At 71.7% G+C, this 170716-nt stretch carries 145 protein-coding genes, 1 rRNA gene, 1 pseudogene and 1 riboswitch; of the genes and pseudogenes, 73 read left to right on the top strand and 74 right to left on the bottom strand.

The features are described from left to right. Nucleotides 1–179: ribosomal RNA gene (locus tag WQ56_RS08685) — 16S ribosomal RNA — on the bottom strand; the annotation flags it as partial. A gap of 572 nt (nt 180–751) precedes the next feature. On the opposite strand from WQ56_RS08685, the gene WQ56_RS08690 reads away from it, so the two are divergent. Both WQ56_RS08690 and WQ56_RS08695 read left to right on the top strand, forming a co-directional pair. After that, entirely contained in the window at nt 752–1198 is a 447-nt protein-coding gene (locus WQ56_RS08690) for a DUF192 domain-containing protein (RefSeq protein ID WP_047136716.1), read from the top strand. Then, nucleotides 1188–2063, top strand: coding sequence for a tetratricopeptide repeat protein (locus WQ56_RS08695; RefSeq protein WP_082132302.1), 876 nt, complete (start codon nt 1188–1190; stop codon nt 2061–2063). Before WQ56_RS08690 ends, WQ56_RS08695 begins: the two co-directional genes overlap by 11 nt. 43 nt (nt 2064–2106) lie before the next feature. On the opposite strand, the gene WQ56_RS08700 is transcribed toward WQ56_RS08695, so the two are convergent. Beyond that, entirely contained in the window at nt 2107–2298 is a 192-nt protein-coding gene (locus WQ56_RS08700; protein ID WP_047136717.1) for a rubredoxin, read from the bottom strand. A gap of 77 nt (nt 2299–2375) precedes the next feature. On the opposite strand from WQ56_RS08700, the gene thiE reads away from it, so the two are divergent. The 7 genes from thiE (at nt 2376) to WQ56_RS08735 (ending at nt 9011) form a co-directional block, all read left to right on the top strand. Continuing rightward, the gene (gene thiE / locus WQ56_RS08705) at nt 2376–3005 is read left to right on the top strand and encodes a thiamine phosphate synthase (RefSeq protein ID WP_047136825.1); all 630 of its coding nucleotides are present in this window, start codon (nt 2376–2378) and stop codon (nt 3003–3005) included. Between the two features lie 25 nt (nt 3006–3030). Further along, a complete protein-coding gene (gene hemL / locus WQ56_RS08710) occupies nt 3031–4326 on the top strand; it encodes a glutamate-1-semialdehyde 2,1-aminomutase (protein WP_047136718.1) in 1296 nt (431 codons plus the stop codon). Then, on the top strand, nt 4323–5222 hold the full coding sequence (locus WQ56_RS08715) for an ion transporter (RefSeq protein ID WP_082132303.1): 900 nt from the start codon (nt 4323–4325) through the stop codon (nt 5220–5222). The genes hemL and WQ56_RS08715 overlap by 4 nt, the downstream gene beginning before the upstream one ends. After that, complete coding sequence (locus WQ56_RS08720; protein WP_047136719.1) at nt 5219–5848, top strand: HAD family hydrolase; 630 nt, start codon at nt 5219–5221, stop codon at nt 5846–5848. The genes WQ56_RS08715 and WQ56_RS08720 overlap by 4 nt, the downstream gene beginning before the upstream one ends. Before the next feature lie 97 nt (nt 5849–5945). Beyond that, nucleotides 5946–7058 carry a type 1 glutamine amidotransferase domain-containing protein gene (locus tag WQ56_RS08725; protein ID WP_047136720.1) on the top strand — a complete coding sequence of 371 codons (1113 nt, stop codon included), beginning with the start codon at nt 5946–5948 and terminating at the stop codon, nt 7056–7058. Further along, entirely contained in the window at nt 7051–7749 is a 699-nt protein-coding gene (locus WQ56_RS08730; RefSeq protein ID WP_231583389.1) for a response regulator transcription factor, read from the top strand. The genes WQ56_RS08725 and WQ56_RS08730 overlap by 8 nt, the downstream gene beginning before the upstream one ends. Before the next feature lie 41 nt (nt 7750–7790). Next, nucleotides 7791–9011 (top strand): HAMP domain-containing sensor histidine kinase, encoded by a 1221-nt coding sequence (locus WQ56_RS08735; RefSeq protein WP_156170469.1) that lies wholly within the window; start codon nt 7791–7793, stop codon nt 9009–9011. 86 nt (nt 9012–9097) lie between these two features. Here the strand turns inward: WQ56_RS08735 and WQ56_RS08740 are convergent, their stop codons facing one another. From WQ56_RS08740 to WQ56_RS08755, 4 genes are all read right to left on the bottom strand, one after another. Continuing rightward, entirely contained in the window at nt 9098–10324 is a 1227-nt protein-coding gene (locus WQ56_RS08740; RefSeq protein ID WP_047136723.1) for an acetylornithine transaminase, read from the bottom strand. 95 nt (nt 10325–10419) lie between these two features. After that, nucleotides 10420–11400 carry a YiiG family protein gene (locus WQ56_RS08745; RefSeq protein ID WP_052772922.1) on the bottom strand — a complete coding sequence of 327 codons (981 nt, stop codon included), beginning with the start codon at nt 11398–11400 and terminating at the stop codon, nt 10420–10422. A 73-nt stretch (nt 11401–11473) separates the two neighbouring features. After that, nucleotides 11474–12289, bottom strand: a complete 816-nt coding sequence (locus WQ56_RS08750; protein ID WP_047136724.1) for an NAD(P)-dependent oxidoreductase — start codon at nt 12287–12289, stop codon at nt 11474–11476. A 147-nt stretch (nt 12290–12436) separates the two neighbouring features. After that, entirely contained in the window at nt 12437–13108 is a 672-nt protein-coding gene (locus WQ56_RS08755) for a serine/threonine protein kinase (RefSeq protein ID WP_047136828.1), read from the bottom strand. A 97-nt stretch (nt 13109–13205) separates the two neighbouring features. On the opposite strand from WQ56_RS08755, the gene WQ56_RS08760 reads away from it, so the two are divergent. Then, on the top strand, nt 13206–15218 hold the full coding sequence (locus tag WQ56_RS08760) for a bifunctional DedA family/phosphatase PAP2 family protein (RefSeq protein ID WP_047136725.1): 2013 nt from the start codon (nt 13206–13208) through the stop codon (nt 15216–15218). On the opposite strand, the gene WQ56_RS08765 is transcribed toward WQ56_RS08760, so the two are convergent. The 8 genes from WQ56_RS08765 to WQ56_RS08800 form a co-directional block, all read right to left on the bottom strand. Beyond that, nucleotides 15195–15773: an LON peptidase substrate-binding domain-containing protein gene (locus WQ56_RS08765; protein WP_047136726.1), complete on the bottom strand. Its 579-nt coding sequence runs from the start codon at nt 15771–15773 to the stop codon at nt 15195–15197. The genes WQ56_RS08760 and WQ56_RS08765 overlap by 24 nt on opposite strands. A gap of 106 nt (nt 15774–15879) precedes the next feature. Further along, nucleotides 15880–17268: a DcaP family trimeric outer membrane transporter gene (locus WQ56_RS08770; RefSeq protein WP_047136727.1), complete on the bottom strand. Its 1389-nt coding sequence runs from the start codon at nt 17266–17268 to the stop codon at nt 15880–15882. A gap of 87 nt (nt 17269–17355) precedes the next feature. Continuing rightward, on the bottom strand, nt 17356–18144 hold the full coding sequence (dmpH, locus tag WQ56_RS08775; protein ID WP_047136728.1) for a 2-oxo-3-hexenedioate decarboxylase: 789 nt from the start codon (nt 18142–18144) through the stop codon (nt 17356–17358). After that, nucleotides 18141–19187: a 4-hydroxy-2-oxovalerate aldolase gene (gene dmpG / locus WQ56_RS08780; protein WP_047136729.1), complete on the bottom strand. Its 1047-nt coding sequence runs from the start codon at nt 19185–19187 to the stop codon at nt 18141–18143. Before dmpG ends, dmpH begins: the two co-directional genes overlap by 4 nt. Next, nucleotides 19184–20128, bottom strand: coding sequence for an acetaldehyde dehydrogenase (acetylating) (locus tag WQ56_RS08785; RefSeq protein WP_047136730.1), 945 nt, complete (start codon nt 20126–20128; stop codon nt 19184–19186). The genes dmpG and WQ56_RS08785 overlap by 4 nt, the downstream gene beginning before the upstream one ends. 56 nt (nt 20129–20184) lie before the next feature. After that, complete coding sequence (locus tag WQ56_RS08790) at nt 20185–20964, bottom strand: fumarylacetoacetate hydrolase family protein (protein WP_047136731.1); 780 nt, start codon at nt 20962–20964, stop codon at nt 20185–20187. After that, nucleotides 20961–21170: a tautomerase family protein gene (locus WQ56_RS08795; RefSeq protein ID WP_047136732.1), complete on the bottom strand. Its 210-nt coding sequence runs from the start codon at nt 21168–21170 to the stop codon at nt 20961–20963. The genes WQ56_RS08790 and WQ56_RS08795 overlap by 4 nt, the downstream gene beginning before the upstream one ends. Before the next feature lie 22 nt (nt 21171–21192). Then, on the bottom strand, nt 21193–22452 hold the full coding sequence (locus WQ56_RS08800) for an MFS transporter (protein ID WP_047136733.1): 1260 nt from the start codon (nt 22450–22452) through the stop codon (nt 21193–21195). A gap of 143 nt (nt 22453–22595) precedes the next feature. Here WQ56_RS08800 and WQ56_RS08810 point away from each other — a divergent pair, with 143 nt between their 5' ends. Together WQ56_RS08810 and WQ56_RS08815 are read left to right on the top strand one after the other, a co-directional pair. Then, entirely contained in the window at nt 22596–23270 is a 675-nt protein-coding gene (locus tag WQ56_RS08810) for a hypothetical protein (RefSeq protein WP_052772924.1), read from the top strand. A gap of 70 nt (nt 23271–23340) precedes the next feature. Continuing rightward, nucleotides 23341–24138 (top strand): IclR family transcriptional regulator, encoded by a 798-nt coding sequence (locus WQ56_RS08815; RefSeq protein WP_047136736.1) that lies wholly within the window; start codon nt 23341–23343, stop codon nt 24136–24138. On the opposite strand, the gene mpl is transcribed toward WQ56_RS08815, so the two are convergent. Together mpl and WQ56_RS08825 are read right to left on the bottom strand one after the other, a co-directional pair. After that, nucleotides 24120–25547 (bottom strand): UDP-N-acetylmuramate:L-alanyl-gamma-D-glutamyl-meso-diaminopimelate ligase, encoded by a 1428-nt coding sequence (gene mpl, locus WQ56_RS08820; RefSeq protein WP_255350611.1) that lies wholly within the window; start codon nt 25545–25547, stop codon nt 24120–24122. The genes WQ56_RS08815 and mpl overlap by 19 nt on opposite strands. Nucleotides 25548–25643: 96 nt before the next feature. Then, nucleotides 25644–26222, bottom strand: a complete 579-nt coding sequence (locus WQ56_RS08825) for an adenylate kinase (protein ID WP_047136738.1) — start codon at nt 26220–26222, stop codon at nt 25644–25646. A 118-nt stretch (nt 26223–26340) separates the two neighbouring features. Between WQ56_RS08825 and WQ56_RS08830 the strand changes: the two genes are divergently transcribed. The 3 genes from WQ56_RS08830 to mutM all read left to right on the top strand — a co-directional run bounded on the left by WQ56_RS08830 (nt 26341) and on the right by mutM (nt 29910). Continuing rightward, a complete protein-coding gene (locus WQ56_RS08830) occupies nt 26341–27597 on the top strand; it encodes a 6-phosphofructokinase (RefSeq protein WP_047136739.1) in 1257 nt (418 codons plus the stop codon). Between the two features lie 78 nt (nt 27598–27675). Beyond that, nucleotides 27676–28986 carry a diguanylate cyclase gene (locus tag WQ56_RS08835; RefSeq protein ID WP_052772925.1) on the top strand — a complete coding sequence of 437 codons (1311 nt, stop codon included), beginning with the start codon at nt 27676–27678 and terminating at the stop codon, nt 28984–28986. A 111-nt stretch (nt 28987–29097) separates the two neighbouring features. After that, nucleotides 29098–29910 carry a bifunctional DNA-formamidopyrimidine glycosylase/DNA-(apurinic or apyrimidinic site) lyase gene (gene mutM / locus WQ56_RS08840; protein WP_047136741.1) on the top strand — a complete coding sequence of 271 codons (813 nt, stop codon included), beginning with the start codon at nt 29098–29100 and terminating at the stop codon, nt 29908–29910. Nucleotides 29911–29976: 66 nt separating this feature from the next. On the opposite strand, the gene WQ56_RS08845 is transcribed toward mutM, so the two are convergent. Next, nucleotides 29977–30603, bottom strand: a complete 627-nt coding sequence (locus WQ56_RS08845) for a thymidine kinase (RefSeq protein WP_047136742.1) — start codon at nt 30601–30603, stop codon at nt 29977–29979. Nucleotides 30604–30677: 74 nt separating this feature from the next. Here WQ56_RS08845 and WQ56_RS08850 point away from each other — a divergent pair, with 74 nt between their 5' ends. Then, on the top strand, nt 30678–32654 hold the full coding sequence (locus WQ56_RS08850) for a UvrD-helicase domain-containing protein (RefSeq protein ID WP_047136743.1): 1977 nt from the start codon (nt 30678–30680) through the stop codon (nt 32652–32654). Between the two features lie 119 nt (nt 32655–32773). On the opposite strand, the gene WQ56_RS08855 is transcribed toward WQ56_RS08850, so the two are convergent. Beyond that, a complete protein-coding gene (locus tag WQ56_RS08855) occupies nt 32774–33421 on the bottom strand; it encodes a DUF480 domain-containing protein (RefSeq protein WP_047136744.1) in 648 nt (215 codons plus the stop codon). Nucleotides 33422–33532: 111 nt separating this feature from the next. Here WQ56_RS08855 and WQ56_RS08860 point away from each other — a divergent pair, with 111 nt between their 5' ends. Both WQ56_RS08860 and WQ56_RS18660 read left to right on the top strand, forming a co-directional pair. Beyond that, nucleotides 33533–34447, top strand: a complete 915-nt coding sequence (locus WQ56_RS08860; RefSeq protein ID WP_047136745.1) for an HAD family acid phosphatase — start codon at nt 33533–33535, stop codon at nt 34445–34447. A gap of 411 nt (nt 34448–34858) precedes the next feature. After that, a complete protein-coding gene (locus WQ56_RS18660; RefSeq protein WP_156170471.1) occupies nt 34859–36463 on the top strand; it encodes a hypothetical protein in 1605 nt (534 codons plus the stop codon). Between the two features lie 24 nt (nt 36464–36487). Here WQ56_RS18660 and WQ56_RS17710 read toward each other — a convergent pair whose 3' ends face one another. The 6 genes from WQ56_RS17710 to WQ56_RS08900 form a co-directional block, all read right to left on the bottom strand. After that, complete coding sequence (locus WQ56_RS17710) at nt 36488–37147, bottom strand: DUF6683 family protein (RefSeq protein ID WP_052772926.1); 660 nt, start codon at nt 37145–37147, stop codon at nt 36488–36490. A 199-nt stretch (nt 37148–37346) separates the two neighbouring features. Continuing rightward, nucleotides 37347–37688 (bottom strand): hypothetical protein, encoded by a 342-nt coding sequence (locus WQ56_RS08875; RefSeq protein ID WP_047136747.1) that lies wholly within the window; start codon nt 37686–37688, stop codon nt 37347–37349. 154 nt (nt 37689–37842) lie between these two features. Further along, a complete protein-coding gene (locus tag WQ56_RS08880) occupies nt 37843–38244 on the bottom strand; it encodes a hypothetical protein (protein ID WP_156170473.1) in 402 nt (133 codons plus the stop codon). Between the two features lie 86 nt (nt 38245–38330). Next, the gene (locus tag WQ56_RS18665) at nt 38331–39113 is read right to left on the bottom strand and encodes a hypothetical protein (RefSeq protein WP_156170475.1); all 783 of its coding nucleotides are present in this window, start codon (nt 39111–39113) and stop codon (nt 38331–38333) included. A gap of 156 nt (nt 39114–39269) precedes the next feature. After that, the gene (locus tag WQ56_RS08895; protein ID WP_047136751.1) at nt 39270–39575 is read right to left on the bottom strand and encodes a hypothetical protein; all 306 of its coding nucleotides are present in this window, start codon (nt 39573–39575) and stop codon (nt 39270–39272) included. A gap of 3 nt (nt 39576–39578) precedes the next feature. Next, a complete protein-coding gene (locus WQ56_RS08900; RefSeq protein ID WP_047136752.1) occupies nt 39579–39803 on the bottom strand; it encodes a hypothetical protein in 225 nt (74 codons plus the stop codon). Between the two features lie 221 nt (nt 39804–40024). On the opposite strand from WQ56_RS08900, the gene WQ56_RS17715 reads away from it, so the two are divergent. Continuing rightward, nucleotides 40025–40708 (top strand): GNAT family N-acetyltransferase, encoded by a 684-nt coding sequence (locus tag WQ56_RS17715; RefSeq protein WP_052772927.1) that lies wholly within the window; start codon nt 40025–40027, stop codon nt 40706–40708. Between the two features lie 45 nt (nt 40709–40753). Here the strand turns inward: WQ56_RS17715 and WQ56_RS08910 are convergent, their stop codons facing one another. The 11 genes from WQ56_RS08910 to WQ56_RS08960 all read right to left on the bottom strand — a co-directional run bounded on the left by WQ56_RS08910 (nt 40754) and on the right by WQ56_RS08960 (nt 50383). Beyond that, nucleotides 40754–41482, bottom strand: a complete 729-nt coding sequence (locus WQ56_RS08910) for a hypothetical protein (protein ID WP_047136753.1) — start codon at nt 41480–41482, stop codon at nt 40754–40756. 21 nt (nt 41483–41503) lie between these two features. Beyond that, entirely contained in the window at nt 41504–41986 is a 483-nt protein-coding gene (locus tag WQ56_RS08915; RefSeq protein ID WP_047136754.1) for a hypothetical protein, read from the bottom strand. Next, the gene (locus tag WQ56_RS08920; RefSeq protein WP_082132304.1) at nt 41983–43341 is read right to left on the bottom strand and encodes a FliI/YscN family ATPase; all 1359 of its coding nucleotides are present in this window, start codon (nt 43339–43341) and stop codon (nt 41983–41985) included. The genes WQ56_RS08915 and WQ56_RS08920 overlap by 4 nt, the downstream gene beginning before the upstream one ends. Next, the gene (locus WQ56_RS08925; RefSeq protein ID WP_047136755.1) at nt 43338–44003 is read right to left on the bottom strand and encodes a FliH/SctL family protein; all 666 of its coding nucleotides are present in this window, start codon (nt 44001–44003) and stop codon (nt 43338–43340) included. The genes WQ56_RS08920 and WQ56_RS08925 overlap by 4 nt, the downstream gene beginning before the upstream one ends. 31 nt (nt 44004–44034) lie before the next feature. Continuing rightward, complete coding sequence (locus tag WQ56_RS08930; protein ID WP_047136756.1) at nt 44035–44655, bottom strand: hypothetical protein; 621 nt, start codon at nt 44653–44655, stop codon at nt 44035–44037. A 2-nt stretch (nt 44656–44657) separates the two neighbouring features. Further along, nucleotides 44658–45437 (bottom strand): type III secretion inner membrane ring lipoprotein SctJ, encoded by a 780-nt coding sequence (gene sctJ / locus WQ56_RS08935; protein WP_047136832.1) that lies wholly within the window; start codon nt 45435–45437, stop codon nt 44658–44660. A 14-nt stretch (nt 45438–45451) separates the two neighbouring features. Beyond that, entirely contained in the window at nt 45452–45871 is a 420-nt protein-coding gene (locus WQ56_RS08940) for a hypothetical protein (protein WP_052772929.1), read from the bottom strand. A 30-nt stretch (nt 45872–45901) separates the two neighbouring features. Continuing rightward, complete coding sequence (locus tag WQ56_RS08945; RefSeq protein WP_197076462.1) at nt 45902–46237, bottom strand: hypothetical protein; 336 nt, start codon at nt 46235–46237, stop codon at nt 45902–45904. A gap of 63 nt (nt 46238–46300) precedes the next feature. Beyond that, a complete protein-coding gene (locus WQ56_RS08950) occupies nt 46301–47542 on the bottom strand; it encodes an FHA domain-containing protein (RefSeq protein ID WP_047136757.1) in 1242 nt (413 codons plus the stop codon). A gap of 87 nt (nt 47543–47629) precedes the next feature. Next, a complete protein-coding gene (sctV, locus tag WQ56_RS08955) occupies nt 47630–49687 on the bottom strand; it encodes a type III secretion system export apparatus subunit SctV (RefSeq protein WP_052772930.1) in 2058 nt (685 codons plus the stop codon). A gap of 255 nt (nt 49688–49942) precedes the next feature. Continuing rightward, nucleotides 49943–50383: a flagellar biosynthetic protein FliO gene (locus tag WQ56_RS08960; protein WP_047136758.1), complete on the bottom strand. Its 441-nt coding sequence runs from the start codon at nt 50381–50383 to the stop codon at nt 49943–49945. 72 nt (nt 50384–50455) lie between these two features. Between WQ56_RS08960 and WQ56_RS08965 the strand changes: the two genes are divergently transcribed. From WQ56_RS08965 to sctT, 6 genes are read left to right on the top strand one after another with little or no spacing between them, the layout of a single operon-like run. Further along, entirely contained in the window at nt 50456–51559 is a 1104-nt protein-coding gene (locus WQ56_RS08965) for an ATP-binding protein (protein WP_052772931.1), read from the top strand. A gap of 2 nt (nt 51560–51561) precedes the next feature. Further along, a complete protein-coding gene (locus tag WQ56_RS19300) occupies nt 51562–52161 on the top strand; it encodes a response regulator (protein ID WP_047136759.1) in 600 nt (199 codons plus the stop codon). Next, complete coding sequence (gene sctQ, locus WQ56_RS08975) at nt 52154–53197, top strand: type III secretion system cytoplasmic ring protein SctQ (protein WP_047136760.1); 1044 nt, start codon at nt 52154–52156, stop codon at nt 53195–53197. The genes WQ56_RS19300 and sctQ overlap by 8 nt, the downstream gene beginning before the upstream one ends. 3 nt (nt 53198–53200) lie before the next feature. After that, nucleotides 53201–54190, top strand: coding sequence for an EscR/YscR/HrcR family type III secretion system export apparatus protein (locus tag WQ56_RS19445; RefSeq protein WP_304413494.1), 990 nt, complete (start codon nt 53201–53203; stop codon nt 54188–54190). Then, a complete protein-coding gene (gene sctS / locus WQ56_RS08990) occupies nt 54190–54456 on the top strand; it encodes a type III secretion system export apparatus subunit SctS (protein ID WP_047136761.1) in 267 nt (88 codons plus the stop codon). Before WQ56_RS19445 ends, sctS begins: the two co-directional genes overlap by 1 nt. Further along, nucleotides 54456–55241 (top strand): type III secretion system export apparatus subunit SctT, encoded by a 786-nt coding sequence (sctT, locus tag WQ56_RS08995; RefSeq protein WP_047136762.1) that lies wholly within the window; start codon nt 54456–54458, stop codon nt 55239–55241. Before sctS ends, sctT begins: the two co-directional genes overlap by 1 nt. Nucleotides 55242–55366: 125 nt before the next feature. Here sctT and sctU read toward each other — a convergent pair whose 3' ends face one another. Then, the gene (gene sctU / locus WQ56_RS09000) at nt 55367–56572 is read right to left on the bottom strand and encodes a type III secretion system export apparatus subunit SctU (protein WP_052772932.1); all 1206 of its coding nucleotides are present in this window, start codon (nt 56570–56572) and stop codon (nt 55367–55369) included. Nucleotides 56573–56831: 259 nt separating this feature from the next. On the opposite strand from sctU, the gene WQ56_RS09005 reads away from it, so the two are divergent. From WQ56_RS09005 to plsB, 4 genes are all read left to right on the top strand, one after another. Further along, on the top strand, nt 56832–57149 hold the full coding sequence (locus WQ56_RS09005; RefSeq protein ID WP_047136763.1) for a hypothetical protein: 318 nt from the start codon (nt 56832–56834) through the stop codon (nt 57147–57149). A gap of 69 nt (nt 57150–57218) precedes the next feature. Next, nucleotides 57219–57896 carry a hypothetical protein gene (locus WQ56_RS09010; protein ID WP_047136764.1) on the top strand — a complete coding sequence of 226 codons (678 nt, stop codon included), beginning with the start codon at nt 57219–57221 and terminating at the stop codon, nt 57894–57896. Between the two features lie 82 nt (nt 57897–57978). Then, entirely contained in the window at nt 57979–58896 is a 918-nt protein-coding gene (locus WQ56_RS09015) for a hypothetical protein (protein WP_047136765.1), read from the top strand. A 29-nt stretch (nt 58897–58925) separates the two neighbouring features. Then, a complete protein-coding gene (plsB, locus tag WQ56_RS09020; protein ID WP_082132306.1) occupies nt 58926–61697 on the top strand; it encodes a glycerol-3-phosphate 1-O-acyltransferase PlsB in 2772 nt (923 codons plus the stop codon). 66 nt (nt 61698–61763) lie between these two features. Here plsB and WQ56_RS09025 read toward each other — a convergent pair whose 3' ends face one another. Further along, nucleotides 61764–64619, bottom strand: a complete 2856-nt coding sequence (locus tag WQ56_RS09025; protein WP_047136766.1) for a serine/threonine-protein kinase — start codon at nt 64617–64619, stop codon at nt 61764–61766. 112 nt (nt 64620–64731) lie between these two features. Here WQ56_RS09025 and WQ56_RS09030 point away from each other — a divergent pair, with 112 nt between their 5' ends. Both WQ56_RS09030 and WQ56_RS17720 read left to right on the top strand, forming a co-directional pair. Next, nucleotides 64732–65394 (top strand): ECF-type sigma factor, encoded by a 663-nt coding sequence (locus WQ56_RS09030; protein ID WP_052772933.1) that lies wholly within the window; start codon nt 64732–64734, stop codon nt 65392–65394. Between the two features lie 241 nt (nt 65395–65635). Next, nucleotides 65636–66301 (top strand): helix-turn-helix domain-containing protein, encoded by a 666-nt coding sequence (locus WQ56_RS17720; RefSeq protein ID WP_052772934.1) that lies wholly within the window; start codon nt 65636–65638, stop codon nt 66299–66301. A 22-nt stretch (nt 66302–66323) separates the two neighbouring features. Here WQ56_RS17720 and WQ56_RS09040 read toward each other — a convergent pair whose 3' ends face one another. Both WQ56_RS09040 and WQ56_RS09045 read right to left on the bottom strand, forming a co-directional pair. Next, nucleotides 66324–66533, bottom strand: coding sequence for a YdcH family protein (locus tag WQ56_RS09040; RefSeq protein ID WP_047136767.1), 210 nt, complete (start codon nt 66531–66533; stop codon nt 66324–66326). A 113-nt stretch (nt 66534–66646) separates the two neighbouring features. Next, nucleotides 66647–68302, bottom strand: a complete 1656-nt coding sequence (locus WQ56_RS09045) for an ATP-binding cassette domain-containing protein (protein WP_052772935.1) — start codon at nt 68300–68302, stop codon at nt 66647–66649. 208 nt (nt 68303–68510) lie between these two features. Here WQ56_RS09045 and ttcA point away from each other — a divergent pair, with 208 nt between their 5' ends. The 3 genes from ttcA to WQ56_RS09060 all read left to right on the top strand — a co-directional run bounded on the left by ttcA (nt 68511) and on the right by WQ56_RS09060 (nt 71205). After that, nucleotides 68511–69404 (top strand): tRNA 2-thiocytidine(32) synthetase TtcA, encoded by an 894-nt coding sequence (ttcA, locus tag WQ56_RS09050; RefSeq protein WP_082132309.1) that lies wholly within the window; start codon nt 68511–68513, stop codon nt 69402–69404. 81 nt (nt 69405–69485) lie between these two features. Further along, complete coding sequence (locus WQ56_RS09055; RefSeq protein ID WP_047136768.1) at nt 69486–70388, top strand: recombination-associated protein RdgC; 903 nt, start codon at nt 69486–69488, stop codon at nt 70386–70388. Between the two features lie 37 nt (nt 70389–70425). Then, nucleotides 70426–71205: a SprT family zinc-dependent metalloprotease gene (locus tag WQ56_RS09060; protein WP_047136769.1), complete on the top strand. Its 780-nt coding sequence runs from the start codon at nt 70426–70428 to the stop codon at nt 71203–71205. 102 nt (nt 71206–71307) lie between these two features. Here the strand turns inward: WQ56_RS09060 and WQ56_RS09065 are convergent, their stop codons facing one another. Both WQ56_RS09065 and hemH read right to left on the bottom strand, forming a co-directional pair. Beyond that, nucleotides 71308–72156, bottom strand: a complete 849-nt coding sequence (locus tag WQ56_RS09065; protein WP_047136845.1) for an alpha/beta hydrolase — start codon at nt 72154–72156, stop codon at nt 71308–71310. Next, nucleotides 72153–73145 carry a ferrochelatase gene (hemH, locus tag WQ56_RS09070; protein WP_047136770.1) on the bottom strand — a complete coding sequence of 331 codons (993 nt, stop codon included), beginning with the start codon at nt 73143–73145 and terminating at the stop codon, nt 72153–72155. The genes WQ56_RS09065 and hemH overlap by 4 nt, the downstream gene beginning before the upstream one ends. Before the next feature lie 146 nt (nt 73146–73291). Here hemH and WQ56_RS09075 point away from each other — a divergent pair, with 146 nt between their 5' ends. The 5 genes from WQ56_RS09075 (at nt 73292) to WQ56_RS17725 (ending at nt 76391) form a co-directional block, all read left to right on the top strand. Then, complete coding sequence (locus WQ56_RS09075) at nt 73292–74158, top strand: lipid-binding SYLF domain-containing protein (RefSeq protein WP_047136771.1); 867 nt, start codon at nt 73292–73294, stop codon at nt 74156–74158. Between the two features lie 88 nt (nt 74159–74246). After that, nucleotides 74247–74474 (top strand): Sec-independent protein translocase subunit TatA, encoded by a 228-nt coding sequence (gene tatA, locus WQ56_RS09080; protein WP_047136772.1) that lies wholly within the window; start codon nt 74247–74249, stop codon nt 74472–74474. Between the two features lie 21 nt (nt 74475–74495). Continuing rightward, on the top strand, nt 74496–74957 hold the full coding sequence (gene tatB, locus WQ56_RS09085; RefSeq protein ID WP_052772936.1) for a Sec-independent protein translocase protein TatB: 462 nt from the start codon (nt 74496–74498) through the stop codon (nt 74955–74957). Next, the gene (gene tatC / locus WQ56_RS09090) at nt 74941–75699 is read left to right on the top strand and encodes a twin-arginine translocase subunit TatC (RefSeq protein WP_047136773.1); all 759 of its coding nucleotides are present in this window, start codon (nt 74941–74943) and stop codon (nt 75697–75699) included. Before tatB ends, tatC begins: the two co-directional genes overlap by 17 nt. After that, nucleotides 75696–76391, top strand: a complete 696-nt coding sequence (locus tag WQ56_RS17725; protein ID WP_052772937.1) for an RDD family protein — start codon at nt 75696–75698, stop codon at nt 76389–76391. Before tatC ends, WQ56_RS17725 begins: the two co-directional genes overlap by 4 nt. A gap of 21 nt (nt 76392–76412) precedes the next feature. Here WQ56_RS17725 and WQ56_RS09100 read toward each other — a convergent pair whose 3' ends face one another. The 3 genes from WQ56_RS09100 to WQ56_RS09110 form a co-directional block, all read right to left on the bottom strand. Further along, nucleotides 76413–77336 carry a hypothetical protein gene (locus WQ56_RS09100; RefSeq protein WP_156170477.1) on the bottom strand — a complete coding sequence of 308 codons (924 nt, stop codon included), beginning with the start codon at nt 77334–77336 and terminating at the stop codon, nt 76413–76415. Between the two features lie 113 nt (nt 77337–77449). After that, the gene (locus tag WQ56_RS09105) at nt 77450–78196 is read right to left on the bottom strand and encodes a glutamine amidotransferase (protein ID WP_047136775.1); all 747 of its coding nucleotides are present in this window, start codon (nt 78194–78196) and stop codon (nt 77450–77452) included. Nucleotides 78197–78512: 316 nt separating this feature from the next. After that, nucleotides 78513–80318: a GspE/PulE family protein gene (locus WQ56_RS09110; RefSeq protein WP_047136776.1), complete on the bottom strand. Its 1806-nt coding sequence runs from the start codon at nt 80316–80318 to the stop codon at nt 78513–78515. 106 nt (nt 80319–80424) lie between these two features. Between WQ56_RS09110 and glyQ the strand changes: the two genes are divergently transcribed. The 4 genes from glyQ (at nt 80425) to WQ56_RS09130 (ending at nt 89576) form a co-directional block, all read left to right on the top strand. Beyond that, complete coding sequence (gene glyQ / locus WQ56_RS09115) at nt 80425–81330, top strand: glycine--tRNA ligase subunit alpha (RefSeq protein ID WP_156170479.1); 906 nt, start codon at nt 80425–80427, stop codon at nt 81328–81330. A gap of 117 nt (nt 81331–81447) precedes the next feature. Continuing rightward, nucleotides 81448–83565 (top strand): glycine--tRNA ligase subunit beta, encoded by a 2118-nt coding sequence (glyS, locus tag WQ56_RS09120; protein ID WP_047136778.1) that lies wholly within the window; start codon nt 81448–81450, stop codon nt 83563–83565. A 250-nt stretch (nt 83566–83815) separates the two neighbouring features. Beyond that, a complete protein-coding gene (locus WQ56_RS09125) occupies nt 83816–85630 on the top strand; it encodes an autotransporter assembly complex family protein (RefSeq protein ID WP_082132310.1) in 1815 nt (604 codons plus the stop codon). 1 nt (nt 85631) lies between these two features. Further along, nucleotides 85632–89576: a translocation/assembly module TamB domain-containing protein gene (locus WQ56_RS09130; RefSeq protein WP_052772938.1), complete on the top strand. Its 3945-nt coding sequence runs from the start codon at nt 85632–85634 to the stop codon at nt 89574–89576. Nucleotides 89577–89729: 153 nt separating this feature from the next. On the opposite strand, the gene WQ56_RS09135 is transcribed toward WQ56_RS09130, so the two are convergent. Then, nucleotides 89730–91046 carry a sialidase family protein gene (locus WQ56_RS09135; RefSeq protein ID WP_047136779.1) on the bottom strand — a complete coding sequence of 439 codons (1317 nt, stop codon included), beginning with the start codon at nt 91044–91046 and terminating at the stop codon, nt 89730–89732. Nucleotides 91047–91120: 74 nt separating this feature from the next. Here WQ56_RS09135 and WQ56_RS17730 point away from each other — a divergent pair, with 74 nt between their 5' ends. The 3 genes and pseudogenes from WQ56_RS17730 to WQ56_RS19305 all read left to right on the top strand — a co-directional run. Next, complete coding sequence (locus WQ56_RS17730) at nt 91121–91471, top strand: DUF2007 domain-containing protein (protein ID WP_052772939.1); 351 nt, start codon at nt 91121–91123, stop codon at nt 91469–91471. Between the two features lie 103 nt (nt 91472–91574). Then, nucleotides 91575–93923 carry a Tex family protein gene (locus WQ56_RS09145; protein ID WP_047136780.1) on the top strand — a complete coding sequence of 783 codons (2349 nt, stop codon included), beginning with the start codon at nt 91575–91577 and terminating at the stop codon, nt 93921–93923. A gap of 150 nt (nt 93924–94073) precedes the next feature. Further along, nucleotides 94074–94454: pseudogene (locus tag WQ56_RS19305) on the top strand (bacteriohemerythrin); the annotation flags it as partial. 100 nt (nt 94455–94554) lie between these two features. Here WQ56_RS19305 and WQ56_RS09155 read toward each other — a convergent pair. From WQ56_RS09155 to WQ56_RS09180, 6 genes are all read right to left on the bottom strand, one after another. Continuing rightward, complete coding sequence (locus WQ56_RS09155) at nt 94555–97476, bottom strand: TonB-dependent receptor (protein ID WP_047136781.1); 2922 nt, start codon at nt 97474–97476, stop codon at nt 94555–94557. Between the two features lie 269 nt (nt 97477–97745). Further along, a complete protein-coding gene (locus tag WQ56_RS09160) occupies nt 97746–98867 on the bottom strand; it encodes a PLP-dependent cysteine synthase family protein (RefSeq protein ID WP_047136782.1) in 1122 nt (373 codons plus the stop codon). Nucleotides 98868–98926: 59 nt separating this feature from the next. After that, nucleotides 98927–99721 carry a sulfite exporter TauE/SafE family protein gene (locus WQ56_RS09165; protein WP_231583390.1) on the bottom strand — a complete coding sequence of 265 codons (795 nt, stop codon included), beginning with the start codon at nt 99719–99721 and terminating at the stop codon, nt 98927–98929. A gap of 61 nt (nt 99722–99782) precedes the next feature. Continuing rightward, complete coding sequence (locus WQ56_RS09170; protein ID WP_052772940.1) at nt 99783–101264, bottom strand: alginate export family protein; 1482 nt, start codon at nt 101262–101264, stop codon at nt 99783–99785. 12 nt (nt 101265–101276) lie between these two features. Then, complete coding sequence (locus WQ56_RS09175) at nt 101277–102683, bottom strand: UbiD family decarboxylase (protein WP_047136784.1); 1407 nt, start codon at nt 102681–102683, stop codon at nt 101277–101279. A gap of 94 nt (nt 102684–102777) precedes the next feature. Next, nucleotides 102778–104121, bottom strand: coding sequence for an MFS transporter (locus tag WQ56_RS09180; protein WP_082132311.1), 1344 nt, complete (start codon nt 104119–104121; stop codon nt 102778–102780). Between the two features lie 269 nt (nt 104122–104390). Here WQ56_RS09180 and WQ56_RS09185 point away from each other — a divergent pair, with 269 nt between their 5' ends. The 3 genes from WQ56_RS09185 (at nt 104391) to WQ56_RS09195 (ending at nt 107586) form a co-directional block, all read left to right on the top strand. Then, nucleotides 104391–105329: a LysR family transcriptional regulator gene (locus tag WQ56_RS09185; protein WP_047136785.1), complete on the top strand. Its 939-nt coding sequence runs from the start codon at nt 104391–104393 to the stop codon at nt 105327–105329. Nucleotides 105330–105538: 209 nt separating this feature from the next. Beyond that, entirely contained in the window at nt 105539–106990 is a 1452-nt protein-coding gene (locus WQ56_RS09190) for an aldehyde dehydrogenase family protein (protein WP_197076464.1), read from the top strand. Next, nucleotides 106987–107586, top strand: a complete 600-nt coding sequence (locus tag WQ56_RS09195) for a UbiX family flavin prenyltransferase (protein ID WP_047136786.1) — start codon at nt 106987–106989, stop codon at nt 107584–107586. The genes WQ56_RS09190 and WQ56_RS09195 overlap by 4 nt, the downstream gene beginning before the upstream one ends. Before the next feature lie 564 nt (nt 107587–108150). Here WQ56_RS09195 and WQ56_RS09200 read toward each other — a convergent pair. The 14 genes from WQ56_RS09200 to WQ56_RS09265 all read right to left on the bottom strand — a co-directional run bounded on the left by WQ56_RS09200 (nt 108151) and on the right by WQ56_RS09265 (nt 127549). After that, nucleotides 108151–109848, bottom strand: coding sequence for a GMC oxidoreductase (locus WQ56_RS09200; RefSeq protein WP_047136787.1), 1698 nt, complete (start codon nt 109846–109848; stop codon nt 108151–108153). A 58-nt stretch (nt 109849–109906) separates the two neighbouring features. Further along, the gene (locus WQ56_RS09205) at nt 109907–110956 is read right to left on the bottom strand and encodes an XdhC family protein (RefSeq protein ID WP_052772941.1); all 1050 of its coding nucleotides are present in this window, start codon (nt 110954–110956) and stop codon (nt 109907–109909) included. Continuing rightward, complete coding sequence (locus tag WQ56_RS09210) at nt 110956–111741, bottom strand: enoyl-CoA hydratase-related protein (protein WP_047136788.1); 786 nt, start codon at nt 111739–111741, stop codon at nt 110956–110958. The genes WQ56_RS09205 and WQ56_RS09210 overlap by 1 nt, the downstream gene beginning before the upstream one ends. A 35-nt stretch (nt 111742–111776) precedes the next feature. Next, entirely contained in the window at nt 111777–113300 is a 1524-nt protein-coding gene (locus WQ56_RS09215; protein ID WP_047136789.1) for an AMP-binding protein, read from the bottom strand. Further along, nucleotides 113293–113805, bottom strand: a complete 513-nt coding sequence (locus WQ56_RS09220) for a (2Fe-2S)-binding protein (protein WP_047136790.1) — start codon at nt 113803–113805, stop codon at nt 113293–113295. The genes WQ56_RS09215 and WQ56_RS09220 overlap by 8 nt, the downstream gene beginning before the upstream one ends. Continuing rightward, entirely contained in the window at nt 113793–114620 is an 828-nt protein-coding gene (locus tag WQ56_RS09225) for an FAD binding domain-containing protein (RefSeq protein WP_047136791.1), read from the bottom strand. The genes WQ56_RS09220 and WQ56_RS09225 overlap by 13 nt, the downstream gene beginning before the upstream one ends. Beyond that, the gene (locus WQ56_RS09230; RefSeq protein WP_047136792.1) at nt 114617–117613 is read right to left on the bottom strand and encodes a molybdopterin cofactor-binding domain-containing protein; all 2997 of its coding nucleotides are present in this window, start codon (nt 117611–117613) and stop codon (nt 114617–114619) included. Before WQ56_RS09230 ends, WQ56_RS09225 begins: the two co-directional genes overlap by 4 nt. Beyond that, nucleotides 117610–119037, bottom strand: coding sequence for a sodium:solute symporter family protein (locus tag WQ56_RS09235; RefSeq protein ID WP_047136793.1), 1428 nt, complete (start codon nt 119035–119037; stop codon nt 117610–117612). The genes WQ56_RS09230 and WQ56_RS09235 overlap by 4 nt, the downstream gene beginning before the upstream one ends. Before the next feature lie 143 nt (nt 119038–119180). Beyond that, nucleotides 119181–120395, bottom strand: coding sequence for an alpha-hydroxy acid oxidase (locus tag WQ56_RS09240; RefSeq protein WP_197076465.1), 1215 nt, complete (start codon nt 120393–120395; stop codon nt 119181–119183). 19 nt (nt 120396–120414) lie between these two features. Next, nucleotides 120415–122139: a thiamine pyrophosphate-requiring protein gene (locus WQ56_RS09245; RefSeq protein WP_052772942.1), complete on the bottom strand. Its 1725-nt coding sequence runs from the start codon at nt 122137–122139 to the stop codon at nt 120415–120417. Between the two features lie 217 nt (nt 122140–122356). Next, the gene (locus WQ56_RS09250; RefSeq protein WP_052772943.1) at nt 122357–123523 is read right to left on the bottom strand and encodes an amidohydrolase; all 1167 of its coding nucleotides are present in this window, start codon (nt 123521–123523) and stop codon (nt 122357–122359) included. Between the two features lie 70 nt (nt 123524–123593). Continuing rightward, nucleotides 123594–124376, bottom strand: coding sequence for a sulfite exporter TauE/SafE family protein (locus tag WQ56_RS09255; RefSeq protein ID WP_047136857.1), 783 nt, complete (start codon nt 124374–124376; stop codon nt 123594–123596). Nucleotides 124377–124434: 58 nt separating this feature from the next. Further along, nucleotides 124435–125634 (bottom strand): formate-dependent phosphoribosylglycinamide formyltransferase, encoded by a 1200-nt coding sequence (gene purT, locus WQ56_RS09260; RefSeq protein WP_047136795.1) that lies wholly within the window; start codon nt 125632–125634, stop codon nt 124435–124437. Between the two features lie 568 nt (nt 125635–126202). Further along, nucleotides 126203–127549 (bottom strand): outer membrane protein transport protein, encoded by a 1347-nt coding sequence (locus WQ56_RS09265; RefSeq protein WP_047136796.1) that lies wholly within the window; start codon nt 127547–127549, stop codon nt 126203–126205. Nucleotides 127550–127772: 223 nt separating this feature from the next. Between WQ56_RS09265 and WQ56_RS09270 the strand changes: the two genes are divergently transcribed. The 7 genes from WQ56_RS09270 (at nt 127773) to zapE (ending at nt 134745) form a co-directional block, all read left to right on the top strand. Next, complete coding sequence (locus tag WQ56_RS09270) at nt 127773–128471, top strand: rhomboid family intramembrane serine protease (protein WP_047136797.1); 699 nt, start codon at nt 127773–127775, stop codon at nt 128469–128471. 19 nt (nt 128472–128490) lie between these two features. Further along, nucleotides 128491–128814, top strand: coding sequence for a DUF1820 family protein (locus WQ56_RS09275; protein ID WP_047136798.1), 324 nt, complete (start codon nt 128491–128493; stop codon nt 128812–128814). A 118-nt stretch (nt 128815–128932) separates the two neighbouring features. Then, nucleotides 128933–130618, top strand: a complete 1686-nt coding sequence (locus WQ56_RS09280) for an electron transfer flavoprotein-ubiquinone oxidoreductase (protein WP_047136799.1) — start codon at nt 128933–128935, stop codon at nt 130616–130618. 136 nt (nt 130619–130754) lie between these two features. Next, entirely contained in the window at nt 130755–131270 is a 516-nt protein-coding gene (locus WQ56_RS09285; protein WP_047136800.1) for a c-type cytochrome, read from the top strand. Nucleotides 131271–131368: 98 nt separating this feature from the next. Then, the gene (locus WQ56_RS09290) at nt 131369–132811 is read left to right on the top strand and encodes an ExeM/NucH family extracellular endonuclease (RefSeq protein ID WP_047136801.1); all 1443 of its coding nucleotides are present in this window, start codon (nt 131369–131371) and stop codon (nt 132809–132811) included. A gap of 25 nt (nt 132812–132836) precedes the next feature. Beyond that, nucleotides 132837–133502: an alpha/beta fold hydrolase gene (locus tag WQ56_RS09295; RefSeq protein ID WP_047136802.1), complete on the top strand. Its 666-nt coding sequence runs from the start codon at nt 132837–132839 to the stop codon at nt 133500–133502. A gap of 49 nt (nt 133503–133551) precedes the next feature. Then, nucleotides 133552–134745 (top strand): cell division protein ZapE, encoded by a 1194-nt coding sequence (gene zapE, locus WQ56_RS09300; protein WP_047136803.1) that lies wholly within the window; start codon nt 133552–133554, stop codon nt 134743–134745. A 191-nt stretch (nt 134746–134936) separates the two neighbouring features. On the opposite strand, the gene WQ56_RS09305 is transcribed toward zapE, so the two are convergent. The 4 genes from WQ56_RS09305 to WQ56_RS09315 form a co-directional block, all read right to left on the bottom strand. Further along, entirely contained in the window at nt 134937–135587 is a 651-nt protein-coding gene (locus WQ56_RS09305) for a hypothetical protein (protein WP_047136804.1), read from the bottom strand. 443 nt (nt 135588–136030) lie between these two features. After that, entirely contained in the window at nt 136031–139366 is a 3336-nt protein-coding gene (locus WQ56_RS09310; protein WP_197076466.1) for a toxin VasX, read from the bottom strand. After that, the gene (locus tag WQ56_RS18105) at nt 139311–140249 is read right to left on the bottom strand and encodes a DUF4123 domain-containing protein (RefSeq protein WP_156170481.1); all 939 of its coding nucleotides are present in this window, start codon (nt 140247–140249) and stop codon (nt 139311–139313) included. Before WQ56_RS18105 ends, WQ56_RS09310 begins: the two co-directional genes overlap by 56 nt. Then, nucleotides 140236–142986 (bottom strand): type VI secretion system Vgr family protein, encoded by a 2751-nt coding sequence (locus tag WQ56_RS09315; RefSeq protein WP_047136806.1) that lies wholly within the window; start codon nt 142984–142986, stop codon nt 140236–140238. Before WQ56_RS09315 ends, WQ56_RS18105 begins: the two co-directional genes overlap by 14 nt. Nucleotides 142987–143232: 246 nt before the next feature. Here WQ56_RS09315 and WQ56_RS09320 point away from each other — a divergent pair, with 246 nt between their 5' ends. From WQ56_RS09320 to WQ56_RS09400, 16 genes are all read left to right on the top strand, one after another. Continuing rightward, a complete protein-coding gene (locus tag WQ56_RS09320; RefSeq protein ID WP_047136807.1) occupies nt 143233–145878 on the top strand; it encodes a TonB-dependent receptor in 2646 nt (881 codons plus the stop codon). A gap of 104 nt (nt 145879–145982) precedes the next feature. Then, nucleotides 145983–148592, top strand: a complete 2610-nt coding sequence (locus WQ56_RS09325; protein WP_156170483.1) for a M14 family zinc carboxypeptidase — start codon at nt 145983–145985, stop codon at nt 148590–148592. A 122-nt stretch (nt 148593–148714) separates the two neighbouring features. Then, nucleotides 148715–149731 (top strand): LysR substrate-binding domain-containing protein, encoded by a 1017-nt coding sequence (locus tag WQ56_RS09330; RefSeq protein WP_047136808.1) that lies wholly within the window; start codon nt 148715–148717, stop codon nt 149729–149731. 138 nt (nt 149732–149869) lie between these two features. Then, nucleotides 149870–150081: riboswitch (cobalamin riboswitch) on the top strand. Nucleotides 150082–150262: 181 nt separating this feature from the next. Further along, nucleotides 150263–152752: a ribonucleoside-diphosphate reductase subunit alpha gene (locus tag WQ56_RS09335; RefSeq protein ID WP_047136809.1), complete on the top strand. Its 2490-nt coding sequence runs from the start codon at nt 150263–150265 to the stop codon at nt 152750–152752. 186 nt (nt 152753–152938) lie between these two features. After that, on the top strand, nt 152939–153988 hold the full coding sequence (locus WQ56_RS09340; RefSeq protein WP_047136810.1) for a ribonucleotide-diphosphate reductase subunit beta: 1050 nt from the start codon (nt 152939–152941) through the stop codon (nt 153986–153988). A gap of 110 nt (nt 153989–154098) precedes the next feature. Beyond that, nucleotides 154099–154581, top strand: coding sequence for a flavodoxin (locus tag WQ56_RS09345; RefSeq protein ID WP_047136811.1), 483 nt, complete (start codon nt 154099–154101; stop codon nt 154579–154581). Continuing rightward, entirely contained in the window at nt 154553–154894 is a 342-nt protein-coding gene (locus WQ56_RS09350) for a thioredoxin family protein (protein ID WP_047136812.1), read from the top strand. Before WQ56_RS09345 ends, WQ56_RS09350 begins: the two co-directional genes overlap by 29 nt. Nucleotides 154895–154934: 40 nt before the next feature. Continuing rightward, nucleotides 154935–155336 carry an acyl-CoA thioesterase gene (locus tag WQ56_RS09355; RefSeq protein WP_047136813.1) on the top strand — a complete coding sequence of 134 codons (402 nt, stop codon included), beginning with the start codon at nt 154935–154937 and terminating at the stop codon, nt 155334–155336. Nucleotides 155337–155402: 66 nt separating this feature from the next. After that, on the top strand, nt 155403–155861 hold the full coding sequence (mntR, locus tag WQ56_RS09360) for a manganese-binding transcriptional regulator MntR (RefSeq protein ID WP_047136814.1): 459 nt from the start codon (nt 155403–155405) through the stop codon (nt 155859–155861). Between the two features lie 104 nt (nt 155862–155965). Beyond that, nucleotides 155966–156973, top strand: coding sequence for a methionine ABC transporter ATP-binding protein (locus tag WQ56_RS09365; protein ID WP_047136815.1), 1008 nt, complete (start codon nt 155966–155968; stop codon nt 156971–156973). After that, a complete protein-coding gene (locus tag WQ56_RS09370) occupies nt 156970–157647 on the top strand; it encodes a methionine ABC transporter permease (protein WP_047136816.1) in 678 nt (225 codons plus the stop codon). Before WQ56_RS09365 ends, WQ56_RS09370 begins: the two co-directional genes overlap by 4 nt. A gap of 88 nt (nt 157648–157735) precedes the next feature. Next, nucleotides 157736–158548 (top strand): MetQ/NlpA family ABC transporter substrate-binding protein, encoded by an 813-nt coding sequence (locus WQ56_RS09375; RefSeq protein ID WP_047136817.1) that lies wholly within the window; start codon nt 157736–157738, stop codon nt 158546–158548. Nucleotides 158549–158678: 130 nt separating this feature from the next. After that, nucleotides 158679–160214, top strand: coding sequence for a DUF2974 domain-containing protein (locus tag WQ56_RS09380; RefSeq protein ID WP_047136818.1), 1536 nt, complete (start codon nt 158679–158681; stop codon nt 160212–160214). Between the two features lie 123 nt (nt 160215–160337). After that, nucleotides 160338–161000: an ankyrin repeat domain-containing protein gene (locus WQ56_RS09385; RefSeq protein WP_197076467.1), complete on the top strand. Its 663-nt coding sequence runs from the start codon at nt 160338–160340 to the stop codon at nt 160998–161000. A 144-nt stretch (nt 161001–161144) separates the two neighbouring features. Further along, nucleotides 161145–162818, top strand: coding sequence for an Mbeg1-like protein (locus WQ56_RS17735; protein WP_052772945.1), 1674 nt, complete (start codon nt 161145–161147; stop codon nt 162816–162818). A 211-nt stretch (nt 162819–163029) separates the two neighbouring features. Further along, nucleotides 163030–163683: an ankyrin repeat domain-containing protein gene (locus WQ56_RS09400; protein WP_156170487.1), complete on the top strand. Its 654-nt coding sequence runs from the start codon at nt 163030–163032 to the stop codon at nt 163681–163683. Between the two features lie 83 nt (nt 163684–163766). Here the strand turns inward: WQ56_RS09400 and WQ56_RS09405 are convergent, their stop codons facing one another. Then, the gene (locus WQ56_RS09405) at nt 163767–164396 is read right to left on the bottom strand and encodes a hypothetical protein (RefSeq protein ID WP_047136863.1); all 630 of its coding nucleotides are present in this window, start codon (nt 164394–164396) and stop codon (nt 163767–163769) included. A gap of 184 nt (nt 164397–164580) precedes the next feature. On the opposite strand from WQ56_RS09405, the gene WQ56_RS09410 reads away from it, so the two are divergent. Continuing rightward, nucleotides 164581–168300, top strand: coding sequence for an indolepyruvate ferredoxin oxidoreductase family protein (locus tag WQ56_RS09410; protein WP_047136819.1), 3720 nt, complete (start codon nt 164581–164583; stop codon nt 168298–168300). A 114-nt stretch (nt 168301–168414) separates the two neighbouring features. On the opposite strand, the gene WQ56_RS09415 is transcribed toward WQ56_RS09410, so the two are convergent. From WQ56_RS09415 to WQ56_RS09430, 4 genes are all read right to left on the bottom strand, one after another. Beyond that, the gene (locus tag WQ56_RS09415; protein ID WP_047136820.1) at nt 168415–169038 is read right to left on the bottom strand and encodes a DUF938 domain-containing protein; all 624 of its coding nucleotides are present in this window, start codon (nt 169036–169038) and stop codon (nt 168415–168417) included. Between the two features lie 43 nt (nt 169039–169081). Beyond that, on the bottom strand, nt 169082–169363 hold the full coding sequence (locus tag WQ56_RS09420; protein WP_047136821.1) for a DUF3253 domain-containing protein: 282 nt from the start codon (nt 169361–169363) through the stop codon (nt 169082–169084). A 6-nt stretch (nt 169364–169369) separates the two neighbouring features. Further along, complete coding sequence (egtD, locus tag WQ56_RS09425; protein WP_047136822.1) at nt 169370–170353, bottom strand: L-histidine N(alpha)-methyltransferase; 984 nt, start codon at nt 170351–170353, stop codon at nt 169370–169372. Further along, nucleotides 170350–170716, bottom strand: a 367-nt coding sequence (locus tag WQ56_RS09430; RefSeq protein WP_047136823.1) for an SUMF1/EgtB/PvdO family nonheme iron enzyme, incomplete at its 5' end; no start/stop codon positions are given. The genes WQ56_RS09430 and egtD, both read right to left, overlap by 4 nt.

A 170716-nucleotide genomic window follows, 5' to 3' on the forward strand; every position in this document is an offset into this window, starting at 1 on the left:
TGCGGTATTAGCGTAAGTTTCCCTACGTTATCCCCCACAAATAGGCAGATTCCGATGTATTCCTCACCCGTCCGCCACTCGCCACCCAAGGAGCAAGCTCCTCTGTGCTGCCGTTCGACTTGCATGTGTTAGGCCTGCCGCCAGCGTTCACTCTGAGCCAGGATCAAACTCTTCACTTAAATTTTTCGACGTCGTCCCGAAGGACTTCGTCAATGCTTTGAGTGCAGATGTCCTACCTGAGCTTCAAAACTACTCACTCGCATTTGCATGCTATATGAATTGACTTGTTGCTCTTTCGAAACGTCTGCTGATGGACAACGCCACCTGCCAGACGTCCGCACAAGTATCCTGCGCACACTGTCAAAGATCTTCGGAAGTGGCCTCAGCGCCTGCTTCCCAGTGCTTCGAAGTTTCCTCCGAAGCGAGCCGCCCATTCTAGCGCGGTTTTGGCATTCGTCAACACCTTTCGGGGAATCTCTCTGCCTCCCTTCAGCGCGCCGGACCAAGTCCGTTTCCGCCGAAGGAGCCGCACATCTTAGCGCAGCTTCCCGATCTGTCAACTCCCTGTGAAACCCCAGGAGCCCGACCGGCCCCGCCTCCCTGTCCGACCTCAGCGTCGATCCAGCGTTGCTGGGCGCGCATTGTGCACAAGCCCGTCACATTTGCATAGCGTTTTTTTCACTTCATTCGTCTTGACCGATGCCGACGCTTGTCCAAAGGTGTGACCCTCCCTTCAGAAGCGACCCGAGCCATGCGTGCGATCCGTCTCCTGATGCTGTGCCTGTTCGCCGCGCTGCTGCCTGCCTGCGCCAGCGGCGCGCCCTGGGTGGAGCTGGCGGGCCATCGCTACCAGGTGGAGATCGCCGACAACGACGAGGCCCGCGCGCGCGGCCTGATGTTCCGCGACACGCTCGCCGAGGGCCACGGCATGCTGTTCGTGCACGAGAGCGAGGCACCGCAGGCGTACTGGATGAAGAACACCCGGATCGCGCTCGACATCCTCTACTTCGATGACGAGCGACGCCTGGTCTCGCAGCAGCGCGACGTGCCGCCCTGCTCGGGCGGCAACCGCTGCCCCTCGTATCCAAGCCAGGCGCCCGCGCGCTACGTGCTCGAACTCAACGCCGGCGAGGCCCGGCGCATCGGATTGCGCGACGGCGAGGTGCTGACGCTGTCGCCGTCGATCCATGTGCCTTGATCGTGCCGCCGGCGGGACCGACACGCTGGATGCGCCCGGGCTGACCTGGGCGCGGGTCGGCCGGCTCGAGCCCGCGGCGCTGCCGTTGTTCGAGGCCGCGCTGCTGGTCGCGCGCGACGAGTATCCGGAGCTCGACGCCGGCGCCTTCGATGCGCGCATGCAGGCGCACGCGGCACATCTGCGCGTCGAGGTCGACGCGATCGAGTCGGGCCCGTTGAAGATGCAGGCGATCAACCGGCACCTGTTCGAGGAGGTCGGCTACACCGGCGACCAGGACACGTACTACGACCCGCGCAACAGCTACCTCAACGAGGTGATCGGCCGGCGGCGCGGCAATCCGATCTCGCTGGCGATCGTGCAGCGCGAGGTCGCGCGCCGGCTCGGCGTCCCGCTCGAGGGCATCTCGTTCCCGGGCCATTTCCTGGTCCGGCTGCCGGTCGGCGACGGCATGCTGGTCATGGACCCGTTCAACGGCGGGCGCCCGCTCGACCTCGACGAACTGCGCATGCGCGCAACGGCCCACGTGGGCGGGACGCCGCCCGACGACGATGCGCTCGCCACGATGCTGCGCCCGGCCACGCCACGCGCGACCGTGATGCGAATGCTGCGCAACCTGCACGCGGTGTATCGCGATGCCGGCGACTGGGCGCGTGCGGCGCGCAGCGCCGACCGACTGCTGACGCTGCACCCGGGCGCGTCCGACGCGCTGCGCGATCGCGGGCTCGCCTACCTGGCGCTGGGGCATGTCGCCGGCGCGCGGGACGACCTGTCGCGCTACCTGCAGGCCGTACCCGAGGCCGAAGACGCCGGCGCGATCCGCGCGCGGCTGGTCGAGGCCGGCGCGCACCGCCATCGCGCGCATTGAAGCTGCCGTCGCAGCGCCTGGCCGGACGGGCGCGGCGCGCGGCTCAGAGCGCCATCATCTCGAAGTCGTCCTTGGTGACGCCGCAGTCCGGACAGGTCCAGGTCTCGGGCACGTCTTCCCAGCGCGTGCCCGGCGCGATGCCCTCGTCGGGCAGTCCGGCCGCCTCGTCGTAGAGGAAGCCGCAGACCACGCACATCCAGGTGCGGTAGGCGGCCTGCGTCGAAGTGTCGTTCATCGGATAATGGCTGCTGCAGCGGTGTCGGTCCGGAGCCGCATTGTCCCATCGCGTCCCGTGGACCGGAACCCATGCCGATGAACGCTTCCCCGACCGATCCGCCGCGCGGGCTGTACCTGCTCACGCCCGACGAGGTCGACACCGCGCGGCTGCTGGCGCGGGTCGCCAGCGTGCTGCCGCACGCGACGTGGCTGCAGTACCGCAACAAGCGCGCCGACGCGGCGCTGCGCCGCGAGCAGGCCGGCGCGCTGCTGGCGCTGTGCCGGGCCACCGGGGTGCCGCTGCTGGTGAACGACGACTGGCGGCTGGCGGCCGAGCTCGGTGCCGACGGCGCCCACGTCGGCGAGGACGACGGCGCGCTCGCCGAGGCGCGCGCCGCGCTGGGCGCGCACGCGATCCTCGGCGCCTCGTGCTACGACGACGGCGCGCTGGCGGTGCGCGCGGTCGAGGCAGGCGCCAGCTACGTGGCCTTCGGCAGCTTCTATCCATCGCCGACCAAGCCGGCGGCGCGGCGCGCGCGCCCGGCGCTGCTGCGCGAGGCTGCCGCGCTGGGCGTACCGCGGGTGGCGATCGGCGGCATCACGCCGGACAATGCGCGCACGCTCGCCGCGGCCGGTGCCGACCTGGTCGCGGTCATCAGCGGCGTGTTCGACGCGCCGCATCCGGCCGGCGCCGCGCGCGCCTATCGCGCCTGCTTCGGGCTCTGAGCCCAACCCACCTTTTGGAGCCCCCATGGATACCGCCCGTTCGCAAGCCCTGTTCTCCCGCGCCCGCACGCTGATGCCCGGCGGCGTCAACTCGCCGGTGCGCGCATTCAAGTCCGTGGGCGGGGAGCCGTTCTTCGTGCAGCGCGCCGACGGGCCGTACCTGTTCGACGCCGACGACAACCGTTACATCGACTACGTCGGCTCGTGGGGTCCGATGATCGTCGGCCACAACCACCCCGCGGTGCGCCAGGCGGTCAAGCGCGCGATCGGCGACGGGCTGTCGTTCGGCGCGCCGTGCGCCGCCGAGGTGACGATGGCCGAGCGCATCACCGCGCTGGTGCCGTCGTGCGAGATGGTGCGCATGGTCAACTCGGGCACCGAGGCGACGCTGTCGGCGATCCGCCTGGCGCGCGGCGCGACCGGCCGCACCTGCATCGTGAAGTTCGAAGGCTGTTACCACGGCCACGGGGACTCGTTCCTGGTCAAGGCCGGCAGCGGCGCGCTGACCTTCGGCGTGCCGACCTCGCCGGGCGTGCCCAAGGCGCTCGCCGACCTGACGCTGACGCTGCCCTACAACGACTTCGACGCCGCGACCGAGCTGTTCGAACGCGCCGGCGACCAGATCGCCGGGCTGATCATCGAGCCGGTGGTCGGCAACGCCAACTGCCTGCCGCCGCGCGAAGGCTACCTGCAGCACCTGCGCGCGTTGTGCACGCAGTACGGCGCGCTGCTGATCTTCGACGAGGTGATGACCGGCTTCCGCGTCGCGCTCGGCGGCGCGCAGGCACGCTACGGTGTGACGCCGGACCTGAGCACGTTCGGCAAGATCATCGGCGGCGGCATGCCGGTGGGCGCCTACGGCGGGCGGCGCGACCTGATGGAACAGATCGCGCCAGCGGGTCCGATCTACCAGGCCGGCACGCTGAGCGGCAATCCGGTCGCGATGGCGGCCGGCCTGGCGATGCTGGACCTGGTGTCCGAGGCCGGTTTCCACGACAGGCTGGAGGCGGCGACGCACACGCTGTGCGACGGGCTGGAGGCGGCGGCGCGCGAGGCCGGCGTGCCGTTCACGACCACGCGCGTCGGCGCAATGTTCGGCCTGTTCTTCACCGACCAGCCGGCCGTCGACACCTACGCGCAGGCCGTCGCCTGCGACACGGCGGCCTTCAACCGGTTCTTCCACGCGATGCTCGAACGCGGCGTGTTCCTCGCGCCGTCAGCGTTCGAGGCGGGGTTCCTGTCGTCCGCGCACGATGCGGCGGTGATCGACGCGACGCTCGACGCGGCGCGCAGCGCATTCGCGACCCTCGGGGCGTCATGAAGCCGGCGGACGGCCCGGTGCAGGAGTCCGATCCGCAGGCCAGCGTGTTCGAGCGCGACTTCCTGCCCGGCAGTCCGACGGGGTTTCGCAACCTCTGCTACCGGTTGCTGTTCCACCACGACACGCCCGCGGAACGCAATTTCGATCTTGCCCTGATCGCGACGATCGTGGCCAGCGTCGTCATCGTGCTGCTCGACAGCGAGCCGTCGATCAAGGCGCGCTGGCATCACGGGCTGCTCGTCGCCGAATGGGTGTTCACCATCCTCTTCACGATCGAGTACGGCCTTCGTCTCTGGGCCGTCCGGCGTCCGGTGCGCTACGCCACGAGCTTCTTCGGCATCATCGACCTGCTGGCGATCCTCCCCAGCTACCTGTCGCTGCTGATCGCCGGCAGCCAGTACCTGCTGGTGATCCGGGTCCTGCGTCTGCTGCGCATCTTCCGGGTGCTCAAGCTGGTGCAGTACTCGTCCGAGGCGGGGGTGCTGATCGGCGCACTGGTGCGCAGCCGGCGCAAGATCGCGGTCTTCGTGTGCACCGTCGTAACGATCGTGGTCATCTTCGGCGCGCTGATGTACGTCATCGAAGGCCCGGCGCACGGCTTCACGTCGATCCCGACCGGCATGTACTGGGCGGTCGTGACGATGGGCACCGTCGGCTTCGGCGACATCTCCCCGGGCACGCCGTTCGGCCGTTTCATCACTTCGATCCTGATCCTGATCGGCTACAGCATCATCGCCGTGCCGACCGGCATCTACACCGCCGAACTCGCCAGCACCCTGCGTCCGAAGCGGCGCCACGTCCGCTGCGACGGGTGCGCCCTGACCGACCACGAACAGGGCGCGCTGCACTGCCGGCACTGCGGCAGAAGCCTGCCGGCCGACGACCGCGACGTTTGAGCGCTCGGCCCCGCCCGTCGCTGGTGCTGTTCGACTTCGACGGCGTGCTCGCGCACTACACGCACGCCGCGCGTCTGACCGAGCTGGCGCGGGTCGCGGGCTGCACGGCGGCCCGGGTCGATGCGGCGCTGTTCGCGTCGGGGCTGGAGCGCGCCTACGACAGCGGCGCGATCGACACCGCGACCTATCTGCAGCGGCTGGGCGCCGCGCTCGGTTGCACGATCGACGAAACCGCATGGATCGCCTCGCGCGTGGCCGCCAGCCGCGTGGATCCCGCAGTGCTGGCGCTGGTGACGTCGGTCGCGCAGCGCGTGCCGGTCGGCGTGCTCAGCAACAACGGCGTGCTGATGGCCGAGGCGATGCGCCGCATCGTCGCTCCGCTGTTCCCGATGCTCGACGGCCGCGTGCTGTGCAGCGGCGCGCTGCGGGCGCGCAAGCCCGAACGCGCGATCTTCGACCGGGCGCTCGCGCATTTCGCCGTCGAGGCGCGCCAAGTCCTGTTCCTCGACAACCTGTTCGCCAACGTGCGCGGCGCACGCGCCGCCGGGCTGCAGGCCGACACCGTGCACGATGCGCGTTCGCTGCGGCGGGTCCTGCGGCGGCACGGCTTGGGCTCGGCGTGCTGAGCACGCTGCGGCCGCCTGCCCGCCGACCACCCCACTTGAAGTTCGCTTGATTCCGGCAGGGGAAGCTCCGTACACCGTCCATCGCCCGGAGACTCCGATGCTGCGTTCCCTGCTTCCCTGCTTGTTCGCCGCCGCCCTGCTGCTGCCATCCGGCGCCCATGCCAAGGACACCGTGCTCGTCGTCCTCAGCGGCGAGGGACGAGACGCCGGACAGACCCGCCCCGGGTACGAGTTCGACGAACTGTCCCAGGCCTGGGCGATCTTCCGGGCCAACGGCCTGGCGGTCGAACTCGCCAGCCCGCAAGGCGGCGCGATCGAGGCGGACAAGTACGATCCCGGTGCCCCGGCCAACGCCGCACTGCTGGCCGACGACGCCACGATGCGGCAGCTGGCCGATACCCGCCGCATCGCCGACCTGCGCGCCGAGGACTACGCCGCGGTCTACATCGTCGGCGGCAAGGGGGCGATGTTCGACCTGCCGCGCGAGCCTGCCCTGCAGACACTGCTCGGGCAGGCCTGGGACCGCGGCGCGGTGATCGCCGCGGTCTGCCATGGCCCTGCCGCCCTGGTCGACGTGCACCTCGCCGATGGCAGCCTGCTGGTCGAGGGGCGGCGCATGACCGGCTTCAGCAACGAGGAGCAGGCACTGTTCAGCAAGCGGTGGGGCGCCGAGTTTCCGTGGCTGCTGGAGGACACGTTGCGCGAGCGCGGCGCGATCTGGGACGAGGCGCCGCTGATGATGCCCAAGCTGGTCGTCGATGGCCGCCTGATCACCGGACAGAATCCCTACTCGACCCCAGCCGTGGCCGAAGCCATCGTACGCGGCCTGGACCGGACGCCAGTGGCCCGGACCCCGTCGCGCGACGAGCGGAGCATGGCCCTGGTCGCACGCCTGCGTGACGGCGATGCCGCCGGCGCCCGGGCGACGCTGGCGCGGGAGCTGGCGTCCCACCACGTCGAGCTCGTCGGCGCGCTCGGCTACTACCAGGCCCAGGCCGCGGGCACCGATGCGGGTGCGCTGCGCCTGGCGCTGCAGACGATGGAACTGGCGCTGCCCTACATGCCCGAACCGCGATTGAAGCTTGCCGCCGCCGATGCGCACCTTCGACTCGGGGACCGCGAGCGCGCGCGTGTCCTGGTGCTTCAGGCACTGGAAGCCTCGCCCGGCCTGGAACAGGCTGATGCCCTTCTGAAGCGGATCGATGGTTGACGCGATGCAGGCCGGACTGCGGATTCTTGTGATCGAGGACAACGTCGTCCTGCGCGGCAATCTGGGCGCGATGTTCGCCGAGCAAGGCATCTCCGCCAGGTTCGCCGCGGACGGACGCAGCGGGCTGCAGGCAGCGCTCGAGGATCCGCCGGACGTCCTGGTGCTCGACGTGGGCCTGCCGGGCTTGGACGGCCTGCGCGTCTGCGAACGGCTGCGCGCGCAGGCCGATCGCCACGTCCCGGTCTTGATGTTGACCGCGCGCGATGCGCTCGAGGACAAGCTGCGCGGCTTTCGCAGCGGGGCCGACGACTACCTGGTCAAGCCGTTCGCCGGCGCCGAACTGCTGGCGCGCTGCCTGGCACTGTCGCACCGCCACCGCGCGGGCACGTCCCATGCGCTGCGCATCGGCACCCTGTGCATCGATCGCCGGAGCGGTCTGGTCGAGCGCGACGGAACGCCGCTGCAGCTGCAGCAGACGGCCCGGCAGCTGCTGCTGGCGCTGGCCGAGGCGTGGCCGCGCACGTTGACGCGCAGCGAGCTGGTCGAGCGCATCTGGGGCGATACGCCGCCAGAATCGGATCCATTGCGCACCCACCTCTACACGCTGCGGCAGGCGCTGGACCGGCCGTTCGCGACACCGATGCTCAGGACGGTGCATGGCGTCGGCTTTCGCCTGGAGGCGGACTCGTGACTGCCGCCGGCAAGTCGCGGAAGCGCTTGCGGCACCGTCTGATGATGGCCTTCGCCGGGTTCGCGCTGTTCGTCGCCGCGCTGTACGGCTTCTACGTCGTGGCGTTCGTCTACCTGGTCGAGGACCGCTTCTTCGAGGCGCTGCTGCAGCAGGAAACCCAGGCGCAGCAGGCGCACCACGACGTGCACGGCGCCTGGAGGCAACCCCAGCTGCCGTTCGTCAGTGTGCACGTCGATCCGGTCACGCTGCCGGATGGGCTCGGTGAAAGGCTGGCCGACGCGCCATGGCGCCGCGAGTTCGCGGGGGCCGACGGACGGCACTACCACCTCCAGCCGCTGGCACCGGACGCATCGGCCTGGCTTCTGGCGGAGGTGAGCCAGCAACTGGTGGTGCGCCCGATGCGCGGCAGGCTCATGAGGTGGCTGGGTGGATCGGGACTGGCGGTGCTGGCGCTGGCGCTGCTGCTCGGCGCCTGGCTGGCGCGCCGGGTGACCGCGCCGCTGTCGCGCCTGGCCATGCTCGTCGACGATGCCACCCCGTCCCAGCTGCCTGCGGGCTTCGCAGACAGCTTTCCGAACGACGAAGTGGGCACGCTCGCCCGCGGGCTCGAGCGACTGATTGCGCGCGTCGACACCTTCGTCGCGCGCGAACGCGAGTTCACTCGCGACGCCAGCCACGAACTGCGCACGCCGCTGGCGGTGATCCGCAGCGCCTGCGAGCGCCTGGCCGCCGGCGGCCCACTGGACGACACGTCGCGTCGCCAGCTCGACCATGTCCTGAGCTCCACGCGTCAGCTGGAACAGACGGTCTCCACGCTGCTGGCATTGGCGCGGGAGGAGCACGCCGCGGCGTCGGCAGAGGATGTCGCGGTGTTGCCGCTGCTCGAACGCGTGATCGTCGAGCAGGCCCCGTTGCTGGAGGGTCGCGACGTGGTCGTCCGGATGCAGGTGCCTGCGCAGACGCGCGCGCAGTTGCCTGCGGCGGTGCTGCACATCGTGCTGTCGAACCTGGTCGGCAACGCGTTCGCCCATTCGAGCGCCGGCGAGGTCGTCATCGAGATCGACGCCGGCTGGCTGCGTATCGCCAACCCCGGCACCGCGATCGCCGCGGATGCGTTCCGCCCGTTCGCCAGGGGCGACGCCAGTGCCGGTTTCGGGCTGGGACTGGCGATCGTTCGCCGCTTGTGCGAACGCCATGGGATCGCGTTGCGCTTCGATGCCGAAGCGGGCGGGCCGGCCGCCCGGCTCAGGCTGTCGTCCTGAGCGTCCAGCGCCTGGACATGACGGGGCACGCGAGCGATGGACCCGGGGATGCGCCCACGCATCGCCCGAGGGCGATGCGTGCACGGTCACCGGGCGGCGAGGTGGTCGGCCAGTGCCGCGCGCAGGCGCGCCAGGCCCTCGGCGATGTCGGCATCGGCGATGTTGAGCGCCGGCACGAAGCGCAGCACGTCGGGCCCGGCCTGCAGCAGCAGCAGGCCATGGTGCGCGGCGCGGTCGAGGATCGCGGCGGCCTGGCCGGCGTGCTCGGGACGCAGCACGGCACCGAGCATCAACCCGCGGCCGCGGACCTCGGCGAACAGGCCGAACTCGGCATCGAGCGCGGCCAGGCCGTCGCGCAGCGCGCGCGACTGGCGCGCGACGTTGTCGGCGATCTGCTTTGAGGCGAGCTTGCGCAGCGCGACGCGCGCGACCGCAGCGGCCAGCGGGTTGCCGCCGAAAGTGGTGCCGTGGTCGCCGAACTGCATCGCCTCGGCCACCTTCGGCCCGGCCAGCAGCGCGCCGATCGGGAAACCACCACCGAGCGCCTTGGCCAGCGTGACGATGTCGGGCGTTGCGCCATCCTGTTCGTAGGCGAACAGCGTGCCGGTGCGACCCATGCCGCTCTGGATCTCGTCGAGCACCAGCAGCGCGTCGAAGCGGTCGCACAGCGCGCGCACGGCGGCCAGGTAGCCGTCGGCGGCGGGCATCACGCCGCCCTCGCCCTGGACCGGCTCGAGCATCACCGCGGCGACGTCGCCGCCGGCCATCGCGGCTTCGAGCTGCGCGACATCGTTGAAGTCCACGTAGCGGAAGCCGCCGGGCAGCGGCTCGTAGCCGGCCTGGTACTTGGGCTGCGCGGTCGCCGTGACCGCGGCCAGCGTGCGGCCGTGGAAGCTGCCGCGGCAGGTGACGATCACGCGGCGGTCGGGACCGCGGCCCTGTGCCGTGGCCCACTTGCGCACGAGCTTGATCGCCGCCTCGTTGGCCTCGGCGCCGGAGTTGCACAGGAACGCGCGCGTGGCGAAGCCGCTGGCCTCGACCAGTTCGGCCGCCAGCCGCAGCGGCGGCGCGCTGTAGAACACGTTGCTGGTGTGCCACAGCTTGCCGGCCTGCTCGACCAGCGCTTTGAGGAGGTCGGGGTCGTTGTGGCCGAGGCCGCAGACGGCGATGCCGGCCGACAGGTCGACGTACTCCCGGCCGGCGTCGTCCCACAGGCGCGAGCCCTGGCCGCGGTCGAGCACGAGCGCGCGCGGTCGGTAGACCGGCAGGACGTAGCGGGCCAGGGACAGCGGGGCGTCGGTCGCGGTGCTCATGCCGGTGGGGTCGCTCGAGAAACGGGGAGGTCGCGCATTCTCGCGCATTCGCGCGCGCACCGGCGATCGGGCCGCAATCCAGCGGCCCGCACCGGTCACAGCCTGTTTGCGCGCTCGACCAGGCCGTTGTAGGCCTCGAGCACGGCCCGCGCCGAACCGCGCGGTGCCAGGCCCGAGGCCGGGTTGTCGAGCATCCGCTGCTCGTCTTGCGTATACGGCGTCCCGGCGCGCGTGCGTTCGATCCGCGCCCGCGCGACGCGCCGCAGATCGTCGAGGCCGCTGTTGAAGCTGGCCCAGCGGTCCGCCATACCGTCCTGGGTGGCGACCTGCGCACGCGCCTCTTCGGCCAGCGCGTCGAAGGCATCGAGCTCGCGCTCGGCCGCCGCCACGTCGAAGGTGCGCTCGGCCATGCGCTCGACCAGCGACTTGGCATCGGCCATCAGCGAGAGGTGATAGAAATCGGCGGTGCGCCCCTCGCTCTGTTCGAGCGCGGCGATCCGCGCGCGCTGCTCGCCTTCGATCTGCGCTTGCAGCTGCGACGACAACGCATCGCTGGCCTCGCCGTAGGCGGTGATCGCGGCCATCAGCGGCGGGTGCATGCGCTTGCCCTGGGCGAACGCGTCCTGGCGGAATCCATCATCGGCGTAGTAGCGCGACGCTTCCTCGAACAGCGGCTCGAGGGCCTTGGCCGCATCGCGGAATCGCACGACCGCCGTGTCGAGCGCCGGCAGTGCCGGCTCGGCGGTCAGCACCCGGTCGACCGGGCCTGCGCACTGGTCCAGACCCTGACGCGGGACGTGGCCCGGCCCGAAGGCCTTGGCCTCGTCACCGCGCGGACCGGCCTGCGGGTCCTGCATCCAGCTGCCGTACACCGCGACGCCCTTGCGGACGTCCCCGTCCATGGCGTTGAAGCACGACACATAGGCATTGACCTTGCCGTTGCGCGCCTGGCGCGCCTGCGTGGCCTGGGCGGCATCGAGCGCGTCGGCACCGGCCTGGAGCGGGTTGCGCTCGCAGGCGGCCAGGCCGGCCGCGGCGATCAGGGCGAGCAGCGCCGGGGACAGCTTCCGGGACATGACGGGACTCTCCTTGAAAACGTTTACAGCCCGCCAGAATAGCAGGCGCCGCCGCCGGCCCGCAGCGGCGCGCCTACAGGAACAGGTCGGGCAGCAGCGGTTGCGACGGATCGATCGCGTAGGACGACAGGTCCTCGATGCCGGCCTCGCGCAGCACCTCGTCGTCGATCAGGAACCGGCCGTGGAAGCCGGCCGCCTCGCGCACCAGGATCGCGTGCGCGGCATCGCCCATGATCGCCGGGCTGCGGCCGTTGCCGCGCGCCACGCCGGGAATCATGTTCAAGGCATCGGTGCCGATCAGCGTGCGTGGCCACAGCGCGTTGACCGCGACGCCCCGCGGGCCGAACTCCGCCGCCAGCCCGAGCGTGACGAAGCTCATGCCCATCTTCGCCAGCGTGTAGCCGGTGTGCGGCGCCCACCACCTGGGATCGAGCGACGGCGGCGGGCACAGGGTCAGGATGTGCGGATTGGGCGCGGCGAGCAGGTGCGGCAGGCAGGCCTGCGCGCACACGAAGCTGCCGCGGGCATTGACCTGCTGCATCAGGTCGAAGCGCTTGATCGGCGTGTCGAGCGTGCCGCGCAGCCAGATCGCGCTGGCGTTGTTGATCAGGATGTCGATGCCGCCGAACGCATCGGCGGTCGCGGCGACCGCGGCCCGCACCTGGTCCTCGTCCCGGATGTCGCAGCGCAGGGGAAGCGCGCGACCACCGGCGGCTTCCACGTCCCGCGCGGCCGAGTGGATCGTACCGGGCAGTTTCGGGTTGGCGACCTCGGACTTGGCGGCGATCGCGACGTTGGCGCCGTCGCGCGCCGCGCGCAGTGCGATCGCCAGGCCGATGCCGCGCGAGGCGCCGGTGATGAAGAGGGTCTTGCCTGCGAGCGTGGACATGGCGTCGGGATGGCGGAACGGGGATCCGTCAAGCGTAACCGGCCTTCGCGGGCGCTTGCGCGCGATGCTGCTACGCGATGGAGCGGCAATCGCGCGCGAGCGCGCTCCTACAGAATCCCCGCCCCCGGAATCCCCCAATCCCGGCCCTCAAGGCTTCGGGCCCTGCCCCTCGTTGTCTTCCCACTTCAGGATCCGGCGGGTCACGACGCGATAGACCGGCTTGCCGGTGCGGAACCACAGCTCGCGCACCCACGAGCGGCGCCGCAGCAGGCGCCGTTCGACCGGCGTGAGCGCGGCGCGGCAGTAGGTGCGCTTGTGCTTGAGCAGGTGACGCAGGTCCTCGCGCGCGAGCAGGCGCATCCAGCGCGACCGAGGATCGCCGACGACCGCCAGCTGGAAGTCGATGATCGCCGGCCGGCCGTCCTCGAGCACCAGCCAGTTGGCCTCCTTGGCCAGGTCGTTGTGGGCCAGGCCGCGGCGGTGCAGCGCCTGCAGCTGGCGGCGCGCGTGGCGGAAGTACGCCAGGTCGCCGTGCGGCGGGCGCTGGTACATCGCCGCGCCTTCCATGTAGCTGCGATCGAGCCGGCGCCCGTCCAAGCGCAGCAGCTGCGGCACGTCGGCCATGCCGCGCACGCGGGCCAGGCCGCGGACCTCACGCCGGGCCAGCCACCAGGCCGGCAGCCGCAGCCACAGCGGCACGTGGCGCAGGTCGCGGCGCACGAACAGGCCGCCGTCGGCGTCGCGCATCAGCGCGATGCGGCCGAAGCTGTCGGACTTGAGCGCGCGCAGCTCGGTGGCGGTGTCGGGGGACGGAGGCATCGCCGGCATTGTACGGATCGGACGCGGCGTTAACGCCGGCCGACGACGGGGCCGCATCCCCCCCGGGCGCGACCGGCGCCGCTGTCATAATGCCGCGATGCTCAGCGAGTTCTTCAACAACCTCGTCGGCTGGGTCGGCGAGCACCCGGTCGCGGCCGGCGTCGTGATCTTCCTGATCGCATTCTGCGACTCGGTCATCGTGCTCGGCGCGATCGTGCCGGCGCTGCCGCTGCTGTTCGCGATCGGCGTGCTGATCGGGCTGGGCGAGATCTGGGGCCCGTACGCGGTCGCCTGCGCGGCGCTGGGCGCGCTGGCCGGCGACGGCCTGAGCTACTGGGTCGGCCGCCGCTGGGGCCACGGCCTGCGCAGCGTGTGGCCGTTCCACAAGTTCCCCCAGCTGCTCGACCGCGGCGAGACCCTGTTCCGCCGCAACGCGGTCAAGAGCATCCTGATCGCGCGCTACGTGGGCGCGGTCCGGCCGTTCGTGCCGGCGATTGCAGGCATCGCGAAGATGCCGCTGCGCCGCTACCTGCCGGTCAGCGCCGTGGCCTGCCTGTCGTGGGGCGCGCTGTTCCTGGCGCCGGGCTGGCTGTTCGGCGCGTCCTACGACGCGGTCGCCGCGGTCGCCGACCGGCTGGCGATCGTGCTCGGCGCGCTGCTGGCGGTGCTGGCGCTGGCCTGGGCGGTTGTGCTCTACACCTACCGCTGGTTCAACACCCACGCCAACAGCCTGCTGGCACGGCTGCTGGTGTGGACGCGCGCGCATCCGCGGCTGGGTCGCTACGCCGTCGCGCTGGTCGACCCGCGCCGGCCGGAATCGGCCTCGTTGGCGATCCTGGCGGTCTGCCTGCTGGCGATCGGCTGGGCGTGCTTCGGGCTGCTGGCCACGGTGATCATGCGCGGCGAGCCGCTGCTGATCGACCAGACCGTGTTCCAGTTCATGTACGAACTGCGCAACCCGCTGGCCGACCGGCTGATGGCGGGCCTGGCATCGATCGGTGACGTCCACGTACTCGGCCCGGCGGTCGCGTTGACGCTGGGCTGGCTGATCTGGCGCCGGCGCTGGCTGGGCGCCGCGCACTGGCTGGCGGCGCTGGCCTTCGGCATGGCGCTGACCGCGCTGCTGGGCGCGGTGATCGACATGCCGCGGCCGCCGACCGCGCACGGCGGCTTCGGCTTCCCGGCGGTGGAGATCACGATGACGACGATCGTGTTCGGCTTCTTCGCAGTGCTGATCGCACGCGAGCTGCCGGGGCGCTCGCGGGTCTGGCCGTACCTGGTCTCGGGCGCGGTGGTCGCGGTGCTGGGCTTCGCGCGGCTGTACCTGGGCGCGCACTGGCTCAGCGACATCGTCGGCGGGATGCTGCTGGGCATCGTCTGGCTGCTGGTGCTGGGCATCGCCTACCGCCGCCACGTGGACCGCTCGTTCTGGATGCGCCCTGTGGCCGCGATCTTCTACGTCACCTTCGCGCTGGCCGCGCTGTGGCACGCACCGCGCGCGGTCGATCCGCTGCTGGCGCGCTTCGTCGCCGCGCCGCAGGCCCAGGTGCTGGGCGCCGGCGACTGGTGGGACCGCGACTGGGCGCGCCTGCCCGGCCAGCTGCGCGAGCGCGACCCGGCCCATCGCTGGCCGCTGGACCTGCAGGTGGCCGGCCCGTTGGCGCCGCTGCAGGCCCGGCTCGAGGCGCAGGGCTGGCAGGCGCAGCCGCAGGCCGACTGGATGCAGGTGCTGAACCTGCTCGACGACGACGTGCCGCCGCCCGACAAGCCGGTGCTGCCGGCCACGCTCGATGCGGTCGCCGAATCGCTGCTGATGCGTCGCGCCTCCGGCGACGGCCGGGTCGAAGTGCTGCGCCTGTGGCGCGCACCCGCGCTGCTCGACGACGGCACCCCGCTGTGGCTGGGCACCAGCCAGTCGATGCTGCAGACCCGGCCGTTCGGGCTGTTCGGCCTGTGGCAGCCGCAGCCCGACGCGCACGGCGTGCATCGCGGGCTGCGCGACGTGCTCACGGCGTTCGAGTGGCGCGAGGACGTGCACCCGCAGTCGGGCGTGCCGACGCTGCGGCTGCGCACCGACCGGACGGAATCAGTCGTCGACCAGGCGCAGTAGCGTCTCCAGGCGGACGTCCGGATCGTCCTGCTGGAGCAACTGCTGGCGCTGCGGCGCGGCCAACGGCAGCAGCTCCGCGAGGCGCCAGCCGACCCAGGCGGCGTCGTCGAAGCGGGGCTCGGGGAACGCGCGGTCGGCGCCGTCGATGCGCTCGAGGATCTTGCGCAGCACCACGCCCAGCAGCGCGTGCTCGGGCTGCAGCTCGATCGACGGGTCGGGCGCGCACCAGTCGACGTCGGCGACCACCAGCCCGTTGTCGCGCACGCGCGTGCGCTCGACGCGGAACCGCCGGGCGCCGCGCACGCGCAGCCGCAGCAGCCCGTCCGCACCGGTGTCGAAATCCTCGATCAGCGCCTCGGTGCCGACGCCAGCCGGCGTCGCCGGTGCGCCGACCTCGGCCCCGTCGAGGATCAGGCAGATCCCGAAGCCGCTGCCGCGGCGTCCGCACTCGCGCACGAGATCGAGGTAGCGCGGCTCGAACACCCGCAGCGCGAGCGCCGCACCGGGCAGCAGCACGGCGTCGAGCGGAAACAGGGGGAGCGATGCGGACGTCATGCCTGCGCATCCTAGAGACGCGCGCCGCGGCCGTCACCCGGCGGGCGCGACCCACGCGTGCGACCGCCCGGCCTGCGGGCGATCGACGCGCGGCGCCGAGGCGCGATCAGAAGCTGTACTTCACGTGCGTGTGCACGCGCTGCAGATCGCCTTCCAGGCCGTTCTCCAGCCGGCGGTCGGCCCAGCTCAGCTCGCCGCCGACGTCGAGGTTGCGCGCCGGCGAGTAGATCATGTTGACCCGGAACGACTGCGCACGCTCGGTCACGCTGCCGCCGGTCAGCAGCGGATCGTTGTCGAGCGAGGCGACCGAATAGATGACATTGCCGCGCAGCTTCGGCAAGAACGCGTGCCGCCACGCCGCGAAGCCGCCGTAGCCGCGCTGGCTGTGCAGGCGGCCGTCGGCGTCGAGCACGGTGTCGCTGCCGAGCGCGAAGCCGAGGTAGCGGCCGATGCCGTCGCCGCCGCTGACCATGTAGCGGATGTCGTCGTTGGCGCCGAGGTTGACCCGGCCCGAGACGCTCAGCGCGGCACCCGAGGTGCTGGCATCGCCGCTGCGGAAGCGACGCGCCAGGCCGGCGACGGTGAAGTGGCCCCAGTCGCCACGCGTGATCCAGCGCGCGGTGACGTCGGGCAGGCGGTCGTCACCGCTATTGAAGCGCGCGGCCTGCGACAGGTACGGGGTTACCGTGGTCTGCGGATTCTCCACCGAAACCGACCACGGCCCGCGGGTGTAGCGCAGCTGCGCCTGGCGGCTGAAGACGGTGCCTTCGGACGGGCCGGTGAAGTCGACCGCGTCGGGCAGCGCGGCGACGTCCTGGAAGTTCGACCAGGTCTGGCCGGCAAGCCAGCCGTTGTAGCTGACGTAGGCCTGGCGCAACGTCAGCGCATACGTGTTGGTGATCGTCTCGTTGCCGGCGAAGGCGTTGCTGCCGCCGCCGTACATGTCGGCCTCGATGTAGGCCTTGATCGTCTTGCCGGCGTCGGTGACGGTGTCGGCGCCCAGCCAGAAGCGCGAGAACTGCGCGTGCACATCGCTGTAGGTGCTGCTCCGGCCCTGGCCGTCCGGCGCGACCGGGGTCGCGCCGGGGAAATAGAACAGCCGGCCGGGCGAGCCGTCGGCGATCTGGCCGTCGCTGGTGCGGGTGGTCATCGCGTCGAACTTGATGAAGCCGCCGAACGAGAACGCGGTGCCGGGCGCCGCGCCCGGCATCATCGGATTGCGGGGCGGCGTCGCAGCGCCTGCCGACGCGGGGGCAGGCGCTGACGCTGCGGTCGCGGTCGGCGGCGCCGCGGCGGTCGTGGCCGGCAGCGGCGCCGCCGTGCCGCGATGGCCTTCGAGCAGCGCGCGCAGTTCGCGCATCTCGCGCTCCATCTGGACCAGCCGCGCCTCGACAGCGGCGACATCGACGTCCTGCGCCGAGGCCGGCGAGATGCAGGCGGCCGCGACGGCCATGGCGATCGGCGACAGCCATCGCCTCGCGTTGGTTCTGGACATGTGGTTTCCCTCTCCCAGGCAGCGGCCCGCCCCGGAACGGGGCGGCGACCGAAACACGTGCGCCGGCGCGGGGCCGGCCGGGCCGGCTCAGACGAAGCGCAGGCCCGTCGAGCCGAGCCCGTCGATGCGGACCCGGACGTCGTCGCCCGCCTCGACGGCGACGGCGGCGGTGATCGCGCCCGAGAGCACCACGCTGCCGGCCAGCAGCGACTGACCGCGCGCGTGCAGCATGTCGACGAGCATCGCGACGGCGAGCGCGGGATTGCCCAGTACCGCGGCGCCCGCCCCCACCTCGACGACCTGCCCGTTCTTCTCCAGCACCACGCCCGTCGTCTCCAGGTCGATGCCCTGCGGCGAGGTCGGACGCGAGCCGACCACGTAGCGCGCGGCCGAGGTGTTGTCGGCGATCACGCTCGGCAGGTCGAAGCGGAAGTTCTCGTAGCGCGAATCGATGACTTCGATCGCCGGCAGCAGGCACTGGGTCGCCGCCAGCACCTGCGCGGGCGTGCAGCCCGGGCCCTGCAGCGCGTCGCGCAGCACGAACGCGATCTCGGCCTCGACCTTGGGATGGATCAGCGCCGCCGCCTCGACCGCGGCGCCGTCGTCGACGGCGTTGTCGCTGCCCAGGAAGCCGTAGATCGGCGTGTCGACGCCCATCTGCTGCATCTTGGCGAACGAGGTCAAGCCCATCTTCATGCCGACGCAGCGCACGCCGCACGCCTGCTTGTGCGCGCGCAGCGCATCCTGGATGCGGTAGGCGTCCTCGATCGACAGCCCGGGGTGCGCATCGGTGATCTTGACCGTGTCGCGGACGTCGCGCTCGGCGTCGTGCAGCAGCGTCGCCAGCTGCGCGATCGTCTCCTGGGGCAGGCTCATGCCGTGGCCTCCCTGCGTGCGTCGGCATTGCCCTGGGCGCGCACCATGTCGAGCGCGACGTCGACGATCATGTCCTCCTGCCCGCCGACCATGCGTCGCTTGCCCAGCTCGACCAGGATGTCGACCGCGCTGAGCCCGAAGCGCTCGGCCGCGGCCTCGGCGTGGCGCAGGAAGCTCGAATAGACCCCGGCGTAGCCGAGCGCGAGCGTCTCCCGGTCGACCCGGACCGGGCGCTCCTGCAGCGGACGCACGATGTCGTCGGCGGCGTCCATCAGCATGCGCAGGTCGCAGCCGTGCCGCCAGCCGAGCCGCGAGGCGGCGGCGATGAACACCTCGAGCGGCGCGTTGCCCGCGCCCGCGCCCATGCCGGCGAGGCTGGCGTCGATGCGGTCGCAGCCTTCCTCGACCGCGACGATCGAGTTGGCGACGCCGAGCGACAGGTTGTGGTGGGCGTGGATGCCGGTCTGGGTGCGCGCGTCGAGCACGTCCTTGAACGCGCGGAAGCGCGCGCGCACGTCCTGCATTCCCAGCGCGCCGCCCGAGTCGACGACGTACACGCACGAGGCGCCATAGGACTCCATCTTCTTCGCCTGCTCGGCGAGCGCGGCCGGCTCGGCCATGTGGCTCATCATCAGAAAGCCCACCGCGTCCATACCGAGCGCGTTCGCCGCCTCGATGTGCTGGCGCGAAACGTCGGCCTCGGTGCAGTGCGTGGCCACGCGGACCACGCGCGCGCCGGCGGCGTGGGCGTTCTTCAGGTCGTGGACGGTGCCGATGCCCGGCAGCAGCAAGGTCGCGACCTTCGCGTGCCTGACCGTCCCGGCGACCGCCTCGATCCACTCGACATCGCTGTGCGCGCCGAAGCCGTAGTTGAACGACGCGCCCTGCAGGCCGTCGCCATGCGCGACCTCGATCGAGTCCACGCCCGCCGCGTCGAGCGCGGCGGCGATCCGACGCACCTGGTCCAGGGTGTACTGGTGGCGCACGGCGTGCGAGCCGTCGCGCAGCGTGACGTCGGAGATGGTGAGCTTGCGGTCGTTCATCGGGTCGGCTCCGGCTGCGCGGCCCCCAGGCGCGCGGCGATGCGCTCGCCGGTGGCCAGGGCCGCGGAGGTCATGATGTCGAGGTTGCCGGCGTAGGCCGGCAGGTAATGCGCGGCGCCCTCGACCTCGAGGAACACCGAGGTCTTCAGGCCCGTCGTCGGTCCGAGGCCCGGCACGTTGCACGACCGCTCGATGCGTTCGAACTGCACCGCCTGCTTGAGCCGGTAGCCGGGCACGTGGCGCGCCACGTCGGCGACCATCGTCTCGACCGCCGCGGCGATGCGCGCGGTGTCGGCATCGTCGGACAGCACGTAGACCGTGTCGCGCATCAGCAGCGGCGGCTCGGCCGGGTTGAGCACGATGATCGCCTTGCCCTTGCGCGCGCCGCCGACCGCCTCGATCGCACGCGAGGTGGTCTCGGTGAACTCGTCGATGTTCGCGCGCGTGCCCGGACCTGCGGAGCGGCTGGAGATCGACGCGACGATTTCGGCGTAGTGCACCTTCGCCACGCCGGCGACGGCCGCGACGATCGGGATCGTCGCCTGCCCGCCACAGGTGACCATGTTGACGTTCGGCGCATCGAGGTGCGCGTCGAGGTTGACGGTCGGCACGCAGTAGGGTCCGATCGCGGCGGGCGTGAGATCGACGACGCGGATGTCCGGCCGCGCCTGGCGCAGCACCGCATCGTTGCGCACGTGCGCACCGGCCGACGTGGCATCGAACACCACCTGCACGCCGTCGAACAGCGGCGAGGCGACCAGGCCCTCGACGCCGGCATCGCAGGTCTGCACGCCCATCGCGCGGGCGCGCGCCAGGCCGTCGGAGGCCGGATCGATGCCGACCAGCGGGCCCATGGCCAGGTGCCGGCCGTGGCGCAGGATCTTGATCATCAGGTCGGTGCCGATGTTGCCGGGACCGATGACGGCTGCCTTGACGGGCATGGGGACTCCTCGAAACATTGAAGCGGACGTGGGGAACGCGGACGCGGCGCGCGTCGTTAGTCGAAATGCAGTTCGAGCGCGCCGAGGCCGCCGACGCGCAGGCGCAGGTGGTCACCGCGCACGACCGGCGTCAGCGGAACGAGCGCGCCGGAGAGCACGGTGTCGCCGGCGCGCAGGCCGTCGCCCAGGCGCCCGAGCTGGTTGGCCAGCCAGACCACGCAGTTGAGCGGCGAGCCCAGCGCCGCGGCGCCGGCGCCGGTCGACAGCAGCGCGCCGTTCTTCTCGAGCACCATGCCGCAGGTGCCCAGGTCCAGGTCGCGCGGCGAGACGCGCGTGCGCGAGGTGACGAACGCGGCCGCCGAGGCGTTGTCGGCGACGGTGTCGAGGATGCCGATCTTCCAGTCGCGGATGCGCGAGTCGACGATCTCGAAGCACGCCGACACCGATTCGGTCGCCAGCAGCACGTCGTGCAGCGCGATGCCGGGGCCGGCCAGGTCGCGCTTGAGGTGGAATGCGATCTCGCCCTCTGCGCGCGGTGCGATCATGCCGGCCACCGCGACCACGCCGCGGTCGGAATGATCCATGCGGTCGGTCAGCACGCCGAAGTCAGGCTGGTCGACGCCGAGCATGCGCTGCACGGCGACGCTGGTCAGGCCGATCTTGCGGCCGACCACGCGCTCGCCCTCGGCCACGCGCCGGACGATGCCGGCCTGCGCGATCGCGTAGGCGCCCGCAAGGTCCAAGCCCTCGACGCGGCCGGTCAGCGGCGCGATCGGCGCGGCGTTGCGCAACGCGCTGTGCAGCGCATCGGCGTGTGTGGTCGTGTCGGTGCTCATGCCGCGCCGCCGCTCGACGGTGCCGGATCGCTCTTGAGCGTCGTGCCGACCGCGAAGCGGTTGGCCGGCACCTCGGCGACCATCACGCGGATCGAGGCCAGCGGCGCGTCGAGCGTCTCGCTGGCCACGCGCGCGACCTCGCGGATGCAGCGCTCGACGCGGGCCGTGTCGCGGCCTTCGACCAGGGTGATCTGGATGATGGGCATGGGGGTCTCCTCGGGTGTCGTGTCAGGCGAGCTCGCGGCCCTTGGTCTCGGGCAGGAAGAGCCAGACGATCAGGCCGGCCAGCGCGAAGAACGCCGCGGTCGCCACCAGGCCGCTGGCCACGCCGTAGCGGGTGGACAGGAAGCCGATCAGGAACGGCGCGACCGCCGCGATCGCGCGGCCGCCGTTGTAGACGAAGCCCTGGGCGGTGGCGCGGATCGAGGTCGGGAACAGCTCGGCCAACGTCGGCGCGAAGCCGCTGTAGAAACCGGTGCCGAAGTACGCCACGACGATGCCGAACACCATCAGCATGTCGGGCGAGCGGATCGTCGCGAACACCGGCACCACGACCGCCGAGGCGAGGAAGAACAGCAGGAACGCCTTTTTGCGCCCGATGCGGTCGGCAAAGTAGCCGAAGGTGATGAAGCCGGCGGCCGCGCCGACCTGCATGATCACGATCCAGATCGTCGACTTGACCAGGTCCAGCCCCGGGCCGCCGTCGGCCACCGGCGTCGCCAGGTAGGTCGGGATCCAGGTGAACAGGCCCCAGTAGCCGCACATCGCGGCGGTCGTGAACGCCAGGCCGATCCAGGTGTTGCACGCGAACGGCCCGCCGAACAGCTCGCGCACCGTTTCGCCGAAGCCGAGCCGCCGGGTCTGGTTGCGCCAGATCTCCGGCTCCTCGACATGGCGGCGCACGTAGAACGCCAGCAGCGCCGGCAGCAGGCCGACCGCGAACACCCAGCGCCAGCCGCCGACCGGGATCACCAGCGCGGCGACGATCGCGGCCGCGGCGTAGCCGGCGGCGAACGCGCTCTGCACCCAGGCCATGACCTTGCCGCGGTGCTTCGCCGGCCAGGTCTCGCTGACCAGCGCCGAGCCGGCCGACCACTCGCCGCCGACGCCCAGTCCCACGATGACCCGGAACAGCATCAGCTGGCCCAGCGTGTCGGCCATGCCGCACAGCGCGGTGCCGATCGAGTAGCAGACGATGCTGAGCATCATCGAGCGCGCCCGGCCCAGTCGGTCGGCGAGGAAGCCGAACACCAGACCGCCGGCGGCCGTGGCCATCAGCGTCGCCGACATCACCAGGCCGGCCGACGACTGGTCCATGCCGAGGTCGACGATCACGTACTTGATGACCATCGCGATCAGCATGAGATCCATGATGTCGAGCATCCAGCCCAGGTACGCGGAGTTGAACGCGCGCCACTGCTGCTTGCTGGCGCCCTTCCACCAGCGCTCCCCCGCCCCCTGCCCCGCACCTGTCGTGTTCCGCGCCATTGCACGCCCTCCCGAGGCGATCAGGGGCGAGGCCCCTGGCATGTTTGTATCGTTGCTCGATACCGAGGTATCACTATACGATAAGTCTCGACTGAAGAGTCAATACCTGACTTTTGTATCGATCACCGAAACAAGGAATCGCGATGTCCGATCTCATGCTGCGTCTGTTCGAAGACGAACTGCCCGCCCATTGCCCCCCGGTCTACCTGCCGGCGACGCCGCGCGCGGTGTACGTCGCGCAGGGCGAGGCCACGCTCGAGGACGCGACGTCCGGCACCCTGGTGGTCCAGGGCGCGGCCTGGGTCGGGGACGAGGCGGTCGCGCTGGTCGCCGGCACCGCGCCGGTGCGCGTGTGGCGCTGGGAAGTGGCAAGTGCGGCGACCGCGGCCGCGCCGGCCCTGCCGTCGGCCCCGTCCACGCGCACGACCCTGAAGCTGGAGGCGCCGATCGCGCTCGACCGCGGTTTCGAGTGGCTGATGCGCTGCGACGAGGTCGGCTTCCCGCCGGCCGGCGTCGCGCTGACCCACGTGCACCAGGGCCCGGGCATCCGCATCTGCGCCGAAGGCGAGATCGAGATCGAGACCCAGGGCCGGTTGCAGCGTCACGGCCCCGGCGAGGCCTGGTTCGAGCTCGGTCCGGCACCGGTGCTGGCGCCGACGACCGAGCGCGAACCCACGCGGTTCGTGCGCTGCTTCCTGCTGCCGCGGCAGCTCAAGGGCCGCAGCTCGATCCGCTACGTGCGTCAGGAAGACGCCGACGCGCCGAAGGTGCAGACCTATCGCGTTTTCGCGGAGCGATACGTCCGTCTACCTCAGTGACATCGCCTCGGGTACCCTGACGAGCGCGGCCTCGCCGCGTTCAACGGCTTCACCGCACAGGACGAACCCCATGGCCCAGGCCGGCCCCGCCTCCGACGACGCTGCGGACGCGTCGCTTCCCACCGCCATCGTGTCGCTGCAGGTCATCGAGGCGCTGGCCAACGCCCCGCAGGGCCTGGGGGTCACCCAGCTCTCGCAGCAGCTGGGCATGCCCAAGGCGCGCGCGCACCGCCACCTGCGTGCGCTGCGGGACCACGGCTACCTGCTCCAGGACCCGGTCACCAACCAGTACCGGGTCGGCTGGCAGCTCTACCTGCTGGGCAAGGCCTGCGTCGGCCGCTTCGACCTGATGACACTGGCCAGGCCCGCGCTCGAGCGCCTGCGCGACGCCGTCGGCCAGACCGTCGTCATCGCCTCCTACGCCGAGCAGGCGGTGGCGGTGATCGATTTCCTGCGCGGCACCTCGCCGTTGGAGATCACGCTGCGGCCGGGCAGCCGCTTCAGCCACCACGCCAGCGCGCAGGGCAAGCTGGTGCTGGCCTACGGCCCGGCCACGCTGCGCGAGCAGTACCTGGCGCGCCCGCTCGAGGCCGAGACCCCGCGCACGATCACCGCGCCCCAGGCGCTGCGCGACGAGCTCGACAGGGTCCGCCGCCGCGGCTGGTCGGATGCGCCCGAGGAACTGTTCACCGGCATCAACGCACTCGCCGCACCGCTGCTGCAGGCCGGCGGCGCGCTGTTCGGGACGCTGGCGATCGTCGGCTCGATCCACTACCTGCCGGCCGAGCCCGACCCGGCCCACGTCGAGGCATTGCGCCGGACCGCGGCCGAGCTGTCGGCGATGATGGGCTACGCCGACGCGTCCTGACCGGCCTGCAGCGCGGCCAGGAACCGCCGCGGCGCGCCATCGAAGCCGCCGTTGGACATGAACACCACATGGTCGCCGTCGCGCGCCAGCGCGGCGAGGGCGGCCAGCAATGCGTCGGCATCGGGCACCGTGCGCGCGTCGCCGCGCACCGCCGCGACCACGCGGCCCGCGTCCCACGCGAGCTCCGGGCGGTGCAGGAACACCACCGCGTCGGCCCCGTCGAGCGACGGCGCCAGCGCCTGGGCGTGCGCGCCCAGCCGCATCGAATTGCTGCGCGGCTCCATCGCCACGACGATCCGCGCGGCGCCGACCTTCGCGCGCAGCCCGGCGAGCGTGGTCGCGATCGCCGTGGGGTGATGCGCGAAATCGTCGTAGACGGTGATCCCGCGCGCATGACCGAGTACCTCCAGCCGGCGCTTGACGCTGCGAAAGCGCGCCAGCGCGGGCAGCACCGCCGCCACGTCGACGCCGACCGCCGCGCACGCCGCCAGCGCGGCCAGCGCGTTGAGCACGTTGTGGTCACCGACCAGCGGCCACTCCACCGTGCCGACGTCGACGCCGCGGCGACGAACGCGGAACGTGCTGCCGTCGGCGGCGATGCGCTCGGCGCTCCAGTCGAACGCGGCGTCGAAGCCGAAGCGCTCGACCGGCGTCCAGCAGCCCATCGCCAGCACCTCGTCGAGACGGGCGTCGTGGCCGTTGACGATCAGCCGCCCGCGCCCGGGCACGGTCCGCACCAGGTGGTGGAACTGGCGCTGGATCGCGGCGACGTCGGGGAAGATGTCGGCGTGGTCGAACTCGAGGTTGTTGAGGATCGCCACCGTCGGGCGGTAGTGCACGAACTTGCTGCGCTTGTCGAAGAACGCGGTGTCGTACTCGTCGGCTTCCACCACGAACGGAGGCCGCACCGGCGCCCCCGTGCCTTCCCGCGCCTGCGGAGACGCGGGCTCGGCGGGCCCGCCCAGTCGCGCCGAGACGCCGAAGTCCTCGGCGACGCCGCCGATCAGAAAGCCCGGCGCGCGACCGGCGGCCTCGAGTAGGAAGGCCAGGATCGTCGTCGTCGTGGTCTTGCCGTGCGTGCCGGCGACCGCGAGCACCTCGCGTCCGGGCAGCACGCACTCGCTGAGCCACTGCGCCCCGGACGTATAGGCCCGCCCGGCGTCGAGCACCGCCTCGACGGCGGGATTGCCGCGCGAGAGCGCGTTGCCGATCACCACCTGGTCGACGTCGTCGCCGATGTGCGCCGGGTCGTAACCCTGGTGCAGCGCGATGCCGAGCCGCTCGAGCTGGGTCGACATCGGCGGGTAGACCGCCTGGTCGCTGCCTTCGACCTCGTGGCCGAGTTCGCGCGCGAGCGCCGCGACGCCGCCCATGAAGGTGCCGGCGATGCCGAGGATGTGGAGTTTCACGGCGCGGGGGTCCGGGCGGGGCTCAGGCGCCGCCGCGCCCGGGGCGCGGGCACGGCGGAACGGGTACGGTGGTAGCGGTCGACGCGGCGCCGCGGCTCAGGCCGCGGCCCCGCCCTTGCCGATCGCCGCGACGATGCGATCGAACACCTCGTCGAGCGGACCGACGCCGTCGACCACGGTCAGCTGGCCGTGGTCGCGGTAGAAGCCGATCACCGGCGCGGTCTGCTGGTCGTAGACGTTCAGGCGGTGGCGCACCGACTCGGGGCTGTCGTCGGCGCGGCCTTCCGCCTTCGCCCGGCCGGCCAGGCGCTCGATGATCTGCTCGTTGTCGACCTCCAGCTGCACGGCCGCGTCGAAGGTCTGGCCCAGCCTGGCCAGCAGCGCGTCGAGCGCGGCGGCCTGTGCGAGATTGCGCGGATAGCCGTCGAGAATGAAGCCGGCGCGCGTGTCCTCGCGCGAGAGCCGGTCCTCGAGCATGCCCAGCAGGATCTCGTCGGACACCAGGTCGCCACGGTCCATCACCGCCTTGGCCTGCATGCCCAGCGGCGTGCCGGCCGCGACTTCGGCGCGCAGCAGGTCGCCGGTGGAGATGTGCGGCACCTGCAGGTGCGCCTTGAGTCGTGCGGCCTGCGTGCCCTTGCCCGAACCGGGCGCCCCGAGAAGAACCAAACGCATCGAACGCTCCTGCAAGTGTGGGGAGCCATCGGGCCCTGCGGATACACTCCGGACAGGGCCGCGAACGGCCGCACCAGCTTAACGTATCCCGCCACGACCCGAATCGACGAGGCCCGCGATGCCCTCCGGAACCCTGCTCTACGCCCAGTCGGGCGGCGTGACCGCCGTCATCAACGCCACCGCCTCGGCGGTGCTGCAGGAGGCGCGTGCGCGGCGGGTGCGCGTGCTCGCCGCGCGCAACGGCATCCTCGGCGCGCTGCGCGAGGACCTGATCGACGCCTCGAAGCTGCCGATCGCGGCGGTCCGCGCGCTGGCGCACACGCCCGGCGGCGCGTTCGGCTCGTGCCGCCACAAGCTCGGCGACCTCGAGACCGACCGCGCCAAGTACGCGCGCCTGCTCGACGTGCTGCGCGCGCACGACGTGCGCTGGTTCCTCTACAACGGCGGCAACGACTCGGCCGACACCGCGCTGAAGGTCTCGCGGCTGGCCCGCGCATTCGACTACCCGCTGACCTGCATCGGCGTGCCCAAGACGGTCGACAACGACCTGGCGGTCACCGACTGCTGCCCGGGCTTCGGCTCGGCGGCCAAGTACACGGCGGTGTCGGTGCGCGAGGCCGCGCTCGACGTCGCCGCGATGGCCGACACCTCGACGAAGGTCTTCGTCCACGAGGCGATGGGCCGGCACGCCGGCTGGCTCGCCGCGGCCGCGGGCTTGGCCGGCCAGGGACCGGACGATGCGCCGCAGCTGATCCTGTTCCCCGAGCGCGTGTTCGACGAGGCCGACTTCCTCGCCAACGTGCGCCGGGTCGTCGACCGCGTCGGCTGGTGCGTCGTGGTCGCCAGCGAAGGCATCCGCACCGCCGATGGCCGCTTCGTCAGCGACGCCGGCGGCGGCCGCGACGCGTTCGGCCATGCCCAGCTCGGCGGCGTGGCGGCGCACCTGGCCGGCCGGGTCAAGGACGCGCTGGGCCTGAAGGTGCACTGGGCGCTGCCCGACTACCTGCAGCGCTCGGCACGGCACCTGGCGTCGAAGACCGACGTCGACCAGGCGATGGCGGTCGGCCGCGCGGCGGTGCGCTTCGCGCTGGCGGGCCGCAACGCGACCATGCCGGTGATCCGGCGCACCTCCGACGCGCCGTATCGCTGGACGATCGAGGCCGCGCCGCTGGAGCAGGTCGCCAACCACGAGAAGACGATGCCCGCCGGGTTCATCCGCCGCGACGGCTACGGCATCACCGCCGCCGCCCGCCGCTACCTCGAGCCGCTGGTGCGCGGCGAGGCGCCGCCGCCCTACGGCCGCGACGGGCTGCCGAAGTACGTGACGCCACCGCAGGTCGCGGTCGCCCGCAGGCTGGCCGACTGGGACGGCTGAACGCCGACCCCGGTGCACGCATGGCGGGCCGGCGGCGGCGCTATATTGGCCGCACGCCCGCCCCCCTGCAGCCCGCCCATGACGCCCGACGCCGGTGCCCGCCGCGACCTCCAGCACCTGCGCGAGCTGCTCGACCACAACTCCGACTGGGCCTGGGAAGTCGACGCGCAGGGTCGCTACACCTACTGCTCGCGCATGGTCATGCAACTGCTCGGTCACGACGCCGGAACGATGCTCGGGCGCACGCCGTTCGACTTCATGCCGCCGGCCGAGGCCGAGCGCGTCGGCCACGCGTTCGCGGCGATCGTCGCCGAGCGCCGGGCGTTCTCCGGCCTTGTCAACCGCAACCTGCACGCCGACGGACGGATCGTCGTGCTGGAGACCAGCGGCGTGCCGCTGTTCGACGCCGCCGGCGAACTGCGCGGCTACCGCGGCATCGACCGCGACATCTCCGAGCTCGGCGAGCGCGTGCTGCAGCTCGAGGCGGTCTACGACAACGCCGCGGTGGCGATGAGCACCGTCGATACGACCGGCACCCTGGTCATGGGCAACCGCGCGATGGCGGCGCTGTGCGACCACGACGGCCCGATCGCCGGGCTGCGCCTGGCCGACCTGCTGCCCGACGCGGCGCAGTGGCTCGACGCCGACCTGGCGCGCGCCCGCGACGGCGAGCCGCTGGCCAGTCACGAACTCGCATGGCGGTCGCGCTGGCTGTACGCCGCGCCGCATCCGCTGCACGACGCGCTCGGCCGGGTGGCCGGGCTGTCGATCGCGTGGATGGACATCACCGCCCGCCGCCAGGCCGAACAGCAGCTCACCGAGGCCAACCGCCGGCTCGAGGGCTACGCGCGGCAGGACTACGTGACCGGGCTGTACAACCGCCGCGACCTCGACGAGCGGCTGGCGCTGGAGATCGGGCGGGCGCGGCGCGACGGCAGCGCGCTGTCGCTGTGCATGGCCGACGTGGACTACTTCAAACCCTACAACGACTGCCTGGGCCACCTGGCCGGCGACGACTGCCTGCGCACGATCGCCGGGGCGCTGCGCCGGGCGGTGTCCCGGCCCGGGGATGCGGTCAGCCGCTACGGCGGCGAGGAGTTCGTCGTGGTGCTGGCCGGCACCGACGAGGCCGGCGCGGCGCACGTGGCCGAGCGCGTGCGTGCGCGCGTCGAGGCGCTGGACCTGGCGCATCCCACCAGCCCGCTGGGCCGGGTGACGGTCAGCGTCGGCGTGGTCACGTGCCGGCCGCAGCGCGACCCGCTCGCCGCCGACGATGCGGCTGCGGTCTCCGGGCTGCTGCGGCTGGCCGACCAGGCGCTGTACGCGGCCAAGCACGCCGGCCGCAATCGCGTCGCCGCCGAACCGCTGCCGACGACGCTGCCAGTCTGAGCGGCGCGGTGCGCGTCGCCGGCTGCGTTCACGCGCGCGCCATTGAATCGCGCCGTCGACCCCCGATCTTGATCGGCTCGCCCTGATGGGCGCCGTCCGTCCCGCCGTCCGATGCCCGAACTGCCCGAAGTCGAAACCACCCGAGCCGGCCTGGCGCCGCATCTCGACGGTCGTCGGATTGCGGCGGTCGCGCTGCGCCGCCCGGATCTGCGCTGGCCGATCCCGCCCGAGGTCGCCACGCTGCTGCCCGGCCAGCGCATCGCGGGCATCCGCCGCCGCGCGAAGTACCTGCTGCTCGACACCGAGGCCGGCAGCGCGCTGCTGCACCTGGGGATGTCGGGCAGCCTGCGCGTGCTCGCGCCCGACGTGCCGGTGCGCGCGCACGACCATGTCGACATCGCCCTCGATACGGGCCACGTGCTGCGTTTCAACGATCCCCGGCGCTTCGGCTGCCTGCTGTGGCAGCCGCCGGGCCAGACCCACCCGCTGCTGCAGGATCTGGGGCCCGAACCGCTCGGCGATACGTTCGACGGCGACCACCTGTTCCTGGCCAGCCGCGGCCGGCGGGCGCCGGTCAAGGCGCTGCTGATGGACCAGCGCATCGTCGTGGGCGTGGGCAACATCTACGCGGCCGAGGCGCTGTTCGCGGCCGGCATCTCGCCGCTGCGCGAAGCCGGGAAGATCTCGCGCGCCCGCTACGCGCGCCTGGCCGACGAGGTCCGCCGCATCCTCGCCTACGCGATCCGCCGCGGCGGCACCACGCTGCGCGACTTCATCAGCCCCGACGGCGCGCCGGGCTACTTCGAGCAGGAGCTGTCGGCCTACGGCCGCGGCGGCGCGCCGTGCCCGCGCTGCGGCGCCGTGCTGCGGCAGGCGACCATCGCCCAGCGCGCGACCGTGTGGTGCCCGCGCTGCCAGCGCTGAAAGGACCCCGTCCACAGGCGCGCGATGGCGCTGTCCCGGTACCGCCGATCGTGCGCGGCCGCGGACCTACAGCGGCAACTCGGGCTGCGCCGGTTCGATCCGGCCCTCGCCGCGCGCGATGCGCTTGAACTCGGCCCGGCTCACCGACACGTAGCGCTCGTTGCCGCCGATCTCGACCTGGGGGCCGTCGTGCACCGCGTAGCCGCGCTCGTCCACGCGCACGGTCATCGTGGCCTTCTTGCCGGTGTGGCAGATGGTCTTGATCTCGCTCAGTTCGTCGGCCCAGGCCAGCAGGTACTGGCTGCCCTCGAACAGCTCGCCGCGGAAATCGGTGCGCAGGCCGTAGCACAGCACGGGGATGCGCAGCGCGTCGACGATCTCCGACAGCTGCCAGACCTGGGCGCGGGTCAGGAACTGGGCTTCGTCGACGAGCACGCAGTCCAGCCGCGCCGCGTCGTCCCCGGCGCCGAGCGCGCGCACCCGCGCGAGCAGGTCGTCGTCGCGGTCGAATGCGATCGCCTCGGCCGACAGCCCGATCCGCGACGCCACCCGCCCCACGCCCGCCCGATGGTCAATCCGCGGCGTCAGGATCGCCACCCGCATCCCGCGCTCGCGGTAGTTGTGCGCGCTCTGCAGCAGCGTGGTGGTCTTCCCGGCATTCATCGCCGAGTAGTAGAAATAGAGCTTGGCCATCGGCGAATTCTACCGGCCAAGGTCCGGCGCCGCCGGCCGGTACACTATGCGTCGCTAGACAGATGCCCCGCCCGATGCACGGTCTGAACCCCCAACAAGCCCAGGCCCTCGGCCACGTCGAGGGCCCCCTGCTCGTGCTCGCCGGCGCGGGCAGCGGCAAGACGCGCGTGATCGTGGAGAAGATCGCCCACCTGATCCAGTCCGGGCGCTACCCGGCCAAGCGCATCGCCGCGATCACGTTCACCAACAAGTCCGCCAAGGAGATGCGCGAGCGCATCGCCCGGCGCCTGCGCGGCGATGCGGCCGACGGGCTGACGATCTGCACCTTCCACGCGCTGGGCCTGAAGATGCTGCAGATCGAGCACGCCAAGCTGGGTCTGCGCCGCGGCTTCTCGATCTTCGACGCTGACGACGCTGCGGCGCAGATCAAGGACCTGCTGCCCGGCGCCAAGCCCGACGTCGTGCAGGCGATGCAGGGCCTGGTCTCGCGCGCCAAGAACGCCGGCCTGTCGCCCGAGCAGGCGCATGCGGCGGCGACCAGCGCGCGCGAGTTCGAGGCCGCGGCGCTCTACGCCCGCTACCAGGAACGCCTGGCCGCGTTCAACGCGGTCGATTTCGACGACCTGATCCGCCTGCCGGTGCAGTTGCTCGAATCCGACGAGGATGCGGTGCTGGGCTGGCGCGAGCGCATCGGCTACCTGCTGGTCGACGAGTGCCAGGACACCAACGACGCGCAGTACCGCCTGCTCAAGGCGATCGCCGGGCCGAAGGGCAACTTCACCTGCGTGGGCGACGACGACCAGAGCATCTACGCCTGGCGCGGCGCCAACCCCGAGAACCTGGCCGCACTGGCGCAGGACTATCCGGCGCTGCGCATCGTCAAGCTCGAGCAGAACTACCGCTGCAGCAACCGCGTGCTGCGCGCGGCCAACGCGCTGATCGCCAACAACCCGCACGAGCACCCCAAGACGCTGTGGAGCGCCCAGCCCGACGGCGAGCGGATCCGCGTGTGGGAATGCCGCGACAGCGCGCACGAAGCCGAGAAGGTCGCCGGCGAGATCCACTTCCTGCAGTCCGCGCGCAAGGCCGAGTGGAGCGAGTTCTGCATCCTGTTCCGCAGCAACCACCTCTCACGGCCGCTGGAGAAGGCGCTGCAGCTGCTGCGCGTGCCCTACCACCTCAGCGGCGGCACCGCGTTCCTGGATCGCGGCGAGGTCAAGGACGCGATGTCGTGGCTGCGCGTGCTGGCCAACCCCGACGACGACTCGGCGTTCCTGCGCGCGGTGCAGTCGCCCAGCCGCGGCGTCGGCCAGACCACGCTGGCCCGGCTCGCCGAGCTCGCGCGCGGCGCGCAGATGCCGATGTCGCGCGCGATCGAGTCGATGGGCCTGCTCAAGCAGCTCACCCCGCGCGCGGCCAACGCGCTGAGCGAGTTCGCCGACATCCTGCGCGAGCTGCGCGCCGACGCCCGTCAGCTGCCGCCGGGCGACCTGGTGCGCCAGCTCAACGAGCGCTCGGGCCTGATCGCGATGTTGCAGGCGCAGTGCAAGAGCGAGGACCTGTTCCGGATCCGCCGCGGCAACCTCGACGAACTCGCCGACTGGTTCGAGGGCGCGCGCGGCGCGGGCCCGGGCGAGCTCGCGTCGCAGCTCGCGCTGCTGACCCACGCCGACAAGGGCGATGCCGGCAACCAGGTGCGGCTGATGAGCATGCACGCCGCCAAGGGCCTGGAGTTCCGCTACGTGTTCATCATCGGCATGGACGACAACACGCTGCCGCACGAGTCGAGCATCGACGAGGGCCGCATCGACGAAGAACGCCGGCTGCTGTACGTGGGCATCACCCGGGCCAAGGAACAGCTGTGGCTGTCGTACCCGCGCGAGACGCAGCGCTGGGGACAGAAGCTGCGGCTCACGCCGAGCCGCTTCTTCGAGGAACTGCCGGCCGCCGAGATCCAGCGCGACGGCGCCGACCCGGTCGCCGACGCGCAGCGCAAGCGCGAGCGCGCCAACCACGGCTTCGCCTCGATCAAGGCGCTACTCGAAGGCTGACGCACCCGCATAACCGTAGGAGCGCGCTCGCGCGCGATGAGGCTCTACCCGGGACGCCCTATCGCGCGTCCCCGAACAGGGGATGCAAGCACGAGCGCGCGCCTACGGGCTCAGGACACTCAACCGGGCAGGCGCGCGGTCAACGCCTCCAGCGCCTCGCGCAGCGCCGCGACCTCGGCCTCGAGCGCCTCGACGCGGGCCACGAGCGCCTCGTCGCCACGCGCCGACTCGCCCCGCGGTTCCGCCGCCGGCAGCGACTCGACGTCGACCGGGCCGCACAGCAGGTGCGCGAACCGCTCCTCGCGGCGTCCGGCGCCCGGCGGGATGCGCACGAGCAGCGCTTTGGCCGCCAGCCGCTCGAGGTGATGGCGCAGGTCCTCGATGTCGCCGAACGCATGCAGCCGCTCGCTGCGCGCCTGCAGTTCGTGCGCGGTCTGCACGCCGCGCAGCAGCAGCACGGCAAGCAGCGCGATCTGCGGCGGCGGCAGGTCCAGCGTGCTGCCGGCGCTGTGCTCGTAGCGCTCGGCGCGCGAGGAGAACGACTGCCGCGCCAGCCGGTGCTGCTCGAGCTGGCGCAGGGCGTGGTGGGTGTCGCCGAAGCTCAGCGCCATCACCGGCTCGCGCGCGGTCTTCTGGTTGGCGGCAGACTGCGCGGCGTTGACGGTCAGCGGATAGACGTCCGGCGTCGTCGCCTGCTTCTCGATCAGGCAGCCAAGCACCCGGGCCTCAGCCGGGCTCAGTACCGGCCAGCGGGCGGTCTCGTGCATGTCGGCTCCTGTCGGACGGGGCGGGCATGATCGCCCGCGGGCGTCCGGATGTCATGTCCACGTGAAGACCTGCGGTTACACTCCGTGACCGATCGATCCCCTGGTGTCGCGATGCGCACGACGTTTCCCGCCCTGACCCTGCTCGCGAGCGCATTGCTGCTCGCGGCCTGCAAGCCCGTCGCGGCGCCTGCCGACGCACCCGCGGCCGCACCGCAGCCCGGCGCGACGACCGCCTCTGATGCGACCGCGCCTGCCGACAACCTCAACGCCGTGCTCTGGGTGCAGCGCTCGGAGGAATACCGCGCCAACAGCCTCTCGCTGTTCCGCGCCGCCGCCGACCATCTCGACGCCGCGCTCGCCGAGCCGAACTGGGACGCCCTGGTCCCTGCCGAGCGCGAGCTGGCGGGCGATGCCCGCGCCCTGCCGCCGGCGGTGATCATGGACATCGACGAGACCGTGCTCGACAACTCGCCCTACCAGGCGCGGCTGGTGCACAACGGCCTCGAGTACGACGAGGTCACCTGGGCGCAGTGGGTCGCCGAGAAGAAGGCCAAGCCGGTGCCGGGTGTGCTCGAGTTCGCCAGGGCCGCCGAGGCCAAGGGCGTGACCATCCTCTACCTGTCCAACCGCGCCCAGCACCTGCAGGAGGCGACGCTCGCCAACCTGCGCGCCGAGGGCCTGCCGGTCAAGGACGACAGCGTGTTCCTCGGCCTGGGCACGTTCGTCGAAGGCTGCGAGCAGAACGGCAGCGAGAAGACCTGCCGTCGCCGGCTGGCCGGCCGCCAGTACCGGGTGCTGATGCAGTTCGGCGACCAGCTCGGCGACTTCGTCGAGGTGCTCGCGAACACGGGCGAAGCGCGCACGCAACTGCTCGACGAATACGGCGACTGGTTCGGCGAGCGCTGGTGGATGCTGGCCAACCCGACCTACGGCGGCTGGGAGCCAGCGCAGTTCAACAACGCCTGGGACCAGCCGGCGGCGGCCCGGCGCGTAGCCAAGCGCAAGGCGTTGGAGCTGGCGCAGTAATCGTCCGTTCTTGGCTGGAAGAATCAATCGCTTAGCATGCACTACTTGATGTATTGCATGAACTTCTCAATCGCGCTACGCTGAACGCGCCACAACACAGTCCTCCGGCGCTGCCGGCTCGAAGGAGACCCTCGGGTCTCCTTTTTTTTGGTCAGCGCGCTGGGGCGCAGCCGGCTGCGCCCCAGCGGAACGCTCCACCCCGATGTCGCAATCGACATGACCCTGGGGTTCACCCCAGGGTGCACAACGCCCGCGGGTCTCCTACCTTCGGGAGGTCCGGCTCCGCATCCTCGACCGGGGGCCCCAGTCCGCCCGAGGTTCGTCGTGCCCCTAATCGACGCCATCCACAACCGCCTGGGATCCGACCTGTCCAAGCTGTCGGGCCTGCTGGGCCACAACCGTGGCGGCGGCATGCAAGGGTTCGGCCCGGCGCTGGGCAACGCGTTCTCCGGCACCATGCGGAACCTGACCTCGAACCTGTTCCAGCAACAGTTCCCGGGCGTCCACTTCGGCAACGGGCCTGCCCCGGGCCAGGCGACCGGGGCTCCGACGGCCGACGGCCGCCCGGGCATGACGCACACGCCCGGCGGCCTCCCCGTTCCCACGCCTCCACCGCCTCCCGTCATTCCCGGGCCGCTGGGTGGGCAACCGCCCCAGAACGCATGGAACGGTGGGCACCCATCGATGCCCAACATCCCCACGCCGGGCGGCATCCCGGCAATGCCCAATGTCCCTGCCCCGGGCGGCATTCCCGCCGGCTTGGGGACCGTGCCCGGCCACCCCGGCACGCCCCGCCTCGACGGCGGGCCCCTGCCGTACCTGCCCGGACCAGGCGGGACGACACAGCCGTCGAACCCCACCGGCGTGCTGCCCAGCCTCGGCAATGTGCTCGGTAACGCCGCGCAGGCGGTCCGCCAGTTGCTTTCCCCCGGCGCCACGCTGCCGCCGCCGCCCGGAGCCCAGCCGGTCCAGCACGGCGGCCCGCCCGTCGCGCCCCCCCAGACACTGCCGGCGCAGCTCGCCAACACCGCCACGAACGTGGCACGGACGCTCACGAACGCCCTGCCGCAGGCACCCGCCACCTCCGTGACGCCCGGCTCTACTCCAATCGGTGCGCAGACGACCGCGCTGCCGACGGCGGTCCCGGGCCAGGGCCCGGCCACGCAAGCGTCCCTCGCGCAGCAGGCAACGGGGACGGCGCCGCAGCAGACGATCGCGCAGCAGGCGCTCCCGCAACAACCCGCCATGCCGCAGAGCGCACCGGCCACGCCATCGGCTCCTACCCCCGGAGCCGCGCCGTCATCCCAGACGCCGACAGGACCTGTGCCGGCCCAGACGCTGTCGGCCCAGCCCCAGCGGGCCGATGCGGCGTTCGCGCCACCGGGCAATCCCGCCGCCGATCGCGCCGCGCTGCCGCAACAGGCGGTGCCGGCGGCGCAGCCCGCGATCGCGAACGTGCCTGCGGGCACGACACTGGCCACGGTTCCGGCTGCGGTGATGGCGGCCCAGACCCCGCCCGGGCCACAGGTGGCCGGCAACACCCAGATCGCAGGCAATCCGCAGGCCACCGCGCCGGCCGCCGGCGAGCGCGGCGGGCCGTCGCGCGTCGACTTGATCGCCACCGGCGTCTACACGGCCGACGGCCCCGGCTTGCGGCGCCGCAACCGGATCCGGGTCGGCGCCGCGGAGGTCGGGCAATGGATGGTCGCGCTGGCCCAGGGTCGGATGGTGCTTGCCCGGCCCCACGACGACATGCCGGCGGAAATGGCCCGCGCGATGCAATGGCTGTTCTGGACGCTGGCCCTCGTCGCCTATGGCTGCCTGGGACTGGTACTGGTCAGCATCCTGCTGAGCATGGGCGAGCTGCCGGCCGCCCCGGCGATGCGGCAGTGGTCGGGCGAGTTCGCGCTCGCCGGCCTCGTCGCGGCCTGCGGCGCCTGGTGGCTGGCCAGACGCCTGAATCCGCCGACACGCGATCCGGACCGCTTCCCGCCCCGGCGATCCGACCGGTCCTGAAGCGAGCGCAACGCCGATCCGCTGCTAGCGCGCGATCAACCCGCCAACTTCGAGCTCGACCCGCTGCAGGTCGATGCCATTGCCCTGCAGGCCCTTGCGCACGCCTGCCGACAACGCCGCCAGCGCCTCGCGATTGCCCTGCTTCTTCATCGTCTGGTACGACAGCGCCGACACCATCGTCAGGTACGCCGTCCGCTCGGCCTGCGCCTGCTTGGCCGCGTCGCTCATGCCGACCACCTGCGGCACCGCCGCCAGCGGCCCGATCAGCTGTCGCCTCACTGCACGCTGTCCTTCTGGCGAACGCGCCGAGTCGCGATCGTTGACGACCTCCCACGAGATCAGCAGGTGCGCGGCGAGCACGTCGCCCAGATTGGTCGGATCGTAGCCGTAGCGCCGCAGAATGACGTCGAACTGGCGCAGCATCTCGCCCGAACCGATCACCTTCTCGAGGTCGGCCACCTGCTGCGGATTGCGGCCGAAGGCCTGGATCGTCTCCTGCTGCACCCGCTCGCTGACCGCCGGGTCGCGCCGGAACGACAGCGCCTCGACCGCCCGCGCGTCGACCTGGGCCGGCGCCGGCTGGGAGACCGCCTGCTGCAATGCGCGCTGGACGGCGGCATCGCCGTCGCTCGCATTTACGACCGTCATGAACAGCAGCGCGTACATGAGGATCGCGGCGCGCATGAGGTTACGTATGTGGGCCGCTCTGTGATGCACCTCACCCATGTTGGAACTCCTCTTGCCTGGCGGCCGTCGCATAAGCATCATCAATCGCTGTAAGTTTTCGCAGGGCATTTCCAACGCAAAAAAAAACCAAGGCGACGGTATCCCGCTCGCCTTGGTCCGGTAGGGCGCTCGATGACGGAGCGCCCACGCACAGCGCTTACTGCTTGCGCGCCATACCCGCGTTGGCTTCACCCAGCGACTTGATCACGGTGCTGGCGTTGTTCATGAACATCTGGAACATCTGACTCATACCGCTCAGCTCGGTGGTTTCCGACGCAGTCGGCTCCTTGCCGAGCTTGTCCGCGAAGTCCTGAAGATCCTTCGACATCTCGTCGAGCTTGTCACCCAACACCTTGGCGATCGTCATCAGGAAGCCGCCGTATTTGCTGGACAGCGCACCGCCGGCGCCGGACCGGGCTCCGTCGGTGCCCTGAGACGCATCCAGGGTCGCACGCTGCATGTTGGCTGCATAGGTTGCAGTCAGGCTGATCTCGGTCATCTCATGATCTCCGTACTTGGCAGGGAATTGGCGCTGAATTTCTCGAAGAACCGAGGAGCGACTAAGGAGTTGCTCGATGAGTCGATCCACTCTACGACTTGATTGTCCCCCTACGATGCAAGGTCCGTAAGCTAGGGCGTACCCTAAGGAAGTGTCAGGTCGCGCCGCGCTCCGGTATTTGCTGACTCGCCCACCACTCTCGGGCCTTCTCGGGTCCATATATCTCAACGTAACGTGAGAACTCGAGCGCCTTCTGCACAGTGGGATTGAGGAGCGGCTTTTCAAGGACACCGCGGAGCCGCTCCGAATCGGTATCGGACAAGCCGAACTGGGCCTGCAGCTGCCCCACCAGGTCCTGCCATTGCTGCATCAGCTCAGGCGCAGTAGCGGCCGACGGATCCAGCTTGGCTTCATTCAATCCCGCCTCGAACTTGGCGATCATGGTCTCCCGGTCCGCAGCGTCGATCTCCGGCTGCTCGAACAGAAATTTCTCGTACTGCTGAATCATCGCAGCCCGATCTTCAGCACTCAGCAACGATTTCTTGTGTTGGGACATGACTGCACCTGTTGAATGACGCACTGGCGCCGGGTGGAAAAACCGCATGCGAGCGGTGGATTTCAAATACATGGTACTTTGCCAGATCAATGACGCTGGGCGAAGCCGCGGTCGGTCAACACCACCGACTGGAGGTCTATGCCACTCACCCGCTTGGCAAGCATGAGTGTCCCTGTGCGCAACGCCTCCCTTTCATCGGGATCGCGCGTATTGCGCCACGCGGCGAGCGTCAGCATATTGATGATGCCGAACATCTCCGCGACCTGCTGACGCTCCGCGTCTGACGCCACAATTTCCATATCGCGCATCGCGCGCTGAAGACCCCGATAGGATCTATCGTAGGGATTCTGATACTCGCCATGGACCACTCGCCATGCGGTGATCAGATAAGCATTGAGGACCTGCACCGGATCGTTAGTGGCGTAATTCCGTGCCTCGAGCAGCTTCTCAAGGCGCGACTGCAGTACACCTTGCGCCAAGTTGCGTTCGATATCCCGGGCATTCTGCCCGATCTGACGTGCAAGCAGCCCGCGGAAATCCGGATGCTCGGAAAACACGGCCTGCACATTGCGCGCCTCAGCAACGTCTTCGTCGAGTGCATCACCCGCGAGAAGCTGTCCCAAGGCGCGATTCAATGCTTGCGACACCTGCATAGAGGCGTTGTACGTTCGCGACTCATCTGCACTCGCGGCACGTGTATCGCTCTCTTTTCCACGATATCGATGCAGCTGGTGATGCGCATATGGCGTCACGGCGTCGATGTAATTGCCGTCCTGAGCGGAAAGGGAGGGACTGGTCGCTGCCAGCCCCAGCCCCACCACTACTGCCACCAGCGGGCCGGCGTCTGAACGTAAGGACCCGATGTTCATTCGCTGACGTCTCCGTACATGAAGCCAAGCGGCACATCGCGGCCAAGAATAGTTTGCCCACGCGTCACGACGACGCGAACGCCTGGCGACGGCGGAGAAGTAAATGCCCGTGAGTGCGCGGGCACCCACGGGCAGTGCATCAGGTAGTGTAAGGGCTCAGGCAGCAGCGTCTTTCACGGACGCTAGCGAATCCACCATCCGCCGTGCATCGGCGCCCTCACGCTCCCCCATCTCACGCGCCTGCGCACCCAGCCAGGCATCGGCCGCTTCCCTGCCGTCGCTCTCCACACGCCGCTCGTATTCCGGGACCAAGGCCTTGAGCTCCTGCTGGACGGCGTCGAGACGCTCGTCCATGTGTCGGATCAGGACGGTCTCGTCGTCGGCGCTGATCGCGCCCTGCTCGCGGAGTTGCGTCAGGCCATCGACCCATGCCTGACGCTGCGCCTGGGTGTCGTACTGCATGGATCAGTTGCCGACGCTGAAGTTGAAGCTGAAGCCGCCCTTGAAGCCATCGCTGACGGCATCCTGCGCCGACTGAGGCAGGCCCAACGACTGGAACAGGCTGTCGAACGCGCTGTTGAACGCCTGGCCGAACAGATCGCCGATGAAGTTGCCGAGCAGGCCGCCCAGCGGACCACCGAGCGCACTACCGATGACGGAACCGATAACGTCGGAAATGGCACCTGACATGATGAAACTCCTTTGATGGTGAAGATTGCGAAGTACAGCGGAATCGTGCGCGGGAGGGCCGGACTTGCCGATGGCCGATCGCGACTGCAGGCGCAGTCTGCGCCTGCGCCAGGCGCCACGCATCTGGGTCGTACCCCATCTAGGGCCCGCCCTAGTTCACGACCCAGGCGTGACGAGCAGCGCACTCCCCGCAGGGCCGCGTCCGCGCTATAACGGTCGGCATGCCCGAACACGACGCCCTGTCCCCGTCGCTGCCCGAAGAGGCGTTGCCGCAGTTCTCGAAGGCGGACCTGCCGACCGACGGCCGCGACTACCCGGCCGAGGTGCAGTTGCGCAGCCGCCGGCTGCAGTTGCGCGGTTTCGGGTTCCGGCACGTGCTGGAGCTGCTGCAGCTCGGCCGCGAGGAGCGTGTGACCCGGTTGCTGCTCGACAACCGCCTCGACACGCTCGAAGACGCGATGGGGCTGGTGGTGTGGGCCAACAGGATCTACCGGGAACGGCCGGGGCTCGGCCTGTGGCGCGCCGCGGACCGCAGCGACCGGTTCATCGGTATGTTCTCGCTGGTCCCGCTGGGCACCACGATGGATGTCTCGATCGGCGTGCGCCTGTTGCCGTCGGCCTGGGGCCGCGGCTATGCGATCGAAGGCGGCGCGGCGCTGTGCACGCATGCATTCGAAACGCTCGGGCTGGCGGACCTGGTCGCGCACTGCGCGCCGGACAACCGCTCGGTACCGCCTCTGCTGCTGCGGCTAGGTTTCGGGGAGATCGAGCGCGGCGAACAGTTCGGCCGTCCGGCCCGCCGGTTCCGTCTGGCGCGCGCGGACTGGCGCGGGCTGCGTCCGCGGCGGGAAATGCATCCAGAAAGCACGACGCGCGACGGCCCGGCACCGACCACGGGCGCCTGAGTCGCCCTGCCGTCGACCATCCGCGGGCCTGGCCGCCAGCGACCGTCAGCCGTGGAAGTGCGGGTCGATCGTCAGCGTGCCCAGGTTGCGCTCGGCGAAGCGGCGGGCCAGTTGGGGGCCGGCCTCCCGGATCGCATCGAAGCTCTCGCGCGAGCGGCTGTCGGCACGCAGCACCCAGCCGTCGGCACTCTTGCTCAGCAGCAGATCGGTACCCGGCAACGTGGCATCGGCCATGCGCAACAGCACCTGACCGTCGCCCCCCGGATCGCGCGTATCGTGCACCGCCATCTGCCGCACGTGCTTTTCCATCATGTCGAACAGCTGACCTGCGTTGGACGCCGCGGCCGCAGGTGCCGCAGCAGGCGCGCCGTCGCGCAACGCCATTTGCGCCTGCAGCATCGCGGCGGATTCCATGCCCTGCGCATGCTGGGACCCCGGGCCGCTCTCGTGCTGCTGGCGGAACGTACGCGCATCGACCACGTCCAGGACCGATTGCCGGGTCTTGAGCGCGTCCTGATGGCTCGCGAGATCGGCCATCGCGCCCTCTTCGAGGTCGCCCTCGCCCTGCAACGCGTCGTCGAGCATCGCATCTCCCGGCAGCTCCTGCAGGCCCGGCATGTCGCCACGCGCCTGCTGCATCATCGACCGGAACTGGTCGACGCGCTCGCGCGGTGGCGGCTCCTTGCCGTCGGCCTTGGCCTGGCGATCGACCTGGCGATTGCGCGCGGACTGGTCCGGCGGCCGGGATGCGGAATCGTTGCCTTGCACGCTCATCGTCGTTTCCTCCTGCCTTCGCTACTGGCGCGCCAGATAGCGCGCCTGCATCAGATCCTCGGCGGTCGCCTCTTCCTGGCGCGCCTGCAAGCCGCGTTGTTCTCCGCGCCACACGTCGCGGCGCTTTTCCAGCGCGTCCTGGCGGGCCTTGGCGCGGAAGAACGCATCGCGCGCCTCCTGCAGCGCCTGCTCGGCCTGGCGCACGGCGTCCTGGGCCTTTGCCAGGCGGGCCTGCGCGCCGGCGATCTGCTCGCCGATCAGCTCGATGTAGAGCTCGCGCTGGGCCAGCGCGGCCGGCCACGGGACGCCGGCTGGCGGGGCATCGAGCAGGCGCGCACGGTGCAGCTGGCGCGAGGTCTTCAGCTCGACGATCTCGCCCTCGATACGCTGGCAGGCCTCGTGGCACTGCTGCAGCGCGCGCTGCCGGTCCAGCACCACGCGGCGCGCGGCCTCGGTGCGATGCTCGCGCAACTGGAGCAGCGTCTGCAGCGGATAGCGCTTCATGCGAACAGCTTCCGAAGCGCGGCCGACGAGGTGTCGAACGGCACCAGCTCGTGCTCGGACTGCTGGAGCAGCGCGCGGATCGCGGCGATCTTCTCGATCGCGAGATCCGCGTCCGGATCGGTGCCGCGCTTGTACTCGCCCAGCTGCACCAGCAGTTCGATGTCCTGGTGCTTGGCCAACAGCTTGCGCAGCTGGCCGGCCGCGCGCAGGTGCGGTTGCTCGACGACCCGCGGCATGGTGCGGCTGAGGCTGGTGAGCACGTCGATCGCGGGATAGTGGTACGCGGCGGCGAGCTTGCGCGAGAGCACGATGTGGCCGTCGAGGATCGACCGCACCTCCTCGACGATCGGGTCGCCGCCGTCCTCGTCCTCGGCCAGCACGGTGTAGAACGCGGTGATCGAACCCTTGTCGTTGTTGCCCGCGCGTTCGAACAGCTTCGGCAGCTCGCTGAACACCGACGGCGGGAAGCCGCGCCGCGCCGGCGGTTCGCCGACCGCCAGGCCGACATCGCGCAACGCACGCGCGAAGCGCGTGACCGAATCGACCAGCAGCAGCACGCGCTTGCCCTGGTCGCGGAAGTACTCGGCGACCGCCGTGCCGACCCAGGCCGCGCGACTGCGCTCGAGCGCGGGACGGTCGGACGTGGCGACGACGATCACCGATTTGGCCAGGCCGGCCGCGCCGAGGTTGTCGTTGATGAATTCGTTGACCTCGCGGCCGCGCTCGCCGACCAGCACGACGACGTTGACGTCCGCGTCGCCACCGCGCGCGAGCATGCCCAGCAGCGTGCTCTTGCCGCCGCCGGCGACGGCGAAGATGCCGATGCGCTGCCCTTCGCCGGCGGTCATCACGGTGTCGATCGCGCGCACGCCGGTCGAGAACGGGCGCTCGATCAGCGCGCGCCGCAGGGGGTTGGGCGAGGCGGCGTAGATCGGCGCGTCGACGGTCGGCCCGATCGGCCCGAGCTCGTCGATCGGCGTGCCGTGCGCGTCGAGGATGCGTCCCAGCAGCCCGTCGCCGACCGGGACCGACGCCTGCCGGCCGGACGCGTAGACCTCGGTCGTCGCGGCGATGCCGTCTAGCGGACCCAGCGGGGTGAGCACGGTGTGCTGGCGCGACACGCCGACGACCTCGGCCGCGAGCTCGAAGCGCGGATCGCCGGGATTGCGCAGGTGGCACAGCTCGCCGATCGCCGCGCGCAGGCCGGTCGCCTTGATCAGCGTCCCATAGGCCTCGCTGACCCGGCCGACCCGCTCGATCGCCTGGACCTTGCCCAGCGCGTGCAGCAACGGATCGGGCGCGGCCGCCGGCGCGCCGACGGCATCCAGTGCCGACAGGGAGAGATCGGCGGTCATGGCGCCGCCGCGTTCGCGCTCGCCTGCGCCAGCGCGGCGCGGATCGCCTCGATCTGCTGGCTGACACCGGCACGGACCTCGCCGGCCTCCGAGACGACGATGCAACTCAAGGGGTCGAGGCTCTCATCGTCCACGAGTTCGATCAGGCCGACGCCCGGATGCGCCTGGCGCACCGCGCCCAGGCCCTCGCCGACGCGCTCGCGCGCCGACGGATGCACCCGGATCATCAGGAACTGCTCGGCCTGCGCCGACTCCACCGCCTGCATCACCAGCGGCGGCACGACGGTGGCGGCATCGAAACCGGGCGCGAGCCGCTGCACGATCGCGCAGGCCAGGTCGCCGATCCGGCCCGACGCGTCGGCCAGCACGCGGGCGCGACGCTCGTTGAGCGAGGCGAGCTGCTCGGTCATCTGCTGCTTGACGCGGTCCAGGCCCTCGGCGAAGCCTTCCGCGTAGCCCTGTTCGCGCGCCTTCTGGATCTCGGCGCCCGCCTCGTCGTAGAGCGCGTTGACCCGCGCCAGCAGCGCATCGAGCTCGCCGAGCGACTGCCATTCCGCCGCCCGCACGACCGATCCCGAAACGCCGCGCTGGAACTGGCGGCGCTCGAAGACGGCGGCGCTGCCGGCGGGTCTGCGGCGTTCGGGAGAGGCGGGTGTCGACATGCGGGTTCGGGAGTCCGGGTTTCGGCGTCGCTCAGCCGGCGACGGCTCGGTTCTGGTGGTGGGTGTGGACGACGAGCACGGGTTTTTCCGGCAGGTGCGCGGCCGGCAGCGCCTCGGGGGCCTCGAGCAGGCGCGCCCATTGCGCGAGCGCGGGATCGCGACGTCCGGCCCAGGCCTGCAGCTCGGCGCGCCCCTGGCGGGCGAACGTGCGCAACAGCGTCGAGGCCGGATCGTCCGGCGCCAGCGCCGTCCGCAGCGTCTCGGCGAGATGCGCCTGGAGGTCGGGCTCGACCTTGGCGTCCCAGACGCTGCGGTCGAGCGCGAGCAGGTAGCTGCTGCCCAGCGCGGCCTTGAGCCGGCGGACGGGCTCGCGTCCGATCTCGGCCCGGATCGCCGGCGCGAACGCCAGGACGCCCAGGTCGCGGTGGAGCGCCTCCAGCCGCGTGCGGCTCCAGCGCGCGACGAGCGCCGCTGGGCCCTCGGGCGACGGCGCGAGCAGGTCCGGGGCGGGACCGGCCGCGAGCGCGGACGCCAGCAGTCGGCGACCCAGCACACTGTCGCAGGCGCGCCGCAGCAGCGCGGGGTCGAGCGCGTCGTCGTCGACCCCGTGCCATGCCGGATGCACCTCGGCCAGCAGCGCCCGCAGCGACACGATCAGCCCTGCCAGCGTTTCGGCGCGGGCTCGACGGGCGCGGCGCTACGCGCGCGCAGGCGACTGCCGAACGCCAGCAGCAGTGCGATGACCACCACGATCGCCGCCGCGATGCCGATCGCCAGCGGGCTCACCGCCGACAGCGCCATCGCCGTGCCACCGCCCTGGCCGGCCTCGGGCGGCGCCGGCATCGCGACGAATTTCACCGAGACCTGGTTGATGTCGGTCAGGCCCTCGACGCCGTCCTTGACGACGATCTTGATGTCGGCCTCGCGGTCGCGGACGCTGGCGCCGGGCTGCTCGAAGATCCACACCGCCGCCGACGTCTTGCCCGTCGACCCGCCGAGCGGATCGCGTTCGGGCAGGGCGATGTGCACGCGGGCGTTGGCCACCCCGGGCAGCATGCTCAACGTGTGGGAGATCTCCTGCTGCAGGCCATGGATGTAGCGTCCGCGCTCGTCGGTGGCCGACGACGCGAAGCCCTCCTTCTTGAAGATGTCGCCGAGGTTCTGGTAGCTCTGCCGCGGCAGGCCGCGGGCCTCCAGCACCGCCATCGCCTGCGGGATGTCGCTCTCGGCCACCTCGACGTCCCAACCGACCTTGGTCGCGGACGGCTTCTTCTTGGCCTGGATGCCCGAGCCGATCAGCGCGCCCATCATCTCGTTGGCCTGGCGCTCCTCGAGCGAGCTGTACAACGGGCTGCCGCTGCAGCCGGCGAGCACCATGCACGCCAGCAGCAGGGCCACCCAGCCCGACCATCGATTGCGGTTGGAATGGCGCATCCAGGTCACCTCGATCAGGACTGCTGACGGAACAGCTGCTGGATGCCGTCGGACGTGCGGTTGGCGACGTTCGATGTCATTTCGCACTGGAACAGGAAATGGTGCGACTTCATCGTCATCTCGATGACCTGGCCAGGCGTGAGTTCCCCAGTGTTCTGGGTCATCGTCTTGGCCAGCGAGTTGATGCTCTCCGCACCGCCGTTGAGGTTGTCCACCGCCGACATCAGCATCCGGATGCCCTGCGAGGGTTTGGATGCGCCGACGCTGACGACGTCGGGCGTCGCGTTCGCGGCCGACGGACTGCCGCCTGCGCGGTTCATCGCCTCGGCGAACTGGTTGACCTCGTAGGCATCGGCCACGGGCTGACCGCCGCCCGGCGCCTGTGCCCCCTGTGCCGCCGGTTCGATGCCGACGGCCTGGATCGCGTCCACCATGATGATCTCCTTGACTGTGGCGCCGGCCGCTTACTGCTTGCGGCCGAGCGTCTCGAGGGCCTGGCCGACGCTGTTCTGCGAGGTCGAGGCGTTGTTGGACAGGAACTGCATGCGCAGGCTCTCGGCGGTGAGGGCGACCACGTTCGACGGCTGGTCGCCGCCCTGGCCGATCACGTCCGACAGGTTGGTGATGCGGGTCGCCTGCGCGTCGAGGGTCTGGCCCCACGCGCGCGACATCGCCTCGTACCAGCTGGCGCTGCCGCCGCCACCGCCGCCGGTGCGCGTGCCGCGAAGGGTGTTCTGGTCGTTTTGCATCGATGCGCGACCGATGAAGTTGCCGATCGCGTCGCCGGAAATGCTGGTCATGTCGTGCTCCTGTCGTCTGCAATTGGTGTCGGGGGAACGAACGCGGCGCAGTGCGCCCTGGGGTTACTGGGTGGAGGCGGGACCGCCCTGGGCGGCCTCCGCGACACGGCGGCTGCCGGCGGTGACGCTGGCCACGACCGAGGCGAACCGCGGGTCGACCGGCTCGGCTGGCGGCGCGCCGTCGGCCTGCATGTCGTCGAGCGTGGCCACCGGGCCGGGAATGACCTTGACCAGATCGCCGCGCGCATTGATCACGTGGGCGAACTCGCCGATCGAGATCAGCCGGCCCTTGCCGGGCAGATCGTCGCCGGGCACGAAGCGCCGGCCGTCGGAGGCGATCAGATGCGGATCGTCGCCGCGGACGATCGAGACGATGTGCGGGGCCGGCTCGGCCAGCGCCTCGGTCTGGGCGCCGCCACGCGGCACCTGCCCGTCGGGCGTGCGCGGCAGGATGCGCGCGACGCCGGCGATCTCGCTGACCGCCCGCGAGCGCGCGAGGCGCTCGATCTCGGCGCCGTCCTCGAACTCGCCGACCACCTCGACATCGCCGTTGCCGGTGTAGCGTGCCTTCACGGGGATGCCGTGCCCGCGGAACATTTCCGCGACGTCGGCGGCGATGTTCTCGCCGGTGCGCAGCTGCAACGAGGCGGCGATACCCTCGGCCTGCAGCTGGGCGCGCAGGCGCTCGAGCGTCGCCGCGCTGTCGACCGCGCCGGTGACCGCCGGACGTCCGTCGACGCCGTCCGAGACGCCGGGGTCGACCACTTCGTATTCCGCCAGCAGCGCCGACAGGCGCTCGCGCTGGTCGACCGCAGCCTCGGAGCCGGGCAGCACCGCGGCGAAGATCGCCAGCGACGCCAGCGACAGCGCGGCGATGCCCGCGATCAGCGGCAGCCTGCGCGCGAAGCCCTGACGCCGCGGCGCGGCCTCCTCGGTCGGCGCGAACACGGTCACGAAGCCGTCCCAGTCCGGGTCGTCCTCGCGGCCGAACGCGATCGAGGCCTCGCCCAGACGGACCTGCTGCACCGAGGCCAACTCGACCGGATCGCCGGGCTCGACCTGGGTGCCGCCGACGTGGACGGGGGCGTCGAGCGCACGGACCAGGAACCGGCCGCCGACCAGCGTCACCAGCGCGTGGTGGCTGGCGACGCCGTCGTCGGCCAGGACGATGTCGCAGTCCTCGCCGCTGCCGATCAGGATCATCTCCTCGCTGCCGAGCACGCGGCTCGCGCCGGCATGCAGACCGTCGACGATGCGCAGCACGTTGTGCGCGGTCCGGCCGGGAGTGTCGTTGCGTTGCGTCATGACTGGCCTCGCTTGGCGTGCGCTGCGCCCGGCGCCGCGGATATCCGCGCGGCCCGGCGGCACTCGCCCCGGATGGATACGACAAGGTCACGCATTGATCTGCCCCGCCTGCACGATGCGCAGGTCCGGCGCCAGTTCCTGGTACGAAAGCACCGGCAGGTCGAAGAAGTCGACCTCCATGAGCTTGCGCAGGTGCCTGCGCACGTCCAGCGAACACAGCAGGACCGGTTTGATGCCGGGCGCCTGCCGGCCCAGGTGCGCACGCACCTCGTTGCCGAGCCGCCCGGCCAGTTCCGGGGAGATCGCAAGCTGGCCCGCACCGCCCGCCACGCGGACCGACTGCCGCAGCTTGTCTTCCAGTTCTGGGTGGATCAACAGTACATGCAGCGTGCGCTCGTCGTCTGAATAGCGATCGGCGATTTCGCGCTTGAGCGCGACGCGCACGTACTCGGTCAGCAGCACCACGTCCTTCTCGCGACCGCCGACGTCGGTGATCGCCTCGAACGCGTCGCGCAGATTGCGGATCGGCACGCCCTCCTCCGACAGCCGGCGCAGCACATCGGCGACGCGCTGCGGCGCGACGACACGCAGCATCTCCTTGACCAGGTCGGGATAGTCGCGCTGCATGCGCGCGAACAGGTTCGACGTCTCCTGGATGCCGAGGAAGCCACCCATGCGCCGGCGGATCGCCGCGTTCGCATGGCCGGCGAGCACGTCCAGCGGCGCCTGCGCGCCGTCGGCCTGCGCCTGCGTCCACTCCCCGGCGATCACCGCCGGGTAGAACCCGGCCAGCTTCGTCGCGCCCGCCGCGCTGGCCGGCTGCGGCTGCAGCCAGGCATCGGTGCGCAGACGACCGGTCGCGATGCGTGCGCCGAACGCGGTCAGGCGATATTCGTCGTCGGCGAACGTCGGCACGATCCGCATCGACGGGACCGGCACCGGCACGCCGTATTCCTCGCGCAGCCGCTGCGCGGTCTCGGCGATGCGTGCCTCGATGTTGTGCGCGCCCAGCGCCTGGGCGAGCGACGGCGAGACCTGCAGCTGCAGCGGCGCGGGCGGCGCGAGGTCGTCGCGCTCCACCGCCTGCTGCGCCTCGGCCACGACCTCGTCCTCGCTGACCCGGAACGCGCGGCGCAGCAGCTCGAACTGGTGGCGGAAGCGCCAGGCGCTCAGGGTCAGCAGACCGACGCCCAGCACCAGGAACACACCCCACGGGAAGCCGGGCACCAGCGTCATCAGCAACGCCAGGATGCCGGTGATCAGCAGCACGCGCGGCTGGCCCGACACCTGGCGGGTGATCGCGTCGCCCAGGTGGCGGTCGTCGATCTCGCCGGTGGTGCGGGTGACGACGAGGCCGGCGGCGATCGTCGCCAGGATCGCCGGGATCTGCGAGACCAGGCCGTCGCCGATCGTCAGGATGCTGTAGACGTGCGTCGCCTCGGCCAGCGGCATGCCCTTCTGCAGCACGCCGATGGCCAGACCGCCGAGCAGGTTGATCAGAATGATGACGATGCCGGCGATCGCGTCGCCCTTGACGAATTTCATCGCGCCGTCGAGCGAACCGTGCAGCTGGCTCTCGGTCTCGAGCAGACGGCGCTTGCGGCGCGCCTCGTCCTTGTCGATCAGGCCCGCGCGCAGATCGGAATCGATCGACAGCTGCTTGCCGGGCATCGCGTCGAGCGTGAAGCGCGCGGCGACCTCGGCCACGCGCTCGGCACCCTTGGCGATGACGATGAACTGCACGACGGTGATGATCAGGAACACCACCATGCCGACGACCAGGTTGCCGCCGGCCACCAACGTGCCGAAGGTCTCGACGATGTGGCCGCCCTCGGCGTGCAGCAGGATCGAACGCGTGATCGCGATCGAGATCGCCAGTCGGAACAGCGTGGTGAGCAGCAGCACGCTGGGGAAGCTGGAGAACGCGACGGGCGTGGGGATGTAGATGCCCAGCAGCAACAGCCCGAAACCGATCGAGATGTTCACCGCCACCAGGGTGTCGATGATCACCAGCGGCAGCGGCAGGATCATCACGCTGATGATCGTCACCGCGGCGAACGCGAGGATGACGTCGCTGTAGCCGAACTTGCCGCGAGGCGCAGCGCCGGCGGGCGCGCCGGTCAGGGTCGCGAGCAGGGCCTTCATGCCAGTCTCCCGCGTGCGCGGCGTGCGGACGCGCAGCGGGGCGCGGAGACCGCGCAAACCCGCACTCCGCGCAAACTGGACTTCATTCGGCGCATCTGCCCCTGACCTCGTGCGTCACTTTTTGCCCCTCTACGATAGTCTACCCATGTTATGGCCGGGTAAACCCGATGTTGCAAGGATGTGCCAGCGACGAGCGGAGACGATGTGAAGAATCGCGGCGGAACCGGCGCTGCACACGGCCCGCGTCACGGCGACTTAACGATCCGCGGCGATATTGGTGCGCGCGCCCGGGTCCGTGGTCTGGCCCTCGGTGACGGGGGACAGGTCATCGACGTCGAGATCCGTGACGAACGTCACCGATTGCGCGCCGACGCCGATCGCGAAGGCCCGTCCGGCGCGCGAGCGCACCACCACCAGCCGTTCGCGGGGGCCGACCGGCAGGATCTGCACCACCGTCAACGGCGTCTCGCCTCCCGACAAGCCATAGCGGCGGCGCAGCAGCCGCAGCAGGAACAGCAGGCCAGCGATGATGAAGACCAGCGGCAGCACGATGGCCAGCATTTCGCCGACGAACGAGTCGTTCGCGACCGCGGGCGGCGTGGCCGCGGCCCAGCCCGGCAACGGCGAGGCGAGGCCCGCCAGACCGAGCGGCCGGCGCAGCGCGGAAAAACGGGACAGGAGGGCGGCGCGGGTCATGGCATCTCGGCGGACGGGCACCGGAGCGGTGCGGGCGTACGTTAGCAGCGCGGCCCGGGATGCCGCTGCCGCATGACGCGCACGTCCGGACCCTCCCGCGCCACGCGCGCCCGGCCCTCCGGCGACGACGCCCGTTCGGACGCGCTGGAAGCCGTGCTGGCCGCGGTGCCGTTCGCGTGCGCGGCCTTCGACCGCCGCAGCGGCGCGCTGGTCGCCGCCAATCCCCGCTTCTCGGCCGACCTGGGCGCCCTGCCCGGCCACGGTCAGCGCGACGCGCTGCTCGCCAGCCTCTACGGCGACCTGACCGGCGAGGCCCGCGGCGAGGAGGTGCGCGCGCCGCACAGCGGCCGCTGGTATGCGCTGCACTGGCGCGACCTCGACTGCGGCGACCGGGCGCTGGCGCTGCTGACCGCGGTCGACATCAGCGAGCGCATCGAGACGCTGGATTCGCACAAGTCGCAGCAGGAAAAGCTGCTGTTCACCTCGCGGATGATGTCGGTCGGCGAGATGGCCGCCACGCTCGCCCACGAGCTCAACCAGCCGCTGGCGGCGATCGTGAACTACCTCAACGGCAGCCTGCGGCTGGTCGGTCAGGCCGGCGGGCCGGTGCAGGTCGAGCGCGCGCTGCAGGCCGCCCGCACCCAGGCCGAGCACGCCAGCGCGGTGATCGCGCGGGTGCGCGAGTTCGTGCGTGCGCGCGAGCCGCGCCGCGACGCCCAGGAACTGCCGCTGATCGTCGACACCGTGCTCGAACTGCTGCGGCTGGAGGCCGAGCGCCAGCAGTTGCGCATCGAACTGGCGCTGCCCGCGCCGTTGCCGCCGGTCTACGCCGACCGCGTGATGGTCGAGCAGGTGCTGCTGAACCTGGTCAAGAACGCGATCGAGGCGATGCGCGAGGTGCCCGCGGCGCAGCGCGGGCTGCGGATCGAGGCCCGGGTCAACCTCGACGGCGAGATCGAGGTCCGGGTCTGCGACCGGGGCCCCGGCCTGAGCCCGGCGCAGAGCGAGCAGCTGTTCTCGCCGTTCTACACCACCAAGTCCGACGGCCTGGGCATCGGACTGGCGATCTGCCGGTCGATCATCGAATACCACGAAGGGCGGCTATTCTTCGAGGCCAGGGATGGCGGCGGCAGCGTGTTCGGTTTCACGCTGCCCACGCCCGACAGGAGGATCTAGCGATGCCCGGCACGCCTTGCGTCTATCTGGTCGACGACAACGACGGTTTCCGCGATTCCACCGCGTGGCTGCTGGAGACCGCGAACTTCGAGGTCCGCGCCTTCGCGTCCGGCGCCGCCTTCCTGACGGTGTTCGACAGCACCCGCCACGGCGACGACGAGTGCCTGGTCTCGGACATCCGGATGCCCGAGATGAGCGGGTTGCAACTGCAGGACGAACTGCTGCGACGGGGGTCGTCGCTGCCGCTGATCTTCGTCACCGCCCACGGCGACGTGCCGCTGGCGGTCGAGGCGATGCGCAAGGGCGCGTCGAACTTCCTCGAAAAGCCTTTCAGCGACGAGGCGCTGGTCGACGCGATCCGCCATGCGCTGCGCCGCGAGCGCCGCCAGTCCGGCACGCCGCAGGGCGAGGCGCTGGCGCGGCTGAGCCCGCGCGAGCGCCAGGTGCTCGATCTGGTCGTGGCCAGCAAGCCCAACAAGATCATCGCCGACATCCTCGGCATCAGCATCAAGACCGTGGAGCTGCATCGCGCGAACATGATGAACAAACTCGGCGTACGCTCGTTGCCCGAACTGATGAAGGTGGCGCTTGGACATGGCTGATTCCGGCGCGACCGTGCCGTCCCCCGCGACGTCCCCGCTGCGCGAACGCATCCCCCGGCTCGGCGCCGCGCAAGCGCAGGCGCTGCGCGCGCTGCACCGCCGCCGGCGGCAGTGGTCTTCGCCCGCGGGCACGCTGACCCTGCGCGAGGGACGTCCCGGCGATCCGGCCAGCGTGTTCGAACTCGATGCCGACGGCAGCCGGCTGGGCCTGCGCCTGCGCACCCCGCCGCCGACCGACGACGGCGACACGCTGCGCTGGCAGGACCATCGTGGCCGCGCCCGCGTGCTCGCCTGGAGCCTGGCGAACGAGGCGGCGCTGGTGCGGCTGAGCGAGGCGCTGGGCACCTCGCTGCTGCCGCTGCCCGATCCGCCGCCGGCCCCGACCGCGGACGTGGTGTGGGTGGACTTCGAACTGCACGGCGCCGACGGACCGGCGCTGGCCGGCAGCCTGCGCGCAGGCGTCGACTGGCTGACCACCGCGCTCGGCCGCGACGCGGCGACCGATGCCGCGCCCGCCGACGCCGGCCACTGGCGCCAGCTGCCTGCCGTCCTGTCGCTCGCGATCGCCGCGCCGCCGCTGACGATCGCCGACCTGCGCGACCTGCGCCCGGGCGACGTCGTGGTCGTCGGCTCGACCCGCCTGCCGGCGCTGCACGCCGATGCCGTCGGCCTGCGCTGGCCGGTCCGCGCCGGCAGCGAGGGCTGGCGGATCGACGGCCCCGCGAGCCCCCAACCCCGATTCCAGGAGACTGCCCCGATGAGCGAGACCGACGCCCCCGAGACCCCTGCCCCCGAGGCGCCCGCGCCCGTCGAGGACCCGGCCAGCCGCCTGCCGGTGGAGGTCGCGTTCGAGTTGGGCAAGGTCGAGCTGCGCCTGGGCGACGTCGCCGGCCTGCAGCCGGGCTACGTGTTCGCGCTGCCTGCCCAGCTCGAGGGCGCGAACGTGACGATCCGCGCCAACGGCCGCGTCGCCGGCCAGGGCGAACTGGTCGCGGTCGGGGACACGCTCGGCGTGCGCCTGCTCTCCTGGAGCTGAGGCATGGATTTCAGCACGTTCTCGCCCGCCCTCGTCCTGGTGACGGTGGTCAGCCTGGCGCTGGCGCCGTTCGTGGCGGTGATGGTGACCTCCTTCACCAAGATCGTCGTGGTGCTGAGCCTGCTGCGCAACGCGCTCGGGCTGCAGCAGGTGCCGCCGAACGTGGTCATCAACGGCCTGGCGATCGTGCTGTCGATCTACGTGATGTACCCGGTGATCCTCGACGTCAACGCCGCCGTCGAGGCGCGGCTCGAGGGCCGGCCGCCGCCGGCCTCGGTGCAGCGCCAGATCGACGCGCGCGCGCAGCAGCAGGCCGTGCGCGAGGGTCGCGCGATCGAGGTCCGGCCCGCGGCGGCGTCCGCCGCCCCGCAGGCCGACGCGCCGCCGACCAGCCCGGCCGCGGCCGACGGCCTGGCCGCCGAGGCGCAGGCCCGCGGCGAGCCCGGCCCGGCGCCCGACCCGATGTTCAGCGCGGTGCGCGGCGGCTCGAGCAACGACCCGCGCGAGGACCGCGAGCCCGCACTGCCGGCGCTGGCCGAGGAGGTCACGCAGCCGGCCGGTCCCGCCGCCCCGCCGGCGTCGGGCGGCGCGTTCGACACCAACCGGCTGCTGACGATGGTCGACGCCGGCAAGGAGCCGCTGCGCACGTTCCTGATCCAGCACTCGAGCGACGCGGAACGCGCGTTCTTCCTGCGCAGCGTGCAGCGCATGCTCCCGGCCGAGCGCCGCGGCGACCTGACGCCGGACGACTTCATCGTCGTCGTGCCGGCGTTCACCGTCAGCGAGCTCACGGCCGCATTCCAGATCGGCTTCCTGATCTTCCTGCCGTTCCTGATCATCGACCTGGTCGTGGCCAACATCCTGCTCGCGCTGGGCATGATGATGCTCTCGCCCACGACCGTGTCGCTGCCGTTCAAGCTGCTGCTGTTCGTGCTGATCGACGGCTGGGCCAAGCTGGTGCACGGCCTCGTGCTCACCTACGGAACGACCTGATGGGCGACGTCCTGGAGTTCACCAAGGAAGCGCTGTGGCTGGTGTTGCTGCTGTCCGGGCCGCCGGTCGCGGCGGCGGCGCTGATCGGCCTGGTGGTCGCGTTCCTGCAGGCGGCCACGCAGCTGCAGGAGCAGACGTTCCCCTACGCGCTGAAGTTCCTGACCGTGGTCATCATGCTGTTCGTGACCGGCTCGCTGATCGGCGGCACGCTGTACGTGTTCGCCGACCGCATCTTCCTCGACTTCCCCGGCCTCGTCCGGCGCTGATGCTCGACCTCGCGCAGAACCCGATGCTGGCGCTCGCGCTGACGCTGCCGCGCGTGGCCGGGGCGTTCCTGATGCTGCCGCTGCTGACCACCGAGACGGTGCCGGCGATGGTGCGCAACAGCTTCATGGTCAGCCTGGCGATCGTCGCGATCCCGATCGCGCTGGCCGGCGCGCCGCCGATCGAGGCGGCCGGCACGGCGCACTGGTCGGCGATCGTGCTCAAGGAGACCTTCATCGGCATCTCGATCGGCTTCTGCTACGGCATCGTGTTCTGGGCGATCAGTTCGGCCGGCGTGATCATCGACACCCAGGTCGGCATGTCGATGGCGCAGATCTTCGACCCGATCCAGGGCCACCAGACCTCGCTGCACGGCGAGTTCCTGTCCCAGCTGTCGTCATGGCTGTTCATGGCCAGCGGCGCGTTCCTGGTGTTCCTGGACCTGCTGATGACCAGCTATACGGTGTGGCCGGTCATGAGTTTCTTCCCCGACATCCGGCTCAGCGGCATGGCCCTGTTCGTCGGGCAGTTCAGTTACCTGATGACGGCGATGCTGCTGCTCGCCGCGCCGGCGATGGTGATCCTGCTGGTCATCGACCTGTCGTTCGGCCTGGTCAACCGCTACGCACCCCAGCTCAACGTGTTCGCGCTGACGATGCCGATCAAGGCCTGGCTGGCGACGGCGATCATCCTGCTGATGCTCGGCGTGTTCGTCGAGATCGTGATGCGCCGCCTGGTCGACAACAGCGGGCTGGTCAACGCGCTCAAAAGCGCGTTCGGGGGATAGCCGGGCAGTCCGCTGCCGGGCGCGTCGATCGGAGGCCTACATCTCGCAGGAGCGCGCTGGCGCGCGATGGGCCGCCCCGGGAACGTTCATCGCGCGCAAGCGCGCTCCTACGGGGGCGTGCGCGGTCAGCGCAGCGGGTCGCGCGGGTCCTCGAGGCGCTCGACGATCGACGGATCGTCGACGAGCGGCGGCGGGGGCGCCGGCTCGGCGGCCATGCCGACCTCCTCGAGCATGTCCTCGGGCGGCACGAACTCGGGTGGTTCGGGCCGCGCCTCGCCCGAGCGCATGCCCTCGGCCCAGTACAGCACCTGGGCGACCGCCTCGAAGAACTCGTTGCCGATGTAGTCGTCGATCTCCACGCGCGCGTTGAGCCCGCGCGCCAGCGGCACGTTCTGCAGGATCGGCACGCCCGACTCCTCGGCCACGCGCCGGATCTCCTCGGCCATGTGGCCCTCGCCCTTGGCCACGACCAGCGGCAGGTCGTCGGTGCCCTGCTCGTACTGCAGCGCGACGGCGATGTGGGTGGGGTTGGTCACGACGACGCTCGATCCGCGGACGGCATTGAGCATGTTCTGCTGCGACCACTCCTGGTGCAACTGCTTGCGCCGCTGCTTGACGTAGGGATCGCCCTCGTTCTCCTTGACCTCCTGCTTGATGTCGCGCCGGCTCATGCGCAGCTTCTTGATGTAGGAGAACTTCTGGTACGAGGCGTCGAGCGCGGACACGAAGAAGAACACGAAGATCGTCCAGATGCCGATCCACTTGAGCGCGTGCCAGATCGCGCTGCCGATCGAGGCGGGCTGGGCGAACGGCAGGTTCAGCAGGCTGGGAATCATCCCCCACAGCACGAAGCCGCCGATGGCGATCAGCCCGGCGCTCTTGAACAGCGACTTGACCAGCTCGACGAGGTTGTCCATCGAGAACATCTTCTTGATGCCGCTGACCGGGTTCATCTTCGACAGGTCCGGCGTGACCTTCTTCATCGACGCCACCGGCCCGACCTGCAGGAACTCCACCAGCAGCCCCAGCAGCACGGCCATCAGCAGCAGCGGCAGCGTCATCGACAGGAACACCTGCGCGGCCAGCGGCACGATCGTGCGCAGCGCGACGTCGAACGGCTGGTTCATCACCTGCAGCGCCTGTTCGAACAGGCCGCTCACGCGCCGGAACATGAAGCCCATCAGCAGCCACCCGCCGACCAGCCAGCCCATCACCAGCACGGTACTGGTCAGCTCGCGGCTCTTGCTGACGTTGCCTTCCTTGCGGGCGTCCTTGAGCTTCTTGCTGGTCGGTTTTTCGGTCTTGTCGGCGCCTTCGTTCTGCTCTGCCATGCGGACCTGCACCGGCGCACCACGGGGATCCGGAGGCTAGCATGGGCGCGTGGCGGTGCCGGCGAGGGCACCCGTGCTGTGATGCGTCAGCGCCCTGTTCCCCTCGACGGCCAACCTGCATTCAGCTTCGAGGCCGGCGCTGACGGACCTGCGCGGCCCCCCTAGGGCCAGCCCGAGATAGCCCGTCCATGGCAGCAGCGTTACAGTCGCGCCATCGTCGCCATGGGCGGCTATCGACGGACCCGCAGGACACCTGAGCATGAGCGGTATCTCCTCCAATGCCGGATTCAGCGCCGCCAGCCTCGAACGGCTGGGCGGCCAGGTCGCGTTCGACGACCTGCGCCAGCCCCAGGGCGGCGGGCTTGCCGGCCTGGGAGAGTCCGGCGCGGATGCCGTCGCGCGGGGTCCGCAGGCCGATCCGGGCGAGGACATGCTCAACGCGGCGGCCTGGGACGGCGTACCGTCGGGACTGCGCCAGTTCGCCGGCGATCGGGCGTTCGAGGGTCGGCTCGCCGGGCTCGACCTGGCCGCGGCCGCCGACCACGGGACCGACGCGATCCTCGACGCGCTCGGCTAGACGCGCCCGACCGACACCGGCCGGGCCGCGTCGCGCTAGAGTGAGGCCGCCCCCGTCGTGTCCGATCCGATGAACGCCGTTCCTTCCGCGCAGTCCCTGCGCGCCGCCGCCGACCGCATGGTGTCGGCGCTGTCGGCGCACCACGATCCCGAGTATCGGCTGACCGTGCTCAAGCGGCTGGCCCGCCGCCTGGGCGAGGACCGCTACCCGCTGTTCCTGCGCCTGCTGGGCGTGGTGGCCGAGAGCGACGACGCGCACGCGCAGCGGCTGGTCGCCGAGACCTTCGGCACCGCGCTGCGGCGCATGGACCTGCCCGGTGGCGCGCTGAGCTCCTGGGGCGCGACCCGCCTGCCCGACGGCGCCGGCCCGGTGAGCGCCAGCGCGTTCTCCGGCCAGTTCTTCGGCGGCACGCCGCGCCGCCTGCTCGGACCGGTCGAGTACCTGACGGTCTGGCACCTGCAGCGGACCCAGCGCACCGCGTTGTCGGCGCAGACCTTCCGCGAGAGCCTGTCGCGGATGATCGCGCTGCTCAACCGCAGCGAGGATGCCCGCACGCTGTATCCGCAGAAGCTCGCGGCCGATGCGCAGAACGAACTGGAGGGCGCCTACACCCGCGCCACGCGCGAGCGGCTGGCGGCGATCGCCGCGGCATGGCGCGCCGGGCGCACGCCCGACGAGATCGCCCAGGCCGCGCTGGATGCGGCCGCGGCCGACACGCCGCGCGGCTGGGTCACGCACGACCTGTGAGCGCCGGCCCGGGGCCGCGCTTGTCGGCGCCGGGCCGGGCATGCACGATGACCGGCCGCCCGGGGCCGAGGAGAATCGTCGGATGCATGCGCACGCGCTGACCCGCCGCCGGCACCGCCGGCGCCCGCCCCGCGCCTGCCTGGCGGTGCTGCCGCTGCTGCTGTGGCTGGGCGGCTGTGAGCGACCGGCGCCGGCCGCCGCGCCGGTCCAGACCGGCGGGGCGACCCCGGTCGAGGCGGTCGAGGTGCTGACCGGCCACCTGCGCCGCGGCGATCTGGCTGCCTTCGCCCACGATGCGCTGCCGGCCGACCTCGCGCCGGCGCTCGAACAGGCGTGGCGCGAGGACCGCACGCGCTGGCCGCTGTCGGAGCTGCCGCTGTCGGCGCAGCTTCCCACCACACTGGCTGCGCTGCACGACCCGCATGCCGAGCGGGTGCTGCTGGCGACCTTCGACCGCCAGTTCGCCGGCGCCGATCGCGAGCTGCGCTCGACCGCGCGGGCGCTGGCGGTGTTCGCCACCCAGTACCTCACGCAGTCGCCGGGCTTCAGCGACGACGAGCGCCGCCACTACACCCAGCTGGTCGCGGCGACCGGCGACTGGGCGGCGCATGCCCCGCTGGCCGACCGCGCGCTGGCCCAGGCCACGGTCGAGGCGCTGACGACCGCGGCCCGGCGCAGCGCGCTCGACGGCGACGCCGCGCTCGGGCGCGCCGGCATGTCGGCCGGCCTGACCCGCCTGTCGCCGCTGTTCGTCGCCGGCAAGCAGCAGCTGCGCGCCTACGGGCTAGACCTGGACGTGAGCTTCGACAGCGTCGAGACGACGCTCGCGTCGCAGACCGGCGACCAGGCCCGGGTGCGGCTGCGCTACCTGCTCGACGGTCGCCGGATCGATGCCGAGATCGGCGTCGAGCGCACCGGTGGGCGCTGGTACGTGGCCGACTTCCTGCGCCACGCACGGGCCGCCGCCGCGGCCCCGCCGGCGTCGGCGCCCGCGCCCTGACATCCGCCGTGCGGGGTGGCTTGGGCATAATGCCGCCGATGCCCGACCAACCGACCCTCCCGTTCTCCGACGACGCGCGGCCCCGGCCCGACGGCGACGATGCCGCCCGGACGCCCGCCGCGCCGCCGCCCGGCCCCGCCGGGACCGGCGATCCCGTGGCACAGGGCGATGCCGCCGCACCGCCGTCCGGTGCCACGCTGCCCGATGCCCCGCCGGTCGCGGGCGACGGGGCTGCCGCCACGCCGCGTCCGCTCGCCGCGCCGCGCCGCGCCATGCGCCGCCCGTGGTGGGCCGGCCTGCTCGACCGGCTGCTGCGGCCGTGGATCGGACTGAAGGTCGAGCCCCAGGCGCCCGAGTCTCTGGTCGACCACCGTCCGGTCTGCTACGTGCTCGAGGACTACGGCCTGTCGAACGCGCTGATCCTCGAGCGCGCCTGCCGCGAGGCCGGCCTGCCCTCGCCGCTGCAGCCGCTGCCCGGCGACCCGCTGGGACGCAAGCGCGCCTACGTCGCGCTGTCGCGGCGCAACGCCGGCAGTGCGCTGGCGCTGGCGACGGGCAAGCCGCAGTCCAAGTCGACCCACTCCGAGTCGCTGTCGCGTCTGCTCGAGGCGCACCGGCTCGATCCCGCGCTCGACGTGCAGGTGGTGCCGGTGTCGATCTTCGTCGGCCGCTCGCCCGACAAGGCCAACGGCTGGTTCTCGGTGCTGTTCTCGGAGAACTGGACGATCGTCGGCCGCTTCCGCCGGCTGCTGTCGATCCTGCTCAACGGCCGCGACACCCTGGTGCGCTTCGCCGAGCCGGTCGCGGTGCGGCCGCTGCTCGACGAGGACCTGGGCGCCGAGCGCACCGTGCGCAAGCTCTCGCGCGTGCTGCGCACGCATTTCAACCGCGTGCGCGAGGCGATCATCGGCCCGGACCTGTCGACCCGCCGGCTGCTGGTCGACAAGGTGCTGGCGTCGCCGTCGGTCAAGGACGCGATCGCCGACCAGGCGCGCCGCGACAACAGCCGGCCCGAGGAGGCATGGAAGAAGGCCCACGCCTACGCCTACGAGATCGCCGCCGACTACTCGCATCCGGTCGTGCGCTCGGCCAGCTTCCTGCTGACCACGGTGTGGAACCGGATCTTCCGCGGCGTGCTGGTCCACCACCTGGACCGTTTCAAGGAGGCCGCGCCCGGGCACGAGATCGTCTACGTGCCCAGCCACCGCAGCCACATGGACTACCTGCTGCTGTCGTACCTGCTCTACGGCCGCGGCATCGTGCCCCCGCACATCTTCGCCGGCGTCAACCTCAACCTGCCGGTGATCGGCACGCTGCTGCGCAAGGGCGGCGCGTTCTTCGCCCGGCGCAGCTTCCGCGGCAACGCGCTGTATTCGGCGGTGTTCTCCGAGTACATGGCGCAGCTCGTCGGCGGCGGCTACTCGATCGAGTACTTCATCGAGGGCGGCCGCTCGCGCACCGGACGGCTGCTGCCGCCCAAGGGCGGCGCGCTGGCGATGACGCTGCGCGCCTACCTGCGCGAGCCGCGCAAGCCGGTGCTGTTCCAGCCGGTCTACATCGGCTACGAGAAGCTCATGGAGGGCAACAGCTACTTCGACGAGCTGTCGGGCAAGGCCAAGAAGAAGGAATCGATCTGGCGGCTGCTGTGGGGCATCCCGCAGGTGCTGCGCAGCAACTACGGCCAGGTCGTGGTGAACTTCGGCGAGCCGATCCAGCTCAACGCGGCGCTCGCCGAGCTCGCGCCCGACTGGGACGGCCGCGCGGTGCCCGAGGACGCCAAGCCGGCCTGGCTGGCGAGCACCGTCGACGTGCTCGCCCAGCGCATCCACGTCAACATCAACCGCGCCGCCGACGTCAACCCGATCAACCTGCTCTCGCTCGCGCTGCTGTCCACGCCCAAGCACGCGATGGGCGAGGCAGACCTGCTGGCGCAGATCGCGCTGTCCAAGCAGCTGCTCGACGACGTGCCCTACTCCGACCGCGTCACGCTGACCCCGCACACGCCGGCCGAGATCGTCGCCCACGGCGAGGAGATCGGCGTGCTCGAGCGCGTCGCCCACCCGTTGGGCGACGTGCTGCGGGTCGGCGACGACGAACAGGCGGTGTTGCTGACCTACTTCCGCAACAACGTGCTGCACCTGTACACCGCGTCGGCGTGGATCGCCTGCTGCTTCCTGCACAACCGGCGCATGAGCCGGCACACGCTGCTGCGCCTGGGCCGCACGATGTACCCGTTCCTGCAGGCCGAGCTGTTCCTGCCGTGGACCGAAGACGCGTTCGCCGACCGCATCGAGCGCACGCTGGGTACCTTCGTGCGCGAGGGCCTGCTCGAACAGCTGGCCGGCGACCACGACGGCGACGCGGTCTACGGCCGCAACGCCGGGCAGACCGACGAGGTGTTCCGGCTGCGTGCGCTCAGCCATCCGCTGCAGCAGGCGTTCGAGCGCTACTACATCGCGATCTCGGTGCTGGCCAAGAACGGCCCGGGCACGCTCGGCGCCGGCGAGCTGGAGGGCCTGTGCCAGCTGGCCGCGCAGCGGCTGTCGCTGCTGTACGCGCCGGCCGCGCCGGAGTTCTTCGACAAGTCGCTGTTCCGCGGCTTCATCCAGAAGCTGCGCGAGCTGGGCCTGGTCAAGCTCGACGGCAACAGCAAGCTGGTGTTCGACGAGCGCCTGACCGCGCTGGCCAAGGACGCGAAGGTGATCCTGGGCCGCGAGCTGCGGCATTCGATCGAGAAGGTCAGCCCGGAGGCGGTGAAGCCGGCCGAGCCGGCGTCGACCACGGTGGACGACGCCGCGTAAGCGTCCTGGAGACGGGCCGCATGCGCCCGGCACGCGCGACGCCGGGCGAGGACACTAGGCTTGCGCTCAGCCGTCGTCGTGGCCGACGGCGGCCATCCGTCGCGAGGCCGCGGCGCGCAGGGTCTCGATCTGCGCGTCGATGCCGGCGATCCATTCGTCCTTGCCCATCCTGACCGCGAGCGCGCGACGCCGCTGCGCGGCCTCGAGCGCTTCGGCGTAGCGCTGCCGATCCGCCAGCCACGACGACTGCATGCTCAGCACGCTGTTGAGGACGCCGTCGGCGAACATCGTGCCGGTCGCGGCCGCATCACGGTCGAGCGCGGTCAGCGCCGCGAACGTATCCGCGTCGTTCTCGCCGTAGCGGACCAGGTAGCTGCATTCGGCCAGCCGGACCATCATCGCGTCCTGGCTGTCGGGGCCGAACTGGCGCGCCGCGTCCCGCTTGCCGAGCGCCAGCTCGCGGGCGGCCTCGTCCTTGCGACCGGTCGACGCGAGCAGCGAGGCGTATCCGCCGCGGTGATGGGCCGAGACCTCGCCGTGGGCCGCGACGCTGCTCGCGATCGCGGCCCCGAGCGTTTCCCGGGCGCGCTCGAGGTCCGCGTCGTCGCCGGTGATGCCGGCCCTGGCCCAGTAATTGCTCGCCGTCAGGAAGCGGGCCTCGAGCGTGAACTCCTGATGCCTGCCGTAATGCCGTTCGTAGATGCGCAGCGCGCGGCCGGTACGCTCGAACGCGGCGTCCATGTCGCGCGCGTACGCGGCCAGGTGGCCCTGCGCCATGTACGCACGCGCGACCGCCGGGTGCTCGGGACCGAGCCCTTCGGCGAGGATGCGTTCGGCCAGGTCTGCGGTCGTCCGCGCGCCGGCCAGGTCGGCGTTGAGGATCTGGATGAAGGCGAGCTCGGCCAATGCCATCCCGGTCTGGGGATGGCGCTCGCCCAGCATCGCGCGGCGACGCGCGATCAGCTGGTTCGCCAGCGCCAGCGCGCGTGTTTCACGCCCGGGCTGGCGCGACGCGCGCACCGTCCGGATCAGCGATTCGCGGGCGTCGTCGGCCAGGATCGGCGCGGTCTCGTCGGTCAGTTCGATCGCCCGCAGCAGGTCGGCTTCCGACGCCTGCATGCGCATGCGCCAGCGCAGCCAGATGCCGCGCTGGGTCAGCAGCTGCGCGGTGATGTTGTCGCCGATCGACGCGGGCAGCGACCGGGCCTCCGCGATCGCCTTGTCGAGCGTCGCGAACGCCGCCTGCGAGCGTCCCTGGCCCGACTCGGCCACCGCCCGCTGTGCGAGCAGGCGCAGGTAGGCGAGGCGGTGCTGGTCGGTCAGGCGCAGCGACAGCCCCGCCAGGCCCTCCCGGACCGTGGCCTCGGCCTCGCCGTGGCGCGCGCGGAGGTTCTGGATGTGCGCCAGCGTCGCGAGGTTGAAGGCCACGGCCAGGGTGTCGTGCGCATCGACCGTGCGGCCCGCTTCGCGCGCGAGCGATTCGGCGCGGCGGTAGTCGCCCGCGACCGCCCAGCTGCGCGCGAGCACCGACAGGGCCCGCGCCCGCATGCCCGCGGTCTCCGGGCCGGCGGCCTGCCCGCGCAGTCCGCGCTCCACCGATTCGAGCAGCGCCGACTGGGTCGGCGGCATGTCGCCCAGTTCCGAGATCGCCGCCATGCCCAGCGTGGCCTCGAAGAAGCGGTCGGCCTGGCTGGCGATCGCGGCCTCCCGGCTGCCGCGCCAGGCGTGGCCGCCGAGCAACCCGATCACCGCCAGGGCCATCGCGGCGTTCGCCAGCACGAGCGCGCGGTTCGCGCCGAACGCCGCCGCCAGGCCACCGCGCTGTCCGTAACGACGCGAGCGGCCGGGCGTGCGCTGCAACCAGGCGGACAGCGCCTCGCGCATCGCCTCGACGCTGTCGTAGCGCTGCGCCGGTGCGGCGGCCACCGCACGCGACACGATGTCGTCGAGCGGGCCGCGCAACCGTCGCGCGAGCGCGGCCGTCGACCGCTCGCCGCGCGCGCGCACGCCGTCCCGGTCGAGCCGGGCGGCCAGCGACGACGGCAGGCGCGGGGGGCCGAGCGACGCGGGCGCGGCGACGGGCACCTGCCCGCACAGCAGCCGGCACAGCAGCGCGCCCAGCGCGTAGACGTCCACCCGGACGTCCTGGGGTGCGCCCGTCAGCGCCTCGGGCGCGGTGTAGCCGCTCGTCATCGCCAACCGGTGCGCCGCTGGCAGCGCGTCCGACGACACGAGCACCGACAGGCCGAAATCCAGCAGCCGGGGACGGCCCTGCGGCGTCACGAGCACGTTCGAGGGCTTGATGTCCTGGTGCACGACGCCGCGTGCGTGGGCGTAGGCCACCTGGCCGCAGCAGTCGACGAACAGTTCGACGCGCTCGCGGATCGACAGCGCGCCGGCATCGCACCACTGGTCGATCGGCAGCCCGTCGACCAGCTGCATCGCGTACCAGGGCCGCCCCGCGTCGTCCACGCCGCCGTCGAGCAGCGGCACGATGTCGGGATGGGTGAGGTCGGCGAGCAGATTGCGCTCGTTGACGAAGGCCTCGACCAGCCGCGGAGAGACCAGGTCGTCGCGGATGCACTTGAGCGCGGCGGTCTGGCGGAACTGCGCATCGCTGCGCCGCGCCCGATACACCGTGCCCATGCCGCCGCGCCCGAGAAGACCGGTGATCGTCCAGCCGCCGATGCGGCTGCCGATGCGCGGGTCGTCCGACGGCGGCGCCTGCGCCTCCAGCAATGCGGAGACCGCGGCGAACGGCGCACCGGCGATCGGGCGCGCGGCACGGTCGGCCGCGAGCAGCGCGGACAGTTCGCGGTGCAGCACGGGATCGGAGACGGCGAGCCGGGCCAGCTTGCGGTCGCGCCACCAGCGCGGCCACCGCACGTAGGCGTCGAACAGGTCGAGCGCGCGGCGTCGCATCGCAGGCTCGGATGTCGGGGGCATGACTCCCTCGCATGTGCCGGGGCGGCAGGGATGGACTAGCATGCCTCGCCCGCGCATGCGCAGGAAAGGACGGAGGGCGAACCGGCCCATGGATGCGACGCAACCCGCCCCGACGCCACGAGCCGACGGTGGCGATGCGCCCGGCGGCGATGCGCTGGCCGTCGCGGTCGCACGCCTGCTCGATCAGGCCGGCGACGGACACGACGCCGCGTGGGACGAGATCTATCGCCTGCTGTACGACGACCTGCATCGCATCGCCCGGTCGGAGATCCGCCGTCAGGCGATCGCCTCGCACTCGCCGACGTCGTTGATCAGCGAGACCTGGATCAGGCTGGCGCGTGCGGACATCCCCGCCACGTCCAGGGCGCACCTGGTCGCGCTGCTGGCCCGCGCGATGCGCTTCGTGCTGGTCGACCAGGCGCGACGCGCGATGGCCGGCAAGCGCGGCCGGCATCTGCTGGTCGTCTCGACCGACGACGAGCGCGATGCGGTGCCGGGCCCGGTCGAGCTCGACCGGCTGCTGAGCATCCACGGCGCGCTCCAGGCGCTCGAACGCCTCGACCGGCGGCTGGCGCGCGTCGTCGAGCTGCGCTACTTCGGCGGGCTCGGCGAAGCGGAGATCGCCTCGCTGCTGGGCGTGACCGAACGCACGGTCCGCCGCGACTGGCGCAAGGCCCGGGCGTTCCTGCAGGCGGAGCTGGGCATGCCCGGCATCGCCGCGCCGCCGCGGACGACCGACGCGCGTCGCTGACGCAAGCACGCCGCACCCGGTCGCCGTGTCCTGTCGGACGACCGAACCGCGATACAGGAGGAAAGGAGCCGACGCACGCGGTCGCCGTGTCCTGTCGGACGGCCGAACCGCGATACAGGAGGAAAGGAGCCGACGCACGCGGCCATCCGCGCATGCGGGCGGTGCGATGCGGCGGCGCCGCGGGCACGCACCGCAGCGCGTGCGGCCCGCATCGGACCTTTCGCCTTTTCCTAGATGCCGCATGCCGATCGACCCCCCGCACCCGCCTCCCGCGCACCCGCCTCCCGCCCCCGTCCTGCCGACCGCGGCCCGCGGCATCGTCGTCGAGCGACCGCGCATCGCGATGCACGAGCTCGCCCCGGACGCCACCGGACGCTTCGAGCGCGTCGGCGATGGCCTGCTGCTGCACCTCGACGATGGCCGCGAGCTGCGCATTCCGCATCTGTTCGACAGCGCGGACCCCGTATCGTGTGCCGCACCGATGGACGCCGCTGCCGCGTCGTCCGACGGACCCGCACCGGCGTCGCCCCCCGGCAATGACGTCCGCGCTCGCCGCGCGGCGACCGGGACGGCGGCCACGCACGCGCCCGAGGCGCCGGCGATGCCGCACGACACGGGTTGTGGCTGGCGGCTCGACGCGCGCGGCTGGAACATCCTGCTGCCCGACGGGCGCGCGATCGAACTCACGCTCGCCGAGCAGCAGGTCCTGCGTCCGCTGGCGCGGTGCCCGGGCCGCCCGGTGCGCCGCGAGGCGTTGATCGCCGGCCTCGCCGACGACGTGCACACGTTCGATCCGCACCGTCTGGAAGTCCTCGTCTACCGGCTGCGGCGCAAATGCCGGACACGCACCGGGGCCGAACTGCCGCTGCGCGCGGTGCGCGGCGTGGGTTACGTGCTGAACTGGTGACGCGGCGCCCGCGCCGGCGCGCTCAGGCCGGCTCGTCGGGGATCAGCGACGACTCGAGCTGCGCGATCGCATCGCGCAGCGCCAGCTTGCGCTTCTTCAGGCGCTTGAGCATCAGTTCGTCGTGCCGCGGATCGCACTGCAGCCGGTCGATCACCGCATCGAGGTCGCGGTGCTCGCCGCGCAGGGCGACGAGACGCTGGGCGGGGCTGTCGTCGGGGCGCTCGAAGGCCATGGATCCAGCTTACCCGAAGCGGTCGCGGCCGCGCTCGGCGCGCGCTCGCGGGCCTGCAGGCATGCGGGCGCACCGATCCGCGGGTCGTCGCCGGGCGGGTCCCGACGACGGCCTCATGCATGGCGCAGGCGCAGCCCGTCCGCGTCCAGCCGCAGGCGGACGTCGAGCCCGATCGCCTCGAGCAGACCGGCATCGTGGGACACGACGAGCAGCGCGCCGGGCCACGCGCGCAGCAATGCGGCGAGCGCATCGACGCTCGCCAGATCGAGATGGGTGGCCGGCTCGTCGAGCAGCAGCAGCGGCGCGGCCGGGCGCGCCCACGCGGCCACGGCGATCGCCACGCGCATCCGCTCGCCGCCCGAGAGCGTGCGCATCGGCCACGCGACGTGGCCGCGACCCAGTCCCAGCAACGCCAGCCGGGTCGCGATCGCCGCGCGCGGCTCGCCGGGCATGGCGGCCTGCAGCCAGTCGAGCGCGCAGGCCTCGCCCGGCAGCCCGTCCAGATGCGGGTCGAGCCTCTGCGCCCGCACGTGCGCACGGACCGTGCCGGCGGCGAGCGCGCCCTGGCCGAGGATGGCCCGCAGCAGCGTGGTCTTGCCGCTGCCGTTGCGACCGGACAGTCCGATCCGCACCGCGCCGGCGGCCTGCCAGTCGAGCGCCGCGGCCGGCGTCGTGCAGGTCGGATGCGCCTGCGCGAACGTCAACACGCGCCGACCGGGCGGCAGCGCGACCGCCGCCTGCACGAACTGTGGCGCCGCGGGCGCATCCAGCGCATCGAACGCGACGCGCACCGCCTGCTCGCCGGTCTCCAGCCGCTGCGCGAGCGCGGCCCGCCGCCGTCCCTGACCGCGTTCGGCGTTGTCGGCGAGGCGATCGAGCAGCAGCGGCGACTGGTTCGCGTCGCGGCCTGCGCGGCGTCCGCGGGCCTGGCGCCGGTCGAGCCGCTGGCGCGCGTGCGCGACCGCCTGCTGCGCACGCGTGCGGTCGACCCGGGCCTGCAGCAGCGCGGCCTCGCCCTGGCGCAGGCGCTCGGCGCGCAGCGCGCGCCAGGTCGCGAGCCCGCCGTCGATGCGGTGCAGCGCGCCGCCACGCAGTTCGAACAACCGCGGCATCGCCTGCAGCCAGGCCGGATCGTGGGTCGCCACGAGCACCGCACCGGCCCGGCGCGCGAACGCTTCGCACCAGTGCGCCGAGGCCTCGGCGTCGAGGAACGTGCTCGGCTCGTCGAGCAACAGCACCGGCGCCGCCGAATGCGCGATCGCCAGCAGCCGCAGTTGCTGGCGCTCGCCGCCCGACAGCCGCGCCGGATCGTCGTCCAGGCCGATGCCCGACAGGCCGAGCGCGTCGAGGCGACCGCGCCACGTCGCCTCCAGCGCCCAGTCCTCGCCGACGCGCACGAGATCCTCGGCGCTGCCGTCGCCGGCCAGCACGCGGCGCAGCGCATCCAGGCGCGGCCCGTCGCCGAGCAGGTCGATCGCGCGCGGCGGCAGCGTCGCCGGCACCTGCGGCAGCCAGGCCAGGCGCGAGGCGCAGCGGACTTCGCCGCCTTCGGGCGACCGGTCGCCGGCGAGCTGGCGCAGCAGCGTCGACTTGCCGCCGCCGTTGTCGCCGACCAGCGCGCTCGGACCGGTGGGCAGCCGCAACGCAAGACCGGCGTAGAGCACCCGCCCGTCGGCGAGCGTCGCCGTCAGGTCGCGGGCGTGCAGGAGTTCGGAGGACGGCGTGGGCGCATCCGACGGGGCGGGGCCCGGGGGTGGAACAGACGGCATGACGTGACCTGCAGGCAGACGCGATGGGCGCCCTCGCGAGGAGGACGGCGGATCGGATGTCGGCTCAGCGGTTCACGTCGGCGGCGCTCCAGGGACGGCGCGGGCGGCGCCGTGGGCGGGCAGTATAGGTCCGGTGCCCGGCCGGCCGCGCCACGCGCGCTGAACGTGCGTCGCAGCCGCTGGGACGGGCCCCGTTAGACTATGCGCGATGAGCATCGTCCTGCCCCTGCCCGAACCCCTGCCCCGCGCGCGCGACCCGCGCCGCGCCGCGCTCGAGACCCAGAAGCTGGGCAAGCGCCTGCGCCACCAAGTGGGGCGCGCGATCGCCGACTTCGGCATGATCGAGGACGGCGACAAGGTGATGGTCTGCCTGTCGGGCGGCAAGGACAGCTACACGCTGCTCGACGTGCTGCTGCAGTTGCAGGCCCGGGCACCGGTGTCGTTCTCGATCACCGCAGTCAACCTCGACCAGAAGCAGCCCGGCTTTCCCGAGCACGTCCTGCCCGACTACCTGCGCACGCTCGGCGTGGATTTCCACATCATCGAGCAGGACACCTACTCGGTCGTCAGCCGGGTGGTCCCCGAAGGCAAGACGATGTGCTCGCTGTGCTCGCGGCTGCGCCGCGGCGCGCTGTACACGTACGCCGAAGCCAACGGCTTCACCAAGATCGCGCTCGGCCACCACCGCGACGACCTGGTGGCGACGTTCTTCCTCAACCTGTTCTTCCACGCCAAGCTCAGCGGCATGCCGCCCAAGCTGCGCAGCGACGACGGCAAGCACGTCGTGATCCGCCCGCTGGCCTACGTCGCCGAGGCCGACATCGTGGCCTATGCCGACGCCAAGGCGTTTCCGATCATCCCGTGCAATCTGTGCGGCTCGCAGGAGAATCTGCAGCGCAAGCAGGTCGGGCTGATGATGGCGCAGTGGGAGAAGTCGCACCCCGGCCGCATCGAGACCATCGCACGCGCGCTCGGCGACATCCGCCCCTCGCAGCTCAGCGATCCGAAGCTGTTCGACTTCCTGTCGCTGGGCAGCCGCGGGCCCGCCCTGCCCGACGCGCACGACTGGCTGGCCGGCGCGCCGCACGACGCGCGCGACTGAGCCGTCGTTGCCTCCCCTCTCCCCGCGCGGGAGGGACGCTGCCGTTCCCCGACTCCCGAATCCCCCAATCACGGCCTTTCGATGTTCTTCAAGAATCTGACCCTGTTCCGCTTTCCCACCACCCTCGACGTGTCCGAGCTGGAGACCCAGTTCGGCGAGTTCCGCCTGCGCGACGTCGGCCCGCTGGAGATGTCCACGCACGGCTTCGTGCCCGCGCTGGGCCGCGAGGCCGACACGCTGACCCATCGCATGGAGGACGGCATCTGGCTGGCAGTCGGCGGCCAGGAGAAGATCCTGCCCGGCGCGGTGGTCAATGAGTTTCTGGCCATCCGCATCGAGGAGTACGAGGAAAAGAACGCGCGCAAGCCCGGCGGCAAGATGCGCAAGCAGATGAAGGACGACATCCTGCAGGAGCTGCTGCCGCGCGCGTTCGTGCGCCCGGTGCGCTCGGACGCGCTGATCGACCTGGAACTGGGCGTGATCGCGGTCAACACCTCCAGCCGCAAGAGCGCCGAGAACGTGGTCAGCCAGGTGCGCACCGCGATGGGCAGCTTCCCGGCGCTGCCGCTCAACGCCGAGACCTCGCCGCGCGCGGTGATGACCGGCTGGATCGCCGGCGAGCCGCTGCCCGACGGCCTGGCGCTGGGCGAGGAGTGCGAGCTCAAGGATCCGTCCGACCAGGGCGCGATCGTCAAGTGCCAGCGCCAGGACCTGCAGTGCGAGGAGATCACCCGCCACCTCGACGCCGGCAAGCAGGTGACCAAGCTGGCGCTCACGCTCGACGACCAGATCGAGTTCGTGCTCGGCGAGGACCTGATCGTGCGCAAGTTCAAGTTGCTCGACGGCGCGCTCGACACGCTCGAGCACACCGACGCCGACGACCGCCAGGCCGAGCTCGACGCGCGTTTCGCGCTGATGCGCGGCGAGTTCAAGCGGCTGTTCAAGGTGCTCGAGGGCGCGTTCAAGCTGTCGAAGGTCGAGTGAGCGCGGGCGCGCCGCGCGCGCGCCTTACAATCGCCGCATGCCGTCCTCCTCGCGTCTGCTCTCGTCGCCCCCGGCCCCCGCGCCGGTGCGGCGCGACACGCTCGACGTGCGGCTCGACGACGGCCGCCGGATCGAGGTGCTGCGCGTGCGCGACCCGCGCGCGCGCCGCATCCGCCTGAGCGTGAGCGAACGCGGCGCGCGGCTGACGCTTCCGCTGCGCGCCAGCCTCGCCGCAGGCGAGGCGTTCGTGCACCAGCATCGCGACTGGCTCGCCGCGCAGCTGGCCGAACACGGGCAGACGCCGCCGCTGCGCCGCGACCTCACCACGCACCTGCCGCTGCGCGGCGCGCTGCTGGCGGTGGACTGGCAGCCCGGGCGGTTCGCCCATGTGCGCCCGGACGACGGGCGACTGGTGTTCGCCGCGCCCGCGCAGGCCGGCCCGGCGGCGCTGCAGCGCGCGCTGCGCGAGTTCTACGAGGCCCAGGCGCGCGCCGACGTCGCCCGCTGGCTGCCCGGCTACCTGCCCGGCCTGCCGCGTACGCCGTCGCGGATCCGGATCCGGCCGATGTCCTCGCAATGGGGCTCGCTGGCGCCCGACGGCACGCTTGCGCTGGACCTGGCGCTGGTGCTCGGCACGCCGTCCGCGTTCGAATACGTGCTCGTGCACGAGCTCTGCCACCTGGTGCATGCCGACCACTCGCGCGCGTTCTGGCGCGAGGTCGAGGCGCGCTGTCCCGAATGGCGGCGCGCGCGCGACTACTTCCGCAGCGAGGGACGCCGGCTCAAGGGCGCGCTGCACGCGCTGCTGTCGGGCTGACGCGCGCGATCGAATGCCCGACTGCGGCCAGGCACCGCATCGCATCATCCCGGGGACGGACGGCGCGATGTACCGACACGCGCGGACCGACGCCGCGACGCATCAACGCCGCAGGAAATCCCCGATCGCCGCAGCGACCGCCTCGGGCTGTTCCATGTGCAGGTGGTGGCCGCCGGCGATCACGACCAGGTCGCCGTCGGGCAGCAGGCGGGCGCGGCGGCTGCGGTCGGGCTCGGGCAGGTAGTCCTGCGGCGGGTCGGCGTAGATCACCCGGGTCGGGCATTCGATGCCGGCCACGAGCGCGTCGACCTGGCCGGGCGTCATCCGCACCGCGGTCGGCACGGTCAGCCGCGGATCGCTGCACCACACGTGGCCGCCGTCGACCGCGCGCACGCCGCGCTCGACCAGCCGGCGCGCAGCGTCCTCGGAAAGCCCGTTGACCCGCATGCGCGCGCGCACCGGCGCTTCGAGATCGGGGAACACCCGCAGCGGGCGCTCACCCAGGCCGCGCGCGGACGTCACCGCGTCGCGCAGCCGGACCACGGTGTTGTCTTCGGTCTCGGGCAGCGCGCCGAGCGCCTCGACCGCGACCAGCCGCTCGACCCGGTCCGGGCATGCGGCGGCGACCAGGCTGGCGATGCCGGCGCCCATCGAATGGCCCAGCAGCGCGAAGCGGTCCCAGTGCAGCGCATCGGCGATGTCGAGCACCTGGTGCACCGCGCCGACGAAGGTGTAGTCGGTGCCCGGCGGCATGTGCACGCTGCGGCCGTGGCCGGGCAGGTCCGGCGCGACGAGGTCCAGCCCGTGCAGGTGCGCGGCGAGCGGCCCGAAGCTCGCGGCATTGTCGAGCCAGCCGTGCAGCGCCAGGACCCGGCGACCGCCGGGCGCGCCGAAGCGCAGCCCGCGGACCGTCCCGATGCCGATCTCCAGCGAGAAGTCCGTCCCGCTCACGTCCACGCGTCCAGTTCGCGGCGCAGCAACGCCGCCATCGCGTCGGCGTGCGCGGGCGCGTCGTTGAGGCAGGGGATGTAGCGCAGCCGGGTGCCGCCGTTGGCGCGGAACAGTTCGGCGTTCTGCATCGCGATCTCCTCGAGCGTCTCCAGGCAGTCGGCCGGAAAGCCCGGGCACAACACGTCGACCTCGCGCACGCCGGCCTTGGCCATCTCGACCAGGGTCGCGTCGGTCGCCGGCTGCAGCCATTTGCCGGCGCCAAAGCGCGACTGGTAGGCCATGCGGCAGTCGCCGGCGTCCTCGCCGAGCACCTCGACCAGCCCGGCGAACGTCGCCTCGCAGCGTTCGGCATAGGGATCGCCCTGGTCGACGATGCGCTGCGGGATGCCGTGGAACGAGCACAGCAGCACCTCGCCGCGGCCGTGCGCGGCGCGGTGTTCGCGGACCGAGCCGGCCAGCGCCTGCAGCCAGCCGGCATCGCGGGCGTAGTCCTCGATCATGCGGACCTCGACGCCGTCGATGGGCGTTTCGGCGATCCGGTCGGCGACCGAGGCGGTGGTCGTCGTCGAGTACTGCGGATACAGCGGCAGCACCAGGATCCGGCGCACGCCCTCGGCGGCCAGCGCGCGCATCGCCGGCGCCAGCGGCGGCCGGCCGTAGCGCATCGCGTGGACCACGCGCACCTGCGGCATCCGCGCGTCGACGGCCTCGGCGAGCCGACGCGTGTACACCGCGAGCGGCGAGCCGCCATCGAGCCAGATCTCGGCGTACTTGTGCGCGACCTTCGGCGAGCGCCGCGGCAGCACCACCCGGCGCAGCAGCGGCAGCCACAGCCAGCGCGGCAGGCGCACGACGCGGGGGTCGGACAGGAATTCGTCCAGGTACGCGCGCACCGCATCGGCGGTGGGCGCATCGGGCGTGCCGAGGTTGACGATCAGCACGGCGGTGGCGGCCGGCGCGGCGCCTGGCGGAAGCGGGGTGTCGGACATCCGCATAGGATGGCAGGCGGACCGCCGCAATGGCAGCCGGCGCGCCACCGGTCGAACTCATGGACGATTCATTGCGGCGTCACTAGCCTGAACCGGTCGTGCCGCACGCCGCGTGCGCGGCCGCCCCGTCCTTGCCGGAGTCTTCCATGCGCCTGTCCCCGCGTCGTTCCCTGCTGGTCGCCGGCCTCGCCGCCGCGCTCGTCGCCGGCCCCGCGTTCGCCGGCCCGCGGGAGGATGCGCGCGCGCAGAATGCGGTCCGCGTGCTCAACGAGATCCAGGCGATCCCCGAATCGGGCATCCCCGACAAACTGCTCGACGAGGCCCGCGCGATCATCGTGATCCCCGACACCGTCAAGGCCGGCCTGGTCATCGGCGGCCGCCGCGGCCACGGCCTGCTGTCGGTACGCACCCCCGACGGCACCTGGTCGAACCCGGCGTTCGTGAAGCTGACCGGCGGCAGCATCGGCTTCCAGGCCGGCGTGCAGTCCTCGGACGTGGTGCTGGTGTTCCGCAACGAGCGCAGCCTCGAGTCGATCGTCAACGGCAAGTTCACGCTCGGCGCCGATGCGGGCGTGGCCGCCGGCCCGGTCGGCCGCAACGCGGCGGCGCTGACCGACGGCCAGCTCAAGGCCGAGATCTGGTCGTGGTCGCGCGCCCGCGGCCTGTTCGCCGGCGTCGCGCTCGACGGCGCCGTGCTGTCGATCGACGACGACGCCAACATGGCCGTCTACGGCGAGACCACGACTCCGCGCGCGATCCTGGAGAACCGTCCCGGCCAGGCTCCGTCGGGCCCGGTCGTCGATTTCCGCGACCGTCTCGAGGAGGCCAGCGCCACCGCGCGCGTGGCCCGTGGCGGCAGCGCGGTCGCGCCCGCCACCGCGCAGCCCGTGCCACCGGTGCAGGGCGTGCCGGCGACCACGACGGTGCCGGTGCAGACCGGCGATCCGGTGCCGCAGCCGTTCGAGACCGTGAACGACCAGCCGGCCCAGGTGGAACCGCTGCCCGAGGGCTGAACCGGCCTGCGGCGCAAGCGCGCGTGAGGCCGGCCGGCATGGCCGGTGCGGTATCCTAGCCGTCCATTCGAATCAGACCGGTCCCGCCATGGGCAGTTTCAGCATCTGGCATTGGCTCATCGTCCTGCTCGTCGTCCTGCTGGTGTTCGGCACCAAGCGGCTGCGCGGCGCAGGGCGCGACCTCGGCGAGGCGGTCAAGGGCTTCAAGAAGGGCATGCACGACGACAACGTGCCGCCCGAGCGCCTCGACGACCGCTCCAGGGACTCGGAATCCACGTCCGACCGCGTGCGTCGCGACGACAACGTCCCGCGCTGACGCGCGAGGACGCGCACTTCGATGTTCGGCTTCAGTTCCGGCGAGCTACTGATCGTCGCGCTCGTCGCGTTGATCGTGCTCGGCCCCGAGCGGTTGCCCAAGGCGGCGCGCTTCGCCGGGTTGTGGGTCCGCCGCGCGCGCACCCAGTGGCACTCGGTCAAGTCGGAGCTCGAGCGCGAGCTCGAGGCCGAGGAACTCAAGCGCAGCGTGCAGGATGCGCAGCGCTCGATCGAGGACGTGGGTACCCAGCTGCGCGATGCCCAGACCAGGGTGCGCGACGAGTTCGACGCCGTCCGTCGCGGCGCCGCCGAGCTGGCCGACGAGGCCCGTCGCATGCCGGGCACCGAACGCCCCGCGACCGACGACGCGACCGCGCCGGCCGACGTGACCGGCGCCGCGACGCTGCCGCCGGGCGCGATCGCGGCCGACCCGACGTCGCCGCCCCGTGTCCCGCAGGAGGCCGGCGATGGCGCGCCACGCTGACGACGATACCGGCGAAGGCCGCCTGGTCGATCACCTGATCGAACTGCGCATGCGGCTGATGCGGGGCCTGGCCGGCACCGGCATCGTGCTGGTGGCGCTGCTGCCGTTCGCCAATCGTCTGTACGGGCTGCTCGCCCAGCCGCTGCTCGACAAGCTGCCCGACGGCGCGCACCTGATCGCCGTCGAGGTCGCCTCGCCGTTCTTCGCGCCGCTCAAGCTCGCGTTCTTCACCGCGCTGGTGGCGACGATGCCCTGGCTGCTGTACCAGGCCTGGGCATTCGTCGCGCCGGGCCTGTACAAGCGCGAGAAGCGCCTCGCGTTGCCGCTGCTGGCCTCGGCCGTGGCGCTGTTCTACATCGGCTGCGCGTTCGCGTTCTTCTTCGTGCTGCCGTCGGTGTTCCGGTTCCTGACGCTGGTGACCCCCGACGGCGTGGCGATGATGACCGACATCAACGCCTACCTGAACTTCGTGCTGGTGATCTTCCTGGCGTTCGGCCTGAGCTTCGAGCTGCCGGTCGCGCTGGTGATCCTGGTGCTGCTGGGCTGGGTGACCACCGACCAGTTGCGCGAGGCGCGCGGCTACGCGGTCGTCGGCGTGTTCGTGCTGGCGGCGGTGATCACTCCGCCCGACGTGGTCTCGCAGCTGATGCTGGCCGTCCCGATGTGCCTGCTCTACGAGGCGGGCATCATCGCCGCGCGGCTGCTGGCGCCCAAGCCCGGACCGTTGCGCGACCGCGCATGACGCCGGGCGCGCCGACGTCGCTGCCGCGCCGCTATGCGGCCTGGTCGCTGGACGCGGCCATCCTCGCCCTGCTCGTCGTCGCGCTGCTGCACCGCCGCCTGTGCGCGGGCCTGGCCGCCTGCGGCGAGGCGCTCGACGCGATGAGCCTCTCGATGGCGGCCACGATGGCCGAGGCCGCCGAGCGCGGCGCCGCGCCGGCGGCGCTGGCGCAGGCCTGGCTGGCCGATCCGGGGCTGCACGCCGCGGTCGGCCAGCTGGCGGTCGCACTGGTCGCGGTGCTGGTGCCGCCGACGCTGGCGTTCGCGCTGCTGTCGCTGGCGTGGTTCGCTGCGTTCGAGGGATCGCGCTGGCAGGCCACGCCCGGCAAGCGCCTGCTCGGCCTGCGCGTGGTCGACGACGACGGCCTGCCCCCGGGCTACGTGCGCGCGGCGCTGCGCCAGGCGGCAGGCCTGCTGTCGTGGGCCAGCCTCAACGTGGGGCATGTGCTGGCCGCGCACGCGCCGCGTCACCAGGCGCTGCACGACCGCATCGCCGGCACCCGCGTGGTCCGCGTCGATACGCGACCGATCCCGATGCCGGCCCGGCTGTGGCTGGCGCTGCAGCTGCCGGCCTGCTTCCTGCTGCTGGCCTGGCTGATGCGCATCGTCGACCGCAGCGTCGCCGCCGCGCTGGACGCGACGCTGGGCCTGTGAGCGAACGCCGTCCGCGGCGGCCTACAGCTCGATCGTGGCGCCCGGCGCCGGACCGGCCGGCGTCGCGGCGTCGCCGCAGATGTCGCGCCACATGAAGTAGATCGCGCCGAACATCACCACGTACAGCACCAGCAGCAGCACCAGGTACATCGGCAGCACGACGAACGCGCCCAGCGCCGGGTGCAGCAGGCCGGCGACGATGGTCACCAGCGAGGCGACCAGGCCGAACGCCAGCATCAGCGCGAAGCCGCCGGCCATCGCCAGCGCGGCGATCACCAGCACCGGCAGCACGTTCCTGAGCGTCGCGGCGAGCCCGTCGCCGAAGGCGGCGAGCACGCGGCGCCCGCCCAGCGCGACCTGTCCCAGGCCGATCGCGTAGACGGTCGCGTAGAACACGCCGAACAGCAGGCCGAGCGCCATCAGCGGACCGATCCCGGCCGGCGGCATCGGCAGCGCCGGCGGCGCGGACGGCGGCGTCTGGCTGGCGCCCATCTCCTGGGTGATCGTCATGATCTCCATGTACCACTCGGGCACGCCTTCGCCGAACAGGCTGACCAGCGCGTAGAAGGTCGCGATGTACAGCGCGCCCATCAGCGCGCCGAATCCGACCAGGCGGCCGGCACCGGCCGAGAAGACGGAGAACATGTCGCCCGGCCGTGCGGGCCGGCCGTGTTCGACGGCATCGATGACACGCAGCACGCCGCCGATCAGCAGCGGGTAGACCAGGATCGAGACCAGCGACATCGCGCCGACGACCATCAGCTGCGACTGCGCATCGAGCCCGAGCACGACCTGCAGCACCAGCTGCAGCACGCTGGGCAGCAGCGCGAGCAGCGACACGATCGCCACCGCGCCGTAGACCGCCCGGGGATTGCCGCGGCCGACGTTGACCGCCTGCACCAGCCATTGCCAGCCGTGGCCGGCCCCCACGCTCCGAATCGTCATCGCCGCTGTTTCCCGTTGCGCACGTGGCGGACGCCACGAGGGCGGCCATCGTACTGCAGTGCCGATGCGCGCGGCGTGCCGGGCGCATCCGCCGGCGCCGCCCGCCGGGACGGCTACCCGGTCCGCGCGGACGCCCGCGCCGGGCCACGCCAGGCGGCCGCGAACCGTCGCAGCACGCGGCGCGCATGCGGTGCAGCCCGGACCGCGGCCAGCATCGCCGCCGGATCGGCCGCCTCGGCGCGCAGCGCCTCCGCCCGCGCGCGGATGTAGCCGCGCATGTGCGTGGCGCTGAACTCGGGGTGGAACTGCAGGCCCCATACCCGGTCGCCCCAGCGGAAGGCGTGATGCGGCTCGAGCGCCGAGCGGGCCAGCGCCACGGCGCCGTCGGGCAGCCCCAGTGCGCTCTGCAGGTGCGTGGCCTGCGCGGCGAAGCGCGGCGGCAGGTCGCGGAACAGCGGGTCGTCGGCCGCGGCCGGGAGCGTCTCGATCTCCACCGTGCCCATCTCGCGTCCGCGCGGGTTGGCGCCGGCCTCGCCGCCGAGCGCGTGCGCGATCAGCTGGTGGCCGTAGCAGATGCCCAGCAGCGGCACGCCGGCATGCGCCGCGTCACGCAGCCAGCCGGCGCTGCGCTCGCTCCAGTCGGCGCGGTCGGTGACCATCGCGCCCGAGCCGGTGACGATCACGGCCCGGTGCGCGCCGGGCGCCGGCAACGGCGCGCCGCCCTCGACGTCGACGATCTCGACCTCGTCGCGCGCCAGTCCCGCGGCCACACGGATCCAGTGCGGGAAGCCGCCGTGGCGGCGCATCGACGGAACCGGCTGGCCGGTCTCGAGGATCAGGAACGGGCGGTCAAGCGGCATGGCGATCACGGTGGTGGGAAGACGCCGAAGCGTAGCCCGTCGGCCCTTTCGTAGGAGCGCGCTCGCGCGCGACGGGGCGTTCCAGGGAAAGCCTCATCGCGCGCCAGCGCGCGCCTACGGGGCAGGCGCGTGCCCGGGGGCCTCGCAGGCCCTGCGCCGCGTTCCCGGCACGTGCGTAGCGAGTCCGCGCTTGTGTAGGAGCGCGCTTGTGCTTGCATCCCCTTTTCGGGGACGCGCGATCGGGCGTTCCGGGGAAAGCGTCATCGCGCGCGAGCGCGCGCCTACAGGTCGAAGGCATTCCGGATACGGCGCGCCGTCACTCGCGCGGCGGCAGCACGGTCATCACTTCCTCGACCGTCGTCAGGCCCTGCGCCACCTTCTCGGCGGCAGCCATGCGCAGCGTGCGCAGGCCGCTACCGACCGCGGCGCGGGCGAAGCCGGCCAGTTCCATGTCCGGCTGGATCTTCGCGCGCAGCGCCGGCGTCACCGGCATCAGCTCGTAGATGCCCACGCGGCCCAGGTAGCCGGTGTTGCGGCATTCCAGGCAGCCAACCGGGCCGCAGGCCTGCGCCGGCGGCGGCGGGCCGTCGGGGCCGACCAGCGCGCGCCAGCCCTCCGGGTCGACCGCGCGCGCGGTCCGGCAGTGCGGGCACAGCGTGCGCACCAGGCGCTGGGCGAGTACGCCGTTGAGCGTGGATGCGATCAGGTAGTGCGGCAGCCCCAGGTCGAGCAGCCGCGTGACCGCCGACGGCGCGTCGTTGGTGTGCAGCGTTGAGAGCACCAGGTGGCCCGTCAGCGAGGCCTGCACCGCCATCTGCGCGGTGTCGAGGTCGCGGATCTCGCCGATCATGATGATGTCCGGGTCCTGGCGCAGCAGCGTGCGCACGCCCTGGGCGAAGGTCAGGTCGATCGCGGCGTGCACCTGCATCTGGTTGAGCTCGACGGCGACCATCTCGATCGGGTCCTCGACCGTGCACACGTTGACGTCGGGCGTGGCCAGCGCGCGCAGCGTCGAGTACAGCGTCGTCGTCTTGCCCGAGCCGGTCGGGCCGGTGACCAGCACGATGCCGTGCGGCCGCTGCACCAGGTCGTTCCACGCCGACGCCTCGCCGGCGTCGAAGCCCAGCTGCGCGATCGGCTTGAACGCAGTGTCGGGATCGAAGATGCGCATCACGCACTTCTCGCCGAACGCGGTGGGCATCGTCGACAGCCGCATCTCCACCTCGCGCCCGCCCGGCGAGCGGGTCTTGATGCGGCCGTCCTGGGGCCGCCGGCGCTCGGCCAGGTCCATGCGCCCGAGCACCTTGATCCGGCTCACCGCCGCGGTCATCACCGGCGGCGGCATCTCGAACACCTTGTGCAGCACGCCGTCGATGCGGAAGCGCACGCGGCCGACGTCGCGGCGCGGCTCCAGATGGATGTCCGACGCGCGCTGCTCGTAGGCGTACTGCAGCAGCCAGTCGACGATGTGCACGATATGCTGGTCGTCGGCGTTGACGTCGCCCGAGCGGCCGAGCTCGACCAGCTGCTCGAACGACGGCGCGCTGCCGCCGCCCTCGCGCAGGTCGCGCGCGCCGCGCACCGAGCGCGTGACGCCGAAGAACTCCATCGTGTAGCGGTGCAGATCGAGCGGGTTGGCGACGACCAGGTCGATCTCGCGCCGCAGCAGGCGCTGGATGTCGGGCAGCCAGTCGAGCGCCAGCGGCTCGCTGGTCGCGATGCGCGCGCGCTCGGGCGTGACCTCGACCGGCAGGATGCGGTGCCGGCGCGCGTACGCGTGCGAGACCAGCTCGGTGACCTCGGCGACGACGATCTTCGTCGGGTCGATGCGCAGGTAGGCGTGGCCGGTGCGCCGCGCCAGCCACTCGGTCAGCGCTTCCAGGCCCAGCTCGCGCCCCGGGCGCAGCGCCGAGGGCAGCTTGAGGTTGGCCAGCAGCACCAGCGGATGCACCGCATCGAGGCCGCGGGTCGCGCGTCCGCCCACGCGTGCGCGCTCGGCGTCGGCCGGCGCCAGCAGCCCGTCGGCGACCAGCGCGGCGACGACCGGCTCCAACGTCAGCCGCCCGGGCGGCAGCCGCGCGACGGACGCGCCGGTCGCGTGCGGGCCGGGAGGCTGCGGCATCGGGGGTTCGTTCAAGCCTGCTCCTCCGTGGCCGCAGCCGCCTGGCGCGGCGGGCGGCATGGCGTGGACGGCTATACTAGCGCGCCGCCGCCCACGCCCTTTTCCGATGACCGGACCGACGTTCCAGGAGCTGATCCTCACGCTCAACGCCTACTGGGCCCGCCAGGGCTGCGTGCTGATCCAGCCGCTGGACCTGGAGGTCGGCGCGGGCACGTTCCACCCGGCCACGTTCCTGCGCGCGCTCGGCCCCGAGCCGTGGAACGCCGCGTACGTCCAGCCCTGCCGCCGCCCCACCGACGGCCGCTACGGCGACAACCCCAACCGCCTGCAGCGCTACTACCAGTACCAGGTCGCGCTCAAGCCCAATCCCGACAACATCGTCGAGCTGTACTTCGGCTCGCTGCGCGAGCTGGGCATCGACCCGCAGGTGCACGACCTGCGCCTGGTCGAGGACAACTGGGAATCGCCGACGCTCGGCGCCTGGGGCCTGGGCTGGGAGGTCTGGCTCAACGGCATGGAGGTGACCCAGTTCACCTACTTCCAGCAGGCCGGCGGGCTGGAATGCCGCCCGGTGCTGGGCGAGATCACCTACGGCCTCGAGCGGCTGTGCATGTACCTGCAGAACGTCGACAACGTGTTCGACATCGTCTGGACGCACGGCCCCGACGGCACGCCGGTGACCTACCGCGACGTCTACCACCAGAACGAGGTCGAGCAGAGCACGTACAACTTCGAGCATGCCGACGTCGAAGAACTGTTCCACCGCTTCGACCGCTGCGAGGCCGAGGCGCTCAAGCTCGTCGAGCTCGGCCTGCCGCTGCCGGCCTACGAGCAGGTCTGCAAGGCCAGCCACAGCTTCAACCTGCTCGACGCGCGCCGCGCGATCAGCGTCACCGAGCGCCAGCGCTACATCCTGCGCGTGCGCACGCTCGCGCAGGCGGTCGCGAAGGCCTACTACGCGCAGCGCGAGAAGCTGGGGTTCCCGGGGCTGAAGCGCGACGCCGCGGCCTGAGCCCGGCGCCGCGGCCAGCCACGCGCCAAGACGTTCCATGACCCGCCGTCCGGCGGGCGATACGGCCCTCCCCCGCACCGGCGGGCAAGGCGGGCGAAGAATGAAGGGCCCTTCCGCATGACCGACACCCAACCCCTGCTGATCGAACTGGGCACCGAAGAACTGCCGGTCAAGGCCCTGCCCGGCCTGGCGCAGGCGTTCTTCGACGGCGTGATCGCGGCGCTGGACAAGCGCGGCGTCACTGTGGCGCGCGGCGATGCGACGCCGCTGTACACCCCGCGGCGCCTGGCGGTGCTGTTGCCGGGCGTGGCGAGCGAGCAGCCCGAGCAGCGCAGCGAGGTGCTGGGGCCGTATCTCAACATCGCGCTCGATGCCGACGGCCAGCCGACGAAGGCGCTGCAGGGCTTCGCCGCGAAGGCCGGCGTCGACTGGACCGCGCTGGAGAAGACGACCGACGCCAAGGGCGAGCGCTTCGTGCACCGCGCGACGACGCCCGGCGCGACGACCGCCGCACTGCTGCCCGAGGTCCTACGCGAGGCGATCGCCGCGATGCCGATTCCCAAGCCGATGCGCTGGGGCGCGCACGCCCACGCGTTCGCGCGGCCGGTGCACTGGCTGGTGGCGCTGCACGGCGGAACGGTCGTGGACGCCGAGCTGTTCGGCGTGCGCGCCGGGCGCGACAGCCGCGGTCATCGCTTCATGCACGACGCGCCGGTGGCGATCGCCGCGCCGGGCGACTACGTCGAGGCGCTGCGCGCGGCGAAGGTGCTGGTCGATCCCGAGGCCCGTCGCCGGGCGATCGTCGACGCGGTCGAGGCCGCGGCGCGCGCGGCCGGCGGCCAGGCGCGGATCGAAGCCGACAACCTCGAGCAGGTCAACTGCCTGGTCGAGTGGCCGAGCGCGGTGTCGTGCGCGTTCGAGGCCGAGTTCCTCGCGGTGCCGCAGGAGGCGCTGATCGCGACGATGGAGGCGAACCAGAAGTTCTTCCCGGTGCTGCGCGAGGGCCGGCTGACCGAGCATTTCATCGCCATCGCCAACATCGAATCCAAGGACCCGGCCGAGGTCGCCAAGGGCTACGAGCGCGTGATCCGCCCGCGCTTCGCCGACGCCAAGTTCTTCTTCGACGAGGACCTGCGCCAGGGCCTGTCGGCGATGAACGACGGCCTGGCGACGGTGACCTACCAGGCGAAGCTGGGCAGCGTCGCCGACAAGGTCGCGCGCGTGGCCGCGCTGGCGCAGGCGATCGCGCCGCAGGTCGGCGTCGACGCCGACCTGGCCGGGCAGGCCGCGCGGCTGTCGAAGGCCGACCTGCAGTCGCGCATGGTCGGCGAGTTCCCCGAGCTGCAGGGCATCGCCGGCCGTTACTACGCGCAGCGCGACCCGGCGTTGGCCGGCTTGTCCGACGACGACCGCGCCGCGCTCGCGAACGCGCTCGACGAGGCCTGGCAGCCGCGCTTCGCCGGTGACGACATCGCGCTGTCGCCGCTGGGCAAGGTGCTGGCGATCGCCGAACGCCTGGATACATTGGCCGGCGGTTTCGCCGCGGGCCTCAAGCCGACCGGCAACAAGGACCCGTTCGCGCTGCGCCGCAACGCGCTGGGCCTGGCGCGCACGCTGATCGAGAGTGGGTTCGACCTCGACCTGCACCGGCTGCTCGCCGCCGCCGTCGCGCGCGTCGGCGCGCTGCCGGCCGGCAAGGACGGCGCCACCGCGTCCGCCGACGCGGGCGAGCTCTACGACTTCCTGCTCGACCGCCTGAAGGGCTACTACGCCGACCGCGGCGTGCCGGGCGCGCAGTTCGCCGCGGTTGCCGCGCTGCGCCCGGCCTCGCTGTACGACCTGGACCGCCGCATCGATGCGATCGGCACGTTCGCGCAGCTGCCCGAAGCCGCGGCGCTGGCCGCGGCCGACAAGCGCATCCGCAACATCCTGCGCAAGGCCGACGTCGCGATCCCCGACGCGGTGGACGCAGCGCTGCTGCGCGAGCCGGCCGAGGCGGCGTTGGCCGAGGCGGTCGCGGCCGCGCACGGCGAGACCGCGCCGGTGCTCGCCAACGGCGACTACGTCGCGGCGCTGACGCGGCTGGCGCGGCTGCGCCCGCAGGTCGATGCGTTCTTCGACGCGGTGATGGTCAACGCCGACGACGCCGCGCTGCGCGCCAACCGCCTGGCGCTGCTGCGCGGGCTGTCGGAGCGGCTGGGCAGCGTCGCGGCGATCGAGCACCTGTCGAGCTGACGCGCTGCACAAGGGCGCCCTCGCTCGCGGTGGCGCCCCTGCACCTGTAGGAGCGCGCTCGCGCGAGGGCGTTTTCCGTGGATGTCATCGGCGCGGCGGCGTTTTCCTGGGGACGGCCCTCGCGCGCGAGCGCGCTCCTACAAGGGGTGTCGCACGGGGTCGGGTGCGCGGAACGGCGTACGGGCGCGCGTTCTTCCGGAATGACCGGCGCGTTAATCGACTCTTGACGCGCACCGGGTATCCTCGCCGGATGCCCCGCATCCCGTTGTGCCTCGCCGCCGCCGTCCTCGTGTTCTCGTCGGCCGCGGCGCAGGCCGCACGCGTCGATCGCGTGGAGATCTCCGGCCTCGACGAGGAGATGACCGAGAACGTGCGCGTGTCGCTGGCGCTGCACGACGCGATCGGCAAGGAGGTCTCCGGGCGCCGCCTGGGCTACCTGATCCGAGAGGCCGAGAACCAGACGCGCAAGGCGCTCGAGCCGTTCGGCTACTACTCGCCCAGCATCGACGTGCAGCGCGATCGCGAGGACGGCGCGGTCGCGGTGCGCATCGTCGTCGATCCGGGCCAGCCGGTGCGCGTGCGCAACCGCGACATCGCGATCATCGGCGCCGGCGGCCAGGACCGCTACCTGGCGCGCGACCTGGCGAACTTCGTGCCCGGCGAGGGCGGCGTGTTCCACCACCCCGACTACGACGGCAGCCGCAACCGGCTCAGCCGCCGCCTGGCCGAGCGCGGCTACTTCGACGCCGAATTCGCATCGCGCCGGGTCGAGATCACGCGCGCCGATCACGCCGCCGACATCGACCTGGTGTGGACCAGCGGCGAGCGCTACAACATGGGCCCGACGACGTTCTCGCAGTCGCCCGAGCGCGTGGTCAACGACGAGCTGCTCGAGCGGCTCGTCTACTGGGACGAGGGCAGCTACTACCACCAGGGCCGCCTCGACCGCCTGCGTACGTCGCTGACGCGGCTCGACTACTTCTCGACGATCGACATCGAGCCGATGGTCGAGGACGCGAACGCCGAGCGCGAGGTGCCGATCCAGGTCTCGCTGACTCCGGCCAAGCGCAGCATCTACACCTCGGGCCTGAGCTACGGCACCGACAGCGGCGCGGGCATCCGGCTCGGCGTCGAGCGCCGCTACGTCAACATGCGCGGCCACAAGGCGCTGGCGCAGATCGACTACGCGCAGCGTCGCAAGACGCTGACCGTGCAGTACCGCGTGCCCGCGTTCGCCTGGCTCGACGGCTGGTACACCGCCAGCCTGCAGGCCGCCGACGAGCAGACCGACTACGTCGACACCCGCCGCGTGGAACTGGTCGGCAGCCGCAGCGGCCAGTACAACGAGCGCCTGAACCTGGTCGCCTCGATGCACCTGCTGCGCGAGCGCTGGGCGTACGCACCCGAGGAGGATCCCGACAACCCGGTCGATCCGGGCGACGAGTTCGCCGGCGCGCTGTACCGCTATGCGACGTTCGCCTATCCCTCGCTGCGCGCCGAGTACATCGACGTCGACGACCGGCTGTTCCCCACCGCCGGCATCGGCGGCTCGATGACGCTGCGCGGCGGCGTCGAGGGCGCGGCCTCGGATGCGACGTTCGCGCAGCTGCACGCGCGCGCGAGCTGGTTCCGCGGCATCGGCGATTCGAGCCGGCTGATCGTGCGTGGCGAGCTCGGCCACACCTTCACCGACGCGCTGGTCGCGATGCCGCCGAGCCTGCGCTTCTACGCCGGCGGCGACCGCAGCATCCGAGGCTACGACTGGCGCGAGGTCGGCCCGCGCATCCCCGCGCGCGATGGCCGCAAGGCCTACGCGCTGGGCGCCAAGAACGTGGTCACCGCCAGCGTCGAGTTCGAGCGCTACTTCACCCAGACCATCGGTGCGGCGGTGTTCGTCGACAGCGGCGACGCGTTCGACGGCACCTCGCCGGACTGGCGCACCGGCGTGGGCATCGGCGCACGCTACAAGTCGCCGGTCGGCCCGCTCAAGCTCGACATCGCCCGCGGTCTCGACGATCCCGATTCCTCGTTCACCATCGGCCTGAGCATCGGCGCGGAGTTCTGAGATGGCTTTCCGGCGTCACCGCCTGCCCAACGACCTGAGTCCCGAGGAACGCGAGGCGCGCATCGCCGAACTGCGCGCGCGGCGGCGCGCCCGCGTGCGCAAGCTCGCGATCCGCAGCGCGATCGGCCTGGTCGCGCTCGCGATCGTGGTGATCGTGGGCGTGTGGTGGCTGCTGACGACCTTCGGCGGCCGCGACTTCCTGCTCGGCCAGATCGCCGCGCGCCTGCCGGCCGGCACCGAACTGACCTGGCGCGCCGCCGAAGGCCCCGCGTCGGGCCCGCTGACCATGTACGACGTGCGCTACGTGCAGCGCAGCTGCCCGGACGTCGAGGAGCAGCCGGTGCCCTACGGCGAATGCGACGAGCCGCGCGTGCTGACGTTCGCCGCCGAGCGGGTCACGATCGACCCGGCGCTGATGCCGCTGGTCGGCCGGCGCCTGCGCCTGGACGTGCTCGACGTCGACAACGCGGTGCTCGAACTGCCGGCGCCGGTCGACACGCCGTTCGAGCTGCCGCGCTGGCCCGACTCGCTGCCGCGCATCGACCTGCCGCTGTCGCTGCAGGCCGACACGATCCGCGTCGACGGCTTCCGCGTGGTCCGCACGGGCGAGCCGGTGATCGATGTGCGCACGCTGCGCGGTGGGCTCGACGCGCAGCAGGGCGAGTTGCGGCTGACCGGCATCGTCGTCGACAGCGACCGCGGCCGCTTCGCCGCCGACGGCGTCTATGCGCCCGACGACGACTACCGCATGGACCTGACCGCCAGCGCGCTGATGCCGGCCCCGCCGGGACGCACGCGCCCGCGCATCGGCCTGGTCGCGCGCGGCGACCTCGCGCACCTGGACATCGCCTTGGTCGGCCACGCGCCGGCGCCGCTGCGCGCGCTGGTCACGCTGCGCGGCCGCGACGATCCGGGCTGGGCGCTGCGCGCCGACACCACGCGGCTCGATCCATCGCTGCTGGCCGGCAGCGGCGAACCCGGCACACCGCTGGCGTTCGACCTGCGCGCCGACGGCACCGGCGGCGCGGCAACGCTGCAGGGCAGGGTCGCGATCGGCGAGCCCGATGCCGCGCCGCTGGCGATCGTGCTGCAGCCCTCGAAGCTCCGGCTGGAGGACCAGCGCCTGGACGTCGAGCGGCTGGTCGTCGACGCCTTCGACGGTCGCCTGACGCTGCGCGGCCATGCCGATGTCGCCGAGCCCGGCAACGTGCGCTTCCGCTTCGCGGTCAACGCCCGCGGCGTGCAGTTCGGCGCCGACCCCGACGCCGCCGAGCCCGCCCCGCCGATCGTCGCCGATGCCGACCTGGGCATCGCCGGCAGCACGGCGGCCTGGGCCGCGGTCGGCAAGGCCGGGATCGCGCGCGACGGGCTGCGCGCGACCGTCGATTTCGACGGCCGCGGCGACGCCCAGCGCATGCGCCTGCACACCGCGCGCGTGGAGATGCCGACCGGCACGCTCGACGCCACCGGCGAGCTGGCCTGGGCACCGGCCCTGCAGTGGAACATCGCCGCGACGCTGGCCGGCTTCGATCCGGGCTACTTCGCCCGCGACTGGAAGGGCGCGATCGACGGTCGGTTCGCGACGACCGGCAGCACGCGCGACGACGGCGGCCTCGAAGTGGCCGTCGACGCCGACCGCCTCGGCGGCACGCTGCGCGGACGCCGGCTCGATGGCCGCGCGACGTTCGCGATGCACGGCCCGGCCCGCGACGCGGGCGAGGCCGGCCGCAGCGATTTCGAGGGCGAGGTCGCGCTGTCGCTCGGTGGCAGCCGCGTCGATGCGCGCGCCGCCGTCACCGACACGCCCGACATCGACGCCGAGCTCGCGCCGCTGCAACTGGCTGACTTCGTGCCGCAGGGCGACGGCACGCTGCGCGGCACGCTGCGCGTCACCGGCCCGCGCACCGCGCCGGACATCGCTGCCGATCTGACCGGCAGCGCGCTGCGCTTCGGCGACTACGCCGCGGCCAGCGCGCGCATCGACGGCCGGCTGCCGTGGCGCGGCAACGCCGGCGCACTGGACGTCTCGGCCACCGGCGTGCAGGCCGGCGTCGCGCTGGACGCGGTGCAGGTGTCGGCGCGCGGCGCGATCACCACGCTGCAGCTCCAGGCCGACGCCCGCGGCGAGATCGGCACGCTGGCGCTGTCGGGCGAGGCCGCCCAGCGCAACGGCGGCTGGCAGGGCACGCTGGCCACGCTGCGCCTGGCGCCGGCGACCGGCGCGAGCTGGTCGCTGCAGGCCCCCGCGCGGTTCGCCCAGGCCGGCACGCGCCTCACGCTGTCGGAGAGTTGCTTCGCCTCCAGCGGCGGCGGTTCGCTGTGCGCCAGTGCCGACTGGCCGCGCCAGGGCGTGTCGATCACCGGCACCGGGCTGCCACTGTCGCTGGCCACGCCCTACCTGCCCGAGCAGGACGGCGGCCGGCCGTTCTCGCTGCGCGGCGAGATCGCGCTCGAGGGCAGCGCGCGCCCGGTCGGCAACGGCTTTTCCGGCAGCGCGAGCGTGCGCTCGGCGAGCGGCGGCGTGCGCACGTCGGAGCGCGCGCGCAACGAGGTCGTCAACTACGAGGACCTGCGCCTGGACGCGCAGTTCGACGCCAACCGCGTCCACGCCACACTCGCGACGACGCTCAACGAGGTCGGCCGCGTGCAGGCCGAGGTCACCAACGGCTGGGACGACTACGCGCCGCTGTCGGGCTCGCTGGTCGCCAACATCGAGGACCTGACGTTCGTCGAACTGTTCTCGCCCGACATCGTCGAGCCGGTCGGCCGGCTGACCGCCGACATCACCGTCGGCGGCACACGCGCGCAGCCCACGCTCGGCGGCCAGGCGCGGCTCAGCGGCTTCTCGACGGAACTGCCGTCACTGGCGATCGCGCTCGAGGACGGCGACGTCGCGCTCGACGCGCTCCCCGACGGCACCGCGCGCATCGCCGGCAGCGTGCGCTCGGGCGGCGGCACGCTGAACATCGACGGCTCGCTGGGCTGGCGCGGCGACGGCACACCGCTGCTGGTCAACGTCCGCGGCACCGACGTGCTGGTGTCGGACACCAGCGACCTGCGCGTCGTCGCCGATCCCGACATCAGCGTGCGCTACGCCGCCACGCAGCCGCTCAACGTCACCGGCAAGGTCGTGGTCTCCAGCGCGCTGCTCGATCTCGAACGGCTCAGCGAGGGCGTCTCGACCTCGCCCGACGTCGTCGTGCTCGACCCGGTCGATCCCGACGTCACCGCCGCCTCGCAGCTCGAGCTGGACCTGACGCTGGCGATGGGCGAGGACGTGCGGCTGCGCGGCTTCGGCTTCGACGGCAAGCTCGGCGGCAACCTGCGCGTGCGCGCGGTGCCCGGACGCGAGATGACCGGCAGCGGCCGGCTCGAGGTCGGCGGCAAGTACAAAGCCTACGGGCAGGAACTGCAGGTCACGCGCGGCAACCTGGTCTTCAACAACGGCCCGGTATCCGACCCGATCCTCGACGTGCGCGCCGAGCGCCGGATCGAGGCCGAGGACATCACCGCCGGTGTCGACGTCACCGGGCGCGCATCGGCGCCGCAGGTCGATGTGTGGACCGACCCGGCCAGCGACAACTCGCAGGCGCTGTCCTACCTCGCGCTGGGCCGCTCGGCCTCGAGCCTGACCAGCGCCGAGGGCCAGCAGATCGACGCCGCCGCGGCCGCGCTCAATGCCGGCGGCAGCCTGATCGCCTCGCAGATCGGCAGCCGCATCGGCCTGGACGAGGCCGGCATCAGCCAGTCGCGCGCGCTGGGCGGCAGCGTGCTGGGCGTGGGCAAGCAGCTTTCGCCGCGCCTGTACGTCGGCTTCGGCGTCTCCCTGCTCGGCACCGGCCAGGTGCTGACGCTCAAGTACCTGCTGACCCGCGGGTTCGACGTCGAGATCGAGTCGAGCACGCTGGAGAACCGCGGCTCGGTGAACTGGCGGCACGAGCGCTGAGGCGCCGTGCCCGTGCCGGGCATCGCACGGTCGGCGCGGCACGGGCCGCGAGGCCTGCATGGCGCGCGTCACCGCACCGCGGAGGGGCCCGCCTGACCGATGCGGCGGCTCCCTGAGCGCTCCTGTCGCGGCGCCGGAGCGTCGGGCCTCCGATCAGCGCGCCATCCGCGCGCCCTGCAGCTGCGGGGCGCCGTCGACGACGTCGGTCCAGACCACGTAGGCCTGTCCGCCGAGCACCTGCAGCTGCGGGAAGCCGGTCGCGCGACCGCGGCCCTGCAGGCGGGCGAGCTCGATGCGCTCGTATTCGGTCGCCAGGTCCGGACTGCGGCGCGAGAGCCACAGCGTCTGGCCGCCGGCGTCGTCCTCGCGCAGCCACACCGCCCAGGCCTGCGCGTCGTCGAGCGCCACGGCCACGCGGCCCTGCACCGCCGGTCCGCTGTCGAGCACGACGGGGGCCGCGAACGCGTCGCCGGCATCGTCGCTGCGCGCCAGCTGCACGCGCGGCGTGTCGTCGGCGGCGGTGTACCAGCCCACGAGCACCGCCTCGCCCTGCGCGGCGACCGACGGGCCGTTCACCGGGCAGGCAGGCATCGTCCAGTCGTCGGCGTGCACGCGCGCGGGCGTGCGCCAGGCGCCGTTCTCGAAGCGCGTGAGCAGGATGTCGCGCACCTCGGCATCGGTGCGGCCGCGATACACGACGACAGGGCCGCGCCCGGTGGCCGCGGCCGCGGTCTGGCAGCAGTCGCAGACGCTGGCGTCGATCTCGTGCTCGACCGTGCGCTGCAGGTTCGCGTCGAACACCGCGGCGCGCAGCGTCATCGGCGCGCCATTGCCGTGCCCGCCCGCGTCGTCGCTCTCGGCGACGTGTGCGCCGCCGGTGTTGCGGCCGTCGAGCCACGCCATGCCCAGGCCGCCGCCCTGCGCCCACATCGACACGAAACCGTGCTCGGTGGCGGTGCCGTCGTCGTGTGCGGGCACCGGCGCGCTCCAGTTGGCGCCGCCGTCGCGCGAGCGCGCGAGCACCACGTCGTAGGCGTGCGGCGCATCGCCGCCCTTCTGCAGCCAGTGCGCCCACAGCGCGCCGTCGGGCGTGGGCAGCACGTGCGGCGTGTCGGCCCAGTTGACGACCATGCGGTTGCCGATCGCGATCGTGGTCGGCGCGTTGCGCCAGCGCTGCGCGGCCGGGTCGAAGCGCGAGTACTGGAACGCGTGCCGGCGTCCCTGCCGCGAGTTGATCCAGCTCAGCACCAGCAGGCCATCGGGTCCGGCGACGAGATCGGGCGCGCTCGAGCCGGGGCCCGTCGCCGGCAGCGCCCAGTCCAGGCGCTGGCTCGGCGACTCGACCGAGGCCGCGGGCGCGGATGCGGATGCGGCCGGCGGCGCGTCCTGTCCGCCGCATCCGGCGAACGCGAGCGCGAGCGCGAGCAGGCTGGGAAGGACGATGCGCGGAGCGCGGGACGGACGGGACATGCGCGGCCTCGGCGTGAGAGCGTGTTCAGTGCGCAAGGGTACCCTGTGGCCGTGCCCGCCGCCGTCGCCGTCCGATGACCGTCATCGTCGCCCGCTACACCGATCCGCTCGAAGCGCAGCTCGTCTGCGGCCGCCTGCAGGCCGAAGGCATCGACGCCTTCGTTGGCGACGAACACACGGCGCTCGCGAACTGGGGATGGCGGCTGGCGATCGGCGGAGTCAAGGTGCACGTACCCGATGCCGACGCGGCGCGCGCTCGCGCGATCATTGCCGACCTCGACGCCGGCGCGTACGCGCTGGCCACCGACGATGCCTCGGCGGGTGCGCCGGTGCCGATCGACCGCGAGAGTTGGTCGAGCCGCCTGGCCTGGGTCGCGCTGGTGCTGTTCCAACTGCCTCTGCCCTGGCGCCGACGGCGGCGGTAGCGACCGGACCTGCGCGCGGCGGCCTTGTCAACGGGTTCCGCTGCCGCGACCCGGGGGCCACAATCCGCGCGCGGCGCCGCTGCCGCGACAGCTTCCGGACCCGATGTACCAGCCCGACGCCGCACTCGCCCGCAGGATCGCCGAGACCATCGCCGCCGAGATCGGCGCCCAGCCCGCCCAGGCGACCAGCGCGATCGCGCTGCTCGACGAAGGCGCGACCGTGCCGTTCATCGCGCGCTACCGCAAGGAGGTCACCGGCGGCCTGGACGACACCCAGCTGCGCAACCTGGAGGTCCGGCTGGGCTACCTGCGCGAGCTCGAGGAGCGGCGCGCCGCGATCCTGGCGAGCATCGACGAGCAGGGCAAGCTCACGCCCGAGCTGCGCGGCGACATCGAGGCGGCCGACAGCAAGGCGCGGCTCGAGGATCTGTACCTGCCCTACAAGCCCAAGCGCCGCACGCGTGCGCAGATCGCGCGCGAGGCCGGGCTCGAACCGCTGGCCGACGGCCTGCTGGCCGACCCCACGCAGGTGCCCGAGGACGTCGCCGCCGGCTTCGTCGATGCCGAGAAGGGCGTGGCCGACGTCAAGGCGGCGCTCGAGGGCGCGCGCGCGATCCTGATCGAGCGCTGGGGCGAGGACGCGGCGCTGATCGGCGAGCTGCGCGAGTGGCTCGACGCGAACGGCGTGATCCGCGCGAAGGTCGTCGAGGGCAAGGAAGCGGCCGGCGAGAAGTTCCGCGACTACTTCGACCACGCCGAACCGCTGGCGAAGATCCCCTCGCACCGCCTGCTGGCGTTGCTGCGCGGCCGGCGCGAGGAATTCCTGACGCTCGAGCTCGACCCGGGCAACGATGCCGAGCAGGGCAACGCCTACGCCGAGGGCCGCATCGCGCTGCATGCCGGCATCGCCGAGCGCGGCCGCCCTGCCGACACCTGGCTGCGCAACGCCTGCCGCCTGGCCTGGCGCGCGAAGATCCACCTGCACCTGATGATCGACCTGCTGGGCAAGGCCCGCGAGAAGGCCGAGGGCCAGGCGATCGAGGTCTTCGGCGACAACCTCAAGGACCTGCTGCTGGCCGCGCCGGCGGGCCCCAAGACCGTGCTCGGGCTGGATCCGGGCATCCGCACCGGCTGCAAGATCGCGGTCGTCGATGCGACCGGCAAGCTGGTCGCCACCGAGACGATCTACCCGCACGAGCCGCGCCGGCAGTGGGACCAGTCGCTGCACGTGCTGCAGGCGCTGTGCGCGCGGCACGGCGTGCAGCTGGTCGCGATCGGCAACGGCACCGCCTCGCGCGAGACCGACCGCCTGGTCGCCGATCTGATCAAGCGCGTGCCCGAACTCAAGCTGCAGAAGATCGTCGTCAGCGAGGCCGGCGCGTCGGTGTACTCGGCCTCCGAGACCGCCGCGCGCGAGTTCCCGCAGCTCGACGTGTCGCTGCGCGGCGCGGTCTCGATCGCGCGGCGCCTGCAGGACCCGCTGGCCGAGCTGGTGAAGATCGAGCCCAAGGCGATCGGCGTTGGCCAGTACCAGCACGACGTCGACCAGTACCGGCTGGCGCGCGCGCTCGATGCCAAGGTCGAGGACTGCGTCAACGCGGTCGGCGTGTTCGTCAACACCGCGTCCAGCGCGCTGCTGGCGCGCGTGTCGGGGCTGTCGGCCGGAGTCGCCGAGAACATCGTCGTGCACCGCGACGCCAACGGGCCGTTCAAGCGCCGCCGCGACCTGCTCAAGGTGCCGCGCCTGGGCGAGAAGACCTTCGAGCAGTGCGCGGGCTTTCTGCGCATCGCCGACGGCGACGAGCCGCTCGACGCCTCGTCGGTGCACCCCGAGGCGTATCCGGTGGTCGAACGCATCGTCGCGGCCACAGGCCGCCCGGTCGCCTCGCTGATCGGCGACGGTGGCTTCGTGCGCGGGCTCAAGCCCGCGCAGTTCACCGACGCGCGCTTCGGCGAGCCCACGGTGCGCGACATCCTCAAGGAGCTGGAGAAGCCCGGCCGCGACCCGCGCCCGGAGTTCAAGGCCGCGCAGTTCGCCGAGGGCGTGGAGGACATCAAGGACCTGCGCGAGGGCATGATCCTCGAAGGCGTGGTCAGCAACGTCGCCGCGTTCGGTGCGTTCGTCGACATCGGCGTGCACCAGGACGGCCTGGTGCACATCTCGGCGCTGTCGGACACCTTCGTCAAGGACCCGCGCGACGTGGTCAAGGCCGGCGACATCGTCAAGGTCAAGGTGCTGGAGGTCGACGTGGCGCGCAAGCGCATCGCACTGACCCGGCGCCTGGACGATACCCCCGCACCGCGCGAGGCGCGGGGCCAGCGCGAGGCCGCGCAGCGTGATCCGCGCGGGCCCGGCCGCGGCGGCCGCCCGGGTGGCGGCGCGCCCAAGCCGAGCGCGCCGCCGGCCAACAACGCGCTCGCCGACGCGTTCGCACGCGCGCGCCGCAGCTGATCGATCGCGCCCGGCCACGGCCGGGCACCGGCGGAGCGCCCAGCACGACGTGGCGCGCGTCATTGCGCCCGATCAACGCCCGCACCCGGTTCGCCGCCCAAGATGCCGCGCAACAGGGACGACGCGGCGCGGACGACGATCTAGGTCGCAATGTGGCAGGACGAGCTGGACATGGGCATCGACGACATCGATGGCCAGCACCGGCGGATCGTCGACATGGTCAACCAGCTCGAGTTCGCGCGGCACGGCCACGCCCGCGAGGCGGTCGACGAGGTATCGACGAACTGGTCGACTACACGCTCTCGCACTTCGCGTTCGAGGCAGCGCTGATCGAGGAGGCGGGCTATCCGTTCAGCGCCGCCCACCGGCGGGTGCACGAGCTGTTCGCGCGGCGCGTGCAGGACTACCGGCTGCGCTTCCAGCGCCGGCGAGGAGATCCTCGACGAGTTGCGCACGATGCTCGCACGCTGGCTGTTCAACCACATCCGCAGCGACGACAAGGCCTATTCGGACACCGTCAAGCGGCATCTCACCGGCTTCGCCGCCATGCGCGACGGGACGGCTGGCTGCGCAGCGGTTCTTCCGCTGACGCGCGCCGGGCATCGCACCCGGCGGCGCGCCCCGGCCCTGCTCAGAAATCCACGCCCAGCCGCGCGTAGACGAAGCGTCCCGGCAGGTCGTAGGTCGAGGCGTCGTAGCCGTTGAGGCTGCAGCTCAGGCACACCGGCGGGGCCTTGCCGGTGAGGTTGTTGACGCCAACGCTCACGCGCGTGCCTTCGAGCCAGGCGGCGCTGCGCCACGACAGCTGCAGGTCGTGGTAGGTCGTCGAACCGAGCGTGTTGAGGTCGTTGGCGCTGTCGCGGCAGATCGGGAAGCCGATCGCGCCGCCGCACGATTCGACCAGCCGGTCGATGTAGCGCAGCGTCCACGCCAGCGACCAGGGGCCGCGCGTCCAATCGGTGACCAGGGTGCCGGTCCACTCGGGGATCGCGCTGTCGTTGACCTCCACGCCGGGACGGCGCGGTTCGGCCTCGCCCGATTCGTTGACCAGCTCGTAGCGGCCGACCCAGGTCGCCCTGGCGTCGAAGCGCAGGCGGCCCCAGTCGCGCTCGGGCAGCGTCCAGCCGGCGGAGAAGTCCCAGCCGTCGGTCTTGATCGTGCCGAGATTGGCGAGGATGTCGTCGAAGCGCACGATCTGCCCGCGGTCGCTGCGATCGTAGGACGCGCAGGCGAGCGGGTCGCGCGTGGCGATGCAGCGTTCGAGGATCGCCTGGGCGTCCGGGGCCTGGATCGCGCCGTCGATGTGGTGGCGGTAGAACGTCACGCCGAGGTCCAGGCGGTCCGACCATGCCACGCCGTCGGCGAACGACGGGCTCCACACCGCGCCGACCATCAGGCTGCGGCTGTGCTCGGGTTCGAGGTCGGCATTGCCCGAGGTCACCACCGAGATCTGCGAGTTGGTCTGCGCATAGCCCGGCGGCACGCCGTCGGCCGCGCAGGCCGGCGACGACGACGCGGCGCCCGAGCACGGATCGACCAGCGTCGCGTCGAAGCGGCTGAGCGTGCCGTAGAGCTCGCCGATCGACGGCGCTCGGAAGCCCTCGGCATAGCTCATGCGCAGCAGGAACTCGTCGGCCGGCTGCCAGCGCAGGCCGACCTTGCCGGTCGTCTCGCCGCCGAAGGTCGAGTAGTCCGAATACCGTCCGGCGATGCTCAGGTCGAGGCTGTCGCCGAACCAGGAGTCGCGCAGCAGCGGCACGTTGAACTCGGCGTAGGCCTCGTTGACGTCGTAGTCGCCCGACGTCGCGCCCGACGGCACGCCGTTGTACTCGCCGGCGATCGTGATCGGGTCGGGCGTATAGCTGCCCTCGTAGCGGCGGTGTTCGACGCCCGCGGCGAACGACAGCGCGCCGGCCGGCAGCCGCGCGATGTCGCCGGTGACGTTGGCCGAGGCCAGCGTCAGCGTGTTGCGGCTGGCGTCGCGCACCACCGGCTGGATGAAGGCCAGCATCTCCGAGGTGATCGTGCCCGGGCCGCCGAACACGTCCAGCGGCACGCAGCCGGCGATCGCCGCGCATGCGTCGGGGTCGCCCAGCGCCTCGTTGATGCGGCGCACGTTGTAGCTGCCGGTGTTGGTCTGCTCGGCGCGGCTCTGGCTGCGCACCAGGTTCACGTCCCAGTTCCAGGTGCGGTCGCCGACGCCGAACGTGCCTTCCAGGCCCGCGGCGGCGTACCAGGTCTTGACCTCCTGCGCGTAACGGCGCGGGCCGCCCTCGACCGGGCGGCGGCCGAGCAGGAACAGGTTGGCGTCCTCGCCGACCGTGGTCAGGTCGAAGCCGAACGGGTTGTAGGGATTGCGCGCCGAGATCGTCAGCCGCTCCTCGGCCCAGGGGTTGTAGACGCCGGCGTCGGTGCCGAGGAAGAACGGCTCGGGCGCGGCCTGGTTGGCCGAGGTGCGCGTGTTGTAGAGCACGCGGGTATAGCCCGACAGCTGCGGGCTGAACTCGAAGCGCACCTGGCCGAACACCGACTTGCGCTCCGACGGGGTCAGCAGCAGGTTGTTGGGGGCGAAGTTGTAGCGGTTGTCCGTGCCGAACTGGATGAAGTCGTCGATCGTGGTGCCACCCGGGAAGCTCGCACCATTTGGCAAGGTGATGTCGCAGGTCGCCGACCCGGGGATCGGCGCGCCGGCAGCATCAGTGCCCAACGGACACAGGCCGCCGTAGGTGTTGTTGCCGTCCACAGGTGCAAAGACGAAGCGTCCGCCGGGCGTGGCCGAACTGCCATTGGCCAGCCCCGTGCCCGGCACCGGCACACTGGCGTTGTCGAACTTGGTCGAAGCGATCTGCCGCTGCTTGTAGTACGACGCGCCGAAGAACCACTGGGCGCGCTCGCTGTGCCCGCCCCAGCCCAGGTCCGCGCCCCAGGTCGCGCCGCCGAGGTCGTCGTACTCGCCGTAGTGCAGGTCGAGGCTGCCGCCGTCGGCATCGCGCCGGGTGATGATGTTGACGACGCCGGCGATCGCATCGGAGCCGTAGATCGACGAGGCGCCGTCCTCGAGCACCTCGATGCGCTCGATCAGCGACAGCGGGATGGTATTGAGGTCGACGGCCGAGCCCACGCCCGAGGCCGAGGACTCGTTGACCCAGCGGATGCCGTCGACGAGCACCAGCACGCGCTTGGCGCCCAGGTGCCGCAGGTCGACCGTCGCGGCGCCGGCGCCAACGCCGCCGCCGTCGGGCGGGAAACCGAAGTTGCCGCTGGAATTGAACTTGGTGTTGAGCGCGGCGCCGCTGGCGGTGAGGTTCTGCACGATGTCGGCGACCGACGTGAACCCGCTGCGCTGGATGTCCTCGCGCGTAAGCACCTGGACGGGGACGGCCGTCTCCATCTCGGCCTTGCGGATGCGGGTACCGGTGACCTGCACGGTGTCGAGCGTCCGCGCCTGGGGCGCGGGGGCTGGCGGTTGCTGGGCGGCGGCGGCGGACGCGAGCGTGGCGAGAACGGACGACGAGACGGCGGCGGCCAGCCGGTGGCGGCGGATCGGCATCATGCGGGCTCCTGTGGCGGTGGGAACCGGCCTCCCTGCCGCCGGTCGATTCGTTGTAACGAATCCTTAACCTGACCGCACCTGGGGTTTTCCCTAGGTTGCGCCGTCGGCGATGCCGGCCCCGGGCGACGCCTCTCCACCACGGCTATCCGCGACTGGGCGACCGGGGAGCGCGTGCTGGCAGGTCCCGACGGCGTCCTTCGATGCCGTTCGCGCATCGCGACGACACCGGACCGTGGACCCGGCGCTTCGCCTGACAATGCCCGTCGCGCCTAGACGCCCCCCGGGTCGCGGATCGCGTCGGCGAGCGGCGGCAGCGCGGCGCCGGTGTCGGCGCTCGCGCGGATCGTCGCATCGGCGGCGTCCATGTCGAAGCCCTGCGCGGCGATCCAATCGGGGCTGTAGTAGCTGTGCGCGTAGCGCTCGCCGCCGTCGCACAGGATCGTGACGATCGCGCCGGTGCGCCCGGCCGCGCGCATGCCCTGCGCGACCCGCAGCACGCCGACGAAGTTGGTGCCGGTCGAGCCGCCGACGCGCCGCCCCAGCCGCGCGTTGACGTAGCGCATCGCCGCCAGGCTCAGCGCGTCGGGCACGCGGACCATCGCATCGACGCAGCCGGGGATGAAGCTGGGCTCGGCGCGCGGCCGGCCGATGCCCTCGATGCGCGAGGCCGGCGACGGTGCGAGTCCGTCGGGCGCGGGTTCGCGGCGCAGGCTGCGCGCGTAGTGGTCGAAGAACGCCGAGTGCTCGGGATCGGCGCACAGCACGCGGGTGTCGAAGCCGCGGTAGCGCGCGTAGCGGCCGATCGTCGCGCTGGTGCCCCCGGTGCCCGCGCTGCAGACGATCCACGCCGGGACCGGGTGCGCCTCCTGCGCCATCTGCTTGAAGATCGACTCTGCGATGTTGTTGTTGGCCCGCCAGTCGGTCGCGCGCTCGGCGTAGGTGAACTGGTCCATGAAGTGGCCGCCGCATTCGCGCGCCAGCTGCATCGAGGCCGCGGCGATGTCGCAGGCGTTGCGCACCAGATGGCAGCGCCCGCCCTGGAACTCGATCGCGGCGATCTTCTCCGGCGACGTCGAGGCCGGCATCACCGCGACGAACGGCAGGCCGAGCAGCCGCGCGAAGTAGGCCTCCGACACCGCGGTCGAGCCGCTGGACGCCTCGACCACGGTGCTGTCCGCCCGCAGCCAGCCGTTGGCCAGCGCGTACAGGAACAGCGAGCGCGCGAGCCGGTGCTTGAGGCTGCCGGTCGGATGGCTCGACTCGTCCTTGAAGTACACGTCGATGCCGGGAAAGCCCGGCAGGTCGAGCGGGATCAGGTGGGTGTCGGCCGAGCGGTTGAAGTCGGCCTCGATCTTGCGGATGGCCTGCGCCACCCAGTCGCGATTGGGCATGGGGCACTCGTGTGGAAACGCGCGCGGACGATCGGCCGGCGCAGCGCACAGCTTACGCCCTAGCGCAGCAGCAGGCTGCCGCCCACCAGCACCATGAAGACCGCGAACCCGCGGCGCAGCGCGACGCCGCTGATCGCGTGCGCCAAGCGCGTGCCCAGCGGCGCGGTCAGCACCGCGGCGGCGGCCACGCCGATCGTCGCCGGCAGGTAGACGTAGCCGATCGAATACGGCGGCACCGCGTCGGGCGGCGCGTGCAGCGCGAAGCCGCTGGCCGCCGACAGCCCGACGAAGATGCCGACAGCGGCCGAGGTCCCGACCGCGCGCACCGGCGCCACGCCGCGCCAGATCAGCAGCGGCACGGTCATGCTGCCGCCGCCGATGCCCACCACCGACGACACCGCGCCGATGCCCACGCCGGCCGCCGACAGGCCCGGCCCGCGCGGCACCGCGTCGGCGCCGAGGCCCGTGCGCTGGCGGCCGAAGCCCAGCTGCAGCGCGGACAGCAGGCAGTAGCCGGCCACGCAGCCGCGCAGGATCGCCTCGTCGAGCCGCACCGCGAACCGGCTGCCCAGCCAGCCACCGACCAGCAGGCCGGGCAGCATCCACGCCACCGTCGGCCACAGCACGCTGCCGCGGCGATGGTGGGCCCAGGTCGAGGCGGCCGTGGTCACGACGATGCTGGCCATGCTGCTGGCGAGCGCGACGTGCATCGCGGTGTCGGGCGCGATGCCGTGCGCGGGCAGCATCCACACCAGCACCGCGATCAGCGCCAGCCCGCCGCCGATGCCGAGCAGGCCCGCCAGCAGGCCGGCCAGCGCCCCGACCAGCGGAAACATCCATGCGCCCTCGATCACGCCCGGCACGCTCCTTCGCGTCGCAAAGCGGGCATCTTACAGGCCGGCGGCGCCCGCCCCGTCAGTAGCGGAACGTCAGCCACGTGCCCAGGAACGTCGCGTCGCCGTAACCGGCGTCCTCGAGCACCGGCCCGGCGAACAGATGCTCCACGCGCGTGGTCAGCGACCAGCGCGGCTGGAAGCGCCAGGTCGCGTTGAGCCGCAGCAGATTGCCGATGCGGCTGCCGTCGACCTGCTCGGTGCCCGCGTACGGCAGCGCGGTGCCGCTGTAGACCGCGTCGCCCTCGCGGTGCCGCCACAGCCATTCCCATTCCAGCGCGACGGTCGTGTTGGCGCTCGGCGCGAACTGGAACGTCGGCGCGACGTCGATCAGGTTGGTGCCGCCGAACCAGCCGGCGAAGCTGAAGTACGGCGAGGTGCCGAACAGGAACGAGGCGTTGCGCAGCGTGCCGCCGTCGTACGCGCCGCCACCCGACGACAGGTCGGCGTGGAAGCCGAGCTCGGGCTTCATGCCGCCGTCCGACAGCGCCCAGCGCACGCTCGAGAACAGCGCGTAGGCGCGGATGTCGCGGCCGTCGAAGTCGCCGCTCTGGTGCACCGCGACGGTGTCGAGGGTCATCGGCCCGCGCGTGCCCCACAGCCGCACGCCGAGGAAGTCGCGCTCCTCGCGCGCGGTGCGTGCGCCCCAGCGCCGGTCGTCGTCGCGCGCGCCGTACCAGAACGGCTCCAGGTACAGCCCCGACAGCGCGCCGGGCAGCCGGAAGCCGGCGACCGCGCCGCGGAAGCGCTTGCGGGACTGCGTGCCGTCGTCGAACGCTCCGGGCTGCTCGTCGACGTAGCGGTACTCGAACGCATCGATGCGCATGTCGCGGCCGATGGCCCAGGCGCGCGCGCCGTCGAGCGTGAAGTGCAGGTTGGGGTTCTCGCGCACCGACACCAGCTGGATCGGGCCGTCGCTGAAGTCCTGGCGGCCGACGCGCAGGCCGGTCTCGACGTCGCCGCGCCGCCCGGTCAGGTCGACGAAGGCCTGCTGCACCAGCGCCTCGTTGTCCAGGCTCACCGGCTCGCCGGTGTTGCGGCCCTCGACGCTGCCGTGCGCGAGCTCGCCGTAGAGACGCACATGCTCGCCCAGGTGCAGGTCGGCACCGAAGAAGCCGCGGTAGAGCCACTGCTGCTCCGACGCACCGTTGCGCAGGCCGGGGTGGTCGACCACGTTCATGCGCAGCCGCTGCTCGGTACTCAGCGACAGGTAGGTGTCGCCGCCGTCGCCGAGCGGGATGTACTTCCAGTCGTCGCCGTCGCCGGCCTTGCGGCCTTCGGCGCCGTCGGGCGACCAGTCCTCGACCCAGCGCGACATCCAGGTCTGCGGGCCGGTCCGGCCGCCCCAGCCCTGCGCGGCGAGCGGATAGCCGGCAGCGGCCGGCGGCGACGCGGCCGCGGTGGCGGCGGGCGCGGCCGGGTCGGCGACGGGCGACTGCGCCCAAGCGGGCGCGGTCGCCGCGCACGACAGCGCGAGGGCGAGCGCGGCGAAGGCGGGATGCATGCGGGCCACGGCTCAGCCCGCCACGTGCCGGCGCCACTCGGCGCCTTCGGCGAGCAATGCCGCCAGGTCCAGCCCGTCCTCGCCCGGGATGCGGATGCGCTTGTACTTCATCTCCGGCGCCGACAGCGGGATCGTCGCGTCCAGGCCCATCTTCGCGCCCACGCCCTCGACCGTCGACGGATCGAGCTTGGAGCCCTGGGCATTGCCGATCACGACCAGATCGCGGTCGGCCTGGAAGCGGGTGGACACCGCCCACTCGACCTCGCGCGGGTCGTGGATGTCGACGTCCAGGTCGCAGACCACGACGTGCTTGATGTCGTAGTGCGCGGCGAACGCGCCGAGGATGACGTTCTTGCCCTCGCCGTCCTGGCGTTTGTCGAGCTGCACGTACAGGTGATAGCGCCCCACCCCGCCGAGCGCCAGATGCACGTCGCGCACGCCCGGGAAGCTGCGCTGCAGTTCGCTCAGGATCGTCGCCTCGCGCGGGATCGCGCCCAGCAGCAGGTGTTCGAGACCGCCGCCGACGATGGTGTGGAACATCGCGCCGCGGCGGTGGGTGATCGCGTCGACCTCGATCACGTGGCGGCGCGCGCGCTCGCCGTAGTACTGCGGAAACTCGCCGAACGGGCCTTCCTCCTCGCGCTCGTCGGGCAGCAGGCGGCCTTCGATGACGATCTCCGCATCGGCCGGCACGCGCACGTCGTTGGTCGTGCACTTGACCACGTCCAGCGGCCGGCCGTGCAGCGCGCCGGCGATCTCCAGCTCGTCGTGGTCGACCGGCACGATCGCCTGCGACGACAGCAGCGTCGCCGGGTCGACGCCGATCGCGATCGCCATCTCCAGCGCCTTGCCCTGGCGCTCGGCCATGCGGTGGTAGTGGTCGGTGTGGCGCGGCAGCAGCAGCACGCCAATGCGGTTCCTGCCGCTGATCTGGCAGCGGTGGATCGCGACGTTCTGGATGCCGGTCTCGGGGCTGCGGGAAATCAGCAGGCCGGCGGTGATGTAGGCGCCGCTGTCGTGCTCGTTGTGCGTGGGGATGGGCAGTTGCGCGAGCAGGTCCACGTCGGTGTGCACGACCTCCTGCGCCGGCGCCTGCTCGACCTCGTTGAACGGGATCGGGTTCGCCGCCGCGTGCTGGAAGTGCGACAGCAGCCGGTCCTGCGGCACGCCCAGCGCCTCGGCCATCCAGCCGCGGTCCGACACCAGGCCGGAGATCACCGGGATCGCGTGCGCGCCGTCGGGCCTGGGGAAGAACGTCGCCTGGCGGCCATCGAGCTTCTTGGCGACCGCCGCGATCTGGTGCTTGAGCGCCAGCCCGTCCTGCGCCACCGCCAGTTCGCCGCGGGCGGCGAGGCGATCGAGCCAGTCGCGCAGCGACAGTGCGCCGGTGCTGCGGGGAGTGGAGTCGGAATCGGTCATGGGGCCTCCGTGAGGTCGATCGGACGCGGCCGCAGGTGCGGCCGCGCTTTCGGGTCGGGAAGACGACGCGCCCGCCGCAGCGGACGCGCCGGGGTCACAGCGCGCGGCCGCGGGTCTCGGGGATCACCAGCGCGCCCACCAGGTAGATCACCGCCAGCCCGGCGCTGAACAGCGCGAGCACGGTCGGGATCTGCGCCGGGGTGTCGCTGAGCAGCGACACGAAGGTCGGCATGGTGCCGCCGAGCGCGAAGCCGATGTTCCACGACAGTCCGGTGCCGCTGGCGCGCAGTTCGGTCGCGAACCGCTCGTTGAGGAAGATCAGGATCGGCGCGATGACCGCGCCGGCGACCAGCGCGACGCCGACCGCGTACCAGGTGATCGCGGCCAGCGAATCGGTCGCCGCCATGCCGTGGTACATCAGCGGCAGGCCGACCAGCGCCAGCACCCCGCCGAGCGCGAACACCGGCTTGCGGCCCATCAGGTCCGACAGCCAGCCGAACAGCAGCGAGCTGACGATCGTCGCCAGCGAGCCGTACATCAGGATCCGCGAGGTCTCGCCGTGCGGCACCTCGGCCACGAGGTTGAGCAGCGTCGGCAGGTAGCCGGAGGCGATGTAGTACGTCGCGCCGCCGCCGAAGGTGATCAGCAGGTTCACGCCCATCACCCTGCGGTACTCGGGCCCGAACAGACGGCGCAGCGGCGAGGCGACCGGCGCCGCCTTGCCCGCGGCCTTGGCGGCCTGCAGCTTCTGCCAGACCGGCGTCTCCTCCAGGTACTTGAACATCACCAGGCCGAACACGGTGCTGATCAGGCCGCAGAAGAACATGAAGCGCCAGCCCCAGACGTCGAACTGCTCGTCGGGGAACACGCCCGAGAGCACGAAGTACGCGAACGAGGCCAGCAGCGCGCCCAGGCCCGCACCCGCGCCGCCGACCATGCCCGACATCAGCCCGCGGTAGCGCGCCGGGATCGACTCGGTGCCGATGGTGTGGGTCGAGGCGACGATGCCGCCGACGAAGATGCCCTGGATCACGCGCAGCACCAGGAACAGGACCGGTGCGAGCACGCCGACCTGCACGATCGTGGGCAGCGCGCCGAACGCGGCGGTCGCCAGGCCGACGCCGACCATCGCCACCATCAGCGCGCGGCGGCGGCCGTGTTTGTCGGCGTAGACGCCGAAGACCGCCGAGCCCAGCGGGCGCACCAGCAGCGCGACCGCGAACGAGGCGTAGACCGCAGCCAGCGACAGCGTCGGCGAGGAGGACGGGAAGAACAGCCGCGCGACGATCGGCGCGACGTAGAGCAGGATGAACAGGTCGAACAGGTCCAGCGCCCACCCGAAGGTCGATGCGAAGGCGGCCAGCAGGATCTTGCGCGGCGGGATCGGCGCGTCCTCTCGCGCCGGCGCATCGGCCGGCGACGTCGTGCTCTCGGTCATTTTCCCCTCCACGGGAACGGATGATCGTTCGGGTTGTCGCCGCGCGGCCGTGCACGGATGCCGGGCATCCGCAGGGCCGGTCCCGGCGTCGCGCACGGAAGGCGGGGCGACGTCGCGTCGGCGGGCGACGGGCGTCGTGTGGGGGGCCTTCCGGTGTTTCTCGTTGTTGTGGGGCGAGCGTCCCGCAGCTTTCCGATAATTCCAAATAATGAATTTAGATATGATCGATCAGATCGGATGAAGCACGCCGCGACGTGGAGGGACGCGCGATGGACCTGAGACAGATCAACTACTTCCTCGCCCTGTACGAGGAAGGCAGCGTCACCCGCGCCGCGCAGCGCATGAACGTGGTGCAGCCGGCGCTGTCGATGCAGATCGCCAAGCTCGAGCGCGAACTGGAGCAGAAGCTGTTCGAGCGCACGCCCAAGCGCATGGTGCCCACGTCGGCCGGACGCACGCTGCACCGGCTGGTCACGCCGATCCAGCGCGACCTGGCCGCGGCGATGTCGCACATGGCCAACCTGTCGGGCACGATCTCGGGCGAGGTCGCGATGGGCGTGCTGTCGTCGGTGACGCGCAGCGTGATCCCCGGCGTACTGATCGACTTCGCGCGCGACTACCCGGAGGTCGAGATCTCGATCGCCGACGGCTACTCGCAGACCTTCATCGAGTGGGTCAATGCCGGCAAGCTCGACCTGGCGGTGATCAACCGGCCCGCACGCCGGCTGGGCCTGGAGACGATCCCGCTGCTGGAAGAGGAGATGGTGCTGGTGTCGGCACGCGGCAACGCGCCGCCGTCGGTGCGCTCGCTGTCGGACGCCGCGCACCTGAAGCTGGTGCTGCCATCCAAGCGGCACGGCCTGCGCGCCGAGCTCGACCGGCACATGGCCGGGCTGGCCACCGACCTCGAACCGCGGCTGGAACTCGACTCCACCGATTCGATCGCCGACCTCGTCGCGCGCAGCGACTGGTTCACCGTGCTGCCGAGCATCGCGGTCCACCGCCAGCTGATGGACGGCAGCCTGATCGCGCACGCGATCGGCCGCACACGCATCGCCCGGCACCTGGTCGTGGTGCACCAGGCACGCCACCCGCCGGGGCCGGCGGCGATGCTGCTGATCGAGCGGCTGCGCGAGGCGCTGGTCGCGGCGCGCGCGGCGCTGCAGCCGAAAATCATCAGGATCGCTGATCGAAAAAATAAGGACTGATTATTCGACTTGATGGCGAGGGCGCGCTAGCGTGCCCTCGAACGGCGTGCCGACCGCGGGCACGTCCCGTCGACGCCTTCCCAGAACAGGCGCGACGGCCGGGAGGCGCGGGCGAGGACGGGCGGCGACGCCGCGCGTCCCGTGCCGGGTAGGGAACCGCCCGACCGCCGCCCCCTGCCGCCGCGCGCCATGCACAGGACCGCACGCCCGTGAGCATCCGCCCCGCGCAGCACTGGATCGACGGCGCCGCCGTCGGCGACGCCACCCTCCCCAGCCTGGATCCCGCCTCCGGCGCGGTTCTGGGCGCGTTCGCCGACGGCGGCGCGGTCGAATCCGCCGCCGCGATCGATGCGGCCCGCCGTGCGTTCGAGCGCAGCGACTGGGCCGCCGCGCCGCGGCTGCGCCAGCGCGTGCTGCTCGACTGGGCGGCCGCGCTGCAGGCGCAGGCCGGATCGCTGGCCGAGCTGCTGACGCGCGAGAACGGCAAGGTGCTGGCGCAGGCGCGCGGCGAGATCGCCGCGTCGATCTCCGAGATCGAGTACTACGCGGGCCTGGCCCGGCACCTGCCCGGTCACGTGCTCGAACCCGAACCGGGCGTGCTGTCGACGGTGCTGCGCGAGCCGGCCGGGGTGGCCGGCATCATCGTGCCGTGGAACGCACCGGCGGTGCTGCTGGTGCGCGCGCTCGGTCCGGCGCTCGCGGCCGGCTGCACGGTCGTGGTCAAGCCGGCGGCGCAGACGACGCTGTTCAACGCCGCGCTGCTGGCGCCGCTGCTGGCGCACCCGCAGCTGCCGGCCGGCGTGGTCAACGTCTTCGGCGAGGCCGGGCATGCGGGCGCGTCGCTGCTGGCGACCTCGCACGACGTCGACGCGATCTGCTTCACCGGCTCGACCGCGGTCGGCAAGACGATCATGCGCGACGCCGCCGACAGCATGAAGAAGCTCTCGCTCGAACTGGGCGGCAACTCGGCCTGCCTGGTGTTCGAGGACGCGGACATCGACGCGGTCGCGCCGCAGCTCGCGGCCGCGGCGACGATCATCTCCGGCCAGCAGTGCACGGCCGCGCGGCGCGTGCTCGTGCACGCCAGCCGGCTGGACGCGATGAAGCGCGCGTTGGCCGGCGCGCTGGGCGCGCTGCGGGTGGGCCCCGGCCTCGATCCGGCCAGCCAGATGGGACCGCTGATCGACGTCGCCGCGCGCGATCAGGTCGCCGCGCGCATCGCACGCGCGTTCGACGCCGCCGACGAGGTGCTGCTGCGCGGCACGACGCCGGGCGGCGCGCTGGCCGGTGGGGCGTTCCTGACGCCGTCGCTGGTGTTCCACCGCGACAGCGCTGCGGACTTCGTGCAGGAGGAGATCTTCGGGCCGTTCCTGGTGCTCGAAGCGTTCGAGGACGAGGCCGAGGCGGTCGCACGCGCGAATCACACGGTGTTCGGGCTGTCGGCGAGCGTGTGGACGCACGACGGCGCGCGCGCGCAGCGGGTGGCGCGGGCCCTGCGCAACGGCACGGTGTGGATCAACGCGCACAACCGGCTGCTGCCGGAGGTCGAGACCGGCGGCTACCGGCAGAGCGGGCTGGGCCGGCTGCACGGCTACGACGCGCTGGCCGACTTCACCGAGCTCAAGCACGTCTACCAGGCGCCCGGTATGGTGGGCCGATGAGCGCGGGCGAGCGGCACGATCCGCGCAATCCGCCGCTGATCGTCGGCATCTCCGGCGCCAGCGGGGTCGTCTACGGGGTGCGCATGCTCGAGCTGCTGCGCGCGCTCGACATCCCGACGCACCTGGTGATGTCCAAGTCGGCGGAGATCACGATCGCGCACGAGACCGACCTGAAGATCGCGCAGGTCAAAGCGCTGGCGACCGAGGTGCACGCGCCGCACGACATCGCCGCGGGCATCTCGTCGGGCTCGTTCCGCACGCGCGGGATGGTCGTGGCGCCGTGCTCGATGCGGTCGATGGCCGAGATCGCCGGCGGGGTGACCTCGAGCCTGCTCACGCGCGCGGCCGACGTGGTGCTCAAGGAGCGTCGCCGGCTGGTGCTGATGGTGCGCGAGACGCCGCTGCACACCGGACACCTGCGCAGCATGACGCAGCTGTCGGAGATGGGCGCGATCATCGCGCCGCCGGTCCCGGCGTTCTACGCGCGGCCGTCGTCGATCGAGGCGATGGTCGAGCACACCGTCGGCCGGGTCCTCGATCTGTTCGACATCGACACCGGCACCGTGCGGCGCTGGCGGGAGCCGCCGGCCGGGTAGGCCTCGCACCGATGAGGCGTCTCGTCGTCGCCTCAGCAGGAGCAGGAGCGGGAGGATTGCTGGGCGACGTTGAAGCGCATCGGTGTGGTGCTTCGCTTCTCTTTATCGCGACCTGAGGGTCCCCGTCGTGGCCGGCAGGCCCTTGCCGCGAATGTCCCCCGGCCACCGCCATACGGCGATGGCCTCCTCCTTGATTTCGCGCAAGGGCCTGCCGACCGCGACGGGGATCGGCTTGCGGATCGTGCGGTCTGTCGTCGTCGGATCGCTCGCCGTCCCTTTCCAACGGCCATGCGCCGGGCCGGAAAGGAAGCAGGCGCCCCCCCACACCCTCCGGAAGCCGAGCCCCGCCGGGACCGGTGGCCTTCTCGGCGAAATCAAGGGGGAGGCCGCCGCCGGCTGGCGGTGGCCGGAGGACATTCGCGCGAGGAGGCCACCGGTTCCGGCGGGGCCTGCCAGATCGCGATAAAGAGCAGCGAAGCGAGGCGTCTCCATGACGCTGCCGCAGCCGACGGCCCCTCGGTTAGGAGCAGCCGCCTCCTTCGTCTCCGCTTTGCAGGACGCAGCTCAACCACGCTCGCGCACCAGCCCGTCGGCGATCTTCTCGGCGATCATGATCGTCGGGATGTTGGTGTTGGCCGTGGGCAGGCGCGGCATCACCGAAGCGTCGGCGACATAGAGGTTGTCGAGGCCGATCACGCGCCCGGCCGGATCGACAACGGCGTGCGGATCGCGCGGGTCGCCCATGCGGCAGGTGCCGCTGGCGTGCCAGACGCCGAACACGTGGGTGCGCACGAAGGCTTCGAGCCGGTCATCGTCGGCGAGCACCGAGGCCAGCGAGCGGCCGCCGTTCATGACCCGCCGCAACACCCGGTGGCGCAGCGCCGCCGGCACGTCGAGCAACGCGCCCAGCAGCGCGGTCGCGACCGCGTTGCGCCGCCGTACCGCGCTCAGGCGCTTGATCGCCGGCGTGAAGCCGGCCGGGAACAGGTCGTCGGGGTCGGGATTGACCGCCTCGCACACCGCCAGCCGCGCGAGCCGGCGCACGCCGTCCATCATTCGCGCCAGGTCCTCGGGCGCCGACAGCAGCCCCAGGTCCACGTGCGGCAGGTCGTCGGCCGACGGCGAGCGCAGCGCCACCCGCCCCTGCGACTGCGGCCGGTTGCACCACAGGAAGTACAGCCCCAACCGGCGGCCCAGCGCATGCCAGCCGGCGCGCGCCGACGCGGTGACGTACATGTCCGACGCCGCGCCGCCGGGGAGCCCGGAGCTGTAGCGCATCGCCACGAAGCTGGCGCGGCGGTACGCGGCCGGCAGCCGCAGCGCGCGCGGCAGGTACTGGCACAGCGTCAGCGCCGGATGGTCGCGCAGGTTGCGGCCGACGCCGGGCAGGTCGGCGACGACCGCGATACCCAGCGCCGACAGCGCCTCGCCCGGCCCGATGCCCGCGCGCATCAACAATGCCGGCGTCTGCAGCGCGCCGGCGGTCGCGATCACGCGACGCGCCGACACGACGTGCCGGATGCCGTCGCATTCGAACTCGACGCCGGCGACCGCGCGCCCTGCCATGCGCAGCGCGGTCGCCCGGGTGTGCGCGCGGATCTCCAGGTTCGGCCGTGCGCGCACCACGGCGTCGAGATAGCCGGTCGCGGCCGAGACGCGGCGGTCGTCGCGGTTGGAGAATGCGGGCGGGAACAGGCCGTCCTCGAAGTCGCCGTTCTGGTCCAGCCGCATCGACAGGCCGCTCGCGGCCAGCGCGGCCGTCACCGCGTGCCCGTACGGCGGAAAGGCCTCGGGCCGGATCCGCCGGATCGGGATCGGGCCGTCCCGGCCGTGCAGCGGGCCGTCGCAGTCGAGGTCGCGCTCGAGCCGGCGGAAGTACGGCAGCACGCCGTCCCAGTCCCAGCCGTGCGCGCCGAGCTCTGCCCACTCCGCGTAGTCGCGCGGCAGGCCGCGGTTGGCCGCCTGCACGTTGATGCTCGAGCCGCCGCCCATGACCCGCGCCTGCTCGTAGGCGCGCGTCAGCGGACGGCCGTTGGCGGCCGTCGTCGTGGTCGCGGCCAGGCCCGGCCAGACGTAGCGCTCGCCGTGGAACAGCGCCATCGGATAGCTGTCGAGCAGTTCGGGCGGCACGCCGCCCGGCGGCGTGTCCATGCCCGCCTCGACCAGAAGCACGCGGCGCGCGGGATCGGCCGACAACCGGCTGGCCAGCACGCAGCCGGCCGAGCCGCCGCCGATCACGATGTCGTCGAAGATCGCATCCATCGGGAAGAGTCGCCTCGGGGTCGTCTCGCGCGTGCGGGCGTGGCGCCCGCACCGCGCATCATGCCGATGCCGTCGCCGCGATGGGCACCGCGCCCGTCGCCGCGCGCTCGGCATCGAGGAAAGCCTGCAGCTGCACCGCGATGCTCAGCGAGATCGCCTCGGCGCCGCGGGCGGCGAGCAGGCCGACCGGCGCCTGCAGCCGGCCCTGCAACTGCGCGACGGCGCGCGCGGGCAGCGTGCGCAGCAGGTCGTCGCGCCGCCGCGCCGGACCGAGCAGGCCGACGAAGCGGACCGACGGATCGGCCGCGAGCACCTCCAGCGCCTCGCGGTCGCGCTCGAAGTTGTGGTGCATCACTAGCGCGACCGGCGCTGCGCGCGCCTGTCGGGCGCCCGCCGACGGCGGCCCCTCGACCACGGCATCGGCCGCCCGCGCGATCTCGAGCCAGCGGCTGCGGTCCTCGACGATCGCGACGTGCCAGCCGGCCGCCTGCAGCATCGGCACCAGCCATGGCGTCTCCGGCCCGGCGCCGTGGATGCGTACCGACGGCATCGGCGCGATCGACAGCGACCAGCGCGGCGCGGCGCCGCCGCGCGCCCACGGCACCGGCGGCATCGCGACCGCGGCGTCGACGCGTTGCGCGCCGATCCGCGCGGCCACGCGCGAGGCGGCGGCATCGACCGACAGCGCCAGCGGTCCGGCGCCGGCCAACCAGGCCGCGCACAGCGCGTCCCAGCCGGGCATGCCGGCGACCGGCAGCAGCGCGACGCGCAGTCGCCCGCGGCAGCCGGTGGCGCCGCCGGAGAACACGTCCTCGTCGTCGCGCGCGTCGACCTCGATCCATTCCACGCGCGCTCCGGCGGCCGCACGCGCGGCGTGCCGCGCGATGTCCGGCTCCAGGCAGCCGCCGCTGAGCCAGCCGGCCTGGCTGCCGTCGGCGTCGAACAGCGCGAAGTCGGCGACCCGGGCGTAGGTCGATCCCACGGTCTCGAGCACGACCGCCAGCACGGGCGCGCGCCCGAGCGCCAGCGACCGCGCCAGCGCTTCGACGACACCGGCGCGCCCGCCGCGGCGGGGCGCCGGACGCCCGGCGGTTGCCGGCGTGCGCATCAGCTGCCGACGAACGCAGGCTTGCGCTTGGCGTGGAACGCCTCGACGCCCTCGCGGAAATCGTCGGAACTGCGCAGGCGGCTGTAGCAATGGCCCTCGAGCTCGATCGCGATCGACAGGCTCGCATCCTCGGTGTCGTTGAGCAGCTTCTTGGCCGTGCGCTGGGCCAGCGGCGAGAAGCCGACCAGCTCGGCGACCAGCGCGGCGGTCGCGTTCTCCAGCTCGGCATCGGGCACCAGTTCGGTGGCGATGCCCCAGTCGTAGGCCTGCTGCGCCTTGATGCGCTTGGAGCGCATCACGATGTCCTTGGTGCGGGTGATGCCGACGATCTTCTGCAGCCGCGCCGACCCGCCCGAGCCCGGGATCTGGCCGAGCTTCTGCTCGGGCAGCGCGTACTCGCAGGTCTCCGAGACGATGCGGAAGTCGCAGGCCAGCGAGATCTCGAAGCCGACGCCGAAGGTGTAGCCGCGGTTGGCGGCGATCACCGGCTTCTTCGCGCGCGCCGGCGCAGCGACGTTCCAGGCCAGGTGCGAAACGTGCTCGGGCGAGGCTTCCAGGAAGCCCTTGATGTAGCCGCCCGAGGAGAAGTGCTCGCCCTCGGCGCGGATCACGATCACCCGCACGCGGGCGTCGTCGTCGAGCCGCTCGAAGGCCAGGCGCAGTGCGTCGCGCTGGTCCATACTGATGGTGTTGAACGGCGGGCGCGCGAGCACGATGTCGCCGCGCTGGGCGTCGGCGTCGATCTCGATGCGGAAACCGTCGAACTGTTCGGAAATCTGGGACATGCGTTGCTGCCTTGTGGAGTGTGTGTGGGGAGGAATCAGGGCGCGGGGGTGTAGTCGCCGGCGGTCAGCTTGCGCCGCAGCAGCTTGCCGACCGGGGACTTGGGGATCTCGTCGACGAACACGAAGCGCCTCGGGCGCTTGAAGTTCGCAAGCCGCGAATCGCGGCACCAGGCGTCGAGCTCGGCCTCGGTGACCGCGCCGCGGCGGCGCACGAACGCGGTGACCACGCGGCCCCAGCGCTCGTCGGGCAGGCCGACCACGGCGACCTCGTCGACCTCGGGATGCAGCGACAGGTGGCTCTCGATCTCCACCGGCGAGACGTTCTCGCCGCCGGAGATGATCATGTCGTCCACGCGCCCGGTGACGAACAGATCGCCGTCCTCGTCGACGTAGCCGGTGTCGCCGGTGAAGTACCAGCCGCCGCGCAGCGCCTTGGCGTCGGCGTCCGGGCGCCGCCAGTAGCCCTCGAACGCCTCGTCGCCGGCCAGCAGCGCGACGATCTGGCCTTCCTCGTTGGGCGCTGCGCGCGTCTGCGCGTCGGCCGCGTCCAGCGGCACCACGCGCACCATCTGGTTGAGGCCCGAGCGACCCGCGCTGCCGGGCTTGGCCGGCGCGTCGTCCTCGATGGTGAAGGTGTAGATCTCCGAGGACCCGTAGTGGTTGACGAACAGGTCGGGCGAGAACGCCGCCTGCAGCGTCTTGAGCAGGCCGTCGGTCATCGACGCGCCGGCGAAGCCGAGCGTGCGCACCGACGACACGTCGGTCGCGGCGAAGTCCGGATGGTGGACCACGTCGTGGTAGAGCGTGGGCACCAGGTACAGATTGTCGATCCGCTCGGCCGCGATCAGCCGCAGCGCCTGGGCGGCGTCGAACTTCGGCAGGCACACGAAGGTACCGTTGAGCAGCGCGCAGGCCAGCAGCGAGCGCACGCCCATCGTGTGGTAGAGCGGCATCACGCCCAGCGTGCGCGCGCCGTTGCCGTAGCGGTTCTGCGCGATGTGCGCGATCGCCGCGGCGCGCTCGGCGCGGTGGCGGCGCGGCACGCCCTTCGGCTTGGACGTGGTGCCCGAGGTGTAGAGCATCAGCGACCAGTCGTCGGCGCCTGCGCGCGGCTGCACCGGCGCGGCGTCGAACTCGAGCCAGTCGGAGAAGCGCTGCGCACCGGGGCGGTCGACGTCGAGCGTCACGTGCAGCACCGCCTCGTCGAGCCCGGCGGCGGCGATGGCCTTGGCCGGCGCGTCCTCGTAGACGATCGCGCGCGCCTCGGCGTCGTGCACGCAGAACGCGACGTCCTCGGCGGTCGCGCGCCAGTTCAGCGGCACCAGGATCACCCCGGCGAACTGGCAGGCCCAGTGCAGCGTCGCCGCTTCCCAGCGGTTGCGCAGCACGCCGACGACGTGATCGCCGGCGCGGATGCCCGACGCGTCGAGGCCGGCGACGACCGACGAGATCGCGCGGTGCCAGGCGGCGTAGTCGAGACGGACCTCGCCGTCGACGATCGCCAGCGCCTGCGGGTCGCGTTCGACGGCGGCGAGGAAGGTGGTTCCCAGATCAAGCATGCGCGCGTTCCTCCTTCAGCCGCTGCTGCGCGTGCACGGCGGCCTTGACGATGGTGGCGTAGCCGGTGCACCTGCACAGGTGGCCGGACAACATGTCCCTGAGTTCGGACTCGCTGGCGTCGGGCTGCGCGCGCAGGAAGCCGTCGAGCGACATCAGGATTCCCGGCGTGCAGAACCCGCACTGCAGGCCGTGGTGTTCGCGGAACGCGGCCTGCAGCACGCCGAGCGTGTGGCCGCCGTCGGGCGACAGGCCCTCGACGGTGCGCACGTCGGCGCCCGCGCTCTGCACCGCCAGCGCCAGGCACGACCGCGACGGCACGCCGTCGATCAGCACCGTGCAGGCGCCGCACACGCCGTGCTCGCAGCCGACGTGGGTGCCGGTGGCGCCGAGCTCGTGGCGCAGGAAGTCCGACAGCAGCATGCGCGGCTCGGCGAACCCGTCGACCTTGCGACCGTTGAGGGTCAGCGTCACCGGATGGCGGCCGCCGGCGGTCAGTTTCGGCATCGCAGCGCCTCCTCGATCGTGTCCCGGCCCAGGCGCCGGACGAGCTCGCGGCGATAGCGCGCGGTCGCGTGCAGGTCGTCGCGGGCGTCCAGGTCCCAGGCGTACTGGTTGAGGGCGTCGTCGAAGTCCGACGCGCCCGGCAGCGGCAGTTCGCGCACGGTGGGGATGTCGGCGACGCCGCCGACCCCCAGGCGCACGCCCGTTGCGGTGGCCACCGCCGCGCACGCGACGATGGCGAAATCGCCGTGCCGGCGACCAACCTCGCGGAACGCGTAGCCGGTGCCCGGCTGCGCGGCAGGGAAGGTCACCGACTCGATCAGCTCGGTATCGCCGCGCGCGGTCGCCATCATGCCGACGAAGAACTCCGCGGCCGGGATCGACCGCGCCTTCCTGCGATGCCGCAGCTGCAGCGTGCCGCCCAGCGTCAGCAGGCACAGCGGCTGCTCGGCGCTGGGATCGGCGTGCGCGATCGAACCGACGACCGTGCCGCGGTTGCGGGTCTGCGCGTGGCCGACCCACGGCAGCGCGCGGGCCAGCAGCGGCAGCCGCGGATCGCGCACGGCCCAGTCCAGCAGCCGTGCCTGGCGCACGCCGGCGCCGACCCGAATGCCGGCCTCGGTCGCCTCGATGCGCGACAGCGATTCGACGTGCATCACGTCGACCAGCAGCGCGGGCTTGGCCAGGCGCATGCTCAGCATCGGCACCAGCGACTGCCCGCCGGCGAGGATGCGGGCCTGGTCGCCGGCCTCGTGCAGGTGCGCGAGCACCTCGTCGCGGTCGCGCGCGCGGACGTAGTCGAACGGTGCCGGCTTCATCGGCCTGCTCCCAGGCGGCGCAGCAGGCGCCGCCACCAGCCGGCGATGCCGCCGCGGCCGCCGCCGGCCTTGGCCGCCAGGCCGTCGAACAGCTGGCCGATCACGACCTTGGCCGCGCCGTCGAGCAGGCGGCCGCCGATGGAGGCGACCTTGCCGCCGATGACGACCTCGTAGCGGTAATGGATCTCGGTGCGTCCGGGCGCGGCCTCGACCAGCGTCACCGCGCCGCTGCCGTTGCCGAAGCCCAGCGCGCCGGTCGTGGTGCCCTTGAGCGTCAGCGATTCGGGCTCGACCAGGTCGTGCAGGCCGACCTTGGCCTTGTAGCGGCCCTTGACCGGACCGATGCCGAGCGTGACGTCGGCGGCGAACTCGGTGGGCGAGGGTTTCTCGATGCCGTGCGCGCCGGGGATCACCGAGGCGAGCGTGTCGGGATCGAGCAGCATGTCCCAGACCTGCTGGCGCGGTGCGTCGACCCGGGCGACGCCCTCGCCGACGAGCTTGCGCTCGCCCGGCCGCGCCGGCGGCGCGGCCTTCTTCGCCAGCGGGCGAGCCGGCGGCGCTTCCTCGCCGTGCAGGTGCGGCGCCAGGCGCGACGGCACCAGCGGCAGCTCGACGTCGGCGATCGACAGCGCGTCGGCCACCGCGTTGGCCAGGCACACCGGCGTGGACATGCAGTTGCCCTCGCCCACGCCCTTGGCGCCGAGCGGGGTGAACGGCGACGGCGTTTCGTGGTGCAGGATCAGCGGCGGCACCACCTCGACCGCGGTCGGCACCAGGTAGTCGGCGAACGTGCCCGACAGGAAGCTGCCGTCGTCGCCGTAGCTGTGTTCCTCGTACAGCGCGGCGCCGAGCGCGTGCGCGTAGCCGCCGTTGACCTGGCCCTCGACCATGCCCGGATGCAGGATGCGCCCGCAGTCGTGCATGGTCACGTACTTGTCGATGCGCACCTGCGCGGTGTCGCGGTCGATCTCCACGCCGCAGAAGTCGAAGATGAAGCCGTGGCACAGCGAGCTGTTGACCTCGTCGGCGGTCGTCGGCGCGGTCAGCTGCGGCGGGCTCCAGAACGCGGTCTCGCGGATCGCGTGGTCGACGTCGTCGGGCAGCGTGCCCGGCGCCCAGTGACTGCTGGACGCCACGCGCGCGAACGGCAGCGGCCTGCCGTCGCCGCCGCGCACGCGCAGCGTCGCGTCGACGAACTCGACCTGCGCCGGCCCGCAGCGCAGCTGCGCGGCCGCGATCTTCGCCAGCTTGTCGCGCAGGCGCGTGGCGGCGATGTGCGCGGCGCCGGCGACCGCGGCGGCGAAGCGGCTGGAATAGTTGCCCGAGGCGATCGACCAGGCATCGCGCGCGGTGTCCATCTCGGTGACGACGCGGACGTCGCCGGGCGTCAGCCCGAACACGTCGGCGACGACCTGCGCGATCACCGTGCGATGGCCCTGGCCCTGCGGCACCGAGGCGATGTGCACGCTGACCGAACCGACCGCGTCGATCTGGATCGTCGCGGTGGCCTGCGCGCCGTTCTTCGGCCCGGCCTTGGCACGCTGCTCGGGCGTGAGCACCGCGGTGATGTAACCCATGTTCGACACGCTGGGCTCGACCGCCGCGGTGAAGCCGATGCCGTAGTGGCGACCCTGCGCGCGCGCGGCATCGCGCCGCGCGATGAGCTCGGCCAGCCCGCCCTCGTCCACCGCGCGGTCCACGGCGGTGCGGTAGTCGCCCGAGTCGAGCAGCGCGCCGGTCGCGGTGCGGTAGGGAAACGCATCGGCCGGCACCAGGTTGCGGCGGATGACCTCGAGCGGGTCGAGGCCCAGTTCGATGGCGATGCGCTGCATCAGCCGTTCGAGCGCGAAGTAGACCTGCGGACCGCCGAAGCCGCGGTTGAGGCCGGTCGGCATCTTGTTGGTCAGCACGACGCGGTTGCGGATCGACACGTGCTCGATCGCATAGGCGCCGGTCATGTTGCCGTGCATGCGGTAGAGCGTCGCCGGCTCGGGCGCGCGCAGGTGCGCGCCGCAGTCCTCGAGCTGGTCCCAGGCCAGCGCGCGCACGCGCCCGTCCGCATCCACCGCGGCCTCGAGCCGGGTGTCGCGGTTGGTCGCGCAGACCGAGGCCGACAGGTGCTCGAGCCGGTCCTCGAGCCACTTCACCGGACACTGCGCGACGCGCGCGGCGACCGCGACCAGCACGATGTACGGGAAGATGCCCTGCTTGACGCCGTAGCTGCCGCCCGACTCGGGCGGCGTGCGCAGGCGCAGGCGGTTGCCTGGCACCTTGAGCGCCCGTGAAATCACCGCGTGGATGCTGAAGGGGCCCTGGAAGTTGGCCAGCACGTCGTAGCCGTCGATGCCCGGGTCGTACTCGGCCAGCACGCCGTAGCACTCCATCGGCGTACAGCTGTTGCGCGGATAGCGCACGTCGATCGCGACGCGATGCGCGGCCTGCACGAACGCGGCCTCCGGATCGCCGTAGCGGAAGCTGCGCTCGCTGGCGACGTTGCCGCCCAGGCCGTCGTGCAGCACCGGCGCGTCGGCGGCGATCGCCCGCTGCGGATCGACCACCGCGTCGAGCGCCTCGTACTCGACCTCGATCAGCTCCATCGCGTCCTCGGCGACGTAGCGGTCGCGCGCGACCACGATCGCCACCGGCTCGCCGACGTAGCGCACGCGGTCGGTCGCGATCGGCCAGCATTCGATCGGCGCCTTGACGCCGACCACCAGGCTCGTCGTCAGCGCCTGCACGTCCGCGGCCGTGAGCACTGCGGTCACCCCGTCGAGCGCGCGCGCCTTCGCGGTGTCGATGCCGACGATGCGCGCATGGCCGTGCGGCGAGCGCAGGATCGCCGCGTGCTGGGTCCGCGGCGGCGTGCCGACGTCGTCGAAGTAGCGGCCGCGCCCGGTCAGAAGCGCGGCGTCCTCCACCCGCGGCAGCGCCCGGCCCACCCAGGCGCCGGTGCGCGCGTCCGCGCCGTCGAGCGTGTCGGCGATCGCGGTCATCGCGTCCCGGTCCCGCCGTCGGCGACCGCCTCCGGCTCGGGCTGCGCCCCGCGGAACAGGTGGCTGATGCTCATCACCACCAGCGGGATACACAGCGCGACGTAGGCGTTGTCGATGCCCCAGGGATTGCCGGCCAGGAACCAGCCGATCGTGCCCACCAGCGACAGCACGATGCTGACGATCGCCCCGCCCCGGGTGCCGAAGCGCGGCGAGTAGAACGCCATGAACACCAGCACCGCCAACGCGGCGCGTAGCGCCTTGGCCAGGAACGTCACCTTGACCACGTCGGCGGCCACCAGCGCCAGCAGCAGCGGGATCAGCCCGACGACGACCGTCGTCACCCGCACGAAGCGCAACGACCTGGGATCGGCCGCGCTGCGCCCGGTCATCGGCAGGTAGAAGTCCTTGAGCATCAGCGTCGCGCTGCCGATGTTGAGCGCCGAGATCGTGCCGAACGCCGCCGCGGCCAGGCCCGCCACGACCAGCGAGGCGAGGAACGTGCCCATGTCGGCGATCAGCATCGGGAATGCCTGCAGCGATTCGATGCCCGGGTAGAGCACGTGGGCGCAGACGCCGATCATCGCCGCCGCGAAGCCCAGCGGGATCAGCATCACCGACGACCAGACGGTCGCCACGCGCGCCTTGTGCCCGTCCTCCACCGTCGCGATCGCCTGGATCACGTACTGGGTGGCGAAGGTCGCGCCGGCGCCGGCGACGAGCCAGGCGACGATCTGCGACCAGCCGACGTTGTCGAGCGACCAGAACGCGGGCGGGACCTGCGCGCCGAGCGCCGACAGCCCGCCCACGCGCACGATGCCGAACACCATCGCCAGGAACACGCCACCGACGATGACCAGGCCGTGGATCACGTTGGTGTAGATCACCGAGCGCATGCCCCCGATGCCGACGTAGACCGAAGCGAGCACGCCGACCACGACGATCGCGACCTGGCGGTCGACTTCGAGCAGCGGCGCGAGCACCGCGCCGGCGCTGGCCATCGTCGACACGCCGACGATCTGCAGCGCGAAGATCATGATGATCGACGTCGCGACCTTGACCTTGGGGCCGTACACGCTCGACAGCACGCCCGAGATCGTGTTCTCGCCCAGCTCCTTGTACTTGCGTGCGAGCAGGAACGAGAACGCCAGAAAGCCGATGCCCAGCACCGCCACGTTCCAGCCGGCCGAGATCCCGAACTGGTAGGCGTACTGCGCGGTGCCGACGCTGGCGGTGGTGCCGATGAACTCCGACATCAGCAGCAGGCCGATCAGCAGCGCCGGGATCGCCTTGTCGCCGTGCCCGGTGCCCGAGGTGTAGCTGCGCGCATTGCGCGAATGCCGCAGCGCGTAGACGCTGACCAGGCTCAGCGCGACCATGTAGCCGACGGTCGCGGCCAGCACGACGACGTGGTTGTGCTCAGCCATGCGGGTGTTCCCCGGTCGATGATGCGGGCGCCGGTCCTGCGCAGATGCTCTGGTGGTTCATCGTTGTGGCCCCTCCCGAGGGCGCTGGCGGACGCTGCGGTCCGTTACGAATCACTGGCCGTGGTCGCCGCGAAGCGGCGCGGCTAGGCGGTCATGGCATCTCCTGCGGCCCGCAACGCGGGAACGTCCGTCGCACCGGCCTGGGCCAGCGCGATGCGGAATTCCTCGTCGAACAGCGCAGCGACGTGCGCGGCACCCTCGGGGCCCGCGGCGCCGTGGCCCCACAGGAAGGCCCGGCCGGCGAATGCGAAATCGGCGCCGGCGCGCAGCGCGCGCACCAGGTCGATGCCGTGGCGGATACCGCCGTCGATCAGCAGCCTGGCCCGGCCGGCGACACCGTGTGCGATGGCTGGCAGCGCCTCCAGCGCGGCGGGCGATGCGTCGAGCTGGCGGCCGCCGTGGTTGGAGACCAACACGCCGTCCATGCCGAGCGCCACGGCACGCGCTGCATCGTCGGGATGCAGCACGCCCTTGCACACCATCGCGCGCGGCCAGACATCACGGATGCGCGCGAGCGTCTCCCACGTCATGGGACCCGCCATCTGCCGGAAGACGTAGCCGGCCAGTGCCTGCGTACTGGCGTCGTCGCCGACATAGGGCCGGAAATTGTCGAATCGCGGTTGGCCGCGACGCAGCATGTCCAGCGCCCAGCGCGGCGCGCGCGCGACGTCGAACACCGTGCGCGGTCGCGGTTTGAACGGCACGACGAGCCCGTTGCGCACGTCGCCGCTCCGTTTGGCGCGCACCGGCACGTCCAGCGTCACCACCAGCACCTGCGCGCCGGCGGCCTCGGCGCGGCGCACCAGGTCCAGCGACACGCGATGGCCATCGGCGGGCACGCCGTAGAGCTGGAACCACCACACGTCCGGCGCGATCCGGGCGATGCGTTCGATGGTGCTGTTGCCGACCGTCGAGTAGATGTAGGGGATATTGGCCGCTTGCGCCGCGGCGGCGAGCGACTCGTCCGCGCCGGTGCGCAGCAGGCCGGTCAGGCCCATGGGCGCGACGCCGACCGGCAAGGCGTACTTGCGGCCGAACAGCGTCGTCCCCGTCTCGACCCGACGGACGTCCACGCCCCAGCGCGGAAGGATCGTCGCCGCATCGAGGGCGGCACGGTTGCGACGCACGCAGATGTCGTCGCCGACGCCGCCGGCCACGAAATCGTAGGCGAACCGGGGCGCACGACGACGCGCGGCGCGTTGCAGGTCGTCGACCGTCGGATAGCGGCGACGCAGAGCGGCCGCGCGGCCGCTCACGCCGCCGGTGCCCCAGCCGCGTGTGGACGCCGGGGCAGACACCGCGCCTGCGATCGTGCGCTCAGTAGTCACAGATCACGTTCACCAGCGCCTGGCGTCCGCCGCGCACGGCTTCGACCGCACGCGCGAGCGCGTCGGGCAGCGCGTCGGCATCCTCCACCCGCAGGCCGAGGCCGCCGCTGGCCTCGACGGCGTGTTCGAAGCGCGGCGACGGCGACAGGTCGGCCAGCATGCGGTGCGCGTCGTGCCCCGCATGGCCGTCGCGGTACATCGCCCGGGTCGAGTTGCGCACCGCGCCGTAGAGCGCGTTGTTGAACACCACGGTGAGCACCGGCAGACCGTGCGCCTCGGCCACCCAGTGGCAGGCGGTGGGGTTGGCGAACATGTAGGCGCCGTCGCCCAGCGTGGCGACGACCAGTCGCTCGGGCGCGGCGAGCTTGGCGCCCAGCGCCGCGCCCAGTCCCCAGCCCAGCCCGCCGGCCGGGCTCAGCCCGAAGTAGCTGCCCGGCCGCGTCTGCGGGCACTGCGACTGCCGCAGCGGGTATTCGTTGACGACGATCGCCTCGTCGCCGACCGCCGCGTGCACGCAGGCGCTGATCCACTCGGGCGTGATCGCGCCCTCGGGCCGGCGCCCGGCGGCCTGCCACGCGCGCCGCTGCGCCAGGCCGCGCGCGGCCGCGGTGCCGCGGCGCGATTCGAGCGCGGCGGCATCGATGCCGCCGGCCGCGTCGATCGCGTCCGAGAGCGCGTCGAGCAAGGCGTCGGCGCGGCCGGAGAGCGCCAGGTCGGTGCGGAAGCTGCGTAGCGGATAGCGCGCGCAGACCGGATCCTCGCCCAGATGCGCGACGCGGCAGTCCGCGGGCGGCGCCTGCACCGCGGGCACCCACGGCACGTCGCATTCGAGCGCGATCACCAGGTCGGCGTCGGCGAGCAGCGGCGCCGGGTCGTAGCCGGCGAACATCGGGTGGGTCGCGGCGATGTTGTGGAAGCGCGGGTGGAACACCGCGACCGGGACCGCATGGCGCTGCGCGAAGCGCTCCAGGGCTTGCGCGCCCGCAGGCGTGCGCCCGGCGCTCGCGGTCACGATCAGCGGGCGCTGCGCGGCGCGCAGCCAGCCGGCGAGCGTGGCGAGGTCCTGCGGATCGGGCCGCGGCGATGCCGGCGCGCGCAGCGGCGCGGGCGCCGACGCATGCTGGCCGACCGGCTCGGCCAGCACGTCGCGCGGCAGCGTCACGTAGGTCGGACCGCGCGGCGCGGTCGTCGCGACCTGGACCGCGCGCCGGACGATGTCGCCGGCCTGCTCGGGCAGGTGCAGTTCGTAGTCCCACTTCACCGCTTCGCGCAGCATGCCGGCCTGGTCGAACATCTCCTGCGCCCAGTGGATGTAGCGCGTGCGCGTGCCGTGGCGGCCGCGCTCGCTGTAGGGCGAGCGGCCGGCGAACAGCAGTACCGGGGTCTGGTCGCGGCTCGCGTCGAGCATCGCGTTGACGGTGTTCGCGGTGCCGACGTTGACGTGCACCATCACCGCCTGCGGCTGGCCGTCGATCATGCAGCTGCCGTGCGCCATCGCCACGGCGACGTTCTCGTGGGGAATCACCATCGGCCGCGGTGCCGGCGTGCCGTCGCGCGCGGCGCGGGCGAAGGCCTCGGCGATCGGCGGGAAATCGGTGCCGCCGTTGGCGAAGAAGTAACGCACGCCCGCGTCGGCCAGGCTGCGGACGAAGACGTCGGCGGCGCTGTCTGTCGGCGACGGCATCGCGCCCGCCGCATTCGCGGTGTTCGTCATTCCACCCTCCCGGTGTCGGCCCGTCGGCATGCCGCGGGCTCTTGTGTGCGAGGCCGCCGTGCACTGCGTGCCGCGACGACGTGGCCGACTCTAACGAGGGTTTTTCGATCAGAACAAGTAATGATTAATTATCGTTCGAATCATCCTTGATGATGATGAAGATGCTGCATTGCGGCATTTCTGCCGTCGATGCGTGCGACTGCGCGTCGCAGGGCGCTCAGCCCAGCCGTCGGCGCACGATGCGGTCGAACACCGCCACCGCGACCGGCAGCAACGCATCGTCGAAGCGGAACGTCGGGTGGTGGCACATCGCGCTGTCGATGCCGAGGAACAGGTACGCGCCGGGCCAGTGTTCGAGCATGTACGAGAAGTCGTCGGAGAATGGATAGGCGCGCGCGCCGGTGTCGACCTGGTCCGGCCCGAGCACGTCGGCGAGCGCCGCGGCCGCCAGCGCGGCCTGTTCGGGCGCGTTGACGCACGGCGGGCAGGCATGCGGCAGATCCAGGCGCACCCGGCAGCCGGAGATCGCCGCATGGCCGTCGCACAGTGCGCGCAGGCGCTGCAGCAGCGCTTCGTGCACGTCCTTCGACAGCGCGCGCAGCGTGCCGCTGAGCGTCGCCGTCGCGGGAATGATGTTGTGCGTGGTGCCGGCCTGCAGCGAGCCGACGTTGATCAGCGCGGTCTCCATCGGATCGATGTGGCGCCCGACGATCGCCGGGATCTCGACCGCCAGCCGCGCGGCGACCTGCAGCGGGTCGTTGGCCTTGTGCGGTGCGGCCGCATGGCCGCCGACGCCTTCGATCGTGATCTCGAACACCGCCAGCGACTGCAGCGTGGCCCCCGTGCGCACGCTCGCCCGCCCGGTGCCCAGCAGCGGCATGTTGTGGAACGCATACACCTCGTCGCAGGCGAAGCGTTCGAACAGGCCGTCCTCGATCATCCGGATCGCCCCGCGCCCGCCCTCCTCGGCCGGCTGGAAGACCAGCACCACGCGCCCGCTCGCGGGCGGATGCGCGACCAGGTGGCGCGCCGCGCCCAGCAGCGCCGCCGTGTGGCCGTCGTGGCCGCAGGTGTGCGCCACGCCGGGGCGCTGCGAGCGGAACGGCAGATCGCTGTCCTCGTCCATCGGCAGCGCGTCCATATCCGCGCGCAGGCCGATCGACAGGCCGGGCGCGCCGCTGTCGACGACCGCGACCACACCGGTGCCGCCCAGGCCCGTGTGCACCTGCAGGCCGAGCGCGCGCAGCGTGTCGGCGACCAGCGCCGACGTGCGCTGTTCCTCGAAGCCGAGCTCGGGCCAGGCATGGATCGCCCGGCGCCAGTCGGTCATCGCCGGCGCCAGCGCGCGGATCGGCTCGGGCACGTTCGGGGGGGAAACGGTCATCGCGATACTCCATGGGCGGCACGGCGTGCCGGCGGGTGATTCTGGAAAGACGGGCGTGCCGCGGCGCGGCTCACCACGGCAGCAGGCTGGCGCCGATGCCGTACATGAAGAGCGCGAACACCCGCTTGAGCGCCGGCCCGCTGATCGCGTGCGCGAGCCGCGTGCCCAGCGGCGCGACCAGCACCGAGGCCAGCGCGATGCCGATCGCGGCCGGCAGGTAGACGTAGCCCCAGGCCATCGCCGGCAGCACGTCGCCCGGCGCCTGCAGCGCGTAGCCCGAGGCGCTGGCCAGGCCGATGAAGACGCCGCAGGCGGCCGACGTGCCCACCGCGCGCACCGGCTGCACGCCGCGCCACACCAGCAGCGGCACGGTCATGCTGCCGCCGCCGATGCCCACCAGCGACGAGGCGATGCCGATGCCGACGCCGGCGCCGGTCATGCCCGCACCGGCCGGCACGATCGCCGATCCGGTGTCGGGCGGGGAGCGCGAGAGCAGCATCTGGGTGCCGGCAATCGCGCAGTAGACGACCACGCCGTACTTGAGCACGGCGCCGTCGAGCCCGATCGCCAGCCGCGCGCCGAGCCAGCCACCGACCAGCATGCCGGGCACCAGCCACGCCACCGAGCGCCACAGCACGCTGCCGCGCCGGTGGTGCGCGCGCGCCGACGACACGCCGGTCAGCACGATGCTCGCCAGCGACGTCGCCAGCGCCGCGTGCATCGCGGCCTCCTTGGGCACGCCGTAGACGGGCAACAGCCACACCAGAGCGGTCACCAGCACCAGGCCGCCGCCGATGCCGAGCAGGCCCGCGAGCACGCCGGCCACGGCGCCCAGCAGCGGGAACAGCAGCATCGACGCGCTCAGCACGGGCGGGGCCCTGCGGCGATCGGCGGGACGGGGCGCACGTGGCTCACCGCAGTTCGATCGCGATCGCCTCGGCGGCGGTTCGCGCCGTCTCGCGCGCCGCGTCCACGTCGGCGCCACGCGCGAGCGTCACGCCGACCCGGCGCTGGCCGTCCACGCGCGGCTTGCCGAACAGGCGCAGCGCGCTGTGCGGCGCCTGCAGCGCGGCCTCGATGCCCGAGAACGCCGGCACGCCGTGGCCGTGGGCGAGCAGCGCGCACGAGGCACCCGGCCCGGCGAGCAGCACCGTGCCGTCGGCGTCGACCGGGATCGGCAGGCCGAGGATCGCGCGCGCATGCAGCGCGAACTCGCTCAGGTCCTGCGAGGCCAGCGTGACCAGGCCGGTATCGTGCGGGCGCGGGGAGACCTCGCTGAACCAGACCTCGTCGCCGCGCACGAACAGTTCCACGCCGAACACGCCGCGCCCGCCCAGGTCGTCGGTCACGGCGCGGGCGACTTCGCGCGCGCGCTCCAGCGCACGCGGCGACATCGCCTGCGGCTGCCAGCTCTCGCGGTAGTCGCCGGCGACCTGCACGTGGCCGATAGGCGCGCAGAACGCGGTGCCGCCGGCGTGGCGCACGGTCAGCAGCGTGATCTCGTACTCGAAGTCGACGAAGCCTTCGACGATACAGCGCCCCGCGCCGGCGCGGCCGCCGGTCTGGGCGTAGTCCCAGGCGGCGTCGATGTCGGCCTCGGCACGTACCGTGCTCTGGCCCTTGCCCGACGACGACATCACGGGCTTGACCACGCACGGCAGACCGATCGCCTGGATCGCGTCGCGGTACTGCGCATGCGTGTCGACGAAGCGGTACGGCGAGGTCGGCAGGCCGAGCGTCTCGGCGGCGAGCCGGCGGATGCCCTCGCGGTCCATCGTCAGCCGGGTCGCGCGCGCGGTCGGGACGACTTGCAGGCCGGCCTCGCGCTCGAGCGCAACGAGCGTGTCGGTGTGAATCGCCTCGATCTCGGGCACGACCAGGTGCGGGCGCTCGGCGGCGATCAGCGCGCGCAGCGCGGCGGGGTCGAGCATGTCGAGCACGTGGCTGCGGTGGGCGACCTGCATTGCCGGGGCGTCGGCGTAGCGGTCGGCGGCGATCACCTCGACGCCGAAGCGCTGCAGTTCGATCGCGACCTCCTTGCCGAGCTCCCCCGAGCCGAGCAGCAGCACGCGGGTGGCGGACGGGGACAGCGGCGTGCCGAAGGTGGTCATGGGCGGCGGTTTCCGGGAAAGCGGCGGGAAGGCCGGGAATTCTAATCGCCCGGCGCCGGCCGCCCCAGCAGGGCCACACGCAGCGGCGTCCGCAGGCCGCAGCGGCATGTAAGGGTTCCAAGTGCGGGGATGGAAGTTCCACTTCGGATGGGCAGCCGCCTGCCAGCCGGAAGCCGCTCTCCCCTCGGTCAAGGCATCCTGCCTTGACTCGGGCGCGCACCATCCATGGCGCGCTCGACGCGGCCTCCGGCCGTCAGTCCGCTGCCGTGTGATTTGCCGCCCTGACCTCGGTACATGCGAAGTCGCATGATTGGAAGAAGGCGCGCACTGTCGGCCTCAGTGCGTCGTGCCGGTCGGGGATTGCGATAGCGGGCCAAGGATGGCCCGCGGCGGCGAGTCAGCCATGGATGGCTGACCGAGCCGGGGAGCAGTCCCCGGCCGGCGCGACGCGCGTTCCGGAGAAGAACGCCCTGCTCGATCGAGCAGAAGCAGAATTCCCCTGACTTCGACGAAGAGCCAAGAAAAACCCCGCCGAAGCGGGGTTTTCCGGGTCACGCCTGATGCGGGATCAGAAGCGGTACTGCGCCGACACGCCGAACAGGTTGGCGTTGCCGTCGAAAGCACCGAGCACGCGGGCACCGCCGCTGGCGGTATTGATCTGCGGGTTGCGCGGTTCGATGCGGGTATAGGCCATGTTGACGTCGAACGCGTCGTTGAGCTTCCAGGTCGCGCCGATCGAATAGAACATGCGATTGGCGTCGGGCAGGCGCGGGGTGCGGTGCTCGAGGTTGGTCGGGGTCTCGTCGTACGCGACGCCGCCGCGCAGCGCCCAGGTGTCGCTGAGCTGGAACTCGGCGCCCAGCGCGTAGAAGTCGCTGTCCTGCCACTGGAACGGCTCGACCGAATCCGGATCCGGGTTCTCGAACTGGATGCGGACCTCGCGCAGCGATTCCCAGCCCGTGCGGGCGTAGGTCGCCGACAGCATGAACGCATCGGTGACCTGCCAGGTCGCGCCGACGTTGAGGATCGACGGGGTGGTCAGCTCGGCGTAGGCGCCGCCATCGATGAACAGCGGGCTGGTGGTCCCGCTCGAGTCGAAGACCGCACGGGCGGTGTCGGGCACGGTCCAGTCGACGGTGCCCGACAGCTCGTAGTCGATCTCGGAGCGGTAGCTCACGCCGATCGACACCGCGTCGGTCGGGCGGAAGTGCGCGCCGATCAGCCAGCCGAAGCCGTTGTCGTCGCCCTGCACCTCGGCCGTGCCGTCGGCGCCCTGCGGGCGGGCGAAGGGCAGCGGACGGCTCGCGGGATTGGAGAACAGCAGCGCGCCGAAGTCGACGCCCTTCGACAGCGTGACATCGGCGCGCGAGGCGATGATGCCCAGGCCGACCGAGAACCGGTCGCCGAGGTCGACGGCGCCCGACAGCGTCAGGTCGACGATCTCCACTTCCGAGGTCAGCGCGGCGTAGCGGCCGACCCAGCCCGGGTCGTACTCGGTCTTCAGGCCGAACGGGGCGCTGACCATCGCGCCCAGCGCGGTGCCGTTGTCGAACTTGTGCACGACCGACAGCGCCGGCACCGGCGTGACGTCGCCGGCGTTGCCGCCGTTGCTGCCGGACATCGGGCGGCCGAGGGCGTCGACCGCGGCGCCCTGGAACTCGTAGTTGAGGTCGATGACGGTCAGGTCGGCCTGCACGGTGGTGCCCTCGAACTGGGTCATCACCGCCGGGTTGTTGGTCACCACCGAGCTGTCGCCGGTCTTGGCCGCGGTGCCGGCGAACGCGGCGCCCATCGACTTGACGCTGTTTTCCTTGAGCTGGAAGCCGGCCGCCTGGGCCTGGCCTGCGAAGGCCAGCGCGCCGGCGATGCCGAGCGCCAGCGCGGTGCACCGGGTGATGCGGGGGTAGGTCGCCATGGTCGCGTCTCTCCGAAGAATGTTCTTATGGTCGGGGCGTCGCCGGGACGGTACGACGCCTCCTTGGTCTCCGTCGCCCCGGAAATCCCCTCCCGGACGCGTGCGGCGGGCGCACTATACCGTACCTCCCCGTCCGGACCCGTGCTGCGCTGCGGCATGCCGGACACCGCTGCAGCGCCCTGCTTTACCGGGCGCGGCGGCCCCCTCGACAATGCCCGCGCCCATGTTCGTCTCGATCCCCAACCGTCGCGCCAAGACCCCGCTGCGCTGGGCCGTGCCGATGCTGTTCGCACTGCTGTGGCTGGCGTTCCTGTGGGCGAGTACGCGCTCGGCGAACGAGCACTACGCGCTGCTGCTCGACTGGGGCGCGCTGTACGGCGAGCCGGTCGGCACCGACGGCGTGCTGGTCAACTGGCTCGACCCCGGCCCGTGGCTGCGGCTGGTGACGGCGCTGTTCCTGCACGCCGACTGGGCGCACCTGCTGGGCAACCTGGTGTTCCTGCTGATCTTCGGCCTGCCGGCCGAGCGGCTGATGGGCGCCTGGCGGCTGCTGGTGCTGTTCGTGCTGGGCGGAGCGGTGGCCAACCTGGCGGCGGTGCTGGCGATCGGCGCGCCCGACCGGTTGATCATCGGTGCCAGCGGCGCGGTGTCCTCGCTGATCGGCGCCTATCTGGCGCTGTTCCCGCGGGCGCGACTGGGCGTGGTCGTGCCGCTGGGCCTGTTCCTGGAATTCGTGCGCGCGCCGGCCTCGCTGCTGATCGGGGTGTGGGCGCTGCTGCAGGTGTTCTTCGCCTACATCGGCCCGGCCTTCGGTGCGGTGGCCTGGGTCGCGCACCTGGCCGGGTTCCTCGTCGGCGTGGCGTTCGCGCTGGTGTCGCGCCACGCGATCGGCCAGCGGCTGCGGCGGCTCAAGGGATATTGAAGACTCTTATACTTGCCCCATGACCGGCAAGACGCTCTACAAGATCACCTTCCTCACCCACGGCAAGGTCTACGAGCTGTACGCACGACGGGTCGAGAGCGGACGGCTGTGGGGATTCGTCGAGGTGTCGGAGCTGGTGTTCGACGTCCACGCGGGCCTGGTCGTCGACCCGACCGAGGAACGCCTGCAGGCCGAGTTCGGCGACACCCGCACATTGCACCTGCCGATGCAGAGCGTGCTGCGCGTGGAGGAGGTGGAGACGAAGGGGCAGTCGGCGATCCGCGACGCGACCTCCGGCGAGAAGGTCGTCACCCCGTTCCCGTTGCCCGCCAAGCCGCGCTGAGCGGGCCGCCCGGCGCGCCGGGCTACACTGCGCGCCGCGGCCACGCCGCCGTCGCACGCACGCTGCGATGCTGTCCGACCGGACGCTCCCGTCACCCAGGCACCCGCCCAAGGCAACGATGACGACATCCCAGGAACTGCTGCAGACCCACGGCCCGCGCGAATCGATGGAGTACGACGTGGTCGTCGTCGGCGCCGGCCCCGGCGGCCTGTCGACCGCGATCCGGCTCAAGCAACTGGCCGCGCAGGCCGGACGCGAGGTGTCGGTCTGCGTGCTGGAAAAGGGCTCGGAGCCCGGCGCGCACATCCTCTCGGGCGCGATCGTCGATCCGCGCGCGCTGACCGAGCTGATCCCGGACTGGCAGGAGAAAGGCGCGCCGTTGAAGCAGGCGGTCACGCGCGATGAATTCCTGTTCCTCGACGAGACCGGCAGCAAGGCCACGCCGGACTTCTTCCTGCCCGACTGCTTCAGGAACCACGGCAACTACATCGTCAGCCTCGGCGCGGTCACGCGCTGGCTGGCCGCGCAGGCGGAAGGCCTGGGTGTGGAGATCTTCCCCGGCTTCGCCGCCGCCGAGGTGCTCTATGCCGACGACGGCGCGGTGCGCGGCGTCGCGACCGGCAACCTGGGCATCGGCAAGGACGGCCAGCCGACCGCCGAATTCCAGCTCGGCATGGAGCTGCACGCCAGGTACACGATCTTCGCCGAAGGCTCGCGCGGCCAGCTGGGCCGCGAGCTGATCGCGCGCTTCGCACTCGACGACGGCCGCGACCCGCAGAGCTACGGGCTCGGCATCAAGGAGCTGTGGCAGGTCGACCCGGCCAAGCACGAGCCGGGCCTGGTCGTGCACACCGCCGGCTGGCCTTTGAGCGACGACACCTACGGCGGCTCGTTCGTCTACCACGCCGAGGACGGCAAGGTCGCGATCGGCCTGGTCGTCGGGCTGGACTACCGCAATCCCTGGCTCAGTCCGTTCGAGGAATTCCAGCGCTTCAAGACCCATCCGGCGGTCCGCAAGTACCTCGAGGGCGGCAAGCGCATCGGCTACGGCGCGCGCTCGATCACCGCCGGCGGCCTGCTGTCGATCCCGAAGCTGGTGTTCCCCGGCGGCGCGTTCGTCGGCTGCGAGGCCGGCACGCTCAACGCCAGCCGCATCAAGGGCAGCCATGCGGCCATCAAGACCGGCATGCTTGCCGCCGAGGCCGCGTTTGCCGCGCTCGGCGAGGGCCGCGGCGGCGACGAGCTGGCCGCCTACCCGGCTGCGTTCGAGTCGAGCTGGCTGCATGCCGAACTGTCGCAGGCCAAGAACTTCAAGCAGTGGTTCAAGAAGGGCCGCATGACCGCCACGCTGATGACTGGTGTCGAGCAGTGGCTGCTGCCCAGGCTCGGCATCCGCACGCCGCCTTGGACGCTGCACCGCGACCGCCCCGACCACGCGTGCCTGGAGCCGGCCGCGCAGCACGCCAGAATCGCCTATCCCAAGCCCGACGGCGTGCTGACGTTCGACCGCCTGAGCTCGGTGTATCTGTCGAGCACCAACCACGACGAGGATCAGCCCGCGCATCTGACGCTCAAGGATCCGCGCGTGCCGGTGGACGTGAACCTGGCGACCTACGGCGGGCCCGAGGCACGCTACTGCCCGGCGGCGGTCTACGAGTTCGTCGAGGGGCCGGACGGTCCGCGGCTGCAGATCAACGCGCAGAACTGCGTGCACTGCAAGACCTGCGACATCAAGGACCCGACGCAGAACATCGTCTGGGTCGCGCCGCAGGGCGGTGGCGGCCCGAACTACGCGGGGATGTAGGCCCGCGCGCGGTCGCCGCGCACGCATGCGGCGATGCTGCGCCGCGACGGAACGCCGCAGGCATTTTGGCCGACCTGCCCGTATACTCGCGACAGCTGTGGTCCGCGGACCATGTCGCCAAAGCCAAGGGTGCTTCGTGCGCAACTACGATCTCGAATTCCTCAAGCGCTTCTCGATGGTGCTGGTGTTTCTGACCATCGTCACACTGGGCCTGATCGCCGGCGCCTGGTTCCTGCATCGCTCGGTCCCCACCGAAGTCCCGCCCAACGTCGCCCAGCGCACCCAGGCGCGCATCGCGCCGGTCGGCGCGGTGTACGCCGGCGCGACCGGTGCCGCCTCGCAGGCGGCGGCCGCCGCCGCTGCCGCCGCGGCGGCGACCTCGCAGGCCGCCTACGGCGGCACGCTCGAGGGTTCGGTGATCTACGAAAACCTGTGCGCAGGCTGCCACACCTCCGGCGCCGGCGGTGCCCCGACGCTCGACCACGCCCACTGGGACGCGCGCATCGCCCAGGGCAAGGACACGCTGTACCAGCACTCGATCGAGGGCTTCACCGGCGCGGCCGGCGTGATGCCCGCGCGCGGCGGCAATCCGGCGCTGACCGACGAGCAGATGCATGCCGTCGTCGACTGGATGGTCGACAACCTGAAGTAAGCTGCGGCGCGCCGGCCGGTCCGGCGCCGCCCGATGCCCGCGACGCCGCCTTCGGGCGGCGTCGTCGTTTCGGCGCCGCCCGCCTGGAGACTCCCGTGATGTCCGTGCGCCTCGCCCTGCCGCTGTGCCTGCTGCTCGCCGCCTGCCGGTCCGGCGGCCCCGTTCCCGACGCGTCGCCCGCGCGCGGCCCCGCCGCGGCGGACGACGTGGTGTCGCTGTCCGCACCGCCCGCCGACTGGGCGTCGCTCGCCGGCCGCCATGTCCGCATCGACGCACCGCTGACGCTCAGCGGGCACCACCGCATGGCGCGCGACGGCACGCTGGTCGCGAGTTTCGACGGCCGCCTGTTCACGCCGACCGAAATCGCCCGCCCCGGCGACGGGGCCGCGACTGTCGCCGCGCACAACCGCGCCCGGCGCGTCGTGCTCGACGACGGTCGCGAGGACCCGCCTGAAGCCGGCGCGCCGTGGTACCTGCCCGAACATGCGCGGGCGCTGCGCACCGGCAGCGCGCTGACCGGCGTGACCGGCATCGTCGAGCACACCGGCGACGGCTGGCGTCTGCGCGCGACCGCGCCGGTCTCGGTCGCACCCGCGCCGCGCCCGGCGCCGCCGCAGGTCGACGGCGACCTGCGCATCGCGGCCTTCAACCTGCAGAACCTGTTCAACGGCGACGGTCGCGGCGGTGGCTTTCCGACCCCGCGCGGCGCGAAGACCCCGGCCGACCTCGATCGCCAGGTCGCGGGACTGGTCGCGACGATCGCCGCGCTCGATGCCGACGTCGCCGCGCTGATGGAACTGGAAAACGACGGCTACGACGCGCGGTCGAGCATCGCCCAGCTGGTCGACGCGCTCAACGCCGCCGGCCCGGCGCGCGACTGGCGCTTCGTCGACGCAGGCCACGGTCCCGGCGACAACCCGATCCGGGTCGGCCTGCTCTACCGCAGCGCGCGCGTGCGCCCCGAGGGCGCGCCGGCGATCCTCGAAGGCGGCCCGTTCGTCGCCCACAGCCGCGTCCCCCTCGCCCAGGCCTTCGTGCCGCTGCGCGACGGCCGCGTCGCGGGGCCGGCCTTCTCGGTCGTCGCCGTGCACCTGAAATCGAAGGGCTGCGGCGGCGCCGAGGGCGCGGACCGGGACCAGGGCGACGGCCAGGCCTGCTGGAACGCGACGCGCACCGAATCCGCGCGCCGGCTGCTGGCGTGGCTGGCGACCCGGCCGACGCCCGGTGGCGACCGGATCGCGGTGGTCGGCGACTTCAATGCCTACGCGATGGAGGACCCGGTGCGCGCGTTCGTCGCCGCCGGCTGGCGCGACCCGTTCGACGGCGGCGACGCGGATGCGCGCTACAGCTTCGTTTTCGACGGCCAGGCCGGGCGCCTCGACCACCTGCTGCTGAGCCCGGCGCTGGCCGCGCGGCTCCAGGGCGCGGCGAAGTGGCACAGCAACGCCGACGAGCCCGACCCGGGCGCGCCACCCGGCACGCCATGGCGCAGTTCCGACCACGATCCGCTGGTCGTGGGCCTGCGCCTGCGCGGCGAGTGAACGCGCGGACGTTTATCATCTGGGCATGACGTCCCCCACGTTCCCCACGCAGTCCGGCCCGCTGACGCTGGTCGGCCCCGCCGGCGCCCTCGAGGCCGCGATCGACCTCCCCGACGCCGACGTGCCCGCATTGCCGCTGGTCGCGGTGGTCTGCCATCCGCTGCCCACCGAGGGCGGCACGATGCACAACAAGGTCGTGACGATGGTCGCCCGCGCGCTGCGCGAGCTCGGCGCGACGACGCTGCGCTTCAGTTTCCGCGGCACCGGCGCCTCCGAGGGCCGCTTCGACCAGGGCAACGGCGAGACCGACGACCTGGCCGCGGTCGTCGACTGGGTCCGCCGCGAGCGGCCCGGCCACGCGCTGTGGCTGGCCGGCTTCAGCTTCGGCGCCTACGTGTCCCTGCGCGCCAGCGACATGCTCAAGCCCGATCTGCTGGTCTCGATCGCGCCGCCGGCCGGGCGCTGGGACTTCGACCGCATCGTGCTGCCCGACTGCCCGTGGCTGGTGATCCAGGGCGAGGCCGACGAGATCGTGGATCCCGAAGCCGTCTACCAATGGCTCGAGGACCGCGACGCGCAGGCCGAGCTGGTGCGCATGCCCGACACCAGCCATTTCTTCCACCGGCGCCTGATCGACCTGCGCGGCGCGGTGAAGAACGGCGTGCGCCGCCATCTGCCCGAACCGCGATGATCCGGTCCCGCCGCGCCCGGCCCGGCACCGCCATGACGCGAGGCCGGCGATGAGCCTGCCGCCGCTGCCCTCCGAGCGCTACGCCGCCGGCGTCGCCCGCGGTGACTGGCAGCACGACCCGGCCCAGCAGCCGGCGCTGGTCGAACTCGACCGGCTGCATCGCGCGCTGCACGCCCCGCCGCCGCGCCGCGGCCTGCTCGGCCGGCTGTTCGGCGGCGACCGCGACGTCGACGGCCCGCCCGGCCTGTACCTGTGGGGCGGCGTGGGACGCGGCAAGACCTTCATGATCGACCTGTTCCACGACGGCCTGGCGCTGCGCACGCTCAAGGGCGACGCCCACGCGGACGACCCGGCGCCCGCCGCGCCGCGCGACCCCGCCCGCAGCCCCGAGGTCGATCCGCACCTGGGCGGCAAGCGGCGCACGCATTTCCACCGCTTCATGCGCGAGGTGCACGCCGCGCTGCGCACCCATGCCGGCGAACGCGACCCGCTGGCCGCGATCGTGCGCGGCTGGCGCGATGCCGGCCTGCGCGTGCTCGTGCTCGACGAGTTCTTCGTCAGCGACATCGGCGATGCGATGCTGCTCGCGCGGCTGCTCGAGCGCATGGTCGCCGACGGTATCGTGTTGGTGACCAGCTCCAATGCCGCGCCCAGGGACCTGTACAAGGACGGCCTGCAGCGCGCGCGCTTCCTGCCGGCGATCGACCTGATCGAGCAGCACTGCCACGTGGTGTATCTGGAGAGCGACACCGACTACCGCATGCGCGCGCTGACGCGCTCGCCCGTCTACCGCGCACCGCTCGATCCCGGCTCCGACGCCTGGCTCGACACGCGCTGGCACGAACTGGGCGGCGACGACGGCCATCGCGACGCCGGCATCGAGCTCGATGGCCGCCGCATCCCCGTGCGTGCGCGCTGCACCGGCATGGCCTGGTTCGACTTCGACGCGCTGTGCGAGGGCCCCCGTGGCGCCAGCGACTACATCCAGATCGCGACCGAGTTCCACACCGTGCTGCTCGGATGCATCCCGACGATGGACGCCCGCCGCGACGACGCCGCCCGCCGTTTCGTCACGTTGATCGACGAGCTCTACGACCGCAGCGTCAACCTCGTCTGCACCGCCGACGCCGAACCACCGCTGCTCTATGCCGGCGAACGCCTGTCCGCCGCCTTCGAGCGCACCGCCTCGCGCCTGATCGAGATGCGCAGCGCGGAGTACCTGCTACGGGAGCATCGGGGGTAGCCGGTTGCTTGGACGCCCCTCGTGATCACCTGCCATCGGCCTGGCCTGAGGTCGGATGCGCTTCAGCGCAACCTGACCGGAGCCGTGCCTGCCGGCTATTCGGTCAACATTGCATCAAGTTCGGCGCTCGGCTAATCCTTCACGTCATAATCCGCTTGATGGCTGATGCGGAACCCATTGCAGCCCTGGCCTTACCACTCCAGGGTGGACATCCAGGCGATCAGCCAGACCCATAGCCCACCACCCAGCAGGATCGATCCGATATAAAGCACCCGTTCCGGCAAGGCGATCTCGCCCAGTGGCTGGATCTTGCGGGCGAGTGCTTCAGGTATCGGGCCGTCCTTGCCTGGATCGTAGGCGGCCTCGTCCAGGTCTTTTTGCGGGAACTGCGGCACCCAGCCCAGTCGACTCCCAAGCAAGGTCAGCATGTGGAACGGCCACAGCAGGACCGTCCACACCGGCACGAAAACCCACATCAGCAGTTTGCCAATCGGCCTGCGCTCGGACCAATCGTAAGCGCCCATCCAGAAGTTGATGCCGTCCAGCCGGAACTCCTGCAGCAGCGGGCGCCGGATGCCGCCGATCAGCCGGATCTCGGGCAGGGCTTCCCAATCGCCCGCCATGTAGCGGCACAGGAATTCGTAATAGGCCGCCGCCGCTCGGGCGCTGATCAGGTGGCCCGAGACCTTGATCTGACTTATCGCCGAGCGCCCGTCCTCGGAGAGATGCACGAGCCGCAGGATCATCACCGAGGACGCACCGGCTGCGTGCGCTGCGCGCATCACCTCGAAGTAGGGCTGCAGGTCCGACCAGCGCGCTTCCACGCGCTTGCGGCCTTGCATTTGGATCACGGTACCCCTCTTGCGATTGAATAACGTGGGCTCCGAGTATCCTCTCCTCCAAAGATTCGAGGCTACCCACCAAATCATGAAAGCAGGAAATAAAGAAAATGATATTATTATAATTGAGACCGCAAAGTCGCCAAATGAATAGAAGAAATACGATCCATAGAAAGAGATATATATTAAAAGAAGCGCTGCAAGGACCGCGAGAACCCCAACCCCATAGGCTCCCGCTTCGCCGGTGGAGTTCGGGACTGAAATTAGCCTTACGGGGCTGACTTCGTTTACGAGTGAGCTCGCAGTCCCGTAGTTGGTTCGCAGCATCAAGGGATGCATGCGGTGGCCCTCCACCCGAAGCGGCCTGCTTTCGTCCACGTCCTTCCCGTCAGGGCTCAGGCTCCATTGCCGTGGCGACTCGCCGCCATCCGATTTCTCATTCACACTCAACTCATTCCTCCAGCCACCAGGTCGCCGCGCAATCCCGCCGCATCCGGAAGCACCAGTTCTGGCGCGTGAGCCCGGTCGGGCCAGTACTTCAACGTCAACGTCACCCGACGCATTTGCCGGTTCAAGCCGCCTATCCGCCACGCGATCCCGCCGCGGTCGGTCCTGCGCATCACATTGCCTGCAGCGCGGGTCAGGGGACGTTCTCTTCCTCCATCATTCCAAGTGGTGCGCACATCATTCGCGCTCGGCTCATCCTTCAAATCGTGCTCCGCTCGATAGGTGATGCGGAATCCATCGCTAGCTTCGCCGATAATGACGTACGACACCCAACTCCCGCGCCCGATTGCTGGCGCATGAATTTCCACGACGGCTGCCTGACGCGGGGTGCGCAGCGCCCCATTGCCAAACAAGCCGGCATCGTCTTCCCAGCGCATGTCCACATCCAGCCTCATCACGAAGAGCGCTGCAAGTGCGTCACCCTCTATCCTAGCGTTAGGATAGAGAGGATTCGTTCCAAACATTGAGGAGCGAAGCCAGACCTGCAATGGGTTGTCTCGGGCATCTTCCGATTTGAACAGCAGGTAGATTGCGATGCCTGCCAGGACGAAAGCTGCTATGGCCCATCCGACGGGCCCCAGGAATGAGCCAAGACCGAACGCACCCGCTATAGAGGCAGCTCCGCTTCCTGCAAGTACAAAGCCGCCAAGCACCATATAGGCGCCCGCGTCAGAGTCGCCTTCGGAGCGTAGCTCCATACCATCCTTGATGGTCAGCAGCCCCATGATCACACCGGCCGCACCACCTAGCGCAGCCCCACGCGCTGCCATCATCTTTGCGTCCATCCTCAGCACGCTCACCTGAGCGCCCGTTCTCGCCTCCGCAAGCTTCATCCCGCCCGCCATCACCTCCATACCCGCACCGAGAACGCCGAGCACAGAGGCGAACACCTTGGAGATCGCGACCGCGCTGGTTTCATCCTTGGCACGCAGTTCCTTGATCGCATCCACCAGCCCGACCGCCTGAAACGCGCCGGCGAGCGCGGCCAGGCCGCCGTAGTCCGCACTCTTGCGCATTATCGTCAGCATTCGCTTGCTCCACCCCATGCCGGAGGGCGCGCGCGGCAAGCTGGCCAGATGGGCCGGTACCACCACCGCGCCAGCACCCGCTGTGCCCGCTACAGGCGGCAAGCCAAGCCGCCTGGCATTTTCAACCCGGGCATTCTCGATCCGAGCCCGTTCCGCTTCCAGCGCACTCATCCGTTCCTGCCGGGCTGCTTCCTGTGCGAATTCCTCCCGCAACCCCACCAGGGCCTCATCCATCGCCTGGGCGAGTGGCGTCCTGGCAGGGGCCCGGCCTCGACGTCCGGCTTGTCGCTCGGCTTTTTGCTGCGCGCGCCGTTCCTCTCTCTGCTGGCGGCGCCGCGCACTACGGCGATTCCCCTCTGTCCCGGTCACCAGCTCGGCCTGGCGTTCGTGCAGGTCGAGGCGCAACACGGCAATGCGCCGGCTGCCGTCGGGCCCCAGTTCATCCAGATAGTCGCCCAGGTCCACCTGCAATCGACGTGCTCCACCTCGTCCACTCTGGACCTGGTGGCGATGCGAGATTGGCTGTCCCCACGCCGCCTCCTTGTTGTCACGGACCAGCTCCGCCCAGGTCGGGGTCTCTACGACCGGCACTGCATAGGCATCGAACCAGAGGCCGCCTGCCATTGCGAGTACACGCAGGTTACCGACCGCGGCGACCTTGGCATCGGTGAACAGGCCTTCAAGCGTCACCAGCATCGTCCGCACGGACTCGGCCGGTCCCAGCGTGACCCGGAAAACGCGGTCACTCGACGCCAGCGCCGTTGCCGCCTCGGGCAACGCATCCAGACGCATGGCGGTGCCGGCCACGCTGGCCTTCAATGCCTGCGACAGTTCCGAGTAGGCCTTGGTCCATTCGTCGTAGACGCCATAGCTGCCCTTCATGAGAGCCGCAACGTCGCCGGCCTTGTCCTGCACCAGATAGTCGAGAAGCGCCTTCTGATCGGCCAGGACGACGCGATACATCAGGTTGTCGGTCACCGGTTTCTGGATCATCTCCAGCGCAAACATGCGTTCGGTCTCGCTCAGGCTCATGCCGGCGAGCACGGCCGCCATCTGGCTGACGAAATCGACCGTGGACTCTGGGTCCTCGCTATCGAAGTCGGTGTGCGACATACTCGAGAACTGCACCCGCTCGATCGCGACACGCGTATCGAGCCCCAGCATCTCCAACTGGCCCTGCAGCCGGCGCCGGATCGGCGTGTATTCGTCGAGAAAGGCCTGGCGCTTGTCGGCATCGATCTTGATCAGATACTCCTCGCGCCACTCCTCCGCCTTCTCGGCGCCACCGTTCTTGAAGCTTGCCTCCATCTGGCGAATCGCCCGATCCACGGTGATCTGCCGCGCATAGCGGGTTTCCAGTTCCTCGATCTTGGCCGCCGCCCGCCGAGCATAGTGACGGACCTCCATCGCAATGCCCATCGGATCGTCGAGGAAGACCGCGGCGCCACCCCCGGCATGCATCCTGTGCATGCGGTCGCCGATCTGCCGCCCGAGGGCACGCAGGTCGCAGCCGGACACAATGCCCTCGTCGAAGCGGGCATGCATGCCAGCAAACTCGGACGCCACTGTCGTCAGTTCGACGCCTTCGGCGTCGATCAGGCGCGCGTCCCGTTGTTGCAGGTCGCCACTGTTCTCCATCGTCTGCAGCGTTCCAACGTCGAAGCGCGAGAAACGGGTTCGCCATCGCAATGATTCTTCGTCCTCGCCGGCTTCGCCCGCCATCAAGGCGCGCTTGCCTCGATCCAGCAACTGCGAGGTGTAACGCGTGCTGACATAGGCCATCCAGATCGTCCGGTCCTCATCCGGATCGGGGAGAACGAGCGCGCTGGAGCGGCTGAGATGATCCACCCGTCCGCACTGAAACCCTTCCGAGTCCGGCTCGGTTCGCGCGGGAAACTCCCAGAGGGCGCCATCCTCGGCCACATGAAACGCACGCCAGACACCGCCCTTGCGCTCGTCCAGCAGGTACAGGTAGCCGCCACTGAGCATGCGGATCGCCAGCTCGCCCGCATTGAATCGATAACCGGCCGGCCCTGTATCCACGGGTTGTCCCGTGTATTGGGCATCCTTGAGCACGTAGGCGAACCGCATCGGCAGAATCGGAAAACCCAACTTGTCGCAGCGAGGGCAATCGCCGAAAGGCGCCACATTGGGACTCGTCTCCCGCGCGAACTGCGCAATCTGTGCGCCATCAGCCATGAGCTTCTCCTTCTGCGGCAATGATCCAGTGCCCAGTCGCGACTTCATCCCACCATTCCCGACTCGCATTCGCCGCAGCGTCGACGTAGCTGCCTCGGCCATCGGCAGCGAGCGACAGCCACCGGGCAACGTCGGGATGGCATTCGATGCGTGGATGGACCAGGCAGCGATGCAGCACGAAGCTGAGGCAATCGGCTGCACGCTCGATCGGGAGCCCATGGCGTCGCGCGCAGGCCATCGCTGCGAAAATACGGTCATACGCGTCTTCGGGCATTGGATCGTCCAGCGTCCGCCACTGTCCGAAGGCTTGATTGACCAAGCCCAGGCTATCCAGCGCTGGGATGTCTTCCGCCGTTACGCGGAATCCGCCCGAGGGAGCCGGAACACCCTGCGTGCGGCGCAACTTGCCGAAATCGTCCAGGCTCCACCACACCGAGACGCCATGCACCGCAAAACCATGACACAGCAGCTGCTGCAGGTGCCGTACAACACGAGGGTCGTAGAAGCGCATGAGCCAGTGTTTGGCACCATCCCTGCGGCGCATCTGCGCACCGATCACGCTGCGCAAAGCGGGCAGGGGCAAGGGGCTAGTGAACCAGCCGCACACACTGCGTACGCTCGATGAGGCGCATGCCTCCCGGGTCGCAATTTCGAACGAAGCGTCCAGCAACCAAGACGTTGAGCGAGCAATCCGGACGAAGAATGGTGAACGCTCTTTTTCGACGCCGAACATCGCGAGATCGATGATGTGCTCGATGTTTCCCGAGGACACGTCCCCCTTCCGCGTCCAGGGGCGATCCCAGGGGGACCGCAGCACGGGGTCTACGAAGACATAGGCGTCGTTCTTCTCATTCTCGAACAAGCGCCATCTCAATTCGTCCAGGCGCGCGCTGAGAATCGAGCTATCGGGAAGGGCTTCACGCTTCGACACGCGCGCCTCCCGTCGCAGCGGCAGACTTGACCTTCTCGGCACAGCCTTTGTACTCGGCCACGGAGAGGCGCTCGCTCGCGCCCTCCCCCTGCGCCCCCACCCAGTCCTTGCTCGACGCCCTGAACTCCACCCGCCCCGGCGCGCCGAGTTCGATGTTGCCGCCTTCGAGCTTGAGGTAGGCGCCGACGGCGGTCAGCAGGACGTGGCCGGCGGGCGCGACGATCTCCACGTCCGCCTGCGTGCTGGCGATGGCGACGTTCGTCTTGGCGGCGACGGTCGCTTTGTTGCGAGGCGCGCGGGCGCTGAGCTTGCCCTGGGCCGCGTGCAGGGCGATGCCGCGTTCGGGGTTCGGACTGCCGGCGGGCGGCTCGCCGCCCTGGGCGAACAGCGCGATGCCGCCGGCCGCGGCGGCGACGAGTCCGCCCTGGCTCGTCCAGCCCAGCGCGTCGCCGGCAAGCAGCGCGGTCTGGGTGCCCGAGACCCAGACCTGGTCGGCCGGCGTCAGGCTCAACAGGCCGTCGGGACTGCTGGCCGCCAGCAGCGGCGCGCCCCAGGCCGGCACCTCGCCGGCGCCGCCGCCGATGCCGTCCACGGGCTTGCCTTGCGCGGTCGCGCCCAGGGTCTTCTGCACGCTGCGCAGGCTGTCCTGCGCGGGCAAGGTGTCGCGGTCGCCGGGGAGCGCGGCCTGCTGTTGCGCGGCGGTGTCAGCCAGCGTCTGCAGCAGTTGCTCGCCCTCGGCCAGCTGGGTCTGCAGACCCGGTGCGGCGAGCTGGAGCCGGCCCGGTTCGGTGGTCAGCAGCAGGCCGGCGCCGGCCCGGACGGCACCGCTGGCACGCGTCGACAGCTCCGCGCCGAAGCCGCGCGTCGCCTCCCGGCGGTTGTCCTCGCCCTCGCGCAGATGGCCGAGCGTCAGCGTGGCGGCGTGCTGGGTCGTGGCCAGTTGCGCACGCCCCTGTCCGGGCGTGTCGTCGAGCCGCAGCATCTGGTAGCCGCCGCTGCCGTCCTGGCTCTGCGCCATCGCCTGGCTCTTGAAGCCGGTGAACACCGCGCCATGGTCGTTGCCGGCGAACCACGCCGGGGCGTTGCCGGTCGCCCCGGCGCCACCGGTCGGAACCCGATTGTGGGCGGCGTCGTCCTGGCCGCGGCCGTTGTAGAGCGCGCCCACGACGACCGGACGGTCGATGTCGCCCTCCAGGAACGCCACCAGCACCTCCTGGCCGCAGCGCGGGATCGCCACGCCGCCCCAGTCGTCGCCGGCCCACGGCGTGGCCACGCGCACCCAGGTCCACGCGCCGCCGTGGCCGGGGGCGTTGTCGTCGCCACCGGGATGCGCCTGGCCGCTGCTCGCATCGCTGCCGCGCTGCCAGGGGAACTGCACCTTGATGCGATGGTCGCGGTCGGTCAGCACCGGCCCGCCGTCGCCGACCACGATGGCGCTCTGCGTGCCGTGGACCGTGGGCCGGGCGTGCAGGCGCAGGCCGTGCCCATCGACGGTCCTGGGGCGATAGGGCACCAAGGCGGGGATCGCATCGAAGCGGTTGCGATAGAACGCGACCTCGCCGAGGGACGCGGGCGCGGGCGCGGCCTCGAGCCCGGCGAGCGCGGACGGCGGCTCGAGCGGCGCCTGCAGCCAGGCGCCCAGCCGGCGCTCGACCACGTCGAACACCTCGGCCCCGAGATTGTTGCGCGCGCCATGCTCGACGCCGATGCAGACGAAGCCATCGGTCTCGTGCGCGGCGGCGAAATGCCCGGTCAGCGAGAAGTGGGCGCCCGGCGCGAGGCGGCGCCAGCTGCCGCGTCCCTCGATGCGTCGCGCGTCGACCTGCAGCGCCTCCAGCTGTCGGGCGAGGTGGCGCTCGCCGGCCGCGGCGTCGGGCCAGGCGTACGGTCCCGCGGTATCGACGTCCGCCGGTGCGACCTGGCCATGGGTGGCGCCCTCCAGGCTGGCAGGACGCAGCGCCAAGCTGCGATAGTCCCAGCTCGCACGCGACAGCCGTGCCGTCTGCAGCCGCCGGGCATCGGACCAGTGCTGGATCGCATCGTCGCGCTCGGTCGCGTCGCTGCGGTGATAGCGCACGGCGCCGAGGTCGGCGAACGCGGCGTTGTGGTCGGCCAGCACCAGGGTGTGGCGGCCGAAGGTCTCCGACGCGGGGTCGCCGTCGTGCTCGAACCAGCAGAAGATGCCCGCATCGGCCAGCAGCCGCCGGACGAACGCCAGGTCGCTCTCGGCGTACTGGGTGGTGAGGCTGCGCACGGGATAGGCGTCGCGGTCGGCCAGATCCCAGCGCCAGGCGGGCGCGAGCGGGCCGGCGCCTGCGTAATCGGCGAAAACGTCCTCGACGATGTCGGGAATGCGCATGTCCTGGAACACGTAGCTGTCGATGCGCCGGCCCAGGAACGCCAGCCATGGCTCGACGACGAGACGGTAGCGCGCCAGCCCGCCATTGCTGCCCACGCATTCGAAGGCGGTGACGTGGCCGTGGAACCACCTCGGCAGCGGATCGGCGGCCTGCAGCGCCAGCAGCACCGGGCGGCCGAGCAGCGAATGGAGATCGAGCCGGGCATCGACCGACAACGCGGTGACGTCGAGGCGGTAGCCCGCATCGAGGCGTTCGTATCCCGACAACGCCTCGGCGACCAGAACGTCGGGGCCGAGCGGGGTATGCAGCCGCATCAGGCGGTCCGTCTGGCCGGGCCCGGCCAGCAGCGCGGTCAATCTTCCTGTGGGCACTTCCATGGCGATGCTCCTTGCGGTCGACGGTCCGCTCCCCCTTGCGGACCCGCGACCCCGACTTCCCTGGGGCCTGTCGGCCGATGGTAGCGGCTTCGGCCCGCCGCGACCACGGCCGTCCGGTGCCAGGGGGACCGTCGATTCCTCCGCCGCACATTCCACAATGGAATGTCGCCAGTCCGGAACACCATTTCTTGACCCGAGGCCAGCCATGGCCCACTGCCCGACCCATCCGGTATTGCAGTGCAGCAGATGTCCAGCCCCTCGCGTCTCGCGGCCGCCCTCCTGGCGGCGCTGTCCTTCCCCACCCTCGCCGCCGCACAGGATGCGGACGGCCATGCAGGCGCAGGCGCGCGCACGCTGGGCACGGTGACCGTGACCGGCTCCAACATCCGCCGCGCGGACGCCGAGACGGCGAACCCGGTGCAGGTCATCGGCCGACAGGAGCTCGAGACCTCGGGCAAGGTCACCGTCGCTGACGTGCTGCGCTCGATCTCGGCCAACACCGGCAACGCCGCCAACGAGACCAGCAACAGCGGCTGGGCGTCGGGCTCGGCCGGCATCGGGCTGCGCGGCCTGTCGCAGAAGAACACGCTGGTACTGCTCAACGGCCGCCGGCTGGCCAACTACGGTTTCCCGGCCGGCGGGCTGTCGGACACCTTCGTCAACCTCAACGCGCTGCCGCTGGTGGCGGTCGAACGCATCGAGGTGCTCAAGGACGGCGCGTCGGCGGTCTACGGCTCGGACGCGGTCGCCGGCGTGGTCAACATCATCACCCGCCAGAACTTCCAGGGGCTCGAAGTGGGCGGCAGCCTGGGCACTTCCGACGAGGGCGGGCTGGACACGCAGCGCGCGCGGCTGGTCGGCGGCATCGGCGACCTCGACACCGACGGCTACAACCTGCTCTTCAGCCTCGAGGCCTATGATCGCGATCGGCTCGACCAGGACCAGCGCGCGCTCACGCGCTCGGGCATCTACACCGACAGGCCCGGCGGCCGCTGGAACGGCTGGTCGGCCAAGGGCGCGCGGTTCCTCGTCGACGGCGCGTCGGTACCGCTGCTCGATGCCGCGGGCAACTGCCCGCAAGGCATGGTGCTGACCGCGAGTGCGCCGATCGACGGGCTCGCCGGCGACACCTGCGCGATCAACCTGGCGCCGCACACCACGCTGATCCCGGCGACCGAGCGCTACCAGGGCTACGTCAACGGCACGGTCCGCCTCAACGAGACCACCGAGGCGTTCGGCGAACTCGTGGTGAGCCGCATCCGCGGCGCGTCGCTGTTCGGCTCCAGCCCCTACTTCACGCTCGAGGGCGGCCGCTTCGCGCTCGACGCGCAGACCGGGCTGGCCGAGCCGGTCTCGAACCTGCTGCCGGCCGGCAACCCCTACAACCCGTACGGCGTCGACACGCCGATCGAGTACACGGTCTTCGACCTGGGCCAGTCGCTCAAGACCAACCGCTCGACCGCCTACCGCGTGCTCGGCGGCGTGCGCGGCCGGTTCTCCGACACCTGGGACTGGGAGGCCGCGGCATTCGCGGCGCGCAGCAAGGAGGAGGAGACCGTCGCCGGCGGCTTCGCCAACCGCTGGACGCTGGCGCAAGCGCTCGCCGACGGCAGCCTGAACCTGCATGCGCCCTCGACGACGCCCCAGGCCGTGCTCGATGGGATCGCGCTGAGCACGCTGCGCCCGGCCGACTCGCGCCTGACCGGCGTCGACTTCAAGGTCTCGGGCAGCCTGTTCGACCTGCCGGCCGGCACCGTGGGCTTCGCGGCCGGCGCCGAGTGGCGGCACGAGTCCCTGGTCTCGCGCAACCCGTGGCAGATCGACGCCGGCCTGCAGGTGCGCCCGGCGATCGCGGCGGTCGACGGCGAGCGCGACGTCGCCGCGGTCTACGCCGAGGTCAACGTGCCGGTGACCCCGACGCTGGAACTGCAGCTGGCCGGCCGCGGCGACCACTACAGCGACTTCGGCAGCGCGTTCTCGCCCAAGGCCGGCCTGCGCTGGCAGCCGCTCGACGCGCTGCTGGTCCGCGCCTCGGCCTCGCGCGGCTTCCGCGCGCCGTCGCTGTCGGAGAACTCGGCCTCCACCAGCATCGCCTACGGCTCGGTCGTCGATCCCTTCGATCCGGACGTCGCCGACTCGCGCCAGAATCCGACGTTCTTCACCGTCGGCAACACCGAGCTCGATCCCGAGCGCACACGCAGCTACAACCTCGGTTTCGTGCTGTCGCCGTGGGCCGACACCAGCCTGAGCCTGGACTGGTACCGGGTGGAGCTCGACAACCTGGTGGGCACCGGCAACACCACGACGATCGTGCAGAACAACGACCCGGCCGACGTCCTGCGCGACGCGCGCGGCAAGCTGGTGGCCGTCTACAACCGCTACCAGAACCTCAGCGAGCTGCAGACCTCGGGCCTGGATGCCGAACTGCGCCAGCGCTGGCGCACCGGCAACGCCGGCACCTTCGGCCTGTCGAGCGTGTTCACCCACGTGCTCGAGTACAAGCGCCCGCAGACCGTCGGCGGCCCGCTGGTCGACTACGCCGGCAGCAACCTCGGCCCGTCGCTGCCGCGCAACAAGGCGACAACGACGCTCGACTGGAAGATCGGCGACTTCGATGCCGGCCTGACCTGGTACCGCACCGGCAGCTACGACCAGAAGGCCAGCGCCGCGGCGAGCGCGGCGCAGTCGCGGGTGGACGCCTACGACCAGTTCGACCTCTACCTGGCGTGGTCGGGCATCGACCGGCTGACGCTCTATGCCAAGGCCGAGAACATCGCCGACGAAACGCCGCCGCACGACGCGTCCTTCCCGGGCATCCGCGCCCCGTACGACTTCAGCCAGTACGACCTGCGCGGGCGCTACTTCCAGGTGGGCTTCGACTACCGGTTCTGACCGCGCCCGCCCGCACCCGATCTCCCCCCCGCGCCACGGCGGCGCCACGGCACGACGCGCGCCCGCGCGGCGTCCTGGCGCCGCCCCCGACCGGATCCGTCCCGATGTCCAACCCGTCCCTCCGCCACGCCCCCGGGTGCACCCGCCGATTCCGCACCGCGCCGATGCGGATGCTGCTGGCCCTGCTCGCGCTGCTGCCGCTGGCCGCGGTCGCGCAGAACGCCTACTACTTTCCGCAGGCCCAGGCCGCGGACTTCGATCCCGAGATCCCCACGCCCGAGCAGTTCCTCGGCTACCCGCTGGGCACGCACTACACGCGCCACGACCGCATCGTCGACTACTTCCGCGAACTGGCGCGCGTCTCCGACCGGGTCACGCTGCAGCAGACCGGGCGCAGCTACGAGGAGCGCCCGCTGGTCGCGGCGTTCATCACCTCGGCCGCCAACCACGGCCGGCTCGAATCGCTGCGCGCCGCGCACGCCACCCAGCGCGACCCCGGCGCGGCCGCGCCCGCGCAGCTGCCGGTCGTCATCGGCCTGTACTACAGCGTGCACGGCAACGAGACCTCCAGCGGCGAAGCCGCGCTGCTGACCGCCTACTACCTGGCCGCGCACCGCGGCGCGGAGACCGCGCGCTGGCTCGACGAGGCGATCGTGCTGATCGACCCGGCGCAGAACCCCGACGGCCGCGACCGCGCGGCGAACTGGCACAACGCATGGAAGTCGAACCCGCCGGTCGCCGACCCGCTGGACAAGGAGCACGTCGAGCCGTTCCCGATGGGCCGCACCAACCACTACTTCACCGACCTCAACCGCGACTGGCTCGCGGTGACCCAGCGCGAGACCCGGCCCAAGATCGAGCTGTTCCACCAGTGGACGCCGAACGTGCAGATCGACTTCCACGAAATGGGCGCGGGCAGCACGTACTACTTCGAACCCTCGCCGTCGAGCATGCACAGCCCGCTGCTGCCGCAGGCCTCCTACGATTTCAACGTCACACTGGCGCGCTATCACGCCGAAGGGCTCGATGCGCTCGGCTCGCTGTACTACACGAAGGAAAACTTCGACAACTTCTCGCCGGTCTACGGCTCGACCTATCCCGACTTCCACGGCGGCGTCGGCGTCACCGTCGAGCAGGGCAGTTCGCGCGGCCTGGTGCAGGACACCGCCGGCGGCCCGCTGGAGTTCCGCTTCACGATCCGCAACCAGGTCGCGACCGGGCTGGCGACGGTGCGCGGCGCGGTCGCCGAAAAGGCCGGGCTGCTCGCGCTGCAGAAGGATTTCTTCCGCTCGGCGCTGGCGCAGGGCCGGCGCCACGACGCGGCCGCGTTCGTGTTCGGCGACGCGCACGACCCGTCGCTGACCCGGCGCCTGCTCGACCTGCTGCTGCTCCACCGCATCGAGGTCCATGCGCTGGCGCGCGAGACGACGATCGACGGCGTCACGTTCTCGCCCGGCAGCGCCTACGTCGTGCCGTCGGCGCAGCCGCAGTTCCGGCTGGTGCATGCGATCTTCGAGACCACGCCCAAGGTGAAGGAGAGCGTCTACGGCAGCACCTCGTACGCGATCGCGCACGCCTACGGCATCGCCTTCGCACGCGTGAGACGCGCGCCGGCGCTGGGCGAGCGGGTGCAGGCGCTGCCGCCGCCGATGGCCGGCGTCGCCGGCGGCCAGGCGCGCTACGCCTACGCGGTCGACTGGCGCGACCAGGCCGCGCCGCGCGTGCTCGCCGCGCTGCTAGCACAGGACATCCGCGTGCGCAGCGCGTTCCAGCCGTTCACCGCGCGCACCGCGGACGGCGAGATCGCTTTCTCCTACGGCACGCTGGTGGTGCCGGTCGCCGGCCAGGCACTGGCGGCCGAGGCACTGCACGCTGCGGTCGATACCGCCGCGCGCGAGGCCGGCGTGCGTGCGCACGCGCTGTCGACCGGGCAGAGCGCGGCCGGCATCGACCTGGGCAGCGACAGCGTGCGCCCGCTGCGCAAGCCCGCGATCGCGCTGGTCATGGGCCAGGGCGTCAACGCGACCGAGATCGGCTCGACCTGGTTCGCGCTGAGCGAGCAGCTGCGCTGGCCGGCGACGCGGCTCGACCCGACTCAGCTCGCACGCGCGCCGCTGGGCGACTACACCAGCATCGTGCTGGCCGGCGGCAGCTACGAGGACTGGAGCGAGGCAACCGTCGAGGCGCTGCGCGGCTGGGTCCGGGCCGGCGGCTCGCTGGTGACCTTCGGCAGCGCGGCGCAGTGGGCGATCGACCGCAAGCTCGCCGACGGCCTCGGCCAGGCCCCGGCGCAGGACGACGGCGACACCGGCCGCGCGGATTTCGGCGACCGCCGCGACCTGCTGGCCGAGGACCGCATCTCCGGCAACCTGGTCTCGGCCGACGCCGACATCAGCCATCCGCTGGCATTCGGCGTGCCGCGCCGCGCGATCTTCGTCAACAAGGAGACCCCGGTCGTACTGCCGCCGGCGCGCGATCGCTTCTCGACGGTCGTGCGCATCGACGATGCGCCGCTGGTCAACGGCTACGTCTCGGTGCGCAACCGCGCCAGGCTCGGCGGCGCGCCGTGGGCGGTCGTCGCCGCGACCGGGCGCGGGAACGTCGTGCTGTTCGCCGACGACCCGGCGCATCGCAAGTACTGGCACGGCACCGAACGGCTGCTGCTCAACGCCTTGCTGCTGTCCGACCAACTGGTGCCGGCCGGGCGCCGCTGAGGGCGGCGGGGACGCGCTGCGGATCGCGGCACACAGTGTTGTCGCCGGCGGGACATGCCAGTCGTGCCCCTGGGCGACCATGCGGCGATGCATCATCCCCGCCCGGGCGCGCCGGCCTCGCCATGACCCTCACCCAGCTGCGCAGCTTCGTCGCCATCGTCGAGTGCGGCCACAACATCACGCTGGCCGCCCGGCGCCTGCACGCGACCCAGTCGGGCCTGTCCAAGCAGCTCGGGCAGTTGGAGAACGCGCTCGGCTTCCTGCTGTTCACCCGCCGTCGTCGCGCGCTCGCCGCGCTGACCGGCGAGGGCCGGCAGGTGCTGGTGCACGCCCGCCGCCTGCTGGCCGAGGCCGGCAACATCCAGGCGCTGGCCGACAACCTGCGCAGCGAGGCCCAGGGCCTGCTGCGCATCGCCGCCACCCACACCCAGGCCCGGCACGCACTGCCGCCGGCGCTGCAGGCGCTCAAGCGCGACTGGCCCGACGTCGCGGTGCACGTGGTGCCCGGCGGCGATGCCGAGTCGCTGCGGCTGCTGGCCGAGCACCATGCCGACCTGGCGATCCTCAGCGGCACCGGCGCCCCGCCCGCGGGCCTGGTGGCGATCCCGCTCTACCGCTGGGGCCGCCGGGTGCTGGTGCCGGCCGGCCATCCGCTGGCGGCGCTGCCGCGGCCGATCGGCCTGCGCGACCTGGCCGCGGTGCCGCTGGTGAGCTACGAATCGAGCCGCCAGCCCACCTCGTCGCTGCAGCGCGCGTTCGCAGCCGCCGAGCTGACCGCCGACATCGCGGTCACCGCGCGCGACGGCGCGCTGATCCGCGCCTACGTCCACGCCGGCCTGGGCGTGGGCATCGTCGACGAGATGGGCGCCGACATCGACGACGGCCTGGTCGCGCCCCCGGTCGAGGACGGCCTGCTGCCCGAATGCATCACCTGGGTGCTGCTGCGCCGCGACCGCGTGCTGCGCGATTTCGGCTTCGCGCTGGTGCAGGCGCTGGCACCGCACTACGCGGCCGTGGAGCTGCGCCGGCTGCTCGACCACGACCAGCCGCTGCCGGTCCCGGCCCCCGACTGGCGTCGCTGGTCGCGTGCGTCCACCCCTGCCCTGGCAGCGCGGACGGCGGTCGCCGTTACTGAATAGGTGTCTGGCGGGGTTGCCTGGCGCAGCCGGATCTGCATCGCCCCACACCCGGCCGGCGCCGGAGGCCGCACGATTCCCGGCCTGACGCCGCTCTGGGCGCCCGCCCCACATTTAGCGTTGACGCTGCGCATGCACCCCACTATCTTGGGCCCCGTCGGTTCCGCAGCCCCGAAGCCTGCGGATTAAAACGGGAAGCCGGTGACGCCCCACGCCAGTCCGGCACTGCCCCGCAGCGGTAATCGGGAACGCACCCGCCATGCCTCCAGGAGCGATCCTGCGGCGCACGGCGGGAGGAAGGCATCGGCCTTCGCCCGAGAGTCCGCGGCCCTGCCGACAGCCGCGCGAAGCACGACGCGCGGTACCGGCTGTGGACGCTCCGTGGGAGCGGGTCCGCGGAGCGGGAGGCGACGGCGCAGGCCGGTCGCCGTCCCTGCGACGCCACCCGATCATCCTCGCGCCGTCCACGGCCGCCGGACCCCGACGCGGGCGGGACGGCGGCGTGCGCGAATGACAGGACACTAGAGAGGACGCATGACCAGCCACGACACCGTCTCGAACGCCCCTTCGACGCCCGCGGACGCCACCCCGACCATCGCCGCATCCCCCACCCCCGCGGCGCCGCCCGTCGTCGACGCAGACGCCGACGACGTGGTGCCGCCGCCCCCGAGCGCCGCCATGCACACCGCCATCGCAGACACCCCGGACGTCGACGCCGACGTCTCCACCTGGATCACCAAGGAAGCCGGCAACCGCCGGATCCCGTACGAGCGCGCGCGCCTGGAGCGCAGCATCGACCGCGTGCACGCCGAGTTCCCGCAGCTCGACATCGCCGACTACAAGCGCAGCGTGTTCGGCTTCGTCGAGCGCAAGGACGCGGTCAACGCCGACGACCTGGTCGACCACCTGATCCGCGAGGCCGAGGCCCGCGTCGACGTCACCGCGCCGGAGTGGGAGTTCTTCGCCGCCCGCCTGTACCTGCACCGCCTGTACAAGCGCGCCAGCCGCAACCGCTTCTACGACGCCGAGCAGAAGTACGGCTCCTACGTCGGCCTGCAGGAATCGCTGGCCGACCGCAACATCTATTCCAACGACATCCTGCGCGCGTACTCCAAGGAGGAGCTGCAGGAAGCCGGTCGCATGATCGAGGCCGAGCGCGACAAGCTGTTCGCCTACAACGGCCTGTACCTGCTGGCCACGCGCTACCTGGCCACCGACACCTCGCGCGCGGTGTTCGAACTGCCGCAGGAGCGCTGGCTGACCATCGCGCTGTACCTGATGCAGAACGAGACCCGCGGTGGCCGCGAGCGCCGCATGCAGCTCGTCGGCGAGGCCTACTGGGCGCTGTCGAACCTGTACATGACCGTCGCGACCCCGACGCTGCAGAACGCCGGCAAGGTCGGCGGCCAGCTGTCGTCGTGCTTCATCGACACCGTCGACGATTCGCTGCAGGGCATCTACGACTCCAACACCGACATCGCCCGCGTCTCCAAGGGCGGCGGCGGCGTCGGCGCGTACCTGGGCTACGTGCGCTCGTCGGGCTCGGCGATCCGCGGCGTGCCCAATTCGTCGGGCGGCGTGGTGCCGTGGATCAAGCAGCTCAACAACACCGCCGTGTCGGTCGACCAGTTGGGCCAGCGCAAGGGCGCGGTCGCGGTGTATCTCGACGTGTGGCACCGCGACATCGAGGCGTTCCTGGACCTGCGCCTGAACAACGGCGACCAGCGCCTGCGCGCGCACGACGTGTTCACGTCGGTGTGCATCCCCGACGTGTTCATGGAGGCGGTCGAGCGCCGCGGCGACTGGTACCTGTTCGACCCGCACGAGGTCCACCGGGTCAAGGGCTGGTACCTGCAGGACTTCTTCGACGAGAAGAAGGGCGAGGGCACGTTCCGCAAGAAGTACGAGGAAGTCGTCGCCGACGAGCGCATCTCGCGCAAGACCGTCAAGGCGATCGACATCTTCAAGCGGATCATGGTGTCGCAGCTCGAGACCGGCAACCCGTTCATGTTCTACCGCGACGAGGTCAACCGGAAGAACCCGAACAAGCACGTGGGGCGCGTCTACTCGTCGAACCTGTGCACCGAGATCCTGCAGAACATGAGCCCGACGAAGATGATGCAGGAGATCATCTCCGGCAATCAGATCGTCACCACCAAGCAGGCCGGCGACTTCGTCGTGTGCAACCTGTCGTCGGTGAACCTGGGCCGGGCGATCGTGCCGCAGGAAGGCCAGGGCGACCTGATCACCGACGTGCTCGAGCGCCTGATCCCGATCCAGGTGCGCATGCTCGACAACGTGATCGACCTCAACCAGCTGCCCGTCCCGCAGGCCACGATCACCAACCAGAAGTACCGCGCGATCGGCCTGGGCACGTTCGGCTGGCATCACCTGCTGGCGCAGAAGGGCATCCAATGGAACGAGAAGGACGCCGAGGACTTCAGCGACACGCTGTACGAGCGCATCAACTTCCTGACCGTGCAGGCGAGCATGGAACTGGCGAAGGAGAAGGGCGCCTACCCGGTGTTCGCCGGCAGCGACTGGCACACCGGCGCCTACTTCAGCGACCGCGGCTACAACTCGCCCGAATGGCTGGATCTGGCCGCGCAGGTCGGCGTCAACGGCATGCGCAACGGCTGGCTGATGGCGGTCGCGCCGAACATGTCGACCGCGCAGATCGCAGGCAGCACCGCGTCGATCGACCCGATCTACTCCGCGTTCTACTACGAGGAGAAGAAGGACTACCGCCGCCCGGTCGCCGCCCCCGGCCTGTCGCTCGACACCTGGCCCTACTACGAGAAGGGCGCCTACAAGGTCGACCAGTTCGCGTCGGTGCGCCAGAACGCGCGCCGCCAGCGCCACGTCGACCAGGCGATCAGCTTCAACCTCTACGTGCCCAGCACCATCCGCGCCAGCACCCTGCTCGACCTGCACATGACCGCCTGGCGCGAGGGCATCAAGACCACGTACTACGTGCGCTCCAACGACATCGACATTGCCGAGTGCGAGTGGTGTAGCAGCTAAAGCGCATTCGCGCTTTAGCTTCCACGGTTTACTTCGCAAACCGCGGACCCTGCTTCACCAGCATCCACACCCCCGCGCCTTGGGCGCGCCCCCCTGACTCAGGGGGGCTTTCCTCCAGATTGATTCGTCGCGTCGCCATCTCAGTGCTGCGTGTACGCGACGGCACGAAACATGAGACTTCCGCACATGGCCGTTACGTCCACTCCGCTCGACCGCATCAAGATCCTCGAGCCGCGCCACCCCAACCGCTCGACGGGCATCATCAACGGGCGCACGTCCGGCATCCTCAACTGGAACGACATTCCGTACCCGTCGTTCTACCGCGCCTACAAGGAACTCTCGACCAACTTCTGGATCCCGGACGAGGTCGACATGAAGGGCGACGCCAAGCAGTACGGCGAGCTCTCGGCGCGCGAGAAGAACGCCTACGACTCGATCATCGGCCTGCTGGCCACGCTCGACTCGCCGCAGACGCGCTTCATCTACAACGTCGCCGAGTACATCACCGACCCGGCCGCGCACGCCAACGCCGCGATCATCGGCCAGCAGGAAGTGATCCACAACGAGAGCTACAGCTACGTGCTGGCCTCGATCACCGACCTGTCGAACCAGAACCGCGTGTTCGAGATCGCGCGCACGCATCCCACGATCCAGAAGCGCAACGCGCCGATCATGGAATCGTACGACGACTTCATGCGCGAGAAGACCGCCGAGACGCTGCTGCGCTCGCTGATCCAGTCGTCGATCCTCGAGGGCATCAACTTCTACTCGGGCTTTGCGTACTTCTACAACCTGGTCCGCCAGAACCGGATGACCGGCACCGGCAAGATCATCAGCTTCATCAACCGCGACGAGCTGGCCCACACCAAGTTCATCAGCGAGGTGATCCGCGCCATCGTCGGCGAGAACCCCGAGCTGCAGACCAACGAGCTCACCGACTACGTGCACAAGGCCTTCGCCCATGCGATCGAGCTGGAGACCCAGTGGACCGGCGAGGTGCTCGACGGCATCGACGGCATCGACGTCGACGAGATGATCCGCTACGTGAAGTACCGCGCCAACAAGATGGCCGGCATGCTCGGCATCGAGAAGCTCTACACCGAGACCACCGACAACGTCATGCCGTGGATCAAGGCCTACGCCGACAACTTCACCGAGACCAAGACCGACTTCTTCGAGATGCGCAATGCGTCGTACAAGAAAACGAACTCCGATAACGGATTTGATGATCTGTAAGGGCAGGGATTCGGGATTTGGGATTCGGGATTGGGAACAGCAACACACAGAACGCGACTCCGAGCCCGCTTTTCCGAATCCCTAATCCCCAATCCCCATTCCCGGCTTTAATGCGCATCCTCCTCGCCTACTGTTCGCTCAGCGGCAACACCCGCGACGTCGCACGAATGGTGCGGGCGCGATGCGAGGCGCTGGGCCACGCCGTCACCTGGATCGAGACCGACATCCAGACCCTCGCGTCTGTCTGCCCCGATGGCGCCGACCACGACCTGTACGTGCTCGGCGCGTGGACCGACAACGCCGGGCGCACGCCGGTCGAGATGAAGCGCTTCATCGCCGAGCTGGTCGACGCGGTCGGCAAGCCGCGGCAGCTGGCGGCGTTCGGCACCGGCGAGACGCAGTGGGGCGCGGAGTACTACTGCGGCGCGGTGCGTCGCATCGCCGCGTTCTTCGGCACGGACTATCCGACGCTGGAAATCGAACAGATGCCGCACGGCGAACGCGATGCGCTGAAGATCGAACGCTGGACCGATACCATAGTCGCCCGTACCGAGACCCCGCCCCATGCAGACCCTGCACGCTTCGTCGCCTGACGACTACGCCGCCGCGCTGGCCGCGCATCCGCGCCTGCTCGTGGACTACTACAAGGACGACTGCCCGGGCTGCAAGATGCTCGACATGTCGCTGGCGAAGTTCGCCGCGACCGACGACGCCGACGGCCTGGTGCTGCTGAAGGTGAAGCTGGAGATCGTCGGCGAGGACTTCTTCCGCGGCCTCGGCCTGCGGCAGACGCCGACGCTGGCGCTGTTCCGCGACGGCGAGGAGACCGCGCGCCTGGCCGGCTTCCAGAGCCCGCCGCAGATCGTCCAGGCAGTCGCGCATCACCTCGCGCCCGTCGACGCCTGAGTCACCGGGCGCCGCGCCCCGTCCTCCGCACGAGTTCCGCATGACCCCCATTCCCGACGCACCGGCCACCGAAGCCCGGATGCTGGAGATCGTCTTTCCCGACCACACCAACCACCTGGGCACGCTGTTCGGCGGCCAGGCGCTGGCATGGATGGACAAGGCCGCGTTCATCGCCGCTTCGCGCTATGCGCGCCTGACGGTGGTCACGGCGCGCTCCGAGCAGGTCGACTTCAAGCTGCCGATCCGCCAGGGCCAGTTGGTGGAGACCATCGCGCGCGTGGTCGAGGTCGGGCGCACTTCGATGCAGGTCGAGGTCGAGGTGATCGCCGAAGACCTCATCAGCGGCGAGCGCGAACTGTGCACGCGCGGGCGCTTCGTGATGATCGCGCTCGACTCGCGCGGCCGGCCGGCCCAGGTCCGCGCGCTGCCCGGCAACGGCTGAGCCCAGGCACCGGCGGCGCCGATTGGCGACAATGGGCGCCGAGAGATTGTCCGTGAGCCCCGTCGTATGGCCCGATCCCCGCGCGGCGACCGCCCGGCCGCCCCCCTGCTCGAAGCCGACGTCCAGGCCGAGAGCTTTCGCCAGGTCCGCAACGCGCACCGCATGGAGCTGGCCGAGGACTACGTCGAGCTGATCTCGGACCTGATCGCCGATGCCGGCGAAGCGCGCCAGGTCGACATCGCCGCCCGGATGGGCGTGGCCCAGCCGACGGTCGCACGCATGCTGCAGCGGCTCGTCCGCGATGGCCTGGTCGTCCAGCGGCCGTACCGCGGCGTGTTCCTGACCGAGGCCGGCGAGGCGCTGGCCGCGGCCAGCCGGGAGCGGCATCGGGTGGTCGAGGCGTTCCTGCTGGCGCTGGGCGTGCCCGAGGCCATCGCCCGGCGCGACGCCGAGGGCATCGAGCACCACGTCAGCCCGGAAACCCTGGCGATCTTCGCCGCGTTCACGCAGTCACAGGCCGGCTGAGCGCGCCCGCGGGGCAGCTGTCTCGGCCACCATCGCCGCACGCCGCATCGCCGCGACGGCCCCGGCCTGCTAGCCTGCACGCCGGTTCTTCCGCAGCGCAGCACGTGATCCGCTTCGAACGCATCCACAAGTCCTTCCCGGTCCACGGGCGCGAGGTCGTCGCGCTGCATCCGCTCGACCTCACGATCGAGGCCGGCGAGGTGTTCGGCATCGTCGGGCATTCGGGCGCAGGCAAGTCGACGCTGCTGCGGCTGATCAACGGCCTGGAGACGCCCACCGGCGGCACGCTGACGGTCGACGGGCAGACGCTGGGGTCGCTCGACGGCGACGGCCTGCGGCGCCTGCGTCGGCGCGTGGGCATGATCTTCCAGCACTTCAACCTGCTCTCGGCCCGGACGGTGCTCGACAACATCGCCTTCCCGCTCCTGCTGGCCGGCACGCCGAAGGCACAGGCGCGCGCCCGCGCACAGGAGCTGCTGGTGCGCGTCGGCCTGGAGGCGCACCGCGACAAGTACCCCGCCCAGCTGTCGGGCGGGCAGAAGCAGCGCGTCGGCGTCGCCCGGGCGCTTGCGACCGAGCCGAAGATCCTGCTGTGCGACGAGGCGACCAGCGCGCTCGACCCGCAGACCACCGCCTCGGTGCTGCAACTGCTCGACGGCATCAACCGCGAGCTGGGCCTGACGATCGTGCTGATCACCCACGAGATGGACGTCGTGCGCCGGGTCTGCGACCGCGTCGCGGTGCTCGATGCCGGGCACCTGGTCGAGAGCGGCCCGGTCGCCGAGGTGTTCCTGCATCCGCAGCACCCGACCACGCGCCGCTTCGTCGCCGAATCCGAGGCGATCGACGAGGGCGCGCTGCACGAGGACATCGCGCACGTGGACGGGCGCCTGCTCCGGCTCACGTTCACCGGCGAGGAGACCTGGCAGCCGCTGCTGGGCCGCGTCGCGCGCGAGACCGGCATCGACTACACGATCCTGGCCGGGCGCATCGACCGCATCAAGCGCCTGCCCTACGGCCAGCTGACGCTGGCGGTGACCGGGGCGCAGGCCGACGACGCGCTGCGCCGGTTCGCGCAGGCCGGCGTGCACGTCGAGGAGTTGCCGCGATGAGCGCCCCGCTGCTGCCCAACGTCGACGCCGCCAAGTGGGCCGAGATCGGCCAGGCGACGGTCGACACGCTGCTGATGCTCGCCGGCTCGCTGCCACTGACGCTGCTGATCGGCCTGCCGCTGGGCGTGCTGCTGTTCCTGACCGGCCCGCGCCAGCTGCACGCGCGCCCGGCGCTGTACGGGGGCCTGGCGCTGGTCGTGAACCTGCTGCGCTCGGTGCCCTTCATCATCCTGATGATCGTGCTGATCCCGGTGACCCTGAAGGCCATGGGCACGTCGCTGGGCGTGCGCGGCGCGATCCTGCCGCTGGTGGTCGGCGCGGCGCCGTTCTACGCCCGGCTAGTGGAGACCGCGCTGCGCGAAGTCGAGCGCGGCGTCATCGAGGCCAGCCTGGCGATGGGCGCCACGACCCGGCAGCTGGTGCTGCGGGTGCTGCTGCCCGAGGCGCTGCCGGGCCTGATCGCCGGCGCCACGGTGACCACGATCGCGCTGATCGGCTTCACCGCGATGGGCGGCGCGATCGGCTCGGGCGGCCTGGGCGACCTCGCCTACCGCGACGGCTACCTGCGCTCGCGCACCGACGTGGCGGTGGTGACCGTGGTCGCCCTGCTGCTCATGGTGCAGGTGCTGCAGATGCTCGGCGACCGGCTGGTGGCGCGTTTCAGCCGACGCTGAACGCGTCGCACACTGATTTCCACGCGTGGACTCGATCCGCACGCGCACCGCCCGATACTGGGCGGCCCACGTCGCGCCCGGAACGTCCATGTCCCCTCTGCTGCCCCGCCTCGCCACCGCCGTCCTGCTGCTGGCCGGCCTCGCCGCGTGCGGCGGTGCCGACGACGGCGCCGCTGCGGGCCGCGAGCGGTTGACCATCGCCGCGACGGCCGTGCCGCACGCCGAGATCCTCGAGGTCGTCAAGCCGCTGCTCGCCGAGCAGGGCGTGGACCTGCAGGTGCGCGTGTTCAACGACTACGTGCAGCCCAACGACCAGGTCGTGCAGGGCCAGATCGACGTCAACTACTTCCAGACCGAGCCCTATCTCGACGCCTACAACCGCGACCGCGGCGCCGGGCTGGTGACGCTGGCCGGCATCCATATCGAGCCCTTCGGCGCATACTCGCGGCGCTACGACAGCCTCGACGCGGTGCCCGAGGGCGCCGACGTGGTGATCCCCAACGACCCGAGCAACAACAGCCGCGCGCTGATCCTGCTGCACCACGCCGGCGTGATCACGCTCGACGATCCGACCAACGCGCTCGCCACGCTGCGCAACATCACCGCCAATCCCCGGCAGCTCAAGTTCCGCGAGCTCGACGCGGCGATGCTGCCGCGCGTGCTCGACCAGGTGGACCTGGCGCTGATCAACACCAACTACGCGCTCGACGCCGGCCTCAATCCCGCGCGCGACGCGCTGGCGATCGAGGGCAAGGATTCGCCGTACGTGAACTTCCTGGTCGGGCTGCCGGACAAGCGCGAGGACCCTCGGGTGCGCAAGCTCATCGCCGCGCTGACCGGCGAGGAAGTCCGCGCATTCATCGCGCAGCGCTACCACGAGGCGGTGATTCCGGCGTTCTGACCGCGGCCGGCATCTGGGGTACGCCCCAGATGCGCCGCATCGCGCCGCCGCGCTAGGGTCGAGGCCTACGATCCGCAGGAGCGCGGCGATGACGATGATGATCGCAGACGGTGTGCGTGGCCTCTCCCCGATGCCGCCTCCGCCCCCGCCGCGCGAGGCACCGGCCGGGGGCGCGCCGGCCCCGGTGTCCTCCGGGCCCTATTGTCCCGATCCGACGTACCACCCGCAGGTCCAGGCGCCCGCGGCCGGCCCCGGCGCCGGCGCCCCGCCCACCGGACCCTACGCGATTCCTGCCGGCAGCACGCTGGGCGAGGTCGCCAGCGGTACCCAGGCGCAGCCGTTCGACGTGACGCTGTCGCAGCTGGCGACCGCCGTCTACGGCACCCGCGGCGCGCCGCCGGCCGGCTGGAACGAGGTCACCGACCAGCAGCTGCAGGACCTGGGCGTGGCCGACCCGCAGGCCTGGCGGCTGCAGTACCTGGGCGCGAACGACAGCGTGCCGACCAACGACCAGGAATTCCGCGCCGAGGTCTACACCGACGGCCAGGGCAACTACGTGCTGTCCTACCGCGGCACCGCCGAGGGCGGCGCCGACTGGGACAACAACTTCCGCCAGGGCCTGGGCTACGAGACCCGGGACGGCGACAAGTTCGGCGTGACCGCGGTCAACACCGCGCGCGAGTTCGCACGCGTCTTCGGCGACGACCGTGCCGAGCCGTCGAACCTGGCGATCACCGGCCATTCGCAGGGCGGCGGCCTGGCCAGCGTCGGCTCGCTGGCCAGCGGCGTGCCGGCAGTGACCTTCGACGCGTCCGGCATCCACCCCAATACGCTCGACCGCATGGGCATCGACCCGCAGGCCGCACGCGACACCGCCGAGGGCGGCCAGATCCGCGCCTACTCGCTGTCGAGCGACGCGCTGACCAATGCGCAGGACAGCTGGGCGACCGGCCTGCTGGCGCCCGACGCGCTCGGCACGCAGATCGTCGTGAAGCCGGCCAGCGCCGACGAGCACCAGATGTTCACGAACTACGGTCCCACCGAGGGCTTCTCGCCGGGCATGAGCGAAACGCTCAACACCGGCGTTGAGATCGCACGGCACACGCCGTTCCTGCCGTTCAATCCGGTCACCGGCCTGGTCACCGGCGGTGCAAACCTCGTCGGCAACGTGGCCTATGCCGCCATCAGCCACAGCCCCAACGCGCTGACCGCCGGCATGATCGAGCACCAGCCCTGGCAGGCGGGCTACGAGAACCCGTCCTCGCTCGGCCGCGACCTGCAGAACCTGCTGCCCGACGCGGCCAAGGACGACTACGCGCGCAACGTGCACGACTTCGCCACCGATGTCGACGCGGTCGTCGCCAACGAGTTCGCCAATGGCGACTACGTGCTCGGCGGCGCGCGCCTGGTCGGCGACCTGGCCGAGGGCGCGCTGAACTCGGTCGGCGACACCGTCGACGGCTATGCCGACCAGCTCGCCGGCCAGGTGAAGGACAACGTCGGCGGCTGGGCGGGCGACGTGCTGTCGGGGGCGATCGACGGCGCCGGCGATGTCGCCGAGTTCGCCACCGACGTGGCCGGCCAGGCGGCCGAGACGGTCGTCGATGGCGTGGGCTGGGTGGCACAGGGCGCGACCAACCTCGTCGGCAGCCTGTTCGGGCGCTGAGCCCGGCGTGCCAGCGCTTGCGCCCGGCCGCGTCCGGAGGTTGAAATGCCCCGCATGCCCCGTTTCCGCGTCATGCTGTCCACCACCGTCCTCCTCGGCGCCGTCGGGTGCGCCCCGCCTTCCATGAGCAACGACGCCTTCGACACCCCCTCGACCGCCTCGTTGGCCGACGCCGTCCGCCGCGACGACGCCGCCGAGGTCCGTCGCCTACTCCAGCAGGTGCCTGCCGACACGCCCGGCAGCCAGGGCGAGACCCTGCTGATGGAGGCGATCCGCCAGCGCCGCGCCGCGAGCGTGGACGCGCTGCTCGAGGGCGGTGCGGATCCCGACCGTGTCGACGCGCGCGGCGAGACACCGGTGCACGCGGCCGCGTTCTCGGGCAGCCCGGAGATCCTGCGCAGCGTGCTCGCCCATGGCGGCGACAAGGATGCGCGCAACCCGCACACCGGCGCGACGCCGCTGGTCCAGGCGCTGCTCTCGCCCGAGGCCGGCCAGGCCGAGGTGCTGCTCGAGGCCGGCGCCGATCCCGACATCGCCGACCGCAACGGCGACGTGCCGCTGCACGTCGCCGCGCGCACCAACGGCGGCGCCGCGATCCTCGCGCTGCTGCGCTCGGGCGCCGACCCGCAGGCGCGCAATTCGCGCGGGGACAGCTTCCAGGTCGAGTATTTCTCGTTCCCGGCCCATCTGCTCAATGCGCGTGCGCGCGAGGAGCGGCGCGAGGTCGTCGCCTGGCTCAAGGCCCACGGCGTGCCGCTGGAGAAGAACGTCACCGACGCCGACTGAGCATCGCGGCCGTCGGCATCGCGCCGGCACGGGCGCGAACCGTGACCTGAATCCGCTTTCCGCACCGCAGCCTAGGGTTCGCACCAGCTGTCGCCGGCCGTCCAGACGCCTATCGTCGAGGCATCCGACCCGAAGGTGCGCGTCATGAGCCTGTCCCCGGTTTCCGGCAACAGCCAACCCATCGACACCTGGCGCGACCACGCGCTCGATCCCGCGCTGCGCGCGCAGGGGGGCCCGCCGGCGAACACGCCGCGCAGCCACGTCGACACCAGCGCCGGCTTCCCGCGCGGCGACGGCAGCTTCGCCGAGTCCGTCCAGGGCACCGCGCCGCAGCCCGAGCGCGACCTGCACCTGTCGCTGATGGCCAACGACAGCTACACGCTGGCCGGGCCGGACGGCGTCACCGGCACCGCCGCCGAGGCCGAGCTGCAGGCCGCCGGCTGGACGCGTCTGGTGCCCAGCGAGGACGGCAGCCACCTGATCGACGCACAGGGCAACGAGATCCCGATCTCGACCGACAAGCTGCACGACCTGCAGACCGGCTTCGACGCGGCGATCTACCAGAACGCCGACGGCCAGTACGTCGTCGCCTACCGTGGCACCGACAACTGGGGGCTGGGCCAGGGCGGCGATTCGCGCGCGAACGGCGGCCAGGGCCTGGGCATGGAGACCGCGCAGTATTCCCAGGCGATGGAACTGGCGAGCCTGGCGGTGGACACCTTCGGCGAAGGCAACGTCGCGATCACCGGCCACTCGCTGGGCGGTGGCCTGGCGTCGGCCGCGATGCTCGCCACCGGCGTGCCGGGCGTGACCTTCAACGCCTCGGGCCTGAGCAACAACACGCTCGCGTCGCTGGGCTTCAATCCCAACGGCGCGCGCAGCGACCTGGCCGACAGCGGCCAGATCCGCCGCTACGTCGTCGACGGCGATCCGCTGACGCTGGCACAGCAGGACCTGCCCGTGCTGCCCATCGTGGGCCTGTCGCCGCCCGATGCGGTCGGCCACGAACTGCGCATCGATCCGCCTGCGGGCATGGGCCGCTTCGATCTCGGCGGCCTGCACGGCGGCGGCGCCGACCATCCGTCCTACGTCGAGGCGCTGCGCGAGAACACCGCGGGCGCGCCGCTCGACCTGTCCGGCACCGACCTGGGCCTCGCGCTCAGCACGGTCGAGAACATCGGCGAGCACGGGCTCAACCAGCTCGGCGCGCTGGCCGACGGCCTCGGCGGCCTGTACCGCGACGGCAGCGAGACGGTCTCCGACACGGTCAAGGGCATCGGCGAGGCGATCGAGAACGACTTCGGCAACGGCGACTATGTCGGCGGCACCCTCAGCATCGCCGGCGACGTGGTCGACGGCGTCGTTGGCCTGGGCGGCGACGTGGTCGCCAACACCCTCGACACCGCGGGCGACGCGGTCGAGAACGTCGCCAACCTCGGCGGCAGCGTGCTGCGCGACGTCGGCGACCGCGTCGGCTTCGACGCGCCGTTCGATGCGGTGGCCACCGGCGTCGAGTGGACCGGCCGCGCCGTCGACGATGTCGCCGACGCCGCCGGCAACGGCGTGCAGTGGGGCCTGGACAAGGTCGGCGACGGGGCCGAGTGGGTGATCGACAAGACCGGCGACGGCGCGCAGTGGGCCGCCGACCGCGTGGTCGACGGTGCCCGTGCCGTGGGCGAGGCCGCCGTCTGGACCGGCGAACGCCTGGCCGACGGCGCCCGTGCGGTGGGCGAGGCCGCGGCCTGGACCGGCGACCGCGTCGCCGACGGCGCCCGCTGGGTCGCCGAGAAGGCCAACCCGCTCAACTGGTTCCGTTGACCGCACGCCGCCGCGCCTGCGGCGCCCCGGTGCCGATGACCTCGTCACGGACGGTTCGATCCGGCGCCGCTAGGCTGTGCGCTTGTACCGCCGACGGGGCGCCGTCATGATCGATCCGGTTTCGCCGTTCTCCGCGACCAGCGTGCGTGCCTGCGTCTGCGCGCTGCTGGTCGCCGTCGCTCCGGGCGCCTGCGCCCGCCAAGGACCGAACATGTCCCAAGATCCGTCCACCGATCCTGGCACCGCCGCGCTGGCGCGCGCCGCCCACAGCGGCGACCTGGCCGATGCGAAGCGGCTCGTCGCCGACGGCGCCAACCCCGACGCGACCGATGCCGATGGCACGCCGCTGCTGCAGGCCGCGATCCTGCGCGGCGAGCGCCGCGGCTTCGAAACCCTGCTCGAGGCCGGTGCCGATCCGACGGCCGCGGCCGCCAACGGCAACACCGCACTGCACGTGGCCGCGATGCAGAGCGATACGACGTTCCTCAAGACCCTGCTGGCGCGCGGGCTGTCACCCGACACGCCCAACGCGCGCAACGGCGAGACGCCGCTGTTCAACGCGCTCGAGGCGCGCAACGACGACACCATCCGGCTGCTGCTCGACGCGGGCGCGCGCGTCGACGCCGCCGACCGCTACGGCGCGACGCTGCTGCACAAGGCCGCGCGCATCAACGCCACCGGCTGGGTCGTCCGGTTTCTCGAGGCCGGCGCCGACCCGACCGCGCGCGACCGCGTCGGCGTGACCTTCCAGCCCTCGTTCTTCCGCGCAAAGGATGCCGTACTCTCGGCCGGGGCCAGGCGCGACCGTGCCCGGGTCCGCGCCTGGCTGGTCGAACGCCGGATCCCGGTCGAGGACCGGGACTGAGGCCGCGCCGGGTGCGGCCGGTTCCTGTCCGCCGCCCCATGCCAGGCCCCGCCGGCAGCCCGCGGCCGCCGGCATCCTGAGCGTCAGGGCCAGGCGGGCGGGTCGGCCTGCCAGGCGGCGAAGACCTCCGCCAGCACCGCACGCTCTGCGTCCGTCCAGCCGGGCAGCAGTTGCGGGAACCGCGCCGGGTCGTCCCACAGTCGCGGTTCGGTCCGCACCGCGGCCGCGTACCACTGCTTCGCCTCGTCGCGGCGGTCGAGCCGCCACAGCGCCAGCGCGAGCGTCGGCGGCGCCCACGACGGCTTGACCAGCCGTCCGTCGAGCGCGTGCACCCACTGCGCCAGCGCCGGACCCGGCTGGCCGTCGCGGTACAGGTCCCAGCCGTAGTTCCAGTGCACCGCGCTGCGCAGCGGCGCGCGCGGCGCGAGCGAGGCCAGCAGTTGGTCGTACAGCGCGCGGCCGGTGTCCTGCCGGCCGCTGCGCATCAGCGCCTGCGCCAGCTGCGCGCGCGCCTGGTCGGCGTTGCGGGCGTTGCGCTCGACCAGCTGCAGCAGCCGGCCATGGACCGCATCGCCGTCGCCTGCGATCGCCACGACCGGCGCGGCGGTCCGCGCATCGGCGTCGAAGTAGAACTCGGCCGGTGCCGGCACGCGTTGCGCCCACGTGGCCGAGGCCAGCAGCGCGCAGGCCAGGCCGGCCACCGATCGCAGCATGTTCCGCATTGTCGTCCCCTCGATCGACGCTCCCCAGCGCCGTGCGCGGGCCATTGTAGCGGGCTGCGGCGACCGGGCCGCGGCGGGGCCGCTGCTACACTGCGTCGCCTTTTTTCGCCAGAACGTCGCCGGCCGCCGCGCCGCGCGACCCGCCAGCGCCCGCGCGCAAGCCAGAGTTCCCGCCATGACCAGCACCGCCGAACTGTCCTCGCCCGCGTCCGCCCGCTCCGGTCTGACCAACGGCGTGGTCGACGCCGACTACACGCTCGACGACAAGTACACGCGTACCTCCGGGCGCATCTACCTGTCGGGCGTGCAGGCACTGGTGCGGCTGCCGCTGATGCAGCGCCTGCGCGACGCGGCGGCCGGCCTCAACACCGGCGGCTTCGTGTCCGGCTACCGCGGCTCGCCGCTCGGCGGGTTCGATCTGGAGCTGTGGCGCGCGAAGCAGTACCTGGCGCAGGCGAACGTGAAGTTCCAGCCCGGCCTCAACGAGGACCTGGGCGCGACGATGGTCTGGGGCACGCAGCAGACCAACCTGTTCCCGGGCGCGAACGTCGATGGCGTCTACGCGATGTGGTACGGCAAGGGCCCGGGCGTGGACCGCTGCGGCGACGTGTTCAAGCACGGCAACGCCGCCGGCACGCACCGCCACGGCGGCGTGCTCGCGCTGGCCGCCGACGACCACGCCTGCCGCAGTTCGACGCTGCCGCACGGCAGCGAGGGCGAGTTCACCAGCGCGATGATGCCCATCCTCAACCCGGCCGGGGTGCAGGACATCCTCGACATGGGCCTGCTGGGCTGGGCGATGAGCCGCTACACCGGACGCTGGGTCGGCTTCAAGACGATCGCAGAAACCGTGGAGTCGTCGATGTCGGTCGACGTCGATCCGTTCGGCCTGCAGATCGTCACCCCCGACGACTTCGAGATGCCGGCCGGCGGCCTCAACATCCGCTGGCCCGACCCGCCGATGGACCAGGAGATGCGCCTGCACCGCTACGCGGTCAAGGCCGCGCAGGCGTTCGCGCGCGCCAACCGCATCGACCGGCTGGTGCTCGACACGCCCGACGCGCGTTTCGGCATCGTCACCACCGGCAAGAGCTACCTCGACGTGCTGACCGCGCTCGAGTACCTGGGCCTGGACGAGGCCGCGTGCCGGCGCTTGCGCATCCGCGTCTACAAGGTCGGCATGACCTGGCCGCTTGAGCCGGTGGGCATCCGCAGCTTCGCGCGCGGGCTGCGCGACATCCTCGTCGTCGAGGAGAAGCACGGCTTCATCGAGGGCCAGATGAAGGAGCTGTTCTACAACTTCGACGGCGAGCGCCCCAGCATCGTCGGCAAGTACGACGAGGACGGCGCGTGGATCCTGCCGAGCACCGGCGAGCTGACCCCGGCGACGATCGCCGGCGTCATCGCGCGGCGCATCCTGCGCTTCCTGCCCGACGAGGGCAGCGAGCGGCAGAAGATGCACGACGTGCTGCAGTGGATGGAGGCCAAGGAGGGCGAACTGGCGCTGCCGCGCGCGCAGTTCCCGCGCGTGCCGCATTACTGCTCGGGATGCCCGCACAACACCTCGACGACGGTCCCCGAGGGCTCGCGCGCGCTGGCCGGCATCGGCTGCCACTACATGGTCACGTGGATGGACCGCAGCACCGAGACGTTCACCCAGATGGGCGGCGAGGGCGTGACGTGGTGCGGGCAGGCGGCGTTCACCGACACCCCGCACGTGTTCCAGAACCTCGGCGACGGCACCTACTTCCACTCCGGCTCGCTGGCGATCCGCCAGTCGGTCGCGGCCGGCGTCAACATCACCTACAAGATCCTCTACAACGACGCGGTCGCGATGACCGGCGGCCAGCCGGTCGACGGCACGCTGACCGTGCCGCAGATCGCGCACCAGGTACGCAGCGAGGGCGTGGACGTCATCGCGCTGGTCAGCGACGACATCGGCAAGTGGTCGAGGCGCGACCTGTTCCCGTCCGGCGTCGAGTTCTTCGATCGCCGCGAGCTCGACGCGGTGCAAAAGCGCCTGCGCGAGGTGAAGGGCGTGAGCGTGCTGATCTTCGACCAGACCTGCGCGACCGAGAAGCGCCGGCGCCGCAAGCGCGGCCGGATCGCCGACCCGGCCAAGCGGGTGTTCGTCAACACGCTGGTGTGCGAGGGCTGCGGCGACTGCGGGCGCAAGTCGTTCTGCGTGTCGGTGCTGCCCCGCGACACCGAGTTCGGGCGCAAGCGCGAGATCGACCAGAGCAACTGCAACAAGGACTACGCCTGCGTCGAGGGCTTCTGCCCGAGCTTCGTCACCGTGCACGGCGGTCGACCGCGCAAGGGCCGCAAGGTCTCGGCGGCCGAGAAGCTCGCCGACCTGCCGATGCCGACGTTCGCGACCGACCTGGCGCAGCCCTGGAACATCCTGATCACCGGCGTGGGCGGCACCGGCGTGGTGACGATCGGCGCGCTGCTGGGCATGGCCGGGCACCTGGAGGGCCGTGGCTCGACCGTGCTCGACCAGACCGGCCTGGCGCAGAAGGGCGGCGCGGTGACCACGCACATCCGCATCGCGCGCGCGCCGTCGGACATCCACGCGGTGCGCATCGCCGCCGGCGAGGCCGACCTGGTGCTCGGCTGCGACATGGTCGTGGTCAACGACTACTGGACGCTGTCGAAGATCCGCGGCGACCGCTCGCAGGTCGTGCTCAACACCTACGAGGCGATGCCCGGCACGTTCACCACGCGCCCGGACATGCAGTTCCCGGCCGGCGACATCGTCGCGGCGATCGAGCACGCGCTCGGCGGCCGCGCGCCGCTGCGCGTCGACGCCACCCAGCTGGCGACGGCGCTGCTGGGCGATGCGATCGGCGCCAACCTGTTCATCCTCGGCTACGCCTGGCAGCGCGGGTTGGTGCCGCTCTCGTTCGACGCGATCATGCGCGCGGTCGAGCTCAACGGCGCGGCGGTCGAGATGAACAAGACCGCGTTCGCGTGGGGCCGCCTGGCGGTCGTCGATCCGGCCACCGTCGAGGCCGCGGCCGGGCTGGTGCGCAACGCGCCCAACGCCGCCGAGCGCCCGGTGCACGAACTGCCCGTGCTGCCGCCGGGCGAGTGGGAGACCAGCGAATGGGGCGCGACGTCCGCGCCGCGGCCCACGCGCGAGGAAGCCGACCTGCGCCACGTGCCGGCGCACGACGCCGACGCCGATGCGGTCGCGTTCCTGCCGCTCGACGACCTGCGCCTGTCGCGTTCGCTCGACGAGCTCGTCGCGCGCCGCGCCGCGTTCCTCACCGACTACCAGGATGCCGCCTACGCGCGGCGCTACACCGGCTTCGTCGCGCGCGTGCGCGAGGCCGAGACAGCGCGCGCGCCCGGCTCGACCGCACTGACCGAGGCGGTCGCCCGCTACCTGTTCAAGCTGATGGCCTACAAGGACGAGTACGAGATCGCGCGGCTCTACACCAGCGGCGAGTTCCGGCGGCGGCTCGAACAGCAGTTCGAGGGCGACTACACGCTGCGCTTCCACCTCGCCCCGCCGCTGCTGGCCGCCCGCAACGACAAGGGCGAACTGGTCAAGCGCGCGTACGGCCCGTGGATGTTCAAGGCCTTCGGCGTGCTGGCGAAACTGAAGTTCCTGCGCGGCGGCCCGTTCGACGTCTTCGGCCGGACCGCCGAGCGCCGGACCGAGCGGCGCCTGATCGGCGAGTACGAGGCCACCGTCGCCGGCCTGCTCGACCGCCTCGACGGCGGCAACGTCGACCTGGCCGCGCAGATCGCGAGCGTGCCCGAACACATCCGCGGCTATGGCCACGTCAAGGAGGCGCAGTTGCACGCCGCCAAGGCGCGCGAGGCCGAGCTGCTGAAGGAGTGGACGAATCCGCTGCGCGTGGTGGTGCGCAGCGCGGCGGCGTGACGCCGGTGCAGGCGCGCTCGCGCGACCGGGCCTGCCAGGCAATACCTCGCGTACAGGCGCACGCCTACGGACGTGTGCGGGCCACCGGCGTGACATCCGGAGGCCGGTCGACGTTCAATCCCGTCGTCGCCGCCACACCAGGCACCGGTTGTTCGCCGGCATCCCGATATCGGCCTCCAGCCGCAAGCCGATTTGCGCAGCGAGCGCATCGACCGCTTCGAGGTCGCGGATCCCCGATGCCGGATCGCGCGCCCTCAACCATTGATCGAACGCGGCGTTGCTGTCGCTGGTGAACCGGCCGTCGACGTTGAACGGCCCGTAGACGACCAGCGTCGCGTCGGGCGCGAGCGCATCGTCGAGGCCGGCGAAGCAGGCCTCGACCGCCGGCCAGCCCATGATGTGCAGCGTGTTGGCGGTGAACGCGGCATCGAAGCGGCCATCGGGCCCGTCCGACACCGGCCACGGCCCGGCGGTCACGTCGAGCTCGACCGGCGGCGGGGTGTTGTCCAGCGCCGCCTCGTCGAGCCACTGCGCGATGCCCGGCAGCTGCGCGACGCGGTCGGTGCACTGCCAGCGCAGGCCCGGCAGCGCGGCCGCGACATGCACCGCGTGCTGGCCGGTGCCGCTGCCGATTTCAAGCACGCGGCTGCGCGTCGCGAACGCGTCGCGCAGCACCGCGAGGATCGGATCGCGGTTTCGTTCGCAGGCGGGTGCGAAGGGTTTGTCGGTCGACGGCATGGCGGGCGGGCGATGGGATCGGGCGCCCATCGTAGGCGCTCGATCAACCGCTTGCCGACCAGCGCGGCCCGCGGCGCAGGCGCACGGGCCCCGGCGGTGGCGCGTCCGGATCGACCACCGCCCCGCGCTGCGTGATCTCGAGCGTGCCCGCGTGCGCCAGCGTGGCGGCGACGTTGCGGACAGCGGGCATCAGCGCGCGCCAGTCGCCGCCCGGCCGTAGCGCACGCGCGACCTCCGAGGGGCAGATCGAGGCCTCGGCCGTGCGCGTGGCCAGCAGCGCGAGGATGCGCGCGCGCAGGACCGCGGCCTCCCCCTCGCCCGCCATCGAGGCTCAGACCGGCCGCAGCAGGCGCAGGCCGAACCAGTCCTGCGGATCGTTCCAGCCGTGCGTCACCCGCAGGCCCGCCGCGCGCGCGAGCGCGGCGAACGAGGCGTCGGTGTACTTCTGGCTGACCTCGACGTCCATCGCCTCGCCGGCCTCGAACGCGAACGCCCGGCCGCCGACGTGCACCGTCTGTGCGCGCTCGCTGACCAGCGCGGTCTCGATGCGCAGGCGTTCGCGCGCATACACCGCACGGTGGTGGAACGCGTCGAGGTCGAAATCGCTGCCGATCTCGCGGTTGAGCCGGGCCAGCAGGTTCAGCGTGAACGCCGCGGTGACGCCGGCAAGATCGTTGTACGCCGCCTCGACGACCGCCGGATCCTTGTCCAGGTCGATGCCGACCAGCGCGCAGCCGTCCTCGCCCATCGTGCGCCGCATCGACGCCAGCAGCCGCACGGCCTCCTCGTCGCCGAAGTTGCCGAGCGTGGAGCCGGGGAAGAACACCAGCGTGCGGCTCGCGCGGCGCGCGGCGGCCGGCAGCGGTACCGGCGCGGTGAAGTCGGCGCACACCGGCAGCATCTCGACGTCGGGGTGGTCCTGCGACAGCCGGGTGACGCTGTCCATCAGCGCCGTGCGCGAGATCTCGATCGAGGTGTAGGCGACCGGGTCGTCGAGCCCGTCGAGCAGCAGCTCGGTCTTGCGCCCGCTGCCGCTGCCGAACTCGACCACGTGCACGCCCGCACCGATCGCCTGGGCGATCGTGTCCATGCGCGCCTCCAGCAGCGCCAGCTCGGTGCGCGTGAGGTAGTACTCGGGCTGGCGCGTGATCGCCTCGAACAGGCGCGAGCCCTCGGCGTCGTAGAAATACTTGGACGGCAGCCGCTTGGGCGTGCGCGACAGGCCGGCGACGGCGTCGGCGGCGATGTCGTCGGGACGCGGGCGCAGGTCGGTCAGCGCGGCCTGCGCACGGGCGCGGGCGGTGGCGGCGTTCATGCGGAATCCTTGGCCAGGCGCAGGCCGGCGAACTGCCAGCGCGCGTCGGAGGGGAAGAAGTTGCGATAGCTCGCGCGCACGTGGTCGGCCGGGGTGGCGCAGCTGCCGCCGCGCAGCACCCACTGCGCATCCATGAACTTGCCGTTGTACTCGCCCAGCGCGCCCGGCCAAGGCCGGTAGCCGGGATAGGCGGTGTAGGCGCTGTGGGTCCATTCCCACACGTCGCCGAACAGCTGCTGCAGCCCGGTGTCGGCGGCCCCCGGCGCGCAGGGATGCAGGCGGTCGGCATCGGCGAAGTTGCCGCCCACCGGCACGCCGGCGGCGGCCTGCTCCCATTCGAACTCGGTCGGCAGCCGCGCCCCG

It is taken from the genome of Luteimonas sp. FCS-9, from assembly GCF_001014645.1.
GTDB lineage: Bacteria > Pseudomonadota > Gammaproteobacteria > Xanthomonadales > Xanthomonadaceae > Luteimonas.

What these genes read in the sequence shown, in the direction of transcription:
- WQ56_RS08690 (WP_047136716.1), top strand. Translation starts at nt 752, where the DNA reads ATGCGTGCGATCCGTCTCCTGATGCTGTGCCTGTTCGCCGCGCTGCTG.
- WQ56_RS08695 (WP_082132302.1), top strand. Translation starts at nt 1,188, where the DNA reads ATGTGCCTTGATCGTGCCGCCGGCGGGACCGACACGCTGGATGCGCCC.
- WQ56_RS08700 (WP_047136717.1), bottom strand. Translation starts at nt 2,298, where the DNA reads ATGAACGACACTTCGACGCAGGCCGCCTACCGCACCTGGATGTGCGTG.
- thiE (WP_047136825.1), top strand. Translation starts at nt 2,376, where the DNA reads ATGAACGCTTCCCCGACCGATCCGCCGCGCGGGCTGTACCTGCTCACG.
- hemL (WP_047136718.1), top strand. Translation starts at nt 3,031, where the DNA reads ATGGATACCGCCCGTTCGCAAGCCCTGTTCTCCCGCGCCCGCACGCTG.
- WQ56_RS08715 (WP_082132303.1), top strand. Translation starts at nt 4,323, where the DNA reads ATGAAGCCGGCGGACGGCCCGGTGCAGGAGTCCGATCCGCAGGCCAGC.
- WQ56_RS08725 (WP_047136720.1), top strand. Translation starts at nt 5,946, where the DNA reads ATGCTGCGTTCCCTGCTTCCCTGCTTGTTCGCCGCCGCCCTGCTGCTG.
- WQ56_RS08730 (WP_231583389.1), top strand. Translation starts at nt 7,051, where the DNA reads ATGGTTGACGCGATGCAGGCCGGACTGCGGATTCTTGTGATCGAGGAC.
- WQ56_RS08735 (WP_156170469.1), top strand. Translation starts at nt 7,791, where the DNA reads ATGATGGCCTTCGCCGGGTTCGCGCTGTTCGTCGCCGCGCTGTACGGC.
- WQ56_RS08740 (WP_047136723.1), bottom strand. Translation starts at nt 10,324, where the DNA reads ATGAGCACCGCGACCGACGCCCCGCTGTCCCTGGCCCGCTACGTCCTG.
- WQ56_RS08745 (WP_052772922.1), bottom strand. Translation starts at nt 11,400, where the DNA reads ATGTCCCGGAAGCTGTCCCCGGCGCTGCTCGCCCTGATCGCCGCGGCC.
- WQ56_RS08750 (WP_047136724.1), bottom strand. Translation starts at nt 12,289, where the DNA reads ATGTCCACGCTCGCAGGCAAGACCCTCTTCATCACCGGCGCCTCGCGC.
- WQ56_RS08755 (WP_047136828.1), bottom strand. Translation starts at nt 13,108, where the DNA reads ATGCCTCCGTCCCCCGACACCGCCACCGAGCTGCGCGCGCTCAAGTCC.
- WQ56_RS08760 (WP_047136725.1), top strand. Translation starts at nt 13,206, where the DNA reads ATGCTCAGCGAGTTCTTCAACAACCTCGTCGGCTGGGTCGGCGAGCAC.
- WQ56_RS08765 (WP_047136726.1), bottom strand. Translation starts at nt 15,773, where the DNA reads ATGACGTCCGCATCGCTCCCCCTGTTTCCGCTCGACGCCGTGCTGCTG.
- WQ56_RS08770 (WP_047136727.1), bottom strand. Translation starts at nt 17,268, where the DNA reads ATGTCCAGAACCAACGCGAGGCGATGGCTGTCGCCGATCGCCATGGCC.
- dmpH (WP_047136728.1), bottom strand. Translation starts at nt 18,144, where the DNA reads ATGAGCCTGCCCCAGGAGACGATCGCGCAGCTGGCGACGCTGCTGCAC.
- dmpG (WP_047136729.1), bottom strand. Translation starts at nt 19,187, where the DNA reads ATGAACGACCGCAAGCTCACCATCTCCGACGTCACGCTGCGCGACGGC.
- WQ56_RS08785 (WP_047136730.1), bottom strand. Translation starts at nt 20,128, where the DNA reads ATGCCCGTCAAGGCAGCCGTCATCGGTCCCGGCAACATCGGCACCGAC.
- WQ56_RS08790 (WP_047136731.1), bottom strand. Translation starts at nt 20,964, where the DNA reads ATGAGCACCGACACGACCACACACGCCGATGCGCTGCACAGCGCGTTG.
- WQ56_RS08795 (WP_047136732.1), bottom strand. Translation starts at nt 21,170, where the DNA reads ATGCCCATCATCCAGATCACCCTGGTCGAAGGCCGCGACACGGCCCGC.
- WQ56_RS08800 (WP_047136733.1), bottom strand. Translation starts at nt 22,452, where the DNA reads ATGGCGCGGAACACGACAGGTGCGGGGCAGGGGGCGGGGGAGCGCTGG.
- WQ56_RS08810 (WP_052772924.1), top strand. Translation starts at nt 22,596, where the DNA reads ATGTCCGATCTCATGCTGCGTCTGTTCGAAGACGAACTGCCCGCCCAT.
- WQ56_RS08815 (WP_047136736.1), top strand. Translation starts at nt 23,341, where the DNA reads ATGGCCCAGGCCGGCCCCGCCTCCGACGACGCTGCGGACGCGTCGCTT.
- WQ56_RS08825 (WP_047136738.1), bottom strand. Translation starts at nt 26,222, where the DNA reads ATGCGTTTGGTTCTTCTCGGGGCGCCCGGTTCGGGCAAGGGCACGCAG.
- WQ56_RS08830 (WP_047136739.1), top strand. Translation starts at nt 26,341, where the DNA reads ATGCCCTCCGGAACCCTGCTCTACGCCCAGTCGGGCGGCGTGACCGCC.
- WQ56_RS08835 (WP_052772925.1), top strand. Translation starts at nt 27,676, where the DNA reads ATGACGCCCGACGCCGGTGCCCGCCGCGACCTCCAGCACCTGCGCGAG.
- mutM (WP_047136741.1), top strand. Translation starts at nt 29,098, where the DNA reads ATGCCCGAACTGCCCGAAGTCGAAACCACCCGAGCCGGCCTGGCGCCG.
- WQ56_RS08845 (WP_047136742.1), bottom strand. Translation starts at nt 30,603, where the DNA reads ATGGCCAAGCTCTATTTCTACTACTCGGCGATGAATGCCGGGAAGACC.
- WQ56_RS08850 (WP_047136743.1), top strand. Translation starts at nt 30,678, where the DNA reads ATGCACGGTCTGAACCCCCAACAAGCCCAGGCCCTCGGCCACGTCGAG.
- WQ56_RS08855 (WP_047136744.1), bottom strand. Translation starts at nt 33,421, where the DNA reads ATGCACGAGACCGCCCGCTGGCCGGTACTGAGCCCGGCTGAGGCCCGG.
- WQ56_RS08860 (WP_047136745.1), top strand. Translation starts at nt 33,533, where the DNA reads ATGCGCACGACGTTTCCCGCCCTGACCCTGCTCGCGAGCGCATTGCTG.
- WQ56_RS18660 (WP_156170471.1), top strand. Translation starts at nt 34,859, where the DNA reads ATGCAAGGGTTCGGCCCGGCGCTGGGCAACGCGTTCTCCGGCACCATG.
- WQ56_RS17710 (WP_052772926.1), bottom strand. Translation starts at nt 37,147, where the DNA reads ATGCGCGCCGCGATCCTCATGTACGCGCTGCTGTTCATGACGGTCGTA.
- WQ56_RS08875 (WP_047136747.1), bottom strand. Translation starts at nt 37,688, where the DNA reads ATGACCGAGATCAGCCTGACTGCAACCTATGCAGCCAACATGCAGCGT.
- WQ56_RS08880 (WP_156170473.1), bottom strand. Translation starts at nt 38,244, where the DNA reads ATGTCCCAACACAAGAAATCGTTGCTGAGTGCTGAAGATCGGGCTGCG.
- WQ56_RS18665 (WP_156170475.1), bottom strand. Translation starts at nt 39,113, where the DNA reads ATGAACATCGGGTCCTTACGTTCAGACGCCGGCCCGCTGGTGGCAGTA.
- WQ56_RS08895 (WP_047136751.1), bottom strand. Translation starts at nt 39,575, where the DNA reads ATGCAGTACGACACCCAGGCGCAGCGTCAGGCATGGGTCGATGGCCTG.
- WQ56_RS08900 (WP_047136752.1), bottom strand. Translation starts at nt 39,803, where the DNA reads ATGTCAGGTGCCATTTCCGACGTTATCGGTTCCGTCATCGGTAGTGCG.
- WQ56_RS17715 (WP_052772927.1), top strand. Translation starts at nt 40,025, where the DNA reads ATGCCCGAACACGACGCCCTGTCCCCGTCGCTGCCCGAAGAGGCGTTG.
- WQ56_RS08910 (WP_047136753.1), bottom strand. Translation starts at nt 41,482, where the DNA reads ATGAGCGTGCAAGGCAACGATTCCGCATCCCGGCCGCCGGACCAGTCC.
- WQ56_RS08915 (WP_047136754.1), bottom strand. Translation starts at nt 41,986, where the DNA reads ATGAAGCGCTATCCGCTGCAGACGCTGCTCCAGTTGCGCGAGCATCGC.
- WQ56_RS08920 (WP_082132304.1), bottom strand. Translation starts at nt 43,341, where the DNA reads ATGACCGCCGATCTCTCCCTGTCGGCACTGGATGCCGTCGGCGCGCCG.
- WQ56_RS08925 (WP_047136755.1), bottom strand. Translation starts at nt 44,003, where the DNA reads ATGTCGACACCCGCCTCTCCCGAACGCCGCAGACCCGCCGGCAGCGCC.
- sctJ (WP_047136832.1), bottom strand. Translation starts at nt 45,437, where the DNA reads ATGCGCCATTCCAACCGCAATCGATGGTCGGGCTGGGTGGCCCTGCTG.
- WQ56_RS08940 (WP_052772929.1), bottom strand. Translation starts at nt 45,871, where the DNA reads ATGGTGGACGCGATCCAGGCCGTCGGCATCGAACCGGCGGCACAGGGG.
- WQ56_RS08945 (WP_197076462.1), bottom strand. Translation starts at nt 46,237, where the DNA reads ATGACCAGCATTTCCGGCGACGCGATCGGCAACTTCATCGGTCGCGCA.
- WQ56_RS08950 (WP_047136757.1), bottom strand. Translation starts at nt 47,542, where the DNA reads ATGACGCAACGCAACGACACTCCCGGCCGGACCGCGCACAACGTGCTG.
- sctV (WP_052772930.1), bottom strand. Translation starts at nt 49,687, where the DNA reads ATGAAGGCCCTGCTCGCGACCCTGACCGGCGCGCCCGCCGGCGCTGCG.
- WQ56_RS08960 (WP_047136758.1), bottom strand. Translation starts at nt 50,383, where the DNA reads ATGACCCGCGCCGCCCTCCTGTCCCGTTTTTCCGCGCTGCGCCGGCCG.
- WQ56_RS08965 (WP_052772931.1), top strand. Translation starts at nt 50,456, where the DNA reads ATGACGCGCACGTCCGGACCCTCCCGCGCCACGCGCGCCCGGCCCTCC.
- WQ56_RS19300 (WP_047136759.1), top strand. Translation starts at nt 51,562, where the DNA reads ATGCCCGGCACGCCTTGCGTCTATCTGGTCGACGACAACGACGGTTTC.
- sctQ (WP_047136760.1), top strand. Translation starts at nt 52,154, where the DNA reads ATGGCTGATTCCGGCGCGACCGTGCCGTCCCCCGCGACGTCCCCGCTG.
- WQ56_RS19445 (WP_304413494.1), top strand. Translation starts at nt 53,201, where the DNA reads ATGGATTTCAGCACGTTCTCGCCCGCCCTCGTCCTGGTGACGGTGGTC.
- sctS (WP_047136761.1), top strand. Translation starts at nt 54,190, where the DNA reads ATGGGCGACGTCCTGGAGTTCACCAAGGAAGCGCTGTGGCTGGTGTTG.
- sctT (WP_047136762.1), top strand. Translation starts at nt 54,456, where the DNA reads ATGCTCGACCTCGCGCAGAACCCGATGCTGGCGCTCGCGCTGACGCTG.
- sctU (WP_052772932.1), bottom strand. Translation starts at nt 56,572, where the DNA reads ATGGCAGAGCAGAACGAAGGCGCCGACAAGACCGAAAAACCGACCAGC.
- WQ56_RS09005 (WP_047136763.1), top strand. Translation starts at nt 56,832, where the DNA reads ATGAGCGGTATCTCCTCCAATGCCGGATTCAGCGCCGCCAGCCTCGAA.
- WQ56_RS09010 (WP_047136764.1), top strand. Translation starts at nt 57,219, where the DNA reads ATGAACGCCGTTCCTTCCGCGCAGTCCCTGCGCGCCGCCGCCGACCGC.
- WQ56_RS09015 (WP_047136765.1), top strand. Translation starts at nt 57,979, where the DNA reads ATGCATGCGCACGCGCTGACCCGCCGCCGGCACCGCCGGCGCCCGCCC.
- plsB (WP_082132306.1), top strand. Translation starts at nt 58,926, where the DNA reads ATGCCGCCGATGCCCGACCAACCGACCCTCCCGTTCTCCGACGACGCG.
- WQ56_RS09025 (WP_047136766.1), bottom strand. Translation starts at nt 64,619, where the DNA reads ATGCGACGCCGCGCGCTCGACCTGTTCGACGCCTACGTGCGGTGGCCG.
- WQ56_RS09030 (WP_052772933.1), top strand. Translation starts at nt 64,732, where the DNA reads ATGGATGCGACGCAACCCGCCCCGACGCCACGAGCCGACGGTGGCGAT.
- WQ56_RS17720 (WP_052772934.1), top strand. Translation starts at nt 65,636, where the DNA reads ATGCCGATCGACCCCCCGCACCCGCCTCCCGCGCACCCGCCTCCCGCC.
- WQ56_RS09040 (WP_047136767.1), bottom strand. Translation starts at nt 66,533, where the DNA reads ATGGCCTTCGAGCGCCCCGACGACAGCCCCGCCCAGCGTCTCGTCGCC.
- WQ56_RS09045 (WP_052772935.1), bottom strand. Translation starts at nt 68,302, where the DNA reads ATGCCGTCTGTTCCACCCCCGGGCCCCGCCCCGTCGGATGCGCCCACG.
- ttcA (WP_082132309.1), top strand. Translation starts at nt 68,511, where the DNA reads ATGAGCATCGTCCTGCCCCTGCCCGAACCCCTGCCCCGCGCGCGCGAC.
- WQ56_RS09055 (WP_047136768.1), top strand. Translation starts at nt 69,486, where the DNA reads ATGTTCTTCAAGAATCTGACCCTGTTCCGCTTTCCCACCACCCTCGAC.
- WQ56_RS09060 (WP_047136769.1), top strand. Translation starts at nt 70,426, where the DNA reads ATGCCGTCCTCCTCGCGTCTGCTCTCGTCGCCCCCGGCCCCCGCGCCG.
- hemH (WP_047136770.1), bottom strand. Translation starts at nt 73,145, where the DNA reads ATGTCCGACACCCCGCTTCCGCCAGGCGCCGCGCCGGCCGCCACCGCC.
- WQ56_RS09075 (WP_047136771.1), top strand. Translation starts at nt 73,292, where the DNA reads ATGCGCCTGTCCCCGCGTCGTTCCCTGCTGGTCGCCGGCCTCGCCGCC.
- tatA (WP_047136772.1), top strand. Translation starts at nt 74,247, where the DNA reads ATGGGCAGTTTCAGCATCTGGCATTGGCTCATCGTCCTGCTCGTCGTC.
- tatB (WP_052772936.1), top strand. Translation starts at nt 74,496, where the DNA reads ATGTTCGGCTTCAGTTCCGGCGAGCTACTGATCGTCGCGCTCGTCGCG.
- tatC (WP_047136773.1), top strand. Translation starts at nt 74,941, where the DNA reads ATGGCGCGCCACGCTGACGACGATACCGGCGAAGGCCGCCTGGTCGAT.
- WQ56_RS17725 (WP_052772937.1), top strand. Translation starts at nt 75,696, where the DNA reads ATGACGCCGGGCGCGCCGACGTCGCTGCCGCGCCGCTATGCGGCCTGG.
- WQ56_RS09100 (WP_156170477.1), bottom strand. Translation starts at nt 77,336, where the DNA reads ATGACGATTCGGAGCGTGGGGGCCGGCCACGGCTGGCAATGGCTGGTG.
- WQ56_RS09105 (WP_047136775.1), bottom strand. Translation starts at nt 78,196, where the DNA reads ATGCCGCTTGACCGCCCGTTCCTGATCCTCGAGACCGGCCAGCCGGTT.
- WQ56_RS09110 (WP_047136776.1), bottom strand. Translation starts at nt 80,318, where the DNA reads ATGCCGCAGCCTCCCGGCCCGCACGCGACCGGCGCGTCCGTCGCGCGG.
- glyQ (WP_156170479.1), top strand. Translation starts at nt 80,425, where the DNA reads ATGACCGGACCGACGTTCCAGGAGCTGATCCTCACGCTCAACGCCTAC.
- glyS (WP_047136778.1), top strand. Translation starts at nt 81,448, where the DNA reads ATGACCGACACCCAACCCCTGCTGATCGAACTGGGCACCGAAGAACTG.
- WQ56_RS09125 (WP_082132310.1), top strand. Translation starts at nt 83,816, where the DNA reads ATGCCCCGCATCCCGTTGTGCCTCGCCGCCGCCGTCCTCGTGTTCTCG.
- WQ56_RS09130 (WP_052772938.1), top strand. Translation starts at nt 85,632, where the DNA reads ATGGCTTTCCGGCGTCACCGCCTGCCCAACGACCTGAGTCCCGAGGAA.
- WQ56_RS09135 (WP_047136779.1), bottom strand. Translation starts at nt 91,046, where the DNA reads ATGTCCCGTCCGTCCCGCGCTCCGCGCATCGTCCTTCCCAGCCTGCTC.
- WQ56_RS17730 (WP_052772939.1), top strand. Translation starts at nt 91,121, where the DNA reads ATGACCGTCATCGTCGCCCGCTACACCGATCCGCTCGAAGCGCAGCTC.
- WQ56_RS09145 (WP_047136780.1), top strand. Translation starts at nt 91,575, where the DNA reads ATGTACCAGCCCGACGCCGCACTCGCCCGCAGGATCGCCGAGACCATC.
- WQ56_RS09155 (WP_047136781.1), bottom strand. Translation starts at nt 97,476, where the DNA reads ATGATGCCGATCCGCCGCCACCGGCTGGCCGCCGCCGTCTCGTCGTCC.
- WQ56_RS09160 (WP_047136782.1), bottom strand. Translation starts at nt 98,867, where the DNA reads ATGCCCAATCGCGACTGGGTGGCGCAGGCCATCCGCAAGATCGAGGCC.
- WQ56_RS09170 (WP_052772940.1), bottom strand. Translation starts at nt 101,264, where the DNA reads ATGCATCCCGCCTTCGCCGCGCTCGCCCTCGCGCTGTCGTGCGCGGCG.
- WQ56_RS09175 (WP_047136784.1), bottom strand. Translation starts at nt 102,683, where the DNA reads ATGACCGATTCCGACTCCACTCCCCGCAGCACCGGCGCACTGTCGCTG.
- WQ56_RS09180 (WP_082132311.1), bottom strand. Translation starts at nt 104,121, where the DNA reads ATGACCGAGAGCACGACGTCGCCGGCCGATGCGCCGGCGCGAGAGGAC.
- WQ56_RS09185 (WP_047136785.1), top strand. Translation starts at nt 104,391, where the DNA reads ATGGACCTGAGACAGATCAACTACTTCCTCGCCCTGTACGAGGAAGGC.
- WQ56_RS09195 (WP_047136786.1), top strand. Translation starts at nt 106,987, where the DNA reads ATGAGCGCGGGCGAGCGGCACGATCCGCGCAATCCGCCGCTGATCGTC.
- WQ56_RS09200 (WP_047136787.1), bottom strand. Translation starts at nt 109,848, where the DNA reads ATGGATGCGATCTTCGACGACATCGTGATCGGCGGCGGCTCGGCCGGC.
- WQ56_RS09205 (WP_052772941.1), bottom strand. Translation starts at nt 110,956, where the DNA reads ATGCGCACGCCGGCAACCGCCGGGCGTCCGGCGCCCCGCCGCGGCGGG.
- WQ56_RS09210 (WP_047136788.1), bottom strand. Translation starts at nt 111,741, where the DNA reads ATGTCCCAGATTTCCGAACAGTTCGACGGTTTCCGCATCGAGATCGAC.
- WQ56_RS09215 (WP_047136789.1), bottom strand. Translation starts at nt 113,300, where the DNA reads ATGCTTGATCTGGGAACCACCTTCCTCGCCGCCGTCGAACGCGACCCG.
- WQ56_RS09220 (WP_047136790.1), bottom strand. Translation starts at nt 113,805, where the DNA reads ATGCCGAAACTGACCGCCGGCGGCCGCCATCCGGTGACGCTGACCCTC.
- WQ56_RS09225 (WP_047136791.1), bottom strand. Translation starts at nt 114,620, where the DNA reads ATGAAGCCGGCACCGTTCGACTACGTCCGCGCGCGCGACCGCGACGAG.
- WQ56_RS09230 (WP_047136792.1), bottom strand. Translation starts at nt 117,613, where the DNA reads ATGACCGCGATCGCCGACACGCTCGACGGCGCGGACGCGCGCACCGGC.
- WQ56_RS09235 (WP_047136793.1), bottom strand. Translation starts at nt 119,037, where the DNA reads ATGGCTGAGCACAACCACGTCGTCGTGCTGGCCGCGACCGTCGGCTAC.
- WQ56_RS09245 (WP_052772942.1), bottom strand. Translation starts at nt 122,139, where the DNA reads ATGACGAACACCGCGAATGCGGCGGGCGCGATGCCGTCGCCGACAGAC.
- WQ56_RS09250 (WP_052772943.1), bottom strand. Translation starts at nt 123,523, where the DNA reads ATGACCGTTTCCCCCCCGAACGTGCCCGAGCCGATCCGCGCGCTGGCG.
- WQ56_RS09255 (WP_047136857.1), bottom strand. Translation starts at nt 124,376, where the DNA reads ATGCTGCTGTTCCCGCTGCTGGGCGCCGTGGCCGGCGTGCTCGCGGGC.
- purT (WP_047136795.1), bottom strand. Translation starts at nt 125,634, where the DNA reads ATGACCACCTTCGGCACGCCGCTGTCCCCGTCCGCCACCCGCGTGCTG.
- WQ56_RS09265 (WP_047136796.1), bottom strand. Translation starts at nt 127,549, where the DNA reads ATGGCGACCTACCCCCGCATCACCCGGTGCACCGCGCTGGCGCTCGGC.
- WQ56_RS09270 (WP_047136797.1), top strand. Translation starts at nt 127,773, where the DNA reads ATGTTCGTCTCGATCCCCAACCGTCGCGCCAAGACCCCGCTGCGCTGG.
- WQ56_RS09275 (WP_047136798.1), top strand. Translation starts at nt 128,491, where the DNA reads ATGACCGGCAAGACGCTCTACAAGATCACCTTCCTCACCCACGGCAAG.
- WQ56_RS09280 (WP_047136799.1), top strand. Translation starts at nt 128,933, where the DNA reads ATGACGACATCCCAGGAACTGCTGCAGACCCACGGCCCGCGCGAATCG.
- WQ56_RS09290 (WP_047136801.1), top strand. Translation starts at nt 131,369, where the DNA reads ATGTCCGTGCGCCTCGCCCTGCCGCTGTGCCTGCTGCTCGCCGCCTGC.
- WQ56_RS09295 (WP_047136802.1), top strand. Translation starts at nt 132,837, where the DNA reads ATGACGTCCCCCACGTTCCCCACGCAGTCCGGCCCGCTGACGCTGGTC.
- zapE (WP_047136803.1), top strand. Translation starts at nt 133,552, where the DNA reads ATGAGCCTGCCGCCGCTGCCCTCCGAGCGCTACGCCGCCGGCGTCGCC.
- WQ56_RS09305 (WP_047136804.1), bottom strand. Translation starts at nt 135,587, where the DNA reads ATGCAAGGCCGCAAGCGCGTGGAAGCGCGCTGGTCGGACCTGCAGCCC.
- WQ56_RS09310 (WP_197076466.1), bottom strand. Translation starts at nt 139,366, where the DNA reads ATGAAGTCGCGACTGGGCACTGGATCATTGCCGCAGAAGGAGAAGCTC.
- WQ56_RS09315 (WP_047136806.1), bottom strand. Translation starts at nt 142,986, where the DNA reads ATGGAAGTGCCCACAGGAAGATTGACCGCGCTGCTGGCCGGGCCCGGC.
- WQ56_RS09320 (WP_047136807.1), top strand. Translation starts at nt 143,233, where the DNA reads ATGTCCAGCCCCTCGCGTCTCGCGGCCGCCCTCCTGGCGGCGCTGTCC.
- WQ56_RS09325 (WP_156170483.1), top strand. Translation starts at nt 145,983, where the DNA reads ATGTCCAACCCGTCCCTCCGCCACGCCCCCGGGTGCACCCGCCGATTC.
- WQ56_RS09330 (WP_047136808.1), top strand. Translation starts at nt 148,715, where the DNA reads ATGACCCTCACCCAGCTGCGCAGCTTCGTCGCCATCGTCGAGTGCGGC.
- WQ56_RS09335 (WP_047136809.1), top strand. Translation starts at nt 150,263, where the DNA reads ATGACCAGCCACGACACCGTCTCGAACGCCCCTTCGACGCCCGCGGAC.
- WQ56_RS09340 (WP_047136810.1), top strand. Translation starts at nt 152,939, where the DNA reads ATGGCCGTTACGTCCACTCCGCTCGACCGCATCAAGATCCTCGAGCCG.
- WQ56_RS09345 (WP_047136811.1), top strand. Translation starts at nt 154,099, where the DNA reads ATGCGCATCCTCCTCGCCTACTGTTCGCTCAGCGGCAACACCCGCGAC.
- WQ56_RS09350 (WP_047136812.1), top strand. Translation starts at nt 154,553, where the DNA reads ATGCAGACCCTGCACGCTTCGTCGCCTGACGACTACGCCGCCGCGCTG.
- WQ56_RS09355 (WP_047136813.1), top strand. Translation starts at nt 154,935, where the DNA reads ATGACCCCCATTCCCGACGCACCGGCCACCGAAGCCCGGATGCTGGAG.
- mntR (WP_047136814.1), top strand. Translation starts at nt 155,403, where the DNA reads ATGGCCCGATCCCCGCGCGGCGACCGCCCGGCCGCCCCCCTGCTCGAA.
- WQ56_RS09370 (WP_047136816.1), top strand. Translation starts at nt 156,970, where the DNA reads ATGAGCGCCCCGCTGCTGCCCAACGTCGACGCCGCCAAGTGGGCCGAG.
- WQ56_RS09375 (WP_047136817.1), top strand. Translation starts at nt 157,736, where the DNA reads ATGTCCCCTCTGCTGCCCCGCCTCGCCACCGCCGTCCTGCTGCTGGCC.
- WQ56_RS09380 (WP_047136818.1), top strand. Translation starts at nt 158,679, where the DNA reads ATGCCGCCTCCGCCCCCGCCGCGCGAGGCACCGGCCGGGGGCGCGCCG.
- WQ56_RS09385 (WP_197076467.1), top strand. Translation starts at nt 160,338, where the DNA reads ATGAGCAACGACGCCTTCGACACCCCCTCGACCGCCTCGTTGGCCGAC.
- WQ56_RS17735 (WP_052772945.1), top strand. Translation starts at nt 161,145, where the DNA reads ATGAGCCTGTCCCCGGTTTCCGGCAACAGCCAACCCATCGACACCTGG.
- WQ56_RS09400 (WP_156170487.1), top strand. Translation starts at nt 163,030, where the DNA reads ATGTCCCAAGATCCGTCCACCGATCCTGGCACCGCCGCGCTGGCGCGC.
- WQ56_RS09405 (WP_047136863.1), bottom strand. Translation starts at nt 164,396, where the DNA reads ATGCTGCGATCGGTGGCCGGCCTGGCCTGCGCGCTGCTGGCCTCGGCC.
- WQ56_RS09410 (WP_047136819.1), top strand. Translation starts at nt 164,581, where the DNA reads ATGACCAGCACCGCCGAACTGTCCTCGCCCGCGTCCGCCCGCTCCGGT.
- WQ56_RS09415 (WP_047136820.1), bottom strand. Translation starts at nt 169,038, where the DNA reads ATGCCGTCGACCGACAAACCCTTCGCACCCGCCTGCGAACGAAACCGC.
- WQ56_RS09420 (WP_047136821.1), bottom strand. Translation starts at nt 169,363, where the DNA reads ATGGCGGGCGAGGGGGAGGCCGCGGTCCTGCGCGCGCGCATCCTCGCG.
- egtD (WP_047136822.1), bottom strand. Translation starts at nt 170,353, where the DNA reads ATGAACGCCGCCACCGCCCGCGCCCGTGCGCAGGCCGCGCTGACCGAC.